Annotated in this window: 199 protein-coding genes, 3 tRNA genes and 3 pseudogenes (2 of these 205 running past the window's edge); 90 read left to right on the forward strand and 115 right to left on the reverse strand. The window is 58.5% G+C overall.

Annotated features, from left to right (window positions below; genetic code table 11):
• Positions 1-1,478, forward strand: the 3' portion of a protein-coding gene (gene betT, locus V0R60_RS08865) for a choline transporter BetT (protein WP_168198423.1). Its footprint begins 484 nt before the window's first position; only the last 1,478 of its 1,962 coding nucleotides appear in the window; its start codon lies off the left edge, out of view; the stop codon is at positions 1,476-1,478.
• Between the two features lie 53 nt (positions 1,479-1,531).
• On the opposite strand, the gene tauD is transcribed toward betT, so the two are convergent.
• The 4 genes from tauD to tauA are packed head-to-tail and all read right to left on the reverse strand — an operon-like array spanning position 1,532 to position 5,004.
• Positions 1,532-2,365, reverse strand: coding sequence for a taurine dioxygenase (tauD, locus tag V0R60_RS08870; RefSeq protein ID WP_136474028.1), 834 nt, complete (start codon positions 2,363-2,365; stop codon positions 1,532-1,534).
• Between the two features lie 18 nt (positions 2,366-2,383).
• The gene (gene tauC / locus V0R60_RS08875) at positions 2,384-3,223 is read right to left on the reverse strand and encodes a taurine ABC transporter permease TauC (RefSeq protein ID WP_136474029.1); all 840 of its coding nucleotides are present in this window, start codon (positions 3,221-3,223) and stop codon (positions 2,384-2,386) included.
• Positions 3,220-4,014, reverse strand: coding sequence for a taurine ABC transporter ATP-binding subunit (gene tauB / locus V0R60_RS08880; RefSeq protein ID WP_136474030.1), 795 nt, complete (start codon positions 4,012-4,014; stop codon positions 3,220-3,222). The genes tauC and tauB overlap by 4 nt, the downstream gene beginning before the upstream one ends.
• 12 nt (positions 4,015-4,026) lie before the next feature.
• Positions 4,027-5,004, reverse strand: a complete 978-nt coding sequence (tauA, locus tag V0R60_RS08885) for a taurine ABC transporter substrate-binding protein (protein WP_330079172.1) — start codon at positions 5,002-5,004, stop codon at positions 4,027-4,029.
• A gap of 544 nt (positions 5,005-5,548) precedes the next feature.
• Here tauA and V0R60_RS08890 point away from each other — a divergent pair.
• The 8 genes from V0R60_RS08890 to V0R60_RS08925 all read left to right on the forward strand — a co-directional run bounded on the left by V0R60_RS08890 (position 5,549) and on the right by V0R60_RS08925 (position 12,583).
• The gene (locus tag V0R60_RS08890; protein ID WP_136474032.1) at positions 5,549-6,886 is read left to right on the forward strand and encodes an OprD family porin; all 1,338 of its coding nucleotides are present in this window, start codon (positions 5,549-5,551) and stop codon (positions 6,884-6,886) included.
• Between the two features lie 159 nt (positions 6,887-7,045).
• On the forward strand, positions 7,046-7,684 hold the full coding sequence (locus V0R60_RS08895; RefSeq protein WP_136474033.1) for a peroxiredoxin: 639 nt from the start codon (positions 7,046-7,048) through the stop codon (positions 7,682-7,684).
• A 191-nt stretch (positions 7,685-7,875) separates the two neighbouring features.
• On the forward strand, positions 7,876-8,469 hold the full coding sequence (ssuE, locus tag V0R60_RS08900) for an NADPH-dependent FMN reductase (protein ID WP_136474034.1): 594 nt from the start codon (positions 7,876-7,878) through the stop codon (positions 8,467-8,469).
• A gap of 93 nt (positions 8,470-8,562) precedes the next feature.
• On the forward strand, positions 8,563-9,528 hold the full coding sequence (locus V0R60_RS08905; RefSeq protein ID WP_330079173.1) for a sulfonate ABC transporter substrate-binding protein: 966 nt from the start codon (positions 8,563-8,565) through the stop codon (positions 9,526-9,528).
• Between the two features lie 58 nt (positions 9,529-9,586).
• Complete coding sequence (gene ssuD / locus V0R60_RS08910; protein ID WP_136474036.1) at positions 9,587-10,735, forward strand: FMNH2-dependent alkanesulfonate monooxygenase; 1,149 nt, start codon at positions 9,587-9,589, stop codon at positions 10,733-10,735.
• 10 nt (positions 10,736-10,745) lie between these two features.
• Positions 10,746-11,540 carry an aliphatic sulfonate ABC transporter permease SsuC gene (gene ssuC / locus V0R60_RS08915; RefSeq protein ID WP_136474037.1) on the forward strand — a complete coding sequence of 265 codons (795 nt, stop codon included), beginning with the start codon at positions 10,746-10,748 and terminating at the stop codon, positions 11,538-11,540.
• Positions 11,537-12,349: an aliphatic sulfonates ABC transporter ATP-binding protein gene (ssuB, locus tag V0R60_RS08920; RefSeq protein ID WP_136474038.1), complete on the forward strand. Its 813-nt coding sequence runs from the start codon at positions 11,537-11,539 to the stop codon at positions 12,347-12,349. Before ssuC ends, ssuB begins: the two co-directional genes overlap by 4 nt.
• Before the next feature lie 18 nt (positions 12,350-12,367).
• Positions 12,368-12,583 carry a TOBE domain-containing protein gene (locus V0R60_RS08925; RefSeq protein ID WP_330079174.1) on the forward strand — a complete coding sequence of 72 codons (216 nt, stop codon included), beginning with the start codon at positions 12,368-12,370 and terminating at the stop codon, positions 12,581-12,583.
• A gap of 74 nt (positions 12,584-12,657) precedes the next feature.
• Here V0R60_RS08925 and V0R60_RS08930 read toward each other — a convergent pair whose 3' ends face one another.
• The 4 genes from V0R60_RS08930 to V0R60_RS08945 form a co-directional block, all read right to left on the reverse strand.
• Complete coding sequence (locus tag V0R60_RS08930) at positions 12,658-13,284, reverse strand: TetR/AcrR family transcriptional regulator (protein ID WP_136474039.1); 627 nt, start codon at positions 13,282-13,284, stop codon at positions 12,658-12,660.
• A 1-nt stretch (position 13,285) separates the two neighbouring features.
• Positions 13,286-14,872, reverse strand: a complete 1,587-nt coding sequence (gshA, locus tag V0R60_RS08935; protein ID WP_330079175.1) for a glutamate--cysteine ligase — start codon at positions 14,870-14,872, stop codon at positions 13,286-13,288.
• A gap of 153 nt (positions 14,873-15,025) precedes the next feature.
• Positions 15,026-15,409, reverse strand: a complete 384-nt coding sequence (locus tag V0R60_RS08940) for a PaaI family thioesterase (protein ID WP_330079176.1) — start codon at positions 15,407-15,409, stop codon at positions 15,026-15,028.
• Positions 15,409-17,727, reverse strand: coding sequence for a Tex family protein (locus V0R60_RS08945; RefSeq protein ID WP_330079177.1), 2,319 nt, complete (start codon positions 17,725-17,727; stop codon positions 15,409-15,411). Before V0R60_RS08945 ends, V0R60_RS08940 begins: the two co-directional genes overlap by 1 nt.
• Positions 17,728-17,967: 240 nt before the next feature.
• Between V0R60_RS08945 and ompR the strand changes: the two genes are divergently transcribed.
• Positions 17,968-18,708 carry an osmolarity response regulator transcription factor OmpR gene (ompR, locus tag V0R60_RS08950; protein ID WP_136474043.1) on the forward strand — a complete coding sequence of 247 codons (741 nt, stop codon included), beginning with the start codon at positions 17,968-17,970 and terminating at the stop codon, positions 18,706-18,708.
• A 127-nt stretch (positions 18,709-18,835) separates the two neighbouring features.
• Positions 18,836-20,149: an ATP-binding protein gene (locus tag V0R60_RS08955; protein ID WP_136474044.1), complete on the forward strand. Its 1,314-nt coding sequence runs from the start codon at positions 18,836-18,838 to the stop codon at positions 20,147-20,149.
• Here the strand turns inward: V0R60_RS08955 and rimK are convergent.
• The gene (gene rimK, locus V0R60_RS08960; RefSeq protein WP_045180940.1) at positions 20,146-21,051 is read right to left on the reverse strand and encodes a 30S ribosomal protein S6--L-glutamate ligase; all 906 of its coding nucleotides are present in this window, start codon (positions 21,049-21,051) and stop codon (positions 20,146-20,148) included. The genes V0R60_RS08955 and rimK overlap by 4 nt on opposite strands.
• On the reverse strand, positions 21,048-21,530 hold the full coding sequence (rimB, locus tag V0R60_RS08965; RefSeq protein ID WP_136474045.1) for a retropepsin-like aspartic endopeptidase RimB: 483 nt from the start codon (positions 21,528-21,530) through the stop codon (positions 21,048-21,050). Before rimB ends, rimK begins: the two co-directional genes overlap by 4 nt.
• Before the next feature lie 139 nt (positions 21,531-21,669).
• Between rimB and V0R60_RS08970 the strand changes: the two genes are divergently transcribed.
• From V0R60_RS08970 to V0R60_RS08985, 4 genes are all read left to right on the forward strand, one after another.
• Complete coding sequence (locus tag V0R60_RS08970) at positions 21,670-22,071, forward strand: RNA-binding S4 domain-containing protein (protein WP_136474046.1); 402 nt, start codon at positions 21,670-21,672, stop codon at positions 22,069-22,071.
• Positions 22,072-22,133: 62 nt separating this feature from the next.
• Positions 22,134-23,036, forward strand: a complete 903-nt coding sequence (gene hslO / locus V0R60_RS08975; RefSeq protein WP_330079178.1) for an Hsp33 family molecular chaperone HslO — start codon at positions 22,134-22,136, stop codon at positions 23,034-23,036.
• A gap of 179 nt (positions 23,037-23,215) precedes the next feature.
• Positions 23,216-24,757 (forward strand): phosphoenolpyruvate carboxykinase, encoded by a 1,542-nt coding sequence (locus V0R60_RS08980; protein ID WP_136474048.1) that lies wholly within the window; start codon positions 23,216-23,218, stop codon positions 24,755-24,757.
• Between the two features lie 161 nt (positions 24,758-24,918).
• On the forward strand, positions 24,919-25,347 hold the full coding sequence (locus tag V0R60_RS08985) for an acyl-CoA thioesterase (RefSeq protein WP_136474049.1): 429 nt from the start codon (positions 24,919-24,921) through the stop codon (positions 25,345-25,347).
• A 23-nt stretch (positions 25,348-25,370) separates the two neighbouring features.
• On the opposite strand, the pseudogene V0R60_RS08990 reads toward V0R60_RS08985, so the two are convergent.
• The 6 genes and pseudogenes from V0R60_RS08990 to V0R60_RS09015 form a co-directional block, all read right to left on the reverse strand.
• Positions 25,371-26,026 (reverse strand): annotated as a pseudogene (locus V0R60_RS08990) (response regulator).
• 118 nt (positions 26,027-26,144) lie between these two features.
• Complete coding sequence (locus V0R60_RS08995) at positions 26,145-26,960, reverse strand: CheR family methyltransferase (RefSeq protein WP_136474051.1); 816 nt, start codon at positions 26,958-26,960, stop codon at positions 26,145-26,147.
• A gap of 284 nt (positions 26,961-27,244) precedes the next feature.
• Positions 27,245-27,724 (reverse strand): glycine zipper domain-containing protein, encoded by a 480-nt coding sequence (locus V0R60_RS09000; protein WP_203543853.1) that lies wholly within the window; start codon positions 27,722-27,724, stop codon positions 27,245-27,247.
• Positions 27,725-27,936: 212 nt separating this feature from the next.
• Positions 27,937-30,273: an FdhF/YdeP family oxidoreductase gene (locus V0R60_RS09005; RefSeq protein ID WP_330079179.1), complete on the reverse strand. Its 2,337-nt coding sequence runs from the start codon at positions 30,271-30,273 to the stop codon at positions 27,937-27,939.
• A 2-nt stretch (positions 30,274-30,275) separates the two neighbouring features.
• The gene (fdhD, locus tag V0R60_RS09010; RefSeq protein WP_136474054.1) at positions 30,276-31,106 is read right to left on the reverse strand and encodes a formate dehydrogenase accessory sulfurtransferase FdhD; all 831 of its coding nucleotides are present in this window, start codon (positions 31,104-31,106) and stop codon (positions 30,276-30,278) included.
• A gap of 92 nt (positions 31,107-31,198) precedes the next feature.
• The gene (locus tag V0R60_RS09015) at positions 31,199-32,086 is read right to left on the reverse strand and encodes a LysR family transcriptional regulator (protein WP_330079180.1); all 888 of its coding nucleotides are present in this window, start codon (positions 32,084-32,086) and stop codon (positions 31,199-31,201) included.
• Positions 32,087-32,170: 84 nt separating this feature from the next.
• Between V0R60_RS09015 and lysM the strand changes: the two genes are divergently transcribed.
• Positions 32,171-32,611 carry a peptidoglycan-binding protein LysM gene (gene lysM / locus V0R60_RS09020; RefSeq protein ID WP_136474056.1) on the forward strand — a complete coding sequence of 147 codons (441 nt, stop codon included), beginning with the start codon at positions 32,171-32,173 and terminating at the stop codon, positions 32,609-32,611.
• Here lysM and yrfG read toward each other — a convergent pair whose 3' ends face one another.
• Positions 32,612-33,274, reverse strand: a complete 663-nt coding sequence (yrfG, locus tag V0R60_RS09025; protein ID WP_203482631.1) for a GMP/IMP nucleotidase — start codon at positions 33,272-33,274, stop codon at positions 32,612-32,614.
• Between the two features lie 80 nt (positions 33,275-33,354).
• Here yrfG and nudE point away from each other — a divergent pair, with 80 nt between their 5' ends.
• Both nudE and cysQ read left to right on the forward strand, forming a co-directional pair.
• Entirely contained in the window at positions 33,355-33,921 is a 567-nt protein-coding gene (nudE, locus tag V0R60_RS09030) for an ADP compounds hydrolase NudE (protein WP_330079181.1), read from the forward strand.
• Complete coding sequence (gene cysQ / locus V0R60_RS09035) at positions 33,918-34,745, forward strand: 3'(2'),5'-bisphosphate nucleotidase CysQ (protein WP_330079182.1); 828 nt, start codon at positions 33,918-33,920, stop codon at positions 34,743-34,745. Before nudE ends, cysQ begins: the two co-directional genes overlap by 4 nt.
• On the opposite strand, the gene V0R60_RS09040 is transcribed toward cysQ, so the two are convergent.
• The 7 genes from V0R60_RS09040 to rfbB are packed head-to-tail and all read right to left on the reverse strand — an operon-like array spanning position 34,734 to position 41,813.
• On the reverse strand, positions 34,734-35,189 hold the full coding sequence (locus V0R60_RS09040) for a YiiD C-terminal domain-containing protein (protein WP_136474060.1): 456 nt from the start codon (positions 35,187-35,189) through the stop codon (positions 34,734-34,736). The two genes, cysQ and V0R60_RS09040, sit on opposite strands and share 12 nt — an antisense overlap.
• Positions 35,186-36,598, reverse strand: a complete 1,413-nt coding sequence (locus tag V0R60_RS09045) for a sigma-54-dependent transcriptional regulator (protein WP_330079183.1) — start codon at positions 36,596-36,598, stop codon at positions 35,186-35,188. Before V0R60_RS09045 ends, V0R60_RS09040 begins: the two co-directional genes overlap by 4 nt.
• Entirely contained in the window at positions 36,595-38,409 is a 1,815-nt protein-coding gene (locus tag V0R60_RS09050; protein WP_136474062.1) for a sensor histidine kinase, read from the reverse strand. Before V0R60_RS09050 ends, V0R60_RS09045 begins: the two co-directional genes overlap by 4 nt.
• A 35-nt stretch (positions 38,410-38,444) precedes the next feature.
• Complete coding sequence (gene rfbD, locus V0R60_RS09055) at positions 38,445-39,320, reverse strand: dTDP-4-dehydrorhamnose reductase (RefSeq protein ID WP_330079184.1); 876 nt, start codon at positions 39,318-39,320, stop codon at positions 38,445-38,447.
• Positions 39,317-39,862: a dTDP-4-dehydrorhamnose 3,5-epimerase gene (gene rfbC, locus V0R60_RS09060; RefSeq protein ID WP_136474064.1), complete on the reverse strand. Its 546-nt coding sequence runs from the start codon at positions 39,860-39,862 to the stop codon at positions 39,317-39,319. Before rfbC ends, rfbD begins: the two co-directional genes overlap by 4 nt.
• A complete protein-coding gene (gene rfbA / locus V0R60_RS09065; protein WP_136474065.1) occupies positions 39,862-40,734 on the reverse strand; it encodes a glucose-1-phosphate thymidylyltransferase RfbA in 873 nt (290 codons plus the stop codon). Before rfbA ends, rfbC begins: the two co-directional genes overlap by 1 nt.
• On the reverse strand, positions 40,731-41,813 hold the full coding sequence (rfbB, locus tag V0R60_RS09070; RefSeq protein ID WP_330079185.1) for a dTDP-glucose 4,6-dehydratase: 1,083 nt from the start codon (positions 41,811-41,813) through the stop codon (positions 40,731-40,733). The genes rfbA and rfbB overlap by 4 nt, the downstream gene beginning before the upstream one ends.
• 195 nt (positions 41,814-42,008) lie before the next feature.
• On the opposite strand from rfbB, the gene V0R60_RS09075 reads away from it, so the two are divergent.
• From V0R60_RS09075 to V0R60_RS09090, 4 genes are all read left to right on the forward strand, one after another.
• Positions 42,009-44,915 carry an aminotransferase gene (locus V0R60_RS09075; protein WP_330079186.1) on the forward strand — a complete coding sequence of 969 codons (2,907 nt, stop codon included), beginning with the start codon at positions 42,009-42,011 and terminating at the stop codon, positions 44,913-44,915.
• Positions 44,916-45,098: 183 nt separating this feature from the next.
• On the forward strand, positions 45,099-45,977 hold the full coding sequence (gene aguB, locus V0R60_RS09080; RefSeq protein ID WP_136474068.1) for an N-carbamoylputrescine amidase: 879 nt from the start codon (positions 45,099-45,101) through the stop codon (positions 45,975-45,977).
• A gap of 60 nt (positions 45,978-46,037) precedes the next feature.
• Complete coding sequence (gene aguA, locus V0R60_RS09085; protein WP_330079187.1) at positions 46,038-47,144, forward strand: agmatine deiminase; 1,107 nt, start codon at positions 46,038-46,040, stop codon at positions 47,142-47,144.
• Positions 47,145-47,327: 183 nt separating this feature from the next.
• The gene (locus V0R60_RS09090; protein ID WP_136474070.1) at positions 47,328-47,519 is read left to right on the forward strand and encodes a hypothetical protein; all 192 of its coding nucleotides are present in this window, start codon (positions 47,328-47,330) and stop codon (positions 47,517-47,519) included.
• Positions 47,520-47,557: 38 nt separating this feature from the next.
• Here the strand turns inward: V0R60_RS09090 and V0R60_RS09095 are convergent, their stop codons facing one another.
• Positions 47,558-49,642 (reverse strand): TonB-dependent receptor, encoded by a 2,085-nt coding sequence (locus V0R60_RS09095; RefSeq protein WP_330079188.1) that lies wholly within the window; start codon positions 49,640-49,642, stop codon positions 47,558-47,560.
• 443 nt (positions 49,643-50,085) lie between these two features.
• On the opposite strand from V0R60_RS09095, the gene V0R60_RS09100 reads away from it, so the two are divergent.
• Positions 50,086-51,378: an OprD family porin gene (locus V0R60_RS09100; RefSeq protein ID WP_136474072.1), complete on the forward strand. Its 1,293-nt coding sequence runs from the start codon at positions 50,086-50,088 to the stop codon at positions 51,376-51,378.
• 114 nt (positions 51,379-51,492) lie between these two features.
• On the opposite strand, the gene V0R60_RS09105 is transcribed toward V0R60_RS09100, so the two are convergent.
• Entirely contained in the window at positions 51,493-53,157 is a 1,665-nt protein-coding gene (locus V0R60_RS09105; protein WP_330079189.1) for an FMN-binding glutamate synthase family protein, read from the reverse strand.
• 215 nt (positions 53,158-53,372) lie between these two features.
• Between V0R60_RS09105 and V0R60_RS09110 the strand changes: the two genes are divergently transcribed.
• Both V0R60_RS09110 and rfaD read left to right on the forward strand, forming a co-directional pair.
• Positions 53,373-54,563: an MFS transporter gene (locus tag V0R60_RS09110; protein ID WP_330079190.1), complete on the forward strand. Its 1,191-nt coding sequence runs from the start codon at positions 53,373-53,375 to the stop codon at positions 54,561-54,563.
• A gap of 214 nt (positions 54,564-54,777) precedes the next feature.
• Positions 54,778-55,773 (forward strand): ADP-glyceromanno-heptose 6-epimerase, encoded by a 996-nt coding sequence (gene rfaD, locus V0R60_RS09115; RefSeq protein ID WP_330079191.1) that lies wholly within the window; start codon positions 54,778-54,780, stop codon positions 55,771-55,773.
• On the opposite strand, the gene V0R60_RS09120 is transcribed toward rfaD, so the two are convergent.
• Positions 55,770-57,149 carry a flavin-containing monooxygenase gene (locus tag V0R60_RS09120; protein ID WP_330079192.1) on the reverse strand — a complete coding sequence of 460 codons (1,380 nt, stop codon included), beginning with the start codon at positions 57,147-57,149 and terminating at the stop codon, positions 55,770-55,772. The genes rfaD and V0R60_RS09120 overlap by 4 nt on opposite strands.
• A gap of 657 nt (positions 57,150-57,806) precedes the next feature.
• On the opposite strand from V0R60_RS09120, the gene V0R60_RS09125 reads away from it, so the two are divergent.
• Positions 57,807-58,127, forward strand: coding sequence for a DUF3077 domain-containing protein (locus V0R60_RS09125; RefSeq protein WP_330079193.1), 321 nt, complete (start codon positions 57,807-57,809; stop codon positions 58,125-58,127).
• Positions 58,128-58,159: 32 nt separating this feature from the next.
• The gene (locus tag V0R60_RS09130) at positions 58,160-58,363 is read left to right on the forward strand and encodes a hypothetical protein (RefSeq protein WP_330079194.1); all 204 of its coding nucleotides are present in this window, start codon (positions 58,160-58,162) and stop codon (positions 58,361-58,363) included.
• Positions 58,364-58,674: 311 nt separating this feature from the next.
• Here the strand turns inward: V0R60_RS09130 and V0R60_RS09135 are convergent, their stop codons facing one another.
• Genes V0R60_RS09135 through V0R60_RS09145 form a run of 3 tightly spaced genes read right to left on the reverse strand, consistent with a single transcriptional unit; the run spans position 58,675 to position 61,634 of the window.
• Positions 58,675-60,582, reverse strand: coding sequence for an AAA family ATPase (locus tag V0R60_RS09135; protein ID WP_330079195.1), 1,908 nt, complete (start codon positions 60,580-60,582; stop codon positions 58,675-58,677).
• Positions 60,569-61,072, reverse strand: a complete 504-nt coding sequence (locus V0R60_RS09140; protein WP_330079196.1) for an ABC-three component system middle component 5 — start codon at positions 61,070-61,072, stop codon at positions 60,569-60,571. Before V0R60_RS09140 ends, V0R60_RS09135 begins: the two co-directional genes overlap by 14 nt.
• Positions 61,047-61,634, reverse strand: coding sequence for an ABC-three component system protein (locus V0R60_RS09145; protein ID WP_330079197.1), 588 nt, complete (start codon positions 61,632-61,634; stop codon positions 61,047-61,049). The genes V0R60_RS09140 and V0R60_RS09145 overlap by 26 nt, the downstream gene beginning before the upstream one ends.
• A gap of 1,437 nt (positions 61,635-63,071) precedes the next feature.
• Between V0R60_RS09145 and V0R60_RS09150 the strand changes: the two genes are divergently transcribed.
• Positions 63,072-65,060: an RNA-binding domain-containing protein gene (locus tag V0R60_RS09150; protein ID WP_330079198.1), complete on the forward strand. Its 1,989-nt coding sequence runs from the start codon at positions 63,072-63,074 to the stop codon at positions 65,058-65,060.
• 9 nt (positions 65,061-65,069) lie between these two features.
• On the opposite strand, the gene V0R60_RS09155 is transcribed toward V0R60_RS09150, so the two are convergent.
• The 6 genes from V0R60_RS09155 to V0R60_RS09180 all read right to left on the reverse strand — a co-directional run bounded on the left by V0R60_RS09155 (position 65,070) and on the right by V0R60_RS09180 (position 68,190).
• Positions 65,070-66,392, reverse strand: coding sequence for a tyrosine-type recombinase/integrase (locus tag V0R60_RS09155; protein ID WP_330079199.1), 1,323 nt, complete (start codon positions 66,390-66,392; stop codon positions 65,070-65,072).
• A 171-nt stretch (positions 66,393-66,563) separates the two neighbouring features.
• A tRNA-Thr gene (locus tag V0R60_RS09160) sits at positions 66,564-66,639 on the reverse strand.
• 97 nt (positions 66,640-66,736) lie between these two features.
• A complete protein-coding gene (locus V0R60_RS09165; protein ID WP_136474078.1) occupies positions 66,737-66,973 on the reverse strand; it encodes a YajG family lipoprotein in 237 nt (78 codons plus the stop codon).
• Positions 66,974-66,996: 23 nt separating this feature from the next.
• A complete protein-coding gene (locus V0R60_RS09170) occupies positions 66,997-67,377 on the reverse strand; it encodes a hypothetical protein (protein ID WP_330079200.1) in 381 nt (126 codons plus the stop codon).
• 18 nt (positions 67,378-67,395) lie between these two features.
• Positions 67,396-67,602 (reverse strand): helix-turn-helix domain-containing protein, encoded by a 207-nt coding sequence (locus V0R60_RS09175; protein ID WP_038605723.1) that lies wholly within the window; start codon positions 67,600-67,602, stop codon positions 67,396-67,398.
• A gap of 9 nt (positions 67,603-67,611) precedes the next feature.
• Entirely contained in the window at positions 67,612-68,190 is a 579-nt protein-coding gene (locus V0R60_RS09180; protein WP_136474080.1) for a hypothetical protein, read from the reverse strand.
• Positions 68,191-68,664: 474 nt separating this feature from the next.
• On the opposite strand from V0R60_RS09180, the gene mdtJ reads away from it, so the two are divergent.
• On the forward strand, positions 68,665-69,024 hold the full coding sequence (mdtJ, locus tag V0R60_RS09185; RefSeq protein WP_330079201.1) for a multidrug/spermidine efflux SMR transporter subunit MdtJ: 360 nt from the start codon (positions 68,665-68,667) through the stop codon (positions 69,022-69,024).
• A complete protein-coding gene (mdtI, locus tag V0R60_RS09190; RefSeq protein ID WP_136474082.1) occupies positions 69,018-69,347 on the forward strand; it encodes a multidrug/spermidine efflux SMR transporter subunit MdtI in 330 nt (109 codons plus the stop codon). Before mdtJ ends, mdtI begins: the two co-directional genes overlap by 7 nt.
• Before the next feature lie 238 nt (positions 69,348-69,585).
• Here the strand turns inward: mdtI and V0R60_RS09195 are convergent, their stop codons facing one another.
• Genes V0R60_RS09195 through V0R60_RS09215 form a run of 5 tightly spaced genes read right to left on the reverse strand, consistent with a single transcriptional unit; the run spans position 69,586 to position 73,839 of the window.
• Positions 69,586-70,806: a methyltransferase gene (locus tag V0R60_RS09195; protein WP_330079202.1), complete on the reverse strand. Its 1,221-nt coding sequence runs from the start codon at positions 70,804-70,806 to the stop codon at positions 69,586-69,588.
• Positions 70,807-70,851: 45 nt separating this feature from the next.
• Positions 70,852-71,541 carry an ABC transporter permease gene (locus V0R60_RS09200; protein ID WP_136474084.1) on the reverse strand — a complete coding sequence of 230 codons (690 nt, stop codon included), beginning with the start codon at positions 71,539-71,541 and terminating at the stop codon, positions 70,852-70,854.
• Entirely contained in the window at positions 71,538-72,233 is a 696-nt protein-coding gene (locus tag V0R60_RS09205) for an ABC transporter permease (RefSeq protein WP_136474085.1), read from the reverse strand. The genes V0R60_RS09200 and V0R60_RS09205 overlap by 4 nt, the downstream gene beginning before the upstream one ends.
• Before the next feature lie 57 nt (positions 72,234-72,290).
• Positions 72,291-73,052, reverse strand: a complete 762-nt coding sequence (locus V0R60_RS09210) for an ABC transporter substrate-binding protein (protein ID WP_136474086.1) — start codon at positions 73,050-73,052, stop codon at positions 72,291-72,293.
• 13 nt (positions 73,053-73,065) lie between these two features.
• Positions 73,066-73,839, reverse strand: a complete 774-nt coding sequence (locus V0R60_RS09215) for an ABC transporter ATP-binding protein (RefSeq protein WP_136474087.1) — start codon at positions 73,837-73,839, stop codon at positions 73,066-73,068.
• A gap of 610 nt (positions 73,840-74,449) precedes the next feature.
• Between V0R60_RS09215 and gabP the strand changes: the two genes are divergently transcribed.
• Entirely contained in the window at positions 74,450-75,844 is a 1,395-nt protein-coding gene (gabP, locus tag V0R60_RS09220; protein ID WP_330079203.1) for a GABA permease, read from the forward strand.
• Positions 75,845-75,947: 103 nt separating this feature from the next.
• On the opposite strand, the gene V0R60_RS09225 is transcribed toward gabP, so the two are convergent.
• The 9 genes from V0R60_RS09225 to V0R60_RS09265 all read right to left on the reverse strand — a co-directional run bounded on the left by V0R60_RS09225 (position 75,948) and on the right by V0R60_RS09265 (position 86,470).
• Positions 75,948-76,388 (reverse strand): hypothetical protein, encoded by a 441-nt coding sequence (locus tag V0R60_RS09225; protein WP_330079204.1) that lies wholly within the window; start codon positions 76,386-76,388, stop codon positions 75,948-75,950.
• A 78-nt stretch (positions 76,389-76,466) separates the two neighbouring features.
• A complete protein-coding gene (ppk2, locus tag V0R60_RS09230; RefSeq protein WP_330079205.1) occupies positions 76,467-77,504 on the reverse strand; it encodes a polyphosphate kinase 2 in 1,038 nt (345 codons plus the stop codon).
• A 572-nt stretch (positions 77,505-78,076) separates the two neighbouring features.
• Positions 78,077-79,075: a hypothetical protein gene (locus V0R60_RS09235; RefSeq protein WP_330079206.1), complete on the reverse strand. Its 999-nt coding sequence runs from the start codon at positions 79,073-79,075 to the stop codon at positions 78,077-78,079.
• A 125-nt stretch (positions 79,076-79,200) separates the two neighbouring features.
• On the reverse strand, positions 79,201-79,761 hold the full coding sequence (locus tag V0R60_RS09240; RefSeq protein WP_136474093.1) for a lecithin retinol acyltransferase family protein: 561 nt from the start codon (positions 79,759-79,761) through the stop codon (positions 79,201-79,203).
• A gap of 735 nt (positions 79,762-80,496) precedes the next feature.
• On the reverse strand, positions 80,497-82,107 hold the full coding sequence (locus tag V0R60_RS09245) for an AAA family ATPase (RefSeq protein WP_136474094.1): 1,611 nt from the start codon (positions 82,105-82,107) through the stop codon (positions 80,497-80,499).
• A gap of 610 nt (positions 82,108-82,717) precedes the next feature.
• Positions 82,718-82,793 (reverse strand) — tRNA-Phe (locus V0R60_RS09250).
• 91 nt (positions 82,794-82,884) lie between these two features.
• Positions 82,885-83,157, reverse strand: a complete 273-nt coding sequence (locus V0R60_RS09255) for an oxidative damage protection protein (RefSeq protein ID WP_136474095.1) — start codon at positions 83,155-83,157, stop codon at positions 82,885-82,887.
• Positions 83,157-84,221, reverse strand: a complete 1,065-nt coding sequence (gene mutY / locus V0R60_RS09260; protein WP_330079207.1) for an A/G-specific adenine glycosylase — start codon at positions 84,219-84,221, stop codon at positions 83,157-83,159. Before mutY ends, V0R60_RS09255 begins: the two co-directional genes overlap by 1 nt.
• Positions 84,218-86,470 carry an AsmA family protein gene (locus tag V0R60_RS09265; RefSeq protein WP_330079208.1) on the reverse strand — a complete coding sequence of 751 codons (2,253 nt, stop codon included), beginning with the start codon at positions 86,468-86,470 and terminating at the stop codon, positions 84,218-84,220. Before V0R60_RS09265 ends, mutY begins: the two co-directional genes overlap by 4 nt.
• A 359-nt stretch (positions 86,471-86,829) precedes the next feature.
• Here V0R60_RS09265 and V0R60_RS09270 point away from each other — a divergent pair, with 359 nt between their 5' ends.
• The 6 genes from V0R60_RS09270 to hisF all read left to right on the forward strand — a co-directional run bounded on the left by V0R60_RS09270 (position 86,830) and on the right by hisF (position 91,754).
• On the forward strand, positions 86,830-88,491 hold the full coding sequence (locus V0R60_RS09270) for an OFA family MFS transporter (RefSeq protein WP_330079209.1): 1,662 nt from the start codon (positions 86,830-86,832) through the stop codon (positions 88,489-88,491).
• A gap of 165 nt (positions 88,492-88,656) precedes the next feature.
• Complete coding sequence (gene hisB / locus V0R60_RS09275; protein ID WP_330079210.1) at positions 88,657-89,250, forward strand: imidazoleglycerol-phosphate dehydratase HisB; 594 nt, start codon at positions 88,657-88,659, stop codon at positions 89,248-89,250.
• On the forward strand, positions 89,250-89,888 hold the full coding sequence (hisH, locus tag V0R60_RS09280; protein ID WP_136474100.1) for an imidazole glycerol phosphate synthase subunit HisH: 639 nt from the start codon (positions 89,250-89,252) through the stop codon (positions 89,886-89,888). Before hisB ends, hisH begins: the two co-directional genes overlap by 1 nt.
• A complete protein-coding gene (locus tag V0R60_RS09285) occupies positions 89,888-90,151 on the forward strand; it encodes a DUF2164 domain-containing protein (protein ID WP_330079211.1) in 264 nt (87 codons plus the stop codon). Before hisH ends, V0R60_RS09285 begins: the two co-directional genes overlap by 1 nt.
• A gap of 84 nt (positions 90,152-90,235) precedes the next feature.
• A complete protein-coding gene (gene hisA, locus V0R60_RS09290; protein ID WP_136474102.1) occupies positions 90,236-90,973 on the forward strand; it encodes a 1-(5-phosphoribosyl)-5-[(5-phosphoribosylamino)methylideneamino]imidazole-4-carboxamide isomerase in 738 nt (245 codons plus the stop codon).
• Between the two features lie 10 nt (positions 90,974-90,983).
• Positions 90,984-91,754, forward strand: a complete 771-nt coding sequence (gene hisF / locus V0R60_RS09295) for an imidazole glycerol phosphate synthase subunit HisF (RefSeq protein ID WP_136474103.1) — start codon at positions 90,984-90,986, stop codon at positions 91,752-91,754.
• Positions 91,755-91,812: 58 nt separating this feature from the next.
• Here hisF and choV read toward each other — a convergent pair whose 3' ends face one another.
• The 3 genes from choV to V0R60_RS09310 all read right to left on the reverse strand — a co-directional run bounded on the left by choV (position 91,813) and on the right by V0R60_RS09310 (position 94,850).
• Positions 91,813-92,991 carry a choline ABC transporter ATP-binding protein gene (gene choV / locus V0R60_RS09300; protein WP_330079212.1) on the reverse strand — a complete coding sequence of 393 codons (1,179 nt, stop codon included), beginning with the start codon at positions 92,989-92,991 and terminating at the stop codon, positions 91,813-91,815.
• Positions 92,988-93,836, reverse strand: coding sequence for a choline ABC transporter permease subunit (choW, locus tag V0R60_RS09305; protein ID WP_178084200.1), 849 nt, complete (start codon positions 93,834-93,836; stop codon positions 92,988-92,990). Before choW ends, choV begins: the two co-directional genes overlap by 4 nt.
• Positions 93,837-93,902: 66 nt before the next feature.
• Complete coding sequence (locus V0R60_RS09310) at positions 93,903-94,850, reverse strand: choline ABC transporter substrate-binding protein (protein ID WP_136474106.1); 948 nt, start codon at positions 94,848-94,850, stop codon at positions 93,903-93,905.
• A gap of 449 nt (positions 94,851-95,299) precedes the next feature.
• On the opposite strand from V0R60_RS09310, the gene V0R60_RS09315 reads away from it, so the two are divergent.
• The gene (locus V0R60_RS09315) at positions 95,300-96,676 is read left to right on the forward strand and encodes an L-serine ammonia-lyase (RefSeq protein ID WP_136474107.1); all 1,377 of its coding nucleotides are present in this window, start codon (positions 95,300-95,302) and stop codon (positions 96,674-96,676) included.
• 412 nt (positions 96,677-97,088) lie between these two features.
• Entirely contained in the window at positions 97,089-98,192 is a 1,104-nt protein-coding gene (gene gbdR / locus V0R60_RS09320; RefSeq protein WP_136474108.1) for a choline metabolism transcriptional regulator GbdR, read from the forward strand.
• 82 nt (positions 98,193-98,274) lie between these two features.
• Here the strand turns inward: gbdR and V0R60_RS09325 are convergent, their stop codons facing one another.
• The 5 genes from V0R60_RS09325 to choX all read right to left on the reverse strand — a co-directional run bounded on the left by V0R60_RS09325 (position 98,275) and on the right by choX (position 101,991).
• Positions 98,275-98,529 carry a hypothetical protein gene (locus tag V0R60_RS09325; protein ID WP_330079213.1) on the reverse strand — a complete coding sequence of 85 codons (255 nt, stop codon included), beginning with the start codon at positions 98,527-98,529 and terminating at the stop codon, positions 98,275-98,277.
• A 124-nt stretch (positions 98,530-98,653) separates the two neighbouring features.
• Positions 98,654-99,124: a thioesterase family protein gene (locus tag V0R60_RS09330; RefSeq protein WP_330079214.1), complete on the reverse strand. Its 471-nt coding sequence runs from the start codon at positions 99,122-99,124 to the stop codon at positions 98,654-98,656.
• A gap of 13 nt (positions 99,125-99,137) precedes the next feature.
• The gene (locus V0R60_RS09335) at positions 99,138-100,103 is read right to left on the reverse strand and encodes an L-carnitine dehydrogenase (RefSeq protein WP_330079215.1); all 966 of its coding nucleotides are present in this window, start codon (positions 100,101-100,103) and stop codon (positions 99,138-99,140) included.
• 15 nt (positions 100,104-100,118) lie between these two features.
• Entirely contained in the window at positions 100,119-101,003 is an 885-nt protein-coding gene (locus V0R60_RS09340; RefSeq protein ID WP_203543774.1) for a BKACE family enzyme, read from the reverse strand.
• Between the two features lie 43 nt (positions 101,004-101,046).
• Positions 101,047-101,991 carry a choline ABC transporter substrate-binding protein gene (choX, locus tag V0R60_RS09345; RefSeq protein WP_330079216.1) on the reverse strand — a complete coding sequence of 315 codons (945 nt, stop codon included), beginning with the start codon at positions 101,989-101,991 and terminating at the stop codon, positions 101,047-101,049.
• A gap of 143 nt (positions 101,992-102,134) precedes the next feature.
• On the opposite strand from choX, the gene V0R60_RS09350 reads away from it, so the two are divergent.
• Complete coding sequence (locus V0R60_RS09350; RefSeq protein ID WP_330079217.1) at positions 102,135-103,082, forward strand: GlxA family transcriptional regulator; 948 nt, start codon at positions 102,135-102,137, stop codon at positions 103,080-103,082.
• Here V0R60_RS09350 and V0R60_RS09355 read toward each other — a convergent pair.
• The 4 genes from V0R60_RS09355 to V0R60_RS09370 form a co-directional block, all read right to left on the reverse strand.
• On the reverse strand, positions 103,079-103,720 hold the full coding sequence (locus V0R60_RS09355; protein ID WP_330079218.1) for a hypothetical protein: 642 nt from the start codon (positions 103,718-103,720) through the stop codon (positions 103,079-103,081). The genes V0R60_RS09350 and V0R60_RS09355 overlap by 4 nt on opposite strands.
• 67 nt (positions 103,721-103,787) lie before the next feature.
• The gene (locus V0R60_RS09360; protein WP_256658307.1) at positions 103,788-104,504 is read right to left on the reverse strand and encodes a hypothetical protein; all 717 of its coding nucleotides are present in this window, start codon (positions 104,502-104,504) and stop codon (positions 103,788-103,790) included.
• 127 nt (positions 104,505-104,631) lie between these two features.
• Positions 104,632-105,051: a DUF3010 family protein gene (locus V0R60_RS09365; RefSeq protein ID WP_330079219.1), complete on the reverse strand. Its 420-nt coding sequence runs from the start codon at positions 105,049-105,051 to the stop codon at positions 104,632-104,634.
• Positions 105,052-105,058: 7 nt separating this feature from the next.
• Positions 105,059-105,466 (reverse strand): lysozyme inhibitor LprI family protein, encoded by a 408-nt coding sequence (locus V0R60_RS09370; RefSeq protein ID WP_330079220.1) that lies wholly within the window; start codon positions 105,464-105,466, stop codon positions 105,059-105,061.
• 283 nt (positions 105,467-105,749) lie between these two features.
• On the opposite strand from V0R60_RS09370, the gene V0R60_RS09375 reads away from it, so the two are divergent.
• The 6 genes from V0R60_RS09375 to etfB all read left to right on the forward strand — a co-directional run bounded on the left by V0R60_RS09375 (position 105,750) and on the right by etfB (position 113,480).
• Positions 105,750-106,727: a dipeptidase gene (locus V0R60_RS09375; protein WP_203543777.1), complete on the forward strand. Its 978-nt coding sequence runs from the start codon at positions 105,750-105,752 to the stop codon at positions 106,725-106,727.
• A gap of 74 nt (positions 106,728-106,801) precedes the next feature.
• Positions 106,802-107,332 carry a DUF5943 domain-containing protein gene (locus V0R60_RS09380; protein ID WP_136474119.1) on the forward strand — a complete coding sequence of 177 codons (531 nt, stop codon included), beginning with the start codon at positions 106,802-106,804 and terminating at the stop codon, positions 107,330-107,332.
• Between the two features lie 15 nt (positions 107,333-107,347).
• Positions 107,348-109,408, forward strand: a complete 2,061-nt coding sequence (dgcA, locus tag V0R60_RS09385) for a dimethylglycine demethylation protein DgcA (protein ID WP_330079221.1) — start codon at positions 107,348-107,350, stop codon at positions 109,406-109,408.
• A gap of 114 nt (positions 109,409-109,522) precedes the next feature.
• Positions 109,523-111,472, forward strand: coding sequence for a dimethylglycine demethylation protein DgcB (gene dgcB, locus V0R60_RS09390; RefSeq protein WP_330079222.1), 1,950 nt, complete (start codon positions 109,523-109,525; stop codon positions 111,470-111,472).
• Positions 111,472-112,695, forward strand: coding sequence for an electron transfer flavoprotein subunit alpha (gene etfA / locus V0R60_RS09395; protein ID WP_330079223.1), 1,224 nt, complete (start codon positions 111,472-111,474; stop codon positions 112,693-112,695). Before dgcB ends, etfA begins: the two co-directional genes overlap by 1 nt.
• 14 nt (positions 112,696-112,709) lie before the next feature.
• A complete protein-coding gene (etfB, locus tag V0R60_RS09400) occupies positions 112,710-113,480 on the forward strand; it encodes an electron transfer flavoprotein subunit beta (RefSeq protein ID WP_330079224.1) in 771 nt (256 codons plus the stop codon).
• A 627-nt stretch (positions 113,481-114,107) separates the two neighbouring features.
• On the opposite strand, the gene gbcA is transcribed toward etfB, so the two are convergent.
• The gene (gene gbcA / locus V0R60_RS09405; RefSeq protein ID WP_136474124.1) at positions 114,108-115,400 is read right to left on the reverse strand and encodes a glycine-betaine demethylase subunit GbcA; all 1,293 of its coding nucleotides are present in this window, start codon (positions 115,398-115,400) and stop codon (positions 114,108-114,110) included.
• A gap of 283 nt (positions 115,401-115,683) precedes the next feature.
• On the opposite strand from gbcA, the gene gbcB reads away from it, so the two are divergent.
• On the forward strand, positions 115,684-116,784 hold the full coding sequence (gene gbcB / locus V0R60_RS09410; protein ID WP_136474125.1) for a glycine-betaine demethylase subunit GbcB: 1,101 nt from the start codon (positions 115,684-115,686) through the stop codon (positions 116,782-116,784).
• 24 nt (positions 116,785-116,808) lie between these two features.
• On the opposite strand, the gene V0R60_RS27145 is transcribed toward gbcB, so the two are convergent.
• Together V0R60_RS27145 and V0R60_RS27150 are read right to left on the reverse strand one after the other, a co-directional pair.
• Positions 116,809-117,681 (reverse strand): methyl-accepting chemotaxis protein, encoded by an 873-nt coding sequence (locus V0R60_RS27145; RefSeq protein ID WP_371922303.1) that lies wholly within the window; start codon positions 117,679-117,681, stop codon positions 116,809-116,811.
• Positions 117,664-118,434: pseudogene (locus tag V0R60_RS27150) on the reverse strand (MCP four helix bundle domain-containing protein); the annotation flags it as partial. The pseudogene V0R60_RS27150 and the gene V0R60_RS27145, both read right to left, overlap by 18 nt.
• Before the next feature lie 274 nt (positions 118,435-118,708).
• On the opposite strand from V0R60_RS27150, the gene V0R60_RS09420 reads away from it, so the two are divergent.
• From V0R60_RS09420 to V0R60_RS26955, 4 genes and pseudogenes are all read left to right on the forward strand, one after another.
• On the forward strand, positions 118,709-118,939 hold the full coding sequence (locus V0R60_RS09420) for a hypothetical protein (protein WP_136474127.1): 231 nt from the start codon (positions 118,709-118,711) through the stop codon (positions 118,937-118,939).
• A complete protein-coding gene (locus tag V0R60_RS09425; RefSeq protein ID WP_136474128.1) occupies positions 118,936-119,238 on the forward strand; it encodes a cell division protein ZapA in 303 nt (100 codons plus the stop codon). Before V0R60_RS09420 ends, V0R60_RS09425 begins: the two co-directional genes overlap by 4 nt.
• A gap of 199 nt (positions 119,239-119,437) precedes the next feature.
• Positions 119,438-120,466, forward strand: a pseudogene (locus V0R60_RS26950) (HAMP domain-containing protein); the annotation flags it as partial.
• 135 nt (positions 120,467-120,601) lie between these two features.
• On the forward strand, positions 120,602-121,330 hold the full coding sequence (locus tag V0R60_RS26955; protein ID WP_371922304.1) for a methyl-accepting chemotaxis protein: 729 nt from the start codon (positions 120,602-120,604) through the stop codon (positions 121,328-121,330).
• A gap of 65 nt (positions 121,331-121,395) precedes the next feature.
• Here V0R60_RS26955 and V0R60_RS09435 read toward each other — a convergent pair whose 3' ends face one another.
• The gene (locus tag V0R60_RS09435) at positions 121,396-122,436 is read right to left on the reverse strand and encodes a threonine aldolase family protein (protein ID WP_136474130.1); all 1,041 of its coding nucleotides are present in this window, start codon (positions 122,434-122,436) and stop codon (positions 121,396-121,398) included.
• 251 nt (positions 122,437-122,687) lie between these two features.
• Here V0R60_RS09435 and glyA point away from each other — a divergent pair, with 251 nt between their 5' ends.
• The 8 genes from glyA (at position 122,688) to V0R60_RS09475 (ending at position 132,265) form a co-directional block, all read left to right on the forward strand.
• On the forward strand, positions 122,688-123,941 hold the full coding sequence (gene glyA / locus V0R60_RS09440) for a serine hydroxymethyltransferase (RefSeq protein ID WP_330079226.1): 1,254 nt from the start codon (positions 122,688-122,690) through the stop codon (positions 123,939-123,941).
• 20 nt (positions 123,942-123,961) lie between these two features.
• Entirely contained in the window at positions 123,962-125,212 is a 1,251-nt protein-coding gene (locus V0R60_RS09445) for a sarcosine oxidase subunit beta family protein (RefSeq protein ID WP_136474132.1), read from the forward strand.
• A 14-nt stretch (positions 125,213-125,226) separates the two neighbouring features.
• Complete coding sequence (locus V0R60_RS09450) at positions 125,227-125,556, forward strand: sarcosine oxidase subunit delta (protein ID WP_136474133.1); 330 nt, start codon at positions 125,227-125,229, stop codon at positions 125,554-125,556.
• On the forward strand, positions 125,553-128,570 hold the full coding sequence (locus tag V0R60_RS09455) for a sarcosine oxidase subunit alpha (RefSeq protein ID WP_330079227.1): 3,018 nt from the start codon (positions 125,553-125,555) through the stop codon (positions 128,568-128,570). The genes V0R60_RS09450 and V0R60_RS09455 overlap by 4 nt, the downstream gene beginning before the upstream one ends.
• Before the next feature lie 100 nt (positions 128,571-128,670).
• Entirely contained in the window at positions 128,671-129,303 is a 633-nt protein-coding gene (locus tag V0R60_RS09460) for a sarcosine oxidase subunit gamma (RefSeq protein ID WP_330079228.1), read from the forward strand.
• Positions 129,304-129,314: 11 nt separating this feature from the next.
• Positions 129,315-130,172, forward strand: coding sequence for a formyltetrahydrofolate deformylase (gene purU / locus V0R60_RS09465; RefSeq protein WP_330079229.1), 858 nt, complete (start codon positions 129,315-129,317; stop codon positions 130,170-130,172).
• A gap of 110 nt (positions 130,173-130,282) precedes the next feature.
• Positions 130,283-131,482, forward strand: coding sequence for a formaldehyde dehydrogenase, glutathione-independent (fdhA, locus tag V0R60_RS09470; protein ID WP_136474137.1), 1,200 nt, complete (start codon positions 130,283-130,285; stop codon positions 131,480-131,482).
• Between the two features lie 216 nt (positions 131,483-131,698).
• Positions 131,699-132,265 carry a DUF2780 domain-containing protein gene (locus V0R60_RS09475; protein ID WP_330079230.1) on the forward strand — a complete coding sequence of 189 codons (567 nt, stop codon included), beginning with the start codon at positions 131,699-131,701 and terminating at the stop codon, positions 132,263-132,265.
• A 6-nt stretch (positions 132,266-132,271) separates the two neighbouring features.
• Here the strand turns inward: V0R60_RS09475 and V0R60_RS09480 are convergent, their stop codons facing one another.
• A complete protein-coding gene (locus V0R60_RS09480) occupies positions 132,272-133,636 on the reverse strand; it encodes an APC family permease (protein WP_330079231.1) in 1,365 nt (454 codons plus the stop codon).
• Positions 133,637-133,752: 116 nt separating this feature from the next.
• Positions 133,753-134,670, reverse strand: a complete 918-nt coding sequence (locus tag V0R60_RS09485; RefSeq protein WP_330079232.1) for an acyltransferase — start codon at positions 134,668-134,670, stop codon at positions 133,753-133,755.
• Between the two features lie 180 nt (positions 134,671-134,850).
• Here V0R60_RS09485 and rloA2 point away from each other — a divergent pair, with 180 nt between their 5' ends.
• From rloA2 to creD, 4 genes are all read left to right on the forward strand, one after another.
• The gene (rloA2, locus tag V0R60_RS09490) at positions 134,851-135,354 is read left to right on the forward strand and encodes a retropepsin-like aspartic peptidase RloA2 (protein WP_136474141.1); all 504 of its coding nucleotides are present in this window, start codon (positions 134,851-134,853) and stop codon (positions 135,352-135,354) included.
• A gap of 112 nt (positions 135,355-135,466) precedes the next feature.
• Positions 135,467-136,150 (forward strand): two-component system response regulator CreB, encoded by a 684-nt coding sequence (creB, locus tag V0R60_RS09495; protein WP_136474142.1) that lies wholly within the window; start codon positions 135,467-135,469, stop codon positions 136,148-136,150.
• Entirely contained in the window at positions 136,150-137,583 is a 1,434-nt protein-coding gene (creC, locus tag V0R60_RS09500; protein ID WP_330079233.1) for a two-component system sensor histidine kinase CreC, read from the forward strand. The genes creB and creC overlap by 1 nt, the downstream gene beginning before the upstream one ends.
• A gap of 95 nt (positions 137,584-137,678) precedes the next feature.
• Positions 137,679-139,013, forward strand: coding sequence for a cell envelope integrity protein CreD (gene creD / locus V0R60_RS09505; protein ID WP_330079234.1), 1,335 nt, complete (start codon positions 137,679-137,681; stop codon positions 139,011-139,013).
• 120 nt (positions 139,014-139,133) lie between these two features.
• On the opposite strand, the gene V0R60_RS09510 is transcribed toward creD, so the two are convergent.
• The 5 genes from V0R60_RS09510 to aceE all read right to left on the reverse strand — a co-directional run bounded on the left by V0R60_RS09510 (position 139,134) and on the right by aceE (position 147,781).
• Complete coding sequence (locus V0R60_RS09510) at positions 139,134-139,763, reverse strand: glutathione S-transferase (RefSeq protein ID WP_330079235.1); 630 nt, start codon at positions 139,761-139,763, stop codon at positions 139,134-139,136.
• 9 nt (positions 139,764-139,772) lie between these two features.
• The gene (gene msrA / locus V0R60_RS09515) at positions 139,773-140,438 is read right to left on the reverse strand and encodes a peptide-methionine (S)-S-oxide reductase MsrA (RefSeq protein WP_136474146.1); all 666 of its coding nucleotides are present in this window, start codon (positions 140,436-140,438) and stop codon (positions 139,773-139,775) included.
• Positions 140,439-140,507: 69 nt separating this feature from the next.
• The gene (locus V0R60_RS09520) at positions 140,508-143,201 is read right to left on the reverse strand and encodes a putative bifunctional diguanylate cyclase/phosphodiesterase (RefSeq protein ID WP_136474147.1); all 2,694 of its coding nucleotides are present in this window, start codon (positions 143,199-143,201) and stop codon (positions 140,508-140,510) included.
• A 284-nt stretch (positions 143,202-143,485) separates the two neighbouring features.
• Entirely contained in the window at positions 143,486-145,123 is a 1,638-nt protein-coding gene (aceF, locus tag V0R60_RS09525; RefSeq protein ID WP_330079236.1) for a dihydrolipoyllysine-residue acetyltransferase, read from the reverse strand.
• Between the two features lie 12 nt (positions 145,124-145,135).
• Positions 145,136-147,781: a pyruvate dehydrogenase (acetyl-transferring), homodimeric type gene (gene aceE / locus V0R60_RS09530; protein ID WP_136474149.1), complete on the reverse strand. Its 2,646-nt coding sequence runs from the start codon at positions 147,779-147,781 to the stop codon at positions 145,136-145,138.
• Between the two features lie 383 nt (positions 147,782-148,164).
• Here aceE and glnE point away from each other — a divergent pair, with 383 nt between their 5' ends.
• From glnE to V0R60_RS09570, 8 genes are all read left to right on the forward strand, one after another.
• Positions 148,165-151,101: a bifunctional [glutamate--ammonia ligase]-adenylyl-L-tyrosine phosphorylase/[glutamate--ammonia-ligase] adenylyltransferase gene (gene glnE / locus V0R60_RS09535; RefSeq protein WP_330079237.1), complete on the forward strand. Its 2,937-nt coding sequence runs from the start codon at positions 148,165-148,167 to the stop codon at positions 151,099-151,101.
• A 157-nt stretch (positions 151,102-151,258) separates the two neighbouring features.
• The gene (gene waaF, locus V0R60_RS09540; RefSeq protein ID WP_136474151.1) at positions 151,259-152,308 is read left to right on the forward strand and encodes a lipopolysaccharide heptosyltransferase II; all 1,050 of its coding nucleotides are present in this window, start codon (positions 151,259-151,261) and stop codon (positions 152,306-152,308) included.
• The gene (gene waaC / locus V0R60_RS09545) at positions 152,309-153,367 is read left to right on the forward strand and encodes a lipopolysaccharide heptosyltransferase I (RefSeq protein ID WP_136474152.1); all 1,059 of its coding nucleotides are present in this window, start codon (positions 152,309-152,311) and stop codon (positions 153,365-153,367) included.
• Positions 153,367-154,491, forward strand: coding sequence for a glycosyltransferase family 4 protein (locus V0R60_RS09550; RefSeq protein WP_330079238.1), 1,125 nt, complete (start codon positions 153,367-153,369; stop codon positions 154,489-154,491). The genes waaC and V0R60_RS09550 overlap by 1 nt, the downstream gene beginning before the upstream one ends.
• On the forward strand, positions 154,488-155,294 hold the full coding sequence (gene rfaP, locus V0R60_RS09555; RefSeq protein WP_136474154.1) for a lipopolysaccharide core heptose(I) kinase RfaP: 807 nt from the start codon (positions 154,488-154,490) through the stop codon (positions 155,292-155,294). The genes V0R60_RS09550 and rfaP overlap by 4 nt, the downstream gene beginning before the upstream one ends.
• Positions 155,294-156,028: a lipopolysaccharide kinase InaA family protein gene (locus tag V0R60_RS09560; RefSeq protein ID WP_136474155.1), complete on the forward strand. Its 735-nt coding sequence runs from the start codon at positions 155,294-155,296 to the stop codon at positions 156,026-156,028. Before rfaP ends, V0R60_RS09560 begins: the two co-directional genes overlap by 1 nt.
• Positions 156,025-156,777 (forward strand): lipopolysaccharide kinase InaA family protein, encoded by a 753-nt coding sequence (locus tag V0R60_RS09565; protein ID WP_136474156.1) that lies wholly within the window; start codon positions 156,025-156,027, stop codon positions 156,775-156,777. The genes V0R60_RS09560 and V0R60_RS09565 overlap by 4 nt, the downstream gene beginning before the upstream one ends.
• Complete coding sequence (locus V0R60_RS09570; RefSeq protein ID WP_330079239.1) at positions 156,777-158,219, forward strand: lipopolysaccharide kinase InaA family protein; 1,443 nt, start codon at positions 156,777-156,779, stop codon at positions 158,217-158,219. Before V0R60_RS09565 ends, V0R60_RS09570 begins: the two co-directional genes overlap by 1 nt.
• Positions 158,220-158,278: 59 nt before the next feature.
• On the opposite strand, the gene V0R60_RS09575 is transcribed toward V0R60_RS09570, so the two are convergent.
• The 7 genes from V0R60_RS09575 to V0R60_RS09605 all read right to left on the reverse strand — a co-directional run bounded on the left by V0R60_RS09575 (position 158,279) and on the right by V0R60_RS09605 (position 166,449).
• Positions 158,279-158,461: a hypothetical protein gene (locus tag V0R60_RS09575; protein ID WP_136474158.1), complete on the reverse strand. Its 183-nt coding sequence runs from the start codon at positions 158,459-158,461 to the stop codon at positions 158,279-158,281.
• Positions 158,458-159,591, reverse strand: a complete 1,134-nt coding sequence (locus tag V0R60_RS09580) for a PepSY-associated TM helix domain-containing protein (protein ID WP_330079240.1) — start codon at positions 159,589-159,591, stop codon at positions 158,458-158,460. Before V0R60_RS09580 ends, V0R60_RS09575 begins: the two co-directional genes overlap by 4 nt.
• 67 nt (positions 159,592-159,658) lie before the next feature.
• Positions 159,659-162,082, reverse strand: coding sequence for a TonB-dependent siderophore receptor (locus tag V0R60_RS09585; RefSeq protein ID WP_330079241.1), 2,424 nt, complete (start codon positions 162,080-162,082; stop codon positions 159,659-159,661).
• Between the two features lie 152 nt (positions 162,083-162,234).
• Positions 162,235-163,200 (reverse strand): FecR family protein, encoded by a 966-nt coding sequence (locus V0R60_RS09590; protein WP_330079242.1) that lies wholly within the window; start codon positions 163,198-163,200, stop codon positions 162,235-162,237.
• Positions 163,197-163,715, reverse strand: coding sequence for an RNA polymerase sigma factor (locus V0R60_RS09595; RefSeq protein ID WP_136474162.1), 519 nt, complete (start codon positions 163,713-163,715; stop codon positions 163,197-163,199). The genes V0R60_RS09590 and V0R60_RS09595 overlap by 4 nt, the downstream gene beginning before the upstream one ends.
• 95 nt (positions 163,716-163,810) lie before the next feature.
• Positions 163,811-164,515 (reverse strand): 3'-5' exonuclease, encoded by a 705-nt coding sequence (locus V0R60_RS09600; protein ID WP_136474163.1) that lies wholly within the window; start codon positions 164,513-164,515, stop codon positions 163,811-163,813.
• Positions 164,512-166,449 carry a DUF294 nucleotidyltransferase-like domain-containing protein gene (locus V0R60_RS09605; protein ID WP_330079243.1) on the reverse strand — a complete coding sequence of 646 codons (1,938 nt, stop codon included), beginning with the start codon at positions 166,447-166,449 and terminating at the stop codon, positions 164,512-164,514. Before V0R60_RS09605 ends, V0R60_RS09600 begins: the two co-directional genes overlap by 4 nt.
• A 236-nt stretch (positions 166,450-166,685) precedes the next feature.
• Here V0R60_RS09605 and V0R60_RS09610 point away from each other — a divergent pair, with 236 nt between their 5' ends.
• The gene (locus tag V0R60_RS09610; protein ID WP_136474165.1) at positions 166,686-167,129 is read left to right on the forward strand and encodes a response regulator; all 444 of its coding nucleotides are present in this window, start codon (positions 166,686-166,688) and stop codon (positions 167,127-167,129) included.
• Positions 167,130-167,194: 65 nt separating this feature from the next.
• Here the strand turns inward: V0R60_RS09610 and V0R60_RS09615 are convergent, their stop codons facing one another.
• Complete coding sequence (locus tag V0R60_RS09615; protein WP_136474166.1) at positions 167,195-169,372, reverse strand: malate synthase G; 2,178 nt, start codon at positions 169,370-169,372, stop codon at positions 167,195-167,197.
• 438 nt (positions 169,373-169,810) lie between these two features.
• Here V0R60_RS09615 and V0R60_RS09620 point away from each other — a divergent pair, with 438 nt between their 5' ends.
• Positions 169,811-170,329, forward strand: a complete 519-nt coding sequence (locus V0R60_RS09620; RefSeq protein WP_330079244.1) for a glycine cleavage system protein R — start codon at positions 169,811-169,813, stop codon at positions 170,327-170,329.
• A 211-nt stretch (positions 170,330-170,540) separates the two neighbouring features.
• Here the strand turns inward: V0R60_RS09620 and rarD are convergent, their stop codons facing one another.
• From rarD to V0R60_RS09645, 5 genes are all read right to left on the reverse strand, one after another.
• On the reverse strand, positions 170,541-171,428 hold the full coding sequence (gene rarD / locus V0R60_RS09625; RefSeq protein ID WP_330079245.1) for an EamA family transporter RarD: 888 nt from the start codon (positions 171,426-171,428) through the stop codon (positions 170,541-170,543).
• Between the two features lie 63 nt (positions 171,429-171,491).
• Positions 171,492-172,466, reverse strand: a complete 975-nt coding sequence (locus tag V0R60_RS09630) for a serine/threonine protein kinase (RefSeq protein ID WP_136474169.1) — start codon at positions 172,464-172,466, stop codon at positions 171,492-171,494.
• A gap of 63 nt (positions 172,467-172,529) precedes the next feature.
• Positions 172,530-174,431, reverse strand: a complete 1,902-nt coding sequence (locus tag V0R60_RS09635; RefSeq protein ID WP_330079246.1) for a PhoX family protein — start codon at positions 174,429-174,431, stop codon at positions 172,530-172,532.
• Between the two features lie 64 nt (positions 174,432-174,495).
• Positions 174,496-175,260, reverse strand: a complete 765-nt coding sequence (locus V0R60_RS09640; protein WP_330079247.1) for a TOBE domain-containing protein — start codon at positions 175,258-175,260, stop codon at positions 174,496-174,498.
• A gap of 60 nt (positions 175,261-175,320) precedes the next feature.
• A complete protein-coding gene (locus tag V0R60_RS09645; RefSeq protein ID WP_330079248.1) occupies positions 175,321-176,058 on the reverse strand; it encodes a ComF family protein in 738 nt (245 codons plus the stop codon).
• A gap of 88 nt (positions 176,059-176,146) precedes the next feature.
• Here V0R60_RS09645 and bioB point away from each other — a divergent pair, with 88 nt between their 5' ends.
• From bioB to V0R60_RS09690, 9 genes are all read left to right on the forward strand, one after another.
• On the forward strand, positions 176,147-177,205 hold the full coding sequence (bioB, locus tag V0R60_RS09650; RefSeq protein WP_136474173.1) for a biotin synthase BioB: 1,059 nt from the start codon (positions 176,147-176,149) through the stop codon (positions 177,203-177,205).
• A 7-nt stretch (positions 177,206-177,212) separates the two neighbouring features.
• Positions 177,213-178,385, forward strand: a complete 1,173-nt coding sequence (gene bioF / locus V0R60_RS09655; protein WP_330079249.1) for an 8-amino-7-oxononanoate synthase — start codon at positions 177,213-177,215, stop codon at positions 178,383-178,385.
• On the forward strand, positions 178,378-179,109 hold the full coding sequence (locus V0R60_RS09660) for an alpha/beta fold hydrolase (protein ID WP_330079250.1): 732 nt from the start codon (positions 178,378-178,380) through the stop codon (positions 179,107-179,109). The genes bioF and V0R60_RS09660 overlap by 8 nt, the downstream gene beginning before the upstream one ends.
• Complete coding sequence (gene bioC / locus V0R60_RS09665) at positions 179,102-179,926, forward strand: malonyl-ACP O-methyltransferase BioC (protein WP_136474176.1); 825 nt, start codon at positions 179,102-179,104, stop codon at positions 179,924-179,926. The genes V0R60_RS09660 and bioC overlap by 8 nt, the downstream gene beginning before the upstream one ends.
• Before the next feature lies 1 nt (position 179,927).
• The gene (gene bioD / locus V0R60_RS09670) at positions 179,928-180,608 is read left to right on the forward strand and encodes a dethiobiotin synthase (RefSeq protein ID WP_330079251.1); all 681 of its coding nucleotides are present in this window, start codon (positions 179,928-179,930) and stop codon (positions 180,606-180,608) included.
• A gap of 108 nt (positions 180,609-180,716) precedes the next feature.
• The gene (locus tag V0R60_RS09675; protein ID WP_330079252.1) at positions 180,717-181,013 is read left to right on the forward strand and encodes a pyrroloquinoline quinone biosynthesis protein PqqE; all 297 of its coding nucleotides are present in this window, start codon (positions 180,717-180,719) and stop codon (positions 181,011-181,013) included.
• Between the two features lie 268 nt (positions 181,014-181,281).
• Positions 181,282-183,087: an acyl-CoA dehydrogenase C-terminal domain-containing protein gene (locus tag V0R60_RS09680; RefSeq protein ID WP_203479879.1), complete on the forward strand. Its 1,806-nt coding sequence runs from the start codon at positions 181,282-181,284 to the stop codon at positions 183,085-183,087.
• Between the two features lie 224 nt (positions 183,088-183,311).
• Entirely contained in the window at positions 183,312-184,595 is a 1,284-nt protein-coding gene (locus tag V0R60_RS09685; protein WP_330079253.1) for a GGDEF domain-containing protein, read from the forward strand.
• A gap of 123 nt (positions 184,596-184,718) precedes the next feature.
• Positions 184,719-186,497 (forward strand): acyl-CoA dehydrogenase C-terminal domain-containing protein, encoded by a 1,779-nt coding sequence (locus tag V0R60_RS09690; RefSeq protein ID WP_330079254.1) that lies wholly within the window; start codon positions 184,719-184,721, stop codon positions 186,495-186,497.
• Positions 186,498-186,735: 238 nt separating this feature from the next.
• On the opposite strand, the gene V0R60_RS09695 is transcribed toward V0R60_RS09690, so the two are convergent.
• A complete protein-coding gene (locus V0R60_RS09695) occupies positions 186,736-187,659 on the reverse strand; it encodes a LysR family transcriptional regulator (RefSeq protein WP_136474182.1) in 924 nt (307 codons plus the stop codon).
• Positions 187,660-187,817: 158 nt separating this feature from the next.
• Here V0R60_RS09695 and V0R60_RS09700 point away from each other — a divergent pair, with 158 nt between their 5' ends.
• The gene (locus V0R60_RS09700) at positions 187,818-189,095 is read left to right on the forward strand and encodes an aspartate aminotransferase family protein (RefSeq protein WP_330079255.1); all 1,278 of its coding nucleotides are present in this window, start codon (positions 187,818-187,820) and stop codon (positions 189,093-189,095) included.
• Between the two features lie 161 nt (positions 189,096-189,256).
• Positions 189,257-189,415 (forward strand): YqaE/Pmp3 family membrane protein, encoded by a 159-nt coding sequence (locus V0R60_RS09705; protein ID WP_003177654.1) that lies wholly within the window; start codon positions 189,257-189,259, stop codon positions 189,413-189,415.
• 43 nt (positions 189,416-189,458) lie between these two features.
• On the opposite strand, the gene V0R60_RS09710 is transcribed toward V0R60_RS09705, so the two are convergent.
• The 10 genes from V0R60_RS09710 to V0R60_RS09755 all read right to left on the reverse strand — a co-directional run bounded on the left by V0R60_RS09710 (position 189,459) and on the right by V0R60_RS09755 (position 200,176).
• Complete coding sequence (locus V0R60_RS09710) at positions 189,459-191,297, reverse strand: S9 family peptidase (protein WP_330079256.1); 1,839 nt, start codon at positions 191,295-191,297, stop codon at positions 189,459-189,461.
• Positions 191,263-192,423 carry a pyrroloquinoline quinone biosynthesis protein PqqE gene (gene pqqE, locus V0R60_RS09715; protein ID WP_330079257.1) on the reverse strand — a complete coding sequence of 387 codons (1,161 nt, stop codon included), beginning with the start codon at positions 192,421-192,423 and terminating at the stop codon, positions 191,263-191,265. Before pqqE ends, V0R60_RS09710 begins: the two co-directional genes overlap by 35 nt.
• Entirely contained in the window at positions 192,395-192,670 is a 276-nt protein-coding gene (gene pqqD / locus V0R60_RS09720) for a pyrroloquinoline quinone biosynthesis peptide chaperone PqqD (RefSeq protein ID WP_136474186.1), read from the reverse strand. Before pqqD ends, pqqE begins: the two co-directional genes overlap by 29 nt.
• The gene (gene pqqC / locus V0R60_RS09725) at positions 192,667-193,422 is read right to left on the reverse strand and encodes a pyrroloquinoline-quinone synthase PqqC (RefSeq protein WP_136474187.1); all 756 of its coding nucleotides are present in this window, start codon (positions 193,420-193,422) and stop codon (positions 192,667-192,669) included. The genes pqqD and pqqC overlap by 4 nt, the downstream gene beginning before the upstream one ends.
• Positions 193,423-193,433: 11 nt before the next feature.
• Positions 193,434-194,345, reverse strand: coding sequence for a pyrroloquinoline quinone biosynthesis protein PqqB (pqqB, locus tag V0R60_RS09730; protein WP_330079258.1), 912 nt, complete (start codon positions 194,343-194,345; stop codon positions 193,434-193,436).
• Positions 194,346-194,412: 67 nt separating this feature from the next.
• On the reverse strand, positions 194,413-194,484 hold the full coding sequence (gene pqqA, locus V0R60_RS09735; protein WP_008365141.1) for a pyrroloquinoline quinone precursor peptide PqqA: 72 nt from the start codon (positions 194,482-194,484) through the stop codon (positions 194,413-194,415).
• A gap of 158 nt (positions 194,485-194,642) precedes the next feature.
• A complete protein-coding gene (gene pqqF, locus V0R60_RS09740; protein ID WP_330079259.1) occupies positions 194,643-196,994 on the reverse strand; it encodes a pyrroloquinoline quinone biosynthesis protein PqqF in 2,352 nt (783 codons plus the stop codon).
• 38 nt (positions 196,995-197,032) lie between these two features.
• Positions 197,033-197,836: a carbon-nitrogen hydrolase family protein gene (locus V0R60_RS09745; RefSeq protein ID WP_136474190.1), complete on the reverse strand. Its 804-nt coding sequence runs from the start codon at positions 197,834-197,836 to the stop codon at positions 197,033-197,035.
• 13 nt (positions 197,837-197,849) lie between these two features.
• On the reverse strand, positions 197,850-199,532 hold the full coding sequence (locus V0R60_RS09750) for a flavin monoamine oxidase family protein (RefSeq protein ID WP_136474191.1): 1,683 nt from the start codon (positions 199,530-199,532) through the stop codon (positions 197,850-197,852).
• Between the two features lie 185 nt (positions 199,533-199,717).
• The gene (locus tag V0R60_RS09755) at positions 199,718-200,176 is read right to left on the reverse strand and encodes an Lrp/AsnC family transcriptional regulator (protein ID WP_136474192.1); all 459 of its coding nucleotides are present in this window, start codon (positions 200,174-200,176) and stop codon (positions 199,718-199,720) included.
• A gap of 189 nt (positions 200,177-200,365) precedes the next feature.
• On the opposite strand from V0R60_RS09755, the gene V0R60_RS09760 reads away from it, so the two are divergent.
• The gene (locus tag V0R60_RS09760) at positions 200,366-201,568 is read left to right on the forward strand and encodes an O-antigen ligase family protein (protein WP_136474193.1); all 1,203 of its coding nucleotides are present in this window, start codon (positions 200,366-200,368) and stop codon (positions 201,566-201,568) included.
• Here the strand turns inward: V0R60_RS09760 and V0R60_RS09765 are convergent.
• The 6 genes from V0R60_RS09765 to rpsU all read right to left on the reverse strand — a co-directional run bounded on the left by V0R60_RS09765 (position 201,528) and on the right by rpsU (position 211,259).
• Entirely contained in the window at positions 201,528-202,448 is a 921-nt protein-coding gene (locus V0R60_RS09765) for a glycosyltransferase family 2 protein (protein ID WP_136474194.1), read from the reverse strand. The genes V0R60_RS09760 and V0R60_RS09765 overlap by 41 nt on opposite strands.
• 445 nt (positions 202,449-202,893) lie before the next feature.
• Positions 202,894-202,970: transfer RNA gene (locus V0R60_RS09770), tRNA-Ile, on the reverse strand.
• 13 nt (positions 202,971-202,983) lie between these two features.
• Positions 202,984-206,727, reverse strand: coding sequence for an EAL domain-containing protein (locus V0R60_RS09775; protein WP_136474200.1), 3,744 nt, complete (start codon positions 206,725-206,727; stop codon positions 202,984-202,986).
• Positions 206,728-206,854: 127 nt separating this feature from the next.
• A complete protein-coding gene (gene rpoD / locus V0R60_RS09780) occupies positions 206,855-208,702 on the reverse strand; it encodes an RNA polymerase sigma factor RpoD (protein WP_136474201.1) in 1,848 nt (615 codons plus the stop codon).
• A gap of 67 nt (positions 208,703-208,769) precedes the next feature.
• A complete protein-coding gene (gene dnaG / locus V0R60_RS09785) occupies positions 208,770-210,740 on the reverse strand; it encodes a DNA primase (protein WP_330079260.1) in 1,971 nt (656 codons plus the stop codon).
• 303 nt (positions 210,741-211,043) lie between these two features.
• The gene (rpsU, locus tag V0R60_RS09790; protein WP_002551877.1) at positions 211,044-211,259 is read right to left on the reverse strand and encodes a 30S ribosomal protein S21; all 216 of its coding nucleotides are present in this window, start codon (positions 211,257-211,259) and stop codon (positions 211,044-211,046) included.
• 202 nt (positions 211,260-211,461) lie between these two features.
• Here rpsU and tsaD point away from each other — a divergent pair, with 202 nt between their 5' ends.
• Entirely contained in the window at positions 211,462-212,487 is a 1,026-nt protein-coding gene (gene tsaD / locus V0R60_RS09795; RefSeq protein ID WP_136474203.1) for a tRNA (adenosine(37)-N6)-threonylcarbamoyltransferase complex transferase subunit TsaD, read from the forward strand.
• A 23-nt stretch (positions 212,488-212,510) separates the two neighbouring features.
• Here tsaD and plsY read toward each other — a convergent pair whose 3' ends face one another.
• The gene (plsY, locus tag V0R60_RS09800) at positions 212,511-213,080 is read right to left on the reverse strand and encodes a glycerol-3-phosphate 1-O-acyltransferase PlsY (RefSeq protein ID WP_136474204.1); all 570 of its coding nucleotides are present in this window, start codon (positions 213,078-213,080) and stop codon (positions 212,511-212,513) included.
• A 74-nt stretch (positions 213,081-213,154) separates the two neighbouring features.
• Between plsY and folB the strand changes: the two genes are divergently transcribed.
• Positions 213,155-213,508 (forward strand): dihydroneopterin aldolase, encoded by a 354-nt coding sequence (folB, locus tag V0R60_RS09805; protein ID WP_136474205.1) that lies wholly within the window; start codon positions 213,155-213,157, stop codon positions 213,506-213,508.
• Positions 213,499-214,008 (forward strand): 2-amino-4-hydroxy-6-hydroxymethyldihydropteridine diphosphokinase, encoded by a 510-nt coding sequence (gene folK / locus V0R60_RS09810; RefSeq protein WP_136474206.1) that lies wholly within the window; start codon positions 213,499-213,501, stop codon positions 214,006-214,008. The genes folB and folK overlap by 10 nt, the downstream gene beginning before the upstream one ends.
• 68 nt (positions 214,009-214,076) lie before the next feature.
• Here the strand turns inward: folK and V0R60_RS09815 are convergent, their stop codons facing one another.
• From V0R60_RS09815 to V0R60_RS09865, 11 genes are all read right to left on the reverse strand, one after another.
• Positions 214,077-215,303 (reverse strand): multifunctional CCA addition/repair protein, encoded by a 1,227-nt coding sequence (locus V0R60_RS09815; protein ID WP_136474207.1) that lies wholly within the window; start codon positions 215,301-215,303, stop codon positions 214,077-214,079.
• A gap of 56 nt (positions 215,304-215,359) precedes the next feature.
• Positions 215,360-216,922: a SpoVR family protein gene (locus V0R60_RS09820; protein WP_136474208.1), complete on the reverse strand. Its 1,563-nt coding sequence runs from the start codon at positions 216,920-216,922 to the stop codon at positions 215,360-215,362.
• Entirely contained in the window at positions 216,919-218,190 is a 1,272-nt protein-coding gene (locus V0R60_RS09825) for a YeaH/YhbH family protein (protein ID WP_330079261.1), read from the reverse strand. The genes V0R60_RS09820 and V0R60_RS09825 overlap by 4 nt, the downstream gene beginning before the upstream one ends.
• A gap of 135 nt (positions 218,191-218,325) precedes the next feature.
• Complete coding sequence (locus V0R60_RS09830; protein ID WP_330079262.1) at positions 218,326-220,248, reverse strand: PrkA family serine protein kinase; 1,923 nt, start codon at positions 220,246-220,248, stop codon at positions 218,326-218,328.
• Between the two features lie 282 nt (positions 220,249-220,530).
• Complete coding sequence (gene glpE / locus V0R60_RS09835) at positions 220,531-220,860, reverse strand: thiosulfate sulfurtransferase GlpE (RefSeq protein WP_203543823.1); 330 nt, start codon at positions 220,858-220,860, stop codon at positions 220,531-220,533.
• A gap of 14 nt (positions 220,861-220,874) precedes the next feature.
• Positions 220,875-221,750 (reverse strand): symmetrical bis(5'-nucleosyl)-tetraphosphatase, encoded by an 876-nt coding sequence (locus V0R60_RS09840; protein ID WP_330079263.1) that lies wholly within the window; start codon positions 221,748-221,750, stop codon positions 220,875-220,877.
• Positions 221,750-222,130, reverse strand: a complete 381-nt coding sequence (apaG, locus tag V0R60_RS09845; RefSeq protein WP_136474213.1) for a Co2+/Mg2+ efflux protein ApaG — start codon at positions 222,128-222,130, stop codon at positions 221,750-221,752. The genes V0R60_RS09840 and apaG overlap by 1 nt, the downstream gene beginning before the upstream one ends.
• 107 nt (positions 222,131-222,237) lie before the next feature.
• Positions 222,238-223,041 (reverse strand): 16S rRNA (adenine(1518)-N(6)/adenine(1519)-N(6))-dimethyltransferase RsmA, encoded by an 804-nt coding sequence (gene rsmA / locus V0R60_RS09850; RefSeq protein ID WP_330079264.1) that lies wholly within the window; start codon positions 223,039-223,041, stop codon positions 222,238-222,240.
• Positions 223,038-224,027: a 4-hydroxythreonine-4-phosphate dehydrogenase PdxA gene (pdxA, locus tag V0R60_RS09855; RefSeq protein ID WP_330079265.1), complete on the reverse strand. Its 990-nt coding sequence runs from the start codon at positions 224,025-224,027 to the stop codon at positions 223,038-223,040. Before pdxA ends, rsmA begins: the two co-directional genes overlap by 4 nt.
• Complete coding sequence (locus V0R60_RS09860; protein WP_136474216.1) at positions 224,024-225,340, reverse strand: peptidylprolyl isomerase; 1,317 nt, start codon at positions 225,338-225,340, stop codon at positions 224,024-224,026. The genes pdxA and V0R60_RS09860 overlap by 4 nt, the downstream gene beginning before the upstream one ends.
• Entirely contained in the window at positions 225,321-228,098 is a 2,778-nt protein-coding gene (locus V0R60_RS09865; RefSeq protein ID WP_330079266.1) for an LPS-assembly protein LptD, read from the reverse strand. The genes V0R60_RS09860 and V0R60_RS09865 overlap by 20 nt, the downstream gene beginning before the upstream one ends.
• Before the next feature lie 130 nt (positions 228,099-228,228).
• Between V0R60_RS09865 and V0R60_RS09870 the strand changes: the two genes are divergently transcribed.
• Both V0R60_RS09870 and murU read left to right on the forward strand, forming a co-directional pair.
• Positions 228,229-229,254 (forward strand): aminoglycoside phosphotransferase family protein, encoded by a 1,026-nt coding sequence (locus V0R60_RS09870; RefSeq protein WP_136474218.1) that lies wholly within the window; start codon positions 228,229-228,231, stop codon positions 229,252-229,254.
• Positions 229,251-229,852: the 5' portion of an N-acetylmuramate alpha-1-phosphate uridylyltransferase MurU gene (murU, locus tag V0R60_RS09875; protein WP_136474219.1), read on the forward strand. 70 nt of this gene lie beyond the right edge of the window; 602 of the gene's 672 nt are visible here — the first part of the coding sequence; it begins with the start codon at positions 229,251-229,253; its stop codon lies off the right edge, out of view. Before V0R60_RS09870 ends, murU begins: the two co-directional genes overlap by 4 nt.

The raw sequence follows: 229,852 nt of genomic DNA on the forward strand, positions 1-229,852 counted from the left end.
TGCGCTCGGCGCTTTATCCGTTGATCGGCAAGCGCATCAATGGCCCTATCGGCTATGCAGTGGATGGTTTCGGCATCATCGCCACGGTTTTCGGCCTTGGCGCGGACATGGGCTTTGGGGTATTGCACCTCAACTCGGGCCTGGACTACCTGTTCGGCATTCCTCATACCCAGTGGGTACAGGTGGCGTTGATCACCCTGATGATGGGCGCGGCGGTGGCTGTTGCCGTGGCCGGGGTCGAGAAGGGTGTGCGGGTGATGTCCGACATCAACATGTTCCTGGCATGCGCGCTGCTGTTGTTCGTGCTGTTCGCCGGGCCTACGCAGCATCTGTTCAATACCTTGATCCAGAACCTGGGCGACTACCTGGGAGCGCTGCCGAGAAAGAGTTTTGATGTGTATGCCTACAACCAGGACAGAGACTGGCTGGGTGGATGGACCGTGTTCTACTGGGCCTGGTGGATTGCCTGGGCGCCTTTTGTGGGCCTGTTCATTGCGCGAATTTCCCGTGGTCGCACCATTCGTGAATTTGTCTTCGGCGTGTTGCTGATCCCATTGGGCTTCACCTTGGCGTGGATGTCGATCTTCGGCAATAGCGCCATCTCGCAGGTGCTCGATCACGGCATGACAGCGCTTGGTCAGTCGGCCATCGACAACCCCTCGATGACCCTGTACCTGCTGCTGGAAACCTATCCGTGGAGCAAGGTGGTGATTGCCGTCACGGTGTTCATCAGCTTTGTGTTCTTCGTTACCTCGGCGGACTCGGGCACTGTGGTGTTGTCGACGTTGTCCGCTCGCGACGGAAACGCCGATGAAGACGGACCGAACTGGTTGCGGGTGTTCTGGGGGGCAATGACGGCCCTGGTGACCATCGGTCTGTTGTTCGCAGGCAGCATCGACTCATTGAAGTCGGCGGTCGTGCTGACCTCGCTGCCGTTTTCGGTGATTCTGCTGGCGATGATGTGGGGGCTGCACAAGGCGTTCTACCTGGAGTCGCAGCGCCAGATTGCGCAGATGCACTCGCTGGCGCCGTTCGCCAATTCTCGTCGGGGCCGTGGTGGCTGGCGTCAGCGCCTGAGCCAGGCGGTACATTTTCCTTCGCGTGACGAGGTCTACCGGTTCATGGACGACGTAGTGCGTCCGGCGATTGGTGAAGTGACCGAAGTGTTTGTCGAGAAGGGGCTGAATGTCATCACCCAGGAAGACCCGAGCCACGACAACGTCAGCCTGAAGATTGGTCATGGGGAAGAGCAGCCGTTCATCTATCAAGTGCAGATGCGTGGCTACTTCACTCCGTCATTCGCGCTGGGCGGCCTTGGCACTCAGGAACTGAAGAACCGTCGTTACTATCGTGCCGAGGTTCATCTGAGCGAAGGCAGCCAGGACTATGATCTGGTTGGCTACAGCAAGGAGCAGATCATCAACGACATCCTCGACCAGTACGAACGGCATATGCAATTCCTGCACATGGTGCGTTAGCAGGCAACCGGTAGGGGCGGGCCAGCCCGCGCCCTCCGGTCTGAGCCGTTGCCTCAGAACGGCGCATCTCCCAGTATCGTTGCTCGATGCATTACCCGTCGTTGCGGACGGTAGTCATCGACGGCGTAATGCTGGGTCACGCGGTTGTCCCAGAAGGCTATGTCGTTCTCCTGCCAGCGCCAGCGGATGGTGAACTCCGGCCGCGTGGCGTGGGCGAACAGCAAGTTGAGTATCGCCTCGCTTTCGGTGTCGCTCAGTTCGTTGATGCGCGTAGTGAATCCATTATTGACGAACAGCGACTTACGCCCGCTCACCGGGTGAGTGCGGATCACCGGGTGTGACAGGGGCGGATTGTCACGCCGGGTCGTTTCCCAGCGTTGCAAGTCTTCAGGCGTGGTGCCAAAACGCTCCAACGGAAAGGACTTGGTGAAGTCGTGGGTTGCGGTCAGACCATCGAGTAATCGTTTGAGCGGCTCCGACAATGCTGCGTAGGCCGCTATGCCACTGGCCCACAAGGTATCGCCGCCATAGGTCGGCAACTGCTTGGCGCTGAGTACCGCCCCCAGCGCCGGGGTTGGCAGGAAGGTAACGTCGGTGTGCCACATGGCGTTGTCGCGGACATCGGTCACGGCGGTGTCGAGCACCAGCACTTGAGGGGTTTCAGGCACATTGGGGTAGATCGGGTGAATGTGCAGATCGCCAAAGCGTGCAGCGAAGGCCGCTTGCTGCTGTGGATTGATCGGCTGCTCACGAAAGAACAGCACCTGATGCTTGAGCAGGGCCTGTTCGACCGCGTCGCGTTGTTCGGTGCTGATTTCGCGGCTGAGGTCGATGCCGCTGATCTGGGCGCCGAGTGCAGAACTCAGCGGGGTAATGGTCAAGCTCATGATTATTCTCGATTGATCTCAATGACTCTGGCCGTGCCAGGGCACCAACTTGCGCTGCAGGGCGCGCAGTCCCATTTCCAGGGCGAAGGCGATCAATGCGATCACCAGAATGCCCAACACCACCACGTCGGTAACCAGAAACTGCGCTGCCGACTGGACCATGAAGCCCAGGCCGCTGGTGGCGGCGATCAGCTCGGCGGCAACCAGCGTCGACCAGCCCACGCCCAAGCCGATGCGGACACCGGTAAGAATGTCGGGCAAGGCGCTGGGGAGGATGACGTGGCGAATCAGTTGCGCTCGTGAGGCCCCCAGCGATTGTGCCGCGCGCAACTTGGTCGGATCGACCGTGCGCACGCCGGTGGCGGTGGCAATGGCGATAGGGGCGAAAATTGCCAGATAAATAAGCAGCACTTTCGACAGCTCGCCGATTCCGCACCAGATCACGATCAGTGGCAAATAGGCCAAGGGAGGAATAGGGCGGTAGAACTCGATCAGCGGGTCGAGAATGCCGCGGGCGATGCGGTTGTGACCGATGGCGATGCCAATCGGAATTGCGGTGACAATCGCTGCGCCCAGGGCCAGGCCGATACGCTGGAGGCTTGCGCCCAGGTGCTGCCACAAGGTGGCGTCCATATAACCTTGGGTCAGCAGCAACCAGGCCTTGGCCAGTACCGCTTGCGGGGACGGCAAGAACAAAGGCTCGATCCACTCGGCAGCGGTCACCGCCCACCACACCAGAAGCAGGGTGGCCAGGGTCAGCGTGCTGATCCAGCGGGTGCTCAGGTTGCGTCGTGCCTTGGCCACCGGCGCTGACTCAGCGCTGCGTTTGGCCGTAACCGGCACTTCCAGGCTGCTCATGCGAACTCCTGCCGCACTGCGGCGCTGCGTTGAGAGAACACCCGGCTCAGTACGTGCTCGCGGGTTTCGATAAAGCGTGGGTCGGACTTGATCGCCCTGGCAGGTTCGCCGGCTGCGTAGCGCCGACCGAAATCCAGGTGCAGGCGTTCGACGATCTGCCCGGGGTTGGGCGCTAGAAGAATCAGGTCAGTGGCAAGAAACACCGCTTCTTCAATGTCGTGGGTAATCAGCAATACTGGCTTGGCCGTGCGCTGCCAGACTTGCAGGAGCAACTCCTGCATCTGCTCACGGGTAAAGGCATCAAGAGCGCCGAAGGGCTCATCCATCAGCAGTACCCGTGGGTCGGCGGCCAATGCCCGGGCCAGGCCAACGCGTTGCTTTTGCCCGCCCGACAATTGCCAGATCCGTCGCTTGCCGAAATCGGCCAGGTCTACCAGGGCAAGCATTTCTCGCGCCTTGCGTTCGCGTTCGGCACGCGGCACGCCGGCCAGTTCCAGGCCAAAGGCGACATTGGCCAGTACATCCTGCCAAGGCAGCAATGCATCGTCCTGGAACACCACGCCGCGCTCGGCGCTGGGCCCTTGCACCGGCACGCCATCAAGGCTGATACGTCCGGCGCTGGGGGCAACGAAACCTGCGATCAGATTGAGCAGCGAGGTTTTACCGCTGCCGGACGGACCGAGGGCGACCAGCAGTTGCTGGGGCCCTAGGCTCAGGGTGATATCGGCCAGCACCGGGTCGGCTGCGCCGGGGTACTGTGCGCTGATGCGCTCCAGCTCAAGCAATGCCATGACGATCTCCGATCAGTTGGCGATGAACTTGGCGCTGACATACGGCGCGTAGTCCGGCAGTACCGCTTCGACTTTGCCTTGCTCCTTGAGGAAAGTGGCAGTGTCGGTGATGGCTTGGGTAGTCGGCGCACCCAGAGCTGCGATCTGGTCGGCCGCCAGCGGAAATACGTTGCCTTGCAGCAAGGCTGGGATATCCGCGGCCTTGGCCCCGGAGAGCTTCACCAACTTGTCGACGTTGCTTTGCTTGGCGAGCCAGGCTTGTGGGTCTTTGCGATAGTCGGCGTAGGCATCCAGAGTGACTTTGGCGAAGGCCTTGACGATTTCAGGGTGTTTGGCAGCAAAGTCTTTGCGCACGATCCAGGCATCGAAGGTCGGCACACCTTTTTCGGCCAGTTCGCCGGAGGTGATCAGCACCTTGCCGTTTTCCTTGGCCACGCCCAGCGCTGGGTCCCAGACGTAGGTGGCATCTATATCGCCGCGTTTCCAGGCGGCGATGATCGCCGGAGGTGCCAGGTTGAGGATCTGCACCTTGGCCGGGTCGATGTTCCACTGTTTGAGCGCGGCCAACAGGCTGTAATGCCCGGTGGAAACAAAAGGCACGGCGATCTTCTTGCCGATCAAATCCTGCGGAGAATTGATGTCGGCGCCATCGCGGGCTACCAGTGCTTCGGCGGCGCCGATCTGGGTCGCAATCAGAAAGGTTTCCACCGGCAGCTTGCGGGTCGCGGCGGCGGCCAGGGGGCTGGAGCCGAGGTAGCCGATCTGCACGCCGCCGGAGGCCACGGCGGTAATCACATCGGCACCGCTATCGAATTTGCGCCAGTCGATGCTGGCCTTACTGGCTTTTTCGTAGTCGCCGTTCACCTGGGCAACTTTCGCCGGATCCACGGTGGTTTGGTAGGCAACGGTAAGGTCGGCCGCCTGGGCGAACCAACTGGTGCCGGCCAGGGTCAGGGCGGCGAACAGGCGCAGCGGAGCATGGAGGGTCATGGAGAACTCCTGGTCAGACGATCAGTTGGGAGAAAGTGGTCGAAAGACTAAATGATCTAAGAAACTAAAAATAAATAACTTTTTAGCATTAGCTTAGGAGCCAATCGCTTTATGCCCATCGACTTGCGCAATGGGCATCGGTCTTCTAAACCTGACGGGGGTCAAGGCTGAGGGAAGCCGAAAATGACAAAGATGGGCCCATTCCCGAGAGAAGAGGCAAGGCGCGATACGTCAGAGCCAAGCGATCTAAAACCTCCCGATTAAATAGCTATCTGGAATTTGCCCCCTGACCAGGGGAGCAGAAGGAAAAATACGCTTTATATTCCGTATTAATCTGAAAAATTAAGAAATAAGTCTTTTTAGATTTATAGAATTGTCTTTATCCTTGCCCCCAAGGTTGGGCGCATTAGACCAAAGTAGTGAAATGAATAGTTACGATTGACTTGACGGTCATCCTTTGGTGCTAATCGCCTATCGACGTCGAGCAGGGCAAAAGATCCTGCCGTAAGCGACACACAAGAATTAGAAATGAGAGGAGCAAAACATGTACAAGTCCACATTGGCACTTGCCGTGGCCGTTGGGGTTCTGGCCCAGCACGCGGGTGCTGCCGGTTTCGTTGAAGACAGCAAGCTTTCGCTGAGTTCGCGGACCATGTATTTCGATGGCGACAACCGTGACGGTGGCAACGACAACCGCGAATCCGGTCAGGGCTTCAAAGTTGACTACATCTCGGGCTTCACTGAGGGAACTGTAGGTTTCGGCGTTGATGCGCAAGCCCTGTGGGGAATCCATTTGGATGGTGGTAAAGGTCATCACCCAAATAGCAGCACATTCTTCCCAAGCGACACCGATGGGTCGGCGGTTAGTCAATGGGCACGCTTTGGTGCCAACGCTAAGGCTCGTTTCTCGAAAACTGAAGCGCATTTCGGTAGCGCCTTGGCTCCTAACCTCCCGATTCTCGTATCGAACGATGGTCGTCTGCTCCCTCAGACATTTGAAGGTGGCACTATCCAGTCGAAGGAAATCGACAACCTGACCCTCAACGCCGGGCAGCTGACTCATGCCATGGGCCGTGCGTCGAGCAACCGTACTGGCCTGTCCGTCTCGGGCGCAACGCAGGACAGCAATAAGTTTCAGTTCGCCGGTGGCGACTGGAAAGTCACTAAAGACCTGACCTTGCAGTACTACTACTCAAACCTGGAAGACTTCTACAAGCAGCACTTCCTAGGCTTGGTTCACGTCTATCCGATCGCCGACGACCAATCGTTCAAGACTGACCTGCGCTACTTCGACAGCAGCAGCGATGGCAAGAACGGGCAGACCGGGTATGCCTTCGACAACAACAAGGGTTATGCGAAGAACGCAGGCGAGGTCGATAACAAGACCTGGAGCGCGATGTTCACCTATACCCTTGGTGGCCATGCCTTCCTGTTGGGACACCAGCAGATTGGTGATGATGGTGGTTTTGTCTGGGCGAACCAAGGTGGCGTGACTAAAGACGGCACTAGTAGCACGCATGGCGAAGGTAACGGCGGCGCCAGCTTCTACCTGTTCACCGACAGTATGATCAACCAGTTCGCCAAAGCGGGTGAGAACACCACCTTTGGTCAGTACTCCTATGACTTCGCACGCCTGGGTGTACCAGGTCTGAAAACTTCGGTTTCTTACCTGCGTGGCGATGACATCAAGAGTGCCAATAATGGCAGCAGCTATCACGAATGGGAGCGCGATGCGCGTATCGACTACGTCCTTCAGGAAGGCACCCTTAAAGGCCTGGGCGTCAGCCTGCGCCATGGTGTTTACCGCGGCGGTGGTTCCGAAGCTAGTGACGACCAAGACCAGACCCGTCTGATCTTCAACTACACTTACAGCTTCATGTAAGCCCAGTTGAAAAAGAGAAGCCTCGCTCCATGCGAGGCTTTTTTTTGTCTGCTCATTGATAGGTTTAAAAGTTATAAATAAATCGATATTTATTCTTTTTGTTTTTATGTCATAGCAGGCACAGTGAGCCCATAACGAACCCAGCCAAGGAGCCGCACCATGAGCCTCAGACTCGGCGATATCGCCCCCGACTTCGAACAGGAATCCAGCGCCGGCAAGATCCGCTTCCACGAGTGGCTGGGTAGCAGCTGGGGTGTGCTGTTTTCGCACCCAGCCGACTTCACTCCGGTCTGCACCACCGAACTGGGCTTCACTGCCAAGCTCAAGGAGCAGTTCGCCGAGCGTGGCGTGAAGGCCATTGCCCTGTCGGTCGACCCGGTGGATTCCCATCACCGCTGGATTGAAGACATCAACGAAACCCAGAACACCACCGTCAACTTCCCGATCCTGGCCGATGCCGATCGCAAAGTGTCTGACCTGTACGACCTGATTCATCCCAATGCCAGCGACACCCTCACGGTGCGCTCCTTGTTCGTGATCGACCCGAACAAGAAGATCCGCCTGACCATTACCTACCCAGCCAGTACCGGGCGTAACTTCCACGAGATCCTGCGGGTGATCGACTCCTTGCAACTGACCGACAACCACAAGGTGGCCACGCCAGCCAACTGGCAGGACGGTGATGAGGTAGTGATCGTGCCCTCACTCAAGGATGAAGACGAAATCAAGCAACGCTTTCCCAAGGGCTACCGAGCGGTCAAGCCGTACCTGCGCCTGACCCCACAGCCCAATCGCTGATCACTCAACCATGCAGGGATTTTGGGCCGTTTCGACGGCCCTTTTTTAGGGTCGAAACTAATAGATCATAAAAGAATAAATAAATGAATAAATATGATTTATTGGTATATGTGTTGAGCTGTTAAGGTCAATCCATTCCAGCGAGAACTCGACCTCGCGGCCTTTCAGAACACGATCAAGGATGCGCTCCAATGCTGGTTGTTTCTCTCGGTGGTAGTCCCAGTCTGCGTTCACGTTCCGGCGTGCTGCTTGAGCGCAGCCGGCAGTGGTTGCAAGGCCAGGGCGTAGAGGTGGTGACATTCCAGGTCCGCGACTTTCCGGCCGAGGACCTGCTGCATGCGCGATTCGATAGCCCCAGGGTGCAGCACTTCCTGGCGTTGGTAGAACAAGCCGACGGCCTGGTGGTCGCGACCCCGGTGTACAAAGCCTCGTTTGCCGGTGCGCTGAAAACCTTGTTGGATCTGCTACCTGAGCGTGCCCTGAACCACAAGGTGGTATTGCCCATCGCAACCGGTGGCAGCATCGCCCACATGCTGGCTGTGGATTACGCCCTCAAGCCGGTGCTGTCTGCGCTCAAGGCGCAGGAAACCCTGCAAGGGATTTTCGCCGACGACAGCCAGATCACCTACGGCGAAGGCAATAACGCAGCGCAATTGGCGCCGGTATTGGAGCAACGCCTGAACGAATCGCTTGAACTGTTTCACAGTGCCCTGGCACGCAGGCCGAAACCGGTCGCACCCGGTGTACTGAATGAGCGTCTGCTCAGTGCTCGCTGGAGCATCTGAGCCGCTGTAACCGCTTTCTCGCAAGTCCCACCTTACTCGCCCGCCAACGGGCAAGCAGGTGCAGCCAAAACCCAACAGCAAAAGGAGAGCGCTATGCGCACTGTCATTTTGCGTCGTGGTCTGGTCGCTCTGTTTGCTGCGGCTGTGTCCTTCGGCGCCATTACTCAAGCTCAGGCAGAAAGCCTGCGCATCGGTTATCAGAAATACGGCACCCTGGTGTTGCTCAAGGCCAAGGGCTCGCTGGAGAAGCGCCTGGCAGCCCAGGGTATCCAGGTTCAATGGACCGAGTTTCCTGGCGGCCCGCAACTACTGGAAGGCCTGAACGTCGGCTCCATCGATTTCGGCGTTACCGGCGAAACCCCTCCGGTGTTTGCCCAGGCTGCCGGGGCTGACTTGCTGTATGTGGCTTACGAGCCGCCGGCTCCACACAGCGAAGCGATTCTGGTGCCCAAGGGCTCGTCGATTCAGGCGGTGAAAGACCTCAAGGGCAAGAAAGTCGCACTGAACAAAGGCTCGAACGTTCACTACCTGCTGGTACGTGCCCTGGAAGATGCCGGCCTCAAGTACACCGATATCCAGCCGGTATTTCTACCGCCTGCCGATGCCCGCGCTGCGTTCGAGCGCGGCAGCGTCGATGCCTGGGTCATCTGGGATCCTTACCAGGCCGCCGCCGAACAGCAGCTGCAGGCGCGCACACTGCGCGATGGTAAAGGCATCGTCGACAACCACCAGTTCTATCTGGCCACCAAGCCCTACGCGCAGCAGCATCCCGAGGTGATCAACGCCCTGGTCGAAGAAGTGCGTGCGGTGGGCGAGTGGTCCAAGGCCAATCCGCAGGAAGTGACCGACCAGGTTGCACCGCTGCTGGGACTGCCAGCCGACATCACTCTGACCTCGGTAAAACGCCAGGGTTATGGCGCTCACTTCCTGACCCCGGATGTGGTCAGCGCCCAGCAGAAAATCGCCGACACCTTCCACACGCTCAAGCTGATCCCCAAGCCGCTGAGCATCAAGGATGTGATCTGGACACCCCCGGCCAAGGTCGCCAGCGCGCCTTGACGATTCGCCCGTGCCGGGAGCTGCTCCCGGCTTGCGTACCCCTTAGGAGACAACTCCAATGAGCCTCAATGTTTTCTGGTTTCTTCCCACTCACGGCGACGGTCACTACCTGGGCACTTCCGAAGGTGCACGTGCAGTCGATCACGGTTACTTGCAACAGATCGCCCAAGCGGCCGACCGCCTGGGCTTTGGTGGGGTGCTGATCCCGACCGGTCGTTCCTGCGAAGATTCCTGGCTGGTAGCCGCCTCGCTGATTCCGGTTACCCAACGTCTGAAATTTCTCGTGGCCCTGCGCCCAGGCATCATTTCGCCGACGGTGGCTGCACGTCAGGCCGCGACGCTGGATAGACTTTCCGGTGGCCGTGCACTGTTCAACCTGGTGACCGGGGGTGACCCGGAAGAGCTTTCCGGTGATGGTTTGTTCCTCAGTCATGAAGAGCGCTACCAGGCGTCGGTAGAGTTCACCCGTATCTGGCGGCGGGTGCTGGAAGGCGAGACGGTCGACTACGACGGTCAGCACATTCAGGTCAAAGGCGCCAAGTTGCTCTACCCGCCGATCCAGCAGCCGCGTCCGCCGCTGTACTTTGGCGGCTCCTCGGAAGCGGCCCAGGACTTGGCTGCCGAGCAGGTCGAGCTTTACCTGACCTGGGGTGAGCCGCCAGCGGCCGTGGCCGAGAAGATCGAGCAGGTTCGCGCCAAGGCCGCCCAGCAAGGTCGCACCGTGCGCTTCGGCATTCGCTTGCATGTGATCGTGCGCGAAACCAACGCCGAAGCCTGGCAGGCCGCCGAGCGTCTTATCTCGCACCTGGACGATGACACCATTGCCCGTGCCCAGGCCTCGCTCTCACGCTTCGACTCGGTGGGGCAGCAACGCATGGCGGCGCTGCATGGCGGCAGCCGTGACAATCTGGAAGTCAGCCCCAACCTGTGGGCTGGAGTAGGCCTGGTACGTGGTGGTGCCGGCACTGCGCTGGTTGGCGATGGGCCGACCGTGGCCGAACGGGTCAAGGAATACGCCGCGTTGGGCATCGACACCTTTATCTTCTCGGGTTATCCACATCTGGAGGAATCCTATCGTGTGGCCGAGTTGCTGTTCCCGCACCTGGACGTGGAGCGTCCCGAGCTGCCGAAAAGTGGCGGCTATGTGAGTCCGTTCGGTGAAATGGTCGCCAACGACATTTTGCCCAAATCCACGGCACAGCGCTGAGGGTCTGGTCATGAGTCGTGTATCCACACCCTGGTCACAGCGTCTGGCGCCTTGGGCGCTGCCGCTGCTGCTGTTGGCGGTCTGGCAGTTGGCAGTCAGCGCCGGTTGGCTGTCTACGCGCATCCTGCCGGCACCGACTGCGGTGTTCAGTGCCGGTGTCGAATTGGTGCGCAGCGGCGAAATCTGGACCCACCTGGCGATCAGTGGCTGGCGCGCCGCGCTGGGCTTTTTGATCGGTGGTGCGATCGGCCTGGTGCTGGGCTTTATCACCGGCTTGTCGAAGTGGGGCGAGCGCTTGCTCGACAGTTCGGTACAGATGATCCGCAACGTGCCGCATCTTGCCCTGATTCCGCTGGTGATCCTGTGGTTCGGCATCGATGAGTCGGCGAAGATTTTCCTGGTCGCCCTGGGCACGCTGTTCCCGATTTATCTCAATACCTACCACGGCATTCGCAATGTCGACCCGGCATTGGTGGAGATGGCTCGCAGCTATGGTTTGTCCGGCTTCGAGTTGTTTCGCCAGGTCATCCTGCCCGGTGCCTTGCCTTCGATTCTGGTCGGCGTGCGCTTCGCATTGGGTTTTATGTGGCTGACGCTGATCGTCGCTGAAACCATTTCTGCCAATGCCGGCATCGGCTACCTGGCAATGAATGCCCGTGAGTTTCTGCAGACCGATGTGGTGGTGCTGGCGATTGTTCTGTATGCCGTGCTCGGCAAACTTGCTGACCTGGCTGCACGCGGCCTTGAGCGGGTATGGCTGCGCTGGCATCCGGCTTATCAACCCACTCGGGGAGAGGGCGCATGACCATCCTCAAGGAAGCACCGGCACGACTGCTGCGCGGTATACCGTTGGCGGCGAACAACCTGCAGAAAACCTTTGGCCAGCGCCAGGTGCTGCGTGACATCGATCTGCATATCCCGGCCGGCCAGTTCGTGGCCATTGTCGGCCGTAGCGGGTGTGGCAAAAGCACCTTGCTGCGTTTGCTCGCCGGGCTCGATCAACCCAGCGGTGGTGAGCTTCTGGCAGGCTCAGCACCGTTGAGCGAGGCGCGCGAGGATACCCGGCTGATGTTCCAGGAAGCGCGCCTGCTGCCCTGGAAGAAAGTTATCGACAACGTTGGCCTGGGCTTGTCGGGCAGCTGGCGCGCCCAGGCGCTGCACGCTCTGGAGGCGGTGGGCCTTGGCGAGCGCGCCAACGAGTGGCCAGCAGCACTTTCAGGCGGGCAGAAGCAGCGTGTGGCCCTGGCGCGCGCATTGATCCACCAGCCGCGTTTGTTGTTACTCGATGAGCCGTTGGGCGCACTGGATGCTCTGACTCGGATCGAGATGCAGCAACTGATTGAACGGCTCTGGCGCGAGCACGGCTTCACCGTATTGCTGGTGACCCATGACGTCAGCGAAGCAGTTGCCGTGGCAGACCGGGTGATTCTTATCGAGGACGGCGAAGTGGGGCTGGACCTGACCGTCGATCTACCGCGCCCTCGTGTGCGGGGCTCGCATCGATTGGCGGCGCTGGAAACCGAAGTTCTCAACCGCGTTCTCTCGGTGCCTGCTGCACCACCGGAACCGGAACCCGTAGCACCTTTGCCAACGCAACTGCGTTGGGCTCATTGACCTGAAGGAAGCACACTCATGACCATTAAAGCGATCAACGTACGTAACCAGTTCAAAGGCACCGTGAAGGAAATCCTCGAAGGCCCGGTACTGTCGGAAATCGACGTGCAGACGGCTTCAGGCATCGTCACCTCAGTGATCACCAACCGCTCGGTACGTGAGCTGGAACTGACCATCGGCAGTGAGGTAATTGCCTTCGTGAAGTCCACTGAAGTGTCGATTGCCAAACTCTGAACCGTTGCTGGACAAGCCCTTTTTCACAGGCCCAGGCGGCCTTGTGGGAGTGGGCTTGTCTCGCGAAAGCGGCTTCAGCGTTTAGGCAAAAAAGGCGGTAAATACAGTCCCAGATACGCATCGAACACGCGCATGCCTTCCTCCGCCATGCGCGGGGTGATTTGCCCATGCAACTGTACTGAACGGGCATAGACCCGGTCGCCCAGTTCCATGGCCAGGGCAAACACATCGACATCATTGGGCAGCACGGGTAACTGGAAGTGCTCGGCGAATAGCTTGTGCATCAAGTCGCCCAGCTCGATGTCGTGCTGGCGGTCAGCCTGGGTTACTTCGCTCAAACCATGCTGGGCAAGGATCAACTGCCGGGCGGCGGCATCCTCGTTGTAGATACTTAACATGCGCAGCTCGACCAGGCGCGACAGATCGTGCCAGGTAGTGAGCGCAGAGGTGTCTATCGGTTGCGCCAGGCACGCTCGAAAGGCTGCATGAACATCGGCAGTCAGGGCTTCGAGCAATGCCGGAACGCTGGCGAAAAAGTGATACACCGAGGACGGCGGGATTTGCGCGCGCTCGGCGACACTGTAGATCGATAGCCCTGCCACACCTTCGCTGGCCAGCAGGGTGCGCGCCGCTGCAAGGATCGCGTCGATCCGCGCCTGGCTGCCAGCGCGGGGTTTGCGGGTGCTGACGGTACGGCTCATATCAGTTGCTGATCGCAAGGATGCTGGCCTGATAAGCACTGACGAACAGGTCGAAATCGGCCTTGTCCTCTTCGTGCTCGAGCCTTGCTTGCGCTTCCAGGGACTCGCGAGCGGCAGTCTCGAAACGCTGCTGTTCGTCGGCTGGCAGGGCCTTGGCGCGGAAGAATTCGGCGTGCGCCTGGCTCTGGCGTAGAGAGAAGCGGCTGAAGCTTTCCTTGTGCTCGGTCATGCTTGCCAGGACCTGGGCCGACGGGGTCAGGGATGGATCGCTGACTTTGTCTTTTTGCAGGTTCAGGGATTTGCTGTGCTCGTCACTGTTCAGGCTGCGGTCAAGCAACGCGGCCAGCGGCGCAATACGCTCGAGCAGCTCGTTTGCCCACACCTTCAGCTCCACAGGCTTGCCGTGATGCTGCAACATGAGTCCCGGTCGACGACCTTCCTTGACTACGCTGAGGAAGTTCGACGTGCAGTTGCCACATTCCTGATTGCCCAGCAGTGGGCTGTCATCCAGCGCGCAGAACAGCAGGAATGCATCGAGAAAACGCGATTCCGGTAGATCGATACCGGTCGGCAGGAACGGGTTGATGTCCAGGCAACGCACTTCGACGTACTGAATGCCACGGGCCATCAGGGCCTGGATCGGCCGCTCACCACTGTAGGTCACGCGCTTGGGACGAATATTGGAGTAGTACTCGTTTTCGATCTGCAAGATATTGGTGTTGAGCTGCACCCACTCGCCATCCTTGTGCGTACCGATTTCTACATAGGGCGCATACGGCGTGGCAACGGCCTTGCGCAGGCTGTCGGTATAGCTGCTCAGATCGTTGTAGCAAGGCGTCAGGCCTGCCTGGGCATTGCTCTGGTAGCCAAGGTCGCTCATGCGCAGACTGGTGGCGTAAGGCAGGTAAAGGGTATCGACGTCGAACTGTTCGAGTGAATGAGCCCGACCACGCAGGAAACCCGCGTCCAGGGCCGGCGAGGCGCCGAACAGATACATCAGCAACCAGCTGTAGCGGCGGAAGTTGCGGATCAGGGCAATGTAGGCTGCCGACTGATACTCACGGTCATCCAGGCTGCTGCCTTCAGCGGCGCGCAGCAGCGGCCAGAGACTTTCTGGCAGCGAGAAATTGTAGTGAATCCCGGCAATGCACTGCATGGTGCGGCCGTAACGCAGGGCCAGGCCCTTGCGGTACACATACTTGAGCTGGCCAATATTCGACTCACCGTACCAGGCGATTGGAATATCTTCCTCGGCTGGTAGTGGACACGGCATCGACGGGCTCCACAGGTATTCGCTACCCAGCTTGGTGTAGGCGAATCGGTGGATGTTCTCCAGGCTTTCCAGGGTCTGCGCAGGGTCGGCCAGGGCTGGAGTAATGAACTCCAGCAGCGATTCCGAGTAGTCCGTGGTGATCTGCTCGTGGGTCAACGCCGCGCCGAGAGCTTCGGGATGCGGGGTTTGTGCCAGACGACCGTCGTCGGTCACACGCAAGCATTCGCGCTCGATGCCGTGCAGGCACTGCTTGAGCAGGGAGAGGTTGTCGCCTTGGCCGAGCAAGCTCAGGCGGCGGTTGAGAAGTTCGCTCAAGATGGATTCCTTCACGCATCAGTCGCCCCAATATGGGGGTGGAAATGACGGTCTACAAGGGTGGACAGAGGAACTGGCGTTGTCGCCTGGTTTCGGCCGGCTTTCGGCAGTGCCTGCGCTCTGCCGAAAGTATCCCAATTTTGCCGTTTGAAGCTAGAGGACGACGAACGTTCCTTGCGCTTTTGCCACCAGCTTGTCGCCCTGAAGCACATCAGCGTCGACCACCAGCGTGCGTCGCCCGGCGTGCAGCACCCGGGCGATGCACAGCACTTCACCCTCGCCAACCGCGCGCAGGTAGTTGATCTTGCATTCCAGGGTCACGCTCTGCTGGTCGAAACCATGAGCGCTGGAACAAGCCAGGCCCATGGCAGTATCGACCAGACTGAAGATCGCACCGCCATGCAGCTTGCCACCGCGGTTGCGCAACTCCGGCGCCAGGGCCAGGGTCATGTGCGCAACGCCTGCCTCCAGATGTTGCAGGCGGCAGCCGAGCAATTGGCTGAAGGCACTGAGGACAACCTCTTTTGGGGCCGGCATCACTTCTTCTTCAGCTGTTTGGCGTTGGCGAACAATGCCGCCATGGCGTTGTTGGCAGGTGCCGGGGTCTCCTTGGCGCGAGCTGGAGCGCTTTGCTGGCGCGGGGCTGAGCCTGGACGACTGCCACGGGCGCCATCGATTTTCTCGCCTGGAGTGTCGCTCATGCGCATCGACAGGCCGACGCGTTTACGCGGAATATCGATTTCCATGACCTTGACCTTGACCACGTCACCGGCCTTGACCGCTTCGCGTGGGTCCTTGATGAACTTCTCGGAGAGCGCCGAGATGTGCACCAGGCCGTCCTGGTGGACGCCGATATCGACGAAGGCACCGAAGTTGGTCACGTTGGTCACCACGCCTTCGAGGATCATGCCCAGTTGCAGGTCCTTGAGGTCCTCGACGCCTTCCTGGAATTCAGCCGTCTTGAACTCGGGACGTGGGTCGCGGCCCGGTTTGTCCAGTTCCTGAAGAATGTCAGTGACGGTCGGCAGGCCAAAGGTTTCGTCCGTGAACTTTTTCGGGTCCAGGCGCTTGAGAAAGCCGCTGTCGCCAATCAGGGAACGGATGTCACGATCGGTTTCAGCCGCGATGCGCTGTACCAGCGGATAGGCTTCGGGGTGGACCGCGGAAGCGTCCAGCGGGTTGTCACCGTTCATTACGCGTAGGAAGCCGGCAGCCTGCTCGAAGGTTTTTTCGCCCAAGCGACTGACTTTTTTCAACGCTGTACGGGTTTTGAACGCGCCATTGGCATCACGATGGTTAACGATATTTTGCGCCAGTGTGCTGTTGAGGCCGGAGATACGTGCGAGCAAGGCTACCGAGGCGGTGTTGACGTCGACCCCTACGGCGTTCACACAGTCCTCGACCACCGCGTCCAGGCCACGGGCCAGCTTGAGTTGCGAAACGTCGTGCTGGTATTGGCCGACACCAATGGATTTCGGATCGATTTTCACCAGCTCAGCCAGCGGGTCCTGCAGGCGACGGGCAATGGACACGGCACCACGGATCGATACATCCAGGTCGGGGAATTCACGGGCTGCCAGTTCCGAAGCGGAATACACCGAAGCACCGGCTTCGGAGACCATGATCTTGGTCATTTTCAGGGCTGGATACTTTTTGATCAGCTCGGCAGCCAGTTTGTCGGTTTCACGGCTTGCGGTGCCGTTGCCGATCGCGATCAGCTCCACCGAGTGCTTGGCACACAACGCGGCGAGCACGGCGATGGTCTGGTCCCACTGGTTTTTCGGCACATGCGGGTAAACCGTGGCAGTGTCGAGCAGCTTGCCGGTGGCATCGACCACCGCCACTTTGCAGCCGGTGCGCAGGCCCGGGTCAAGGCCCAAGGTTGCGCGAGGGCCTGCGGGGGCAGCCAGCAGCAGGTCGTGCAGGTTGTGAGCGAAGACGTTGATGGCTTCACCTTCGGCGTTGTCGCGCAATTCACCGAACAGATCGGTTTCCAGGTGGCTGTATAGCTTGACCTTCCAGGTCCAGCGCACCACCTCGCTCAGCCATTTGTCGGCAGGGCGGTTGTGGTTTTGCAGGCCGAAGCGTTCGGCGATCATCATTTCACAAGGGTGCAGGGTGCCAGGCAGTTCTTCACCGACTTTCAGCGAAGCGGCAAGCACGCCTTCGTTGCGGCCGCGGAAAATCGCCAGGGCGCGGTGCGATGGCATGCTTTTGAGCAGTTCATCATGTTCGAAGTAGTCACGGAACTTGGCACCTTCCTCTTCCTTGCCAGCGACAAGTCGCGCGCTGAGCACTGCTTCTTGCTTGAGGAAACTGCGCAGTTTGTCGAGCAGGCTGGCGTCTTCGGCGAAGCGCTCCATGAGAATGTACTTGGCGCCTTCGAGCGCAGCTTTCACATCGGCCACGCCTTTTTCGGCGTCGACGAAGCGTGCAGCTTCGACCTCCGGGCTCAGCTGTGGATCGTTCAGCAAACCATCGGCGAGTTCGCCCAGGCCCGCTTCCAGGGCGATCTGGCCCTTGGTGCGGCGCTTTTGCTTGTAGGGCAGATAGAGGTCTTCTAGACGCGTCTTGGTGTCAGCCAGTTTTATTTCGCGGGCCAACTCCGGGGTCAGCTTGCCTTGCTCTTCGATGCTGGCAAGGATGCTGGAGCGGCGATCATCCAGCTCACGCAGGTAGCGCAGGCGTTCGTCCAGGTGACGGAGTTGGGTGTCATCCAGGCTGCCGGTCACTTCTTTACGGTAGCGAGCGATGAAAGGCACTGTCGAGCCTTCATCAAGCAGGGCCACGGCCGCTTCGACCTGTTGCGGGCGTACGCCGAGTTCCTCGGCGATGCGGCTGTTGATGCTGTCCATAAAACCACCTGACAAATTGTGAATACAAAGGCCGCGGGCGGGCGCCAAAGGGCGCTCGGATCAATGCGGCGCTGGCTGAAAGCGGCGCATTATACCCAGCCAGCCGGGGTTGCGGTGATAGCAGCGAGCCAGCCCCTGACCAGGCAGAACTGGCGCCCGGGGAAAAATCTGCTAACAATGCACACGGCACGGCCAATGGCGGCTAAGCCATAATGCGTGCCGAGATTAGAGGAGCTATCCATGAGCAGCACTGCACAAACCGTTGAAGGCGAAAAAATTCTCATCGTCGATGATGACCCAGGCTTGAGCAGCCTGCTGGAACGATTCTTCACCAGTAAGGGCTATCGCGCCCGTGCAGTACCGAATACCGAACAGATGGACCGCTTGCTGGCCCGTGAAGTTTTCAACATGGTGGTGCTCGACCTGATGTTGCCTGGCGAGGACGGCCTTACCGCTTGCCGTCGCTTGCGGGCTGCAAACAATCAGATCCCGATCATCATGCTTACCGCCAAGGGTGATGAGCTCAGCCGCATCAAGGGCCTGGAGCTGGGTGCCGACGACTACCTGGCCAAACCGTTCAACCCCGACGAGTTGATGGCGCGGGTCAAGGCCGTACTGCGTCGTCAGGCGCCGGCAGTGCCCGGTGCCCCAGGCAGCGAGGACGAAACCGTCACCTTTGGCGACTACGAGTTGTCGTTGGCTACCCGCGAACTCAAGCGCGGCGACGAAGTGCACATGCTCACAACCGGCGAGTTCGCCGTTCTCAAGGCCCTGGTCATGCACGCGCGCGAGCCGCTGACCCGTGACAAGTTGATGAACCTGGCCCGTGGTCGTGAGTGGGATGCACTGGAGCGCTCCATCGACGTGCAGATCTCCCGTTTGCGTCGCATGATCGAGCCTGATCCTTCCAAGCCCCGTTATATCCAGACGGTCTGGGGTGTCGGCTACGTGTTCGTACCGGATGGCAATGCCAGCAAGTGATGTTTCGATTGTAGGAGTCAGTCACAGCGAGCAGGGTGGACCTTCGGGTTGCCCTGCTTTTGCGTGTGCCGAGATCCGCAAAGCCTGCGAGCCATGCTCGTTCCTGCAAAGTGTGTAGCCGTTGTCGATGAAAACGCCCTTGTGGTTCCCGCAAAGCTTCTTCGCCCGCACCTTATGGTTGGTGCTGATCGTCGTGCTGTTTTCCAAGGCGCTGACCTTGGTTTACCTGCTGATGAACGAAGACGTGCTGGTCGATCGCCAATACAGCCACGGGGTGGCTCTGACCCTGCGCGCCTACTGGGCAGCCGATGAGTCCGACCGCGACAAGATCGCCGAAGCCGCCGGGCTTATTCGGGTGGTGGGTTCTGGTGTTCCGGAAGGTGAGCAGCACTGGCCCTACAGTGAAATCTACCAACGTCAGATGCAGGCTGAGCTTGGTGCCGATACTGAGGTGCGCTTGCGCATCCATGCGCCACCGGCCTTGTGGGTCAGGGCGCCAAGTCTGGGCGACGGTTGGTTGAAGGTTCCGCTTTATCCGCATCCGCTGCGTGGCCAGAAAATCTGGAGCGTACTGGGTTGGTTCCTGGCCATTGGCTTGTTATCCACAGCCTCGGCATGGATCTTTGTCCGTCAGCTCAATCAGCCGCTCAAACGCCTGGTATTTGCTGCCCGGCAACTGGGCCAGGGGCGTAGTGTGCGATTGCCGATCAGCGATACCCCGAGCGAGATGACCGAGGTTTACCGGGCCTTCAACCAAATGGCTGAAGACGTCGAGCAGGCTGGTCAGGAGCGGGAGTTGATGCTGGCGGGTGTTTCCCACGACCTGCGTACGCCCTTGACCCGTTTACGCTTGTCGCTGTCGATGCTGGACAACGACAGTGACCTGACCGACGACATGGTGCGCGATATCGAAGACATGGACGCCATCCTCGACCAGTTTCTGGCGTTTATTCGCGACGGTCGGGACGAGCCGGTGGAGGAGGTCGACCTGAGCGACCTGGTGCGTGAAGTGGTGGCGCCGTTCAACCAGCCAGAAGAGCGTGTACGCCTATGTCTAGAGCCAATCCCGCCTTTTCCGTTGCGTAGGGTTTCGCTCAAGCGCATGTTGAACAACCTGATCGGCAACGCCCTGTATCACGCAGGCAAGGGCGTCGAGGTGGCGGCCTACGTGTCTGGCGACAGCAGCGCCCCGTATGTGGTGCTCAGTGTGCTGGACCGAGGTGCGGGTATTGATCCGAACGAGCTGGAAGGTATTTTCAACCCATTCATTCGCGGCGACCGGGCCCGAAGCGGCAAGGGGACCGGGTTGGGGTTGGCAATCGTCAAGCGCATTGCCGCGCAGCATGGCGGCAATGTCGAGTTGCGCAACCGCTCCGGCGGCGGACTGGAAGCCAGGGTGCGCCTGCCGCTGGGGCTGTTGCTACCGCGTGACGCGGTCTAGCCTTTGCCTTTGGTGCGGGTCAGGTTTGGCCCGCCGTTCTTTTCCAGGTGCTCGATGATCATGCCGGCCACGTCCTTGGTGGTGGTGACCTCGATGCCTTCCAGGCCTGGTGATGAGTTAACCTCCATTACCAGTGGCCCGTGATTCGACCGCAAGATATCCACACCGGCAACGCTCAGCCCCATCACCTTGGCAGCGCGAATGGCGGTCATGCGCTCTTCGGGAGTGATCTTGATCAGGCTGGCACTGCCACCTCGATGTAAATTGGAGCGGAACTCACCGGGTTTGGCCTGTCGCTTCATCGAGGCGATGACCTTGTCGCCGACCACGAAGCAACGGATATCGGCGCCTCCAGCCTCCTTGATGTATTCCTGAACCATGATGTTCTGCTTCAGGCCCATGAATGCCTCGATTACCGATTCGGCAGCCTTGGTGGTTTCGCACAGCACCACACCTATGCCCTGGGTGCCTTCGAGCACTTTGATTACCAGCGGGGCGCCATTGACCATTTGGATCAGGTCCGGGATGTCGTCTGGCGAATGGGCAAAGCCGGTAACCGGCAAGCCGATGCCGCGTCGCGACAGCAATTGCAGCGAGCGCAGCTTGTCCCGCGAGCGGGCAATGGCAACCGATTCGTTCAATGGAAACACGCCCATCATTTCGAACTGGCGCAACACTGCGCAGCCATAGAAGGTCACCGATGCGCCGATCCGCGGGATTACGGCATCGAAGCCCTCGAGCGGCTTGCCACGGTAGTGGATCTGCGGCTTGTGGCTGGCGATGTTCATATAGGCGCGCAGGGTGTCGATCACAACCATCTCATGGCCTCGTGCAGTACCGGCTTCAACCAGACGACGAGTGGAATACAGACGCGGGTTACGCGACAGCACGGCGATCTTCATGCAACACCTGTGGAAGGAGAAATAGTGGCCGGAAATGCCGGCTTGTCCTGAACATACTTGAGACCTGGATTGACCACCAACTGGCCATGAATCAGGGCTTTGGATCCGAGTAAAAGGCGATAGCGCATGGCTTTGCGACAAGCCAGGGTGAATTCGACCTCCCAGACCCGGTCGCCCAATGCCAGCGGCGTCCTGATCACGTAGCGAATTTGCGCGTGGCCATTGGAGCTCTTGATGGTCTTCATGGTCACCAACGGTGCTTCACAGCGGCGGTGGCGTAATTGCACGATCGAACCCAGGTGTGCATTGAAACGCACCCACGGCTCGCCGTTGCGCTCGAAAGGCTCTACCTCTGTGGCGTGCAGGCTCGAGGTGCTGGCGCCGGTGTCGATCTTGGCGCGCAAGCCGGCCACGCCCAGGTCGGGCAAGGCTACCCACTCGCGCAGGCCAATTACAGTCAAATGGTCAAATGTCTTCAAATTGCTCAACCAGCATAAAAAATCGCAAGGCCAGACCGGCGTGCGCGACAAGTCGTGAACTGTAAGCACGCGGCAGTTTTTTTGCATCCGTCAGATACGGTAGTACAGTTCCGTTAACGAAAATATGCGGAGAAATGTCATGGCACAAAAGCCGGAAAACGATGACAAAGTACGTCTGGACAAATGGCTCTGGGCCGCACGTTTCTACAAGACCCGCGCACTGGCCAAGGCGGCCATCGAAAGCGGCAAGGTGCATTGTCGTGGGGAACGCTGTAAACCGGGCAAAGAGCCGCGCGTAGGCGACGAATTCGTCTTGCGCACCGGCTTTGATGAGCGCACGGTGGTGGTTCTGGCACTGTCGGTGGTGCGTCGGGGAGCACCCGAGGCCCAGGCGCTCTATGCCGAAACGCCGGAAAGTATCGACCGTCGCGAGAAGGCCGCCGCCATGCGCAAGGCCGGAGCGATGGGGATAACGACCGACGGTCGGCCAACCAAGAAGCAACGGCGCCAGATCCACCAGCTTCATGACAGCGCCGGTTAACGGGCGCGGGGCGCACTGATAAACTAGGCGCCATTAACCCATTTATTCGAAAGCCTGAACCCATGCACGATTTGTCCGATACCGATTACACCCAACGCTTCATCTTCGACGATCGCGATGTACGCGGTGAAATGGTCGGCCTGGAGCGCAGCTACGCCGAGGTACTGGCCAAGCACCCTTACCCGCAGCCTGTCGCGCATTTGCTTGGCGAGCTGATGGCAGCGGCGGCCCTGCTGGTCGGCACCTTGAAGTTCGACGGTTTGCTGATTCTCCAGGCACAGTCGAGCGGGCCCGTGCCGTTGCTGGCCATCGAATGCACCAGCGAGCACGAAATCCGTGGTCTGGCCCGGTATGAGGCCGAGCAGATCAAGGCTGATGCAACGCTGGCTGACCTGATGCCCGGCGGACATCTGGTGCTGACCATCATTCCAGTCAACGGTCAGCGCTATCAGGGGACGGTAGAACTCGATGGCAAGGATCTGTCGGAATGTTTTACCAACTACTTCGTCATGTCCCAGCAGGTCAACACCTGCATTTCCCTGACCGCCGACGGTCAGCGCGCCCGTGGTCTGCTGGTTCAGCAACTGCCTGCTGATCGTCAGAAGGACATCGAAGACCGTGAAGAAAGTTGGAATCATGTGAAGGCCTTGGCCAACACCTTGAAAGCCGAAGAACTGCTCGGCCTGGACAATGAGACGGTCTTGCATCGCCTTTACCACGAAGATGCCGTGCGCCTGTTCGATATCCAGCCACTGCATTTCCGCTGCAGTTGCTCGCGGGAGCGCTCCGGTAATGCGTTGATCAGCCTGGGCGAACACGACGCGCTGGCGCTGGTCAATGAACATGGAGGCAAAATCGAGGTCGATTGCCAGTTCTGTAACCAGAGCTATGAATTCGATGCAGCCGATATCGAGCAATTGTTCGCCGGTGGTGGTGTAGACGCGCCGTCAGATACTCGTCACTAAAACGTTTCACCACAGGTAAATCTCCTGTCTAACGCCGGAAACTCGCCGTTCTGACAGGAGGGCCCTACTTTTTTTGGGCGTTTCTGGCATAATCCGGCCACTTTTTTCGCTGTAGTAGTTTTAAAAGCTCTACTACAAAACGTTTGGAGCACTCGGCCTCAGGCCGGATGGGGAATCTCATGACGCAAGCCCACAACACCGTCTACACCGACCTGAGCGTCGATGAGCTGGTAAAAGAAGCGCTGAACCGCGGTGAAGGCGAGCTGGCCGATACAGGCGCGCTGGTCGTGAAAACCGGTCACCGTACCGGTCGTTCGCCGGTTGACCGTTTCATCGTCGAAGAGCCGTCCACGCAGGATGCCATCGCATGGGGCCCGATCAACCGCAAGTTCCCGGCCGACAAGTTCGATGCCCTGTGGGACCGCGTCGAGGCCTTCAACAACGCGCAAGAGCATTTCGTTTCCCACGTTCACGTAGGCGCTGCAGCCGAGCACTACCTGGCCGTCAAGATGACCACTCAGACTGCCTGGCAGAATCTGTTTGGCCGTTGCCTGTTCATCAATCCGCAGCAGTACAACCCTGCTGGCCGTGATGAGTGGCAAGTTCTCAATGTCGCCAACTTCGAGTGTGTGCCAGAGCGAGACGGCACCAACTCCGATGGCTGCGTGATCATCAACTTCGCACAGAAGAAAGTGCTGATCGCCGGCATGCGTTACGCCGGTGAAATGAAAAAAGCCATGTTCTCGGTGCAGAACTTCCTGCTGCCAGCTGCCGACGTGCTGCCAATGCACTGCGCTGCCAACATCGGCGAAGAGGGTGACGTCACGCTGTTCTTCGGCCTGTCCGGCACTGGCAAGACCACCCTGTCGGCTGACGAAAGCCGTTACCTGATCGGTGACGACGAGCACGGTTGGGGCGAAGGCGTGGTGTTCAACATCGAAGGCGGTTGCTATGCCAAGTGCATCGACCTGTCCGAGAAGAACGAGCCGGTCATCTGGAAAGCCATCAAGCATGGCGCGGTCCTGGAAAACGTTGTTCTGGACGACGCCAAGAAGGCTGACTATGCCGACGGCAGCCTGACCCAGAACAGCCGTGCCGCCTATCCGCTGGAGCACGTCGAGAAGCGTTCCGAGAAGAACCTCGGTGGCGAGCCGAACGCCGTTATCTTCCTGACCTGCGACCTGACCGGCGTACTGCCACCTGTTTCGATTCTCAGCGAAGAGCAAGCGGCGTACCACTTCCTCTCGGGCTACACCGCGCTGGTGGGTTCGACTGAAATGGGTTCGGGTAGCGGTATCAAGTCGACCTTCTCCACCTGCTTCGGCGCGCCGTTCTTCCCGCGTCCAGCTGGCGAGTACGCTGAACTGCTGATCAAGCGTATCCGTGGCTTCGGCTCCAAGGTTTACCTGGTCAACACTGGCTGGACCGGTGGTGGCTACGGCGTCGGCAAGCGTTTCAACATTCCGACCACCCGTGCAGTGATCGCAGCGATCCAGAGCGGCGCGCTGGTGGGTGCTGAAACCGAGCACCTGGACATCATCAACCTGGACGTGCCAAAACTCGTTCCTGGTGTTGAAACCGTTTTGCTCAACCCACGCAACACCTGGGCTGACCAGACCGCCTACGATGACGCAGCCAAGGCCCTGGCCAACCTGTTCATCGAGAACTTCAAGAAGTTTGAAGTTTCCGACGCCATCAAGGCCGCTGGTCCACAGCTCTAAGCTCAAGTCAGCGTTAAACAGAAAGCCGCCCCTCGGGGCGGCTTTTTGCATTCTGTTGCATGTGGTCAGACCACTCGGCGAACTATTGTTGAATGCGACAATAGGACTTGCGATGTGATTGTGGGAAGCTTCTTTTATCTGCATCCATCCTCAGGTCAGCCATGTCCGATACTCCCCAACGCCACGACTACCCGCACCTGCAACCCATCCTTACCCGCTGGCAAGACAGTGACCTCAACGGTCATATCGCGGGTGCGACGGTGTACGGCTACTTCGATACGACCATCCAGGCCTTTCTTCTGCAGCAGGCGGGTCTGGACCCGCAGGAAGGGGAGGTACTGGGCTTTGTGGTCAGTTCGGCGGCGGACTTCTTTGCCTTGCCGGCGTTCCCCGACACGCTTGAGGTGGGCCTGCGGGTGGCGCGCGTAGCCGGAAGCTCGGTGGAATACCAGTTGGGTCTGTTCCGGGTCGGCGATGCGCAGCCGTGTGCTGCGGGTAAGGTCGTGCAGGTTTTTGTCGAGCGCGCCTCAGGCCGACCGGTACCGTTGCCTGACGTCCTGCAGGCGGCTTTGCTGAGTTTGCAATGCTGAGTGTGCGCGGCTGAACTACGGGCTTAGTCGTTCAGACGGATGATGCCTTCGCGTACGGCAAATAACACCAGGCCCGGAACATCGTGGATCTGTAGTCGGTGCATGATTTGTGAGCGGTGCGCTTCGATGGTTTTTACGCTCAGTCCCAGGCCGTCGGCAATCGAGCGAGTGCTTTCGCCACGGGCGATGAGCCTTAGCACCTCCAGCTGGCGCGTAGTCAGTTGCATGGCACTGTTGCCGGGCATGCGTTTCGGCTGTGTTTGACGGCCTGACCGATCACCATCGGCAGCACCGCGGCCGACAGGTACTGGCCACCGTTTTTCAACGCTAGTAGGGCTTGCTCAAGTTCTTGCACCGAAGCGCTCTTGAGCAGAAAGCCATGGGCACCGAGTTGCAGGCAGCGCATGACGAAATCCAGCTCCGAACGTGTTGAAAGCATCAGCACGTGACAGGTCGGCGCGAGCAGGTTCAACTCGCGCAAGATTTGTTCGCTATCCAGGGTATCGGCGGTCAAGTCCAACAGGATCACATCAGGCTTGAGCTTTTCCGCCAGCGCGATAGCTGTTGTGCCATCGCCTGCATCACCGACCACGGCGTAATGTTTTTTTTGTTCGAGCAGTGCACGCAGGCCAGCTCGAAAAAGCGGCGAGTCGTCGGCAAGTAGAATTCGGCAAAGCATGGGGTCGAACCTGTTTCGCAAGAGTTGGGGAGCGGCAGGTTTGCTCGGTCCGTATGAGCGCTGCCGCGCAGGAGAGCGATTGATATCGAAGGTCTGTCGTTGGTGACGGCAGCGCCGGTCAACATAGGCGCTCGTATATCGAGGGCAGTATCGGTCGTATTGGCAAATCAAGCCCATGGATGTTTTCGCTGTGACCGATCAACAGCAGTCCACCCGGACGCAGCCGGGTTAGCAAGCGCCGAACGACCAGTTGCTTGTCATCCTGGCTGAAATAACTCAGTAAATTGCGTAGAAATATGACATCGAAAACCCCCAGGTCGTCGGGCAGCGGCTGGAGCAGATTGAGCTGCCGCCAGCTGACTCGCTCGCGCAATGTCGTTTGCACTTGCAAGCGCCCCACCGTTGCGCCGATGCCACATTGGCAATAGCGCTGCAACCAGCCTTGGGGGAAGTAACGCGCCTGGGCAATGTCATAGATACCTTCGTGGGCAAGCTTGAGCATGACGGGGCTAATATCGCTGCCCAGGATGCTCCAGGTGTCGCTACGGGCAGCTTCGCTGGCGATCATGGCCAGGCTGTAGGCTTCTTCACCCGATGAGCATGCGGCGCTCCACAGACGCACAGGCGCGTGGGACTTGCTCAGCCAGTCGGCGAGAAACTCGAAGTGTGGGTGTTCGCGGAAAAAGTAGGTTTCTTTGGGGACCAGCAGTTCGACCACCTGCTGGCGCTCGGCAAGCTGGTCAGGCTGTGCAAGCAAGCGCAGGTACTGGCTGAAACCGGGTAACTGAAAATGACGCAGGCGTCTGGCCAGGCGCGCAGCAACGACTGTTCGGCGCGCAGGAAGCAGGATCACACCAGAGGCGCGTTCGACCAGCGACTGAAGCTCAAGGAACTGAAGTTCGTTAAGTGCAGGGAAACGTTTGCCCGCTGGCATCTTAGCTTCTTCTGGCAATGAGCAGCCGGGTCGGCGTTGCAGAATCGATGCGCATTCCCTGCGTCCGTTGGCTGAATGGGAATTCGATGATAGCTACAGGCTATTGTTGCCAGAATCGGGGTAGCCCCTAAGTCTTAGGTAAGGTAGGGGTATTACTGCGTGCGAAAGGACCACGGTGTGAGAGTTAGATCGACTCGAACGGCTTGAGCGGTAACGCGGGGGGCGCTTCGCAGTCCCTGCCGCTGACGGCAGGGACTAAGAGATTGGCTTAAGCCCTTGCGCGATCAGCGGTGGCGCCAGTGCTTCTTGTGCTTGCGATGGCCGTAGTGATGGCCACGGTCGCGGTAGTGACGACGGTCGTCGTAGCCGCGGTTATTACTGTAGTGACGATCTTCTTCGTCGCTCTTCTTGCCCATGTAGTTACCCAGGGCACCACCTGCACCGCCGCCTGCGGCTGCACCGATGTAACCGCCGTTAGTACCACCGACGTTACGACCGATAGCGTTACCACCGGCAGCACCCAGTGCACCGCCAATCGCTGCTTCGCCACGGCTGTGCTTGTTGGCACCCACCGCGCTGCCTGCCGCGCCGCCAAGGCCGGCGCCAATAGTCGAGCCAGTGCTGCCGCCGATCGAGTTACCGACCACAGAGCCCAGTACCCCGCCCAATGCGCCGCCAATACCGGCTTCGGTGGTGCCACCTGCCGAGGCAACGCCACTGAGCAGGCCAAGAGACAACAACAGAATCGAGGAGTACTTCATCAAGAGAGCCTCATAAGGATGACGAGGCGATCCTGAGGCTGGGAAGGGGGGCTGGCAACGAAAATCCGACGAGTAACACGAGTTGTACACAATTCTCTAAGTTACTGTTTTCACTATGAAACTTTCTCGATTTTACGCTGTCTGAGCTTACTTGAGACAAGGCCCCGGCATCGCTGCCAGGGCCTTTTTTTGTGCATGTCGTACAGAAGATTCTGTCAGAGGATGCGGGTATTGTCGCTGGCAGCTTCCAGTTTGATCGCGACAAACTTGGAGGTCGGTGTGTGGCTGCCGTCGCCGACGCTTTCCAACGGTACCAGCGGATTGACCTCTGGATAGTACGCCGCCGCCTGACCCGCAGGGATATCGAAAGCCAACAAGGTAAAGCCCTTGACCCGACGCTCACGGCCATCGCTCCAGAGCGAAACAATATCGGCCTTTTGCCCAGGGTGGAAGCCCAGGCGAATGATGTCGGCCTCGTTGGCGAACAGCACATTGCGCTGGCCCTTGACCCCACGGTAGCGGTCATCGAGGCCATAAATGGTGGTGTTGTACTGATCGTGCGAACGCATCGATTGCATGATCAGGTCCGGCAATTGTCCGGTTGCACGAACGCACTCGTGCAGAAGGTCGTCTGGCAGTTGGTTGGCCTTGAAGTTAGCCAGGCCGCTGGCGGTCTTCCACTGCCGTTGTCCGGCACTGTTGCCCAGGTAGAAGCCGCCAGGATGTTCCAGGCGCTGGTTGAAGTCGTTGAATCCAGGGATGGTGTCGCTGATCAGGTCGCGAATACGGGCGTAGTCGGCCACCAGCCAGTTCCAGTCCACCGGTTTGGCACCCAGGGTGGCCGCGGCGATCCCGGCGACTACAGCAGGCTCCGAGCGCATATGTCGGGACAGCGGCTGCAGTTGGCCGTTGGAGGCATGTACCATGCTGAACGAATCTTCGACAGTAACGGCCTGCGGGCCTTCGCTTTGCTGGTCGACATCGGTGCGTCCCAGGCACGGCAGGATCAGTGCCTGCCGGCCGTGTATCAGGTGACTACGGTTGAGCTTGGTGCTGATCTGCACCGTCAGGTCGCAATTGCGCAAGGCTTGCGCGGTGCGCTCTGTATCGGGTGTTGCCTGGGCAAAGTTGCCACCCAGTCCGATAAAGACTTTGGCCTGCCCCCCGAGCATGGCTGCAATCGCTTCTACGGTGTTGTGGCCATTGTGCCGCGGCACCTTGAATTTGAAGCGTCGTTCCAGGGCATCAAGCAAGCTAACCGGTGGGCGTTCGTTGATGCCCATGGTCCGGTCGCCCTGCACGTTGCTGTGGCCACGCACGGGGCACAGGCCGGCGCCAGGTACACCAAGGTTGCCACGCAACAACATCAGGTTGGCGATTTCCTGAATGGTCGCAACCGAATGGCGGTGCTGGGTGATACCCATGGCCCAGCACATGATGACTTTATTGGCCTTGCAGTACATCCGCGCGGCCTGTTCGATTTCGGCCAGGCTCAGGCCGGATTGAGCCTCGATATGCGCCCAGGAGGTATCGTCCACCGCTTGCAGATAATCGAGCACGCCTTGGGTGTGCTGATTGAGAAACGCGTGATCGAAAACGGCTGGCGCGTTGTTCGCCTGCGCTTCACGTTCCCATTGCAGGAGGAACTTGGCCATGCCGCGTAGCACAGCCATGTCGCCACCCAGGGCCGGACGGAAATAGGCGGTGTTGGTCGGGCGGTCACCGTTGGTGAGCATTTCCAGCGGGTGTTGAGGGTGCTGGAAACGTTCCAGTCCACGTTCTTTGAGGGGATTGATGCACACCACCTGAGCGCCGCGCTTGACCGCTTCGCGCAGCGGCTCAAGCATGCGTGGATGATTGGTTCCGGGGTTCTGGCCCCAGACAAAAATCGCCTCGGCATGTTCGAAGTCGTCAAACGTGACTGTGCCTTTACCGACCCCGACACTTTGGCCCAATGCTACGCCACTGGCCTCGTGGCACATGTTCGAGCAATCGGGAAAGTTGTTGGTGCCATAGGCGCGCACAAACAGCTGATACAAATAGGCCGCCTCATTACTGGCGCGGCCAGAGGTATAGAACTCGGCCTGGTCTGGGCTGGCAAGGTTCTGCAGGTGGCTGGCAATCAGGGCGAAAGCTGCATCCCAGTCAATCGGGCGATAACGGTCGGTGCTCGGTTCATAAACCATCGGCTCGGTCAGCCGGCCCTGGTACTCCAGCCAATAATCGCTCTGGGCGAGCAGTGAGGTTACGCTGTGACGGGCGAAAAACGCGGCATCGACACGGCGTTTGGTGGCTTCCCAGTTCACAGCCTTGGCGCCGTTCTCACAGAACTTCACCATGCCGCTTTCCGGTGAATCGCCCCAGGCGCAGCCCGGGCAATCGAAACCGCCGTTCTGGTTGGTCTTGAGCAGGGCGCGAATGTTCTTCAGGGCGTTGTCACTGCCGATCCAGGCCTGGGCCACACTGCGCAGTGCGCCCCAGCCGCCAGCGGCGCCGTTGTAGGGTTTATAGCGCGGGACGGGCTTCTGATCGGCTTGATGATGCAGGCTCACGGTCAATTCTCCAGCACGGGGCTGTATACCCGTGGCGCACTGTGTTTGGGAATATGAATCAGGTTGAGGTTGTGACGACGCGCCCACTGCAGGGCCAGGCCGGTGGGTGACGACAGGCTGACCAGGGTCTGGATGCCGGCACGCAAGACTTTCTGGATCAACTCCAGGCTGCAGCGGCTGGTGACAATGGCCAGGCCGCCTTCAGGGTTGATTTGCTGGCGCAATAGCGCGCCGATCAGTTTGTCGAGTGCGTTGTGTCGGCCAATGTCTTCGCGACCCAGCAGCAATTCACCCTGGTTGTTCATGAACAATGCCGCATGCACGGCACCGCAGTACTGGCCCAGGGGTTGAAAGTCGTCCATGCGCTGGCGCAGGCCTTCGAGCCAGTGGACAGGCGGCAGGGGGGCGCCAGGCAGGGCGTCAAGCTGCGGCAAGGCCTGGTCCAGTGCTTCGACCCCGCACAGGCCACAACCACTGGTACCGGCAAGTTGTCGGCGCTGGTTCTTCAGGTTCCAGAAGGCACGGCTGGAGATTTCTACTTCGGCGTTGATAGCGGCGCCTTGGCCCTTGAGCTTCAGGTCATAGATGTCATCGAGCGAAGTGATGATGCCGTTGCCGAGGCTGAAGCCGACAATGAAATCTTCGAGGTCCGTAGGGCTTACCAGCATTACCGCCTGGTTGATGCCGTTGTAGGCAATGCCCAGGGCTACCTCTTCAGCCAGCGCTGTGCTGGCCTGGCTGTAATCGGTCAGGTAGTTGTAGTCATAGCGGTTGCTGGCCGCGGGCGCAGTCAGGGGTAGCGACGCCGCGCAGGCCGGAGGTTTTGTACTCATTAGAGGTACCGGCGGCTAGTCTGATTTAAGCCTAGGCTTGCGCTCGGTTACCGTCTAATCGCTATTGCTGATGTTTTGATAGACAGCGTCGATCAGGCATCACTTTGCAATGCTTGGAATTCGGCCAGACAGGCTTCTGCCAGGGCCGAGCGCGGCGCTGTACGCCGCATGATCAGGCCCAATGGCGCGAGGGTATTGGCCTGTTCGATCGGTTGCAGGCGCAACCGATCGGTGAACACTTCCAGACCTGCCGACAATGGCATGATCGCGCAGCACAGTCCGCCACGTACCGCTTGAGCCAACTGATGGACGGCATCGGTTTGCATCAGCAACCGGGGCTTCAGGCCGCGGCTGTGGAAGTTGTGATCGATTGACTGGCGAAAGTGCATGCCGGCTGTCAGTAGACCCAGCGGCAATTCAGTCAGTGCTTGCCAGCTTAAAGGTTGCTCGTCGAAGCAAAAATGATCTGGGTCATACAACAGGCCCATACGGGTTTCACCCAGGGGCAGCGACAGAAAGCGCTCGTGGTCCAGGCGCTCCAGGTAAGACACACCCAGGTCCAGACGGTTGCTGGTGAGTTGGTCGAGGATCTGTTCGGAGCTCAACGCGCTGAGTTCGAAGTTCAGGTCCGGATGGCGTTGGTGCAGGCGTTGCAGCAACGGCAGAGGATCGAAGCTCGACAGCGGCACCACACCCAGGCGCAGATTGCCCACCAAATGACCGCGGCAGGCTGCAGCTTCTGCGTACAAACCATCGTAGGCAGCAATCACGGTGCGGGCCCAGGCCAGTACTCGGTCACCTTGGGCGGTGAAGCCTTCGAAGCGCTGGCCACGATTGACCAGGGCCAGGTCCAGTTCCTGCTCCAGATTGCGCAGACGCATGGACAGTGTCGGTTGGGTTACGTGGCAGCGGGCAGCCGCCTGGCCAAAGTGACGGGTTTCATCCAGGGCGATGAGGAATTTGAGTTGTTTGATGTCCATCGTCGCTCCTTGGCGCAAAGCAGGCGAAGCATTCTAACCTGTCCTAGACTCCAGGCTCCGAGATTCATCACCAAGGAGAGCGGTATGAGCATTTTCAGTTTCATCAAAGAGGCCGGCGAGAAAATCATCGACCTGTTGACCCCAGGTAATGCCAATGCCAGCGACCAGTTGCAAAAGCACGTGGAAGAGGTGGGCCTCGGCAACCCGAACATCAAGGCAACGGTCGATGGCGATAAGGTGACGGTAACGGGTGAAGTTGCCAGTCAGGAAGAGAAAGAGAAAATCCTCCTGGCCCTGGGCAACATTGCAGGGGTTGCCACAGTGGACGATCAGATCACCGTAACCGGACCGGTCGTTGCCGCTGCTCGCTTTGTCGTGGTGAAAAAGGGCGACACCCTCAGCGCGATTTCGCTGGCGGTATATGGCAACGCCAATCTGTACAACAAGATTTTCGAGGCCAACAAACCGATGCTCAAGCACCCGGACAAAATCTACCCGGGCCAGTCGCTGCGCATTCCCGAGTAATCAAAGCCCTTCGAGCAGCGCTCGGTAGTCTTCTACCGCAGCGAACTCTTCGGTATCGCGCGGCCCTTTACGGCTGTCCGGTTGGCGCACCGCAAGCAGGTGCGCCACGCCGAAGTCGCGGGCACTGCGCAGAATCGACAAGGTGTCGTCGATAAACAGGCTGCGGCCTGGTTCAAAGCCGATGTCGTTATGCAAGGCATCCCAGAATTGCGGGTTTTCCTTGGGGAAGCCGTAGTCATGGGAGCTGATCAGACGCTCGAAGTAGGGCGCCAGCTCAACCTTTTCCAGCTTCAACGACAGCGAATCGCGGTGGGCGTTGGTAATCAGGATTACCCGTTTGCCGGCCTGCTTGATCGCCTGCAGAAACGTATCGGCATCTGGACGCAGGGCGATCAGATGGGCGGTCTCCAGCTTCAGGTCGCGTACCGAAAGGTTCAGCTCGCGGCTCCAGAAGTCCAGGCAGTACCAGTTCAGCGAGCCTGCGTGCTGCTCGAACAGCGGCTGCATTTCCAGTTCGGCCATCGCCCGGCTAATGCCATGCAGCTCGGCATAGCGCTGGGGCAGGTGTTCGAGCCAGAAATGGTTATCGAAATGCAGATCCAGCAAGGTGCCGTCCATGTCCAGCAAGACAGTGTCGATGGTGGACCAGGCTAAAACGGGCATATGAAATTCTCGGGCAGTCAGGGCAGCGGTGGCTAGGCAAGCCACGGTATAGTAACCCGTTCACGCCAAGGAGCCGCCTCATGCGCCAGAAACCCACCGTCCTCTCCCGCGAGATTGTCGCCAGCAGCCGTCTGTTTCGAGTTGAAGCTGTGCAATTGCGTTTTGCAAATGGCAACGAGCGCACCTATGAGCGACTTGTGGGGCGTGGCAATGGTTATGGCGCGGTAATGATCGTGGCGATGCTCGATGCCGAGCATGCCGTCCTGGTCGAAGAGTATTGCGGCGGTACCGACGAATACGAGCTGTCCTTGCCCAAGGGCCTGATCGAGCCGGGTGAGGATGTGTTGGCAGCGGCCGACCGTGAGCTCAAGGAAGAAGCCGGCTTTGGCGCCCGGCAGCTTGAGCATTTGACCGAGCTTTCGCTATCGCCGGGTTACATGAGCCAGAAAATTCAGGTGGTGCTGGCCACGGATTTGTATGAAGAGCGCCTGGAAGGCGATGAGCCTGAGCCCATGCGTGTCGACAAGATCAACCTGCGTGAATTGTCTGCCCTGGCGCAGCATCCTCAATTTTCCGAAGGTCGCGCGCTGGCTGCGTTGTACCTGGTGCGTGACCTGCTGACCCAGCGCGGAGTGTTTGGCGTATGAGTGACCAGCAGTTGATGCAACAGGTAGTGAGTTTGGCACGTGAGGCAGGCGAAGCGATTTTGCCTTTCTGGCGTGCAGATGTAGCGGTAACGGCCAAAACCGACGAATCACCGGTCACTGCTGCCGACCTGGCGGCCCACGACGTTATTGCCAAGGGCCTGCAAGCATTGGCGCCAGACATTCCGGTGTTGTCCGAGGAAGATTGCGATATTCCTTTCAGTGAGCGTCAGCAGTGGCAGCGCTGGTGGCTGGTCGACCCGCTCGACGGCACCAAGGAGTTTATTGCCGGAACTGAGGAGTTCACCGTCAACATCGCCCTTATCGAGCAGGGACGGGTGGTGTTCGGTGTCGTGGCGATTCCCACTACCGGCCGTTGTTACTATGGCGGTAAAGACTTGGGGGCCTGGCTTGAAGAGACCCATGGCAAGCCGCGAGCCATCAACGTGCGGCTGGCACCTGCGCCTGGCAGCGCTTTTACCGTGGTCGCCAGTCGCCGCCATTCGAGTCCACAGCAAGAAGCCTTGCTGGCGGGCCTGAGTACCGCAGTAGGCGAGCTGGAGCTGGCAAATATTGGCAGTTCGCTGAAGTTCTGTTTACTGGCCGAAGGTGCAGCTGACTGTTACCCGCGTCTGGCGCCGACGTCGCAGTGGGACACCGCCGCAGCGCAAGGCGTGCTGGAAGGCGCGGGCGGTGAAGTGCTGGGCCTGGATGGCAAAGCCTTCGATTATCCGCCGCGCGAATCGCTGCTCAATCCCTTCTTCCTGGCATTGCCCGCCGCGGCCCCATGGCGCGGCCAGCTGTTGCAACTGGCCTCAACGATGTAGCACGTACTGGCCGCTGAACAGCACGGCGGCCTCATCACTACCGGCATTACTGACCTTGGTGTGCAAATTGAGTCGCGCACGGCCGCGGCGCTGGTAAGTGGCAATGAAGCGCTCCCAGACTTTCTCCTCTGGCGCCTGGCATAGCGCAATTGCCGCACCGGTCACCGGCAGTGGATAACTGATCTGGCCTTCCTGAATGACGATATGCCCATCGTCTATGCCCGCCTCGCGCAGACGCAGGTGCAACCAGCCCCAACCGACCAGTACCGCAGCGCAATACAGGCTGCCGCCGAACATGGTGCTCTTGTGGTTGACGTTGGCCTCCAGCGGTAGCTGCAGGCGCAATTGATGCTGCTGCCAGTCAAGTACCCGCATGCCCATCTCGCGGGTCAGGGGAATGTCGCCGTGCAGCACGGCTTCAAGGTATTGGCTGTCCGTAGTCATGGACGCGGGTCCTCCATCTCGTCGGTGCTGGTAGTACTGTCAGCGAAGCTCAAGCCATGTTTGCGCAGCTTGTCATGCAAAGTCTTGCGCGGAATGCCCAAAGCCTCGGCGAGGCTGCGCATGGAACTGTGGGGTTGAGCCAGTTCGGCGGCGATCAACGAGCGTTCGAACTGCTCGACCTGATCGCTGAGATTACCGCTGCCAACACTGACTGATTGTTGAGGGGCCGCTGCTGGAACGTCGCCATCCAGGGCCAGTTCCAGACCCAGGGCAAAGCGTTCGGCGGCGTTCTGCAGCTCGCGCACATTGCCGGGCCAGTTGTGGCGCAATAGCAGTGCCCGCTGGGCTGGCAGCAAGGTATGCGCCGGTAAGCCATGGCGCTCGCTGGCAGCATCGGCAAAATGCTGGAACAGCACCAGGATGTCATCGCCGCGCTCACGCAACGGTGGAATACGCAGTGGCGCAACGTTCAAACGGTAGTAAAGGTCGGCACGGAAGCGACCCTGATCGGCCGCTTGGCGCAGGTCTTCCTTGGTGGCGGCAATGATGCGGATATCCAACGGGATCTGTTGGTTGCCACCGAGGCGTTCGACCACCCGCTCCTGCAGCAGGCGCAGGAGTTTTACCTGCACATCCAGGCTCATGCTTTCGATTTCATCGAGGAACAACGTACCGCCATTGGCAAACTCGAACTTGCCGATGCGGCGCTTCTGCGCACCGGTGAACGCGCCCGGCTCGTGACCGAACAGCTCGCTTTCGACCACTGATTCGGCCAGTGCCCCTGCGTTGATGGCCACGAACGGGCCGTCTCGGCGGCTCGACAAATCATGCAGGGCACGGGCCACCACTTCTTTGCCCGCGCCGGTTTCGCCCAGAATCAGCACGTCGGCACGGGTTCCTGCCAGCGCTCCGATCTGTTCACGCAGGCGCAACATGGGCGCCGAGTGACCGACCAGACGCGTGCTCAGTTGCTGGCGATCGCTCAGTGCCAGGCGCAGGCTGCGGTTGTCCAGAACCAGGCGGCGCAGGGCCAGGGCGCGGCGCACACTGTCGAGCAGCGCATCGCTGGCGAAGGGTTTTTCAAGAAAGTCATAGGCGCCGGCACGCATGGCCTGGACAGCGAGGGGCACGTCGCCATGCCCGGTAATAAGCAGGACCGGAAGCTCCGGGTCTTGCGCATGGACCTGTTGCAACAGCTCCAGGCCATCGATGCCGGGCATGCGGATATCGCTGACCAGTACGCCGGGCCAGTCGTGTTCTATGCGTCCAGCCAGATTCTGCGCATCGCTCAGGGGCAGGACTTTGAGACCGGCAAGATCCAGGGTCTGGCTCAGGGCTTGGCGCAGGTGCGGGTCGTCGTCGACCAGAATTACCTGTACGCGGCTGTCAATGAGCGGCTCGGTTGTCATGCCGATGGGTCCTCTGAGGTTGGCAAGGTTGCGCCAGGCTTGGCGATGCGTAGTTGCAAGGTGAGCAGAGCGCCACCTTCGGGATGGTTTCCAAGCAGCAACTCGCCGCCCAGCGCACGCATCAAGGTATCGCAGATCGCCAGGCCCAGGCCAAGGCCTTGGGTACGCGTCTTGGTAGTGAAGAACGGTTCGCGCGCCCGGGCCAGCGCTTCGCTGGAAAAACCCGGACCATTGTCGCGAATGTACAGATAGACGTTGCCATCGCGTTGTTCGGCACTGAGTATGAGCTTGCGCGGGTTGGCTTTTTCAGTGAGCGCATCGAGGGCGTTGGCCAACAGGTTGCCCAGCACCTGGCGCAGGCGCGTTTCACCGGCCTGGACCCACAAGGTTGCCTCGGGCAGGTCGCGCACAAGCTCTACCGCCATGGCCCGCCGACGCTTGGCCAGCAGCGCCAGGGCGTCGTCGAGCGCGGGCTGCAAGGCGACGCTTTCCGGTGCATGCCGGTCGCGCCGAGCAAAGGCGCGCAGGTGGGCAATGATCGAGGCCATGCGCCCGGTCAGCTCGCTGATCAGCTTGAGGTTGCTGCGTGCATCGTCGGTGCGCTGGTGATCAAGGAGAATCTCGGCATTTTCGGCATAGCTGCGAATGGCTGCCAGTGGCTGGTTGAGCTCGTGGCTGATGCTCGCCGACATGGTCCCCAGTACCGACAACTTGCCAGCCTGGACCAGTTCGTCCTGGGCACGCACAAGTTCCTGTTGCGCTTGCTCGCGTTCCAGTACCTCGCTTTTCAGTCGACTGTTGAGACCTTCCAGATCGGCAGTGCGCTCGATTACACGTTTTTCCAGCTCCTGGCGTGCATGGGCCTCGAAATCGATGCGGTCCATGTAGTGGCGTCGGCGCTGCATGATCAGGCCCAGCAATAGCATCAGCACCAGCAGACCTGCGCCGCCGATGGCGACCACGGTATTGACCGAGCGATCGATCAGGGTTCGCGGCGCCAGAATACTCACCTGCCAACCGGTTTCCTCGATCGGCTGGGTCTGGATCAGCCAGGCCTCGGGGACCAGCTTCAGTGGCTGCGGAGCCTGGGTCGGGTAGGGCTGGATGGCGGCGATGGCTTCGCGTTCGGAATCGGTTAACGGTCGGGTGGCTCGAAAGCGCCAGTCGGGGCGCGAGGTAAGAATCACCACGCCGTTATGGTCGGTGAGCAACAGTTGCTCAGGCGTCTTGCCCCACAGGGTTTCGGTGTGGTCCAGATCGACCTTGACCACCAGGGCACCGATGATTTCGTCACGGTCGCGCACTGCCGCGGCGAAGAAGTAACCACGCTTGGCCGACGTCGTGCCCTGACCGAAAAAGCGGCCAAGTCGACCTTGGATCGCTTCTGAGTAGTACGGCCTGAAGGCGAAGTTTCGACCCACGAAACTGTCATGCTTGTCCCAGTTGGACGCTGCCAGGGTGTTGCCCCGGGTGTCCATCAGGTACATGACTTCGGCACCGGTCTGGGTGGCGATGTCCTTGAGCAGGCGGTTGGCATTGGTCAGCGTTTCCAGGCGCAATGGATCAGCCAGGGCTGCACGCAGGGCGGGAAGGTCACCGAGGATCTGTGGCAGGGTCTCGTAACGATGTAGCGTACCGAGCAGGTTGGCGACGTACAGGTCGAGGGTTTGGCGGTTCTGCCCGGCGAGTTCGCCTTCGTAGTACTGCTTGGCCAGGTGCTGCAAAGGCCACAGCAACGGTGCCAGGCACACGGCCAGCAATGCCAGACTGCGCCATCGCGGGCGGCGGGGAAGAGGTGGAATCTTGATCATCGTTTATGCGCCAGAAAGCTCTGGCGCATTATGCGCTACTTCAAGCAGTCGATCAGCGCTTGCTGCCAGTGCGGTTGGCTGACCTGCCACTGTTGCTGCAGGCGACTGCAGTCAAGACGCGAGTTCAATGGCCGCGCGGCCGGCGTGGGGTAGTCGCTGGACGGGATAGGTATCAGCTTGGCGCAGGGCAGGCCTTGGGCCTTGAGCTGCTCGCCGATGGCCTGGGCAAAACCGAACCAGGATGTTTCACCCTGTGCAGTCAGGTGGTACGTGCCCCAGGCGCCAGCTTCGCCAGCCAGCCAGCGTTCGATCAGGGCGCGGGTGCTCAGGGCGATGGTACCGGCCCAGGTCGGTGCGCCGATCTGGTCCGCGACGATGCTCAGTTCCGGCTTTTCCTGCAACAGACGCTGCATGGTCAGCAGAAAGTTGCGCCCGTGCCGTGAGTAGACCCAACTTGTTCGCAGGATCAGGTGCTGGCCGCCGACAGCGCTGATGGCCTGTTCGCCCGCCAGTTTGCTGCGCCCGTAGACACCCAGTGGGTTGGGCTGGTCGTCTTCGTTGTAGGGACTGTCCTTACTACCGTCGAACACGTAGTCGGTGGAGTAGTGGATCAGCGGGATCCCCAGTTTCGCGGCCTCTTCAGCGAAGACACCCGGTGCTTGCGCATTGATCGCGAAAGCCAGTTCAGGTTCGCTCTCAGCCTGATCGACTGCTGTATGAGCGGCAGCGTTGATGATCAAATCCGGCTTGAGTGCCTGCACTCGTTCACGAATACCTTCGGGCCGGGCCAGATCGAGTTGCTCACGGCCCAGCACATGCAACTGGCCGAGGTCGCCCAGACGCTGTTGCAGTTCACGGGACACCTGACCGTGCTGGCCACTGATAAGGATGGTGGGTCGACGTGCGGTCATGGCAGCAGTTCTAACTCTTTCAGCGATTTGCCGACCTGGTCCTTGGCGGACAGGATGGGCGCCGAAGTCAGCTGCCAGTCGATGGCCAGGTCCGGGTCATCCCAGCGAATGCAGCATTCGGCTTGTGGGTTGTAGTAGTCGGTGGTCTTGTAGAGAAATTCGGCGCTGTCGCTGAGCACGACGAAACCGTGGGCAAAGCCTTCCGGTACCCACAGTTGGCGACGATTTTCAGCGGACAGCTTTACACCCACCCACTTTCCGAAGTGGGGAGAGCTGCGGCGCACATCGACCGCCACGTCCAATACTTCGCCGTAGGTGACGCGCACCAACTTGCCTTGAGTGTTTTCCAGTTGGTAGTGCAGGCCACGAAGCACGCCTTTCTGCGACTTGGAGTGGTTGTCCTGAACAAAATTGGTGCTAACACCGGTCTGTTCTTTGAACGTTCTGGCGTTGAAGCTCTCGTAGAAGAAACCGCGGCTATCGCCGAACACTTTGGGTTCGAGGATAAGTACGCCGGGCAGATCAGTGTTGATTACATTCATTAGCGTTCTTCAGCCAAACCGTAGAGATATTGTCCGTAGCCGGTCTTGCCAAATGCCTTGGCGCGTTCCAGCAATTGTGAGCGGTCGATCCAGCCTTGCTGGTAAGAGATTTCCTCAAGGCAGGCCACCTTCAAGCCCTGACGGTGTTCGATGGTTTGCACGTACTGCGAGGCTTCCAGCAGACTGTCGTGGGTACCGGTATCGAGCCAGGCAAAACCACGCCCGAAACGCTCGACGCGCAGGTCACCGCGTTGCAGATAGGCATTGTTGACGTCGGTGATTTCCAGCTCGCCGCGCGGCGAAGGTTTGACGTTCTTGGCGATTTCCACCACGTCGTTGTCGTAGAAATACAGCCCAGTCACGGCATAGGGCGACTTCGGCTTGGCGGGTTTTTCTTCGATCGACAGGGCACAGCCGTTTTCGTCGAAGTCGACCACGCCGAAGCGCTCGGGGTCTTTTACCAGGTAGCCGAAAACCGTGGCGCCGGTTGGCTGCTTGATGGCGCGACGCAGTTGTTCGGTGAAGCCCTGGCCGTGGAAAATGTTGTCGCCCAGGATCAGGCAGACCGAATCGTCGCCAATGAACGCTTCACCAATCAAAAACGCCTGGGCCAGGCCGTCGGGGGAAGGCTGTTCGGCGTAGCTCAACTCGATACCAAACTGGCTGCCGTCACCCAGCAATTGCTTGTAGTGAGGCAAGTCGGTCGGGGTGGAGATCAGCAGAACTTCCCGGATACCCGCCAGCATCAGCACCGAAAGCGGGTAGTAGATCATTGGCTTGTCGTAGATGGGCAGCAGTTGCTTGGAAACACCCAGGGTGATCGGGTGCAAGCGAGTGCCAGAGCCTCCTGCCAGAACAATACCTTTTGTCATGCAATTAGATCCTTGTAGTCACTGACGCCCAGTCGTTGTCCTTGATAGCTGCCGTCTTGTACCCGCTGACACCATTCCAGGTTGTCCAGGTACCACTGCACGGTCTTGCGCAGGCCGCTTTCGAATGTTTCTTCAGGTACCCATCCCAACTCGCGCTCGATCTTGCTGGCGTCAATGGCATAACGCAGGTCGTGGCCCGGGCGATCCTGAACGAAGGTGATCAGGTCGGCGTAGTGGGCAACGCCGGTCGGGCGCTGTGGGGCCAGCTCTTCGAGCAGGGCGCAAATACCGCGAACCACATCGATGTTCTTCTGCTCGTTGTGGCCACCAATGTTGTAGGTTTCGCCAACCTGACCTTCGGTGACCACCTTGAACAAGGCGCGGGCATGGTCCTCGACGAACAGCCAGTCCCGTACCTGCAGGCCATTACCGTAGACAGGCAGCGGCTTGCCCGCCAAGGCATTGAGAATTACCAGCGGAATCAGCTTTTCCGGGAAGTGGAACGGGCCATAGTTGTTCGAGCAGTTGGTAATCAGTACCGGCAGGCCATACGTGCGTTGCCAGGCGCGGACCAGATGGTCTGACGCAGCCTTGGAGGCCGAGTACGGCGAGCTTGGCGCGTAGGGCGTGGTTTCGGTGAACAGGTCATCGACGCCGTGCAGGTCGCCATACACTTCATCGGTAGAAATATGGTGGAAGCGAAACGCTGCACGCTCTGCCGCTGGCAGTTTGAGCCAGTAGGCGCGCGCGGCTTCCAGCAGGCTGTAGGTGCCGACGATGTTGGTGTGGATGAAATCCGATGGCCCATCGATGGAGCGGTCAACGTGCGATTCTGCGGCCAGGTGCATGATCGCATCGGGCTTGAAGCGCTCAAGCACAGCGCTCACGGTTGGCTGGTCGGCGATGTCTGCCTGGACAAACTCATAGCGGGTATTGGTCGCAATACGGGTCAACGACTCCAGATTGCCGGCATAGGTCAGCTTGTCGAGGTTCAGGACCTCATGCTCTGTCGTCTGGATCAGATGCCGAATCAGGGCCGAACCGATGAACCCGGCTCCGCCGGTTATGAGTATGCGCATGTCCAATGACCTTTGATGAATCAGATGAAGTTCTACCCAAGCCTAGCTTGCGGCGGGTGGCAAATAGCGCAAGGCAGATACGTCTTTACCGTAGGGTACTTTGGAACGCCTCGTTGTTCATCGCTTTTTCCCTGCCGTACTTGCTTATCGGCAAAAGCAGTGGCGATATAAGCAGCAAAAAAATGAGGTCCCAACATGCCACTCAGTACCTTGCTCCACCGCGCTAGCCAGCCTTGTCCCGATGTCAGCGAGCAACAAGCGCTGCAACTGTTGCAGGAACACTATGGGTTGAGTGGCTCATTGCACTCGCTGGGCAGCCAGCAAGACCTGAACTTTCGTGTCGATAGCCCCCAAGGGCGCTATGTGCTGAAAATCTGCCACGGCGATTATACCGTTGTTGAGCTTGAGGCCCAGCACGCGGCCCTGAGCTATCTGCATGAGCGCGGTCTGCCGGTGCCGGCGGTGATGCCAGCCAAGAGCGGTGCGCAGTTATTGACGCTCGATCAGGCCGGTCAGGCACTGCGCGTGCGTTTGCTCGACTACATAGAAGGTCAGTCACTCACCCGTCTTAAATTCATGCCGGCGCAGTTGATCGCCGAGCTTGGCGGGCTTTGCGCACGTATTGACCAGGCCTTGGCGGATTTCACCCATCCTGGGCTTGAACGTACGCTGCAATGGGACCCACGGCACGCCATTGAGCTGATCGCGCACCTGTCGCCGGTACTCACCGAGGGCGCCCGCAAGGCGCAACTGCTGGCGGCCACCGACAAGGCGCAAAAACGCCTGCAGCCGCTGACCGGGCAATTGCCCATGCAGGCGGTACACCTCGATATCACCGATGACAACGCGGTGTGGCAACGCGACGAGCAGCGCCAGTGGCAACTGCAAGGGGTTATCGATTTCGGCGACCTGGTGCACACCTGGCGGATTGCCGATCTGTCGGTAACCTGTGCGGCCCTGCTGCACCACGCTGAGGGTGATCCGCTGCGCATTCTGCCTGCCGTCCAGGCCTACCATGCGCTAAACCCGCTGACCGACGTCGAACTCAAGGCCCTTTGGCCAATGGTGGTCGCGCGCGCTGCGGTGTTGGTGCTCAGCAGCGAGCAGCAACTGAGTGTCGACCCGGACAATGCTTATATTCGCGACAACCTCAGCCACGAGTGGGAAATATTCGAGGTTGCTACCCGCGTGCCATTCGAGCTGATGGAGGCTGCCATTGCGCAAGTAGCCGGTGGCGATCTGCCGGCCCTGGAGCTGGGTGCCAGTGGTGAGCTGCTGCCCGGCTTGCAAGGCAGCAGTGTCAGCGCGGTGGACCTGGGCGTGTTGAGCAGTCACTTTCAGGCAGGTAACTGGGAACAACCGGGCTTCGACCAGCAATTGCTGCGTGAGCAGGCGGGTGAAAATGGGGCCGCCTGCTCGCTTCACGGCCAATACCGCCTTTCGCAAACCCATATCGACAACCCGCAGGAACCCCGCACTTTCGCGTTGCACGTTGAGTTGCAGGCCCCGGTGAATGAAGTTCAGGCGCCGTGGGCGGGGGTGTGGCTGGCGACCGACGATGGCCAGGGCTGCCTGCAAGGGGAGCAATGCAGCCTGTGGTTGCGTGGGCTGGTCGATGCACCTGAAACCGGTGCACAGATCAGCCAAGGACAACGCCTGGGTCGCAGTGGTGGGCTGTTGAGCATCCAGCTGTGCCGCGTGCCGGGCCTGTGCCCACCGCCATTCGTCGAGCCGTCGCGAGCAGCGGCGTGGAAAGCGCTGTGTCCCTCCCCTCAGGCGTTGCTGGGCTTTGCGTGCGAGGCTGAGCCGCTGGTCGATGCGCAGCAATTGCTGGCGCGGCGCGATGCCAGCTTTGCCCGCTCGCAAAAGCACTACTACGAGCAACCACCGCATATCGAACGTGGCTGGCGCAATTACCTGATCGACATGCAGGGACGCTCCTACCTGGACATGCTCAACAACGTTGCCGTACTCGGCCACGGTCACCCGCGCATGGCCAGCGAGGCCGCGCGCCAGTGGTCGCTGGTGAACACCAACTCACGCTTTCATTACGCCGCCATCGCCGAGTTTTCCGAGCGCTTGCTGGCGCTGGCGCCAGACTCGATGGACCGGGTTTTTCTGGTCAACAGCGGCACCGAGGCCAACGACCTGGCGATTCGCCTGGCGTGGGCCTACAGCGGTGGGCGCGACATGCTCAGTGTGCTGGAGGCTTATCACGGCTGGTCGGTGGCCACCGATGCGATTTCGACGTCCATCGCTGACAACCCTTTGGCGTTGAGTACGCGTCCTGAATGGGTGCACCCGGTGATCGCCCCGAACACCTACCGCGGCGCGTATCGCGGTGAGGACAGCAGCGCAGACTATCTGCGCGATGTTGATGCAAAACTTGAGGCGGTAGCGGCTGCGCAGCGCCAATTGGCCGGTTTTATCTGCGAGCCGGTTTATGGCAATGCGGGGGGTATTTCGCTGCCTGCGGGTTACCTGGAGCAGGCCTACGCCAAAGTCCGTGCGGCCGGAGGGGTGTGCATTGCCGATGAAGTCCAGGTTGGCTACGGTCGCCTTGGCGAATATTTCTGGGGCTTTGAGCAACAGGGTGTGGTGCCGGACATCATCACCATGGCCAAGGGCATGGGCAACGGCCAACCATTGGGCGTGGTGATCACCCGTCGAGAAATTGCCGAAGCGCTGGAAGCGCAGGGCTACTTCTTCTCGTCTGCCGGTGGCAGCCCTGTCAGTTGCCGGATCGGCATTGCCGTACTTGATGTGATGGATGAAGAAGGCCTGTGGGATAACGCCCGGGACGTTGGCCGGCACTTCAAGGCGCGTTTGCAAGGGTTGGTCGATAAACATCCGTTAGCGGGTGCAGTCCATGGTTCAGGCTTTTACCTGGGCCTGGAGCTGGTGCGTGACCGCACCACCCTGGAACCGGCCACAGAGGAAACCACCACGTTGTGCAACCGCCTGCGCGACCTGGGGATATTCATGCAGCCAACGGGCGACTTCTTGAACATTCTCAAGATCAAACCGCCGATGTGCACCACGCGCCAGAGCGTGGACTTCTTTGTCGATAGCATCGACAGGGTGCTGTCGGAAGCGCTCTAGCACGCCGATAAAAGCCGCTTAAGCCGATTGTTATCGGTTTAAGCGGCTTTTTTATGCCTGTAATTTTCGTTTGCGGGCTTCTAAAGCCGATATTTATCGGATATAAAGTTATCCATCATTCCTGCACACAGTCATCGGTCGCCTGCAAGCTCAGTCGGCCCAGTTATCCTCCGAGAGGTTTTCATGAGCCGCACCGTTACCGTCGCCGCCACCCAGATGGCGTGCTCCTGGGATCGCCAGAGCAACCTGGCTACCGCTGAAAAGCTGGTCCGCGAAGCCGCCGCCAAAGGCGCGCAGATCATTCTTATCCAAGAACTGTTCGAAACCCCGTACTTCTGCCAGAAGCCGAACCCGGACTACCTGCAACTGGCAACGCCGGTGGAAACCAACGCCGCCATCGAACACTTCCAGGCACTGGCCAAGGAACTGCAGGTGGTACTGCCGATCAGCTTTTTCGAATTGGCTGGACGCGCACGTTTCAACAGCATCGCGATCATCGACGCCGACGGCAGTAACTTGGGCGTGTACCGCAAGACGCACATCCCGGATGGCCCTGGCTATCACGAGAAGTACTACTTCAACCCGGGCGATACCGGCTTCAAGGTCTGGCAGACCCGTTATGCCAAGATTGGCGTTGGCATCTGCTGGGACCAGTGGTTCCCGGAGTGCGCTCGCAGCATGGCGTTGCTGGGCGCTGAAGTGCTGTTCTACCCGACCGCAATTGGTAGTGAACCGCACGACAAGAGCATTTCCTCGCGTGACCATTGGCAGCGTGTGCAGCAAGGCCATGCCGGCGCCAACCTGATGCCGCTGGTTGCCAGCAACCGTATCGGCAAAGAAGAACAGGACGGCTACGACATCACCTTCTACGGCTCGTCGTTCATTGCCAACCAGTTTGGCGAGAAAGTCGAAGCGCTCAACGAGACCGAAGAGGGCGTGCTGGTGCATACTTTCGACCTGGACAAACTGGAGCACATCCGCAGCGCCTGGGGTACTTTCCGTGACCGCCGTCCGAATCTGTACGGCCCGGTGAAAACCCTCGATGGCGCGCTGGAATCCTGATCATTCAATGACCTCTCCGCAGGCCCTGGTGGCTGCGGCGAACACTGCAAAGGTTTACTCATGAAGACCCTGACCAGCACCCCACGCGCCGATGGCTTCTACATGCCCGCCGAATGGGCGCCGCAAACCCAGGTATGGATGGTGTGGCCCGAGCGCCCGGACAACTGGCGCCTGGGCGGCAAACCGGTACAGGCCGCACACGTGACGCTGGCTCAGGCCATCGCCCGTTTCGAGCCGGTTACCGTTGCCGTTTCGGCCGCTCAATACGACAACGCGCGCGCGCGCCTAGATGCGCCAAACATCCGTGTGGTTGAAATCAGCAACGACGATGCCTGGGTCCGGGACACCGGCCCGACCTTCGTTATCAACCACAGTGGTGAAGTACGTGGCGTTGACTGGGGCTTCAATGCCTGGGGTGGTTTCGAAGGTGGCCTGTACGCGCCGTGGAACCGTGATGAGCAAGTGGCCAGCAAGGTTCTGGAAATGGAACGCTGCCAGCGCTATCACACCGAAGGCTTTGTGCTGGAAGGCGGCTCGATCCACGTTGATGGTGAAGGCACCTTGATCACCACCGAAGAGTGCCTGCTCAACCACAACCGCAACCCGCACCTCAATCGCGAGCAGATCGAAGCGGTGCTGCGTGACCACCTGGCGGTGGACACCATCATTTGGTTGCCAGATGGTCTGTACAACGATGAAACCGATGGTCACGTCGACAACTTCTGTTGTTACGTGCGTCCTGGCGAAGTGTTACTGGCCTGGACAGATGATCCGCAAGACCCCAACTACGCGCGCTGCCACGCCGCACTTGAGGTGCTGCAGAACAGCCGCGATGCCAAGGGACGTGCCTTTACCGTGCACAAAATGCCGATTCCGGGCCCACTGTTTGCCACTGAAGAAGAGTGTGCGGGCGTCGATCCGGTGGCGGGTAGCCAGGAGCGCAACCCTTCGGTTCGCCTGGCGGGCTCCTACGTCAATTTCCTGATCGTCAACGGCGGCATCATTGCGCCGAGCTTCGACGATCCGGCAGATGCCGAGGCTAGAGCGATCCTTGCTAGCGTCTTCCCTGATCATGAAATCGTGATGATCCCCGGACGCGAAATGCTCTTGGGCGGAGGCAACATCCACTGCCTGACCCAACAGCAGCCGGCGCCTTCGAAAGGTTGAGGCATCGCTTATAAAAGAACCCGTCCTTGGACGGGTTTTTTTATGCTTGTTCGACAATCGGTGCGTGCGCTGGCACACCTCTTGTATTTGTTTTGCATTGTATTTCAAACAGATAGAGCAACCCTGTTCTGTCACAAAGTTTGCGTAGGTTAGCCGCTCACGGCCCAGGGAGTACGTGTCGAAATGAATGCAGTAAGTGAGCCGGCTTCGCCCTCATCAGCAATGAATCATGAGTCGCTTCAGCGAGTGGCTCAATGGTTGAAACAAAATGGAAGAACCCGGGGCAGGAAGTCCGATCACCGTCGTACATTGTTGGCGCGTTATCCAACCGGCTTGATCACCGAAGCAGAGCTCGAAGCCCTGCTGGGCAATTGACCGACAAGCCGATCGGCGCGGGCTTGCCCGCGCTTCTTTTAGAAACTGTAAGTGCCAGTAACCACCAGGCTGCGCGGATCACCGAACTGGATCTGCGCGGCGCTGGTAGCTGAGCTGTAGTAGGTCTTGTCGGCGATGTTGTTCAACGCCGCGCGCACGTCCCAATCCTTGGTACGGAACCCGGCCAAGGCGTCCCATCGACCGTAACCTGGCAACACCGCGGTGTTCTGGTTGTCGGCGAAGCGCTCACCCACCAGGGTCAGGCCGGTTTCGCCGTACCAGCCCATTTCCGGCTTCCAGGTCAGAAACAGGCTGCCATTGCGCTTGGCGACGTTGCTCACGCGGTTGCCTTCCTGACCATTTTCATCCTTGACGATGGTGGCATCCTGAATGCCGATACCGCCACGAACATACCAGTTGCCAACGATGTTGCCGGTAGCCGTCAGCTCGACACCGCGCGAGCGCTGCAAGCCGGTAAGCAAGGTAACGTCCGGGATGTTCGGGTCGCTGGTGCGACGGTTGTAGAGCTCCAGTTCGTAAATCGCCAAGGTGGTGCTCAGGCGTTCGTCGAGCCAGTCGCTTTTAACCCCGACTTCTTTCTGCCGCGTTTCTTCCGGGCTGGTTTCGTTGGTGTTGCCGGCAGCGCCTGGGGTAATGCCGATCAAACCGCCGCCCACTGGTGAGAATGTCTTGCTCCACGAGGCGTAGAAGGAGTGTTCCTTCCAAGGGGAATAGACCACGCCCAGCCGTGGGCTGGTGCTATTGCTGTCCTGCTTCTCGGAAAGGTTCTTGATCTTGTTGGTGGTCTCTACTTCGAACTGATCGAAACGCACACCGGCCAGCACTTGCCACTGATCGTTCAGGCGCAGTTGATCCTGGATGTACAGGCCACGGCTGTCGACCACGGTGTGGTTGTTGCTCGATAGCACCATTTGACCGTTGTACTGCAAGTTTCGGTCGGGGTTGTCGAGGTCTACGCCCGGCACTTTACCAGCGGCCTTGTAGAGCAGTGGATCGCGGCGTTGATTGCCGACCTCGATACCGGTCAACAAGGTGTGCTGCAAACCGAAGGTCTCGACGTTGCCTTCCAGCTCGATGGTGTTGAACAGGTTGCGTGTGTTCAAGTCTTGCTGCCAGCGCTGGCGGTTAACCTCGTTGGTTTTGGCGTCGTAGCCTGTCTGGTAGGTATTGTCGAAGTCGCTGTTGAGCTTGAACAGGCCCAGGGTATGGCGCACCTGCCAGTTCTCGCTGAGCTGGTAGTTAAGGCGCGAACGCAGCGACTGCGCCTTGTCATCGATGAAGTCGCGGTGGGTGTCGCCATAGGTGGTGCTGCGGCTGACATCGGCCGGGCGACCATTGACGCTTGGAATACCGCGATCAGGTGTGCGGTTGTAGCGGCTGTACTCGTACTGCACCAGCCAGTTGAGGTCTGGGGTCAGTTGCCAGTTCATGGATGGCGCGAACAGTTGGCGGCTGCCGTCGATGCCATGGCGGAAACTGTTGTTGTCCTGATTGCCCATGTTCAGGCGCAGGCTGATGTTCTCCGATGGGTCTGCGCTGAGGTCGGCGTACAAGCTGCGCAAGTCTTCGCTGCCACCCTGGGCTTCGATGGACGAGCGACGACCGGCTTCGGGCATCTTGCTTACTCGGTTGACGATGCCGCCTTGGCTGCCTCGTCCGTAAAGCACGGCAGCAGGGCCCTTGAGCACTTCGATACGTTCGATGTTGTGCAGGTCGCGCACGTACTGGCTGTCGTCGCGAATACCATCGAGGTAGAAGTCGTTACTGGCGTCGAAGCCGCGAATGCGCACGCTGTCGAAACGCGTGTCGGCACCATTGCTGACGTTGGGTATGCCGCCAAGTGCCTTGCCCAGATCATTGGTGCCGTAGTCCAGTACATTGCTGGTCTTCACCGAATCGATGGCCTGAGGAACATACCGGGCCGGGGTGGACGTGCGCGTCGCTGTGCTGACCTCCTTGACCCGCGGATCATCGCGCTCGCGGTCGCTTTCAGCGGTAACCGATAACTCGGGAAGGGTGGTGCTGGTGGCCAGTGCAAATCCAGAAGAGAGAAACAGGGAGACACCCAGGGTCAAGGGTGCCAGACGGCAGGGGGCAGGCATTAAGTACATCCGCAGGGCTTGAGGGTATTAGACGAAAAGAGGGGTTGAAATTTTGCGCGAATGATAATGCTTGCTATTTGCTTGTGTTAATTGTTTCTTTAAAGCTTGCAAGTATTTGTATTTCAAATTGTTTCTTGAGCGGGCCCCTGAACTCACGCCATAATTGTGCTGCTCATTGGGGACTTCGGGTCCTCGGAGTGCGACGAATTGCGTCGATACTCGGAGTAGTTTCACGAAATTTTGACATGCTGATCCGCACACGGATAGGATTCGGTCAACGCCTGAAGGCCCATAGACCAAGAGTCCAGAATAAAAGGCCCGTTGCGATCACTCGCAAGCGGGTTTTTTATTTTCTGACCCGCGAGCGTCAACCCACGCAGGGGGCGTGGTTTTTGGCGTAGGTCTCAGCGCGTATCCGACTAAGAAATAAGGAAAAGAATAAAATGTTGAAAACCAGGATCAGCTTGATCGCGCTGGGGCTTATGGCCGCGACTCAAGCATCGGCCAATGACCAGGCCGCAGCTAAGGGCTTCATCGAAGACAGCAGCGCCAGTGTTCTGCTGCGCAACGCCTTCATCAACCGCGACAAAAAGCATGGCACCGACGACCAGAGTGAATGGGGTCAGGCTTTCATCGGCAAGTTCTCTTCCGGCTACACCCAAGGCACCGTGGGTGTCGGTGTAGACGCTTTCGGTCTGTACGCTGTGCGTCTGGACGGCGGCAAAGGTCGCAACGGCGGCGCCGGTATCGACTTCTTCAAACCAGGCAATGGCGATACCCCAGCTGATCCGCAAAGCTCCCCACACAATCTTGCTCGTGGCGGCGCAGCGGTCAAATTCCGCGTCTCCAACACCGTACTGAAGTACGGAGACCAAATGCCGGAACTGCCAGTGCTGCAGTACGACGATGGCCGCCTGCTGCCAGAGAGCTACACCGGTACCCTGATCACCTCCAAGGAAATCAAGGGCCTGGAACTGAACGCCGGTCGCTTCACCCAGGAAGCACGTAAAAGTGCTGAAGGTCGTGACAGCGGTGGTCTGAAGTCGATCAACGTATTCGGCGGTAGCTACAAGTTCACCGAGAACCTGTCCGCTTCCCTGTACGGTTCCGACGTAGAAGACGTACTGAAGAAGCAGTACCTGGGCGTCAACTTCGTTCAGCCGCTGGCAGACGATCAGTCCCTGACCCTGGACTTCAACGGCTACAAGACCAAGCTGGACCGCGATTTCGCCACTGACGACCGTCGCGACAACACCATCTGGAGCCTGGCAGCCACTTACGCTTTCGGTCCGCACGCGCTGACCCTGGCGCACCAGCGCAGTACCGGTGACACCGGCTACAACTACGGTTTCTACCAGAACGCTGGTGGTATCGGTGACGGTGGTTCGACCATCTACCTGGCCAACTCCTACTGGTCCGACTTCAACAACGAAGACGAGCGTTCGTGGCAGGTTGCCTACGACCTGGACTTCGGCGCCTTCGGCGTACCGGGTCTGACCTACCGTGTAGCCTACGTGCGTGGTGACAACATCAACACCCGCGGCTTCGGTGAAGGTACAGAGCGCGAAATCTTCAACCAGTTCAAGTACGTGGTTCAGGAAGGTCCAGCCAAAGATCTGTCGATCAAGCTGCGTAGCTCGTTCCTGCGTACTTCCGACAGCATGCGTGAAGCTGAACTCAACGACGACGGCAACGAAGTCCGCGTGTTCGTAGAGTACCCAATCAGCATCCTGTAAATGCTGCTTGCGTCTCCAACAACCCCGGCCTAGGCCGGGGTTGTTCATTCAAGCGTTATATTCACCGAAAGCTGTGGGAGCGGATCGATCCGCAAAGGACTGTGCAGTAGTTCCCTAGGCCGGCATGCTTTCTTTGCGACGTACCGCAGGCTTGATCGGCGACGCTTCGCCTGTCTCTGGCTCAAAGCTGTCGCTACGCGCCATTCGCCACATCCGCGCATAGAACTCACTTTCGATCGAGCCACTGAGCAACTCGCCGGGCTTGAGGAACACATGCAACTGGGAAAATAGCTGGATCTCGCTGGCACTGATGCGCCGTACAAGGTGCTTGGGCTTTAGCTGTGATGGATGATCCAGCCCTGCCGCCGCGAGCATTTCGGCTAGCGCATGCAGGGTATTGCGGTGAAAGCTGCAAACCCGCTCGGCTTTATCCGGCACCACCAGGGCACGCTGACGAAGCGGGTCTTGAGTAGCGACGCCGGTAGGGCACTTATTGGTATGGCAGCTTTGCGACTGAATGCAGCCAATCGCGAACATAAAGCCACGCGCCGAGTTGACCCAGTCCGCACCGATTGCCAGCACGCTGGCGATGTCGAAGGCACTGACAATCTTGCCGCCTGCGCCAATGCGTACCTTGTCGCGCAGGTTCAAGCCCACCAGGGTGTTGTGGACGAACATCAGCCCTTCACGCATCGGCACACCAATGTTATCGCTGAACTCGCGAGGTGCGGCGCCCGTACCGCCTTCCTTGCCGTCGACAACGATAAAGTCCGGAACAATACCGGTCACCAGCATCGCCTTGGCAATCCCCATGAACTCCCACGGGTGGCCTAGACAGAATTTGAAACCCACCGGCTTGCCGCCAGACAACTCGCGCAACTGGGCGATGAACTGCAGCAGTTCCATCGGCGTGCGAAAGGCGCTGTGGGCTGCAGGCGAGATGCAGTCCTCACCCACCGTCACTCCACGGGTGGCCGCAATCTCGCTGCTCACTTTATGCCCTGGCAGAATCCCGCCATGCCCAGGCTTGGCGCCCTGGCTCAGCTTGATCTCGATCATCTTCACTTGCGGGTCACGCGCCTGTTCGGCGAAACGCTCTGGATCGAAACGCCCGGCCGAAGTGCGGCAACCAAAATAGCCACTACCGATTTCCCAGATCAGATCACCACCGTGCTCGCGGTGGTACGGGCTGATACTGCCTTCACCGGTGTCATGGGCAAAGCGACCCTGCTTGGCGCCCCAATTGAGCGCCGCGATAGCGTTGGCACTAAGGGCACCGAAGCTCATTGCCGAGATGTTGAAGATGGACGCCGAGTACGGCTGACGGCACTGCGGGCCGCCGATGGCAATGCGAAACGAAGCAGGGTCGGGGGTGTCGGCAGGCAACATCGAATGGCTGATGAACTCAAAGCCGGGGCGGTACACATCGATGAGCGTGCCGAAGGCCTTCTCGGCGCTTTCATTCTTGGCCCGTGCGTACACCAGCGAGCGCTGGGCGCGGGAGAACGGCAGCTTATCGTCATCGCCCTCGAGCAGGTACTGGCGAATTTCCGGGCGAATGGTTTCGATCAGGTAACGGATATTGCCGAGAATCGGGTAGTTGCGTCGCACTGCGTGATGGCTTTGTCGCAGGTCATTGAGGCCAACCAGGCTGAGCAGTGCACAGATCAGGGTGAAGGGCCACAGCCACACATGGTTGGAAAGAAACGGCAGGCTGATACAGGTAAACAGCAAACAGCCGACCAAACAGGCATAGCGGCTGGGAAGCGAAGCTTTCATGAATCTTCCACTGATATGAGAGATCCTTCCAAGGATAGGGCAAGCGCTCAAGCGGAAAACCCGTGAAATCAGTAAAAGACTTTTATTCCCGGCGTGCTTGACCTGAGCCGGGTTAGTTCGCAGATAGCTGAACCCAACTCCGCTAGTTGCATAACTGCCAGGCTCAGCGCCCGTGCTAAAAGATCTCTCCAGATGTTTCCGAGTGATTTCAAGCGATGACCGCACCTCGCATTCAACCCGCCGCCCAGGGCTTTGGCCTGCTGTGCCTGGCCAGCTACTTGCTGTCGCTGTCGTATGGCTCGACGTTTTTGTTGTCGTTGCTGGTCAGCACCCGCGGCGGCAATGAGCAGGACGCAGGCCAAATCATTTCGCTGGCCATGCTCAGTACCGTGGTTGCAGTGCTGGGCAGCGGTCATCTGGCTGACCGTCTTGGGTCTGCGCGGGCTATTGCACTGTCAGCGTGTTGCCTGGTGGTGGCCTGCCTGGGCTTTGCCCTGGTGCCTGGCACGGGCATTGGCCTGATGCTCTGCGGCCTTGTTCTCGGCTTGGGTTGGGGCGCGTTCTACACCCTCGGACCAATCCTGGTTAGCGAACGCGTCGAGGCGCAACGCCGTACCCACAGCTTTGCCTTGCTCTCGGGCAGCATGATGAGCGGTATCGGCTCCGGGCCTTTGGTCGGCAAGCTGGCCGGTGTGTTCGGCCTGCCGGTACAGACCGCGTTCTACACAGCTGCCCTGGCAGCGCTGGTCGGCCTGTTGATTTTCACCTACCTGGCGCACCTGCAGCGTCCGGCTTCCAGCCGTGTCAGCATCAGCAGGCGTGCGTCCATCGAGGTGCTGGGCTCGAAGGCGCGTTGGCCGATTGTCATGGTGGGTTTGGGTGGCGCAATCTTCGGTGGCCTGGGCAGCTTCCAGACGTCCTATGCGGCGGTACGCGGCCTGGATTACTCGTTGTTCTTCATTGGCTTCATGAGCGCGGCAATCAGTTGCCGGTTGTTGATCGCAGGGTGGGTGGTAAAGCGTGACGCCTATCAAGCCTCGTGCCTGCTCTGCGGGTTCATCGTTGTGGCGGTGCTGGCCTTGGGCTGGGGCGTGCAGGACAACCTTGGCTACCTGCTGGCCGCAGCGCTGTTGGGCGTCGGGTACGGCCTGAACTACTCGGTGATCAATGGCCTGGCGGCGAACCAGGCCCCGGCCGGTCTCACCCCGCAAGCCTTGCTGTTGTTCAGCCTTGCCTACTTTCTTGGGGTGTTCGGCTACCCCTGGTTGGCCGGTAACTTGATCGTCAGCAACGGCACCGAAGCAATGATGATCAGCCTGCTGCTGGTGGCGCTGCTGAACTGGGCGATAAGCCTCGGTCGACTTTACGGGCGCCGTCGCGACATGGCCTTGTCTGCGGCGGGCTAAGCATTACTGGTCCTGGGTCTGGTTCCAGACCGGCGTACTGGTAGAGCGAGCCGAAATAACGCTTGTCGCAGATAAACGGCTGCATCAGCGGCAACAGCAAAACAGAAGTCCGACGAGCGTTATCGCCAACAACGCATCTATTGACCCTGGTTAGTTTTTGAGCAGCAAACGTTGCCTACACTGAGAGCTCTGCACCCTCAAAGGGGGACAAAGCATGACCATTATCGTCACCGGCGCGGCCGGTTTCATTGGTAGCAACCTGGTCCAGGCCCTCAATCGACGCGATGAAACCGAGATCATTGCTGTCGACGACCTGACCGATGGCGACAAGTTTCGCAACCTCGCCGATTGCGAGATTGCCGATTACCTGGACAAAGACGACTTTATTGAGCGCTTTGCGTGCGGCCAGTTCGGCAAAGTCAGGGCCGTGCTGCACCAGGGTGCGTGCTCCAGTACCGTCGTGGACGACGGCCGATTCATGATGGACAGCAACTACCGCTTCAGCCGCGACCTGCTCGACGCTGCACAAAGCCTGCAAGTACCGATGCTGTACGCCTCATCGGCAGCGGTGTACGGCGCCGGGCGCGACTTTCGTGAACAACGCGAATGTGAGCGGCCATTGAATGTGTACGGCTACTCCAAATTTTTGTTCGACCAGCGCGTGCGCCGACAACTGCCGGTGTCACGCAGCCAGATCGTTGGGCTGCGCTACTTCAATGTGTACGGACCCCACGAACAGCACAAAGGCGCCATGGCCTCCGTGGCCTTTCACTGCTTCAACCAATACCAGGCCCACGGCAAAGTCAGCCTGTTCGGCAGTTACGGTGACTACCCAAGCGGTGGGCACCTGCGCGACTTCGTCTCGGTGGAAGACGTGGTCAAGGTTAACCTGTTCTTCTTGGATAACCCGCAACTGAGCGGCATCTTCAACGTCGGCAGTGGCCGCGCCCAGCCGTTCAACGACGTGGCCATGGCGGTTATCAACCACTTGCGCGAGCAGCACGACCACCCCCCGCTTTCCCGGGAGATGGCCTTGCTTGAAGGCATTCTTGAATACAGCGAGTTTCCTGAGCACCTGCGTGGCAAATATCAGTGCTACACCTGCGCCGACCTTGGGCAGCTACGGGCGGTTGGCTACCAGGAGCCTACCTTGTCGGTAGAGCAGGGTGTTGCACGTTACTGCGACTGGTTGCAGGCGACGCTCGCTTAGTGCTGACGTAGCGCCTTTACATCGCCCTTGGCAGCGGTTTCGCGCAGGTACTCGCCGAGCGAATCATCCATGGCCTGCAGCCAGCGGGTATGGTGCGGCACGGCGGCGGTGCCAGTAATAACCGAACGGTAGGACTTATCGCGATAGCCCATGATGTCCTGCTTTTTGTCCGACTTCCATTTCAGGAAAATGCGGTTTACCGCGTCGATATCGAAGCTTGGGTAGTCGGTTTGTTCGATCAGGTGCTTGATATAGCGGCCTTGAAATTCGTACATCGAAGCAGTGGTTTCCAGCGCTTCTTCCTCGGCACGCCAGCGAGCACTGTCGGCTTGCATTTCAGATGGCTGCGGCAACTTGATACGCCCAAGCATGTAATCGCGAGCAAACCAGGCCTGTGCATCGAACAGGTTGAAGCTGTACCAGAGGTCTTGCATGCCAAGGTAGAGCAACTGCGGGTTCTGCTCCCACACCACACCTTGATAGAGGCCTAGCGGCCACAGGCGATTGCCGGTGTTGAGGGCCAGGTCGTCCGGCAGGAACGGGAAGTGATGCTGATAGCCGGTGCAAAGAATGATCGCATCAACGCGCTTGCTCGATCCGTCGGCAAAATAGGCCATGTCGCCTTCAACACGCTGCAGCTGCGGCCGTTCTTCCCAGCCCTTGGGCCACTTGTAACCCATGGGCTGGGTACGCCAGGCGCTGGTGATCGAGCGTGCGCCATACTTGAAGCATTGCGAGCCGATATCCTCGGCGGAATAGCTGCTGCCGACAATCAGCACATCCTTGCCTTTGAATTCCAGCGCATCGCGGAAGTCGTGGGCATGCAGAATGCGTCCGGAAAACCGTTCAAAGCCGCTGAAGTCCGGCACATGCGGGGTAGAGAAATGCCCGCTGGCCACCACCACATAATCGAACACCTGCTCGATACCCTGGCCGATGGCGTAGTCGTAGGCGTTGACCGTAAAGGTACGGCTGGCCTCATCAAAGCTCACGGCCTTCACCGCCGTATTGAAACGAATGTAGTCGCGCACGCCGGCCTTTTTCACCCGGCCCTGAATGTAATCCCACAACACCTCACGCGGCGGATACGAAGAAATTGGCCGTCCGAAATGTTCATCAAAACTGTAGTCGGCGAACTCCAGGCACTCCTTCGGCCCGTTCGACCACAGGTAGCGATACATACTGCCGTGCACCGGCTCGCCGTGCTCATCCAGCCCGGTGCGCCAGGTGTAGTTCCACATCCCACCCCAGTCAGCCTGCTTCTCGAAACAGACCACCTCGGGCATCGGAGCGCCCTGGGCGTGAGCGGATTGAAAAGCACGCAACTGCGCCAGGCCGGAAGGGCCTGCGCCGATAATGGCAACACGAATAGTCATAAAAATTCCTGACAGAAAACACTGAAAAAAATGCAAAGCGTCTCCAGCCCTGAACGGTGAAACCGAGGGCAATGGAAAGCGAAAAATTCAGAAGTCAGCGGGCAGGTGGAGGAACAGGGCGTTTGCGTTTATGCGCGAGCAGAATGTCGCGGGGTGGAATCGACAGGGTGTGGAAAAGTGTCGAAAGCGGAGAGCTGAGCTGCGAAACACTAGCAACAGCGATGGGCCCGCAAGATTTGCCAAACAGCGCGGCAAACGGGCCTTGGGGGCGAAAGATACGTGTGATCTCATTCATGACGGGCTGATTCTGCCTCTTCTGGTTATGGATGCCTTTTTAGCTATAACGGATGGGACACGAGATTTCAAGGCTGGCGCCCTCGGCTTGCCTCACCTGACGATGAACGTTAGGCTTCCCGGGTCGCTGCAAAATCAGCGATCGGGTTTGGTCGCCCGTTCCCACAATTAGACGTTTCAGCGTCCAACTACGAATGCTGACGAGATGTTCGTCTGCACCTTCGTTTTATGGCGGCTGTGCGCGGGAGGCATTCGTGCCTGCCGGGTTTGTCTATTGTCTCGGTCGACCAACCTGCGTACAGCTGTCACCCAACTTGCTTGGTCGCGAGTGGTGCCAGTTCCACCACAATAGAGATGTTCACAATGACAAAAATAGTCCCGGATCCTCCGCAGTCCCTCTTCGGCAAAACTGCCGAATCCACCTTCGGCGCCTGCAACGCCGGCCACCCACCCCTGTTTACGGTGCGCGAAGGCATCGAAGCTGAAGACGCACTGGTCCATGTCTCGCTATTGCTCGAAGGCATCTACGACACCGCCCAGCAAGCCTGCGAGCATATTCATGACCTGCCCAAGAAAGGCCTGCTGTGGTCTACCCTGCATTCGGCGGACCTGGCGAAAGGGCTGGTAGATGCAGTGTTGGATGGGATTGATAGCGAGGTATTGAAGCGCAAAGGGCGGGGGTGAGTTGAGTGAAAATGCGGGGCTGGAGTGACCGCTTGAGAGGGGCTGCTTGGCGGCCCTTCGTCTGGGGTAAGGGTTTGTTCAAGCGGATGTGCCATGCGTTGCAGCCAATGGCTGAGCGCGGGCAACTGCCGCGCAAGCGAGTGATGATGGCTGATGAGGGGGAGGCCCTGCTTGCCACGGTACGCGAACGTCTGGCGGCCCCCCAGCGGGTGAAGGTTTTGCTGGATGACCTATAGGTTTTACAAAAAGTGGCAGACCGGTCAGATGCTTGCCTCTGAGAGCAATGGCATCGAAATCTAATGAAATGCCAAAACGAAAAAACCCGCCAGAAGGCGGGTTTTTCGGGGGTTCCAGAGATTTTGAAAGCCTTCTCCGGAACCTTGGATGGTGCGGCACCAGGAGTCGAACGGGATTTTAAAGCTTTGATAGAGATCAGTTTTATAAGCCATTGCAGCTAAGAATATCCCTATTTGTATCCTTTTCGCTTCCACCGTTTAGGTGGGCGGCCACAAACTGCGCCCAGTCTCAGATTAACTCTCGCCCATCTCTATCGCACATCCAGTGATCGGCTAGCCGGAGTAAATGCGCGTGAGACTACCATGGCGCTACTTTCTATTTCTGGGGTGATTTCTGAAGTCGCATAGATTAGCTGGAATTGGTGTTTATAGTTGGCGCACTCTTCAACAATGATTTTTTGTAAGTTATGGCTTCTGGTTTTTTCCATGCCGCCATCGTCGATTCCGTCCAAAATCATTAATCTTGGAACTCTCATTTCAGGAATTTCCAAGCTTGTCGTTAACAATGCTAAGTGGAATATGTGTCGTAAAACTACCGCTGAGCTTTCCGAGAAATTCCTAGAACCATTTACATAAACAGAATTCTCTTCAAAGTCAAATTTTACTGATTCGGCGTTTATAAATTCGACTTGAAGTGGTAGGTCTTTTTTTAGAAGTCGAATTACATTGCTTTCGACGGCTTTGGCGACTTCTAGCTTTCGACTTTCTTGAGCTAGTTCAAGGGATTTAATTGTATCGTTGAGAGAGTTTTGCTCCCCGGAGAGCTTATCGCGCTGAGATTGTAGTTCTTTGATTATCAACGAAAGCTTCTGCTTTTCGTAAGCTTGCTTAATTTCTTCATCAAGCGCTCCCAGTTCTCGAACCCTTTGTTCGAGAAAGATCTCGGCATCGCTTGACCAGATTTGAGAAACCGCCTTGTATTCTTTTTCTAATTTCTTAACTTCAGCGCTGGCGAGAGGGATGTCTTTTTTAAGGGTATTCGCCTCTTGCTCCTTTAGTTTAAGTATAAGTGTTGATTCTTTTATTTGAATTGAGAGCTCATTTCGCATTCTCAACATCTGGGCGCCATTCTTGTCCTGTGTGCTGGATTTGCAAAGATGGCAAGTATGAGGGTTGTCGCTAGGCTTTATTTCAGACAAGCATCCAGGGCAAAACTGAAAAGAAAGATTTTCAAAATAGTCGCGTGTGATTTTGGACTCGTCAAGGTTTTCAATCCTAGAAGAAAGTTCTTTGATGAATAGATTTGAGTCCAGGATTTCTAATTCTAATGATGCTAATTTGTCCTTCAGAACTGATTCGTAACCTTTTGCTGTGCTCAATCTTTTACGCAGCGTCTCGTTAACTTTGTTCGCGTCGTTCGCCTCTTTTCGAGAGATTTCTCGATCTTTCTTGAAAGTCTCGATACGAGATGCGAGCTCTGCTCTACTATCCTCAAGCTTTTTGATTGCCGTTGTGGGGTCTGCTAATTCTGGTGTTTGTCCAGATTTACCTAGGACACTAAAGATCCCTCGAAGCTCGGAGATTTTTTTCTCCAGTTCCCGTTCGATTTCTCTAACTCTAAGCTGGGCATTATAAAGTTCGTCGCTATATACGCCGCTCAAGTATCCGCCAATAGTTTCACGGGTCAGTGCGCTATCGAATGAATCAATCCTAAATATAGGGCTATGAACGGATGGCTGGTCCGCGTAAATAACTCTAAGCATCTGATGCATAGTGATATTTGAGGCCCCAGAACCTTGGGCTTGCGGGATGTCAAGTGCGCCAAATAGAGCCTGAGTAAAGCTTATTTTTTGTTCTGATCTTTTGAAAGGGTAGCGCTCCCACTGATCGGCACTCGCTTTGGAAGCGTCGGCCATTCGTCCCCAGAAGAAAGACATAGGTCTCATTGTCTGAGTGCTTATTTCTCTCATGAGTGTGACTGGAATGCCGTTGAGCTCAACCTCAACAATAGTAAAGGTGCATTTTAAAGCTTGAGGTTTCCAGCGTATGTTTTCTGCTCCGAGCGAATATGCAAGGAGGTCCATCACAGTGGTTTTTCCAGAGCTATTTCGTCCTCGTATGACGTTAACGCCTTCGTGGAAGTCGGCATCGAAAGCAGAGTGACCGCCTTGCTTTACTACCAAGTTGCAAACTTTCAGAGTTGGCTTAATTAATGTCATATCGATACTCTAATAGATCGGTCCTGTGTTTTAGCCCGTTTATCCCTTGAAGAGGGATGGCTGAAAGCTCTTTAACCAAGAACTCAAAAGTTTCCCCTGAACTGATCTCGAAGTTCGAGATTTTTTCTTTTATCTGTTCAGGTATTGCATTTGAGGCGATGATTTTCAACTTGCCTTTTTCAAAAAGATCAAGATCTATGAAGCCCGAGGCAGCTATATTTCGCAGTGCAGATGTTTGAATTTCCGCCATTTCACGGAATACATTCTTCGGATTAATAGGGTCTCGGTAGATATTGGCGGCGGCTTTTGCAATTTTTCTGCCGTGGGCCATGCCGCTTGGAAGCCTGACGCTGGCAATAGCTGATGGAAAGGTTAAATAAAAATCGCAAATCCGCAGAAGATCAATCTCTGCTTCTTTTAGTGCAACCGCTAGGGCAAGCATTCTGAAAACGCAGTGATAAGCGTCAAACGCTGGGTGGTATATCAGCATCTTTGTCCCACCGTATGTGGCAATTTCCAGCGAGAAAATATAGTAGCCCCAATAGATCCTTTACGGTGAACTCTAAGAAATTTTCACCGAGCATAGACTTTATGGTAAATAAAGCTTGATTTATGGAAGCATCTACATCTTGGCGATTGCCGCCACTTTCAATGATTGGTGTTACGGTTAGCATGTAGATAGTGTGAAGCTCATCGAGAATAATGGTGAACACGCGTTGAGCGCTTCTCGAGGTTTGATATTTCATTATCAGTTTTGCTGCGGTCTCTTTTTGCTGTATAGCAAAATTTAACATGTCTAGGCGACCGCTTGACTTTAGTTTTTCCTCTAGCCCGCGCACATCTCCGTCAGTTGGAACTGCCATATAGTGCTGCAGCTTGTGTGAGAAACCAGTGCTAGCAGGGTCGCCTACGCCATCAACTTTAAGTTTTGCATATAAAAGTGCCAGCTCGTCAGAGGATGGCGAGTTGATGACATTGTACGTGTTATGTTTGATAACGTCGCGGCCAGCGTTGTCGCCGCCAATGACGTTATCTGATTGTCTTGTATACAATGCGAGTCAACGCCTTGTTTGTTTTTTTATATCGCCACCAGCCATGTCACCACCCACGGTATTACCCTTTTGAGAGGCGAAGCTGTTACGCGAATTACTGGAAGACATTTTTGTGATGGCAACCTTCAAAGTCCAGCCTGTACCTAGGCCAGCTATAAAGGTAACAATATGAGAGAGATATTCCATTATCGGGCCTCACCAGATGAGCGTAAGTTGAATCCGTGTGCTGTCTTTGAAATCGTAGCTTATGGCCATTATTGCGTAAAGCCTCTTTTGCGTATCTTCGACCAAGCGCTGCAGGAAAGATAAACCTACAGTGCGGTAATCCCCACGTCATCCCGCCAAGAATGTTGAGTGTTATCAGGGATCAAGGCCCCTGCGGCCTGTGAGGGTTGTCCACTGACGCGGGACTGGCGGCTCTTTACGACCGGGTGCTTGGGCATCTCATGATCTGGCCTCCTGAGCACTTCCGAGGAAGTGGGCGGGTGGAGGCTGCGCTGGCTGACGAGTCCGGCGCCGCGAGATCCTGAGTCGGGTGAAGGCAGTGAAGCGATGACCGGGGGCATGCCTGACTGTCAGTCAGGTGCAGTCCATTCCGTGGGTTGCGGCACCATCATCTGCATCGCTGTTGCTGGTGACTTTTCGGTGTTTGTCACGCCGATTGTCACGAGGGGAAATGCCGCAAAGCCTTGTACGAGATGGGCTGCAGCAATGGTAGGAGCGCCCGTCTCTTTCCGGAAGAAAGAGACGGGCGCAGGTTGGCGCAAGGAAATGGCCAAGCGGATAGGTTGCTGCAGGGCAGCTATGAAAGGGGATGAGTTGCCGCAGTGGGCACACTGATAAAAGTAGGCATCCATCACATCGCTGTGACCGTGCGAGCCGCCGGACGCTAATCGCACTTTGGGAGAACCACCACCGTGTGGCGTAGCCTCAAAGGTTCTGGCTACCTGGGTTGCTGTCAGCGACAGCGCTTTGCCCGATCTTTTCTACGCCTGTGGATAATTCGGGTCAAGGCTCGAGTTTTCGGGAGTTCTGCGGCTGTGGATGAGATTATCCACCGGTGGAAATCTGTGGTTTTCCACAGACAGTTTGCGTGGGCTTTAGATTTTTTAAATGAGGTCCATCCAAGCAGGGCGGCTTTGCAGCCCTGTTTGGATGGACCCGCGTGGACAAGCGGATCATCGAGATTTCGAGAACGTACGCTTACTTTGCTGCGCCGCGATTGGCTTTTGGCGGTGTGACTTTCTGTGCAAAGTCGTGAGCAGTGACATCCTCCTGCTGATTGGTGACTGGAAATCGGCTCCACCAGTTCATGATCAGTCTCCGCTCGTCGAGTTGCGTGCGACTATGGAAGACTGAGTACAATCCCCGCACGTATATCTTTTCTTCGACCTTTTGCAGCTACGTGAAGCAGGCTGATCATTTAGGAAGTCTTTGATGTCACTCAATCCCCACACCCTTGAAGACCTGCCCTCGCTGGTTGAATCTGTCGAGCTCGAATGCAAGCTCGCTCAGGGGCAGGATGGGAAGGGAGAGTTGCCTAAGGATTTCTGGTTAACCTACTCCGCTTTTGCTAACACTCAGGGTGGGGTAGTACTGCTTGGCGTGCGCGAGAAGGATGGGCAGTTCAGCGTTGCAGGCCTATCAAATATCGAGAAAGTACGTACTGACCTGTTCAATACCCTCAACAATCCGGCCAAGGTCAGTGTCAATCTGCTGACTGACCGGGAGGTGGTCGTCAGAGAGCTGGAGGGCAAGCAGGTACTCGAAGTGAAAATCCCGGCGGCTTCGCGTAAGCAGAAGCCGGTATTTCTCAATGGTCAGCCGCTAGGTAACACTTATCGTCGATTACATGAGGGTGATCGGCGTTGCTCTGAGGAAGATGTTCGCCGCATGTTCGCAGAGCAAGTGGAGGACTGTCGGGACGAGCGGATTTTGCCGAATTACGACTTCGCAGACATCGATCCGGACAGTCTGCGTATCTACCGCCAGATGCTTAGCGACATAAAGCCAGGCCATCCAGCGCTGGAGCACCAAGGGATTGAGTTTCTCCGACAGATAGGAGGTTGGCGTAAGGACCGCGCGAACAGAGTAGAAGGGTTGACTCTGGCAGGTTTACTCATGTTCGGACGCTGGCTTTCGATCCAAGAGAGTGTGCCGCATTACTTTGTGGACTATCAGGAGCGGCCGTACGCCAAAACAGAACTACGTTGGGTGGATAGACTCGTCCCTGATGGAACCTGGTCAGGGAATCTGTTTGATTTCTACCGGCGGGTTTATCGCAAGTTGGTTGAGGACCTAAAGGTACCGTTCGCTCTCAAAGGTGATCAGCGCCAGGATGACACACCGGTACATGAAGCTCTGCGCGAGGCTTTGGTTAATACCTTGGTCCATGCCGACTATACCGGGCGGGTTTCTGTGTTAGTCGTGAAGCGTCCTGACTTGTTTGGCTTTCGCAATCCTGGCGGCTTACGTTTACCCCTTGAGCAGGTGTTGCAAGGTGGTACCAGCGATTGCCGGAACAGGCTAATGCACCAAATGTTTCTTCTTATCGGTCTTGGCGAGCGTGGTGGTTCTGGGGTTCCAAAAATCTACAGCGGGTGGCGAAGCCAGCATTGGCGACCGCCAGCCCTTTATGAAAAGCCCGAGCCCGAGCAAACCCTTCTTGAGCTTCGCATGCTGGACTTGCTTCCTGAAGGGGTGGTGGAGCAGTTACGAGAGCGATTTGGGGGGCGTTTCGAGAGCTTGGAACATACTGCCAGGTTGATTTTGGCCACGGCCGCGATTGAGCGGGTGGTCAGCCATAATCGTCTCCTTGAGATTTGTGATACTCATGCTCATGACTTGAGCCAACTGCTTGCGCGGTTGGTACGCGAGGGATTCCTTGTGCCCGACGGGCGCTCTCGGGGCATGATTTATCACCTGCCGGGTGAGCAACTGCCTACGCCGGAGCAAGTGTTCGCAGGTCCGCTACAGAGCTCCGAACATTACGCCGGCAGCTCCGAACATAACGGGGCTAGCTCCGAACATAACGCAGGTAGCTCCGAACATAAGGTCGAGCTGGATATGCAGCGAAACGATGATGGCTGCTTGTTGAGCGATCATATTGACGCGCCGCTGATCGATGCTTTGGACAGGCTTGATGCAGGGTTTCGAGAAAAGCTCGAAATACTGGCTGAGGAGCCGCGCAATCGAGAGCGTATGCAAAAGGATCGTATGCAACAGGTGATTATCACCCTATGCAAGGAGCACTATCTGACGCTCAACGTTTTGGCTAATTTAGTAAAGCGCAGTCCAGATGCCCTCCGTCAGCAGTACCTGAATGGAATGGTGAAAAGCAGGCAGATTCAGTTGGCATTTCCGTCCAAACCGACTCATGAAAGGCAGGCGTACAAAGCGTACGTTGGTGGGCAGGACGAGGAGTAGGCTAACGGTCTACTCCCTCAAGCGGCTTTTCGCCTTGAGTCGTGTGACGTTCGTCCCGGTCTGGTTCGCGAATTCGTGTGGAGTGACATGCTCCTGCCGGTTGGCCTCCAGGTACCGGCTCCACCAGTTCATGATCAGCCTGCGCTCCTCGATGAACTCGGCCTTGTGGATGTAAGCGGCGCGGACGTTGTTGCGTTCCTTGTGGCTCATCTGCCGTTCAATGGCTGTCTCCGACCACAATCCTGACTCGATCAGTGCGCTGCAGGCCATCGAACGAAACCCATGCCCGCAGATTTCGGTTTTGGTGTCGTAGCCCATCTTTCGAAGCGCGCTGTTCACCGTGTTTTCAGACATGGGTTTCCAGGGCTTGGTATCGCCTGCAAACACCAGGTCGAATTTACCGGTGAGGAAGTGGATCTGTTCAAGCAGGGCCACGGCTTGCGGCGATAAGGGTACAAGATGGATATCCCCGGCCATTTTTGTACCCCTTGTGGAAAAGGGGACGCCGTCCAATGCGGGACGGGTGTCGGGTATCTCCCAGGTGCCGCGCTTGAGGTCGAATTCGTTCCAACGGGCAAAGCGCAGTTCACTGGAGCGGACAAAAACATGCAGCGAGAGCATGGCCGTCAGCCGAGTAAGTACGCGGCCGTTATAACCCTCAATGCGCTCCTGCAGTTCAGGCAGACGCGATAAGGGTAACGCTGGGCGGTGAACAACCCTCGGGGCTTTGATCAAACCTTCAAGGTCGGAGGCAGGGTTTGCCGCTATCTGTCGAGAACGCTTCGCCTCGCGCATGATGCTTTGCAGGTAGTTTTGTACCCTTAAAGCGACGTCAATTGTGCCGCGTTTCTGGATCGCTTCCAAAGGCTGCATCAGGTCATGGGTGTCCAGATCGACAATAGAGCGAGCGCCGATCAGCGGGAAGACATGGGTTTTGAGGCGGCTCAGAACCGTCTTGGCATGACCCGGTGCCCATTTGGCAGACATCGCTTTGTGCCATTCCAGTGCAGCGCTTTCAAAGGTTCGGCCTTTGATTGCGGCCTGCGTCTTGGCTTGGTGTTTTGTCTCGATAGGGTCGATGCCTTTCGCCAGCATCCGCTTGACCTCCAGGCGCTTGTTGCGCGCATCGGCGAGGCCGACCACGGGGTAGCTGCCGAACGAGGTCAGTCCTTCGCGTCCATCAGGTTTTACATACCTGAGACGCCAGCCTTTACGGCCATTGGGCTGGACTAGAAGGTAGAGGCCGTCGCCGTCGAAAAGCTTGTAGGCGCGGTCGGTGGGCTTGGCTGAGCGGCAAGCCGAATCGGAGAGTGGAGCAGTGGTGTGCGACATAAGGGTACTCCCCCTTTATCGAATTACCTTACCCCTAACATTACCCCTAAAACCGCCGGAATCCACCAGTTTCTGACGGAAACCGATGGAACCCCAAAACGAAAAAACCCGCCAGAAGGCGGGTTTTTCGGGGGTTCCAGAGATTTTGAAAGCTTTCTATGGAACCTTGAATGGTGCCGGCACCAGGAATCGAACCCGGGACCTACTGATTACAAGTCAGTTGCTCTACCATCTGAGCTATACCGGCATAGGGGCGTCATTATAGCGATCAGTTTGCGTCTGTAAACTACTTCTGCACGATTCTTTGAAATACTTGTTTCTAAAAGGTATTTCGGCCAGTTTTGCTACCAGCCACGGTGCAGTGAGGTGGCGTCTGGTTCGGCTTTGGTCGGGTCGAAAAGCATGGGTTTGTGGTCGTGGCAGCCACGCTTGTTGCAGTGCATGTAAGGCTGTGCCGGCAGGCCGTTGTCGCCCAGTACCTGCATCTTTGGCATTTCCCAGTCCGGGGTGTAGCTGGCGCTGCTGCAGCCGGTCAGGGCGAGGATGAAGGTGAGTAAGGCAAGGCTATGTATTTTGTTCACTGTAAATTCCGTTTTCTTCAGGTTTATTCTTTGTTGAGGATGCGCTGGATGGTGCCGCCGCAGCTTTGGTAGCAGCTGTCGTAATCGTTGCCGCAGCTGTAGCTTGAGCCGCTGCCGTACGGGTAGCTGGGGTAGTAGCAGCTTTTGCGGGCTTCTTTTTTGCTCTTGCCGTTCTGGCAGTGCTGGTAGCTTCTGAGGTTGGCCTGGTACAGGGCCTGGTCGCTGTTTTCCTGCAGGCGCGCCATTTGTTTGCAGTGGTTGCGTTCGGTGGCGCAACTGTTGATGCAGTTCATGCCCATCATGCTGGGTGGGGGCGAGTATCTATAGGTGTAGCTAGGGCCGCAGCCGCCTAGCAGGACGGCAGTCAGCAGCAGCGCAGGGCGCCACTTGAGTGAATTGCTCACGAGTTGCTGGTTCCTTGATCATTCCTCGCTGAACTCCAGCAGATCACCTGGCTGGCAGTTCAACGCGCGACAGAGCTTCTCCAGGGTCTCGATTTTGAAACCCTTGATTTTGCCGTTTTTCAGCAACGACAGGTTCGCTTCCGTAATCCCGATAATTTCGGCCAGATCCTTGGAGCGGATCTTGTTTTTGGCCATGACCACGTCAAGGCGGATGATTATCGGCATAGGGGGAAGCTAGACATAACAGTTGTGTTCATCGCTGATGGTTTTGGCGTCACGCATGAGGAGTGAAAAGGCGCAGAGCAATATCCCTTTCATGATCTCGTAAACCGCCACGGATGATACACCGATCGATACGCTGAAGCTTCTTTCCCCCGCAGGCAGGTCGATGGCAAATGCCAAGCCTTGGAGGGTGCCGATCACCGGCCACAGCATCGGTGTGCAGATGCACAGCAGGCCAACCCACCACAGCAGTTTGATGTTTTCTGCTGTCCAGGTTTGACCCTTGGACAAGCGCAGGAAGAACAAGCCGGTGAAGAACAACGCCAGCACCGATAGGCTGCTGGGGATCAACTCCAGGGCCAGCACCAGGCTCAGGGCCAGGATGGAGGGTTGGTAGTCCGGTGCCAGCAGCAATGGCATTTGGTCGCCATAGCTTTGCAGGTAAGCGCTCTGCATCTGGGCCTTGTCGAAAATCCACAGCATTGCTGTGCTGCCGAATTCGACGACGGCAGTCGTCCAGGCAAGTAGAGCGGCGAATGCGCCGATCACTCGAAGACGCGAGCGCGCATAGGCCACTGTTTTACTGTTCATGTTTTGCCTCCGTTCGATGTTGAGCGGTGGGCATTATTTTCTAGAAATTATCGTAATACAATAATTAATTGTTGTTTTAGCTGCGGTGTGACGTTTTGACTCGATCGCGGGGCAAGCTGCTCCGGTAGCAACGTATCCACACAGAGGGAAGGGATAGTCCTAAGATCTTGGGAAATATAATTTACGAAGCTTTCGGCAACCTTTAAGGGCTTTCACCTGGATACGGTTTAAAAGGCGCGAAATTTAATTAGTAATTTTCTATCGATTTGACTTTTGCGATGCCTTGAGCTAATTTGTTGTTCATTATGTTGAACAGTAAAGCGTTTCTGCTCCCCACCTCTCGTCTGGCTTCCTGTGAAAATCACTGGACCGGCGGTCTCTAGCGCCTCCCCCGACAAACAGCTTTTTCTTTGGTTTTGTCTGTAACCCGTCGCCGCTTGTGCGCCCGGTTTGTTTCGCCCGTGGGAGGGCATCATGCGTTCCTGGATCTATTTGTTTATCGCCATCATCGCTGAGGTGATTGGCACCGTTTCGATGAAATTCGCTGCCACTGCGCACCCGGTTTTGGGTCATGGCTTGATGTACGTCATGATCGGCCTGTCGTATTTCTTCCTCGCGCTGGCCGTTAAGCGCGTGCCGGTAGGTGTTGCCTACGCGCTGTGGGAAGGCATCGGCATCGTGCTTATTACCTTGGCCAGCGTTACCTGGTTGGGTGAAAGCCTGGGCTTGCTCAAGGCCGCCGGCCTGGGTGTGATGATTGCCGGTATCTTGCTGATCAAGTCTGGTACCCGCCCAGCATCTGCCGAGCGCAACAGGGAGGCGCTGCCATGCTAAGCATGAATTGGATTCCTTTCGCTTGGCTTGGCCTGGCGATCGTGCTCGAAGTTATCGCCAACCTGTTGCTCAAGTATTCCGATGGTTTTCGCAAGCGCGGCCTGGGGATCGTTTCGATTCTTTGTGTGCTGGCGGCGTTTACCGCGTTGGCCCAGGCTGTTCGCGATATTGAACTGTCGCTCGCTTATGCCATTTGGGGTGGGTTCGGCATTCTCGCCACCGTGGCCATGGGGTGGGCACTTTTTGGCCAGCGCTTGGCCGGGCGAGGCTGGTTGGGCTTGCTGCTGTTGCTGGCGGGTATGAGTCTGCTGAAACTGGCCTGATTTTGCTGCTTAGAGCTATTTGCTGGAACGCTTATGCACAAGGCGCGTGCCAGCAGGGCCGCGCGTATGTCGGCTCGAGGCGTTCCTTTGGTCTTTGCGCAAATAGCTGTTTTTGCTGGCGATAAACCGCTGAGCAAAAAACGATCAATCGCTGAAAGCGTTTGGATCCAAGGTTTTTGAGGGTGTTTTCAAAAGGTTGCCCACAGACTTATCCACAGGCTGCGCACAGTTGTCGAAGTCAGTGGCGTTCGGCCAGCAGCATCAGATTGCGCGGCGTCAGTGGCTGGTCACAGAACACCCCCAACTGCACCCGGTAGCCTTGCTCTTGCAGGTACAGGGCGCGGTCCAATACTAGCCATATCTCGAGGGGGCGACGGAACAGATTGCGCAGCAGCTCAAGGTTACGGACCTCGGCCAGACGCTGCCAACCCAGGGCCTGCAAGCTAGCCCAGTCTGGTATGGGGTCGATGGTCAGGCCTTTGAGTGCTGCCAGCTCCTGGCAGTAGTCAGCGAACGACTTGTGCAGCCAACTGACCGGTAATGATGGTGTCGGCAGGTACTCATCGACACCCCGCAGCTGACGCTGCAGCAGATCAAAGCCCAGGCGCCTGGCCATCGATTCGTCGCGCTGGCGGCGTACCCGCGCGCCGGCGGTGACGGTTTCACTCAATGGCAGGCCAAGATCATCGATTGAAAGCTGCAACCCCGAGGCAATCGCGGCGCCAGACAACGGCTGGTAGTGCGCGGCCTGTATGCGGTTGTAGCAGCACGGGGCAATGGCCAGTTGTCGACAACCTTGCTGACTGGCCAGTTTGATCAAGCGCACATGCAGGTCGCCGCAGGCATGCAGGGCCACCGCCGTATGTTCGCTGCCCAACTGGCGGCAGGTTTCCTCTGCCATCACGTCTTGCAGCAAGTGCTGGCTCGGTAGGCCATGGTGCTCGCTGAGGGCATGGCCGGCTTGTACCAGTGCAGGGTCGTATTCCAGGCAGGTCAGCTTGTGCCGCTCGGCTTGCAGTAGCCGTCGGCCAAGGTGGCCCTTGCCGGAGCACCAGTCGAGCCAGTGTCGTGGTTCGTGGTTGAACGCCAGGTGGCTGGCGAACGCCTCAATCTGCTGCCACTTGCGACCAGGCACATCCACATTCAGGCGATGGCTTGCTGAGTGCAGTTCGATGGCAGGTAGCTCGCCGACTTCGGACAACTGGTGTGCCAACTGCGCCAACTGCGGGAATGGCTGGGGTGCGGGCAAAAGCTCGGGGTGGTTGTGCGCCGCCTCTGCCTCGCTCAACGAGCGTTGCCTTAACCAGTTCGCCAAGGCTGGGTGCTCGCTTTCCCAGGGCAATTGCAGCTGGGTGAAGGGGCGGGGGCGCCAAAGCGCTTGATGCTCGCGCAGAAAGCTGTCCAGGGCCTGGAAGCGGCCAAGCATGTGCGTATCTGTTAGCGGGCGGGGCGTGGTCATAGGCAGTCAAGCGAACGGGGCTGTGATCAGCCCCGTTATACAGGTTTAGCGACCCTGGCAGGCGTCGACGCGCAGCCAGCGTTCAAGCACCTTGAAGCCTTGCACCAGCAGGAAGGAGATCAGCAGGTAGAACAGCCCTGCAGCGAAGAAGATCTCTACCGGCAGGTAGGTGCGGGCGATGATGGTCCGCGCCATGCCGGTCAGTTCCAGCAGGGTTACGGTACTGGCCAGGGCACTGGCCTTGAGCATCAGGATCACTTCGTTGCTGTACGCCGGCAGGCCGATGCGCGCGGCGCGCGGCAGCATGATGTAGAACAGCGCCTTGGCTCTGGACATGCCCAGCGCCCGCGCCGCCTCGATTTCACCGCGCGGAATGGCCTGCAAGGCGCCGCGCAGAATCTCGGCGATGTAGGCCGCGGTGTGCAGGGTCATGGTCAGCACCGTGCACCAGAACGGGTCGCGCAAGTATGGCCAGAGGGAGCTATTGCGCACCACTTCAAACTGGGCCAGGCCGTAATACACCAGGAACAGTTGCACCAGCAGTGGCGTACCACGGAAGAAGAAGATGTAGCCGTAAGGCAGGGCGCGTACATACCAGTGCCGCGATGAGCGCGCGATACCAAGCGGAATGGCAATGATCAGGCCGGCGATAACGGCGATTGCCACCAGCTCCAAGGTCAGTGTGGCGCCTTGGGCAAGCCGTGGCAGCCACTTGATAATGACTTCCCAGTTCATTGGTTGGCCCTCGCGAAGCCGCGTGCGGCGCGTTTTTCCAAGAAGTGCATGCCGGTCATTGCCAGTACGGTTAGCGCCAGGTAGATGATGGCGGCAACCATGTAGAAGGTGAATGGCTGCTTGCTCACAGTCACTGCGATTTGTGAGTGACGCATGATTTCTTCCAGGCCGATCACCGATACCAGTGCGGTGTCTTTCATCAGAATCATGAACAGGTTGCCGAGGCCGGGAAGGGCGATGCGCCACATCTGCGGCAGGATGAGTTTCGAGAAGATCCGGCCTTTGGACAGGCCCAGGGCCAGGCCCGCTTCACGATGGCCCTTGGGGATCGCCAGGATCGCACCACGGAAGACTTCGGTGGCATAGGCGCCGAAGCACAGGCCCAGGGCAATCACGCCCGCAGAGAAGGCGCTGAGCTCAAGGCCCGGAATATTCAGGGCTTCGCCAAGCTGATTCATCATGCTGACGGTGCCGAAGTAAATCAGTAACACCCAGAGCAGTTCGGGCACGCCACGCACCAGCGTGGAGTAAAAGCCACCCAGCCATTGCAGGGGTTTGTACGGTGAGGTTTTCGCCAGGGCGCCAAGCAGCCCCAGTACCAGACCCAGACACAGGGCTGACAACGCAAGTTTAACGGTCATCAGCGTCCCGGCTAACAGGGCCGGACCGAATCCGTATAGATCAATATTCATGGGCAGGTTTGTTCAAGGGACCGGCATCGCCGCAGGGGCGACGCCGGTCGGGGCGAATCAATAGATGCTGAAAGGGAAGTACTTGTCGTTGATCTTCTTGTAAGTGCCGTCGGCAACGATTTCCTTCAGTGCAGCGTTCAGCTTGTTGCGCAGTTCGTTGTCACCTTTGCGCACAGCGATGCCGACCTTGTCGCTCTCGTTCACTGGCTCGCCTTTGAACTCGTAGTTCTTGCCGGCATCGGACTTCAGCCAGTCGTAGTTGGCGTATTTGTCGGCCAGCAGGGCGTCTACACGACCCGAGGTGAGGTCCAGGTAGGCGTTTTCCTGGGTGTCGTAGAGGTTGACCTTGAAGTTGCCATCCATGCCGCCGTGATCGTCCAGCCAGATTGCCGCCTGGGTGGCGCGCTGGGTGCCCAGGGTCTTGCCTTTGAGCGACGCGTCGTCGGTTTTGAAATCGACGTTTTTCGGGGCGATGAACTGCTGTTTGTTCGAGTAGTACGGGTCGGTGAAGTCAACGGCTTGCTTGCGCTCGTCGGTGATCGACAGCGACGAGACGATGAAGTCGAACTTCTTGGCGTTCAGGGCTGGAATGATGCCATCCCAATCGGAGGTGACGACTTCGCATTCAGCCTTCATCTTGGCGCACAGGGCGTCGCCGATGTCTTTGTCGAAACCTACGACCTGGCCACTGGCATCCTTGTTGTTGAACGGCGGGTAGGCCGCTTCGATGCCCATCTTCAGTTTCTCGGCAGCCATGGCATTGGCCGAGAACACCAGCGTGGCGGCAGCGGCCAGGAGGAATTTCTTATAGTTCTGCATGCGTGTTGCTCCGTTAGCGGTTGCTGGACATGAATTGTTTACAACGCGCCGAGGTCGGGTTTTCGAAAACCTGCTGCGGCGTTCCCTGCTCTTCGACCAACCCTTGGTGCAGGAAGACAACTTCACTGGACACCTGGCGGGCGAAGCCCATTTCGTGTGTAACCAGTAGCATGGTACGGCCTTCTTCGGCGAGGGCACGGATAACGTTAAGCACTTCCTGGACCATTTCCGGATCCAGCGCCGAGGTCGGTTCGTCGAACAGTATGACCTTGGGTTTCATTGCCAGGGTGCGGGCAATGGCTGCGCGCTGCTGCTGGCCGCCGGAAAGTTCGGCCGGGTAGCTGTGGCGCTTGTTGTGGATCCCCACTTTGTTGAGCAGTGCTTCGGCATGCTCGATGGCCTCGGCCTTGCTTTGGCCGAGCACGCGCCGGGGCGCCTCGATGATGTTGTCGAGGATGCTCATGTGCGGCCACAGGTTGAAATTCTGGAACACGAAGCCGATCTCGCTGCGCAGGCGATTGATCTGCTTGTTGTCGGCGGCTACCAGGTCGCCGTTTTTCGCCGCTTTCAAACGCAGCTCTTCACCGGCGACCAGGATCTGACCCTGGTGCGGGTTTTCCAGCAGATTGATGCAGCGCAGCAGAGTGGACTTGCCGGAGCCGGAGGATCCCAGGATCGAGATCACATCGCCATCGCGGGCGGTCAGCGAGATGCCCTTGAGGATCTCCTGGTCGCCGTAGCGTTTGTGCAGGTTGCGGATTTCCAGCGCGGGCGTGGCCTCAGCCATGTGCGGTCCTCATGTGTTCTGGTGCGCTCCTGCTTGTTGGCGGCCTTCCTGGCTGCGCCAAGCTAGCATAGCGGCGGAATGACAGCCAACAAGGTCGGGAGGGGCAAGCAGTTGCCAAGAGGGCAAGTGTCGCATCGCTGCAGCGGACTGTCGCGCCGATGACCACTTCCCTCGTTTCCAGGGCCGGAGCCTTGATGAAAAAAGGCGCGATGGTGCCAGTTTTGGCCGGTGCTGGAAAGTCGTTTCTGCCCTCGGGCACCGCTTGGGCGCGTAAGTGCGGCAAATGGTTGCGCCTGTGGGTTGCGCCTTTTTGCGCAAAAAATGTGCGCGAGGTGTTACCGCCGACAGGTTTTGGTGCACCTGGGTATTTGTAAGTGGGTATTTCAGTAATCGTGTTTTTCCGTTGTGATTTGATGGCCTTTCGGTCATGTCTTGGCAGCAAAGACATAGAGCCCTTTATTTCCGCGGCCTGAGCAGTTGCGGCTACGAACGGTCGTGTTGCTGGCGCATTTATTGCCTTATCCACCGCCAACAGGATGTAGCACGCTTTGCGAAGTGTGCGCCTGACGAAATCAGGATGTAGAAAGCCACTCCCTTCAAAGGTAGTTTTATGAGCGGTACGCACAATTCCAATGACCTCGCTCAGGGGCTCAAACAACGGCATGTCACCATGCTGTCTATTGCGGGTGTAATCGGTGCTGGTTTGTTCGTGGGTTCTGGCCATGCCATCGCCCAGGCAGGTCCCGCGGTATTGCTGGCCTATGCTGCTGCCGGCACCTTGGTTGTTCTGGTGATGCGCATGTTGGCCGAGATGGCCATTGCTTCCCCGGACACCGGATCGTTTTCCACCTATGCCGACAGGGCTATCGGCCATTGGGCTGGTTTTACCATTGGTTGGCTGTACTGGTGGTTCTGGGTGCTGGTGATTCCGCTTGAGGCCAACGCCGCCGCAACCATTCTGCATGCTTGGTTCCCTGATGTAGGCATCTGGGTATTTACACTGGTGATCACCCTGCTGCTAACCGCTACCAACCTGTTCAGCGTGAAGAACTACGGTGAATTCGAGTTCTGGTTCGCCTTGCTCAAAGTGGTCGCGATCATTGGCTTCATCATTCTTGGCCTGGCAGCGGTGTTCGGTTTCCTGCCCAGTAGTCAGGTCAGTGGCGTCAGCCATCTGTTCGACACCCAGGGCTTCATGCCTAATGGCCTCGGCGCGGTATTGGCTGCAATGCTGACCACCATGTTTTCGTTCATGGGCACCGAGATCGTCACTATTGCTGCCGCCGAGTCCAAGGATCCAGGCAAGCAGATCACCAAGGCCACCAATTCGGTGATCTGGCGGATCTTCCTGTTCTATCTCGTGTCGATCTTCCTGGTGGTGGCACTGGTGCCATGGAACCACAGCGACTTGGCTGAAGTGGGCTCGTACCAGACTGTGCTGAACCTGATGGGCATTCCGAACGCCAAGCTGATCGTCGACGTCGTTGTCTTGATCGCGGTAACCAGCTGCCTGAACTCGGCGCTTTACACCTCTTCGCGCATGCTCTTCTCCCTGAGCAAGCGTGGTGATGCCCCGGCCATGGCCCAGCGCACCACTTCCAGCGGCACCCCGTACGTTGCGGTGGTGCTGTCGACTGCGGCGGCATTTCTGACTGTATTTGCCAACTATGTGGCGCCTGCTGCGGTGTTCGAGTTCTTGCTGGCAAGCTCCGGCGCCATTGCCTTGCTGGTATATCTGGTAATCGCCGTATCGCAACTGCGCATGCGTCGCCAGCGTATGGCGCGTGGCGAGAAAATCGCGTTCAAGATGTGGCTGTTCCCGGGCCTGACCTGGGCGACCATCGCCTTCATCGTGGGCATTCTCACCGTGATGCTGATCCGTCCGGATCACCGTATCGAAATCGTCGCCACCGGCTTGCTGTCCATAGCGGTGGTAGCGGCAGGTCTGCTGGTGGCGCGCAAGCGCAAAGCCGAGGCGGCGGGGCGTGCGGTGCTGAACAACTGATTTAGCTGAAATGTAAAAAGGCCGCGATCTGAAGAGATCGCGGCCTTTTTATTGGGCATTGCACGCAGGCCTGTGGCGGCCTTATCGCGAGCAGGTCCGAGTGTTAGCCATACATTTTCTGCTGGGTCTTGGCCACGGCTTCAGAGGCAGAAATGTAGGCTTGCTGGAACTCGTCACTTTCCAGCCAGGCCATGGTGGTGGCTTCGTCGGCGCCATCCAGCCATTGGCGGTAGGCCGTGAAGACCATGACGATGTAGTCGGTGGCGTGTTCTTCCTTGTGGCCTTTGAGTACCAGGGCCAGCAGTGGGTCGACCAGGAACACCGAAATCAACGAAACAAGCCCGTCTTCCTGGGCTTGCTTCATTTTTTCGAATAGGGCGGTGTAGCTGCCCGAGTTCATGGCCTTGTTGAATACCTGCTCGACGCTGGCGCTGGAGCTTTCGCCGCTGCTCTTCACTGCCTGGCCACTACGCACCATACGGTTTTCACGAGCCTTGTTGGCGGCGCGCTTGGCGCGTTTCTGCTGCTTGCTGTTAGAGGCCATCGGTGAATCCTGAGTCAAAAAATTTTGCGTATTGAAGCCTAGTTCGCAAAGAAACCCAAGTGTATCCGACGGCCTCGCTCAGGCAGGCTGTACCAGCTCGCCACGGTCTTCCTCGGCATGCACCCGCGCCGCACGCTCAACCAGTAGCGGATCGGGCTGGTGGGCCACGCGCAGGTCCTTGCCGGGATAGTCCAGCGAATGCAGGAAGTGGCGTATGCAGTTGATGCGCGCACGCTTCTTGTCGTCGGACTTGATGACCGTCCATGGCGCATCAGCGGTGTCGGTGTGGAAGAACATCGCTTCCTTGGCAGCGGTGTATTCGTCCCACTTGTCCAGCGACTTGATATCGATGGGCGACAGCTTCCAATGCTTGAGCGGGTCGTCACGACGCGAGATGAAGCGGCGCAGTTGCTCTTCGCGGTTTACCGAGAACCAGTACTTGAACAGCAGAATGCCGGAATTGCACAGCATGCGTTCGAGGTCGGGGGCCTGGCGCATGAACTCGAGGTATTGCAGTGGCGAGCAGAAGTCCATCACTCGCTCGACACCGGCGCGGTTGTACCAGGAGCGGTCGAAGAAGACCATTTCACCGGCGGTGGGCAAATGCTGGATGTAGCGCTGGAAGTACCACTGGCCCTTTTCCTGTTCGGAAGGCTTCTCCAGGGCAACGATACGTGCGCCGCGCGGGTTCAGGTGCTCCATGAAGCGTTTGATCGTGCCACCTTTACCCGCTGCGTCCCGGCCTTCGAACAGTACGACGATACGCTGGCCGGTTTCCTTGGCCCAGCTCTGCACCTTGAGCAGTTCGATCTGCAAATCGTGCTTGGCCTTATCGTATTCTCCCCGGCGCATACGTGTGCGGTAGGGGTAACTGGCCGGTAGCTTCGCTGCGGTGCTGTCTTCGTTGGAGCCGCGTGGGGCGGACGCGACCTTGAGAGCGGCAGGTTGCTGGCTGATCGCGACGATTTCGCTTTCAGCGGCTGCTACGGCTGGTTTGCGGGTGGTGCGCGCGCGCCGTGGGCGTGGGGTTGCAGGCTTGGCCGGGGCGGGGCTGGTGTTGGCCGAAGTATCTGGGGTCGGCACGGGCAGAGGCAGGGCTGTGGATTCTTCGCTCATGTAGGTGGGCCTGTTGGTTTTTTCGAATTTCCACCAAATAGCATACGAGTGTGCGGCGAGAAGGTACTGATGTTGGTCAAAAGCCTTGGGGTTTCTCGCCCAAACCTAAAGTTTCAGCCGCGTTGAAGCGACGAGTGCGCAACCCCGTTGTTCCATTGAGGGCTTAAGGTGTGCAGGCGGTATGCGCCGGTCGGCTTGTAGCTGCGGCGTGAGTTGGGCTAATCAGGAAAGGGGCGGGAATTTCAGGCAATAAAAAACCCGCTCGAAGGCGGGTTTTTTATGTGTTTCAGATGATGCTGACACCACCTGAAAGCGAAAGGTGGTACCCAGAGACGGAATCGAACCGCCGACACGGGATTTTCAAAACCTGTGAAAGTCCTTACCCGTTTGGCAAACGGCTGGTTTTCCTGGGCCTATCTCAAAGACGGGGCGGTAAACACCGGCCAGAAACGGGCCAGATGGCTTGAAAGTGTTCCGTACGGTCCGGAGGAGCACCGGAGCGGGGTGAGCTGATTGCCGCTGCGTTTCCATGCACCGCGCGCACCGCGTGACTTTTGAGCCAGCAAGAAATGCTATTCCAGTTGGTAGTACAGGGCCTGAAAATTGGTGGTGAATTCTGGAATGAGCTCTTTGAGGCGGCTGTAAGGGTTCTCGTCAAAGAAAAAAATGATGACCTCGCTTTCTCTCACTCCCTTGTTTGAAAGCTTGCCAGGCTTTAAGTCGTAAGGCTTGCTGATGTTTGCTGCTAGCTTGCGCAGTGCTTGTAGGCGCCGTTTTTTGTGGGCAGCAATGTCAAGACCGTCCTTGGGGACAGCAGCGTACTGGTTGATGCGTAGGTAGGTTCTCCCGGAGCGGGAGTCAACTCTCCAAAACAACGTTTCGTTTTTTTCCTCGTAGTAGTTCTTTCGTTGGCAAAAATCTAGCTGAGTCCATGGGGAACCGTTTTTATTTACCCCTTTCTTGAATTTCAAACAAGCATCACTGCCCTTCAATTGCTCATAGAGTTCACCGATGAAGTGTCGTTGGCCTATGGCGCTTTTGAACGCGTCAGGACACGAAGCCGCTAGGTTTTTTAGGGCTTCTTCTTCCTTGGAAATCCAATTGTCCTTTAGAAAAGCGCAGTATTGATGAATGATTGGATGGAAGTTAGCTAAGAAGCTAACGGTATTATAAAAGTCATGGGCGGAGATGAGCTCATACTTCCCTAAGCTCTGTCGTTCCAATGTGTCGATATAGCCGATTTTGAAGTAAATATATTTGTAACAGTCGGGGAAGCGTTTTTGGTAAGTGTTAAGTTGATCTGAGTGAATGGTTGATGAAGTTTTATTCTCAAATAAAATATTGCGGCGCTCGTCGTTCACGTCAAAGCTCAGCATTAAATCAACACTGCCGGACTGTAATTTTGAGTGAATGTTAACGGGCGTTTCGCCCTCTTTGGTGAACCCCAAAGCATTGAACACATGTGAGCGATATAGGCTGATGTCCGGATTTTCATCCAGTTCTTTGAAGAGCCAAGCTAGGAAGGCATCTGTACTGAGTTCCTTGCTGGCATATTCGAATAAATTGTTCAATGTCAGGGTCCATGCGCAATGGTACGTCAACGGTGAAGGCTAGGAAAGGAGCCAAGCCTCAGGAATGTGTAGTCAGCGATCGGATTATGAGTTTTGTACATAATGATCCGAGGGCACTTAATGCACTATTTCTTTGTATACTGGTCTTTTACGGGGACCCAGCGGAGATTAGGGAATATTTCTTCCAGAATTGTTGTAAGCGAATCGAAAGTGGTCACTGAGTGTTCGACGCCTGTAGCACAATAAGCCGTGAAGCGGTGGCAGTTGTTGAAAATTAAATTGTATCCGCTTTTATTGCCCACTGCGGCACTAGCTCTATCAGAGATTTCCGGGCTGCTAATTATTTTTCCATTGGAATAGGCGGCATAAAGGGTTATGCCCGTTCGAAGTCCATGGGAGTTCATAAAGGCGTGTGGAGTGACTTTTTTAATTTTTCCGTCACCGTTTCGCTCTACAATTCGATTATTTTGTCCAATATATATTCCCGTGTGATCTGCAAAGCTTCCCGCAAGGTCACAGACGACTATGCAGCCCGGTACAAGATCGGCCTCTTTGCCCAAGCCTGCACAGATGAATGTTTTTGCAAGGCTTCGCTCCGTTCGCTTTGTTGAAGTAAATTTGAATGTTGGATTAATAGTGGTGCGGATGCTTGGAACTAATAAGGTTTTAAAAATTTTTCCCAGCATTTTCTGTCCCTAAAAAGCTGTGATCGATATGTACTCTATGGCGAAGCTTATGGCACCGATAATCATGCTGCCATCATTATGATATCGCAAGATCTATCGTTCTTTTGGGCAGTTTTAGGGGCATCTCACTTCTCTTTCTCTCCGCTGAGTCTCTTCTGGCTTATGGAGGCTACCTTGCTACAGGAGAAAGGTACGCTGGTCACCAGATGCCAGCGCGACCAGTCCATGCTGACTACGGATCTTTAGATCAGTCTCACTGGAGTATTGGGGGCCATATGTATCTTTAGCTACCGTTGTCGTCTTTAAGGCAGGTCAATAAAACGGTCTGCAATGGAAAAATAATATAACGGTGGCAATTCAATGTAAGAGGCTTTTAAAGCCTGTAAGCAATAAAGCTGATCAGGAGGCATTTGCAGGCATGCAGTTCGTAAAAGGTAATTTTCCGTAGTCGTCACAAATTCAAGTTACACACCAGGAGCTTGAGAGATCACGAGAGAAGCTGGCACACATTTTTGTTTAATGATAACGATCTCCCTCAGCTTGGGTCACTAACTAAGCAGAGGTGTACACTTTACTGAAAAATTTCCTACACCGCTAAGCCACAGTCCGCTTTTGGCTGCTTTCTGCCTGTGGTGAGAGGCAGAAAACGACCAGAAGCGGTCATCGTCGAGAGCAGTCTCCGATCGCGGCTTCTAGCGTCTGCCCCAGGGTGACAGAGTCAGGTTAACCGGCAGGTCAGTAGGGTAGTGCTATTTCCGGCAGTACGTCTCGCAAAGCTTTGACGAGTCCGGGCACCTTATTATTAAGAAGCACTCTTGCCAGCCACGCTTCAAACGGGGCGCGGCTAGTGTTTTTTAAGCGACTGGAAGCTTTAGCCAGCATTCCTTTATTATCGAATAAAGACAGGAGAGTTGGAATATCACCTTGAGCGATTGCGGTCTCAATTCTGGTTCGACGCTCTTTGGCAATTGCTGTGATATCTATGCTTTGAGTCTGCAGGATGTAGGCGTTTTTCATCCCTTCGATCGAATCTTGCTTGCTGAGATCAGTTTTCTTGAGTGCGCGATCAATACGCCGCATACAGTACATCCGCACAACCCGATCAGTTAGATCAGACTGGCCTGCCAGAGTTAGAATGTCATCCTTAAGCCCGTCAAGGCGCACTTCAATTTCTTCAGGGGCTAGGTGCTCGGCGTTTGCGATTTCCCGACTGATTTCGGGGAGCAAAAACAGATTTTCAATTTCTGATACCGGTAAAACGGCCACACCCATTTGTTCGAAGGCATCGATGTCCGTGGTGTCGTAGCCATCGGCATCAATAATCCCTGCGCATTGGACGCGTGTGAGCTCGGTGTTAGCTCTCAACGTTGTTACAGCGTGTACAACTTCTTGACACGAGCCGCGTGGCACAACAGTCCATTGAGGGTAAGCGCATCGATAAACTGCTTTATCAAGACTCTTGGCATCGCCTTCAACGAAAAGAATTGGCCGACGGCTACCGAGAAGTAAGGTGGTGATTTCTTCAGTGAAACCGGTGTCGGTGGGCACCGTATCGATGGTCCAGCGTGGTCCTACGGAATTATAGTCGCGGATCACAAATTTTTGACCTACTCGGCCAGCAGCGAACTCTAGGTCATGTGTGATAAACACAAAGGCGCAGTCGGGGCGGGCGCTTTCAAGATGATCCCATAGCTTGTTCATGATCGAACGGTGAACATGCAATTCAGGCTCATCTACGATGAGCACGGAATTTTCCGCTGCAACCAAAACTTGGCCAATTAAGTAGAAAATTGCCCGCTCTCCGTCACTCATGTCGGTTGCGCTGTACGTAGCCCCAGTAGTAGGTGATATCACTTGAATATCATCACCACTGATTTCGAGAACGCGGTGCGGTAACAAGAGCTGCCAAATTTTCTGAAGTTTCTCGAATTTCGTATCGTTAGCCGCCAGGTTCTTTCCGTCCCGTACACTCTTATGAGTTTCGAGGGAGGTTCGCGACTGTTCGGCAAACATCGCCTGGAGTACATAGTCGAAATCGTTCAGTAGCGCGCTGGCTTCTTTCGATTGCCAGCGAGACCCCGTGCGATGGTATAAGGCTGCACTCTCGTCTGGATGACCGAACCTCAATCCCGCTAACGCTTGCCTTTCACGGATTTTCGGAACGCCAGGATTCAGTGTGAGTGCGCGATGTGCCGAAATTCGATGGGCGCTTTCCCCTCCAAATGCTTCTATATGAATTGCGAGTCGAGTCTTGCCACTCCCATTAGCTCCTACAAAGACAACAGATGTTCCTTGCACTACATCAATTTCGATGGGATCGCCATTCGTTGGAACTGTAAATTGCATGGTATTTGCCGAAGAGAGTTAATGACTAGTTAACAGGGTGCCTGATTCAGGATGGGGCTGTCATCTCCTGAGGCGGATTCCAGCAAGAGGTATTTAGGCCAAAAACGATCGCTCCTGAAAGGCAGGTTTTGGTCGATCTCTGCCGGTCAGGGCCACGAAGGGTAATGGTCAAAGTCTATGCATATGACTAATCAGTCGAATGCAAATGGGTGGGCAAGTCGGTGCATTTCCCCGGTTGCATCGGAAGTCCAGTATTTTGTCCTGATGTTCGACTCCAGGGGCTGGTTTATGCGTGCCGCGCATGCAGCGTGACTTGTAAGTGTCTGGAGTGAAGGGCGGTCGAGAGTGCTCAGAGGCCCTGTGGTGTGCCAGGGGAAGCGGAAGGGCTATGCTGGGCGGGCCTGTATTGCCGACGTCTCAGCTTGTCTGAGGGAGGCTCTCAAGCTGACAATTCAAATTAGATTAAAACTACCCAGTTTTGGGGTCGGTACCGAAAGTCCGTTGGACTCCTTTCAATCACGCTGCCGAAGCGCCATGGTCCAGCTGCCATTAAATCGCAGGCAATAAAAAACCCCAAGGACACATTGTTCCTTGGGGTTTCTCGGTATTTTGGTGCCCAGAGACGGAATCGAACCGCCGACACGGGGATTTTCAATCCCCTGCTCTACCGACTGAGCTATCTGGGCAACGGGGCGCATTAAAAGGCTTTTTCAGGTTTAGGTCAAACACTTTTTGAAAATTTTTTAAATTAATTCCGTCGCTTACGGTTTTTGGGGGTTATTCGGCAGGTGGAACGTAGCCTTCGGCCTTTTCGTATTCCTGGCCGGAGAAAAACTTGTCCATCTCGCCCTGGAGGAATTTGCGGTCCTCGGCGTTCATCATGTTCAGGCGCTTCTCGTTGATCAGCATGGTCTGTTCCTTCTGCCAATCGGCCCAGGCCTTCTGCGAGATATGCTCGTAGATGTCCTGACCCTTGGCGCCCGGGTACGGTGGACGCTCCAGGCCTGGAAGTTCTTCGTTGTATTTGCGGCACATTACGGTGCGGGTCATCACGACTCTCCTGCAATCAAAACATCGGCCGCGCGTTTGAGCAGCTTTTTGACCGGGGCAGCAAGGCCCAGGCGCGGCGGGGTGGCGAGGTTATACCAGAGCCAGTCGGGCTCGACCATGTCGGCCCGGGAGTCATCGACCCGGACCAGCCAGGGCTCGATGGCCAGCTGGAAATGGCTGAAGGTGTGAGTCAGGCCGTCCAGCGCCTGGCGAGTGATAAGGGTAAGGCCGTGCTGATCTGCGAGGTCGTCGAGCTGTTCCACCTGCTCCAGCTCCGGCAAGCTCCACAAACCACCCCACAGCCCCGTGGAGGGACGACGATAAAGCAGGACGGCACCTTGGCCGTTGGCCAGTAGCGGCATCAGTGTGCGGCGTTGTGGCAGCTCCTTGCGAGGCTTGGGGATCGGGTAGCGAATCTCCTGACCCAACAAGTGTGCTTCGCAGCCAACTTTGAGTGGGCACAACAGGCAACTGGGCTTGCTGCGGGTGCACAGGGTGGCGCCCAGGTCCATCATCGCCTGGGTGTAGTTGTTGACTCTGGCGTGCGGGGTATAGCGTTCGGCATTGGCCCACAGCTCTTTGGCCACCTTGGGTTCGCCCGGGTAGCCTTCCTGGGCGGTGTAGCGGGCCAGCACGCGTTTAACGTTGCCGTCGAGGATCGGCGCACGCAGGCCCATGCTGATACTGGCAATGGCCCCGGCTGTGGATAAGCCGATGCCCGGCAGGTCGGTGAGCTTTTCGACATCGCGCGGAAATTCGCCGCCGTAGTGTTCGACGACGATTTTCGCGGTCTTCTGCAGGTTGCGCGCCCGGGTGTAATAGCCCAGGCCCGTCCACAGGTGCAGCACTTCATCTTCCGGCGCTGCGGCCAGTGCCTCTACGGTCGGCAACGCTTGCATGAAGCGGTCGAAGTAGTTGAGCACGGTGCTGACCTGGGTCTGTTGCAGCATGATCTCCGAAACCCACACCCGATAAGGGGTGATGCCCTGTTGCCAGGGCAGGTCATGTCGGCCATTACGGTCGTACCACTCCAGCACGGCGCTGGAAAACTGCTCGGGGCTCATCGCTTGAACAGCCCCTTCAGCGCGTCCTTGAGTTCAGGGCTGACCTTGTCACCGAGTTTCTCATCGATCTTGTCGCTGAGTTTTTCGCTGACTTTGTCGCCGGCAAGCTTGGCTGCAACTTTGCCCAGGCCTTCCTTGTCCAGGCGGCAGGCCTTGGCACCCAGCTCCAGGGGGCCACGGCAACGCAGTGGCAACTCCAGGCCGACGTAGCGCTGGCCGACCTGGCAGGCCGGATCCGGCATCTCACGTTTGTCGCCTTCAACGATCACGCCCACGCGGTAGTCCATACCCAGCACGCGCAGATCGAGATCGCCATGACCGTTGACGGTAAGGCCGGGAATACGCGCCTTGAGGTCCGGGTTGCTGGCTACGCCGTTGCGCAGTACCAGGCTGCCCTTGAGCTCCTGGAACGGTGTGTCCTTGCCGCGTGGCTCACCGCTCAATGCCTTGCGGTTGAGGGTGGCGATGGCCTGGCAGAGTTGCTGTTCAAGGTTGGCGTTGACCAGGATGCCGTCGTTGATAACGAAGCTGGCATTGCCGTTGAGGGTATCGACCAGTGCCTTCTGGCTGTTGCCGGTGGCGGTCAGGCTGCTGCTCAGGGTCAGCAGGCCTTTGACCGGTGGGGTTTCAGTCTGGCTCTTGATGAAGTGTTCGACCGGTACCCGATTGACCTTGGTGTTGAGACCTATCTGCGGAACTGCCGGGCGCACGTCGAGGGTGCCCTTGGTTTCGAAGTCGCCGTCGTAGAGGCCGCCGCGCAGGGTTTCAAGGGTGATCAGGCCACCTTGGCCCTGGGTCTTGAGATGGGCATTGTCGATGGGCAGCTTTTCCAGCGTCAGTTGGCCGAAGCTCAGGTCTGCCTGCAGGTCGAGTTGGCGCAGGCGATCGACCGGCAACAGTTTGTCGCTGCTCCAGGCCACCTGAGTTGGGGCGTCGGGCAGCGGGGTGTTGCCGGCACTGGCCAGGGCGCTCTGTTCCTTGCTCTTGACCTCGGCCTGGCGCGCAGCCGTGGCGCTGGCGGCGGCTTCGCTCTTGGCCGGCATGTAGCGGTCGGCATCGAACTTGTCGGCTTTGAGTTGCATACGCAGGGCTTGCTTGGCGAAGTCTTCCACGGCCAGGCGGCCGCTGAAGGTGCTTTCATCCAGTTTTACGGCCAGGTCTTCCAGCGCCAGGCTGTTAGGGCTGCCTTGCAGGCGGGTGACCATCTCGAACTTGCTCAGCGCAGTGGCGTCCGCGGTGGCCGGCAGGGTGCGGCCGATGCTGTCGAGGAAGGTGCGCAGGTCGATCTGGGCAATGGACAGGCCACCCGTCAGTTGCGGGGTCTTGTCCAGATCGCGCACGTTCAGTTCGCCCAGGGCGCGCAGCTGGTTGGCCGAGAGTTTCAGGCCATTCCATTCGGCGACATTGGCGGCCAGGTCGACCAGCAACTGGCCTTGGGCTGCATAGGTCATGGTCTTGCCTTGCAGAGGTTCACCCGACGCTTCGCCGCTAAGCTTCATGTCTTCGAACTGATAGCGCTTGAGGCGACGGTCGAAACGCAGCTCGCCGCTGAGCTCGGTACGGGTCTTGAGCGCGGGTTGCGCGGTGCTTACGAAAGCGGTCATTTTCAGCGGAATATTGACCCCTTCGTGCACGGCGCCGGTGCTCAGTTGGATGCTTTCAGCGCTGATCGTCTGGCCGCTGCGCGCATCACTGTATTGAACGCGGGCGTTGTTGACGGTCAGGCTGTCGATATCCAGTTTGACCGGGCGCTCGTTGGCGTCGGCCTTGCTGTCGGCCTTGGCGGTGCTGTCACCGGCAGGTGCGGAGGGCGCGCCGTCGGCGGGCGCGGTGGCTGCCGTCGGCAACGGTTTGCCGATGTCTTCCCAGTTGCCATGGCCGTTTTCATCGCGGCTCAGAATCAGGTTGAGGCCTTCGACACGTACATCGCTCATTTGCACTTCGCGGCGTAGCAGGGGCAGGACGCGAACCGACAGTCCAAGCATCTGCAAATCGGCAAATGCGACTTTCGGGTTGTTCAGCGTAGCGATGCTGGCTTCATGCAGCTCCAGCCCCAGCCAGGGGAACAGGCTCCATCCAATATCGCCATTGAGTGTTAGCTCAACGTGGGCTTTGTCGCGTGCAAGCTGGCGAATCTCGTCTTTGTAGTCGTTGGGATCGAAGAGGTGGGTCAAGGCAAAGCCTAGAGCCACAATGATCAGCAACAGCCCGAGAAGCACTAGCCCCAGGATTTTGCCGAACGCTTTCATGGGCGAGTCCTTGTAGTCCGATTCTAAAATTTAGCCGCAGAGTATAGCGCTGTGGTTGTCGTCACTGGAGCTAGTCGAAGGTTGATGCGTAATTCTCCTCCAGCACGAACAAACCCCGATTGTGCCGAGGTTAGCGTGGCCAAGGTTTCGACAGTGGAGGCAGCGACAGTTCAGTTGCAGTACAAAACACCGCATCAGTGTGCTTTCAAAGCCGCAGGCGAATGCTACTCTTGCGCCGCTCACACAGCCTTCTGCGACGAAATGTCGCGTTTTGTAGGGCAAAAGCGCCAAAAACGATCAGTTGCCGATGGACCAAGATCGAGAGCCGTGAGCTGACCATCTACGAGGGGAACACAATAATGAGTAGCAGTATCACGGCGGGTGCTATCAGCAATAGCCCTGGCTTCTTGTCGAAAGAGCGGATTATCGCCGCCCCTGGGTTCAACCGCTGGCTGGTGCCGCCAGCCGCCTTGGCCATCCATTTGTGCATTGGCATGGCGTATGGTTTTTCGGTGTTCTGGTTGCCCTTGTCCCAGGCCATCGGCATTACGGCGCCGCTGGCCTGTGCCCCGGACATGAGCTTCTTTGCTCGTCTGTTCAGCGCCGAGTGCGACTGGCAGATCTCGATGTTGAGCTGGATCTACACGCTGTTTTTTGTGTTCCTGGGCTGCTCGGCCGCTATCTGGGGTGGCTGGCTGGAACACGCCGGGCCGCGCAAGGCCGGCGTCGTCTCGGCGCTGTGCTGGTGTGGTGGCCTGCTGATCTCGGCGTTTGGCATTTATACCCACCAGTTATGGCTGATGTGGTTGGGCTCGGGTGTCATTGGTGGCATCGGCCTGGGCCTGGGTTACATCTCTCCAGTGTCGACCCTGATCAAGTGGTTCCCGGACAAGCGCGGCATGGCGACTGGCATGGCGATCATGGGCTTTGGTGGTGGTGCCATGGTCGGTGCGCCGTTGGCGGCTGCCCTGATGAACCATTTCGCCAGCCCCGAAGGCGTAGGCGTGTGGCAAAGCTTCGTGGTAATGGCGGCGATCTACTTCGTGTTCATGATCGGTGGCGCCCTGGCCTATCGCGTGCCGCCGACGGGCTGGAAGCCCGAAGGTTGGACAGCACCGCTGAAGAAAGCCAGCAATGCAATGATCACCCATCGTCATGTGCACGTAAGCGTGGCATGGAAAACCCCGCAGTTTGTATTGATCTGGCTGGTACTGTGCCTGAACGTGTCGGCGGGTATCGGCATTCTGGGTATGGCCTCGCCGCTGCTGCAGGAAGTGTTCGCCGGCAAATTGCTGGGTAATGACCTGAGCTTCAGCGAGCTCAGCAGCACACAACTGGCGCAGATTGCTGCCATCGCGGCCGGGTTTACCGGGCTATTGAGCCTGTTCAACATTGGCGGACGTTTCTTCTGGGCCTCGTTCTCCGACTACATCGGGCGCAAGAACACCTATTTTGCGTTTTTTGCCCTTGGCGTAGCCCTGTACGCATTGGTGCCGAACATGGGCCATTTGGGCAACGTCGCCCTGTTCGTGGCCGCGTTCTGCATCATCCTGTCGATGTACGGTGGCGGCTTCGCCACCGTGCCGGCCTATCTTGCCGACCTGTTCGGTACGCAGATGGTCGGTGCCATTCACGGGCGTTTGTTGACGGCCTGGGCGGCAGCAGGCGTGCTCGGTCCGGTGCTGATCACTTACCTGCGTGAGTACCAGTTGGCTCTGGGCGTGGAGCGCGCAGCGGTTTACGACATTACCTTGTACATTCTGGCCGGTTTGCTGGTGCTGGGTTTTATCTGCAATGCGCTGGTACGCCCGGTTGCCGACAAATACTTCATGACCGACGCACAGCTGGCCGCCGAGCAAGCGCTAAGCCATGACCAGGGCAGCGGCAATGCCCGCGTGCTGGAGTGGCATGCCGCGCCGGGGAGCCTGCCGCTGGTGATCGCTGCCTGGCTGGCGGTCGGGGTGCCGCTGGCCTGGGGTATCTGGGTGACGCTGCAGAAGACGGCTGTCCTGTTCAATTAATCGATTCATCGCGGGCAAGCCTGCTCCCATTGGGTCACAGCAACCCGGTGGAAGCGGGCAAACCCTGCGATAAATTCCCCGCCGCGCGTCTTCTTCGTTCCAAGCCTGACGCTTCTAGGCCTATAATGACCGCCTTTTTCGCCCAATGATTTTGCGGAGCTGGTGATGGTCGAACGTAAGGCTTCCGTCGAGCGCAATACTCTGGAAACCCAGATCAAGGCCTCGATTAACCTGGATGGCAGCGGCAAGGCTCGATTTGATATCGGTGTGCCTTTCCTTGAACACATGCTCGACCAAATCGCCCGACATGGGCTGATTGACCTCGACATCGAGTGCAAGGGCGACCTGCATATCGACGATCACCATACCGTCGAAGACGTCGGGATTACCTTGGGCCAAGCCTTCAATCAGGCCATTGGCGACAAGAAGGGCATCCGCCGCTATGGCCACGCCTATGTACCGCTCGATGAAGCGCTGTCGCGTGTGGTTATCGACTTTTCCGGCCGTCCAGGCCTGGAAATGCACGTGCCCTACACCCGCGCCTCGGTTGGCGGCTTCGATGTCGACCTGTTCCAGGAATTCTTCCAGGGCTTCGTCAACCACGCCAACGTCACCCTGCACATCGACAACCTGCGTGGGCACAACACCCACCACCAGATCGAGACAGTGTTCAAGGCTTTCGGCCGCGCCCTGCGCATGGCTATCGAGCTGGATGACCGCATGGCCGGGCAAATGCCGTCGACCAAGGGTTGCCTTTAATGCAGACAGTTGCTGTTATTGACTATGGCATGGGCAACTTGCACTCGGTGGCCAAGGCACTGGAGCACGTCGGCGCTGGCAAGGTACTGATCACCAGCGATGCCGCGGTAATCCGCGAGGCTGATCGTGTGGTATTTCCGGGAGTGGGCGCGATTCGCGATTGCATGGCTGAAATTCGTCGCTTGGGCTTCGACAGCCTGGTGCGCGAAGTCAGTCAGGACCGTCCGTTTCTCGGCATCTGCGTGGGTATGCAGGCGCTGCTGGATCACAGCGAAGAGAACGACGGCGTCGATTGCATTGGCCTGTTCCCAGGCAATGTGCGGTTTTTCGGCAAGGACTTGCATGAAGATGGCGAGCACCTGAAGGTGCCGCACATGGGCTGGAACGAAGTTACCCAGGCCATCGATCATCCGCTGTGGCACAACATTCCTGACCTGGCACGTTTCTACTTTGTGCACAGCTACTACATCACTGCGGCCAAGGCCTTGCAGGTGGTGGGGCGTGGTCACTACGGCGTCGATTTCGCTGCAGCGCTGGCCGAAGGGTCGCGTTTTGCGGTGCAGTTCCACCCGGAGAAAAGCCATACCCATGGCCTGCAGTTGCTGCAGAACTTCGCCGCCTGGGATGGCCACTGGTAATGAGCAAGTCCAAGACCAAGGCGCCGATTCTCACCCTTGCCCCGGAGCAGGAACGCGAAGCGCTGGATGTACTCAAGCGCTTTCTCGAAGACCGTTTCGAGCTGCAACTGGGTTCGTTCGAGGTCGCTGAGGTTCTGGACCTGTTCAGCAAGAAAATCGCTCCGCATTACTACAATCGAGCGATTTTCGATGTGCAGAACCATCTCAAGGAACGCTTCGAAAGTATTGAAAGTGACCTCTGGTCGCTCGAAAAAAGCAGCTGAAAGCTACCAGCTGCAAGAGAACAGACGCGCACGCTTGCAGCTTGTAGCTAGCAACTTGCAGCTCTTTTTACGAAGGAAAACAGCATGCTGATTATTCCCGCTATCGATCTTAAAGACGGTGCTTGCGTACGTCTGCGCCAGGGCCGCATGGAAGACTCCACGGTATTTTCCGATGACCCGGTGAGCATGGCCGCCAAGTGGGTCGAAGGTGGTTGCCGCCGCCTGCACCTGGTTGACCTCAATGGCGCTTTCGAAGGCCAGCCGGTCAACGGCGAAGTGGTAACTGCCATTGCCAAGCGCTATCCGAACCTGCCTATCCAGATCGGTGGCGGTATCCGTTCGCTGGAAACCATCGAGCATTACGTCAAGGCTGGCGTCAGCTACGTGATCATCGGCACCAAGGCCGTTAAAGAGCCTGAGTTCGTCGCCCAAGCCTGCCGCGCCTTTCCAGGCAAGGTTATCGTCGGCCTGGATGCCAAAGACGGTTTCGTTGCCACCGACGGCTGGGCTGAAGTCAGCTCGGTGCAGGTCATTGACCTGGCCAAGCGGTTCGAAGCCGACGGCGTCTCGGCCATTGTCTACACCGACATTGCCAAAGACGGCATGATGCAGGGCTGCAACGTCCCGTTCACGGCTGCACTGGCCGCGGCTACCAAGATTCCGGTGATTGCTTCCGGTGGTATCCACAACCTGGGTGACATCAAGGCCCTGCTCGACGCCAAGGCGCCGGGCATCATCGGCGCGATCACCGGCCGGGCCATCTACGAAGGCACCCTGGATGTCGCCGAGGCTCAAGCCTTCTGCGACAGCTACAAAGGCTGAGGACTCCCACATGGCATTGGCTAAGCGCATCATCCCCTGCCTCGATGTCGATAACGGCCGGGTGGTCAAAGGCGTCAAGTTCGAGAACATTCGTGATGCCGGTGATCCGGTTGAAATCGCTCGTCGCTACGATGAACAGGGCGCTGACGAAATCACCTTTCTCGACATCACCGCCAGCGTCGATGGCCGTGACACCACGCTCCATACCGTTGAGCGTATGGCCAGCCAGGTGTTCATCCCGCTGACCGTAGGCGGTGGTGTGCGTACCGTGCAGGACATCCGTAACCTGCTCAATGCGGGTGCCGACAAGGTCTCGATCAACACTGCCGCGGTGTTCAACCCGGAGTTCGTCGGCGAAGCTGCTGCGCACTTTGGTTCTCAGTGCATTGTGGTTGCCATCGACGCCAAGAAAGTTTCCGGACCGGGTGAAACCCCGCGCTGGGAAATCTTCACCCACGGTGGTCGCAAGCCGACCGGCCTGGATGCGGTTGAGTGGGCGATGAAGATGGAAGGCCTGGGTGCCGGCGAGATTCTGCTGACCAGCATGGATCAGGACGGCATGAAGAATGGCTTTGACCTGGGTGTTACCCGGGCCATCAGCGATGCCTTGGGTATTCCGGTGATTGCTTCAGGTGGTGTGGGTAACCTGCAGCACCTGGCTGACGGAATTATCGAAGGCCATGCCAGCGCAGTGCTGGCGGCGAGTATCTTCCATTTCGGCGAGTACACCGTGCCGGAAGCCAAGGCCTTCATGGCCAAGCAGGGGATCGTCGTTCGCTGATGCCTCTATCGCGGGGCAAAACCGCTCCCGGTGGGAGCGGGCTTGCCCCGCGATAGCCTCAGCCCAAATTCTTGCCCAGCAGCGCGTGATACAACTCACTGTCGCCGAGAATCCCCACCACGGTATTACCTTCCTGAAGCACTAGCTTGTTGCCGGTCTGGTAACGGATCTGCAGTGCCTCGCGCATTCCAATGCTGGCACTCACCAGGGTGGGTTTGCGGGCCAGCTCTTCTACCGCTTCACCCGGTGCCCAATTCTGTAGGTCCATGCCGTTGGCGCCCTGACGCGCGCCTTTTATGGTGTTGCCTTCGGCCAGATCCAGCCAGGAGTCGCCGCCTGGGTCCAGGCACACCGAACCGTTGATCCGTTTGCACTTGTCCAACGTGCGCATCAAGCTGCGGCCGCACAGTACGTTGAGTGGGTTGGTGTGGGCGACGAAGGTTCGCACGTACTCGTCGGCCGGGTTCAGAACGATCTCTTCCGGCTTGCTGTACTGGATGATTTTGCCGTCTTTCATGATAGCGATACGGCTGCCGAGCTTGAGTGCTTCATCCAGGTCATGGCTGACGAACACAATGGTTTTGCTCAGTTTGCGTTGCAGCTCCAGCAATTCATCCTGCAGGCCCTGGCGGATCAGCGGATCGAGGGCGGAGAAAGGTTCGTCCATCAGCAGGATATCGGCATCCATGGCCAGGGCGCGGGCCAGACCTACACGCTGCTGCATGCCGCCTGAGAGTTCGTCGGGCTTCTTGTTGCGCCATTGGGTAAGACCGACCAGCTCAAGCTTCTCGTCGACCAGTTTGCGCCGTTCCTTTTCCGGACGACCCTGCATCTCCAGGCCGAAGCTGATGTTCTCGCGCACTGTCAGCCAGGGCATCAGGGCGAACTTCTGGAAGACCATGGCGATGCGCTTGGTGCGCATCATTTTCAGCTCCGCCGGGGTGCAATGGGCGATGTCGATATGCGTGCCTTCATGCTCGACGAACAGCTTGCCTCGGCTCACTGTGTTGAGGCCGTTGATGCAACGCAGCAGGCTTGACTTGCCCGAGCCGGACAGCCCCATCAACACGCAGATTTCACCTTTGTTGATATCCAGGTTGGCCTTTTCGACGCCGACTACCAACCCGGTCTTTTTTAGAATCTGCTCCCGCGAAAGGCCTTGGTCGAGCAGGCTGAGTGCCTCACGCGGTCGGCTGGAGAAGATAACGTCTACATCTTCGAAGCGAATAATGCTCATGCTTCACTCCTTGCCGGTGCGTCGGGTTGTTTGCAGATACGGTCGAGCATGATCGCCAGCAATACGATTGCCAGACCGGCTTCGAAGCCCAGGGCGATATCGGCAGTGTTCAGTGCGTTGACTACAGGTTTGCCCAGGCCATCGGCCCCTACCAGCGCGGCGATCACCACCATCGACAACGAGAGCATGATGCATTGGGTAACGCCGGCAGCGATGCTCGGCATGGCATGTGGCAGCTCGATGCGCGACAGCAGCTGGCGGCGCGAGCAACCGAATGCCTTGCCAGCGTCGAGCAGCTCCTGGGGCACATCACAGATACCCAGGTAGGTCAGGCGGATCGGTGCGGCGATGGCGAACACCACCGTTGAGATCAGGCCGGGAACCACACCCAGGCCGAACAGCGTCAGGGTCGGGATCAGGTAGACGAAGGTGGGTACTGTCTGCATCAGGTCCAGCACTGGACGCATAGCGGTATAGAACATCGGTTTGTGCGCGGCGAGAATTCCCAGCGGTACGCCGATGGCCACGCAGACCATAGTGGCGAACAACACCTGTGCCAGGGTCTCCATGGTTTCTTGCCAGTAGCCAAGGTTGAGGATCAGCAGGAAAGACAGTGCGCAGAAAGCGGTCAGCGACCATTTACGCTGAATCAGATGCGCGATCACTGCAATCAGGCCGATCAGGACGAAGGGGTTGAACCAGGTCAGTGCCCCGGTCACTCCATGAATCATCAATTCCAGTGCTTCAGCGAAGGCATCGAAGTAGTTGGCGCCATGTTGCGTCAACCAGTCAACGAAGCCTGCGATGTACTGGCCCAGTGGTATTTTTTGATCGATCAGCATGATAGCGAGCGTCCACCTGCATAAGATTGAAGACAGCCTGCGGCGGGGCGGGCCCGCCGCAGGTGGTGCTTACTGCGTCAGTTTGGCTTTGGCCGCCTCCAGGCCGGGTTTGCCGTCAACGGTGGTAACTCCGGCCAGCCAGGTGTCGAGTACCTGCGGGTTCTTTTTCAGCCAGGCCTTGGCAGCTGCGTCGGGTTTCATCTTGTCGTCCAGGACGTTGCCCATCAGGGTGCTTTCCATGTCCAGGGTGAAGGACAGGTTTTTCAGCAACTGACCGACGTTGCTGCATTCCTGTACATAACCCTTGCGGGTATTGGTGAGCACGGTGGCCTTGCCGTATTCGGGACCGAAGAAGTCATCGCCACCATCGAGGTATTTCATCTTGAAGCGGGTGTTCATCGGGTGGGGCTCCCAGCCCAGGAACACCACATCGTTGCCACGGCGGGCAGCACGATCAACCTGCGAAAGCATCCCGGCTTCGCTGGACTCGACCACCTTGAAACCGGCGTCCTTGAGGCCGAAGGCGTTCTTGTCGATCATGCTCTGGATGGTGCGGTTGCCGTCGTTGCCGGGTTCGATCCCGTAGATTTTGCCGTCCAGTTCTTTCTTGAACTTGGGGATATCGGCGAAGGTTTTCAGGCCTTTGTCATACAGCGCCTGGGGCACGGCCAAGGTGTACTTGGCGTTCTCAAGGTTGGCTCGTACGGTCTCCACCGTACCGGCATCGCGGTACTGCTTGATGTCGTTTTCCATCGTCGGCATCCAGTTGCCGAGAAACACATCCATATTCTTGCCATCGGCCAGCGACTTGTAGGTTACCGGCACCGAGATCATGGTCGTCTTGGTCTTGTACCCCAGCGATTGCAGCACGACGCTGGTAACGGCGGTGGTCACGGTAATGTCGGTCCAACCGACATCAGAGAAGTTAACGGTATGACACTGCTCCGGCTCTGCGGCCTGGGCCAGCAGCGGCACACTCAACAGCGTGGCCAGCAATAGCGAGGGTGAACCTTTCATTCGATGGACTCCTGATGTTTTTGTCGGATGTCCCACGGGACCGCCGTGCTTTATGTCTTGCATTCGGTCGGGCCGGGCTATCGGGCGATAGCGGGACAGGTGCCGTGCAATCGAGTCGATAACGATCATCTAACAGCGAAAATCAAACGCCTACAGGGTGCGTCGTATCCAGTACAGACAGGGTCGCTTCCAGTGTCGATGAGGTCGTTTACAGATTTATCCGGCCCTGTAAACGTAGTTTTGCTGGCGCTGCACCGCAAAAAAACGGCGCAGCGGTGGTGCTGACAACTGGCGGCGTTGCTGGGCAAGAGTGCGTCGGTTGTAGACGTCAGACGTGCGTTCAAAAGCCTGATGATGCGCGAGTTCGGCGGATTGCCGCCTTTTCAGCGTAGCAGTTGCAACGCCCTTGGCTTGGGTTGCGGGTGGCTGCTCATTCAGGAGTTTGCGCCATGGCCATCAGTGTGTTTGACCTGTTCAAGATCGGCGTTGGTCCATCCAGTTCTCATACCGTCGGGCCCATGCGTGCGGCAGCGCTGTTCGTCCAGGGCCTGCGTGAGCGTGACGAGCTTGAGCAGGTGCAACGCGTCGAGGTACGCCTGTATGGCTCGTTGTCGGCGACCGGCATCGGCCATGGCAGCGACAATGCGGTGATCATGGGCTTGATGGGCGAGTGGCCCGACGCAATCGATCCGTCGCAGATTGCGCCGCGTATCGCTGCATTGCGCGAAACAGACACCTTGCTGCTCGCAGGGCGGCTGCAGATCGGCTTTGTCTGGCACCGCGACATGCTGCTGCTGGATGAAAACCTGCCTTACCATCCCAACGCCATGACCCTGATTGCTCAAGGCGTTGCCGGTGAGTTGCACCGGGATACCTATTACTCGGTCGGTGGCGGCTTTGTGGTCGATGCGGCGCAGGCAGCCAGCGGCGTGCTGGATGCTGACAACACCGAGCTTCCCTACGATTTCAACAGTGCTGCTGAGTTGTTGGCGCTGTGCAAGCAAAACGACATGCGCGTGTCGCAACTGATGCTGGAAAACGAGAAAGTCTGGCGCAGCGAAGCAGAGATCCGAGCCGGTCTGCTCAAGCTTTGGCAGGCGATGCAGGCCTGTGTTGAAAACGGTCTGAAATACGAAGGCATTCTTCCCGGCGGGCTGAATGTGAAGCGCCGCGCCGCCAAGCTTCATCGCAGCTTGCAGGAACTGAACAAGCCCAATGTGATTGGTTCGACCTTGAGCGCCATGGAGTGGGTCAATCTGTATGCCCTGGCGGTCAACGAGGAAAACGCCGCGGGCGGGCGCATGGTAACCGCGCCAACCAATGGCGCGGCCGGGATCATTCCGGCGGTGCTGCACTACTACATGCGTTTTAGCGATCAGGTGAGCGAAGCCTGCGTGGTCGACTTTTTTCTCGGCGCGGCGGCGGTCGGTATTTTGTGCAAGAAAAACGCGTCGATCTCCGGCGCTGAGGTGGGCTGCCAAGGTGAGGTCGGTTCGGCCTGTGCAATGGCAGCGGCAGGCTTGGCCGAAGTGCTAGGCGCAACACCGGGACAACTGGAAAACGCCGCTGAAATCGGCCTTGAGCATAACCTGGGGCTGACCTGCGACCCGGTTGGCGGCCTGGTACAGGTGCCGTGCATCGAGCGCAACGCGATCGCTGCTGTAAAGGCAATCAACGCGGCACAAATGGCGCTGCGTGGTGACGGTGAGCACTTCATCTCGCTTGACCGGGTGATCCGCACCATGCGCGACACCGGCGCCGACATGCACGACAAGTACAAGGAAACCTCACGTGGCGGCTTGGCCGTAAGCGCCGTCGAGTGTTGATGTTGCCTGCGTCATTAGTGCCCGTGCCTGGCACGGCTGCCACCTTTTGGCGCGCGCCTCTATCAGGACCTTGGCAAGCTTGCTGAAGAAAGCTGTTACCCGGGTAACTTGTGCCTGGGGTGACACTCGAATATGTCGTTTCTGGGCATCCTTCCCACAAGTGCTACCGAATTGCTCAGGTCGCCCGTGCAGCGGCGCTAGCACGGTGTTTTGCGTTTAAAACCCAGGGTTGCAACAGTTGCCAGATAGACACTGCGCGACGTCGTTTTTGGGTTTTGTTGAATAGCCATTCAATTTCAGGCACGGCAATTGCGTTGTGATTATCAAAGCCCCTGCATTCGAATCGGGGCCGTGACAAAAAAAGCCCGCGCCTGCCTGAGGCGCAACCTGCATTGTGTGAGGAGATACCGCGATGACGTCGTACAACTCCGGGACCCCAACCCAGAACCGCACGCCACAATCCATCGGCTTCCTGCTGTTGGACAACTTCACTCTTATCTCCCTGGCTTCGGCCGTCGAGCCGCTGCGCATGGCTAACCAACTGTCCGGACGCGAGCTGTATCGCTGGAGTACCTTGAGCGTGGATGGTGGTCAGGTGTGGGCCAGTGACGGCTTGCAAATCACTCCCGATGCGGCGATGCACAAGGCGCCGGCCATGGATACCGTCATTGTCTGTGGCGGCATCGGTATTCAGCGCACTGTTACCCGCGAGCACGTGACCTGGCTGCAGAGCCAGGCCCGCCAGTCGCGCCGTCTAGGTGCGGTGTGCACCGGCAGTTGGGCGCTGGCGTGTGCCGGCCTGCTCGACGGCTTCGATTGCAGCGTGCACTGGGAATGCCTGGCGGCAATGCAGGAAGCCTTCCCACGGGTGAGCATGAGCACCCGACTGTTCACCCTCGACCGTAATCGCTTCACCAGCTCCGGCGGTACTGCACCGCTGGACATGATGCTGCACCTGATCAGCCGCGATCACGGCCGTGAGCTGTCGGCGGCGATTTCCGAGATGTTTGTCTACGAGCGAATCCGCAACGAGCAGGATCACCAGCGTGTACCGCTCAAGCACATGCTCGGTACCAACCAACCGAAGCTGCAGGAAATCGTTGCGCTGATGGAAGCCAACCTGGAAGAGCCAATCGATCTGGACGAATTGGCTGTGTATGTGGCGGTATCGCGTCGCCAGCTCGAGCGACTGTTCCAGAAATACCTGCACTGCTCGCCGTCGCGCTATTACCTCAAGCTGCGCCTGATTCGCGCCCGGCAACTGCTCAAGCAGACCCCCATGTCGATCATCGAAGTGGCCTCGGTGTGCGGCTTCGTTTCTACCCCGCACTTCTCCAAGTGCTACCGCGAGTACTTCGGTATTCCGCCGCGTGACGAGCGTGTGGGTTCCAATACCGCGCAGCAGGTGGCGATGATGCCGATTCCACAGGCAATGGTGCTGTCGCCACTGGCGGGGCCTATGTCGGCGCTGAGCCAGGCGCGTAACGAGTCGACATTTGCCAGCGTGAGGCTATAGGTCAGGTTGGATTTATCGCGGGGCAAGCCCGCTCCCACAGGTGATCAGCAACCTGTGGGAGCGGGCTTGCCCCTTGTTACTTTCAGCGATTGTTGAATTCGGCCAAGGCGGGCAACAACTGCTTTTCGATGGCCTGGCGCACCACCGGCAGAATGGTCGCGTTGCCGGTGTACAGTTGCTCTACCAGGCCCTTCAGGGCTTTGGCCCTTTGCTCGCTCAAGCCACGCACCGCACATTCGCAGGCCTGCTCGGCACTGGCGTCGGTCGGCATTTCGAAACCCAGAGCGCGCAATTGGCTCAACAGGTCGTCCTGATCAATCAAATCCGCATGCATCATGGCTTTTGTCCTTGTTTGCAGGTGTGATCGTCAGTCGATTCTGTGGGCACCACTGCGGTGGGGCAAGCGCAGAATGTGGCAATGGCTGCTTTACCTAAGAGCAGGTCGTTTTTGGGGCAGGATGCTACTGGGGAAGAGCGATCAACCGGCCAACGAATTGTGCAGCTGGCTGGTCTGTCTGGTCAGCGCAAATTTCTTCCAAGCGGTCCACCGCCTCGGGCGCGAAGGGCGCCGAGCGAGGGCCGGCTAGGTCCACGTGCAGCAGCATCTGCTCGCTGGCCGCCAGCACCGGCTCAAAGCCTTCACGGTGCAGGCTGTGGTACAAGTGCAGGCGTTTGCGATCGAAGCCAATGACCTGTGTCTGCACCCAGACGTCTGTGCCCAGTTTTACTTCGTGCAAGTAGTTGAGGTGGCATTCCAGAGTAAACAAGGAGTTGCCGCTGGCGCTGCGGTTGTCGCTATCGAGCCCGATGCGGTCCATGAATGCATCGGTGGCATAGCTGAATATCAGCAGGTAAAAAGCATCGCGCAGATGCCCGTTGTAGTCGACCCAGTCCGCCTGGACTGGGGTTTGGTAGGTGATCAGTGCGGGCATCAGAGGGCTCCGGTCAGTCGCTGAAGGCCATGCCGTGTTTGGCTTTGGTGGTTTTCACTGCCTCAAGTACAGCCAGCAGGCAATCATCACGATAGCGCTCCAGCGCGCTAATGCTGCGCTCGCCCAGTTGCTCGCTGGTGCCTTCGACCACGGCATCGATCAGGCCTTCAGTCAGCTCCGGCGCCGGCAGGTAGGTCCAGGGTAGCTGCAGCGCCGGGCCAAACTGCGCCATGAAGTGGCGCATGCCAGCGTCGCCGCCGGCCAGGGTGTAGGTTAGAAAGGTGCCCATGAATGACCAGCGCAGGCCTGCGCCAAAGCGAATTGCATCGTCGATTTCACCGGTCGTCGCCACACCGTCGTTGACCAGGTGCAGGGCTTCGCGCCATAGCGCTTCGAGCAGGCGGTCGGCAATGAATCCCGGGACTTCCTTGCGTACATGCAGGGGGCGCATACCCAAGGCGGTATAGACGGTTTTTGCAGCTTCGATGGCTTCAGGGGCGGTTTTGTTGCTGCCCACTATTTCCACCAAGGGCAGCAGGTACACCGGGTTGAACGGGTGACCGACCACGCAGCGTTCAGGGTGGGTTGAAGATTCATAGAACTCGCTGGGCAACAGCCCGGAAGTGCTCGAGCCGATCAAGGCGTTGGGCTTGGCGGCGGCGCTGATCTTGCTGTGCAGGTCGAGCTTGAGATCAAGACGCTCCGGGGCGCTTTCTTGAATGAAGTCGGCATCACATACGCACTCCTCGATGGTGCTGACAAACCGCAAGCGTTGTTGTGAAGCTCCCGCTGCCAGACCCTGTTGCTCCAGCGTCGGCCAGGCATTGGCAATGCGTTTGCGCAGTACGGCTTCAGCGCCCGGTGCCGGATCCCAGGCCACTACATCAAGGCCATGCGCCAGGGCGCGAGCTACCCAGCCGCTGCCGATCACGCCACTGCCCAATGCTGCGAATGTCTTGATTTCGGTAATAAAGCTCATTTCACACTCCACTGATCAGCGACGGCTCAGGTTCATTTTTGCCCGGCCTTCGGCTGGGGTAAGCACGCGGGCACCAAGACGGCTGAGGATCTGGGTGGCGCGCTCGACCAACTGCCCGTTGCTGGCCAGGACGCCTTTGTCCAGGTACAGGTTGTCTTCCAGACCTACCCGTACGTTGCCGCCGAGCAGGACTGCTTGGGCCGCCATTGGCATCTGCATGCGACCAATGCCAAATCCGGCCCAGGTCACGCCAGCTGGCAGGTTGTCGACCATGGCTTTCATGGTGGCGGTGTCGGCTGGCGCTCCCCAGGGGATACCCAGGCACAGCTGGAACAACGGATCGTCGAGCAGGCCTTCCTTGATCATCTGCTTGGCGAACCACAAGTGCCCGGTGTCGAAGATCTCCAGTTCGGCTTTCACTCCCAGCTCGGTAATGCGTTTGGCCCCGGCCCGCAATTGCGCGGGCGTCGAGACATAGATGCTGTTGCCGTCGCCAAAGTTGAGGGTGCCGCAGTCGAGCGTGCAGATCTCCGGCAACAGCGCTTCGACGTGCGCCAGCCGTTCCAGCGGGCCGATCAGATCGGTGCCGCTACCAAACTCAAGGGGTGTTTCACCTGGGCCAATTTCCAGATCGCCGCCCATGCCGGCAGTGAGGTTGACGATGATGTCCACATCGGCTTCACGGATGCGCTCCATTACCTCGCGGTATAGCGCTACGTCACGGCTGAAGCGTCCGGTTTGCGGATCGCGAACGTGGCAATGCACCACGGTTGCACCGGCCTTTGCCGCTTCCACGGCGGCTTCGGCAATTTGCTTGGGGGTAACCGGGACCAAGTGACTCTTGCTGGCAGTGTCACCCGCGCCGGTCAGGGCGCAGGTAATGATGACGTCGTGGTTCATGGCGGCTTCCTGTAGGAGCGGGCTTGCCCCGCAATGGGATCTGTCAGTTGGCAGTGAGCTGAATATTTTCGGCAGCCGGTTTGCCATCGAAGGTGGTCACTCCCTCAAGCCAGCGCTTCTGGTCTTCAGGGTGATCCTTGAGCCACTGACGGGCGGACGCCAGGGCGTCTTTGTGGTCGAGCAGCGGTTGCATCATGCGGCTCTCGTCTTCGGCAGTGAATTTGAGGTTGGTCAGTAGCCGGTTGGCGTTCGGACAGCGCTCGGCGTAATCCGGGGCGGTGACGGTCCAGACCGTGGCCCGGCCCTCATCCGGACCAAGGGCGTCTTCGCTGCCGCTGAGGTAAGCCATATCGATATTGACGTTCATCGGATGCGGCGCCCAACCGAAGAACACCACGGCCTGCTTGCGGCGTACCGCGCGATCTACAGCGGCGAGCATGCCGGCTTCGCTGGACTCCACCAGCTGGAACTTGCCCAGGCCGAACTGGTTCTTGGTAATCATCGCCTTGATTTGAGTGTTGGCGCCGGAGCCAGGCTCGATTCCATAGATCTTTCCGCCTAGCTCTTTCTCGAATTTGGCGATATCGGCAAATGTCTTCAGGCCTTTGTCTGCCAGGTACTTGGGAACTGCGAGGGTCGCACGGGCGTCATCCAGGCTCGGGTTATCGAGAACTTTGACCTGTTTGGCAGTGACGAAGGGGGTGATGGTCTGCGTCATGATCGGGTTCCAGTAACCCAGGAACATGTCCAATCGGTCGTCGCGGATACCGGCGAAAATGATCTGTTGCGAGGCACTGGTCTGCTTGGTTTTGTAACCCAGGCCGTCAAGCAGAACCTGGGCCATGGCACTGGTGGCCATGACGTCGGTCCAGTTGACCACGCCAAGGCGTACGTCTTTGCAGGCGGCGGGTTCGGCGGCTAACAGGGGAGTGGCGATTGTGGCGCTGAGGGTGAGGGACAACAGGCTGCGGCGGATCAAGCTGTGCATGGTGGCTCTCCAACGGCAGTGCATATTGTTATGGGGCCGGTCTCTGCGGACCGTTTACACACGCTACGCGGGTCGCGGGGTTGTAAAACGCACGGTGGCGACTAAAACTTGCACGCTGGCGACCAGCCAAGAGGGAGCATTCAATGTCGCAATTGATCCAGTTTCTTCTCCTGCCGGGATTCTCTGCCATGGGTTTCATCTCGGCGGTGGAGCCCCTGCGAGTTGCCAATCGCTTCAGTGGTGCGCTTTATCGCTGGAGCGTAGTCAGTATTGATGGCGGGCCCGTCCAGGCCAGTAATGGCATGTCGATCAACGCCGACGGCGTTCTGGGACGAGAGGCGGGCGCGAGTTTGTTGCTGGTGGTTGCCGGCTTCGAGCCGTTGGCCTGCTTTTCGTCGGCGATGCAGCAAACCTTGCGTCGTTTCGACCATGAAGGTGTGGTGCTCGGCGGTATCGATACCGGCGCGATGGTGCTGGCGCAGGCAGGTCTGCTCGATGGTCATCGGGTGACCTTGCACTGGGAGGCCATTGAAGCGTTCAAGGAGCGCTATCCGCGTCTTGAGGTGACGCAGGAACTGTTCGAGATCGATCGCCGGCGCATCACCTGTGCCGGTGGTACTGCTTCAATCGATCTGATGCTCGACCTCATCGCCCAGGCTCACGGCAGTGAACTGGCTGTGCAAGTGTCTGAGCAATTCGTGCTTGGCCGCATACGTCAGCGCCAAGACCATCAACGCATGCAGATTGCGACACGCTACGGGATCAGCAACCGCAAGCTGGTGCAGGTGATCAGCGAGATGGAAAAGCATACCGAGACGCCGTTGAGCACGCTGGAGTTGGCGTCCAAGGTGATGGTGACCCGACGTCAACTCGAGCGACTGTTTCGCCTGCATCTGGACGATACCCCGAGCAATCTGTACTTGTCGCTGAGGTTGGAGAAAGCCCGCCAACTGTTGGCGCAGACCGACATGAGCGTCACTCAGATCAGCCTGGCTTGTGGCTTCGAATTACCGTCCTACTTTGCCCGACGCTACAAACGTCAGTTCGGCAACTGCCCACGCGAAGAGCGTCGATTGATGCGTGCTCATTAGACGTCAAGGAGTTGATCGAGCGTGGCAAATTTGTCGAGCTGGTCCTGCACTTTTTTGCGCTGGGAGTTGAATGCATCTTTGTCGAACACGGCTCCCAGGTGATCGAGCTCCAGTTTTAGTCGAGTCTTAGGGGCATCAGGGTCGTGAGTACACAGCACATGAAACAGAATGGCCGTCAGGGGTTCGCCAGGATCCGCTGCCAGGGTGATACTCAGGTGTGTCGAGCTGGTGTACTTCCGATACAGGTTGTCCTCCGACGCCTGCATTTCATTGAGCGCATTTTTAGCCGCAGCGTGAAAGCTTGATTTTGCTGTCTGCGGGGGAGGAAGCCAGCCTTCGAAGACGTCTTTTAGCACATCGTCAGATGGGTTGTAAGGAATCGCTTTGCGGGTGTGTTCGATCAGTTTGAAGCCAAGTTCTTTCAAGGTTTCCAGGAAACTGGCAAACCATTCCTTGGCCTGTATCTCCCGGACGAATCGGTCGTTGGCGATCAACTGCGCCAAGCGCAGGCATTGATACGTGTCCTCGACCAGGTCGGTGACAAGCCCTGCATCCTGGCTGATTGATAGGGGCGAAGAGAACAGCGCCGTACTGGGCATGTCCTGGGTGTTGGCGTTGGGGGGGAGACTTTGTGTCATGGCGTCACCTGAAGCCGTTGAGTTGGCGTCAGGCCAGGCATCAACAGGTTGATACCTGGCCACAGGCTTAGATATCCAGATCGAGGATGTCGTTTGCCTGGCTGGCGAGCTTGTCGCTCACCGCTTTGCGCATGGCTTCGAACTGGCGAACGCTGAAGGAGCCTTGCTGCGATGCACGGTAGACTCGAGTGTTGGACTTGTTGACTTTGCGACCTATCGAGCCTTGGGCTTTTTCTGCCTTGTCGTAGCTCATCTGGACGCTGGTCATGTGCATGACTGGCAAGCCTTGCGGGGTCATCTCACACGCCGCTACCTGGAGGGTGCTCGATTTACCCGAAACGCTCAGGCTGCTTTCCTCCAGCAGGTTCTGGGCTTTTGGCGTGCTCACGGTGACTTCGAAGGCACGCTTTACACACCGGGACAGACGATGATTGTGACCAAGGCTGACAGTGACGATATGCGCGGCCAGTGCGGCTGCGGTGATATCTTCTTTGTCGATAGCCTCTTCGGCGTGGGCTGCGCCGGTCAAGGTCCAGCCAAATTTGCCCAGGCCGTCGTTGTAGTAGTTGTACCACTCGCGCTGTTGAGTTTCCTTGTCGAACTTTTTGTTGGCCGACAGGTTCATCAGGCGCATACCCGCCAGCACATCTTCTGCCACACCGGCCGGTACGTCAGGTGCGAAGATACACACGGTGTTGGCGACCATCAGTACGCGATCTTCGCCCTCTTTCTTCAGCTTCTCGATTGCTTTGTCCATGTCGGCTTGAGTGATGCTGGTGCTCATATCCAGGTTCCTTAACGTCAGATTCATGGCCTGCCTCAGGAAGAGCGGCCTGGGAGTGACTTTGTCGGAACCTGCCGAGCACTTTCAGCAGCATGTTTTTCCATGCGCCGGGACTTTGGGACGAGCCTCAGCTGTGTTTGAGCAACAACGCACAGGCGCTCTTGTAGGCTTCGTGCTGGTACTTGTTCAGCGAGCCTGGCAACTCGAAATTATGTTTCTTGGCTTGCGCACTGACGGTCTGTGGTGAGACCAGTTCCACCGTACAGTTATCCAGCAGTTGCAACACGCCTTCGATCTTGAAGGTTGTCGGGCCACCAGCGAAATCGCCTTTCTTGCTGCGCTTTTTGATCGCCAGATGGCTGATGCCGTGCTCGGCAAAAAAATGTCGGGCCTGATTGGCGAAGGCTTTGACGTTTTCCGCCAGTTCGTCGTTTTCCAGCGCGATCTTTTTTGTCGCCAAGGCAACATGCACCGGATTGGCGCCGTTGAGCGTGGCGACGGCGAGCAGCGCCTCGCTGCCTTTGATTTCAATTCCGCAGATTTTCATACTGTTCTCAATCGGAGTCCTGCAGCCCCAGGGACTGCAAGTATTCAGAGCGGTCGTCGCTACGCTGCGCCAGGCAGGTGTTCAGTGCCGTCTCGAAGGATTTACCCGGGGCCTGGTCGAAGGTTTCGACTTGGCAGTCGGCGTCACGTAGCTTCTTCCAGAGGTTTTGTGCGTTGCTCAAGCGTTGGCTGACTTCGCTGATCTTCGTACCCTGGCCAGCGTATTGTGCCTTGATCCGGTCCAACAGGTCGGCAAGCGCGGCGTTGAGCTCCCGTTCTGCGCTGGTGCGGCTGAACAGTGCGCAGTCATAGCTTTGCTGGTCGGTCTCGACGTTGTCACACGGAGTACTGTCCTCTTCAGTGGCGTTAGCCCCCAAGGCCAGCGTAGCGAGCAACAGCCCAATTATCGTTTTCAAGCAGACATCCTCCCCCGGAACATGAAGACGAATTCTCTCTCAGCACCTTGCGAAAGAACAGTATTGGTGAGCACCGATAAGCGTATTTGGGGCGACCCATGCAGACTGCGGCGACGGCGCTGGTGAAAATGAGGTGCAGCCCTGCGAACTCCCCCCCTTTGACGCTTTCGGCAATTCCCCTGTCGTTTTTGCATCGGGGCGACCTGATCCCTAGGCATATGCTGGCCCTAAAGCGCCGGCACAAGATTTGGCGCAACCCAACTCAAAAAAAGGGGACCGCCTGATGAGCCCAGCCGAGTTACACGCCGACAGCATCGTTATCGACGGGCTGATTATTGCCAAATGGAACCGTGAGCTGTTCGAGGACATGCGCAAAGGTGGCCTGACTGCCGCCAACTGCACGGTGTCGGTATGGGAGGGCTTCCAGGCTACGGTCAACAATATTGCTGCCAGCCAGAAACTGATCCGCGAGAACGCCGACCTGGTGATGCCGGTGCGTAGCACTGCCGATATCCGCAAAGCCAAGGAACTGGGCAAAACCGGGATCCTTTTTGGCTTTCAGAATGCTCACGCCTATGAAGACCAGATCGGCTACGTCGAGGTGTTCAAGCAGTTGGGCGTCGGTATCGTGCAGATGTGCTACAACACCCAGAACCTGGTCGGCACCGGCTGCTACGAGCGTGACGGAGGCTTGTCGGGTTTCGGTCGTGAAATCGTCGCTGAGATGAACCGTGTGGGGGTCATGTGCGACCTTTCCCATGTCGGTTCCAAGACTTCCGAGGAGGTCATTCTCGAATCGAAAAAGCCGGTGTGCTACTCCCACTGCCTGCCCTCCGGGCTCAAGGAGCACCCGCGCAACAAGTCTGATGAGGAACTGAAGTTCATCGCCGACCATGGTGGCTTTGTTGGCGTGACCATGTTCGCGCCGTTCCTGGCCAAAGGCATCGATTCGACCATCGACGATTATGCCGAAGCGATCGAATACACCATGAATCTCGTGGGTGAAGACGCTATCGGTATCGGCACTGACTTCACTCAGGGCCATGGCCAGGACTTCTTCGAGTACCTGACCCATGACAAGGGCTACGCCCGTCGTCTGACCAGCTTCGGCAAGATCATCAACCCGCTGGGGATTCGCACCGTAGGCGAGTTCCCCAACCTCACCGAGACCTTGCTCAAACGCGGCCATAGCGAGCGCGTGGTGCGCAAGATCATGGGCGAAAACTGGGTCAACGTTCTTAAAGATGTCTGGGGCGAATAAGCCGCCAGTCACCGTCTTGCACCCCTGCCACCAGCGCAGGGGCAGCCAACCAAAATTTCTGGAGTTGAGTTTCCATGGCCAAGATCGCCCCGCAATTGCCTATCGAAGTCGACAGCGAAACCGGTGTCTGGACCAGCGATGCCCTGCCCATGCTCTATGTGCCACGGCACTTTTTCGTCAACAACCACATGGGTATCGAGGAAGTACTGGGTGCTGATGCCTATGCCGAAATTCTCTACAAGGCTGGCTACAAGTCCGCCTGGCACTGGTGCGAAAAAGAAGCTGAATGCCATGGCCTGGAAGGCGTAGCGGTGTTCGAGCACTACATGAAGCGCTTGTCGCAGCGCGGCTGGGGGTTGTTCAAGATCGAGGATATCGACCTGGAGAAAGGCACCGCCAGCGTCAGGCTCGAGCACTCGGCATTCGTCTATGTGTACGGCAAGGTCGGGCGCAAGGTCGACTACATGTTCACCGGCTGGTTTGCCGGGGCCATGGACCAGATCCTGGCAGCCCGCGGTAGCTCCATTCGTACGGTCGCCGAGCAGGTCTACGGCGGTTCGGAAGAAGGCCACGATGACGGCCTGTTCATCGTCAAGCCGCTGTAAGTCGAGGATTTCTCCATGGCTTTCGAAGCAATGTTCCAGCCGATTCAGATCGGCAAGCTGACCATCCGCAACCGCGTGCTCAGCACCGCTCACGCCGAGGTCTACGCCACCGATGGCGGCATGACCACCGCGCGGTACGTCAAATACTACGAAGAAAAAGCCAAGGGCGGCCTTGGCCTGGCTATTTGCGGCGGCTCCTCGGTAGTGGCCATCGATAGCCCGCAGGAATGGTGGGCGTCGGTGAACCTGTCCACTGACCGCATCATTCCGCACTTTCAGAACCTTGCCGATGCCATGCACAAGCACGGCGCCAAGATCATGATCCAGATTACCCACATGGGCCGTCGGTCGCGCTGGGATGGCTTCAACTGGCCTACCCTGATGTCGCCTTCGGGCATTCGCGAACCGGTGCACCGTGCCACCTGCAAGACCATCGAGCCGGAGGAAATCTGGCGGGTGATCGGCAACTACGCCCAGGCAGCACGCCGGGCCAAGGAAGGCGGCCTGGATGGCGTCGAGTTGTCGGCCGTGCACCAGCACATGATCGATCAGTTCTGGAGCCCACGGGTCAACAAGCGTACCGATGAGTGGGGCGGCAGCTTCGAAGGCCGGATGAAGTTTGGCCTGGAAGTGCTCAAGGCGGTGCGTGCCGAAGTGGGGCCGGATTTTTGTGTGGGCATGCGTATCTGTGGTGACGAATTCCATCCGGATGGCCTCAGCCACGAGGACATGAAGGAAATCGCCAAGTACTACGACGCCACTGGCATGCTCGATTTCTTCGGAGTGATCGGTTCAGGTTGCGACACTCACAACACCCTTGCCAACGTTATCCCCAACATGAGTTATCCACCGGAGCCGTTCCTGCACTTGGCGGCCGGGATCAAGGAAGTGGTCAAGGTTCCTGTTCTGCATGCGCAGAACATCAAAGACCCGAACCAGGCCACACGTATTCTTGAAGGCGGCTATGTCGATATGGTCGGCATGACCCGCGCCCACATCGCCGACCCGCACTTGATCGCCAAGATCAAGATGGGCCAGATCGATCAAATCAAACAGTGTGTCGGTGCCAACTACTGCATCGATCGCCAGTACCAGGGCCTGGATGTGCTGTGTATTCAGAACGCCGCTACCTCCCGTGAGTACATGGGCGTGCCGCACATCATTGAAAAGACCACCGGGCCCAAGCGCAAGGTGGTTGTAGTAGGCGCAGGCCCTGCCGGGATGGAAGCGGCGCGGGTATCGGCCGAGCGCGGCCACGACGTGACCCTGTTCGAGAAAAAGGATGCCATCGGCGGCCAGATCAGCATTGCCGCCAAGGCCCCGCAACGTGATCAGATCGCCGGTATCACGCGTTGGTATCAACTGGAGCTGGCGCGCCTGAAGGTCGATTTGCGCCTGGGCACTGCCGCCGACATCGATACTATTCAGGATCTACGCCCGGATGTGATCGTGTTGGCGGTGGGTGGGCATCCATTCCTGGAGCAGAACGAACACTGGGGTGCGGCTGAAGGGCTGGTGGTCAGCAGTTGGGACGTGCTCGATGGCAAGGTTGCACCGGGCAAGAACGTGTTGGTCTACGACACCATTTGCGAGTTCACCGGCATGTCAGTCGCCGACTACCTCGCTGACAAAGGCAGCCAGGTCGAGATTGTCACCGACGATATCAAGCCGGGCGTGGCCATCGGCGGTACGTCGTTCCCGACCTATTACCGCAGCATGTACCCCAAGGAAGTGATCATGACCGGCGACTTGGCGCTGGAGAAGGTCTACCGCGAGGGCGACAAGTTGGTGGCGGTGCTGGAAAACGAATACACCGGCGCCAAAGAGGAGCGGGTGGTGGATCAGGTTGTGATCGAGAACGGTGTGCGGCCAGACGAGGCGCTCTACTACGGTCTCAAGGAGGGTTCGCGCAACAAGGGCCAGATCGATGTCGAGGCACTGTTCGCGATCCAGCCGCAGCCGATCCTCAGTCAGGCGGGCGATGGGTATTTGCTGTATCGCATCGGTGACTGCGTGGCGCAGCGCAACACGCATGCCGCGATCTACGACGCCTTGCGCCTGTGCAAGGACTTCTGATCCCCTGTGGGAGCGGGCTTGCCCCGCGATAGCGGTGTGTGACCTTCATGGCTATCGCGGGACAAACCCGCTCCCACGGTGTTTTTTAAAGCGCGATTGCTGTGGGAGTTTCCCATGTTGAACACCCTGATCCCCATCCTGTTGTTCGCAGCCCTGGGCCTGGCGGTCCTCGGCGCCTTGCGGCGTGTACGGATGTGGCGCCAAGGCCGGCCTTCGAAGGTCGATCTGTTTGGCGGTCTGCTGGCTATGCCACGACGTTACATGGTCGATTTGCACCATGTGGTCGCCCGTGACAAATACATGGCCAACACTCACGTGGCTACTGCAGGCGGTTTCGTGCTGGCTGCGGTGCTGGCCATTGTGGTTCACGGTTTTGGCTTGCATAGCAAGATACTTGGCTATGCCTTGCTGTTTGCCACGGCATTGATGTTTGCCGGTGCAGTGTTCGTCTACAAGCGCCGGCTCAATCCACCCTCACGCCTGTCCAAGGGGCCGTGGATGCGGTTGCCGAAAAGCCTCTTGGTGTTTGCCGCAAGTTTCTTCATTGCGACCTTGCCGGTGGCTGGCATTCTTCCCGAAGGCTTTGGGGGTTGGCTGTTGGTGGCCCTGCTTGGCGTTGGCGTGCTCTGGGGTGTGTCGGAGTTGTTCTTCGGCATGACCTGGGGCGGGCCGATGAAGCATGCATTCGCCGGTGCCTTGCACCTGGCTTGGCACCGGCGCGCCGAGCGCTTCAATGGCGGCCGTTCTACCGGCCTTAAACCCATCGATCTGGAAGACCCTCAGGCATTGTTGGGTGTCGAGAAACCGAAGGATTTCACCTGGAACCAGTTGCTCGGATTCGATGCCTGTGTGCAGTGCGGCAAATGCGAAGCGGCCTGCCCAGCCTTTGCTGCAGGACAGCCGCTGAACCCGAAAAAACTTATCCAGGACATGGTCGTTGGCCTGGCAGGTGGCACCGATGCCAAGTTTGCCGGTAGCCCGTATCCGGGCAAGCCCGTGGGTGAGCACGGCGGCAATCCGCATCAGCCGATCGTCAATGGTCTGGTCGATGCAGAAACCTTGTGGTCGTGCACCACTTGCCGTGCGTGTGTGGAAGAGTGCCCGATGATGATCGAGCACGTCGATGCCATCGTCGATATGCGTCGCCACCTGACCCTGGAAAAGGGCGCGACCCCAAACAAGGGGGCCGAGGTGTTGGATAACCTGATCGCCACCGACAACCCGGGCGGCTTTGCACCGGGTGGGCGGATGAACTGGGCGGCGGATCTCAACCTCAACCTGCTCGCTGACACCCAAAGTACGGACGTGTTGTTCTGGGTGGGTGACGGTGCTTTCGACATGCGTAATCAGCGCACGCTGCGCGCGTTGGTCAAAGTGTTGAAAGCGGCGCAGGTGGACTTTGCCGTGCTGGGTCTTGAAGAACGCGACAGTGGCGATGTTGCGCGGCGCTTGGGCGATGAGGCGACCTTTCAGCAATTGGCCAGGCGCAATATCCAGACCCTGGGCAAATACAGCTTCAAGCGCATTGTTACCTGCGATCCGCACAGCTTTCACGTGCTCAAGAACGAATACGGCGCTTTTGGTGGCGAGTATCAAGTGCAGCACCACAGCACTTACATTGCCGAGTTGATTGGTGCTGGCGCCCTGAACCTGGGGCAGCACAAAGGGGGCAGTGTCACTTATCACGACCCCTGCTACCTGGGGCGCTACAACGGTGAGTATCAGGCGCCGCGTGAAGTACTCCGTGCCCTGGGCATCGAGGTGAAGGAAATGCAGCGCTCGGGCTTGCGTTCCCGTTGCTGTGGCGGCGGTGGCGGTGCACCTATAACCGATATTCCGGGCAAGCAACGGATCCCCGACATGCGCATGGAGGACATTCGCGAGACCGCAGCCGAACTGGTCGCGGTGGGTTGTCCACAGTGCACGGCGATGCTTGAAGGTGTGGTCGAACCGCGGCCATTGATCAAAGACCTGGCGGAGTTGGTGGCCGACGCCCTGCTCGAAGAGCAGGCGCCGAGCAGCAAGCCTGCGCCAGCAAAGCGTGAACCTGCGGAGGTGCACTGATGAGCGACATTATCCGCCGCGATCCACGCGCCGAGTGGATTGCCCGTAATCGTCTGCATCCATTGCATGCGGCCATGCAACAGACTCAGCAGCATAGCTGGATGGGGCCTAACGGCATCATCCGCAAAAATCTTCACGGGATTGGTTTTATCGGCCCTAACGGCATCAAGCGCATTGACCGCAGCGGCGCCCAGCAGGGCACCAGCAACAAGCGAAGTGCTGCCGTGGCGGTGGAGTTGCCGCTGCATCAGGTTACGCAACCGACGTTCTACATTGCTGTGGTCCCGGACATGGTCGGCGGTCGCCTGGGCAGCCACGACCGAGATCTACTGGGGCTGGCGCGCAGTCTGGCGGGTAGTGATGGCGCGGTATTGGCCGTCGTGTTCGGTGAACACAAGGAAAGCAACTTTTCCACAGCCGGTGTTGACCGTCTACTGATCGTCGAGGGTGATGAATTCGCAGGTTATGCACCGGAGCAACTGGTGCAAGGTTTACGCGCTGTGGATAACCAGTTCAACCCGCGCCATTGGCTGCTTCCGGACAGCCGTACCGGTGGCGGCGAGCTGGGCCGGCGCTTTGCTGCCGCCATCAACGAACGACCGGCAACCAGGGTCTGGCAGGTAAAGGAGGGTCAGTGCAGTGGTCGCGCCGGCGCAGGCCAGCAAGATCTTGTTCGTGGCCTGCCGCGGCTGATTCTGGCTGCAGCCGAATGTGCCGATCCGGTCAGCGAAACACGCCACGAAGCCTTGCCTGAACACTTATCCACAAGCGTGGCACGCTGCCTGTCGCGTATTGAAGACCTCGGCCCGGTAGCTGTGGATCCGGCCGCGATAGCCATGGCTGAAGCTGAATTCATCGTGTCTGGAGGCAACGGGGTCAAGGATTGGCAGTTGTTTCATCGCGCCACCGTAGCGTTGGGCGCCACCGAAGGTGCATCGCGGGTGGCTGTGGATGATGGCTTCATGCCGCGCAATCGCCAGGTCGGTGCCACGGGAACCTGGGTGACTGCACGCGTCTACATGGCTGTGGGTATTTCCGGGGCGATCCAGCATCTGCAAGGTATTGGTGCCTGCGACAAGGTGGTGGCAATCAACCTGGACCCTGGCTGCGACATGATCAAACGTGCCGATTTGTCGGTCATCGGTGACAGTGCGGCAATTCTGCAGGCATTGCTCGAGGCTGTGGAAAACTATCGCAACGGCGCCAAGCGCGACGCGGCATAAGGACAGGGTCAGCTATGAACACCAAGGTCATCAGTCTTGTTTCGATCGGTGCTCATCCCAGCTCAGGTCGCACCCGGCGTGCCGAACAGGATGCACGCGCAGTGGAGCTGGGTTTGCAGTTGGCTGGGGATAACTTGCAGGTTCTGCATGCAGGTAATCCACAGGAGCCGGCTCTACGGGCGTACCTGGGCATGGGGCTTGGGCAATTGGATGTGCTGGAGCAGCCCTGCGGGGCCGATGCCCTGGGCGTTCTCGGCGACTATCTGCGAGACGCTGGCGCGCAATTGGTCCTCACCGGAACTCAGGCGGAAACCGGCGAAGGCTCGGGTATGCTGCCTTTTCTGCTGGCAGAGCGTCTGGGATGGCCCTTGGTAGTTGGGCTTGCCGAGGTGGAATCTATCGACAATGGCGTAGCTCAGGTGCTGCAGGCGCTGCCGCGTGGGCAGCGACGTCGGCTGAAGGTGCGCTTGCCGTTGCTGGCGACTGTGGACAACGCCGCGCCCAAGCCGCGTCAGAGCGCCTTTGGCCCAGCCCGCCGAGGGGTATTGGCCGCGCGCCAGGTGGAGGTCGTCGAGGACGCATTATTCACAGATGCCGAGCTGCAACCGGCCAAACCCAGGCCCAAGCGCTTGAAAGTCATCAAAGCCAAAAGTGGTGCCGACCGGATGAAAGCGGCCACGGCCAAGGCCAGTGGCGGCGGGGGGCAAGTGCTCAAGGACGTTACGCCCCAGGCAGGTGCCGAAGCGATACTCAAGCTGCTGGTGGAAGAGGGGGTATTGCGCTGAGCAGTTGCTAACAAAGTCTGTTGGCTGATCTGTGGATAAAGTGTTTGTGTATGGCTGGAAGGCACGCATTGCGTGCCTTTCGGCCTTATGGTCAAAAAACAACCAGGCTAAGTAACGGATTTATCTGGGTTTTCTCTTAGCAACTGCAATGATATTGCCCACAATCGCTGTTGGCGGCTCTGTGGATAATATGTTTGCGTATGGCTGAGAGCCCCGTGGATCAAGGGCTGCACATTGTTGGCTAAAAAACATCCAATTACTGTGTTTGTTCCGTCGATGTCACGATAAATGGTGCGTTTGAGGTGTTATCCACAATCGTTTTTCGCTGCCACGCCGTTTGCACACAAAGGCTGTTGGCCTCTTTGTGGATAAGGTGTTGCCACTCCTCTACATGCCACGTATTTAAAGGCCTGTATTGAATTGATCAAAATTTGATCGAAAAATTTCCTTGGAAAAAACAACCACTTGCTCACATTTGCTGTGGGCTGTCCTGTGGATAAAGTGTTTGCTGTATCGACGCGGCTAGTGGGGCCGGGGGATTGCGGGGATTGGTTGAAATTTGTACAGCATTGCGGGGCTAGCCCACTCCCACAGAAGCCAGGAGCAAGCACACCCCGCGATCAGGCGTTACTGAACAGCCACACCTTTGAGGTAAGGCGCAGGTGCTGCTCCCAGGTTGCTCAGCATGCGCTCGCTGTACCAATCAACGAAGTTCACCACGCCAAATTCGTAGGTCTTGGAGTACGGTCCAGGTTGGTAGGCGGTGGAGTTGATGCCGCGCTGGTTCTCTTCGGCCAAGCGACGGTCCTGGTCGTTGGTGGCATCCCAGACTTCGCGCATGCGTGCCGGATCGTAGTCGACGCCTTCGACTGCGTCCTTGTGTACCAGCCATTTGGTGGTGACCATGGTTTCCTGCGCGCTGATCGGCCATACAGTGAAGACGATGATGTGATCGCCCATGCAGTGGTTCCAGGAGTGCGGCAGGTGCAGGATACGCATCGAGCCAAGGTCTGGGTTCTTGATCCGTCCCATGAGTTTCTGGCAACCCTGCTTGCCATCCAGGGTCATGGACACGGTGCCCTTGAGCAACGGCATGCGCACGATGCGGTTACGCAGGCCAAAGCTTGCGTGGGCGTAGGGAATCTTTTCGGCGTCCCAGGCCGCCGCTGAAGCGGCCACATGGTCCTTGAATGCCTGGTCGGCGCGCGGGTCGGTTACGTCATCCCACTCCAGCAAGGTTTTCAGTAGCTCCGGATGCGACCCACCGCAGTGATAGCACTCGCGGTTGTTCTCCAGCACCAGCTTCCAGTTGGCCTTTTCCATCAAGGTGGTTTGCACCGCCACCTTGGTGTTCTCCATGTCATAGGGCTCCATGTAATGGGTCAGGGTGGCAAGGAAGTCGTCGATGGCGGGTGGATTCTCAGCCAGGCTGATGAAGATGTAGCCCCCGGCGGTTTTCACGTTCACCGGTTTGAGTCCGTACTGCTTCATGTCGAAGTCGGCGCCCATCTCAGTGCCGGCGAACAGCAGGCGGCCGTCCAGCTCGTAGGTCCATTGATGATAGTGGCAGACCAGCTTGGCGACCTTGCCCTTGTCGCTGGTGCACAAGCGTGAGCCACGGTGGCGACAGACGTTATGGAAGGCGTGTACCTGGCCCTCTGCACCACGCACTACGAGGATGGGATTCTTGCCGATCTGCAGGGTGAGGAAGTTGCCCTTGGTCGGGATTTCGCAGGTCATCCCGGCGATCAACCATTCCTTCTGGAAGATCTCTTCCATATCGATCTGGAACAGGCGCTCGTCGCAATAGAACGGCTGCGGCAGCGAGAACGTACGCTCGCGGCTCTGCAGCATCTCGGCAGTCGCCTTGCGCGCAGGTTCCAGTGGATCGCCCAGACTCAAAGTTGCGGTGACGTCCATCGTGTAGGTCCTCGTGGCCAGTGCTGTGGCCGGTGAAAGTGGCTAATCGTTGTTATGGCGACGCAAGGCAATTACAGCAGGATCATTTGCGATGGAGTGTGCGTTCGAAGCGGGGGTGAACCATATCCATGGGCGACATGATCAGATCCGTTTCCGACGCCGCAGCCCTTGTTACAGGGGGCTGGTCGCGATAAGCACGCAGATGTCGCGGATAGGAATGTGTCGAGCATGGCGCTTGAGCAGAATCGCAACCATGAGGCCGCAGTCGGCCGTGGAGATGAGCATGTCCAACACCTTCCTCAATCCGGTCAGCACCCAGACCTGGGCCAACGGCCGCCACATCGTGCGTTGCGTAAAGGTGATCCAGGAAACCTGGGATGTGCGCACTTTCTGTTTCATGGCCGACCAGCCGATCATGTTCTTCTTCAAGCCGGGGCAGTTCGTGACCTTGGAGCTGGAGATCGATGGCGAGCCGATCATGCGTTCGTACACCATTTCCAGCTCGCCTTCGGTGCCCTACAGCTTTTCGGTGACCATCAAGCGGGTGCCGGGTGGCAGGGTTTCCAACTGGCTGCACGACACCTTGCACGAAGGCCAGGAACTGGCGGTTCATGGTCCGGTGGGGTTGTTCAATGCCATCGACTTCCCGAGCCCCAAGGTGCTGTACCTGAGCGGTGGCGTCGGCATCACGCCGGTGATGTCCATGGCTCGCTGGTTCTACGACACCAACGGCAATGTGGATATGGTCTTTGTGCACAGCGCGCGCTCGCCCAAAGACATCATTTATCACCGCGAGCTTGAGCACATGGCGTCGCGGATCGACAACTTCAGCTTGCACATTATTTGCGAGAAGCATGGCCTGGGAGAGCCCTGGGCGGGCTATCGCGGTTATTTGAACCAGAAGCTGATGGAGTTGATTGCTCCGGACTATTTGGAGCGGGAGATTTTCTGCTGCGGGCCTACGCCCTATATGCATGCGGTCAAGCGCATGCTCGAAGGTAGCGGCTATGACATGAGCCGTTACCATGAGGAGTCTTTCGGGGCGACCCCGGCGGAGGTCAAGGCCGATGCGGTGGAGCTTGCCGAACAGGCTGCCGATGCCCCGGAGGTAGACAATGCCGACCTGCATCAGGTCGAGTTCACCGCCACTGGCAAGAGCATTCGCGTGGCGCCTGGCGAAACCGTGCACGCGGCGGCGGCCAAACTTGGCTTGATGATTCCCAAGGCCTGCGGCATGGGAATATGCGGCACCTGCAAGGTGCTCAAACTGGGCGGCGAGGTGGAGATGGAGCACAACGGCGGCATCACCGATGATGATGTCGCCGAAGGCTATATCCTTTCTTGCTGCAGCGTGCCCAAGGGCGACGTGCGTATCGAGTTCTGACTGGGGGCTTTCGCCCCGCGATGATCAGACGCTGAAGCGTGCCACCAGCCCGTTCAGATCAACTGCCAGACGTGACAGCTCGGCGCTTGCCGCGCTGGTCTGGTGGGCGCCGGTGGCCGATTGCACCGACAGGTCGTTGATATTGACCAGGTTGCGGTCTACTTCGCGAGCCACCTGGGCCTGTTCCTCGGCAGCGCTGGCAATGACCAGGTTACGCTCGTTGATTTCGGCCACGGCGCCGGTGATGGTGTCCAGCGCCAGGCCTGCGCCGCGGGCAATGTTGAGCGTCGACTCGGCGCGCTCGGTGCTGTTGCGCATGGAGTTGACCGCTTGTTCGGTACCGCCCTGGATACTGCCGATCATGCGTTCGATTTCGCTGGTTGATTGCTGGGTGCGATGCGCCAGGGCGCGGACTTCATCAGCAACCACGGCAAATCCGCGACCGGCTTCGCCGGCCCTTGCCGCTTCGATGGCGGCATTAAGTGCCAACAGGTTGGTCTGGTCGGCCAGGCCACGAATTACGTCGAGCACCTTACCGATATCGCGAGACTCTTCCGCCAGGTTGCCGATCAGATCGGCAGTGCCCTGGACATCGACACTCATGCGCTCGATGGCGCTGACAGTTTCCAGCACCAGGTCGCGGCCATCACCTGCCGAGCGCGTAGCTTCCTTGGATGCTTCCGAGGTGCTGACGGCATTGCGCGCCACTTCTTCGACGGCGCTGGTCATTTCGGTGACCGCCGTGGCGGCCTGTTCGATCTCGTTGTTCTGTTGTTGCAGGCCACGGGCGCTTTCGTCCGTAACACTGTTCAATTCTTCGGCAGCTGAAGCCAGTTGAGTGGCAGAGCCGGCAATCAGCTGCAGTGTATCGCGCAGCTTGTCTTGCATCTTGGCCATGGCTCGCAGCAGGCGTGCGGCTTCATCATGGCCTTCGGTGTGGATGTTGCGGGTGAGATCGCCTTCGGCAATGCGTTCGGCGGCCTGCAGGGCATCATCGATAGGTTTGACGATACTGCGGGTCAGCAGCAAGGCGCAGCCCAGGGTCAGCACAGTGGCGAACAGCAGCAGGCTGATCACCAGGGTGACGGCGTTGGAATACTGTTCTGCAGCCGTCTGGTTGATCGTACGGGTTTGCTCGGTGTTGATGCTGACCAGTTGATCCATGACGCTGTTGATCTGCTCGGAACTGTTGAGCATGTCGCGGTTGATCAGGTTGCGCAGGGTTTCCAGGTCGTTGTTTTGCGAGGCCAGTTGCATGCGATTTTCCAACTCGCGGTACTGGCCAAGCAACTGCACATATTGGTTATAGGCGGCGCGCTCCTGAGCGCCATAGATAAGCGGTTCGTAGACCTTGCGGGCTTCGTCGATCTGCTGGTTGCGCTGGGCGATCAGATTGCGCGTGTTCTGCAACGTGTCGGCTTCGCGATTGAGTAGCAACCGATAGGACAGGGTGCGCAGGCGCAGAGTCAACTGGGTGAGCTGATCGACGTTGGTAATGCTGGGTACGGTGGAGTTCTCGATAATTTCGCCGGCCTGGCGAATCTTGCTCATTTGGTTCAGCGCAAACAGACCCAGCCCCAGCATCAGCGCGCCAATCAGGGCAAACCCCAGCAGCGCGCGCGGGGCAATATTCATGTTACGAAGGGACATAGTGGTCTTCCGGAGGGGGAAAATAGCGCGCACTTCATGCGACAGATTGAGGATTGCCTTGCCTATCGGTCAACATTTGGCAGACTTGAGGGGTGGATGATCAAACTGTGAGGCAGCAAGCAACTTTCCTGACAAGCGGACATCTGTAGCGGGAACCAGACTGCCTAAGCCAGGTCAATCTGCACCAGGCCGAAGCGTCTAACCCGATATCCCTGGCTAGCACGCGGACTTTTCTTTATCGTGTGCGCCCCCTGAAAAACCCGAGAAGGCAATCATGTTGGAAACTTCCCTCAGTCAATTGGAACAACTCGTCAGCGACCTGGTACAAAAGAATCAGGAATTGAGCGAACGCAACGAGCAGATCAACGCGCAACTGGCCCAGGCCAAGGATGAAAACGAGAGCCTGCAACTGGCGCTGATGGAACAGGAAGAAAAGCAGGGCTCTACTGCTGCACGCATCCAGGCTCTGGTTGAGCGCGCAAGCGCTGGTGCCGTCAACGCATGAGAACTTCAGCACAGCCGATCAATGTCGTGTCGATTCTCGGCAGCGATTATTCGATCAAGGCTCCCGAAGGCCAGGAGCAGGCCCTGGCGCAGGCCGTGCAGATGCTCAACGCCTCGCTGGCCGAAACCAAACGTAAATATCCGACGCTGATCGGTGACAAGCTGCTGGTTCTTGCAGCTCTCAACCTCTGCTCGCAGCAGATCGATCTGCAAGCGCAGCACCAGCAAGCCCTCGACCGTTACCAAGAGCAAGTCAGCGCCACGGTCGATGCCATTGCCCGGACCATCGGCGACAGCTGACAGGCCCCCGCAACTCCCATTTTCTCTTTTGCTCGCTCACTGCCCCGCTGGCAGTGAGCGGCATTGTTGTGGGTCAATGGAATTATTGTATTTCCACCTGTATACAATTGGCCTGGCTATTGCAGCACAAGGCTTATTTACCGGGGGAAGATTCATGCAGTTTTGGCGGCGCAGCATTCAGTGGCAATTGATCGCAAGCATGGGCGCAGCCCTGTTGGTGAGCATTCTTATCGTGGTCGGAATCTACTCGGTGGCCGTCAATCGCCTGACCGAACGTTACCTGGTCGATACCGCCTTACCGGCGAGCATTGAGGCAATTCGTAACGACATCGAGCGCATGTTGAGCCGTCCGTTGACCGCTGCGGCCGACATTGCCAACAACACCCTGCTGCGCGACTGGCTGGCCGCAGGTGAAGACAGTGCCCAAGCGCCACAATTCATTGAGTATCTCGAAGCCTTGCGCCAGAAAAACCAGGCGTTCACGGCATTGTTCGCAGGCACCGAAACCAATCACTACTACAACGAAAAAGGCCTGGACCGGACCCTGAGCCGCAGCAACCCGGCGGACAAATGGTTTTACGGTTTCATCGACAGCGGCAACCCGCGCCTGCTCAACATCGACACCGATGGCAGCACCGGTGAGTTGGCGCTTTTTATCGACTATCGGGTGGAGAAGGCCGGTAAGTTGGTGGGGATCGCCGGGCTTGGCCTGCGCATGACCGAGCTGTCGGAGCTGATCCACAACTTCAGCTTCGGTGAGCGTGGACGGGTGTTTCTCGTGCGCAGTGATGGCCTGATTCAAGTTCACCCGCAACAGGAGTTGAGCGGCAAGAAAAAACTCTCCGAGCAAATCGGCGAGTCCGCAGCCCAGGCTGTTCTGAGCAAGGGTGATGGTTTGCACAGTAGCCGTTTCGAGCGCGATGGCGAGGGCTTCTTGGCGTTGAGCCTGCCGCTTCGCGACTTGAACTGGACCCTGGTTGCCGAAGTACCAGAAGCGCAGATCTACGCTCCTGTACGTGAAACGGTCTGGTTGACCAGCCTGATTGGCGGCGCGGTGGCACTGGTATCGCTATTGCTGGTGGTGTTGTTGGCCCGTGGCATTGTCCGGCCGATTCGTCGGGTAACTGGCGCCCTGTTGGCGATTGGTAATGGGGGCGGTGATCTGAGCCAGCGCCTGGATGAATCGCGCGCCGATGAACTGGGCGATCTGGCCCGTGGATTCAATCGCTTTATTGATAGCCAGCGGACCTTGATTGGCGAAGTGCTGCGCACCAGCGAGCGTTTGCACAGGGCTGTTGCACAAGTGACCCAGGTGGTGGACAACACTGCCGAACGTTCCGGACGTCAGCAGGAAATGACCGAGATGGTCGCCACGGCGGTGCATGAAATGGGCCTTACCGTACAGGACATTGCCCAGAATGCTGGCAATGCCGCGCAGGCATCGGAAACAGCCCGCACAGAAGCGCTCGAGGCGCGTGAAGTGGTCCGGCGCTCGATTGCCCATATAGAGGGCATGTCGGGTGAGATTGGCCAGGCCGCCCACGCCGTGGGTGAATTGGCCAATGAAGTGGCATCGATTGACGAAGTATTGGCAGTGATTCGCAGTATTTCCGAGCAAACCAACCTGCTGGCGCTCAATGCAGCCATTGAAGCTGCACGGGCAGGTGAGATGGGCCGCGGCTTTGCCGTGGTTGCCGACGAGGTGCGCACATTGGCCCGGCGTACCCAGGTGTCTACCGATGAAGTGCAGCAGATGATCCTGCGTCTGAAGCACGGCGCCGGTAGCGCTGTGGCGTCGATGCAGGCTGGGCAGGTGGCAACGGGCACCGGGGTGCAATCCAGCCAGCAGACCGGCGCTTCACTGAGCACCATTACCGATAAGGTCGAACACATCAGCGATATGAACCATCAAGTGGCGACGGCAACTGAAGAGCAGTCGGCGGTGACTGAAGAGATCAATCGTACTGTTCAGGGGATATCCGATCTGGCGCGGCAAACAGCGTCGGAAGTGCAGGGGTGTCGAGAGGAATGCCAGGCACTGCGCGGCTTGGCGGATGACCTGGCGCGGCAGATGGGCGGCTTCAGGTTGTAGATCGATGCGTGGGGCAAGCTGGCTCGTGCAACTGCGACGACTCGGCTTGCCCCACGATATGGCTGTCAGGCACTCATCACTTGACGGATGTCCGCTGCCAGCTCCCGCACCCGCGCCTCTTCGGTGTCCCACGAGCACATGAACCGTGCGCCACCGCTGCCGATGAAGGTGTAGAAGCGCCAGCCCTTGTTGCGCAAGGCTTCCAAAGCAGGTTCGGACATCTGCAGGAACACCCCGTTGGCTTCGACCGGGAACATCAGCTCCACGCCCGGCACGTCGCTCACCAGTTGGCTGAGCAACTGTGCGCAGCGGTTGGCGTGGGCGCCGTATTTGAGCCAGGCGTCACCTTCGAGCAGGCCCACCCAAGGGGCAGACAGAAAACGCATTTTCGAAGCCAACTGACCGGCCTGCTTGCAGCGGTAGTCGAAATCCTCAGCCAGATCGCGATTGAAGAACAGGATCGCTTCACCCACGGCCATGCCGTTTTTGGTGCCACCAAAGCACAATACATCGACGCCGGCTTTCCAGGTCAGCTCGGCAGGCGAGCAGCCAAGGTAGGCGCAGGCGTTGCTGAAGCGGGCGCCGTCCATGTGCAGGTTCAGTCCCAGCTCTTTGCAGGTGGCACTGATTGCCTTGAGTTCGTCCGGGCGGTAGACGCTGCCCACCTCGGTGGCTTGGGTAATGGTGACCACGCGTGGCTTGGGGTAGTGGATGTCCTGGCGTTTCAGCGCGACTTCACGAATCGATTCGGGAGTCAGCTTGCCGGCCACGCTGCGGGCAGTCAGTAGTTTTGAGCCGTTGGAGAAGAACTCCGGAGCGCCGCATTCGTCGGTTTCGACGTGGGCGGTTTCTGAGCAGATTACGCTGTGATAGCTCTGGCACAAGGACGACAGCGCCAGCGAGTTGGCCGCGGTGCCGTTGAAGGCGAAGAACACTTCGCAGTCGGTTTCGAACAGTTTGCGAAAGTACTCGGCGGCACGGGCAGTCCATTGGTCGTCGCCGTAGGAACGGTCGTGACCCTGGTTGGCTTTTTCCATCGCGGCCCAGGCTTCCGGGCAGATACCTGAGTAGTTGTCGCTGGCGAATTGCTGGCTTTGATCTGTCATGACACTGTCCTGTGAACGACGCAGATCAGCACTCTAAACCAAGAAATGTGGCGTCGCCTATACAAAGCATCGGGGGGAAGCCTGCTCCTGGCTAGCGCGGTTGGAGCGGGCTTGTCCTGCGATGAGGCTGCATGTCGTAAACGCACCACTGCAAGGCGTGCGTAGGCATCTAGGCTGTCTGCGTCGGTCATACCATCGCTGAAAAGGGCAATTGCCCCATAAGAACCGATGCCGCTGCCGGGAGAGACGCAATGTTCAGCAAGCAAGACCAGATCCAGGGTTACGACGATGCACTGCTGGCGGCGATCAATGCCGAAGAGCAACGCCAGGAAGATCACATTGAACTGATCGCCTCGGAGAACTACACCAGCAAGCGCGTCATGCAGGCCCAAGGCAGCGGCCTGACCAACAAATACGCTGAAGGCTATCCCGGCAAGCGCTACTACGGCGGTTGCGAGCATGTGGACAAAGTCGAGCAACTGGCTATCGATCGCGCCAAGCAATTGTTCGGCGCCGACTATGCCAACGTCCAGCCGCATTCAGGCTCTTCGGCCAACAGCGCAGTGTACCTGGCTCTGTTGCAAGCGGGTGACACCATCCTCGGCATGAGCCTGGCGCATGGCGGTCACTTGACCCACGGTGCCAAGGTGTCGTCTTCGGGCAAGTTGTACAACGCCGTGCAGTACGGCATCGATACCGACACTGGGCTGATCGACTACGACGAAGTCGAACGCCTGGCGGTGGAAAACCAGCCGAAGATGATCGTTGCCGGTTTCTCGGCTTACTCGAAAACTCTCGATTTTCCACGTTTTCGTCAGATCGCTGACAAGGTCGGGGCCTACCTGTTCGTCGACATGGCGCACGTTGCCGGCCTGGTTGCCGCGGACCTCTATCCAAACCCGCTGCCATATGCCGACGTGGTCACTACCACGACACACAAAACCCTGCGTGGTCCGCGTGGCGGCCTGATCCTCGCGCGCAGCAACGAGGAAATCGAGAAGAAGCTCAATGCAGCCGTATTCCCTGGCGCACAGGGTGGCCCGCTGATGCATGTGATCGCGGCCAAGGCGGTGTGCTTCAAGGAAGCTCTGGAACCTGGCTTCAAGGCCTATCAGCAGCAGGTCATCGACAATGCCCAGGCCATGGCCAAGGTGTTCATCGAACGCGGTTTCGATGTGGTGTCCGGCGGCACCGACAACCACTTGTTCCTGGTCAGCCTGATTCGCCAGGGCCTGACCGGCAAGGATGCCGACGCTGCCCTGGGCCGTGCGCACATCACCGTCAACAAGAACGCCGTCCCGAATGACCCGCAGTCACCGTTCGTCACTTCTGGCCTGCGGATCGGCACCCCGGCCGTCACCAGCCGTGGCTTCAAGGTGGCCCAGTGTGAAGAGCTGGCAGGCTGGATCTGCGACATTCTCGATAACCTCGGTGATGCCGATGTCGAGGCCGATGTTGCGAAGAACGTGTCGGCACTGTGTGCAGATTTTCCGGTTTATCGCTGAGTGGTCCAGGAGTGAAAACTATGCAACGTTACTCGGGCTTCGGCCTCTTCAAACACTCGCTCAGCCATCACGAAAACTGGCAGCGCATGTGGCGCACGCCGACCCCGAAAAAGGTCTACGACGTGGTCATCGTCGGCGGTGGCGGGCATGGTCTGGCCACTGCCTACTACCTGGCCAAGCAACACGGCATCACCAACGTTGCAGTGGTCGAGAAGGGCTGGCTGGGCGGTGGCAACACTGCACGCAACACCACCATCGTGCGCTCCAACTATTTGTGGGACGAGTCGGCGCACCTTTATGAACACGCCATGAAGCTTTGGGAAGGCTTGTCTCAGGACATCAACTACAACGTGATGTTCTCCCAGCGCGGGGTCTACAACCTGTGCCACACCCTGCAGGACATGCGTGATTCGGAACGTCGGGTCAGTGCCAACCGCCTCAACGGTGTCGATGGCGAACTGCTCAATGCCCAGCAGGTCGCCGACGAGATTCCTTACCTGGACTGCTCGAAGAACACCCGCTACCCCATCATCGGTGCCACCGTGCAGCGGCGCGGTGGCGTCGCCCGTCATGACGCCGTGGCCTGGGGCTTTGCCCGCGCCGCCGACGCCTTGGGCGTTGACCTGATCCAGCAGACCGAAGTGATCGGTTTTCGCAAGGAAAACGGCGTGGTCATCGGGGTCGAGACCAACAAGGGCTTCATCGGCGCCAAGCGCGTCGGTGTGGTCACCGCAGGTAACTCCGGGCACATGGCCAAGCTTGCCGGCTTCCGTCTGCCGATCGAATCGCATCCGCTGCAGGCACTGGTGTCCGAGCCGCTCAAGCCGATCATCGACAGTGTGATCATGTCCAACGCCGTGCATGGCTACATCAGCCAATCCGACAAGGGCGATCTGGTCATCGGTGCCGGTATCGATGGATGGGTCGGCTACGGTCAGCGCGGTTCCTACCCGGTAATCGAGCACACCTTGCAAGCCATCGTCGAAATGTTCCCGATTCTTTCGCGGGTGCGCATGAACCGCCAGTGGGGCGGCATCGTCGACACCACGCCGGACGCTTGCCCGATCATCTCCAAGACCCCAGTCAAGAACATGTTCTTCAACTGTGGCTGGGGCACCGGTGGCTTCAAGGCCACGCCGGGTTCGGGCAACGTCTTTGCCGCCAGTCTGGCCAAGGGCGAAATGCACCCGCTGGCCAAACCTTTTTCCATCGACCGTTTCCACAACGGCGCACTGATCGACGAACACGGCGCTGCCGCTGTCGCCCACTAACAGGAGAAGTCCCCATGTTGCATATCTTCTGTCCCCACTGCGGCGAGCTGCGCTCCGAGGAAGAGTTCCACGCTGCAGGCCAGGCGCATATTCCGCGGCCGCTGGACCCTAACGCCTGCTCCGACGAGGAGTGGGGCGATTACATGTTCTTTCGCGACAACCCCCGCGGCCTGCACCACGAGCTGTGGATACACGCTGCCGGATGCCGCCAGTACTTCAATGCCACCCGTGACACGGTGACCTACGAAATTCTGGAAACCTATCCGATCGGCGCCAAGCCGCAAGTGACCGGCAAAAGCACCAGCCCGCAGTTGGCAGTCAGTGGTCAGGGAGAAAAGGTATGAGCCAGGTCTATCGCCTGTCCAACGGCGGTCGTATTGATCGCAGCAAAGTGTTGAACTTCACTTTCAACGGCCAGACCTATCAGGGCTACGCCGGTGACACCCTGGCTGCAGCATTGCTGGCCAACGGCGTGGATATTGTCGGGCGCAGTTTCAAGTACTCGCGTCCTCGCGGGATCATTGCCGCAGGCTCCGAAGAACCGAACGCGATCCTGCAGATCGGTGCGACCGAAGCCACCCAGGTACCAAACGTGCGTGCCACTCAGCAGGCGCTGTATGCGGGTCTGGTGGCCACCAGCACCAACGGCTGGCCGAGCGTGAACACCGACATGATGGGGATTCTCGGCAAGGTAGGCGGCAAGTTGATGCCACCGGGTTTTTACTACAAGACCTTCATGTATCCGCAGTCATTCTGGATGACTTACGAGAAGTACATCCGCAAGGCAGCGGGCCTTGGTCGCGCGCCCCTGGAAAACGATCCGGACAGTTACGACTACATGAGTCAGCACTGCGATGTATTGATCGTTGGCGCAGGTCCCGCCGGTCTGGCGGCGGCGTTGGCAGCGGGCCGTAGCGGCGCGCGGGTGATTCTTGCCGATGAACAGGAAGAGTTCGGCGGCAGCCTGCTCGACAGCCGTGAGAGCCTTGATGGCAAGCCTGCAGCTGAATGGGTTGCTGCTGTTGTAGCCGAACTCAAAGGCATGCGTGAAGTCACCCTGTTACCTCGGGCGACGGTCAATGGCTATCACGATCACAACTTCCTCACCATTCACGAGCGCCTGACCGACCACCTCGGCGACCGTGCGCCGATAGGTAGCGTGCGCCAGCGTATGCATCGGGTGCGGGCCAAGCGTGTGGTCCTGGCAACCGGCGCTCATGAACGTCCGCTGGTGTATGGCAACAACGATGTGCCGGGCAATATGCTTGCCGGTGCGGTCTCTACCTATGTGCGTCGTTATGGTGTCGCGCCGGGCCGTAACATGGTGCTGTCGACCAATAACGACCACGCCTACCGTGTGGCCCTGGACTGGCACGACGCGGGCCTGAAAGTGGTCGCCATCGCCGACGCCCGCCACAACCCTCGTGGATCGCTGGTGGAAGAGGCGCGGGCCAAGGGCATTCGGATTCTCACCTCCAGTGCGGTCATCGAGTCCCGCGGCAGCAAGCACGTAACCGCTGCGCGCGTGGCCGCGATTGACGTCAATGCACATAAAGTCACCAGCCCGGGCGAATGGCTGGACTGCGATCTGGTGGCCACCTCCGGCGGCTACAGCCCGGTGGTGCATCTGGCTTCGCACTTGGGCGGCAAGCCGACCTGGCGTGAAGACATTCTTGGCTTCGTGCCCGGTGATGCACCGCAAAAACGCGTGTGTGTCGGTGGCATCAATGGCGTTTTCGCCTTGGGCGATTCGCTGGCTGATGGCTACGAAGGTGGTGTGCGCGCTGCAAGTGAAGCGGGGTTCAAGGCTGTGTCGGGGACGCTTCCAAAAGTCTTGGCGCGTCAGGAAGAAGCGACGATCGCGCTGTTCCAGGTACCCCACGACAAGAACACTGCGCGGGCGCCGAAGCAATTCGTCGACCAGCAGAACGACGTGACCGCTGCAGCTATCGAACTGGCCACGCGGGAAGGCTTCGAATCGGTCGAGCACGTTAAACGCTATACCGCGCTGGGCTTTGGTACCGACCAGGGCAAGCTGGGCAATATCAATGGTCTGGCCATTGCTGCCCGCTCGATGGGCATCACCATTGCGCAGATGGGCACCACCATGTTCCGACCCAACTACACGCCGGTCACCTTCGGCGCCGTGGCAGGGCGGCATTGCGGGCATCTTTTCGAACCGGTGCGCTTCACCGCACTGCATGCCTGGCACCTGAGAAACGGTGCCGAGTTTGAAGACGTTGGGCAGTGGAAGCGGCCATGGTACTTCCCGCGCAATGGCGAAGACATTCATGCCGCGGTTGCTCGTGAATGCAAGGCCGTGCGCGACAGCGTCGGCCTGCTCGACGCCTCGACCCTGGGCAAGATCGACATCCAGGGCCCGGACGCACGTGAGTTCCTCAACCGTATCTACACCAACGCCTGGACCAAGCTGGATGTGGGCAAGGCCCGTTATGGCCTGATGTGCAAGGAAGACGGCATGGTCTTCGACGATGGCGTGACCGCCTGTGTCGGCGAAAACCATTTCATCATGACCACCACCACGGGCGGCGCGGCGCGTGTACTGCAGTGGCTGGAAATTTATCAGCAGACCGAATGGCCTGACTTGAAGGTGTACTTCACCTCTGTCACCGACCACTGGGCGACCCTGACCCTGTCTGGGCCAAACAGCCGCAAACTGCTGAGTGAAGTCAGCGACATCGACCTGGACAAGGACGCTTTCCCGTTCATGACCTGGAAAGAAGGTCTGGTCGCTGGCGTACCGGCGCGGGTATTCCGTATTTCCTTCACCGGGGAGCTTTCGTACGAGGTCAACATCCAGGCCAACTACGCTATGGGCGTGCTGGAGAAAATCGCCGAGGCTGGCAAGCAGTACAACCTCACCCCTTATGGCACCGAGACCATGCACGTCCTGAGGGCCGAGAAGGGTTTCATCATCGTCGGCCAGGACACCGATGGCTCGATGACGCCGGATGACTTGAACATGGGCTGGTGTGTAGGCCGGACCAAGCCGTTCTCATGGATCGGCTGGCGCGGTATGAACCGTGAGGATTGCGTGCGGGAAAATCGTAAACAGTTGGTCGGCCTCAAGCCTGTGGACCCGACCAAATGGCTGCCTGAAGGTGCGCAGTTGGTCTTCGATCCGAAGCAACCGATTCCGATGGACATGGTCGGTCACGTCACCTCCAGCTACGCCAGTAACTCCCTGGGCTATTCCTTCGCCATGGGCGTGGTCAAAGGCGGGCTCAAACGTATCGGCGAACGCGTCTACTCGCCGCAGGCGGATGGCAGCGTAATCGAGGCAGAGATCTGCTCCTCGGTGTTCTTCGATCCAAAGGGTGAGCGGCAGAACATCTAGGAGCAGCACTGACCCGCGGTGACTTCGCTGCAGCCGGCAGCGCATCGCGGGACAAGTCCGCTGCTACTGGCAGGTCCACAGAATTCAAGGCAGGTGAGTAATGAGCACGATCAACGTTTACCAGCAACGCCCAGGCAACGACGTCAAGGCAGAGTCGCCACTGCATCACGCCGACCTGTCCAGCCTGGTCGGCAAAGGCCGCAGGAACGCCGGGGTAACTCTGCGCGAGCATAAGTTTTTGGGTCATTTGACCTTGCGTGGCGATGGCCGTGATCCGGCTTTTGCTGGTGGTGTATTCAAGGCCTTGGGGTTGGAGTTGCCGGTGGCACTGACCGTAGTTGCCAATGGCGAGATGTCGCTGCAGTGGCTTGGTCCGGACGAATGGCTGCTGATCGTTGCCGGTGGTCAGGAGTTTGCCGTCGAACAGAAACTGCGTGATGCCCTCGAGGGCCAGCATATCCAGGTGGTCAATGTCAGTGGCGGGCAAACCCTGTTGGAACTGAGCGGCCCGAATGTTCGCGAAGTGCTGATGAAGTCCACCAGCTACGATGTACATCCAAACAACTTTCCCGTCGGCAAGGCCGTGGGCACAGTGTTCGCCAAGTCGCAATTGGTGATCCGCCGAACCGGCGAGGAAACCTGGGAGCTGCTGATTCGTCGTAGCTTCTCCGACTACTGGTGGTTGTGGCTGCAGGACGCAGCGGCTGAATACGGTTTGAGCATCGAGGCCTAGGGAGCGAGATCATGAGCCGAGCACCGGACACCTGGATTCTTACCGCTGACTGTCCGAGCCTGCTCGGCACTGTGGATGTGGTGACCCGATATTTGTACGAGCAGCATTGCTATGTCACCGAGCACCATTCGTTCGATGACCGTTTGTCTGGGCGCTTCTTCATTCGGGTGGAGTTCCGCCAGTCGGAGGACTTCGATGAGGTCAATTTCCGCGCCGGCCTTGCCGAGCGTGGCGAAGCCTTCGGCATGCTGTTCGAGCTGACTGCGCCCAAGCATCGGCCGAAAGTAGTGATCATGGTTTCCAAAGCTGACCACTGCCTCAACGACCTGCTTTACCGCCAGCGCATCGGGCAGTTGAGCATGGACGTTGTGGCGGTGATCTCCAACCACCCCGACCTTGAGCCGTTGGCTCAGTGGCACCGTATTCCCTATTACCACTTCGCCCTTGATCCGCACGACAAACCGGCGCAAGAACGCAAGGTGCTGCAGGTAATCGAGGCGTCTGGGGCAGAGCTGGTGATTCTTGCCCGCTACATGCAAGTACTGTCGCCAGAGTTGTGCCGCAAGCTCGATGGTTGGGCGATCAACATCCATCACTCCCTGCTTCCCGGCTTCAAGGGCGCCAAGCCTTATCACCAGGCTTACAACAAGGGCGTGAAACTGGTCGGGGCCACGGCCCATTACATCAACAACGACCTCGACGAAGGGCCGATCATCGCGCAGGGCGTGGAATCGGTCGACCACAGTCATTATCCCGAAGACCTGATCGCCAAGGGTCGTGACATCGAGTGCCTCACGTTGGCGCGGGCGGTGGGCTATCACATCGAGCGACGGGTGTTTTTGAACGCCAACCGCACGGTCGTGCTTTGATCGCGGGGCAAGCCCTGCAATAGAAACAACAGATTCCAGTAATACAGCGCCGCCTGCGGGCTGCGCACTTTGCACCGCTACATAACAACAAACTTTAGCGAGGTAAAAGCATGTCTGGTAATCGTGGTGTCGTGTATCTGGGCGGCGGTAAGGTCGAGGTGCAAAAAATTGACTACCCGAAAATGCAGGATCCGCGTGGCAAGAAGATCGAGCACGGGGTGATTCTGAGGGTGGTCTCCACCAACATCTGCGGCTCAGACCAGCACATGGTGCGTGGCCGCACCACAGCCCAGGTCGGTCTGGTGCTGGGCCATGAAATCACCGGTGAGGTGATCGAAAAAGGTCGGGATGTAGAGAACCTGCAGATCGGTGATCTGGTTTCAGTGCCATTCAACGTCGCCTGCGGCCGCTGCCGTTCGTGCAAGGAACAGCACACCGGTGTCTGCCTGACCGTTAACCCGGCGCGTGCCGGGGGTGCCTATGGCTATGTCGACATGGGTGACTGGACCGGTGGCCAGGCCGAGTACGTGCTGGTGCCGTACGCCGACTTCAACTTGCTGAAACTGCCTAACCGCGACAAGGCCATGGAGAAAATCCGCGACCTGACCTGCCTCTCCGACATTCTGCCAACCGGGTACCACGGCGCAGTTACCGCCGGTGTCGGTCCGGGCAGCTCGGTGTACATCGCCGGTGCCGGCCCGGTGGGCCTGGCGGCCGCGGCTTCGGCGCGCTTACTGGGTGCTGCGGTAGTCATTGTCGGAGACGTCAACCCGGTGCGCCTGGCCCACGCCAAGGCTCAAGGTTTTGAAATTGCAGACTTGTCACAGGACACCCCGCTGCATGAGCAGATCGCCAATCTGCTGGGCGAGCCGGAAGTCGATTGCGCGGTCGATGCCGTAGGCTTTGAGGCGCGTGGTCATGGCCATGCCGGTGCCAAGCATGAAGCTCCTGCCACCGTGCTCAATTCACTGATGGGCGTTGTGCGGGTCGCGGGCAAGATCGGCATTCCAGGTCTGTATGTCACCGAAGACCCGGGAGCGGTGGATGCTGCGGCGAAGATCGGTAGCTTGAGCATCCGTTTTGGCCTTGGTTGGGCCAAGTCACATAGCTTCCACACCGGACAAACCCCGGTAATGAAATACAACCGCCAACTGATGCAGGCCATCATGTGGGACCGCATCAACATTGCCGAAGTAGTGGGTGTGCAGGTCATCAGCCTGGATCAGGCGCCTGAAGGCTATGGCGAGTTTGATGCTGGAGTACCGAAGAAGTTTGTGATCGATCCGCACAAACTGTTCAGCGCGGCGTAAGACCATCGCTGGGCGCGGCCGCTCCCACCGCACGTGCATCATTACTCGGTAGAAGCGGGCGTGCCCAGCGATACGCTCAAAGCCACAGCGCATCCCAATGCGGATAATCCCCTGGGTCTTTATGTGGCCCAGGCTCGGCGGCAACCGCGGAACATTCGGCCGTCCGAGCAGTCCAATCCTCGTTTTCCCTGCCTTTACGGCTGACGAGGTCTATTCATGAAACGTTTTGCGCTGGTCACTCTGATGACCCTGGCTGCCAGCTCGGCATTTGCCTTTAATCTCAGCGATGCGGCCAATGCCGTTTCTGCCATGCAAGGCAATAAGGAGGGTGCTGCGGTGCAGGCGCCCGCCGCTTCGGCAAATTTACTCAATACCCTCGGCAGTGAGCTGAAAGTTACCCCTGAGCAAGCCATCGGCGGTACCGGTGCCTTGCTGGGGCTTGCCCGTAATCAGTTGAGCAGCACCGATTACGAACAACTGAGCAAAGCCGTGCCGGGGCTGGATATGCTTTCCGGCGAAAATGCTCTGGGTGGTTTGAGCGGGCTGGGCGATTTGCTTGGCAAGAGCGGTAAGTCGTCGGCGCTGAGCAATGCCCTGGGCGACAACGTTAAAAATACCACTGACCTGAACAATGCTTTCAGTGCCCTGGGCATGGACTCCGGCATGATCGGCCAATTTGCCCCGCTGATTCTGCAGTACCTCGGTCAGCAGGGCGTTGCCGGCTCGCTGCTGCAGAGCCTTGGTGGTCTGTGGGGAACTCCTGCGGCTATACCGTCGGTATAACGCCGCTCAGCCTGCTTCGGAAAAATTCACCAAGCGCACCGGGCGACGGAAGCCGCCCGTGAGCACCAGCAGATATGCCAGGCCCAGGCCGAACCAGCTCAAACCTATGGTCAAGGTCAGGGTCGACAGGCTGGTCCAAAGCCACAGGGTCAGGCTCATGCCCACCAGTGGAACCAGGCCATAACGTAGCAACCCAGACAGGTTGCGATGGCCGGTTTCACTGATCAAGTGCGTGCGAATCACCGCCAGGTTCACCGCCGAGAATGCAACCAGCGCACCGAAGCTGATCAGCGATGCCAAGGTAGCGAGGTCGATGACCAGCGCCAGCAGGGAAAACGCCGAGACCACCAAGGTTGCGACTACGGGGGTGCCGAAGCGCGGCGAAAGTCTGGCGAACCAGCGCTGTGGCAATACGTTGTCGCGGCCCATGGTGTAGAGGATTCGCGATACTGCCGCTTGCGAAGCCAGGGCCGAACCCAGGCTTCCAGCGACAAAGGCTGCGGTGAAGAAGTTGGCCAGGAACTGACCGCCGGCCTTGAACATCACCTCGTTGGCCGCCGCATCGGTATTGGCGAAATGACTTCCTGGCAGCACCAGTTGGCTGATGTAGGCCAGCAGGGTGAACAGCAAGCCGGCGCCCAGCGTCGTGAGGATGATCGCGCGTGGAACGTCACGGCGTGGATCCTTGGTTTCTTCGGCCAGGGTCGACACAGCGTCGAAGCCAAGGAACGACAAACACAGCACTGCTGCACCCGCCATCAACTGAGTAAAGCCTGGCTGGCTGCCATCGCCAAGCAGCGGCGAGAGCACATCGACGGGTGCACCTGCGCCCAGGGTCTTGAACGACAGCGCCACAAAAACACCGATGAAGATGATCTGCGCACCGACAATCAGATTGCTGGCCTTGGCCACCGAGTGAATACCGATCACGTTGAGCACTGTGACCAAGGTGATCGAGCCGAGAATGAGCGTCCACACTGGAATGCTTGGGAAGGCGATATTGAGGAACAGGCCGATGAGCAGGTAATTGATCATCGGAATGAACAGGTAATCGAGCAGCAGCGACCAGCCAGCGAGAAAGCCGACGTTCGCTCCGAACGCCAGATTGGTGTAGGAGTAGGCAGAGCCAGCCACTGGAAAGCGTCGAACCATGAAACTGTAAGACGTCGCAGTGAACAGCATGGCCAGCAGGGTAACCAGATAGGCACCAGCAGTGCGCCCTCCGGTGATTTCGGTAACGATGCCGTAGGTGGTGAATATGGTCAGGGGAACCATGTACACCAAGCCGAAAAACACCAGGGCGGGAAGGCCGAGGACGCGGCGCAGTTGGGCGGAATCTGCCTGGGCAGCATTGCTGGGTTGATTGGCCATTTATCGATCCGAGCGTTTTTGTATTTATTTGTTGCTCGATTTTTATCCAGTTAAATGGCCAATAGCAAAGAAGAATCCCTAATGTTGATTATTAAGACAGGTTTTAATCGAACGCTTCAGGCCTCCGGTCGTGGGCTTGTCCGTGACTGATCAAGCTCCGCTTTCAAGGTCTCGATACGTTGGTCCTTGGCATGCCAAAGTTGGTTGACCCAGTCTTGCACCGCCTGGCGTACAGCGGGATCGTTCTCGTAGTCACCCTTGTACAGAGCCGGATCAAGTTCGCGTACCTGGATATCGATGATGACCTTGGGTACCGCGCCACTGAGCAAATCCCAAAACCCTGGCGCCTTGTCGCCGGGATAAACGATTGTCACGTCGAGCAGAGCGTCCAGTTGCTCGCCCAGCGCTGCGAGGACGAAGGCTACGCCTCCAGCCTTGGGTTTGAGTAGATGTTTGAACGGTGACTGCTGCGCCGCACGTTTGGCTTCGGTAAAGCGTGTGCCCTCAAGGTAATTGACCACGGTGACGGGCTGGCGCTTGAACAATTCACAGGCTGCCTTGGTGATTTCCAGGTCCTGGCCCTTGAGTTGCGGATGCTTATCGAGAAACGCCTTGCTGTAGCGCTTCATAAAAGGGTAGTCCAGCGCCCACCAGGCCAAGCCCAATAGCGGCACCCAGATCAGTTCCTTTTTAAGAAAGAATTTGAAAAAAGGGATACGCCGGTTGAGCACCTGGATCAGCGCCGGGATATCTACCCAGCTTTGGTGGTTACTGATGGCCAGATAAGACGTGTCCAGGCGCAGGCCGTCAGCGCCGCGAACCTCCCATTTGGTGGGAATGCACAAGCGAAAAATAAGTTTGTCGATTTCGGCCCAGGTTTCGGCAATCCACATTACCGCCCAAGAAGCGTAGTCACGGTACCGACCGGGTAAAACCAGTTTGAACAGGGCAAAGACCATCAGTGGGCCGATCAGGACCAAGGTGTTGAGCAGCAACAGCGAGGTCACAAGAATGCCCGTTAGTAAGCGGCGCATAAGAAAGCTCTTATATTCAAGTAGGCGACCGGCAATGATAAGCACCCTAACGGCATACGCCAAATGCTCGGGCCCGGTTGCAGGGCACAAATGTTTCACATTGTGTTGAATAGACTGTTCGCGCGAACCTATCCTGCCTTCGCAGTCTAATCACTGTCTTATCTCAAGGAAGCGGATCCTGTGAAACCTGTACTCGCATTGCTGTCGTTGCTGGCCCTTCCGGTGATGGCTGCTGAACCAACCCTGTATGGCCGTTATGAATACATTACGCTGCCAGAGTTTGGCGGTGAAACCTTGAAAGCCAAGATGGACACCGGCGCACTCACCGCCTCGCTGTCGGCCAAGGACATTGAAATGTTCACCCGTGATGGAGAGGACTGGGTGCGTTTTCGCCTGGCGACCAAGGAATCTGATGGCAAGGTCTATGAACACAAGCTGGCGCGCATCAGCAAGATCAAGAACCGCGCGGACGAAGATGAAGACGGCGAAGGCGCGGAGGTCAGCAAGCGCCCGGTGGTAGACCTTGAACTCTGCCTGGGCGACGTCAAGCGCACGGTGGAGGTGAACCTCACCGACCGAAGCAGCTTCAACTACCCGCTGTTGATCGGCGCCAAGGCCTTGCGCGAGTTCAAGGCCGCGGTGAATCCGGCGCGGCGTTTCACCGCCGGCAAGCCCGAGTGTTGATAGCTGCGTCAGGTTCAGGCGCCGAGCTACAAGCTGCAAGAAAAGGCACTTCAGTGTAACGTCACGCTATCTGCTTCTACTTGAAGCGTGTAGCTTGAGGCTTGCAGCTCCCGTGCCCCACATACTTATCGTTGAAGACGAAGCGGCGATCGCCGACACGCTGATTTTTGCCTTGCAGGGCGATGGCCACAGTACCGAGTGGGTGACACTCGGCAATGCTGCCCTGGAGCAGCAGCGTCTGCGCCCCGCCGACCTGATCATTCTCGACATCGGTTTGCCAGACATCAGCGGTTTTGAGACCTGTCGCCAATTGCGGCGTTTCAGTGACGTACCGGTGATGTTCCTCAGTGCGCGCGACGGTGAAATCGACCGCGTGGTGGGCCTGGAAATCGGTGCTGACGATTATGTGGTCAAGCCGTTCAGTCCACGCGAAGTCGCCGCTCGGGTACGGGCGATTCTCAAGCGTATGGCGCCACGCACTGAACCCGTGAGCAGCGTGGCCGCGGTGTTCCATGTCGATACCCAGCGCATGCAGATCAGCTACCGTGGCCAGGCCTTGAGTCTGACTCGTCATGAGTTTCGTCTGTTGCAGAGTTTGCTGGAGCAACCCGAACGGGTGTTCAGTCGTGAGCAACTGCTCGACGCTGTAGGTGTGGCTGCCGAGGCCGGTTACGAGCGCAATATCGACAGTCACATCAAAAGCCTGAGGGCCAAGCTGCGTCAGGTTGCCGCCGACGCCGAACCGATCCAGACTCATCGCGGTCTTGGCTACAGCTACAGTCCAGGCCATAGCTGATGCGCCTGGGGATTCGGATCTTTCTGGTCTATTTCCTGTTTGTCGGGCTGACCGGTTATTTCATTCTGAGCACGGTGCGTGAGCAGATCCGTCCCGGCGTGCGTCAGTCCACCGAAGAAACCCTGGTGGATACCGCCAACCTGCTGGCCGAGATACTTCACGATGACGTCAAGGCCGGCACCCTGGGTCAGAGCCGTTTGCCACTGCTGTTGCGCGCGTACGGTCAGCGTCAGCCCAGGGCCGATATCTGGGGCTTGTCGAAAAATCAGGTCAACCACCGTATCTATGTAACCGATGCCAAGGGCAAGGTCTTGCTCGACTCCAGTGGCGAGGCCGTGGGCCAGGACTATTCCCGCTGGAATGACGTCTACCTGACGCTTCGCGGTGAGTATGGCGCGCGCTCGACCCGCAGCGACCCGGATGATGCCGAGTCATCGGTCATGCACGTAGCCGCGCCGATTCTCGATGAAGGCAAAGTTATTGGTGTGGTCACTGTGGCCAAGCCGAACAAGTCGCTGCAACCGTACATCGACCGTTCCGAGCGGCGCTTGCTGTATCTGGGGGTGGGTCTGATCGGGCTGGGCTTGCTGGTGGGCGCCGCGTTGTCGTGGTGGCTGGCGCGCTCGTTACGGCGCCTGACACATTACGCCCAGGCCGTCAGTGAAGGCGAGCGCACCACACTGCCGCACTACCGGGGTGGTGAGCTGGGGCAGTTGGCTGCGGCAGTCGAACGGATGCGCACGCAATTGGAAGGCAAGGACTACGTCGAACGCTATGTGCATACGCTGACCCACGAACTCAAGAGTCCACTGGCGGCCATCCGCGGGGCCTCGGAGCTGTTGCAGGGGCCAATGTCGGAGGAACAGCGCCAGCGCTTTGCCGGCAACATCGAAAGCGAAAGTGCGCGCATGCAGCAATTGATCGAGCGCCTGCTCAATCTGGCGCAGGTCGAGCAGATGCAAGCGCTGGAAGAACAGCAACAAGTAGCATTGGCAGCCTTGATCGATGAGTTGTTGCTGGCCCAGAGCGCACGTATCGAGAGCAACCGCTTGCAGGTGCGCCAACGAGTGCCCGCTCAAACCCGACTGCTGTGCGAGCCGTTCCTGATGCGCCAAGCGATTGCCAACTTGCTGGATAACGCCCTGGACTTCACACCACCTGGCGGTTTGCTGCTTTTTGAGTTGGAGCAACACGGTGCGCGCGTGGCCTTGAGTCTGTTCAACCAGGGCGAGGCGATTCCCGAGTACGCCCTGGGCCGTTTGAGCGAGCGTTTTTATTCGCTACCGCGACCACTGAGCGGGCGCAAGAGTACGGGTTTGGGCTTGAACTTCGTCGAGGAGGTGATGCAACTGCATGGTGGCTCGCTGGAGGTCGCCAACGCCGAAGCGGGGGTTCGGGTTCGATTGTGGTTGCCCGCCAAGCGCCTGGGCTGAAACTCCACATACTCTGCACGCAGTCTCCATACAACTTCCCAAGGGCTCCATTTTCAACAAGCAGACTCTGCTTATCGAAACCGGAGCCTTGCTTTATGAACCGAACCTTGAGTATCAAACTGGGCACCATCGCTTTGTTGGTGGTACTTCTGCTTATCCCGCTGCTGATGATCAGTGGCTTGATTGACGAGCGACAGTCGCTGCGTGACGAGGTGATTGAGAACATTGCCCAGAGTGCCAGCTACAGTCAGCAGATCAGCGGTCCGGTGCTGGTGGTGCCGTACCGTAAAACCGAACGAAGCTGGAAGACCGAAGACGGCAAGAGCGTCGAGCAAGCCAAGCAGGTCAGTGGCCTGTTGTACTTTCTGCCGGATACCTTCGAGCTGAAGTCGAACATCGACACCGAGCTGCGCTCACGAGGCATCTATCAGACGCGGTTGTTCCACGCCAACAACAACATCAGCGGTCAATTCAAGGTGCCAGCAAACTGGGGTATTACCGAAGATGTTGACGACTATCGCTTCGACCCCGCGTTTCTGGCCGTGGGCATCAGTGACATCCGCGGCATCGAAAAAGGCTTGCAGCTTCAATTCAACGACCAGCACCTGGATTTTCAGGCCGGTACCACCTTGAGCTGGTTGGGCGGCGGGGTTCACGTGATGCTCGGCGACCTCGACGGCAAGACAGAAACCCGGTTCGACTATGCCTTCGACCTCAGCTTGCAGGGAACCGGTCAGTTTCATGTGTTGCCGGTAGGTCGTAGCACCACCGTCAGCATGGCAGCCAACTGGCCGCATCCAAGTTTTGTCGGCAACTACTTGCCGAGCAGCCGTACGATTGACGCGGGTGGTTTCTCTGCACGCTGGCAGACCTCTTATTTCTCCACCAACCTCAAGGATGCTTTGACGCAATGCGTAGTCAATGCCAGTTGCGAGGAGTTTCGTAGCCGCGCCTTTGGCGTCAGCTTCGTCGACCCGGTGGATCAATACCTCAAGAGTGAACGGGCGATCAAATATGCGCTGCTGTTCATTGCCTTGACCTTCGCCGGATTCTTCCTCTTCGAGATTCTCAAGAACCTCAGCGTGCATCCAATCCAGTACGCATTGGTGGGTGCTGCGCTGGCGTTGTTCTACTTGCTGCTGTTGTCCTTGTCGGAACACCTGGGCTTTGGTCTGGCCTACCTGTTGTCTGCAGGTGCCTGTGTGCTGCTGATCGGCTTCTACCTTTGCCATGTGCTGCACAGTCTGATGCGAGCAGCGGCCTTTGCCGTGGGGTTGGCGGTGCTTTACGCGATGCTGTACGGGCTGCTCAGCGCCGAGGACTATGCACTGTTGATGGGCTCGTTGCTGTTGTTTGGCATGCTCGGTGTATTCATGGTTCTGACCCGTCGCCTGGACTGGTACAGCGTTGGGCCGGGGAGGCAGCAATGAGGGGCTTGCGTGAGGAGCGACGGGTGGGGGCGGTACTGGCTCGGCGGATTGAACGCTGGCTGCATCGCGGGACAAGCCCCCTCCCGCAGTGGGAGGGGGCTCACCCCGCGATAGGGTGGGTCAAGCCGAAGGATCGGTAGCCAACATCGACGCCCGCTGGCTGACCTGGGCATACCAGGTCGCCAGTTGGGGTTGCTGCTCGCGCCAGCCGAAGTCCGGCATGCGCAAGTCCAGATAGCCCAGGGCGCAGGCCACGCCAATGGCAGCGATGTCGAAGGCCGAACTCAGTTCCGCCATGTGCTCTTGTTCAAGGCTTGCCAGGCCGCGACGGATCTTTTCCTGTTGTGCTTCGATCCAGCTGTCCCAGCGCATTTCCTGCGGGCGCAGGAAGGTTTCGTAGCGCGTCAGTACTGCCGCATCCATGATCGCATCGGCCAGTGAGGCAAGGGTCAGGCGATGCCAGCGCGACCAGCCTTCTTTGGGGATCAGTGCAATACCGACATGTTGCTGATCGAGGTACTCACAGATAACCCGGCTGTCGTGAAGCACGCTGCCATCGGCCAGGCGAAGCGCCGGGATCTTCCCTGCAGGATTGCCCTGGTTGAGCTCGGCGACCGGATTGACCGGCGTCAGGTTGACGCTTTGCAGCGTTACCCGATCGATTTGCCCGGTTTCGTGCAGCACCACCATGACCTTGCGAACGAAGGGCGAGGCTGGGGCGTGGAACAGGGTCATGCTTGCTGCGCTCATGTCCGACCCTCAGTTGCCTTGCAGGCTGGGCGGTAGGCATACACCCGTGCCACCGATCCCACAGTAGCCCTCGGGGTTCTTGGCCAGGTATTGCTGGTGGTAGGCCTCGGCGAAGTAGACGGTCGGCGCTTCGGCAATTTCGGTGGTGATTTCGCCGAAGCCGGCCTTGGTCAGTTCAGCCTGGTAGGCCTGCTTGCTTGCTTGAGCTTCTTCTAGTTGCTCGGGCGTGGTGCAGTAGATCACTGAGCGGTACTGAGTGCCGATGTCGTTACCCTGGCGCATGCCCTGTGTCGGGTTGTGCAGTTCCCAGAACATGGCCAACAGGTCGCCGTAGCTGACCTTGTCCTGGTCGTAGACCACCAGCACCACTTCAGTGTGGCCGGTCAGCCCCGAGCAGACTTCTTCGTACGTTGGATTGGGCGTATAGCCGCCAGCGTAGCCAACGACGGTGCTGACGACGCCTTCCCGTTGCCAGAAGCGTCGTTCGGCGCCCCAGAAGCAGCCGAGGCCGAAGATGGCGAAACCGACGTTCTCGAAGAACGGGCCAAGCAACGGTGTGTCTTTGAACACGTAATGCTTTTCTGGCAGGGTCATGGGAGTGTCGCGGCCAGGCAGGGCCTGTTCCGCAGTGGGCAGGACGTTTTTGTTCACCAGGATTTCCGAGCGCAGGACCATAAACCCATTCCTCTTTGAAGTAGGACGATAAGGGATAGAGTCTTAGTGTGCCCGAGTGTTACGCCGCTGTCAGGCGATTGGGCCGCGTGGATAACGCTTGAGCCGCTCAATCAGCTCAGTCCCCGGAATCGGCCGGTCGAAAAGATAGCCCTGGCCAACGTCGCAACGATGACGGCGCAGGAATGCAAGCTGCTCGGCAGTCTCGATGCCTTCGGCAACAACCTTCAACTTGAGGTTATGAGCCATGGCTACCACTGCCGAGGTGATTTCCATGTCGTTCTGATTGGCGGGAATCTCATGAATGAAGCTGCGGTCGATTTTGAGGATGTCGATCGGAAATTTCTTCAGGTAGCTAAGCGAGGAGTAACCAGTGCCGAAGTCGTCCATCGCCAGGGTGAGGCCGAGTTTTTTCAACTGGTCGAGCTGGCGGTGAGTGTCCTCGGTCGCTTCAAGCAGCAGACCTTCAGTCAGTTCCAGTTCCAGCAAGTGGGGGGGTAGGGCTTCTTCTTCGAGAATCTTGGCGATCGAGGCAACCAGATCCGGATCGGAAAACTGCTTGGGCGACAGGTTGATCGCCACTTGCAGATTACCCAGCCCGGCCTTGCTCAACTGCTGGCTCATGCGACAGGCCTGACGGGCGATCCATTTGCCGATCGGAATGATCAGCCCGGTTTCTTCGGCGACGCTGATGAACTGGTCCGGACGAATCATGCCCTTGTCAGGATGATTCCAGCGCAGCAGGGCCTCCAGGCCCAGCAGGCGGCCACTGCGCAGGCACAGTTTGGGCTGGTAGAACACATCCAGTTCATTCTGGGTCAGGGCGCGGCGCAGGTTGTTTTCAACGAATAGTTTGTAGCTGGCTTCGGCGTTCAGCGCCTCGGTGAACACTTGCGCCTGATGCTTGCCATTGGCTTTGGCCTTGTGCAGCGCCAACCCCGCGTTTTTCATCAGGGTTTGCGGGTCGCGACCGTGCAGCGGCGCGCAGGCCAGGCCGACGGAGCCGGTGACGCTGATCAATTGGTTGTCGACGAACATCGGTTTGTCGAGCGTACGCAACAACTGCTGGGCAATCTCCAGACCGCTCTGGATGGTGGTGTCTTCCAGCAATACGGCGAATTCGTTACTGGCAAAACGCGCCAGGCTGCCTCCGGCGCTGAGGCTGTTGCGCAGACGCCGCGCGAGGCTGATCAGCAGCTTGTCACCGGTCTGATGACCGAGGCTGTCGTTGATCCGCTTGAAGTTGTCGATGTCCACCAGCAGCAGGCAAATGGGACTGTCGCTGTCGAGGGCAAAGCGCTCGTCGAGGTTGCGGATGAATGCCGGGCGATTGCCGAGGCTGGTCAAGTTGTCGGTGTAGGCCAGGCGTTCAATGCGTTGCTGGGCCAGCTTGCTCTGGGTGATGTCTTCGTAGATACCGATGTAATGGGTCAGTTCACGGTTGTCACCGTAGACCTTGGAAATCGATAACTGCCCCCAGTATGGCTCCAGGTTCTTGCGTCGGCTTTTGAACTCGCCTTGCCAGCTATTGCTCATGGCCAGGCTCGATTGCGCGTCGAACAACAGCTCGCTGAGGTTTTCCAGCGCAGGCAGCTCCGAAAGCCGGTGGCCGTGGACCTCGTCGGTGCTGTATTGGGTGATGGCGGTGAAGCTGGGGTTGACGTACTCGACCACGCCATCGCGGTTGACCAGCAAAAAGGCGTTGGCGCTTTGTTCTACGGCGCGCTGGAACAGGTACAGGGCGCTGGTGGCGGTACGCCGGTTGTGGTTGTTGATGACCTGCGCGAATTGGTCGGCCAGTTCACCGGCAAAGGCGATTTCGTCGGTCTGCCAGGCCCGCGCCGAGCCGGTCTGCTCCAGGCACAAGACACCAACCACCTGGCCATCGATACGGATACTGGCATCGAGCATGGCATTGATGTCGCGCGGTCGCAGACTCTCGGCCATTTCCCGGGTACGCGGATCGTGGGTCGCGTTGTGTGCGTCGATGGCGCGGCTGGTGTGCAGCGCCTCGAGGTAGTCGGGGAAGTGACTGGCGTCGATGGGCTCTGGCAGGTGGTGTTCCTGAGCTATGCGGTAATAGGCAGAAATCGGCTCCAGACGCTGCCCCTCCAGATACCAGAGGCTTGCGCAGTCGATCTTGTAGATCTCGCAGGCGCTGCGGGTGATCAGTTCGGCGGCTTCAAGCAGCGAGTTGCCGGCGCTGTAGCGATGACGGGCCAGGTGCAGGATCAATTCCTGCTGGGCGCGTACCCGTTCCAGATGTTCGAGCTGTTCCTGCTGGGCTTGCTGATTCAATTGCAGGGCGATCTGCAGGCGGTTGTTGCGGGTTTCCAGGTCGGCAGCGCTAAGATCCGGCCCCTCGCCGGGCTGGGTATCGATCACGGTCAGATAGCCGCGCAGCAATTGACGGTTGTGCTGCTTGTAGGCTTCGCCGATCTCCAGCAGATGCAACGGCCCTTGCGCGGTGTGCAGGGTGTAGCGCACCAGATAGTGCGGACGCTGGCTCAATTGCAACTGGATAGCGTCATGCAGTTTGTAGCGAGCTTCAGGTTCCATCAGGCTGGCATAAGGTGATCCTACCAACGCGCAGAGCTCGACCGCAGCCAGGCCAAATTGGCGTTCACATGTAGGGTCGAGATACAGCAGGGCCCAACTCGCCTCATTCAGCCGTTCGAAACGCAGCATGCCGAGCCGCGAAGGCACGGGCAATTGCGTCACGACCTCGGCCACCATACGGCTGGCGGCATCGGGTTGGCTTTTCATTGAGAACTCGCTTCAAGGAGGCTGTTCGCGAAGATAATGCAATTTGCTACTACGCGTGTTGGCAAGGTTGCATCATGCAGCTGAGGCTTACAAGCAATACAGAACCCTGCGCGTACTTTGTCGGCCTTGAAGCTGAAACCTTGAGCCGCACCGTAGCTGGCAATGACATGGGCGCTGGAATGGCAGGCAAAAAAAGCCCCGCCAAAGTGACGGGGTTGAGGTACGAGCGTGGCAGCTCGAAAAGGGAGCCTGTCTCCCTCGGCAGAGGGAGACAGGAAACAGCATTACAGCAGCATGGTGCGGATGTCGGTCAGCAGGTCACCCAGGCGCTTGGTGAAGCGCGCGGCAGCTGCACCGTTGATCACGCGGTGATCGTAGGACAGCGACAGCGGCAGCATCAGCTTGGGCTGGAAGGCCTTGCCGTCCCAGACGGGCTGGATGGTTGCCTTGGAAACACCCAGGATCGCCACTTCCGGCGCGTTGACGATCGGCGTGAAGCCGGTGCCGCCAATGTGGCCGAGGCTGGAGATGGTGAAGCAGGCGCCTTGCATGTCGTCAGCCGACAGTTTCTTGGTCCGGGCTTTTTCAGCCAGGGCCGCCGCTTCGCCAGCCAGTTGCAGCAGGCTCTTCTGGTCGACGTTCTTGATCACCGGCACCAGCAGACCATCCGGGGTGTCTACGGCGAAACCGACGTTGACGTATTTCTTGCGGATGATCGCTTTGCCGCTAGGCGCCAGCGAGCTGTTGAAGTCTGGCAGTTCCTTGAGCAGGTGGGCACAGGCCTTGAGCAGCAGTGGCAGTACGGTCAGCTTGACGCCAGCCTTCTCTGCAACGGCTTTCTGCGCAACGCGGAAGGCTTCCAGCTCGGTGATGTCGGCGCTGTCGAACTGGGTAACGTGAGGCACGTTCAGCCAGCTGCGATGCAGGTTGGTAGCACCCATCTGCATCAGGCGCGTCATCGGTACTTCTTCGATTTCGCCGAAACGGCTGAAATCGACTTCCGGGATCGGCGGGATGCCTGCACCACCGGTTGCACCGGCGGCTGGAGCTTCCTTGGCCTTTTGCATCATGGATTTGACGTAAACCTGTACGTCTTCCTTGAGGATGCGACCGTGTGGGCCAGTTGCCGATACAGCGCTCAGCTCGACACCGAACTCACGGGCCAACTGACGCACGGCAGGGCCGGCGTGAACCTTGGCACCGCTGGCAGCGGCAGGGGCAGCAGCCGGAGCTGCAGCAGGTGCAGGCGCAGCGGCGGCAGGAGCGGCAGCCGGTGCAGCTTCAGTCTTGGCAGGCGCCGGAGCAGCAGCGGCCGGTGCCGGGGCGGCAGCCGGAGCAGCGCCAGCGACTTTCAATTTGAGGATCAGGTCGCCGGTACCGACTTCGTCGTCCAGCTTGGCAATCACGGCTTCGACCACGCCAGCGGCTGGAGACGGGATCTCCATCGAGGCTTTGTCCGATTCCAGGGTGATCAGCGACTGGTCGGCTTCGACGGTGTCGCCGACCTTGACCAGTACTTCGATGATCTTGGCTTTGCCCGAAGAACCGATATCCGGAACGTGGATGTCCTGGACAGCGGCAGCAGCGGGCGCCGCTGCCGGGGCGGCTGGGGCCTCGGCAACCGGTGCAGCAGCAGGTGCAGCGGCAGCAGCTGGGGCTGCGGCCGGAGCCTCAGGCGCAGCAGCTGCGCCCTCGACTTCCAGTTCCATCAGTTCGTCGCCTTCTTTCAGACGATCGCCCAGCTTGACCTTCAGCGACTTGATGACGCCGGCCTTGGGAGCCGGGATCTCCATGGAGGCCTTGTCGGACTCCAGGGTCAGCAGGCTTTGGTCAGCCTCGATGCGGTCGCCGACTTTGACGAACAGCTCAATGATTTCACCTTCACCGCTGCCGATGTCAGGTACGCGAATGAGTTCGCTCACTTAAAATACTCCTCAGCAGTCCAGTGGGTTGCGTTTGTCCGGGTCGATGCCGAACTTGGTGATCGCTTCAGCCACGACCTTCGGTTCGATGTCGCCACGGTCAGCCAAGGCTTCCAGTGCAGCCAGCACGACGAAGTGACGGTCAACTTCGAAGAAGTGACGCAGCTTCTTGCGGCTGTCGCTGCGACCGAAACCATCGGTACCCAGGACTTTGAATTCTTTGCTCGGTACCCACTGACGAATCTGCTCGGCGAACAGCTTCATGTAGTCGGTGGAAGCGATGACCGGACCCTTACGGCCAGCCAGGCACTCTTCGACGTAGGTGATCTGCGGCTTCTGACCCGGCTTGAGTCGGTTGCTGCGCTCTACGGCCAGGCCGTCGCGACGCAGTTCGTTGAAGCTGGTGACGCTCCAGACGTCGGCACCGACGTTGAACTCTTCACGCAGGATCTTCGCTGCTTCACGCACTTCACGCAGGATGGTGCCGGAGCCCATCAGCTGTACGTGGTGTGCCGCTTCGCGGGTGTCTTCTTCGAGCAGGTACATACCCTTGATGATGCCTTCCTCGGCGCCGGCCGGAATGGCTGGCTGGGTGTAGGCTTCGTTCATCACGGTGATGTAGTAGAAGACGTCCTGTTGCTCTTCGGTCATCTTCTTCATGCCGTCCTGAATGATCACCGCCAGCTCGTAGCCGTAGGTCGGATCATAGGTGCGGCAGTTCGGGATGGTCGCAGCCAGCAAGTGGCTATGACCGTCTTCGTGCTGCAGGCCTTCACCGTTGAGGGTGGTACGGCCGGCGGTACCGCCGATCAGGAAGCCACGGGTGCGGCTGTCGCCAGCGGCCCAGGCCAGGTCGCCAATACGCTGGAAGCCGAACATCGAGTAGAAGATGTAGAACGGCAGCATCGGCTGGTTGTGGTTCGAGTACGAAGTACCGGCAGCGATGAAGGAGGACATGGCGCCCGCTTCGTTGATGCCTTCTTCGAGGATCTGACCTTTTTTGTCTTCGCGGTAGAACATCACCTGGTCTTTATCGACTGGCTCGTAGAGCTGGCCGACGGACGAGTAGATGCCCAGTTGGCGGAACATGCCTTCCATACCGAAGGTACGGGCTTCATCCGGGATGATCGGAACGATGCGCTGGCCGATTTCCTTGTCCTTGACCAGTTGCGCGAGGATCCGCACGAAGGCCATGGTGGTGGAGATTTCACGATCGCCCGAGCCGTCCAGGATCGCCTTGAGGGTTTCCAGTGGTGGGGTCGGGATGCTCATGCTCTTGGCGCGACGCTGAGGTACGAAACCGCCCAGGGCAGCACGACGCTCGGCCAGGTAGCGGGCTTCGGCGCTGCCTTCTTCCGGTTTGAAGAACGGCAGGTTTTCCAGGTCTTCGTCCTTGACCGGGATGTCGAAACGATCACGGAAGTGACGCAGGCTGTCGACGTCGACTTTCTTGGTGTTGTGCGCGATGTTCTTCGCTTCACCCGCACCGGTGCCATAACCCTTGATGGTCTTGGCCAGAATGACGGTCGGCTGGTCTTTGTGGTTGACCGCCTGATGGTAGGCTGCATAGACCTTGTACGGGTCGTGGCCACCACGGTTGAGCTTCCAGATCTCGTCGTCGGACAGGTCGGCGACCATGGCCTTGAGTTCTGGGGAGTTGAAGAAGTGCTCACGGACGAACGCGCCGTCCTTGGCCTTGTAGTTCTGGTACTCGCCGTCGATGACTTCGTCCATGCGACGCTGCAGGATACCGTCGACGTCTTTGGCCAGCAGTGGGTCCCAGAAACGGCCCCAAACGACTTTGTTGACGTTCCAGCCACCACCACGGAACACGCCTTCGAGTTCCTGGATGATCTTGCCGTTGCCGCGAACCGGGCCGTCGAGGCGCTGCAGGTTGCAGTTGATGACGAAGATCAGGTTGTCCAGCTTCTCGCGGCCAGCCAGGGAGATCGCGCCCAGGGATTCTGGCTCGTCGCACTCGCCGTCGCCCAGGAAACACCAGATCTTCTGCTTGCCGGCAGGGATGTAGCCACGGCTTTCCATGTATTTCATGAAGCGCGCTTGGTAGATCGCCTGGATCGGGCCCAGACCCATGGAAACGGTCGGGAACTGCCAGAAGTCAGGCATCAGCCATGGGTGTGGGTAGGACGACAGGCCTTGACCATCGACTTCCTGACGGAAGTTGTTCATCTGGTCTTCGCTGATACGACCTTCCATGAACGCGCGGGCGTAGACGCCTGGCGAGGTGTGGCCCTGGAAGTAGATCAGGTCGCCGCCATGCTCGTCGGTCGGAGCCTGGAAGAAGTAGTTGAAACCGATGTCATACAAAGTGGCACTGGAGGCGAAGCTCGAAATGTGGCCGCCCAGGTCCGAATCTCGCAGGTTGGTGCGCATCACCATGGCCAGCGCGTTCCAACGGATCAGCGAACGGATGCGGCGTTCCATGAACAGGTCGCCAGGCATACGTGCTTCGTGGGTAACGGGGATGGTGTTGCGGTACGGCGTGGTGATGGCATATGGCAGCTGAGAGCCACTACGGGTGGCCAATTCGCCCATACGGGTCATCAGATAGTGAGCGCGGTCTTCGCCTTCTTTGTCGAGAACCGACTCCAGGGCGTCCAGCCATTCCTGGGTTTCGACGGGATCGAGGTCTTGCATGGCTTGCTCCAGGGCGGAAAGGCTTCCAGAATCGGTTGCCTGAGTTTGCGACTGGCCTTTTGGGCAGACGACATGAAATTCTTGGATTACCGGAGAGTGTACCGGCGTTGTGTAGTTTTACTACAAATGAATCACCATTTCATGCTTTTGAGGTGAAGAAGGAGTAGTAAAACTACAGAAAAATGGCTCGTGGCCTCTGTTCAGGTTGTGGGATAAAACGATACCGGTAGTTAAAAACAAGTTACGAAAAGGTTTGCTGCGATGGTTTCTGCCAGAGAATCAGGTTTTTCAGCTATTTCTAACTTTTGTACGACAGTCCAACCGTGGTCATGCAGCTTTTGTCCACTCGCTGGCAAACTTTACTCGCCGATCAAGGATAGACCATGAGCCTGCCACTGTTGGTCGATGTACCAGCCACCCTTGAACCATTGATCAGTCGCAACCTGCAATCCTTGCGCGCAGCCGTTGCGCAGACGCCTTCGTTGTCTGTGGATGACTGGACTGCCGAACGTTGGGATCAGTTCACTCGAGTAACCGCGGCCAGCGATTTTGTTCTCGAACAGGTGTTGCGTGATCCGGCCATGCTCCTCGATCTGGTCAACAGCGGTGAACTGGATCGTAGCTTTGCGCCGGGTGAGTTGTGCACGCAAATCGCAGCTGCTACACAGGTCGCCGAGAGCGAAGATGAACTGGCGCGCAATCTGCGCCGCCAACGTAGCCGCCAACAGGTACGGATTATCTGGCGGGACCTGAACCGCCAGGCAGACCTGGTGCAGTCGTGCCGCGACCTCTCTGACTTGGCCGACGCTTGCATCGATCAGGCTTATCAGTGGCTTTACCCTCGTCATTGCCAGCAGTTTGGTACCCCCATGGGCCATCGCAGCGGCTTGCCACAGCATATGGTGGTGCTGGGCATGGGCAAGCTCGGTGCGGTCGAGTTGAACCTGTCATCGGATATCGACCTGATTTTCGCCTTTCCCGAAGGTGGCGAAACGGAAGGGGTGAAGCGTTCGCTGGACAACCAGGAGTTCTTCACTCGCCTGGGGCAGCGCCTGATCAAGGCCCTGGACCCTATCACTGTCGACGGATTTGTGTTCCGGGTCGACATGCGCCTGCGGCCGTATGGTTCGGCTGGCGCCCTGGTGCTCAGCTTCAACGCGTTGGAGCAGTATTACCAGGACCAAGGCCGCGATTGGGAACGCTACGCGATGATCAAGGCGCGGGTGGTCGCAGGCGATCAGGTTGCCGGTGCGCAGTTGCTGGATATGCTGCGCCCGTTCGTTTATCGGCGTTACCTGGATTTCTCCGCCATCGAAGCCTTGCGTACGATGAAGCAGCTTATCCAGCAGGAAGTACGGCGCAAAGGCATGGCCGACAATATAAAGCTGGGGGCGGGTGGTATTCGCGAGGTCGAGTTCATCGCCCAGGCTTTCCAGTTGATACACGGTGGGCGAGACCTGAGTCTGCAGCAGCGCCCGTTGCTCAAAGTCCTGGCGACCCTTGAGGGTCAGGGCTACCTGCCGCCTGCGGTGGTTGCCGAGCTGCGCGAGGGTTATGAGTTTCTGCGTTACACCGAGCATGCGATCCAGGCAATTGCCGACCGCCAGACACAAATGCTGCCTGACGATGAACTGGACCGCGCGCGCATCGCCTTCATGCTCGGTTTTACTGACTGGGCGAGTTTTCATGAGCAATTGATGCATTGGCGCGGGCGGATCGACTGGCACTTCCGTCAAGTCATCGCCGATCCAGATGAGGATGAAAACGAAGAGGGTGAAGTGATTGTTGGCGGTGAGTGGCTGCCGTTGTGGGAAGAGGCTCAGAATGAAGAGGCCGCTTGCCGCCAGCTGCAGGACGCCGGCTTCGCTGATCCTGGCAAAGCGCTCAAACAGCTTGCCGGCCTACGTTCCAGCCCACAATTACGTGCCATGCAGCGACTGGGGCGTGAGCGCCTCGATGCTTTCATTCCACGCTTGCTGGCCCAGGCGGTTGAACATGCCGATCCAGATCTGGTGCTGGAGCGAGTGTTGCCGCTGGTCGAGGCGGTAGCTCGGCGTTCGGCATATCTGGTGTTGTTGACCGAGAACCCTGGAGCGTTGCGCCGCTTGTTGACCCTGTGCGCCGCCAGCCCATGGATCGCCGAGCAGATCACCCGCTTCCCGTTGTTGCTTGATGAACTGCTCAACGAAGGTCGTTTGTTCAGCCCGCCGCTGGCACCAGAGTTGGCAGCGGAGTTGCGCGAGCGCCTGACGCGAATTCCCGAGGACGATCTTGAACAGCAAATGGAAGCACTGCGTCACTTCAAATTGGCCCATAGCCTGCGGGTGGCTGCTTCCGAGATCGCCGGCAATCTGCCGCTGATGAAAGTCAGTGATTACCTCACCTGGCTGGCCGAAGCCATTCTCAACCAGGTGCTGGCCCTGGCCTGGCGCCAGACCGTGGCGCGTCATGGTCAGCCCAAGCGCAGTGATGGCAGCTTGTGTGACCCGGGTTTCATCATTATTGGCTACGGCAAAGTTGGTGGTATCGAGCTTGGTCATGGTTCGGACCTTGACCTGGTATTCATACATGACGGCGATCCGCAGGCTGAAACCGATGGTGCCAAGCCCATCGACAGCGCGCAGTTCTTCACCCGCCTGGGTCAGCGCATCATTCACTTGCTGACCACCCAGACCAACTCCGGCCAGCTCTATGACGTAGACATGCGTCTGCGTCCTTCCGGCGCATCGGGTTTGCTGGTCAGTTCGCTGGGCGCCTTCGAGCGCTATCAGCAGAACGAGGCCTGGACCTGGGAACATCAGGCGCTGGTACGGGCGCGGGTACTGGTGGGGTGTCCGCAGGTGGGGGCGGCCTTCGAAGCCGTGCGCGCACGGGTTCTCGGCCAGGCGCGCGATTTGGCCAAACTGCAAGCCGAAGTCAGCGAGATGCGCGCCAAGATGCGCGACAATCTCGGGACCAAGGTCAGCGCTGCCGGTACTGGCGCCAACGCTTTCGAGGCCGGTGTACCCTTCGATATCAAGCAGGATGCCGGAGGTATCGTCGATATCGAATTTATGGTGCAATACGCCGCTTTGGCCTGGTCTCATGAGCACCCGGAGCTGCTGCGCTACACCGACAACATCCGCATTCTCGAAGGCCTTGAAGAAGTCGGCCTGATGCCCGCAAGTGATGCGGTGCTGTTGCGTGAGGTGTACAAGGCGTTTCGCTCGGCTGCCCATCGACAGGCGCTGCAAAAGCAGGCCGGGGTGATCGATGCCACCCAGTTTGTTCAGGAACGCCGCGAAGTGCGACGGATCTGGGGCGAGCTGGGACTGACATGAGCTGTTGAACCAGGCGAACCAGGCGGCAGGAAGCCTGCCAGGACCACACTACAGCCCGAGTGGCGTACACTGGTCGATATATAGCCTGAATATAAAGAGGGGAGGCCAGGCTGTTCGCGGACAGACTGCAGCCTCCCTGATCGTTTCTGGATAAAGCATGAGAATTTTGATCATTGGCCCCAGCTGGGTGGGCGACATGGTAATGGCGCAAACCCTGTTCCATTGCCTGAAGCAGCAACATCCGGCGTGTGTGATCGACGTGCTGGCCCCCGAGTGGAGCCGGCCGATCCTCGAACGCATGCCTGAAGTTCGCCAGGCCTTGAGCTTTCCGCTCGGTCACGGTGCGCTGGAACTGGCGACTCGGCGGCGCATCGGCAAGTCCCTGGCCGGTCAGTACGACCAGGCTATCTTGCTGCCCAACTCGATGAAGTCGGCGCTGGTACCGTTTTTTGCCGGTATTCCCAAGCGTACCGGCTGGCGCGGCGAAATGCGTTTTGGCCTGCTCAACGATGTGCGCAAGCTGGACAAGGCGCGTTATCCGCTGATGATCGAGCGCTTCATGGCGCTGGCTTATCCGCCGGGTACCGAACTGCCCAAGCCGTACCCGCGTCCAAGCCTGCAGATCGAGGCTGCCAGTCGCGATGCCGCGCTCGCCAAGTTCGGCCTGAGCCTGGATCGCCCGGTGTTGGCGCTGTGCCCGGGTGCCGAGTTCGGCGAGGCCAAGCGCTGGCCTTCGGAGCATTACGCCAAGGTTGCCGAGGCCAGGATCCGTGAGGGTTGGCAGGTCTGGCTGTTCGGTTCGAAGAATGACTTTGCCGTTGGCGAGTCGATTCGCGATCGGCTGATTCCCGGTCTGCGTGAAGAGGCAAGCAATCTCAGCGGCGAAACGTCACTGGCCGAAGCCATTGATCTGCTGTCGTGCAGTGATGCCGTGGTATCCAACGATTCTGGCCTCATGCATGTCGCGGCAGCCCTGAACCGCCCGCTTGTTGCGGTCTATGGCTCGACCTCGCCAGGCTTTACCCCACCGTTGGCCGATCAGGTCGAAGTGGTGCGCCTGGGGTTGGAGTGCAGCCCGTGCTTTGACCGTACCTGCCGTTTCGGCCACTACAATTGCTTGCGTCAGCTCGAACCCGAGGCGGTGGAGGCTGCCTTGCAGCGCCTCAATGGTCCGAGCCTGATCGATGTCATGGCCGAGGTCGACTAAGTGCGGGTATTGCTGATCAAGACCTCTTCTTTGGGGGATGTGATTCATGCGCTGCCGGCGTTGACCGATGCGGCTCGGGCGATTCCCGGTATTCGCTTCGATTGGGTGGTCGAGGAAGGATTTGCCGAGATTCCCAGCTGGCATCCGGCGGTGGACAAGGTTATCCCGGTGGCGATCCGCCGTTGGCGCAAGAACCTCTGGCAGACCTTCAAAAATGGCGAGTGGCGCCAGTTCAAGCAGCGTCTGCGCGAGACCAAGTATGACCTGGTGATCGATGCCCAGGGCTTGGTCAAGTCAGCCTGGCTAACCCGTTATGTGAAGGCACCGGTGGCGGGTCTGGACCGCTATTCGGCCCGTGAGGGGCTGTCCAGCCGCTTCTATGACCGCCGCTTTTCGGTGCAGCGTGGGCAACATGCGGTAGAGCGCGTGCGCCAGCTGTTTGCCCTGGCTCTCGGTTACGATTTGCCTGCAGGCCTTGGCGATTATGGGTTGGACCTGGATCGCTTGCAGCTACCCCCGGCCGCGCCGTTCGTGGTGTTCCTGCACGGCACGACCTGGGCAACCAAACATTGGCCAGAGGCCTATTGGCGGCAACTGGCCGAACGCCTGGGGCAACAAGGCCTCGAGGTGCGCTTGCCGTGGGGCAACGCGGCAGAGCAGGCGCGCGCCGAGCGAATCGCCAAAGGCTTGAACAACTGTCAGGTACTGCCCAAATTGAACCTGGTAGGTGTCGCCCGCGTGCTGGCCGCTGCCAAAGCGTGTGTGGCGGTAGACACCGGCCTTGGTCACCTGGCAGCGGCGCTCGATGTGCCGACCCTGTCGCTGTTCGGCCCGACCAACCCCGGACTGACCGGTGCTTATGGCAAGTCCCAGGTGCACCTGGGCAGCGATTTTTCCTGCGCACCTTGCTTGCAGAAAAAATGTACTTACAAACCGAGCGCTGAAGATCAGCGCCGGTTCGATCTCAAACGCGAGTGGCCGCTGTGCTTCACTCGCCTGAATCCCGAGCGTGTGGCGAGCCAATTGCGCGCGTTGCTGCTGGCTGAGGATGTTCGTTAATGCAACTGGCTTTTGTGCTGTACAAATATTTTCCCTTCGGCGGCTTGCAGCGCGATTTCATGCGTATCGCCCTGGAATGCCAGCGCCGAGGTCATCAGATCCGCGTCTATACGCTGATCTGGGAAGGCGAGGTGCCCGAAGGCTTTGAGGTGCTGGTTGCACCCGTGAAGGCACTGTTCAACCATCGGCGTAACGAAAAGCTTACCGCCTGGATGGAGGCAGACCTTGCCAAGCGCCCGGTTGACCGCCTGATCGGCTTCAACAAAATGCCGGGGCTGGACGTCTACTACGCGGCCGACGGTTGCTTCGAAGACAAGGCGCAGAACCTGCGCAACTCGATGTACCGGCGTTGGGGCCGCTACCGGCACTTTGCCGAGTACGAGCGGGCGGTGTTTGCCAAGGACGCCAAGACCGAGGTCCTGATGATCTCGGAAGTCCAGCAACCCTTATTCATCAAGCACTACGGCACGCCGTTGGAGCGCTTCCACTTGCTGCCACCGGGCATTTCCCAGGACCGCCGCGCCCCTGCCAATGCCGCCGAAATACGTGCCGAGTTTCGCCGGGAGTTCGACCTCAAGGATGATCAACTGCTGATGGTGCAGATTGGTTCAGGGTTCAAGACCAAGGGCGTGGACCGCAGCCTCAAGGCGCTGGCGTCCTTGCCTTCGACTTTGCGTAAACGTACCCGACTGATGGTGATCGGCCAGGATGATCCCAAGGTGTTCCAGCTGCAAAGTGCCGCCCTTGGTTTGACCGATCAGGTTCAGTTCCTCAAGGGGCGCAGCGATATTCCGCGCTTCCTGCTTGGCGCTGACCTGTTGATTCACCCGGCCTACAACGAAAACACCGGTACGGTGTTGCTGGAAGCGCTGGTTGCCGGCCTGCCGGTGCTGGTGTCGGCTGTGTGTGGATATGCCCATTACATTGCCGAGGCCGATAGCGGCCTGGTGCTGGATGAGCCGTTCGAGCAGCAACAGGCCAATGCGTATCTGCAACGGATGCTCGAAGATGACAGTGCCCGTGCCACCTGGGCGCGTAACGGGCTGGCGTTCGCCGACAGTGCCGACCTCTACAGCATGCCCGAGCATGCCGCCGATGTGATTCTGGCCACGGAGCGTAAATGAAACTGATATTGGCCGAGCCGTTCAAACGCCTTTGGGCCGGGCGCGATGCCTTCGATGCTGTGGAGAGCCTGCAAGGCCAGGTGTACCGCGAGCTGGAAGGGCGTCGTACCTTGCGCACCGAAGTCGAGGGACGAGGCTACTTCGTCAAGATTCACCGTGGCATTGGCTGGGGTGAGGTCTTCAAGAATCTGTTCAGCGCCAAACTGCCGGTGCTCGGTGCCGGCCAGGAGTGGCGGGCAGTCCAGCGCTTGCACGAGGTCGGGGTGCCTACCATGACCGCGGTTGCCTATGGCGAACGTGGCAGCAACCCGGCGGCACAGCACTCGTTCATCGTTACCGAAGAACTGGCGCCGACTGTCAGCCTGGAAGACTTCAGCATCGACTGGGTCAAGCAACCGCCTGCGCCGCGCCTCAAACATGCACTGATCGCCGAAGTGGCACGCATGACCGGGATGATGCACCGGGCCGGGGTCAATCATCGTGACTGCTACATCTGTCACTTTCTGCTGCACACAGATCGCGAAGTGACGGCCGATGATTTCAAACTGTCGGTGATCGATTTGCACCGTGCGCAGACTCGGGCCACCATTTCCCGGCGCTGGCGCAACAAAGACCTGGCCGCGTTGTATTTCTCGGCGCTGGATATCGGTCTTACCCGACGTGACAAACTGCGCTTCCTGCGTGGTTACTTCCAGCAGCCGCTGCGCCAGATCCTTGCTGAGGAAGCCGCGCTGCTGCGCTGGCTGGAAGGCAAGGCCCAGAAGCTCTACGAGCGTAAACAACGATACGGGGATGCGCTCTGATGGCGAGTTGGACACTGGCGCCTGGTTATCAGGCACTGGCGGCGGACTTTGGTAGTATCGAGGCAGTCTTTGCCTTGCAGGGTGAGCGCCTGACTCACGATCCGCTCAGTGAGGTAATTCGCATCGAGCGCGACGGGGTCAACTACTACGTCAAGCGCTACACCGGTGCCGGCAAAGGCTTGCGCCGTTACATTGGGCGCCCGCGGATCAAGGCTGAGTGGCAGAACCTCAAGCAGTTCGCCAAGTGGGATATTCCGACCGCCGAGGTGGTGGCCTGGGGGCTGGAGCGCAGCGGCCTGAGTTTTGCCCGTGGCGCGATGATCACCCGTGAGTTGCCGTTCACCGAAGACCTTTCGGCGTTGGCGGAGCGCAAGGACCCACGCCTGGCTGATCGCGGCTGGGTTGACCATATCAGTCGTCAGTTGGCCCGGCACACCCGGATCATGCATGATCACCACTTCACCCATAACGATTTGAAGTGGCGCAACCTGCTAGTCGATGACCAGGCCCGCCTGTTCTTGATCGATTGCCCGACGGGCGATTTCTGGTGGGGCTTCATGCTGCGCTATCGAATCACCAAGGACCTGGCGTGCCTGGACAAAGTGGCCAAGTATCATTTGTCGGCCACCCAGCGTTTGCGCTTCTATCTGCAATATCGCGGGCGGGAGCGCCTGAACGCGGCGGACAAGCGTCGTGTCCGGCATGTGGTGACGTTTTTCGAGGGACGGGAATGACTGATTTTCTGGCCAATGCCGAGCTGGCACTGCTTGAGCGCCACGGCCTCAATGGGTTTGACCAGCTGTGGGCGCTTCAGCTCGAAGCGGTGGATGAACCCAATACCGGTCGCGGTGGTTGGAGTAGCGTTTTCCGCCTGGAACTGGAGGGCAAGGGGTATTACCTCAAGCGTCAGAGCGACTACCTGACCCGCACCTTGCACCGGCCCTTCGGCGAACCGACCTTTGCCCGCGAGTTCCGCAATATCAGCCGCTACCAAAAGCTCGGGATTCCGGCCCTGCAGGCGGTCTATTACGGCGAGCGCAAGATCGAAGGCGAGCGCCGGGCGATCTTGCTTACCCGTGCACTGGATGAGTGGAGCGACCTGGATAGTCTACTGGGGGTGTGGCCGACGCTGGACATCGGCCAGCGCCAAGGCATCCTACGGGCCTGTGGGCAACTGGCGCGGACGCTGCACAGTGCCGGCCAAGTGCATGGCTGCTTCTATCCCAAACACATTTTCCTGCGTGAACGCAGCGATGGCTGGTTGGCGCAACTGATCGATCTGGAAAAGACCCGGCCGCTGTTACTGGGGATGCGTGACCGTCTCAAGGATCTTGAACCACTGTTGCGCCGCGCGCCGAACTGGAGCGAGGCTGAGGTTCGTCTGCTGCTGGCCAGTTACCTGGACCAGCCAGCCGATAGTCCGCTGGTCGATAGCTGGCTGCAGCGCCTGGTGCGCCGTCGCCGTGAGAAAGAGGCTCGCTGATGCGTTTGTCCGAACTGAAGAATGCCGGGCGTCATCCGGAACTTCCCCTGAGCATTGGCCTGGCCGATGCCGCAGGCAGTGCTGATCTACAGTTGCTCACACTGCTGCGCGTGTTGCCAGGGCAGCGCTATGTAGGGGCCGGTGTCTGGCGTGGCAAGCCGGTGCTGGCAAAGTTGTTGGTAGGCAGTAGTGCCTCTCGGCATTTTCAGCGTGAACTCGAAGGGGTGCGCTTGCTGGCGGCCCAGGGTCTGACTACGCCGCTGCTACTCGCCGACGGTCTGCGCGAGGGCGAAGGCGGGTGGTTGCTATTCGAGTTCCTGGAAGGTGCGCAGAGCCTCGCCGATGCCTGGGCAGCGGTCGAAGCCCTGCCGCCGCTGGCCGATGAGCAACAATTGGTGCTCGGCGAAGCCCTGGCCGCGGTGGCTGAGATGCACGCCAAAGGGCTGTGGCAAGAAGACCTGCACCTGGACAACCTGTTGCGTCAAGGCGGCAAGCTGTACCTGATCGACGGTGCCGGAATCAAGGCAGAAACGCCGGGCAAGCCATTGTCGCGCCCACAAGTGTTGCAAAACCTTGGGGTGTTTTTTGCCCAATTGCCCAAGCGCCTGGAGCCTTTCATCGAAGAGTTGCTGGTGCATTACCTGCTGACCAATGCCGAGCATGCCTTGCCACTGGAAGCCTTGCAGAAGCAGATCGACAAGGTGCGCAGCTGGCGCTTGAAGGATTACCTGGAAAAGGCTGGGCGCGAATGCACGTTGTTCAGTGTCGAGCGCGGCCCTTCTGGCCTGCGTTCGATTCGCCGCGATGAAGTGGCCGCCCTGCTACCAGTGCTGGAGCAGGCCGACACGCTGATCGATCAAGGCCATATGTACAAGACCGGAGGTGCCGCCAGTGTCGCGCGTATCGACGTGAACGGTCGGTCGCTGGTCCTCAAACGCTACAACATCAAGAACACGGCACACTGGCTCAAGCGTTTCTGGCGTCCAAGTCGCGCCTGGCATTCTTGGATCGAAGGGCATCGCCTGGAGTTTCTCGGCATTGCCACGCCACGGCCACTAGCGGTGTTGGAACAACGGGTGATGGGCTTGCGCAGCCGCGCCTACCTGGTGACCGAATACGCCGATGGGCTGGACCTGATCGAATGCTTCGCCCCGTATGTCGACAGCGGCGAGGTGCCTGAAGCACAGCTCCAGGCCTTGCAGGCATTGTTGAAGCAACTGATTCATGAGCGCATAAGCCACGGCGATATGAAGGGCCACAACCTGTTCTGGCAGAACGGCCAGTGGTCATTGATCGACCTGGATGCGATGTGCCAACACGTCACCCAGCTCAGCTTCGCCCCAGCCTTTGCCCGTGATCGGGCGCGGTTGTTGCGTAACTGGCCAAGTGGCAGCGCATTGTACAAGCGGCTGGATGAGTGTTTGCCGAATCTGGCTAACTGACGTAGCGTCACCGCCGGGCAAGCCGCTCCTACGCGTCGGAGCGTGCTTGCCGGCGAAGCTCACTTGGCGACGGGCCAAAAACCGCGCAAGCCGTACCAGGCTGGCAAGCCCAGACCGACCCAGGCCAGCGCATCCCACCAGCCGTCACCCAACAAAGCGGCGAACAGCCCCAGCGAGCCAAGTAGGGCAATCAATGTCGGCATGCCGAAAACAGCGGCAAGACCCGAAGATTTGCGTTTCATTGCACGGTCTCCGCTTGCGCTGCAACGACTGGCTTGGCGGCGCGTCGACGCACCACCCAAAGATACACGCCGCTGCCCAATACAATGATGGTCAGCACATCCAGCACTGCCCAGAGAATCTGCATCGGTCGTCCGCCGTAGTCACCGAAGTGCAGTGGCTGTGACAGTCCCATTGCATCCATGTACCAAGGGCGATCGCCGATTGCCGTGACGTCCAGCGTCGAGGCGTCGATCAGTACCGGTGTCAGCAGGTGCGCCGTCAGGTGCGTACCGCCTTTCATGAACACCGCGTAATGATGCTCGCTGGAAAACCGCGTACCTGGAAAGGCGATAAAGTCAGGCACCATTGCGGGAGCTGCTTCGCTGGCAATGTCCAGTACGCGGCTGACTGGCGCCAGCTCGGTGAGCGGTGGCGCATCACGGTACGGCGCCACCATGGCGCTCAAGCTATCGTTGCGCCAGGCTGCGATGACCAGGTCAGAGAGGGCGCTGATCACCCCGGTAACGCCAACCACCAAAGCCCAGGTCAAGGTGACGATGCCGATCAGGTTGTGCAGGTCGAGCCAGCGCAGCCGACGCGATTTTTCATGGCGCACGGTGGCGAATTTCAAGCGGCGCATGAACGGTGCGTAGAGCACCACACCGGAGATAATCGCCACCACAAACAGCAAGCCCATGAACGCCAGCAGCAGTTTGCCGGGCAAGCCGGCAAACATATCCACATGCAGGCGCAGCATGGTCATCATGAAACCGCCGTTGGCCGAGGGCATTTCCACGGCAGCGCCGGTGCGGGCGTCGAGCATGAAGGTATGCGAGGAATTCGGCTCGGTACCGGCGGTGGCCGCCATGATCGCTATTACACCGTTGCGGTCATCCTCGTCCCAGCCAAAGTACTGCATGACCTCACCCGGACGGTGAGCCTGGGCTTTGAGCACCAGTTGTTGCAGGTCGAGTTTTGGCGTGTCGGCCGGCATTTCTTGCAACTGCGGTGCATCGCCCAGCAGGTGGTCGATCTCATGGTGAAAGATCAGCGGCAAACCGGTCACTGCGAGCATCAGCAGGAACAGCGTGCAGATCAGGCTGGTCCAGGTGTGGACAAAGGACCAGCGGCGTATGGTTTTACTTTTCATGCTACAGCCTTCATAACAAGTCAAAGCCGCCCTGTGGGGCGGCTTGCAACGCGGCTAACTCCGCCAATTACCATTGATAGGAGGCGCTGGCGACCACGCTGCGCTGATCGCCGTAGTAGCAATAGAAGCTATCACAAGTGGAGATATAGTCTTTGTCGAACAGGTTGGTGGCGTTCAGCTTGATGGACGCGCCTTTCAAGCTGTTGTCCAGGCGGCCCAAGTCATAGTGAACGGATGCGTCAAAAACTGTTACTGCATCGGCTTTGCCAAGCCAAGTGTTGCCCTGGTCGCCATACGTATTACCGGTGTAGCGTGCGCCACCACCGATACCGAAACCGTCCAGTACTCCACTGTGCCAAGTGTAATCGGCCCAAAGCGATGCCTGTTGGTTCGGCATAAGTTGTAGGCGGTTACCTTTGTAATCCCCCTTTTGCACCTCGGACTTGGCCAAGGTGTATGCGGCGATGAGCTTAAGGTTCTCGGTCAGATCGGAAACCGCTTCCAGCTCGAGCCCCTTTACTTTCACTTCGCCGGTCTGGCTGGACACAGGGACATTGCCGACCGTGGTGGTGACCGCAACATTTTTCTGAGTGAGGTCATAGATCGCAGCACTCAACAGGGTATTGGAGCCCGGCGGTTGATACTTGATACCCAGTTCCCATTGCTTGCCTTCGGTCGGTTTGAAGGATTGGTCTGGGGACGCGCTGGCATTGGTAGCGGTCTGGAAGGACTCCGCGTAGGACAGATACGGTACGAAGCCCGAGTCGAAAACGTAACTGATCGCCGCATTGCCGCTGAAATTTTTGCTGCGCTCGGTGTTGGTTACATCTTTCTTGTTGTAGTAGGTAGTGCCCGTATGGACCCAATCCTCACGACCGCCGAGGGTCAGGCGCCATTGTTCGAGGGCCATCTGATCCTGTACATACAGGCCGGTCTGGACGGTCTTTTGGTTGTAGTCGTAGAAGGCATCCGAGCGCGGAGGGCGGACGATTGGCTGGCCATAAATCGGGTTATTGACGTTGATTGGCGGGGCCGAGCCGAAGATCGATGTGTAAGTGGTATCGGAACGTTGGTGATCAAGCCCGATCAGCAGGGTATGGCTGATAGCACCGGTGTCGAAGTTAGCCTGCAGGTTGTTGTCTACTGCAAATTGGCTGATGTCTTCGTCAGTGCTGGTGGTAGAACGAGCAATGTTGCCCTCATCATCCACTTGGCTGAAAGGATAGGAGCCGACAGTAACGGCTTGGAATGACAATTCCGATTTGGTGTATCGCAGGTTCTGGCGGAACTGCCAGACATCATTCAAACGATGTTCAAAGGCATAACCCAGTGCGTAGTAGGTGCGGTCGTAGTATTCCCAATCAGGATCGCCCAGATTCTTGTGGTGGGATATATCACCGAAAGGTGAGTCGAGCTTGGTGCCCTGCAGTGGATGGAACTGACTGGTAATACCAGTATCGTCACGAGTGAACTGCGAGAGCAGGGTCAGTTTGGTATCGGTATCGATATTCCAGGTAAGGCTGGGCGCAATGTTGTAGCGTTTGTTATCGACATGATCGATTTGAGTACCGCTGTCGCGTACCACACCACTGAGGCCATAAAGGAATTGCCCTTCCTCGTCGATCTTCCCGGTACTGGCGAAGTTAATTTGACGATGGTTGTCGCTGCCGTACTGGACTTCGATTTCATTGCTCGACTCTTCGCTGGGGCGGCGGCTGACCATGTCCAGCATGCCACCCGGTGGAGTCTGGCCGTATACCGACGATGCCGGACCGCGCAGCAGGGCGAGGCGATCGAGATTCCAGGTTTCCTGCTTGGGGTTGGCATACACGCCTTTTGGTAACGGAAGGCCATCAAGAAACTGGGTGGGTTCGAAACCGCGTACACGCAGCCAATCGGCGCGGGTGTCGCTACCGAAACTGCTGGCAACGATGCCGGGCATGTAGCGAACGGCGTCATCGAGATTTTGCACGCCGCGGTCGCTCATCTGCTCCCGGGTGGCGACAGAAATTGAGCGAGGTGCTTCGACAAGCGCTGTATCAGTCTTGGTGCCCGCGGCTGTGCGAGTTGCAACGTAACCTTCTACCGGCCCCCATGCGCTTTCCAGATCACCCGTGGCATTGATACTGGTCTCCGGCAAGGCCATGACACCTTCCGGCGCCGCGACGAGGCTGTAGGTGCCCGCACTGCTTTGCTGCAGTTGCAAACCCGTGCCACGCAGCGCGGCCTGCAATGCGCCGACGCCGTTGTATTGACCGTTGACCGGGGCAGAGGTGCGACCGTTGGTCAGTCCCGGGTCCATCGACAGGGCAATGCCGGCCTGGCTTGCGATCTGGTTCAGGGTGCTCGACAGCGGGGCTGCTGGCAGGTTGTAGGCGCGCTGACTGGATTGCTCGGCAGCAACCAGCGAAGTGCTCACCACCGGAGCGGACAGGGCAATGGCCAACGCCAGCAGGCTAGGGCGCAGGAAGGTATCGAAAACGCGGGACATGCAGCAACTCCTCGACGAATAAGTGCTAACTAGCTTCCTTGCCGAGTGAGATTGGAAAAGTGATAGGGCTTAGTGAAAATAATTTAGATTAATATTTCAAACAGCGCTGCAGGCGAGGCTTTTCGCCGGCAAGCCGGCTTTCACGGGATTGTCTAAGGGGTGTCGGGCTTCGCTGCCACCGTCACCCACCAAGGGGTGTGCTGTTCGATCTGCACGGGCAGGGTCGGCAGCAATGAAGTCAGGGCCAGGTCGATATTGTTCAGCGGGAAGCTGCCGGTGATACGCAGGTTGGCTACCTCCGGTGCCACGCCCAGGTAGCCACTGCGGTATCGGGCAAGTTCTTCGACCAGATCGCCCAGGCGTACGTTGTCAACCACCAGCATGCCGCGGGTCCAAGCGTCGGCGCCCATACTCAGGCCATCGATCTGGCTGAGCTGGTCATGGCTCATCAGCACTTGCTGACCTTCGTGCAGGATTTGCTCGTTGCCGCTGTCCTGTGGCCTGGCGGCCACGGCTGATTGCAATACGCTCAAGCGTGTTCCCTGGTCTTCGAGTTTGACCAGAAAGCGCGTACCCAGGGCTCGCATGCGCCCGTCTTCGGTGGCGACGATGAAAGGACGATCGTCCTTGTGGCCGGTCTCGACGGAGATCTCACCTTCGTGAAGGACGATCAGGCGTTCTTTTTCATCAAAGCGAATATCCACCGCCGAATGGGTATTCAGGCTGATCAAGGTGCCGTCGGTGAGGCGCATGCTGCGTTGCTCGCCGGTGGCTGTACGTTGATCTGCCAGCCAGTAGCCCAGCGATTGATAACTGCTGACCCAACTCAAAAAGCCAACCGCCACCACCAGGCTGGCCAGGCCACCACCCAATTTGCGCACTCGTTGGCGCAATCCGGCGCGTGATTGCAGTAACGCCTGGCGCGCAGGCCCGGCTGCGGCGCTGAAGCGCTGGTCAAGCATGCCCAATTGCATCCATGCCCGCTGGTGTTCTTCGCTGGCGGCCAGCCACAAGGCGAACTCCGCGCGTTCGTCGCGGCTGCCACTGCCCGAATCCAGGCACAGCTGCCAGGCAATCGCGGCGTCCAGTACCGTGGCGCTGACCGGCTTGCTGTTCATGTCGGCTCGCCGTACAGCGCTACGTAGCACTGACGCATGCCTTGGGCCAGGTACTGGCGCACGCGGGAGACGGACACACCCAGGCGTTCGGCAATTTGCGAATGATTCAGGCCGTCGAGGCGGTTGTAGAGGAAAGCCGCTCGCGCTTTGCTCGACAGTTTTCCCAGCAGGCGATCAATGGCTTTGAGGTCTTCAAGAATCAGATGTTGTTCTTCCGGGGAAGGTTGTTCGGCTTCGGGGATCAGCATCAGCTCGGCCAGATAGGCCTGCTCCAGTGCCGCGCGGCGAAAATGATCGAACAACAGACCTTTGGCAATCGCCAGGATAAAGGCTCGAGGTTCACGCGGCGCCGACAATTGATCGCGACCCAACAGGCGCACGAAGGTGTCCTGGCTGAGGTCCTCGGCACGGTCGGCGCAGGCGATATTACGCCGTAGCCAGCCGAGTAGCCAACTGCGATGGTCGCGGTAGAGCGTACCGACCAGCTCACTGTGTGGGCTTTGTGCGGACGACAAGGCGTTCCCCGAAAAAGATGTGTTAACTAACGAGAATTATTCGCGATTGTTACAGAATCTTCTTGTGAAACGCAATTGACGCTCATCGGATGATGTTAAAAGCCGTGACTTTGTTGACGTCGGCGCCGCCAACGTTGCAATTGTTGGTCGAGCTGAGCCGGGCTGTCCAACTGCTGGCGCCGGGCTTGGCTGAATAAAATCAGGGCCAGTTCGGCCGTTACCATGGCATCGGCACTGGCGTTATGGCGTTCTACCGCTTCGAGGCCGAAGCAGGCTGTCCAGTCGTCCAGCCCGGCTTCGCGCAAGGTAAGTTGCGGGTTCAGCAGCGGGGCCAGTTCAGCGACGTCGAAGAACGGGTGCTGCAGGCGATAACCGAGGTGGTCTTTCAGGGCTCGTGCAAGCATGCGCTGATCAAAAGGGGCATGAAAAGCCAGTATGGGGCTGTCACCAATAAAAGCCATCAGGTCGAGCAGCGCCTCGGCCGGATCACAGCCTGCTGCAATAGCGCTAGGGCCCAGGCCATGGATGAGCACGCTGGAAGTCAGCTTGTGATCGCGTTGATAGAGTGTGCGCTCGAACTGCTGACTGAAGTCTATCGCGCCATCTTCGATGACCACAGCGCCAATCGAAAGCACCTGGTCACGTTGGGTGTTCAGGCCGCTGGTTTCCAGATCGAGCACGACCCAGCGCTGAGAGCGCAAGGTGTTGTCACCGAGCACGGCCGCAGGTGCCAGCTGGGCGACGCGCTGGCAGATGTGCTCATCGATTTGTCGAGGGCGTAGCCAGGCAAAAAGACTCACAACTGATACCTCAATGCCAGGCTGCTCTGCAGTCGCTGCGCCTGGCGCAATGATTCGCGCAGGATACGCCGGTCCAGATGATTGAGGCTGTCCGGGTCAACGCGGTTGGAGTAGGGCAGGTTCTGCCGGCTTTGCAACTGATGCTGCTGCATGCGGGTTTGCTGGATGAAGTGGTAGGCCTCTTCATACGCGGCTCCGTCGAGTGGGTCGATCACTTCACGGCTCACCAGTTCGCGCAGGCGTTCCAGGGTATTGTTGGCGCTGATGCCATTGGCCAATGCCAGAAGACGGGCGCCGTCGACAAAGGGGGTCAGCCCCTGAACCTTGAGGTCGAGCGTGGCGGCTTTATCGCTACCCTGGCGGGTCAGTACGAATTCACGGAAGCGGCCTACGGGCGGACGCTGGCGCAAGGCGTTGCCAGCCATCATGCGTTGGAACAGACGGTTGTCGGCTACTTGCTCGAGAATGCTCTGGCGTAGCTGTTCGCAGGCGCTTTCATTGCCCCAGACCACTCGCAGGTCAAAATAGATGCTGGAGGCCAGCAGATTTTCCGGCGTGGCCTCGCGAATGAATGCGGCAAATCGGCGTGCCCATTCCGAGCGCGACAGGCAGAGCTCGGGATTGCCGGCCATGATGTTGCCCTTGCACAGGGTAAAACCGCATTGAGCCAGGCCCTGATTGATGTACTGGGCCAGTGGCAGCAGGCGACCGCGAATTTCCGCAGCCTGGGCTGCATCGCGGGCTTCAAAAAGAATTCCGTTGTCCTGGTCGGTGTGCAGGGTTTGCTCGCGCCGACCCTCACTGCCAAAACACAGCCAACTGAAAGGTACGCCGGGATCGCCCTTGTCCTGTATCGCGAGTTCGATCACCCGGCATACGGTGTGGTCGTTGAGCAACGTGATGATCTGTGTGATCTGCGTCGAAGAGGCGCCGTGGGCGAGCATGCGCTCGACCAGTTGTCCGATTTCGCCACGCAACGACACCAGGTTCTCGATCCGCGCGGCGTGGCGAATGGTGCGGGCCAGGTGCACCAGGTCAACACGCTGCAGAGAGAACAGATCGCGCTCCGACACCACGCCGCAAAGGCGTCGGTCCTCGACCAGGCACACATGCGCAATGTGGCGTTCGGTCATGGCAATGGCGGCGTCAAAAGCGCTGGCCTGCGGGCTCAGGTAGAACGGGTCGGCGGTCATGTGTTCGCCGATGGGACCCGAGACATCAGCGCTGGCATCGGCGACCACCTGGCGCAAGTCGCGCAGGGTGAAAATGCCGACGGGGAAGCGCTGCCCGTCGACGATCACAATGCTGCCGACCTGTTGTTCATGCATCAGTGCCACGGCTTCGCGCACGGGTGTCATCGATTCGCAGGTTACCGGGTGGCGCATGGCCAACTCACCGAGGCGGGTGTTGAGCGAGTACTGAGTACCGAGGGTTTCCACGGCACGGCGCTGGACCTGCTGGTTGACCTGATCGAGCAGGCTGCTGACGCCACGCAGGGCGAAGTCGCGAAAAACCTCGGAAAGCGCGAACAGGCGAATGAATGCCGCTTTGTTCAGTTGCAGGCAAAAGGTGTCTTCGCCGGCCAGGTGCTCAGTGCGGGTGGCACGTTCGCCAAGCAACGCGGCGAGGGGAAAGCACTCGCCGGTGGTGATCTCGAATGTGGTTTCAGTACCAGGGCGCGTTTCATGTTGGCGCTCGCCGATAACTCGACCCTGCTTGACGATGTAGAAGTGCTCTACCGGCCCGTCATTGGGGGTGATGATGCTGTCATTGGCTGCATAGAAACGCAGCTGGCATTGTTCGACGAGAAACGCCAGGTGAGCGTTTTCCATCTGATTGAAAGGAGGAAAGCGTTGCAGAAACTGCAGGGTCCCCTGGATGTTCTGCATGACTGCAGTCTTTCCGGCCTGGGTGAAGGCGTCCATTTTGCTCATGAGCGTTACCGCAAATTTATGTCGAGCTGTATACATCGACCTTGTTGTTTTCGACCTTCATGGTCGGTTGCAGTGTTCCCGGTGCCCATTGGACGTAAGTCTAAACAATGCGACGGGCAGGGTGAGAAACACGACGGTTGTCAAAATGCCGACGAAAGGCGGGTTGCAAGGCGATCAAAAGGGGTCTGAACTTGATTCAAGGGAGATTTTTCCGCGTCATCGATGATGAGAGAGCTATGCCCGACCAAGACGACATCCTGAGTGATGCCGAGCGCGAAGCGCTGGCAACGATTACCGCGCCGAAGGCTGCCCCGCAGAAAGTGTTGATCGTCGATGACAACGAGCTGGCTCGTGAGGCGCTGGCCAGTTACCTCAAAGCCCAGGGAATCAAGTGCGTGACAGCGGAAAATGCCGAGCGGGCGCTGGCGTACCTAAAGGGTGAACGCGGGATTGGTTTGTTGATTACAGATTTGCGCATGCAGCCGCTCGATGGCCTGGAGTTGATCCGCCAGATTCGCGAATCGGAAAAGGCGGCCCTGCCGATCATCATCGTCTCCGGTGATGCCGATGTTCCCGATGCCATTGCGGCGATGCATTTGAGTGTCGTCGACTTTCTGCTCAAGCCGATTGATTTGGACAAACTGGTGGAACTGGTGCGTAAGGAACTGGGGATTAGTTGAAGCGAATCGAGGAACAAGCCCGCTCCACAGTGGGAGCGGGCTTGTTCCTCGATAAGGCGACGTGATTACAGGCCGTTCTTGGCCTTGAACTCACGACGACGACGGTGCAGGACTGGCTCGGTGTAGCCGTTCGGCTGCTTGGTGCCTTCTACCACCAGTTCGACGGCCGCCTGGAAGGCGATATTGTCGTCGAAGTTTGGTGCCAGCGGACGGTACAGCGGGTCGTTGGCGTTCTGCTTGTCGACCACCGGAGCCATGCGCTTGAGGCTTTCCAGCACCTGAGCCTCGTTGACAATGCCATGACGCAGCCAGTTGGCCAGGAGCTGGGCGGAAATGCGCAGGGTCGCGCGGTCTTCCATCAGGCCGACGTCATTGATGTCCGGCACTTTCGAACAGCCGACACCCTGGTCGATCCAGCGCACAACGTAGCCAAGGATGCCCTGGGCGTTGTTGTCCAGCTCGTTGCGGATTTCTTCTTCGGACCAATTGGTGTCTGTTGCCAGCGGGATGGTCAGAATGTCGTCCACCGACGCAGGCGTACGCTTGGCCAGCTCGGCCTGGCGAGCGAATACGTCGACCTTGTGATAGTGCAGCGCATGCAGTGCTGCGGCAGTCGGCGACGGAACCCAAGCGGTGTTGGCACCTGCCAGCGGGTGAGCGATTTTCTGCTCGAGCATATCGGCCATCAGATCAGGCATGGCCCACATGCCTTTACCGATCTGGGCGCGGCCTTGCAGACCGGTAGCCAGGCCGATATCGACGTTGGAGTTCTCGTAGGCGCCAATCCACTTCTGGGTTTTCATGGCGCCCTTGCGCACGACAGCGCCAGCTTCCATGGAGGTGTGGATTTCATCACCGGTGCGGTCGAGGAAGCCGGTGTTGATGAACACCACACGCTCGCTGGCGGCTTTGATACAGGCCTTGAGGTTGACCGTGGTACGGCGCTCCTCATCCATGATGCCGACCTTCAGGGTATTACGCTTCATACCCAGAACGTCTTCGATACGACCGAACAGCTCGTTGGTGAACGCCGCTTCTTCCGGGCCATGCATCTTCGGTTTAACGATGTAGACCGAGCCGGTACGGCTGTTCTTGCGGCTGGTGTTGCCGTTGATGTTGTGAATCGCGGCAAGGTTGGTGATCAGGCCGTCGAGAATACCCTCTGGCACTTCATTGCCATCTTTGTCGAGGATCGCGTCGATGGTCATCAAGTGGCCGACGTTGCGCACGAACAGCAGGGAGCGACCGTGCAGAGTCACCGTTCCACCGTTAGGCGCGGTGTATTCGCGGTCCGGGTTCATGGTCCGGGTGAAGGTCTGACCGCCTTTGCTGACGCTTTCCGACAGGTCGCCCTTCATCAGGCCGAGCCAGTTGCGGTAGATCACTACCTTGTCGTCGGCATCGACAGCGGCAACCGAGTCTTCGCAGTCCATGATGGTGGTCAGGGCGGCTTCCATCAGCACGTCCTTGATCCCGGCAGCGTCGGTCTGGCCGACCGGAGTGCTGGCATCGAACTGGATTTCGAAGTGCAGGCCATTGTGCTTGAGCAGAATGGAGGTTGGCGCCGAAGCGTCGCCGAGGAAACCGATCAGTTGTGCGTCATCGCGCAGGCCGCTGTTGCTGCCGCCTTTGAGGGCGACGATCAGTTTGCCGCCTTCGATGCGGTAAGCAGTGGAATCGACATGCGAGCCGGCAGTCAGTGGTGCGGACTCATCGAGGAAGGCACGGGCGAAGGCGATAACCTTGTCACCGCGAACCTTGTTGTAGCCTTTGCCTTTTTCCGCACCGCCAGCTTCGCTGATGGCATCGGTGCCGTACAGAGCATCGTACAGCGAGCCCCAGCGGGCGTTGGAAGCGTTCAGGGCAAAGCGCGCATTCATCACTGGCACAACCAGTTGTGGACCGGCCATGCGGGCAATTTCGTCGTCGACGTTCTGGGTCGAAGCCTGGAAGTCCGCTGCTTCTGGCAGCAGGTAACCGATGTCCTGGAGGAAGGCTTTGTAAGCCACGGCATCGTGAGCCTGGCCTTGACGCGCCTGGTGCCAGGCATCGATCTGTGCCTGCAGTGCGTCACGTTTGGCCAGCAGTGCTTTGTTCTTTGGAGCGAGGTCGTTGATGATCTTTTCTGCCCCCACCCAGAACTGCTCGGCGTTGACGCCGGTTCCAGGAATGGCTTCGTTGTTCACGAAGTCGAACAGGACTTTGGCGACCTGAAGGCCACCGACTTGAACGTGTTCAGTCATTGCTTGCCTCACTCTCTCTGCTCAGCTATTGCTCTTCTATTTAAGCCTTTCGCGCTTCTCTAAATACGGCACCAGGACTTGCCCTTTGGGCGGCTGGGTGCGGCCTGCCAGACAGGCTGGCGGGCGGTTGCGTATTTTCGCAGGCGCCTTGGCAGACATCGGTTTGAACGTTTTGTAGTCCACGCAGCGGCATACTACATGATGCGCCGCAGTTGTGAAAATCAGACTAAATACGTCGTTCCGCGACCAATAAGTCGCAGAAATTCACGCCGGGAGACAGCATGTTCTCAAAAAAGTGACGGATTGTTCCAGATAAATCTTGAAACAGTACACGATTGCTTTGAAAAAGCTGCTGCGGCAGGTTGCCGCGGCTTGCCTATACTTTCTGCGCGCCCTGAGTTTTTGGGCGTTTCAAGGCAATCAGCAGAGGAATGGCGCGTGGATCATCTCGTTTTGACAGTAATCGCCCCGGACAAGGCAGGCCAGGTAGAACGCATTGCCGAATGCATTGCCGAGCACAACGGTAACTGGCTGGAGAGCCGGATGTCGCGAATGGCCGGTCAGTTCGCCGGCATCCTGCGTGTGGCGGTGCCGGCCGAATCCTATGACGAGTTGGTCGGCGCTCTAAAGGCATTAAGCAAGTACGACATTCGCGTGTTGATCGCCGAGAGCGGTATCGAACCCTCATGCACCTGGAAACCGATCGCCATGGAACTGGTCGGCAACGACCGCCCGGGCATTGTCAGGGATATAACGCGTCTGCTCGCCGAGCAGGGGGTCAATCTGGAGCGCTTCAGCACGGATGTACGACCAGCGCCCATGAGCAGCGAGCCGCTGTTTCACGCCGACGCTTTGTTGGCGATGCCATTGACCCTTTCGTTGGATTCGTTGCAAGCCAAGCTTGAAGCGCTGGCCGACGATCTGATGGTTGAACTCAAGCTGCGTCCGGAAGAATAGTTATCCCGTTTTGCCGGGGACCGGCCTGTGGATAAGCTGGGGGAAGCTTCCGCTAGCCCAAGCGGGCCGCAGCTCTACGCACGTTGAGCAAAAAACCACCAATAATCAGCAGCTTGTGCACAAAGCACGGGGATGAGGGTGTGGATAACCTTGGGAGAGGTTGCTGCAGGCCACGAATGGCGTGGCCTGCATAGGTTTGTATGTTTTTTGATCAGTTGCGTCGGCGTAGACTCAGCCAGGCATCGACGCTGTAGAGGGCGAGGCCTGCCCAGATGAACATAAAGGCAACCAGTGTGCTGCTCGACAAATGTTCACCAAAAAGCAGTACCGCCTGCAGCAAAACCAGGGTCGGTGCCAGGTACTGCAGGAAGCCTAGAGTGGTATAGGGCAGATGGCGGGCTGCAGCGTTGAAACATACCAGCGGGATCAGCGTGACAGGGCCTGCGGCAACCAGCCAGAGCGCTTCGCTGCTGGTGTAGAAGTCTGGACTGGCACTTGTTGCCAAGGGGTTCAGAAGCAGCCAACCGATTGCCAGGGGAACCAGCATCCAGGTTTCCACCACCAGCCCCGGTAGGGCTGCGACCGGCGCTTGTTTGCGGATCAGCCCATAAAAGCCAAAGCTCAACGCCAGCACCAATGAAACCCAGGGCAGGCTACCAACCTGCCAGACCTGCTGAGCCACCCCCAGTGCTGCCAGGCCGACGGCGACCCATTGCAGGCGGCGCAGGCGTTCACCCAAGAGCAACATGCCCAGAAGCACGTTGATCAGTGGGTTGATGTAGTAGCCCAGACTGGCTTCGAGCATGCGCCCGTTATTCACCGACCAGACGTAGGTCAGCCAGTTACCGGCAATCAACGAGCCGCTAAGGGCCAGGATTGCCAGGCGCTTGGGGTTCTCGCGCAATTCGCGCCACCAGCCTGGATGCTTCCACACCAAGAGAAGCAGGGAGCCGAACAGGGCTGACCAGAGCACGCGATGGACAATGATTTCCACCGCCGGAACGCTTTGTAGTGCTTTGAAATAAAGGGGAAACAAACCCCAGATGATGTAGGCACTCAGGCCCAGAATGTAACCGCGGCGGGGGTTGGCAGCGTGCATGCAGATTCCTTGCTTAGGCAGCTAACTAAAAGCACCGCTATTGTAGACAGACTCGGGCGCACTTCAGAACAATTTCAGTGGTTCTTCGTCCAGAGCGGCCATTTGCTCGCGCAAGGCGAGTATCTGATCACCCCAATAACGCTCCTGACCAAACCAGGGGAAACTGCGCGGAAACGCCGGGTCGTCCCAACGCCGGGCAAGCCAGGCGCTGTAGTGCAGCAGGCGCAGGGCCCGCAGTGGCTCGATCAAGGCCAGTTCGCGTGGATCGAAATCGTGGAATTCGTTGTAGCCATCCATCAACTCGGCCAGTTGCCCGAGGCGCTCGTGGCGATCACCGGCGAGCATCATCCACAGGTCCTGGACAGCTGGCCCCATGCGGCAATCGTCAAGGTCGACGATGTGGAAGACCTCATCGCGGCACATCATGTTGCCGGGGTGGCAGTCACCATGCAGGCGAATGGTGTTGTGTGGGGTGTTGGCGTAAATGTTTTCTACCCGCTTGAGCATGTCCCGGGCCACTGATTCAAAGGCTGGTAATAGGCTTTTGGGTACAAAGTTGCCTTCGAGCAGCGTGGTCAGCGAGGCGTGTCCGAAGTTATCCACCGCCAGCGCTTCGCGGTGCTGGAACGGGCGAGTGGCGCCGACTGCGTGCAAACGACCGAGCAATTGGCCGAGGCGATAGAGCTGGTCCAGGTTACCTGGCTCCGGGGCGCGGCCACCGCGGCGAGGAAACAAGGTAAAGCGGAAACCGCTGTGTTCGAACAGGGTTTCACCGTTGTGGATAAGTGGCGCAACCACGGGTACTTCACACGCTGCCAATTCAGCGGTGAAGCTGTGTTCTTCGAGAATCGCGGCGTTGCTCCAGCGGTCCGGGCGATAGAACTTGGCGATCAGCGGCTCGGCATCTTCGATACCCACTTGATAGACACGGTTCTCATAGCTGTTGAGCGCCAGAACGCGAGCATCGCTGAGAAAGCCGATGCTCTCTACGGCGTCGAGCACCAGGTCGGGTGTGAGCGTTTCGAAGGGATGGGACATGTCGGTTCCTGCTCTGCGGTTCCGTGCATGGTATCGCACATTCATCCTAGCGCTCAGCCCGACTCAGGTCCCGACGATTCCGCCGTCCTCTCGACGGATAGCCATGACCGAGGAGCGCGGCTTGCCATTGGCCAAGTGCTCCGGGAAGGTCGATCCGCCGGTTTCACCCGGATGCTGGATACCCACGAACAGAGTGCGCTGATCTGCAGCGAAAGCGATGCCGGTTACCTCACACGCCACCGGGCCGACCATGAAGCGACGGATTTCGCCGCTGACCGGGTCGGCGCACAGCATCTGGTTGTTGCCCATGCCGGCAAAATCACCGCTGTTGCTGTAGTCGCCATCGGTAAGGATCCATAAGCGACCGTCGGCATCGAACCCCAGACCATCGGGGCTGTTGAACATGTTTTGCGGGGTGATGTTGCTGGAACCAGCCTTGGCATCATCCGGATGCACTGACGGGTTGCCAGCCACTACGAACAGATCCCAGTCGAAACTCATGGCGCCATGATCGTCAGCGCTTTCCTTCCAGCGCAGGATCTGTCCATAGAGGTTTTTTTCGCGCGGATTGGGACCGCCTGCCGGCTGGCCTTCTTCTCCACGTTTGACGTTGTTGGTCAGGGTGCAATACACCTGACCGTCCTTGGGACTGACAACGATCCACTCGGGGCGGTCCATGCGCGTTGCTTTGAGCTGGCTGGCGGCGAGACGGGCATGGATCAGCACCTGTGCCTGACTGGCGAAACCATTGGCAGCGATCAGGCCATTCTTGCCGTGGGTCATTTCCAGCCACTGGCCTTTACCGCGCGGGTGGTCGGCGTTCTGATCGCCGTCGTCGAAGCGAGCAACATAGAGCGTTCCGTGATCAAGCAGGCTGCGGTTGGCGCTGGGTGTCTTATGATCGATGCGGTCGCGGCTGATGAACTTGTAGATGAACTCGCCGCGCTCATCGTCGCCCATGTAGACCACAGCCCGGCCATCACGGGTTTCAGCCAGTGCCGCATTCTCGTGTTTGAAGCGGCCTAGCGCCGTGCGCTTGATAGGGGTCGAATCAGGATCGAACGGATCGATTTCCACTACCCAGCCGTGGCGGTTCAGTTCGTTGGGGTTCTTCGCCAGATCAAAGCGTGGGTCGTGGGGGTGCCAGCCGATCTCTTTGCTGCTGACTGAAGCACCGTAGCGTTTTTGCCCGGCATCGAATTGCTGTGCCTGATCGCTGCTGCCGAAGCAGTCGGTGAAGTTTTCTTCGCAGGTCAGATAGGTGCCCCAGGGTGTCTTGCCGTTGGCGCAATTCTGGAACGTGCCGAGGACCTTGCGCCCGCTATTGTCGGCAGTGGTCTTGAGCAACGCATCGCCCGCGGCAGGGCCGCTGATTCGGATCGGTGAGTTGCCGTGGATGCGCCGGTTGTAGCGCGAGTCCTGGACAAACTGCCATTGACCGTTGCTGCGCTGGATTTCGATTACCGATACACCTTCGGCCGCCTGAGCCTTGTGCACCTCTTCAGCCGAAGTCGGCTGACCGCCGTGTGGGTACAGGTAGCGGTAGTTGGTGTATTCGTTGTTGATGGCCATCAACGCGCGATTTTCATCACCCGGGAAGGGAAATAGGCTCATACCGTCATTGTTGTCACCAAACTGCACTTCCTGAGCCTTGGCTGTGCCTTGTCCGGATACGTCGAACGCGGGGGCATTGGCGTGCAGCGGTTGCCCCCAACTGATCAGCACTGAGGCCTTGTAGCCGGCGGGCAGGCTGATGCTGTCGGCGGTTGCGGCGGGAATGCTGGTAAAGCCGAGCAGGCTGCTATTGGCGGTACTGACGCTGGCAGCCATTACACTGCGGCTAAGCAGGTTGCCGCCCAGGAACAAGGCGGCGCCGCACAGGGCGCCGGCGCCGATGAAGCGGCGCCGACTCAAGCTCGCCAGTTGTTCAAGATCGGTTGGTTGGTGTTCTTCTAATAGATTCATGACAGGCTTCCTGCGGGTTTGGCAGTCACCTTAGTCAGCACTTATGACGGTTTTGTGTCGCTTTTTATGCAGGCGTTCCGATAAGTACGTAGGACGGTTGAAACTGAACCCGCAACTCGCTCCCCGGAACCACGGCATGATAGTCGAGCCAGTCAGGCTCAGCGAAGGTACACAGCGTTTGTCCGTTGGTAAGTGTCAGGCGAACTTCAGTTGGCGACGAAGGCTCTGCAAGCAAGGATTCGACCCTGGCCTGCAAACAGTTGTAACCCTCTTCTAGCTGTTCCTGGGGAGCAAGCAGGGTCAACCAGCCTGCCTTGATCAAGGCAATTACAGTTGCTCCAGGCGCAAGCTCAAGGCGCTGGGTACTGTCACGGGTAATCAGCGCTTCTATGTTCAGGTCGCCGGCCAGGGCCAGGCAGATTCGGTCGTATTGTCCTTCTGGCTGGATGGCTTGAATGCGACCTTGCAACTGGTTGCGAGCACTGGTGCGCAGCATCAGGCGGCCGAGCAGGTCGAGATCGCTGGCGTCTTCGGCCGCTTCAAGAATTTGCGCCTGCAATGCCTGCAGACGCTGGTAAAGGCGCAGTACGCGCAGACCTTCCTTGGACAGCTTCGCGCCGCCACCGCCGCGCCCGCCAACACTGCGTTCCACCAACGGACTTGCGGCGAGATTGTTGAGCTCGTCAATGGCGTCCCAGGCGGCCTTGTAACTCATGCCGGCACTCTTTGCCGCACGGGTTATCGAGCCTTGCTCGGCAATGTGCTGGAGCAGGGCAATGCGCTGGGGGCGACGCACGATGTGTTGAGTGAGCAGGGCAGGCAAGGGCATGGGCTGTACAGGTATCGAGGATGGTATCTGTCATGAAAGTGCCCGCACCCTGGCGGCAAGTCAAGCGCTGCCGGGCTTGGCGGTGCGCGCCAGGCAGTAGACATCGACCCGTCGGGCTCCAGCCTTGAGCAGCACACTGGCGATCGCTTGCGCAGTGGCGCCGGTGGTCAGCACATCGTCGATAAGTGCTACATGGCGACCTTCGAGGGGCTGGGTATCCCCAATTGCAAAGGCATGGCGCAAGTTGCGCTTGCGTTCGCGCGCCTTCAGGCCTTGCTGCGCGGGTGTATCGACCAGGCGCTTGAGGCTGCGCTCAGTACAGGGAATTCCAATGTGTCTGGCGAGCCAGCGAGCCAGCATTGCAGCCTGGTTATAGCCACGCTGGCGCAACTTGCGCCGGCTCAAGGGAACCGGCAAAAGCAGCGTCGGTCGCGGCAGGCCTTCACTAAAACGATGCATCAGCCAGCGGCCGAGCAACTGAGCCAGCAACCGTCCTGTCGGCCACTGGCTGTTGTACTTGAATCGGCTGATCAGAGCATCCAGCGGAAAGCCGTAGTGCCAGGGTGCTTCAACTCGGTGGAACGCGGGGACGCGACGCGTGCACTGGGCGCAGGTCAAGCCATGCATGGGCAACGGCAGTGCGCAAACCTGGCAGCCATCGTCCAGCCAGGGCAGTTCGACCTCGCAGGCCACGCATAGCGGGTAAGGCTGCTCGGTGGTTTCGTTACAAAGCAAACAGCGCTGGTTAATATTTGCACACTTGTAAACCATGTTTTTCAGTTGCAGTTGACAGTGCATCTGGCTTCCTTAACTATGCGAACTATCCGTGATGCGCTGGCGGGCAATCCTTGTCCGGCGCTTGATAAGCCTAAACAAGGAATCGCCGATGAGCGCCAGCACAACTGCAACAACACGTCACGACTGGACCCTGGCCGAGGTCAAGGCGCTGTTCCAGCAGCCTTTCAATGACCTGATGTTCCAGGCGCAGACCGTGCATCGTGCGCATTTCGACGCCAACCGTGTTCAGGTTTCGACCTTGCTGTCGATCAAGACCGGCGCTTGCCCGGAAGATTGCAAATATTGTCCACAGTCCGGTCACTACAACACCGGACTGGAAAAGCAGAAGTTGATGGAAGTGCAGAAGGTCCTCGAAGAGGCCGCCCGCGCCAAGGCCATTGGTTCAACCCGTTTCTGCATGGGCGCCGCCTGGAAACACCCGTCAGCCAAAGACATGCCCTATGTGCTGCAAATGGTCAAAGGGGTGAAGGCAATGGGCCTGGAAACCTGCATGACCCTGGGCAAGCTGGACCAAGAGCAGACCGAGGCGTTAGCGCAGGCCGGGCTGGATTACTACAACCACAACCTCGATACCTCGCCTGAGTTCTACGGCAGCATCATTACCACCCGCACCTACAGCGAGCGACTACAAACGCTGTCCTACGTGCGTGACGCCGGAATGAAGATCTGCTCGGGCGGAATCCTGGGCATGGGTGAGTCGCTGGATGACCGTGCCGGCTTGCTGATTCAATTGGCTAACCTGCCGGAGCATCCGGAGTCGGTACCGATCAACATGCTGGTCAAGGTTGCCGGTACGCCGCTGGAGAACGCCGAGGAAGTCGACCCATTCGACTTTATCCGCATGCTCGCGGTCGCACGGATCCTCATGCCGAAGTCTCATGTGCGCCTGTCGGCGGGTCGTGAGGCAATGAACGAGCAAATGCAGGCCTTGGCCTTCTTCGCCGGTGCCAACTCGATTTTCTACGGTGAGAAACTACTGACCACCGCCAACCCGCAAGCCGACAAGGACATGCAGCTGTTCGCCCGCCTGGGAATCCAGCCTGAAGCCCGGGAGGAGCATGCCGACGAAGTTCATCAGGCAGCCATCGAGCAGGCGCTGGTCGAACAGAAGAGCAGCGAGCTGTTCTACAACGCCGCCTCGGCCTGAGGCGGTCATGGCATTTGATTTGCGCGCGCGGCTGGAGCAGCGTCGCGCTGCCGACCTGTATCGCCAGCGGCCACTGCTGGAGAGCCCGCAAGGCCCGCATGTAGTGGTTGATGGTCAACCATTGCTGGCTTTTTGCAGCAACGATTATCTGGGCTTGGCCAATCATCCCGAGGTCATCGCAGCCTGGCGTGCCGGAGCCGAGCGCTGGGGTGTGGGCGGTGGTGCGTCGCATCTGGTGATCGGCCACAGCACTCCCCATCACGAGGTGGAAGAGGCGCTCGCCGAACTTACCGGCCGTCCGCGTGCGCTGCTGTTTTCCACAGGCTACATGGCCAACCTCGGCGCGCTCACGGCATTGGTCGGCCAGGGTGATACGGTGTTGCAGGATCGTCTCAATCACGCCTCTTTGCTCGATGCCGGGTTGCTCAGCGGCGCCCGCTTCAACCGTTATCTGCACAACGACGCCAAGAGCCTGGCCAGTCGTCTGGAAAAGGCGGTGGGCAATACCCTGGTGGTTACCGATGGCGTTTTCAGCATGGATGGCGACATCGCCGATCTGCCGGCGCTGGCGGCGACAGCCAAGGCTGGCGATGCCTGGCTGATGGTTGATGATGCCCATGGCCTGGGAACGCTGGGCCGTAACGGCGGCGGAATCGTTGAGCATTTCGGCTTGAGCTGTGAGCAGGTACCGGTATTGATCGGCACACTGGGCAAGGCTTGTGGCACGGCCGGTGCCTTTGTAGCGGGTAGCGAGGAGTTGATTGAGTGTTTGATTCAATTCGCGCGTCCCTACATCTATACCACCAGCCAGCCCCCGGCATTGGCGTGCGCAACCTTGCGCAGCCTGCAACTGTTGCGCCGCGAGCATTGGCGCCGCGAGCATCTGGGCGCGCTGATTCAGCAGTTTCGCAGCGGTGCAGAGCAGATCGGTTTGCAGTTGATGGACAGCTTTACCCCCATTCAGCCGATCCTGATCGGTGACAGTGCGCGGGCATTGCGCCTTTCGCAGATGCTGCGAGAGCGTGGCCTGCTGGTCACGGCAATTCGCCCACCGACAGTGCCGGCTGGCAGTGCTCGTCTGCGAGTCACCTTGAGCGCGGCGCACAGTGAAGCCCAGGTGCAGCTATTGTTGGATGCATTGGCCGACTGTTATCCGCTGCTGGAGCCCGCTGATGCGTAATCGATTGATACTTCTGCCGGGCTGGGGCCTGGGCCATTCTGCATTACAGCCGTTGGTGGCAACGTTGCGTGCTATCGACCCCGGCCTGCAGGTTGAAATTCAGGACTTGCCCAGCCTGGTATCCAACGACCCCAATGACTGGCTCGACAAGCTCGACCGGCAGTTGCCGCGCAATGTCTGGCTTGGCGGTTGGTCGTTGGGCGGGATGCTGGCTGCCGAGTTGGCTGCGCGGCGGGGGGATGAGTGCTGCGGGCTGATCACCCTAGGCAGTAACCTCAGTTTTGTCAGTCGTCCAGATTGGCAGCATGGCATGGCTGTGGATACGTTCCAGACGTTCGTCGAGGGCTGCCGCTATCACACCCAAGTGACGCTCAAGCGCTTTGTTTCGCTGTGCAGCCAAGGGGCGGAGGACGCCCGCAGCCTGGCCCGACTGCTCAGTGCCAGCATGCCTGAACCTGCTCCAGAACAACTGGTAGCCGGGCTCGAAGTGCTTGGCAAACTGGATACTCGAGCGGCCCTGCAAGCCTACGCGGGCCCGCAGTTGCATCTGTTTGCAGGCCGTGACGGCCTGGTTCCGGCGGAGGTTGCCGGTGTATTGCTCGAGGAATTACCCGACGTGGAAGTCGGGCTGCTTGAAGACAGTGCTCATGGTTTTGTTATGGAAACACCTCATGAGTTGGCAGCTGCCATTAAGGCCTTTGTACATGAGAGTGGCGATGACTGATCTTTCCCTGCCGGCCGTGCCCGGTGCCTTGCCCGACAAGCGTCAGGTGGCCGCCTCGTTCTCGCGCGCCGCCGCCAGTTACGACAGCGTTGCAGCGTTGCAGCGGGCGGTGGGCAATGCATTGCTCGAGCAACTGCCCGGGCACCTCGAACCTCATCGTTGGGTGGACCTTGGCAGTGGCACCGGCTACTTCAGTCGTGCCTTGCACCGGCGCTTTCCACAAGCTGCAGGTGTTGCCGTGGATATCGCTGAGGGCATGCTCCAGCACGCACGTTCGCAGGGTGGAGCCCATGCTCATGTGGTTGGCGATGCCGAACGCCTGCCACTTCAGGACTCAAGTGTCGAACTGATCTTTACCAGCCTGGCAGTGCAATGGTGCAGCGATTTTGGTGCGGTGCTCGATGAAGCCAAACGGGTCTTGCAACCTGGCGGCGTGCTGGCTTTTACCAGCCTTTGTGCAGGCACGTTGCATGAGCTGCGTGAAAGCTGGCAGGCAGTGGATGGCATGGTGCATGTCAATCGCTTCCGCCCAATGCAGGAGTATCAGCGTCTGTGTGCCGCGAGCGGGCTGCACGTGCAGGCACTGGAGGTTCGGCCGCATGTCTTGCACTACAGCGATGTGCGCAGCCTGACCCACGAGCTCAAGGCCCTGGGTGCGCATAATCTCAATCCGGGCCGACCCGCGGGGTTGACCGGTCGAGAGCGGATGCAAGGACTGTTACGTGCCTACGAGCAGTTTCGTCAAAGCCAAGGGTTGCCAGCTACTTATCAGGTGGTCTACGGGATACTGCAAAAACCGTTGATGGAAGGGAAGTGATATGAGCCCGGGCTACTTCATTGCGGGAACCGATACCGATGTCGGCAAGACCACCGTCGCTGCCGGCTTGCTGCACGCCGCGCAATTGGCAGGTCTGACTACCCTCGGTGCCAAGCCGGTGGCATCGGGGTGCACTGCCACCGCCAAAGGACTACGCAACGACGATGCCATGGCGCTGATTGCGCAAAGCTCGATCAAGTTGCCCTACGAGCAGGTCAATCCCTTTGCTTTCGAACCTGCCATTGCGCCTCACTTGGCGGCTCGAGAGGCAGGGGTGGTGTTAAGTGTGCAAGGGCTTCTGACGCCCATGCGCCAGATTCTGGAGCAGGGCGCGGACTTCACCTTGATCGAAGGTGCGGGTGGGTGGCGCGTGCCGCTTTGCGACCAGGCCAACCTTTCGGACCTCGCCATTGCCTTGCAACTGCCGGTGATACTGGTAGTGGGTGTTCGCCTGGGGTGCATCAGCCATGCCTTGCTCAGCGCTGAAGCCATCGCTCGCGACGGGCTGCAGTTGGCTGGTTGGGTGGCCAATATTGTTGACCCGCGTACTTCGCGTCTGGAAGAAAACCTGGCGAGCCTGGCTGAACGTTTACCCGCCCCTTGTCTTGGACGGGTACCTAAACTCAAGCAGGCAAGCGCCGCGGCTGTGGCGGAGTACCTGCAACTGGACCTGCTGGACTAGTCAGGGTCTATCACGTGGCAGCATGCCATTATTCATTTCAACGGGTCTTTTACCTGATTGTTTGTTTCAATAGTGGCTGTTGGCCTTTTCGCAGTATGGAGTCTCGACATGGAAATCTCTGGCAACTCAGCATTCTACGCAGGACTCGGGGCGATCCAGGTCGGGCAGAACCGCGTCGATCAGGCCGCCAGCCAGATCGCCAATACTACCGTCGAACGTGCCGCCACCAGCCAATCCAGTGACTATCAGGCCGAGCGCCTGCGTGCGGTTGATCGCAGCCAACAGATGGACCTGGCTACCAGTACTGTGGAAATGGCCTTGGGCAAACATCAGGTAGAGCTCGGTGTCAAAGTCGCCAAAGCATCCGACGAAATGCTTGGCACGCTGATCGACACCTACGCCTGAGCGCCGCGCCGCGCGCTTTGAGCGCATCCCTCTAATCCTTGAGTATCAGCACCTTGGCCTTGCTGCCAGGTGCTTGCCTGCGCGTGCGCGCAACGTTTTGCGGACTGAACGGGACAGTGTTGCACGCGTAAACCGCTGTTTGGTTGACGCTTGACAAGTTTTCGACGTAAACGTATGTTTCAAACAACTGTTTGACCGAAAGTCGCCAAGCGCTGGTCGGTCTGTCGCGGTCTCCCTATCCAGGATTCATCAGCAGAGGTTCATCGCTATGCCGGATTACAAAGCCCCCTTGCGTGATATTCGCTTCGTTCGTGACGAGTTGCTTGGTTACGAAGCGCATTATCAGAGCCTGCCGGCTTGCCAGGACGCCACTCCAGACATGGTTAACGCCATTCTTGAAGAGGGCGCCAAGTTTTGTGAACAGGTTCTGGCTCCGCTGAACCGCGTGGGTGATCTGGAAGGCTGTACCTGGAGTGAGTCGGGTGTGAAGACCCCGACCGGTTTCAAGGAAGCCTACAAGCAATTCGTCGAAGGCGGCTGGCCGAGTCTGGCGCATGATGTCGACCACGGCGGTCAGGGTCTTCCTGAGTCGCTGGGCCTGGCAGTCAGCGAAATGGTGGGTGAGTCGAACTGGTCGTGGGGCATGTACCCTGGCCTGTCCCACGGGGCGATGAACACCATCTCCGAGCACGGTACCCCCGAGCAGCAAGAAACCTATCTGACCAAGCTGGTGTCCGGCGAGTGGACCGGCACCATGTGCTTGACCGAGCCTCACTGCGGTACCGACCTGGGCATGCTGCGCACCAAGGCCGAGCCTCAGGCTGACGGTTCCTACAAAGTTACCGGCACCAAGATCTTCATCTCGGCCGGTGAACACGACATGGCCGACAACATCGTCCACATCGTGCTGGCACGCCTGCCGGATGCACCGGCTGGCACCAAAGGTATTTCCCTGTTCATCGTGCCGAAGTTCATGCCGACTGCCGAAGGCACTGTGGGTGAGCGCAACGCAGTGTCCTGTGGCTCGCTTGAGCACAAGATGGGCATTCACGGCAACGCCACCTGCGTGATGAACTTCGACGCTGCTACCGGCTACCTGATCGGCCCGGCCAACAAAGGCCTGAATTGCATGTTCACCTTCATGAACACTGCGCGCCTGGGTACCGCACTGCAAGGTCTGGCACATGCTGAAGTAGCGTTCCAGGGTGGCTTGAAATACGCTCGCGACCGCCTGCAAATGCGCTCGCTGACGGGGCCCAAAGCGCCGGAAAAAGCTGCTGATCCGATCATCGTCCACCCGGATGTGCGTCGTATGCTGCTGACCATGAAGGCCTTCGCTGAAGGTAACCGCGCCATGGTTTACTTCACTGCCAAGCAGGTCGACATCGTCAAGTACAGCCAGGACGAAGAAGAGAAGAAGAAAGCCGATGCTCTGCTGGCGTTCATGACGCCGATTGCCAAGGCATTCATGACCGAAGTCGGCTTTGAGTCGGCCAACCACGGTGTACAGATCTATGGCGGCCACGGTTTCATCGCCGAGTGGGGCATGGAGCAGAACGTTCGCGACAGCCGTATCTCGATGTTGTACGAAGGCACCACCGGTATCCAGGCACTGGACCTGCTCGGCCGTAAAGTGTTGATGACGCAAGGCGAAGCACTCAAGGGCTTCACCAAGATCGTGCACAAGTTCTGCCAGGGCAATGAAGGCAACGAAGCTATCAGCGAGTTCGTCACACCGCTGGCCCAACTGAACAAAGAGTGGGGCGAGCTGACCATGAAGGTTGGTATGGCTGCGATGAAAGATCGCGAAGAAGTCGGTGCTGCCTCGGTGGACTACCTGATGTATTCCGGTTACGCCTGCCTGGCTTACTTCTGGGCCGACATGGCTCGTCTGGCTGCCGAGAAACTGGCTGCCGGCACTAGCGATGAAGCGTTCTACACCGCCAAGCTGCAGACTGCACGCTTCTACTTCCAGCGTATCCTGCCGCGTACTCGCACTCACGTTGCCACGATGCTGTCCGGTGCCAATAACCTGATGGACATGAACGAAGAGCATTTCGGTCTTTCGTACTAAGCCATCTGCTGTAACGAAAAACGCCTGCCCTAATCGGCAGGCGTTTTTTTTGTCTGCATGAACCGGTAGGCGTGAGCGCACAGCGACAGTGAAACCTGAGGGTTGGGTAAGCGCTCAGGCAAAGAGTTATGCAGTTCCGACCAAGTGAATTCATCTATTCATATGCGCTGCCGATAGATTAAAGGCACAATGCCATTATTGATCTGCCGGGTCGGAGATTACCCTTGTTTCGTTTATCCGCTGTACGACCAAGTCACTTTTTACCGTCTGTTTGCCTGTTGGTATCCGGGCTCGCCGCCGCTTATGTCAGAGACCTGAGCGTCTTCTTCACATCGCTGTTCAATGTCCTGCCTACCTTGGTGCTGTTACTGGGTGGCGCCTACTGCGCTGTTTATCGCCGTCAGCGTGAACTGTTTCTGATGGTCACGGTGTACATCGCCTATTTTCTGCTCGATACCCAAACCGATTTCTACCGCGACAATGGCCTGGTTCGTGAAGACGCCGCGGTGGTATTTCATCTGGTCTGCTTGCTGCTGCCGCTGATGTTCGCGCTATACGGTGCCTGGCAGGAGCGTACGCATTTGTTCCAGGACATGGTGGCACGCTTCGCCGTGCTGCTGGCTGTTGGCAGTGTTGCTTTAGGCTTGGAACAGAGTTTTCCCCAGGCACTGCTGGGCTGGCTGGCCGAGATTCGTTGGCCTGCCCTGCACGGTCAATGGATGAGCTTGATCCAGTTGGCCTATCCGGTGTTCTTCATCGCCTTCGCGGTGTTGGTGGTGCAGTACCTGCGTGAGCCGAGGCCGTTGCATGCTGCACAGGTCATAGGCCTGATCGGTATTTTCTGGATGCTGCCGAAGACGTTCATCCTGCCTTTCACCCTCAATATCATGTGCAGTCAGGTGATGTTGATGATCGCTGCCGCGGTGTCCCACGAGGCATATCAAATGGCTTTCCGGGATGAGCTGACCGGGTTGCCTGGCCGTCGAGCGCTCAATGAGCGTATGCAGCGCCTGGGCCGTAATTACGTGCTGGCCATGACGGATGTCGATCACTTCAAGAAATTCAACGATACCCACGGTCACGATGTTGGTGACCAAGTGCTACGTCTGGTCGCCAGCAAGCTGTCCAAGGTTACCGGCGGCGGTCGGGCCTATCGCTATGGCGGGGAAGAGTTCGCCTTGGTGTTTGCCGGCAAGAGCATCGAGGAATGCATGCCGCACCTGGAAGCCGTGCGTGAAGTGATCGCCAATTACAACATCCAGTTGCGCAACCAGGACAACCGTCCTCAGGACGATCAACAAGGTCGCCAACGGCGCGGCGGGACCGGCGCAGCGAGCGTGTCGGTGACTATCAGCATTGGAGTGAGCGAGCGCCTCATCGACCATCGGTCACCCGATGCAGTGCTTAAATCAGCGGACCAGGCGCTCTACAGTGCCAAGGGCGCGGGGCGCAACTGCGTCATGGCTTATGGTTACCAGGCCAAGCGTGGGGCTGTGCGCACGGCGTGACTCAACCTGACTGCTCAGTCATGTGATGACCCTATGTCTCGCAAAAGTTGTTCGGTTACACTGGTTGCATAACAGTGACGCGGTCCTGCGGGACCGTCCCCGACTCAAGTGTGAGAGGTTGCCATGGCTGACTATAAAGCGCCCCTGCGTGATATGCGCTTCGTCCTCAATGAAGTCTTCGAAGTCGCCAAGCTCTGGGCTCAGTTGCCGGGCTTGGCGGATGCGGTTGACGAGGAGACCGCCCTGGCGGTGCTGGAGGAGGCTGGCAAAGTCACTGGCAAGAGCATCGCGCCGCTGAGCCGCAGCGGCGACGAAGAGGGCTGCCACTGGGACGACGGCGCTGTGCGCACGCCAGCCGGTTTCATCGAGGCCTACAAGACTTACGCCGAAGGTGGCTGGGTTGGCGTTGGTGGTGATCCTGCCTATGGCGGTATGGGAATGCCCAAGGTGATCTCGGCCCAGGTCGAGGAAATGGTCAACTCGTCGAGCCTGGCATTCGGCCTGTACCCGATGCTGACCGCTGGCGCCTGCCTGTCGATCAATGCCCATGCCAGCGAAGCGCTCAAAGAAAAGTACCTGCCAAACATGTATGCCGGTATCTGGGCCGGTTCCATGTGCCTGACCGAACCTCACGCAGGTACCGACCTGGGCATCATCCGCACCAAGGCCGAGCCGCAAGCTGACGGTAGCTACAAAGTCAGCGGCACGAAGATATTCATTACCGGTGGCGAACACGACCTGACTGAAAACATCATTCATCTGGTTTTGGCCAAGCTGCCGGACGCTCCCGCGGGTCCTAAGGGAATTTCCCTGTTCCTGGTGCCCAAGTTCATGGTCAACGCCGACGGCAGCCTGGGTGCGCGTAACCCAGCCAACTGTGGTTCGATCGAACACAAGATGGGTATTCAGGCTTCGGCCACTTGCGTCATGAACTTTGACGAAGCGGTGGGCTATCTGGTCGGCGAGCCCAACAAGGGGCTGGCAGCAATGTTCACCATGATGAACTACGAGCGTCTTGGCGTAGGTATCCAGGGCCTGGCTTCGGCAGAGCGCTCGTACCAGAATGCTATCGAATACGCGCGTGACCGCTTGCAGAGCCGTGCACCTACCGGACCGCAGGCTCAGGACAAGGCGGCCGACCCGATCATCGTGCATCCGGACGTACGTCGCATGCTGCTGACGATGAAAGCGTTCAACGAAGGTGGTCGCGCGTTCTCTACCTATGTCGCCATGCAGCTGGACACCGCCAAGTACAGCGAAGATGCAGCGACCCGCAAGCGCGCCGAGGAACTCGTCGCGTTGCTGACCCCGGTATCCAAGGCTTTCCTGACCGACCTGGGGCTTGAGACCACGGTGCATGGCCAACAAGTCTTTGGCGGCCACGGCTACATTCGTGAGTGGGGCCAGGAGCAACTGGTTCGCGATGTGCGCATTACCCAGATCTATGAGGGCACCAACGGTATTCAGGCGCTGGATCTGATGGGCCGTAAAGTAGTAGGCAGTGGCGGTGCTCTGTACAAGTTGTTCGCCGACGAAATTCGCCATTTCACCGCCACTGCTGGCAATGAATTGAGCGAGTTCGTCACGCCGCTGAACGCTGCCCTGGACAATCTGGATGACCTGACGGCCTGGGTGCTCGATCGGGCGAAGAACAACCCCAACGAAATCGGCGCTGCATCGGTGGAATACCTGCAAGCCTTTGGCTATACCGCCTACGCCTACATGTGGGCGCTCATGGCGCGCACGGCGATGGCCAAGCAAGGTGAAGATGATTTCTATGCCAGTAAGCTGGGCACTGCTCGCTTCTATTTCGCTCGCTTACTGCCGCGGATTCATTCGCTCAGTGCCTCGGTGAAAGCCGGAAGCGAATCACTGTATCTGCTGGATGCCGCACAGTTCTGACAGCCGCACGTCGTGTAAGCTTTTTCCTACACGACGTGGTGACTTTTCGCCTCTATCGAAAGATTGGATCCACAGCTAATCTACTTGCATGGACGTAGCGCAGGAAGCGCCAAGGATAGAACACGGACACGAAGGATTCCTGCCAGGATGGTGGGGCGAAATGGATGTCAGGGAAACAGTCTGCAAAGCCCCGCTTCGGCGGGGTTTTCTTTTGCCCGCAGAAAAGTCCGGGTCCACGTCAGCCCAGCACATCCAGCGGTGATACACCCATCTGCCGCGGATCAGCTTCTTCTTCCAGCAGTGTGCGCAACAGTTCGACAGTTGCTTGCTGGCGCTGTGCATCTCGGAACACCAGACCAATCTTGAGCGGCACGCGAGGCTCGCTCAGCGGCTTCCACAGCAGTTCCTGATCATCTTCGACCACTTCCTTGGCGCGCCCGGGCAGTACCGTTGCGAGGGCGGTGTGACCGAGACTGTCGAGAATACCGGCCATGTTGTTCATTTCGGCCTGCACCTGCGGCCGACGTCCCAGGTTGGCCAGTTGTGTCTGCCAGATCTGGCGCACCTGAAACTCTTCGCCAAGCAGCAGCATGGGTAACTCCGCCGCTTGTTTCAGCGAGACTTTCTTGAATTCCCGCAGGGGGTGAGTCTTGGGGATTACAAGCTGTAGCTCATCTTCGTACAACATCAATCCATGCAGGCCTGGTTGGCGTGGCGGCAGGTAGCTGATGCCGATGTCCAGCGTGCCATTGAGCAAGCGCCTTTCGACCTCCAGCCCCGACAACTCGTAAATCTGTACCACCAAGTTAGGTTGAGCCTTACGCACACGGTCCAGAAGCTGTGGCACCAGGCTCGGCCTTACGATCTGCAATACACCAATGGCCAGGGTACGCAGTGATTGTCCCTTGAAATTGCGCAGCGCCTCGCGGGCCCTTTGCAGTCCGTCGAGCAGGGGCAGGGCATGGTTGTACAACGTGTGCGCCGCGAGGGTCGGCAGCAAGCGCTTGTTGCTGCGTTCGAACAGGCTGACATCCAGGCTGTGTTCCAGTTGCCGAATCTGTTGCGAGAGCGCCGGTTGCGACAAGGAAAGTCGCTCGGCGGCCCGGCCGACATGGCCTTCTTCATACACCGCGACGAAATAACGCAGTTGGCGAAAATCCATAATTAATACTTATCAAAAATGCTCGAAAAACCAAATGGCTGTTAGCCGCTATTACGCCTAGTCTATCCCGTATTCCCAAGGCTTGCAGGGCCACAAGGCGCGATGAACACCGTGTATCTGGATGTTGTTTACATAGGCTTGGCAAAAGGGTCGAAAGTATGAATTTGTTCAATTTTCGACGTCCAGCGCCTGTTGTAGCCGAGCCCAAGCCGGTGCCGGTTGCTGCCAACCCCGAAGCACTTCCTGTTGATTACCTGATGCCTGTCACTGAACGTGCAGCGCAGGTTTTTGTCCGCGGCCAGGGTTCCTGGCTATGGGACAGCGAAGGCCACGCTTATCTCGATTTCACTCAAGGCTGTGCAGTCAACAGCCTCGGCCATAGCCCGAGTGTGCTGGTGAAAGCCTTGGGCAGTCAGGCTCAGGCGCTGATCAACCCGGGTGCAGGTTTTCACAACCGTGGCTTGCTCAAGTTGGTAAGTCTTCTTTGCCAGAGTACGGGCAGTGATCAGGCCTATCTGCTCAACAGTGGGGCCGAAGCCTGCGAAGGGGCGATCAAGCTGGCGCGTAAATGGGGGCAGTTGCACCGTAACGGCGCCTACCACATCATTACTGCAAGCCAGAGCTGCCACGGCCGGAGCCTGGGCGCGTTGTCGGCTTCCGATCCTTCACAGTGCATTCGCTGTGAGCCGGAACTGCCAGGCTTCAGCAAGGTACCCTTCAATGATCTGGAGGCACTGCACGCCGCTGTCGATTCGCGCACCGTGGCGATCATGCTTGAGCCTATTCAGGGCGAAGCCGGAGTCATTCCGGCGACTGCTGCCTACCTCAAGGGCGTCGAACGCCTGTGCCGTGAGTTAGGCATTCTGTTGATACTCGATGAAGTGCAGACCGGTGTCGGCCGCTGTGGCGCACTGCTTGCCGAGCAAACCTACGACGTGCGCGCCGACATCATCACCTTGGGTAAGGGCTTGGGGGGTGGTGTACCCCTGGCCGCGTTGCTGGCCCGTGGCAGTGCTTGCTGCGCCGAAGCGGGCGAGCTGGAAGGCAGCCACCATGGCAATGCGCTGATGACTGCTGCCGGTCTTGCGGTATTGGAGACTGTGCTGGAACCGGGCTTTTTTGAACACGTCCAGGATTCCGGCCGGCACCTACGTGATGGCTTGAGCCGCCTCGCTGGCCGCTACGGACAGCGTGAAGTACGCGGCCAGGGCCTGCTGTGGGCGCTGCAGCTTAGCGAAGACAATGCCGCTGAACTGGTCAAGGCCGCGCTGCATGAAGGTCTGCTACTCAATGCACCGCAAGCCGATGTGCTGCGGTTGTCGCCGGCACTGACCGTAAGCAAGGGCAATATCGATGAAATGCTGTTGCGTCTGGCCAGGGCTTTTGCCCGGGTGCATTCGGCGCAACAGCATCAGCGGCGTGAAGCCACTGCCTGATTTTTCACCTTTGGTGAAGTAACCGAACCGTCTCGCGTTCCTGCGCATCGCCCCGGGCCTGCAGTTTTTGGCCTGGGGCGTTTTTTTATCTGCGTTGGGTGGGTTGAACCCTTGTGCAGCGCTACAGTCAGTTCTAGTACATCATTGAAGGGAACTGCCCAATGGACTTTATTCGCATCATCATCGCCATTCTCCTGCCGCCACTTGGCGTATTCCTGCAGGTCGGCTTTGGCGGCGCCTTCTGGCTCAACATTCTGCTGACGTTGCTGGGCTACATTCCGGGCATCGTCCATGCGGTGTACATCATCGCCAAGCGATAACCTTCAACGCTGCTGGCAGTGCACACGAGGCCAAGCCAACCCTTCAGGTGTCTTGCAGCACCTGCCGATAAAACTTCCATTCCTCTTCCAGCGCATGGGCAAGGTTGGCCGCCGTGCGAAAGCCGTGGCGTTCCGAGGGGTAGAAATGCCCCTCGGCACGAATACCGTTGGCTTTGAGCGCAGCAAGCATTGAGCGGGTCTGTTCTGGCACTACTACGGCATCCAGTTCGCCCTGAAAGAAAATCACCGGTACCTTGATGTTCGCTGCGTGCAACAACGGTGTACGTTGTTGGTAGCGCTCGGCATCCTTGAGCGGATCACCGATCAGCCAGTCCAGGTAGTCACCTTCGAATTTGTGCGTTGCGCGAGCCAGGGCCTGGGGATCACTGACACCATAAAGACTGGCGCCAGCGCGGAAAACAGAGTGAAAGGCCAGCGCGCAAAGCGTGGTGTAACCCCCGGCGCTGCCGCCGCGAATGAATGCCTTGGTCGGATCGATCAAGCCACGTGCGGCCAAGTGCTCGACTACCGAGCACGCATCTTCGACGTCGATTTCCCCCCAGCGCAGGTGCAGGGCCTGGCGGTAGGCGCGACCGTAGCCGCTGCTGCCGCGGTAGTTGAGGTCGGCCACGGCGAAGCCGCGTTGGGTCCAGTATTGAATACGCGGATCAAGCGCCGGGTAGCAGGCCGAGGTTGGGCCACCATGCACAAAGACGATCAGGGGCGGGCGCTGTACATTGTCCATTGCCGGATAGAAGAAACCGTGGGCGACGCCGTTACCGCTGGGATAGCGCAAAGGCTGTGGACAACTGATGCGTTCAGCAGGCAAGGGCCGTGCGCCACCCGCCAGGACCTTTACGTTGTGGTTGATGCGATCAATGGCAATGACCGCCGACGGGCAGGTCGGTGATGCAGCGATGGCGTAGAAAGAGTTCTGATCCAGGTCCAGGCAGCGAAAACGGCTGTAGGGCGTGTCGATCAGGTGCCGCGAACCATCGATGTGGTACTGGCCCAAACGACTGAAACCGTCTTCGAACCACGTGGCCAGATAGTGGTGTTCATCCACTTCAAGCCAAGTGCAGGCACCCATTTGCCACGGTGCTGCAGCATGATCGGCATGTGCGGCGGGCAGGGCGCTCCAGCCCTGTGCGGTTTCTGCCCAGGGTTGCCAGAAGCCGTTGCGATCTGACAGACAATACAAACGGCCGACGCTATCGAAACGTGGCTGCTGCAGGGATTGCGCCGGCCCTTGGTTGCCGGCGATGCAGCGTGGCGGGCCCCACTGGCCATTCGATTCGCGTTCACTGCAAAGCAAGCGCGTGGCGGTCCAGGGCTGGTTGGGCCTGCTCCATTCGATCCACGCCAGTCGCGAGCCATCATCGCTCAAGGTCGGTGCGGCATAAAAATCCGCACCTTCAGCCAACACCTCACGCCACTGCGCGGATATTGCCACCAGGCGATGTTCCACGTGATCTGCGCAATGGGTTTCTTCAACGGCCAGAACCTTGCCAGCAGCCCAGCGCAGATCACCGTAACGGCGCTCGCCCTGGGTCAGCGGTTGGGGCAGGCCGCCGAGCAGATCCTGGGTGTAGAGTTGTTGGTCGGCCTCGTTGACGAACACCAGGCCTTCATCGTTCAGGCAAAAGCTGCCGCCGCCGTATTCATAGACGCGACTGCGAACGCTAAAGCCATCCGGCGTCAGGCAGTGCGCCTGGCCGTCGCGCCACTGCCAGACGCGGCAAGCGCCATCGCGGGGACGGAACTCGTTCCAGAACAGGCCTTGCGGCCCAACCTTCAATTCGGCGAAGTCGGTGCCGGCAGCTACTGCCTGTTCGGCGCTGAATCGCTCAGCTGCGGAAGATGACTCGGGAGTTACGCTCATTGCGAAAGGTCAACTCATCAATGTTCAACTGGGCGTGCTCGGCTTCCTCGCGGGCCTTGAGAATGATCCCATGGTCCGCAGATTTGGCGCAGACCGGGTCAGCGTTACTGGCGTCGCCGGTGAGCATGTAGGCCTGGCAGCGGCAGCCGCCGAAGTCCTTTTCCTTTTCATCGCAGGAGCGGCACGGCTCAGGCATCCAGTCGTAACCGCGGAAGCGGTTGAAACCGAACGAGTCGTACCAGATGTGTTGCATGCTGTGATCGCGCACATTGGGAAACTGCACCGGTAGTTGTCGCGCGCCGTGACACGGCAGGGCGGTGCCATCCGGTGTGACGGTAAGGAACACGCTACCCCAACCGTTCATGCAGCCTTTGGGACGTTCTTCGTAGTAGTCGGGCGTGACAAAAATCAGCTTGCACGGATTACCGGCCGCCTTGAGTCGCTCGCGGTACTCATTGGTAATGCGTTCGGCGCGCTCCAGCTGTGCACGGGTTGGCAGCAGACCGATCCGGTTCAAATGGGCCCAGCCGTAGAACTGGCAGGTGGCCAGCTCGACAAAATCGGCCTCAAGCGCGGTGCACAGCTCAATGATGCGATCGATCTTGTCGATGTTGTGACGGTGGGTGACGAAATTGAGCACCATCGGATAGCCGTGAGCTTTCACCGCTCGAGCCATTTCGAGCTTTTGCGCAAAAGCTTTTTTCGAGCCGGCCAGCAAGTTGTTCACCTGTTCGTCGCTGGCCTGAAAACTGATCTGGATATGGTCCAGGCCAGCTTCTTTGAAGGTCGCTATTTTTTGCTCGGTAAGCCCGATGCCGGAGGTGATCAAGTTGGTGTAGTAGCCCAGGCGCCGGCCTTCGCCGATCAACTCGGCCAGGTCCTGGCGCACCAGCGGCTCGCCACCGGAAAACCCCAGCTGTGCGGCGCCCATTTCCCGGGCCTCGGCCATAACCTTGAACCACTGCTCGGTGCTCAGTTCCTGGCCTTGGGCGGCGAAATCCAACGGGTTCGAGCAGTAGGGGCATTGCAGTGGGCAGCGGTAGGTCAGCTCGGCGAGCAGCCACAGCGGTAACCCGACCTCAGGCTTGGCCGCTACTTCACTCAAGGACGATCCAGTGTTCGGCACGGGCGACCTCCATGAACTGCTCGATATCATCACCGAGCTCGGGTACCCCGGGGAATTGCTTGTCCAGCTCGGCAATGATTCCAGCAACATCACGCTGGCCATCGATCAGCCCACCGATCAGGGCTGCACTTTCATTCAGTTTGATCATGCCTTCGGGATAGAGCAAGACATGTCCCTTTTGCGCTGGCTCGTATTGGAAGCGGTAGCCCGGCCGCCATTTTGGGGTTTGCGTACGATCAAAACTCATAAGGTGATTCCTTTGTGCCAGACCCGTTCGCTGGTAACGCTGTGGTAGGGCGGACGGTTCAGCTCATAGGCCATGCTCATGGCGTCGAGCATGCTCCACAAAATATCCAGCTTGAACTGCAGGATCTCCAGCATGCGCTGCTGGCCCTCAACAGTAGTGTAGTGCTGCAGCGTGATTGCCAGCCCATGTTCGACATCCCGGCGCGCCTGGCCCAGGCGCGTACGGAAGTACTCGTAACCGGCCGGGTCGATCCAGGGATAGTGTTGCGGCCAGCTGTCCAGGCGCGATTGGTGGATCTGTGGGGCAAACAGCTCGGTCAGCGAACTGCTGGCGGCTTCCTGCCAGCTGGCGCGACGAGCGAAATTCACATAGGCGTCCACAGCAAAGCGCACACCGGGAAGCACCAGCTCTTGGGAGCGCAACTGCTCGGGATCCAGCCCTACCGCCTGGCCCAGGCGCAGCCACGCCTCGATGCCACCGTCCTCGCCAGGCGCACCGTCATGGTCGAGCAGGCGCTGGATCCACTCTCGACGAATCTCGCGGTCCGGGCAGTTGGCCAGAATTGCCGCATCCTTGAGGGGGATGTTGACTTGGTAGTAGAACCGGTTGGCTACCCAGCCTTGGATCTGCTCGCGACTGGCCCGGCCTTCGTACATCGCCACATGATAGGGGTGATGGATGTGGTAGTACGCGCCTTTGGCGCGCAGGGCATGTTCGAATTCGGCGGGGGACAGCGCTGTGGCGTCGCTCATGTCAGCTCCTGCTAAAGGGTGATGCTCATGCCGTCGAAGGCTACTTCGACGCAACGGCGATCCAGTTCGGCGCGTTCGGCCGAGTCTTCATCGAGAATCGGGTTGGTGTTGTTGATGTGGATAAGCACCTTGCGTTGGGTTGGAAAACCCTCAAGGACTTCCAGCATCCCACCCGGTCCATTCTGCGCCAAATGACCCATTTCGCGGCCGGTGCGAGTACCGACACCACGGCGCTGCATTTCATCGTCCTCCCACAAGGTGCCATCCACCAGCAGGCAATCGGCTTCACCCATCATCTGCAGCAGATGGTCGTCCACTTGGCCCAGCCCCGGGGCGTAGAACAGTTTGCCACCTGTACGCAGGTCTTCGATCATCAGGCCGAGGTTGTCGCCTGGATGAGGGTCGAAACGGTGTGGCGAGTAGGGCGGGGCGGCGCTGCGTAGCGGGAAGGGGGTAAAGCGCAGGTTCGGGCATGCTTCGACGACAAAGCTGCCTTGCAGTTCGATGCGGTTCCACTGCAGGCCGCCATTCCAATGACTGAGCATGGTGAACAAGGGAAAACCGGTGGAGAGGTCTTGATGGACCATCTCGGTGCACCACACCTGATGCGGGCAGCCTTCACGCAGGCTCAGCAGGCCGGTGGTGTGATCGATCTGGCTGTCGAGCAGGACAATGGCGTTGATGCCACTGTCGCGCAAGGCGCGCGCGGGCTGCATGGGCGCGAACGCCTGCAGTTGTGCACGAATATCCGGCGAGGCGTTGCACAGTACCCAGTGAATACCGTCGTCAGACAGGGCAATCGACGATTGGGTGCGCGCCGTGGCGCGCAATGTGCCGTCGCGAAAGCCTTTGCAGTTCACGCAGTTGCAGTTCCACTGCGGGAAGCCGCCACCTGCGGCGGAACCTAGAATCTGGATGTACATAGCTGCTCCTGCCGGGTTTTGAAATAAAAACGCCCCGGCTGACCGAGGCGTTGTACCGCAGGCTGACTCAGCGGCTTGCGAAATACATGGTCACTTCAAAGCCGATACGCAGATCAGTGTAAGCAGGTTTTGTCCACATGGATTGACTCCTTCCGGATGGGGCTGGGTTTGACAGCTACCTATTTAGTCCTCATGGGTCATGAGGGGTTCAAATAGCTGGGATTGCGCTATCTTACTAAAATTCCACGTACTGAATGGTTAAATCCTCGATAAACGTCGTTACATATTCAGTAAGAATCAGGGCTTCGACCAGTCGCCACAAAGAGCGGCAGGACCATTGGCCAAGCACAGCCAGCCTCGTTTGGCCTGTACCAGATCATCTGCACACTGGCGCAGCATTGCCTCATCGACTGCGTGAATCTGCTGTTGAAGTGCGTGCAAAGACGCCTTGCTACGCCCAGCCAGGAGCGCCTGCCAGGCCCATTCGGCGACCTCGGCGTTGCCCATTGCCGGCTCACTCATTTGCTCGGCCAGTGCCTGACGGATCTCGGCGTCGCAGTGCAGGGTAGAAGGTAGCGGGGTGAGAAACCCATGGATATGCTCGATGATTTGCTCATGGCTGGCATTCGGCGACTGCACGCCGAACACCAGGCCGTTTATACCCTGGATCTGACGGAAGGCGCTGAAAACGGCGTAGCCCAGCTGCAATTCGACGCGCAAGCGTTGATAAAACGGCCCTTGAATGTGCTGCGCCAACAAGCGTGCGCAGGCCTCGTCATCGGTGGATAACGGGCAGAACAGCAGCAGTGCCTGTTCACTGGCCGCAGGTGGCAGCATTTTCCAAACGCGCTCGGTTCGTGCAGACGCGGGGTAAAGCAGGCCCGGATCCCCAGGTACGTGTTGCAGCACTCTGTTGAGGGCTTGCTGCGCAGGCTGGTCCAGCCCTGTTGCCATTGCCTGCCATCGTGCGTGCGTCCAGAGCCGTTGGAGATCGCTTTGACGAACATCGCCTGCGTGCAGTGAGGCGTCGGGGCCGCCGATGAGTTGCTCGGGAAGTTGCTGGAGCAAGGCGCGGATTGGCATCTTATCGACTTCACGGGCAGACCTCGCAGTCCAGCTGAAGGCATCTGGATGCTGCAGTACCTGCAGTGTTTCCGCCATTACCGCAACGACAGCGTCAGGGCTGCCCGCACAGCGTAATTGCCAGAACCTGGCACAGGAATCGAACTGCAACGTGACCCCAGCCCTTTGCGCACGTTCGCGCAATGGCTGCAGCGCGTGGTCGAGCACCTGCCAGAGTCGTTCATCGATTCCCGCGCTCACTTGCCAGCGCACATAAACGAAACCTTGCTGGCGTGTCGGCGGCAGCAGCGAACTGATGGATAAGCCTGTAGGCGTTACGCGGATGCGCTGATCGACAGGCTGATGTATCGCGAGCAACGGTTCTGCAGCAGGCAAGTGCCACCGTTCGAGGGCCAACGGCAAGGTGTTGTGCACAAGCGCCTCGAGCAAACTGTTCAAGACTTGCTCGGCTTGGTCCTCCAAGGCCTGATAGGGGCGAGAGGCGCTGTCTCGACAGGCTAACTCCAAAGCCGAGGCGGCGTGTGCACGACGGCACTGCAAGTTTGCGTACTCCTGTTTTATCGAGGTTCGGTCGACGTCGCGGAAAAACCTCAACCAATCCGTAAACAGCCCTCGCAGCTGTTCATCAGTAGCATCACCGTCAAGCTTAAGGCGGGTGAGCAGCAGTGCCTGCCCCGCAAAGCTGTAAAGGGCGTTGAACTCGATTGCTTGTCCCCAGCCTCGCCGACGAAGCGCCGAGAGCAGCCCGCCGGGGCGCGCATCAGTGAGCCAGGTGGCGAGAAATTCGATCGCCTGTTCCATCCCCGCAGGCTGGTTTTCGATGGCGTGCAAAAGGTCCAGGTGTTGTCCACTGCGCTGTGCTGTGAGCTTGTCATCGACAAGTCTCGCCACTGCCGCCTGCTCTATTCGTTCACCTGGGGTGAAATTGCGGGCGGCGGCGCATGCCATGGTTTGTAGCTGCTCAAGACTTTGTGGTCCGCTCAGGCTCAGGACCATTTGTCCGGCTTGGTAGAAACGTTGGTGATACGTTCGCAAGGCCGTCTGAAAGGCGTGACTGTGGATCGGCAGGCTATAGCGATTGCCTGCATGGAAAGCACTCAGCGGGTGCCCCCTGGAAACCTGCTGCAGCAATGCAAACTGCAGCTGAGCTTGAGGATTGCGCGACCAGGCGATGAATTCGGCATGAATCACTTCGCGCTCGCGGGACTGACGCTGCAAATCAAACAGCGGACGGGCGAGCATTTCGCACAAGCGCTCGAGCCCACCGGCAAATGCTGCCTGTGGGACTTCGAAAAAGTAGTCAGTAGTGCGCTCGCGGGTGCTTGCATTGACCTGCCCGCCGTGACGTTGCACATAGCGCATCAGGCCATCGTCGAGGGGGAAGCGGTCATTGCCGAGAAACAGCAGGTGCTCAAGAAAGTGGGCCAGGCCCGGATGAGCACGTGGGGCGTCATGACTGCCTGCCATCACCCGTATCGCGGCGGCGCAGCGCTTGAGCTGCGGGGCATGGCGTAGCGTGACTTGCAAGCCATTGTCGAGGGTGAGGTGTTGCACAGTGCTGGGCATGACGGTTCCGTTGTAGCGCGAACCGTCATGCTAGCGGATTATCCGCGATTGCGCGGATCGCCATACAGTTCAGGTCGCAGGTCATGCAGGTAAGGGGTGTTGGCGCGACCTTCATGTACCCGTTGCAGGTCCAGGTCTGCCATCAACAGGCACGGGTCGCGACTGGCCATGGCCAGAATGCTGCCGTCGGGGCCGACGATGCTGCTTTGCCCGCAATAGTGGATCTCGTCTTCTGCTGCACAGTAGTTGGCATACACCAGGTAGCACTGGTTTTCGTAAGCACGGGCGCGCACGGTCACCTGGGCAACGAAATCGTAGGGAACCATGTTCGCAGTAGGCACCAGAATCAGTTCGGCGCCGGCCAAGGCCAGGCGCCGAGCGTTCTCCGGAAACTCGATGTCGTAGCAGATCAACACACCCAGGCGCCATCCGTTCAGCTCCACGACCGGAAAGTGGTCTGGCCCTGGACTGAACATTGCCCGGTCCAGACCGCCGAACAGATGGGTCTTGCGGTAGTTGCACAAACTGCTGCCGTGAGCGTCGATCAGTTGCACAGCGTTGTACACCCGACCGTCCTCGGACAGTTCCGGATAACCATAGGCAATGGCGATGCGATTGCTCTGGGCTATCTCTACCACGGCCATGGCCGACGGCCCGTCCTCGGCCTCGGCCAAACGTGCCACTGCTTCGCTGCCAATGTTGTAGCCGGTCAGGAACATTTCCGGACATACCAGCAACTCGGCACCGCGGGCGGCTGCCAACAGCGCCTGCTGGTGCAGGCGCTCGAGGTTGCCGGGTACATCCAATGGCTGCGGTGCACCTTGATACAGCGCGATGCGCATGACGTTACTCCCGTCAGTCGGCCAGGGCGATGGGGCCGATTTCATGGAACACATCGCCTGGGCCGGGGTTATCTGGATGGGTATGACCCCCGAAGTGAGTCATGATACCCCACACTGCATTGAGCGACGTTTGCACGGCGCCTTCGACCCAGGCGGGGGTCCAGGACACGTCATCACCGGCGATGAAGATGCCGCGTTGCTCGCTAGGCAAATCCTGCTGCATGAAGTGCGCGTACATGCGTTGGTTGTAACGGTAGTGACCCGGCAGGGCGCCTTTGAAGGCACCGAGGAAATGCGGATCGGCTTCCCAGGACACGGTGATCGGATCACCGATGATGTGCCCGGCGATGTCCACTTTTGGATAGATTTTCTTCAATGCATCAAGGGCTAGCTTCACCCGCTTTTCCACCGGGTGTGGAAGCATCTTCAGGGCGTCGCTCATCCAGGAATAGGACAGGCAGATCACGCCCGGCTTGTCGTCACCGTTGTCGAACAGGTAAGTACCACGGGTCAGGCGGTCGGTGAGGGTCATGCTCATCAAATCACGGCCGGTTTCTGGGTCTTTATCTTTCCAGAATGGTCGATCGACCATGACGAAGGTCTTCGACGACTGCATATAACGGGTACGGTCCAGGGCCATCCACATTTTTTGCGAGAACAGCGATTCCTCGCATTCGATCTGGGTGGTCAGCAGCCAGCTCTGGCAGGTAGTCAGCACGGCACCATAGTGGCGCGTGTCGCCCCAGTTGTCAGTGACCGCCAGGCGTCCATCGGCATGGCGAGCAATGCTCTTGACCCCCGGGCGCGGCGCTCCCCGGTGCAGGGAGCTGAGACTGGTGCCTTCCGGCCAGTGGGCGCAGCGTTGGGGCACATGGCGCCAGATGCCCAGCGGAACCTGCTCGACGCCACCTACCACCAAATGCTGGTGATCGTCGCAGTTGGTCATTACCACGCGGAAGATTTCCAGCATCGAGTTAGGGAAGTCCGAGTCCCAGCCACCGGTTCCGAATCCGACCTGGCCGAACACTTCCCGATGCAGAAAGCTGAGTTTGGCAAAGGCTTTGGAGGTGGCGACGAAGTCGTAGAAGGTGCGGTCGTCCCAAAGCGGCACCAGGGTGTTCCAGAGTTCCTTGAGACGCGGCACATCACGGTCGCGGATCGCTTGTTGGATCTCTGCGAAACGGGAGCCATCCTCCAGGGCATCGGCCCAGGCATCGGCAACTTCCTGGAACAGTTGCGGCAGGTCCGAGAGCTTTTCGGCGTAGTGGGTCTGGCCTTCAAGGTCGATGACAGTGCTACCCGAAGCTGGCGTCAGCGGGTTAGGGAAAGGCTTGGTTTGCAGGCCCAGCTTGTCTACATAGTGGTAGAACGCGGTGGAGGACACGGGGAATCGCATGCCGCCCAGTTCAGCGATGATTCCATCGGTGCCTTCGAAGCTTTGCGAGCGCAGTCGGCCACCCATCTTCGACGCTTCGTACACCACGGGCTTAAGGCCCAGCTTCATCAGCTCGTATGCCGCTACCAGGCCGGCAATGCCGGCACCCACAATGGCCACTTCTTCACCGTGACGTTCGACAGGAATACTGCCCAGGCCGGCTGGGTGTTCGATCCAGTCATCAAACGCGAAGGGGAAATCCGGGCCAAAAATGGTGACAGGTTTTTTGCCGTCGGCGGGATGACGATTATTCTTATTCATGAGATGACCTTGCCAGGGCTGCGCTGCACGCGAAGCTTGAGTATAGAAAACGCTGGCGGTCAGTTTAGAGCGTGTGAGTTACGTAATTAAGAAGCAGAGTGTCGTCTATTTGCTCGCCAAATCGTCTATTTGTCTCCAGTCATCGTCATAATGACGTCTGCGCTGGGGACGGGCTGGCCCCGTGATCAGTTCCAGCCACGATCCACCTTGCTACTGAGAATGATCGAAGTAGTGGTCTTCTCCACACCCTCGACGCTGCCGATCTGATCAAGCAACTGATCCAACTGTTCCGGCGAATCACTGCGCAGCCAGGCCACATAATCAAACTCACCACTCACTGCGCAGAGCTGTTGCACTTGCCCCATGGCACCAAGGCGGCGTACCACTTCCTTGCCCGAGCGCGGCTGCACCTTGATCCCGACATAGGCTTGTAACCCGCCATCAATCAAGCGCTGCCCAAGGCGCACACCATAGCCGCTGATAACTTTGGTTTTCTCCAGCCGCGCCAGGCGCGAGGTGACTGTCGTGCGGGCAATGCCCAACTGCCGGGCAAGCATGGCAACGCTTTCGCGGGCGTTGATCTGCAAGAGCGAAATCAGTTGGCGGTCGATTTCATCGAGGGCGATGGGGCGACTGTCGGACATGGGTATTCTCTGGGTTGGCGCGTAGCGTGGCGGACTAGGTAAACCCGTTAGCCTATCCACACCCCATGCTACCCGGCAAGCTTCCCGCGCGGTGAATAACTGCGCTGGAGCGGGCTTGTGCGGGTTCAGCCTCGCTACAAATTCGCTCAGCACATACAATCTAGCCTCTCAACTTGACGAGCACGCTTCATGTCAACGGATGTATTGACTCAATCCACCCCCCAACGCTTGGGGAATCTAATCATTAGCTACTTGCTGCCGCTTGGCTGGCTGGTCACGCTGACAGGAATGTTCTGGGCCTGGGAGCGCCCGCACTACCATAAATCCTTTTATATCTTTCTCGCCTTTCCAACTCTGCTGGCCTTGATCCTGCGTCCGCGCTTGCTCAAGCCCCTCACGAGCAACCCTTTATTTATTGCTTTCCTGACCTTCAGCGCCTACACCATGCTGAGTCTTGCCTGGTCCGATACCGAGAATTCGGTCGGCAGCTTGCTCAAGCGCCCGCTGTACATTGCCATGCTGATGTTTGCCGCAGGCATCATCGCCCTGCGTACTCCTGAGCGCCTTGGGCAGCTCACACGCCTGGCAGCTATCATCGCTGCTGTAGCTGCGGGGCTTTCACTTCTGTATTTCGCCTTCAACACCCCTTCCATCTTTCGTTACCGACTGACTGGGTACGGCGCGCTCTACAACCCGCTCCTCACCGGTCACGTCTTTGGGGCATTCGCCGCATTCTGGCTGGCTTCGTGGTTTCAGGCGCGGAGCCCACTGAGTCCTTTGCCGATTATTTGCCTGGCGCTGCTAGGCGCCGCGATCCTTGCCACTGGCTCACGGACACCCTTGGTTGGTCTTGCGGGGGCGCTGATCTGGTTGCTGATCGTCGGCGATCGACGCCGCGGGATGATTGCGCTGGGGTTGGCGGCGCTGACTTTGGTGGGCGTTGCGATTCTTCACCCTGAAGCGATCACTCAGCGCGGCATCTCCTACCGCCCGGCTATTTGGATGGATGCGTTGCGCCAGATTGGCGAGCACCCATGGCTGGGTCATGGATACGACAGCCCCATGACGGTGGCCATTCCCGGAATACGCAAGCTTTCCGATCCCCACAACATTGAGTTGGGTGTGTTGTACGCGGGCGGTATCGTAGGATTGGTGCTGTGGATGACGCTATATGGCCTGGCGATGTATTTCAGCTGGATCTATCGAAAGCATCCAACCGTTACCCTGGCGGCCACCTGGCTGGTGTTCGGTTTTGCTTCGGGCCTGACTGAAGGCAGCGCCTTCATGTCACGCCCTAAAGAACATTGGTTCTTGATCTGGTTGCCGCTGGCAATGGTTTACGGGCAATCGCTCATTTACTGGAAGCGTGACCGCGCATCTTCGCTGAGCTGATCAGTCGCCACATACCGCGGAAGGTTTTCTTGTTCCAGAACTTGACCGGGATTTCCGCCAGGATCTCCCGGGCAAGGGCCTTATCGCGGTTGGCGTACTTGAGCAGCATGGAGTTACGAAAGTTCATGCACACCCACTCATAGCGTGGATGATCGCAGAACACCTCATATGTCCGTAGTACGTTATCCACCATGAAGCGGCCGTTCTTGAAGGTATTGCTCGGGTGGTCACGGTATTGAGCCAGCACCTCGCCGAGCACGTCGATAAAGTAACCGGCGCGGGTGATTGCCAGCTCGATGTAGACGTCTTCCAGGCGGATATTGGCATTGAAACCGCCCACTTTATCCAAGGCTTCACGACGCAGCATCAACGTTGCAGCCATTGGCCCAGGCTTGCGGTCGAGAAACAGATCATCGAAATCCAGGCGGCGAAAGGGCAGATTGCGCTTACGCTGTTCGCGGGGGCCCATCACCTTGCCATCCTGGTCGATGGTTTCGATGTTGGCCGAGCAGATTCCCACCTCAGGCTTGCCACGCATGTACTCCACCTGGGTGGCGATGCGATGGGGGAACATAATGTCGTCGGAACCGAATGGCACGATCAGCTCACCGCGCGCGCGTTCAATGGCATCATTCAGGGTGCGAGCCAGGCCTTGGTTGGCCTGCAACTTCAAATCGAAACCGTGCTGCGCTTGCAGTCGCTGCAAAATTGCCTGGCTGTCGTCCTTGGAACCATCGTCGATGACCAGCAGCTCTATATTCTTATAAGTCTGGTTGATAACGCTATTTATGCACGTTTCGATATATCGCGCATGATTGTAGGACGCGATGATCACTGTCACCAACGGCGAATCAGTAGCATCGTGACGCTGAGCAGACATAAACAAAAACCCCTAAGTTTGTACCGTACCGCATGAGTACTTCGCAGCTCACATCTGCAGAGGGCGCGCTCAAGCGTACGAGCCCTCATCTTGATCTTAGCTAATGGATTGCACGTGTACCGCACGTGTCTTGCAATCGTCGTTCTGGCGACCTCCATGGAGTCCCCTGTCACCAAAACTACTGTGCTGTGAACGCATGGTCCCTGCTGCATTGGCAGATCGCAGGCACGCGAAAGGCATTCTACCGGGATATCAGCCATCCGTGGCGCTGATGGCCAATTGCTTCATTGAAAGATGTCTTGAATCAACGAGTTAGCAATGCGTGCGTCGCACTTTTCACGTGCTTGTAAGACGAATCCGGGACGATTCGAAAGGCGCCTAAACTGGGAGCGGCGGAATATTTCTTACGGGCATAAAAAAGCCGCGCAGTGCGCGGCTTTGAAACTGGTGGGCCCACACGGACTCGAACCGTGGACCAAAGGATTATGAGTCCTCTGCTCTAACCAACTGAGCTATAGGCCCCAGTGGTCGCGGATTATAACGAGGGTTTGCGGGCTGTGCCATCCGAAAGATCCGAAACTGCTATACGAAGAAACGTTGTGGCGAATTCGTCGGCGGCTAATGGCAGGCTGATGATGTAGCCCTGGATCTGTTCGCAGCCTTCGGCGGTGAGGAATCGTTGCTGGGCCAGGTTCTCGACGCCTTCGGCGATGATGGTCAATTGCATGCTGCGTCCCAGGGCGATGATTGCTCGGGCGATGGCGGCATCGTGGGGGTCATCCGGTAGCCCGCGAATGAACGATTGGTCGATCTTGAGGATGTCCAGCGGCAGGCGCTTGAGGTAACTCAGGGAGGAGTAGCCTGTGCCGAAGTCATCAATGGCCAGTTGTACGCCCAGGTGTTTGAGTTGATGGAGGATGGCCAAGGCTTCTTCAGCCTGGCTCATGATGAAGTTTTCGGTGATCTCCAGTTGCAGGTCGCCGGCTTTGAGTTGATGGGTCTTCAACAGTTGCTCGATGCGCTTGATCAGGCTTGGTTGGCGAAGTTGGGCGCCGGCGAGGTTGACCGACAAGGGGCCGAACGGCAGGTAATGTTTTTTCCAAGCCTGCATCTGCTGGCAGGCTTTTTCCAGGACCCAATCTCCCAATTGCAGGATCATGCCGTTTTCTTCGGCCAGGGCGATGAAGTGCTCAGGCGGGACTTCACCAAACAGCGGATGGGTCCAGCGAATCAGTGCTTCGGCGCCAACAAGACTCTGAGTTTTCAGGCTGAACTTTGGTTGGAAGTTCAGGCTCAGCTCGTTACGCTCGATTGCCCGGCGCAGTTCATGCTCCAGAGCGATGCGTTCACTGGCCTGGGCGGTCAGGTCGCGGGTGTAGGATTCCACCCTATTGCGCCCCTTGGCTTTGGATCGATACATCGCTGCGTCGGCGTTGCGGATCAGAGAAGCAACGTCGCTGCCGTCCTGCGGGTAGAGGCTGGTGCCGATGCTGGCGCTGGTAAAAAACTCGTGTTCGCCGGCCTGGAAAGGAGCGCTGAAGCAGGCCAGCAACTTGTTGGCAATGTGGCTTGCATCGCTAGGTTGATGCAGACCGGGCAAGAGAATGATGAACTCGTCACCGCCCAGTCGGGCCACGGTGTCGATGTCTCGAACCTGTTCTTTCAGGCGCTGGGCAATACCTTTTAGCAGCAGGTCACCGACGGGATGGCCCAGGCTGTCGTTGATGTGTTTGAAGCGGTCCAGGTCGAGGAATAATACGGCTCCCTGGCGTTTGGAGGTCTGCGCGCAGGTAAGGGCGGCTTGCAGTCGGCTTTCGAACAGGGTGCGGTTTGGCAATCCGGTCAGCGGATCATGGTGCGCCTGGTAGTCGAGTTTCGCCTGGGCATGCTTGAGGCTCGAGATGTCGGCAAATACCGCGACGAAATGGGTGATGACCCGCTCGTTGTTGCGCACGGCACTGATAGTCAGCCAGCTAGGGTACAGCTCGCCATTTTTGCGGCGGTTCTGGATTTCGCCTTGCCAATGCCCTTCAGCGGTCAACTGGTGCCACATCGATACGTAAAAGGCGCTGTCGTGTTGGCCCGAGGCGAGCAGACGTGGCGTTTGCCCCAGGGCTTCGAACTCGCTGTATCCGGTTATTTCGCTGAAGGCCCTGTTCACGGCGCTGATGTGCTGGTCGGTGTCGGTGATCAGCACACCCTCAGCAGTGTTCTCGAACACCGTTGCGGCCAGTTGCAGTTTTTCCTGCATCAGGTGGCGCTCGGTAATATCCCGGGCGATGGTCAGCATGCAGTCTTCACTGCCGATCGGTAAGGGGCGGGCAGATAGTTCACACAGGCGGATTTGTCCGTCACTGCGTCGGATATGACAACTGAAATCCCGCACGAAGCCGTCTTTTTTCAGCAGTTCCAGCAGCCGGCGACGTTCGTTGAGGTCTACCCATATACCCAGGTCCAGGGAAGTGTGATCCAGCGACATGCGACTGTCGAAACCGGTCAGGCGGCAAAATCCGTCGTTTACCTCGAGCAGCATGCCGTCACGTTGGCGCGAGAGCAGCAGGCCATCGGGCGATGCGTGGAATGCTTTGGCAAATTTTTCTTCGGAGGTTTGCAGCTGCTCCTGGGTTTCCTTGAGCTGACTGATATCACGCACGGCCACCACCAGTGCAGGTGTGCTGTCGAGCTCGAACGTTTCTGCCGATATCAGGCCGGTGAACAGCTGGCCGTTGCTGCGACGGAACAGCGTTTCCAGGTTGCGGATGCTGCCTGACTGCAAGCGCAGCAGTAGCCCAGGGCCGATGCCATTGGTCCCCCAAATGTTCAGGTCCGTGGTTGTACGCCCGATTACCTCTGCTGCACTCAGGCCGATTTGCTCTTCAAATGCTTCATTGACCTCCAGCAGGCAGCCGTCGCTGAGGCGGGCAATCAAAAGGATGTCTGGGCACTGCTGGAAAACGGAGGCAAATTTCTGCTCGGAGAGACGCAGGGCATCTTCGGCGTTCTTGGTTTCGCTGATATCAATCATCAGCCCGCGCATTACTGGCTTGTGTCCATGCTCGATCAGGCTGACGATGTCGCGCACCCAAAGGCTACGGCCGTCGGCACGAATGACCCTGTATTCGAGGCTGTGGTCGCGTCCGGCAGCAGTTTCAGTGTCGCAGTAGGCCTGCGCCCAAAGTGCATCGTCGGGATGAATGATGCTGCGCCAGAAGCCCGGACGTAGCCATTGGCCCAGCGGATACCCAAGCAGATCCTCCGCGTGAGGTGAGACGTAGCTGTACTTGAAGTCATTGGCGTCAGCTTCCCAGGCGATTGCCGACAGGCTTTCGATAAGGCCCCGATAATGGTATTCGCTGCTGCGCAACTCCTGCTCCAGGGCGATACGTCGGGAAATTTCGGAGCTCAACCGCCGATTGACCCGAATCACCGCCAGCAACAGGGCGACCAGCAACAAGATGCCGGGTAGTCCGTAGATCAATAAGTCAGTCCAGAAGGTCCGATGGTCGAGCACCTTGCCAACCCATCGCTCCTGAATATCGCTGACTTCACCCGCACTCATGTCTGCCATGACTTTATCGAGGATACCGACGAGGATTTTCTGTTCTCGAGGTACCGCCATAGCCAATTGATATCGGTAAGAGGTGTCGCCGCTTACATACAGCCCATCGAGCTTGAGCTGGCGCAAGCTCCAGATACTTGATGCCAGATCGCCAACAACGGCATCCACTTCATCGATGGCCAGGGCCTGCAGTGCGGAATTGACGTTAGGCATCGCGACCAGGTTCAGGTCGGGATGATGGCTGCGCAGCAATTCATGGGGGGCATAGTTTTCTACAACGGCCACTTTCAGCCCATAGAGGTCGTTGAGTTTGCGCGGCTGTGGGCCACCCTTATGGGCCAGAATGACGATTGGGAAATCCAGGTAGGGACGGGTGAAGGCCAGGAAATTCTGGCGTTCCGGTGTCGACATGATGCCGGGGAGCAGATCCAGTTTGTTCTGTTTGGCCTGTTCCAGCACAGCCGTCCAGGTGGCCGGCTCGACCAACTTGAAGGTTATGTCCAGCCGCTCTTGAAACAGAGCAATGTAGTCGGCAGCCAATCCCTGGTAGCGACCCTCCTGGTCGCGGTATTCAAACGGTGGCCAGGATGCGTCGACGCCTAGGCGCAGCTGTGGGTGGGCGCTGAGCCAGGCTTTTTCTTCCTCTGTCAGGGTCAAGGCGCCGGCCGTTGTGCTCCAAATCAGTTGGAACACCAACAGAAGGGCCGGCATTTTGGGCATATCGGCCTCGTCACACAGGTGAACTGATTCGAGTGTAGACGGGCATTTCTACGATAGGGTGTGGCGAGGGGATGAAAAAGAGTGGTTTGCACAAAAGAAAAACCCCGGACTGGGCCGGGGTTTGTCATCACTCGTCGAGGAAGGAGCGCAAATGCTCGCTTCGCGTCGGGTGGCGCAGCTTGCGCAGCGCCTTGGCTTCAATTTGACGGATCCGTTCACGGGTCACGTCGAACTGTTTGCCGACCTCTTCGAGGGTGTGATCGGTGTTCATGTCGATACCGAAACGCATGCGCAGCACTTTGGCTTCGCGTGCGGTCAGACCGGAGAGCACGTCACGAGTCGCTTCCTTGAGGCTTTCAACCGTGGCTACATCGATTGGCGACTGCATGGTCGAGTCTTCGATGAAGTCACCCAAGTGCGAATCTTCGTCGTCACCGATCGGGGTTTCCATGGAGATCGGCTCTTTGGCGATCTTCAATACCTTGCGGATCTTGTCCTCAGGCATTTCCATGCGCTCACCCAGCTCTTCCGGGGTCGGTTCACGGCCCATTTCCTGCAGCATCTGCCGGGAGATACGGTTGAGCTTGTTGATCGTCTCGATCATGTGCACCGGAATACGGATGGTGCGAGCCTGGTCGGCGATCGAACGGGTGATCGCTTGACGAATCCACCAGGTGGCATAGGTCGAGAACTTGTAACCGCGACGGTATTCGAACTTGTCCACTGCCTTCATCAAACCGATGTTGCCTTCCTGGATCAGATCGAGGAATTGCAGGCCGCGGTTGGTGTACTTCTTGGCGATGGAGATAACCAGACGAAGGTTAGCCTCAACCATTTCTTTCTTCGCACGACGAGCCTTGGCTTCACCGATCGACATGCGACGGTTAATGTCCTTGATCTCGGCGATAGTCAGGCCGGTTTCGTTCTCCAGGTCGATCAGCTTCTGCTGGCAAGCGACGATGGCATCGTTTTTCTCGCCCAGCGCTGCAGCCCACTTGGTGCTGCGCTTGGAAAGATCACCGCTCCAGGTCTGGTCCGTTTCGTTGCTTGGGAACAGGCGCAGGAAGTCGGCACGAGGCATACGTGCATCACGTACACACAGTTGCATGATCGCGCGTTCTTGCTGGCGCAGACGATCAAGAGCACTGCGAACACGCTCGACCAATACTTCGAACTGCTTTGGCACCAGCTTGATCGGCATGAACAGCTCAGCCAGTTCAAGCATCGCCTTGATGCTGTCCTTGTGCTGGCGACCGTTCTTCTTCAACACTTTGAGGGTGGCGTTCAGTTGCTCCTGAACGGCACCGAAGCGCTGCTGGGCAATGACTGGATCGGGACCGCTTTCGGCTTCTTCCTCTTCCTCGGCTTCTTCTTTCTCTTCGTCTTCGTCGTCACTCTCGGCCTTGGCCGGAGCTTTCGGATCGACAGGCGGCGGAACTTCGGCCGGAGGGGCAATGCCGTCGTCCGGGTCGATGTAGCCACTGAGAACGTCAGACAGGCGACCGCCTTCGGCGGTTACTCGATCGTATTCGCTGAGGATGTAGTCGACAGTACCCGGGAAATGGGAGATAGCTCCCATGACCTCGCGAATACCTTCTTCGATACGCTTGGCGATTTCGATTTCGCCTTCACGGGTCAGAAGCTCGACGGTTCCCATTTCACGCATGTACATGCGGACCGGGTCGGTCGTACGACCAATATCGGTTTCCACAGCCGCCAACGCAGCAGCAGCTTCTTCAGCTGCGGCTTCGTCAGTGTCGGCTTCGGCCAACAAAAGGGCATCCGCATCCGGAGCACTCTCGAATACGTTGATCCCCATGTCGTTGATCATGCGGATGATGTCTTCCACCTGCTCCGGATCTGAAATATCCTCTGGCAGATGGTCGTTGACCTCCGCGTAAGTCAGGTAGCCCTGCTCACGACCGCGGGTGATCAACTCTTTGATGCGAGACTGCTGTTGCGCTTTTCCGGACATAACACCCTATCCACTGAAGGTCTTGGCGGGCAAAAAACAAGCCGAGGATTATACCCGAGCTAGGACCTCACGCGCCAGTTGAGGTCGGGGTTTGTGCGTGAACATTCCGGCTTAACAGGTCGCGCAGCTGATTTTTTTCCTCTGCGCTCAACTCACTTTGACGTGCTTTCCTGAGCAGATGTTCCAGGCTTCGCTCGCGTTGGCGAGCTGACAAGCTAGTTATAGTGTCGAAAAACTGTTGTTCAAGGTTGTCGGCATCGATTAGCCATTCCTTTTCAGCCAGTGCGCGTAGCAAGCGGCCTTGTTCAGTGCCGTGCCAGCGTGCAATCAGCTGTAGTGAGCGTAGCTCAGGATTCTTTTGCAACGCCTCCAGCAAGGCCACCAACAGTTGGGCGTAGACATGTTCTTCCGCTGCGAAATGGCCAGCATCCTCGACCTTTTTGGCTAGCTGCGGGTGGTGTAGCAAGGTGCGCAGGGCGCTCAAGGTCGGAGGTTCTACCGAGGTTGGTACGCGCGGTGGTGCATCCTGGCGTTGGCCGTTACGCTCCCACGGCTTGCCTTTTTTGTCCCATGGCTTGCCTTCCCACTTCTTCTTGCCTCCCTTGCTTGGCGTCCACTGTTGTTGCACTGGCGCGTAGTCGGGCTGGTGGAAGTCGCCGTAGTCGGGGTTGTAGTCGGGAATGGCATCGTAATCGATGCCAGGGTCGTAGCTTGGCGGCGCTTCGGCAGGAGCGCTGTGACTCAGTTGCTCGACCTGGTGATTATCCAGGCCGGTGATTTCCTTGAGCCGATTGCGCATCAATGCGCGTAGGTTGGCCCCCGGCACTTTTTCGATCAACGGTGCTGCCAGCGTTGCCATGTGCGCCTTGCCCTCAAGTGAGCGAGGGTCGGCTTCTTCGGTCAACTGCTGGAAAAAGTAGTCGGCCAAGGGCTGGGCATGCTGGTTGATTCGAGCGCGAAACGCATCGGTGCCTTCCGCGCGAATAAGGGTGTCTGGGTCTTCGCCCTCGGGCAGGAACAAAAAGCGTGCTTTGCGACCGTCCTGCAAACTCGAGAGGGTGGCTTCCAGGGCGCGCCAGGCAGCATTGCGCCCTGCCTGATCGCCGTCGAAGCAGAACAGCACGCTGGGCACAACGCGAAAAAGACGCTTGAGGTGTTCTTCGCTTGTGGCTGTGCCGAGTGTTGCTACCGCATTGCGCAGGCCTTGCTGGGCCAGGGCGATAACGTCCATGTAGCCTTCGACCACGATGATTTCATCGAGGTTGCGGTTGAATTTTCGTGCCTCGTACAGGCCATACAGCTCTTGGCCTTTGTGAAACACGGGTGTTTCCGGGGAGTTCAGGTACTTGGGCTTGTCGTCGCCCAGCACCCGACCACCAAATGCGATAACCCGGCCACGACTGTCGCGAATCGGAAACATGACCCGGTCACGGAAGCGGTCGTAGCGCTTGCCTGACTCAGCGTTCTCGATCAGCAGGCCGGCATCGATCATGGCCTTTTGTTGTAGTGTGTCGCTGCTCAAGTGCTTGAACAGGTTATCCCAGCCTGGCGGGGCGTAGCCCAGGCCGAAATCTCGAGCGATCTCGCCGGACAGCCCGCGGCCTTTGAGGTACTCCACGGCTGAGCGGCGTGTCGGGTGGCTTTTCAAGGCCTGACGATAAAATTCGCCAGCCGCTTCCAGCAGCGGATAAAGCGGAGAGTCGGTGGGTTGCCGAGGCTTGTGCCCGCGACCACCTTCTTCGCGAGGTACTTCCATGCCGGCGGCCTTGGCCAGTTCCTCGACGGCCTGGGGGAAGTCCAGGTTGTCGTGGTCCATGATGAAGCCCAAGGCATTGCCCCCCGCGCCGCAGCCGAAGCAGTAATAAAACTGCTTGTCGGGGCTCACGCTGAACGACGGGGTTTTTTCCTTGTGGAACGGGCAACAGGCTGTGAGGTTTTTGCCTGCTTTTTTCAGTTGCACGCGCGAGCTCACCACGTCGACGATGTCGGTGCGGTTGAGGAGGTCGTCGATGAAACTTTGGGGAATCAGCCCGGCCATGGCGCTCTCATCATCAGGCGATAAGCAAGTGTAATCGCTAATGCTGCAGGGACGGCTTCGCGTTCGAGCGATGTCGAATGGGTAAACACAAAATTCGGAAAGACGTGCTCGTCTGCAGCCGGTTAAGGCTCGTCAGTACCGACGCGCACAGCTGGTATAAAACCAGTTCTGACGATTCAGGCAGGTTGTCACATTGCAGGGCAATGGGACGCCTCGGGCGCTCAGACCTGAGGATAAAACAACTACTGCCAGCAGCCCGGCTTGAAGGCCGGGCGAGGCAGAAGCTTGCGACGGACGTCTGTATTAGTACAGGCGAACGGCGCGGCGCTGTTCGCGCTGAACTTTCTTGGCGTGACGTTTAACAGCGGCTGCTGCTTTGCGCTTACGCTCAGAAGTCGGCTTCTCGTAAAATTCGCGGCTACGAACTTCAGCCAGAACACCGGCTTTTTCGCAGGAGCGCTTGAAACGACGCAGAGCTACGTCGAAGGGTTCATTCTCTTTAACTTTGACGGCTGGCATCCAGAGCTACCTTCATTCATTACCGGGGGTCAACGAACTCGTGGCAAAACTGTGCACTGGAGAACGTCGGTTTTTAAGGGTTGCGGATGTTAACCCTTAGCCAGCAGGAATGCAAAGCCTCTGATCGAAAACCGCTGGTCGGCATCGGGAGTGGGGACTATCATGCGCGCCTTCGAATTCAGCCTAAACAAGGCGCAGACCCATGCTAGTACTGGGATTAGAAACATCCTGCGACGAAACCGGCGTCGCATTATACGACAGTGAACGCGGTCTTTTGGCCGATGCATTGTTCAGTCAAATCGACTTGCACCGTGCCTATGGCGGCGTGGTGCCGGAGCTCGCCTCGCGCGATCACGTCAAGCGTATGCTGCCGTTGATCCGCCAGGTGCTGGCCGAAGCCGACTGTGTCGCCACCGAAATCGATGCCATTGCCTATACCGCAGGTCCGGGGTTGGTAGGCGCGTTGCTGGTCGGCGCTTCGTGTGCCCAGGCCTTGGCTTTCGCCTGGGGTATCCCGGCGTTGGGGGTACACCACATGGAAGGCCATTTGCTTGCGCCGATGCTCGAGGAGCAGCCGCCTGAGTTCCCGTTCGTCGCGTTGCTGGTGTCCGGTGGGCACACACAGTTGGTGCGTGTGGATGGCATAGGTCAATACGAGTTGCTGGGCGAGACCTTGGATGACGCCGCAGGCGAAGCATTCGACAAGACTGCCAAGTTGATGGGGCTGAATTATCCGGGCGGCCCGGAAATCGCCCTGCTGGCCACTCGAGGTGTACCGGGACGCTTTGTTTTTCCACGGCCGATGACCGATCGTCCGGGCCTGGACTTCAGCTTCAGCGGCCTGAAGACGTTTGCCCTCAATACCTGGCAGCAGTGCCAGAAGGCTGGAGACGACGGCGAGCAAACCCGTTGCGACGTGGCGCTGGCCTTCCAGCAGGCGGTGGTGGAAACTTTGACCATCAAGTGCAAGCGTGCTTTGAAACAGACCGGACTCAAGCGTCTGGTAATCGCAGGTGGGGTGAGCGCCAACAAAGCGCTGCGTACTTCGTTGGAGGAGATGCTCGCCAGCCTCAAGGGCAATGTGTACTACGCTCGCCCGCAGTTTTGCACCGATAATGGCGCAATGATCGCCTACGCCGGTTGCCAGCGACTGGCGGCGGGGCAGCAGGAAAGCCTTGCTATCAGCGTGCAGGCACGTTGGCCAATGGAGCAGTTGGCGCCGCTGTAATGAGCCTCGCTCATGCAGATGATTCAGAAATGCCGTTCGCGGCCGGCAAAAAGGTCGCGTAAATTGCCGCGGTGTCGCCAGACAATCAGTACCGTCAGCACACTGATTGGCAAGAGCGCCTCAGGTTCGCGCCAGGCCAGCAATGGTAGCGTCAGCGGTGTGGCGATCAGCGCGGCCAGGGAGCTGGTACGGGTCAGGTAGAACGTCAGCAGCCAAGCGCTCACAGCCAATAGCGCTGCTGGCGGGTACAGGCCCAGAAGGAGGCCGGCGGCTGTGGCTACACCTTTGCCGCCACGAAAGCAGAAGTACACCGGAAACAAATGGCCGATGACCGCACACAAGCCAATCCAGGCCTGTTGTTGCAGATCAAGGCCGGCATAATTGGCAATTAGCACGGGCAATACGCCCTTGCACAAATCGCCAAGCAGGGTCAGGACCGCGAGCTTGCGGCCGGCCAGGCGCAGCATGTTGGTTGCCCCGGCATTGCCAGAACCGCTCATGCGAGGGTCCGGACTGCCGTTGAGGCGACTCAGGAGAATGGCAAAGGACAGCGAGCCAAGCAGGTAGGCGAGCAGCGCCAGTAACCAAAACATGCTAACTATTCCGGGCGAGGACGCCCTGATTCTAGCGGCGCAAGTCGCCCTTGTCGTGCAGTGGAGAGAAGTGCTTGGACAGAGTGTTCATCGAGGGCCTGGAAGTCGACACCGTTATTGGTGCCTATGACTGGGAGCGTGGTATTCGCCAGTGCCTGCGTCTGGACCTGCGTTTTGCCTGGGACAACCGTCCGGCAGCAGCCGGAGACGATCTGACCCTGGCGCTGGACTACGCCAGTGTTACCGCACGTATTCAGGCGTTTGCCGAGCAGGCGGAGTTTCAGTTGGTAGAGACGTTCGCCGAGCGCCTTGCCGCGCTGCTGATGAGTGAGTTCCAGATTCCCTGGTTGCAGCTCAAGTTGACCAAACCTGGTGCCGTTTCGGCAGCCACAGGAGTCGGCGTGGAGATCGAGCGCGGATGTCTCTGAACCGGGTTTACCTTGGTCTTGGCAGCAATGTCGAGCGTGAGCGGAATCTGTGTGCGGGGCTCGACGCCCTGGCTGGTTTTCTCCAGGACATGCGCTGTTCGCCGGTTTTCGAAAGCCAGGCTGTCGGGATCAAGAGTGGTCCATTTATCAATTTGGTAGTCACCGGACTTACTGATTTGCCGCTGATGGAACTGGATCGCCGGCTCAAGTTCATCGAGGCGGACAATGGCCGTTATGCGCCGGATCGCAAAGGCTTGCCGCTGGATATCGACGTGCTGATGTACAACGACATGCATGGCAGTTTCGATGGTTTGCTGCTGCCGCGCGCCGAAATTCTCAAGAATGCTTTCGTACTCTGGCCGCTGGCATTGATTGCGCCGGAGTTGTGGCATCCGGGTGCCGGGAAAACCATGGGGCAACTGTGGAATGAGGCAAGGATTGATCAGGTGCTGGCACCGGTGCCGTTTGAGTGGCGTGGGCAGCAACTGACCAGCCTCTGACGTTGCTATCGCAGGACAAGACCGCTCCTAACGGTCATGCCGTGAGCAGGGGCGAGCTTGACTTGCGATCAAGGTTCAACGCTGACGTAAGCTTTCAAGGCTTTCAGTCGTTCACCCTTCAACGCCTCTCCCAGCGCTTGTCCGGTGAGACCTTTCTGTACCAGAGGCTGCACTTGCACCGCCCGCGCGGCCGCTGCGGCGCCACGCAGGTAGTCAGCCTGTGGATATTCGCGCTGCTCCAGCCCTTTGCGTCCTCGTGCATCCATCTCGCAGGCTGCAATGAACTCCTCAAAACGCTGCGGCCGTCGGTAAACGTCAAAGCTTTGCAGTAAACCCAGCAGGGTCGATGCCTTGAGTTCCAGGGCACGGTGGCAATGGGTGTGGAATTCGCCGACCAGCAATGCCAGTTCCTGGCAATCGCGTGGCACTTTGAAGCGCTGGTTTACCGCCTTGATGAGTTTGAGCCCACGGTGCTCGTGAGCGATGTGCCTGGGCCATTCTTCCTCAGGGGTAAGCCCCTTGCCCAGATCGTGGAGCAGGCAGGCCCAGCGCACGCTCAGCGGCTGCTTGTGCCGTGCCGCTTGCTCGAGAACAGCCAGGGTGTGTATGCCGCAGTCGATTTCGGGGTGATGGGCGGGTGGCTGAGGTACGCCAAACAATGCGTCCAGCTCTGGAATCAATTCTTTTAGCGCAGCGCAATCGCGCAGAACCTGGATGAAAACCTGCGGTTGGTCTTCCATCAGTGCGCGGGCAATTTCCTTCCAGCTGCGTTCGGCGGTAAGCGCCTGAAGTTCGCCGGACTCACTGAGTTGACGCATCAAATCGTTGGTTTGCGCGGCTACCTTGAAGCCCAGTCCAGCGTAGCGTGCGGCAAACCGTGCGACACGCAGGACGCGCAGGGGATCTTCGGCGAATGCCGGTGATACATGGCGTAAAATTCGAGCTTCAAGATCTTTTTGGCCGTTATAGGGATCGCAAATGTTTCCCTGTTCATCTTCGGCCATGGCGTTGATCGTCAGGTCGCGTCGGGTCAGGTCTTCTTCGAGCGTTACTTCAGGGCTTGCGTGGAAAGTGAAGCCACCGTAACCGCGCCCACTTTTACGTTCGGTACGCGCCAAAGCGTACTCTTCGCCGCTTTTGGGATGGATGAACACCGGGAAGTCGGTACCCACAGGTCGATAGCCCAACGCCTGCATTTGCTCAGCGCTCGCGCCTACCACGACCCAGTCGATATCACTGACCGGTTGGCCGAGCAAGCGGTCACGTACGGCGCCGCCGACTTTGTAGATCTGCATGAAAATCCTCCGTTGATGCCACAGAATAACCTGTCTGGCCGCAACGGAGGATGCGTCTACAGATGCACGACCGCCAGGTCCAGGCGCCCGTACTCTGCTTCACTATGCTCGCCTCTGGGCGGCACATGGTGAGTTTTCATGATCTGGTCACCCTGCAGGGTCTCCAGATGGATATCAAAGCCCCACAGGCGGTGCAGGTGCTTGAGAACCTCCTCGGTCGAGTCGCCTAGTGGTTTGCGGTCGTGTTGTTGGTGACGCAGGGTCAGGGAGCGATCACCGCGACGGTCGATACTCCAGATCTGCACGTTGGGCTCACGGTTGCCAAGGTTGTATTGGGCAGCGAGCGTTTCTCGGATGATCCGATAGCCGCTTTCGTCATGAATGGCTGGCACCAGCAGGTCATCGCGCTGATCATCATCGAGAATGCTGAACAGCTTGAGGTCGCGGATCACTGTTGGAGAAAGGTACTGCAGGATGAAGCTCTCGTCCTTGAAGCTGCTCATGGCGAATTTGATGGACGACAACCAGTCACTGCCAGCGATATCAGGGAACCAGCGACGGTCTTCCTCGGTAGGGTTCTCACACATGCGTCGGATGTCCCGGTACATGGCGAAGCCCAAGGCGTAGGGGTTGATGCCGCTGTAGTAGGGGCTGTCGAAGCCGGGTTGGAACACTACGCTGGTGTGCGATTGCAGGAACTCCATCATGAAGCCTTCGGTGACCAAGCCTTCGTCGTACAGGTCATTCATCAGGGTGTAGTGCCAGAACGTCGCCCAGCCCTCGTTCATGACCTGGGTCTGGCGTTGCGGATAAAAATACTGAGCGATCTTACGCACGATGCGTACGATCTCGCGCTGCCAGGGTTCCAGTAGCGGGGCATGTTTCTCGATGAAGTAGAGAATGTTCTCCTGGGGTTCGGCCGGGAAGCGGGCGTTATCGCGGTCGCTGTTCTTGTCTGCGCTTTTGGGGATGGTTCGCCACAGGTCATTGATCTGTTTTTGCAGATGCTCTTCACGCTCTTTTTGCCGACGCCGTTCCTCTTCGGCAGAAATCGGGTAGGGTCGCTTGTAGCGGTCTACACCGTAATTCATCAGGGCGTGACAGGAGTCGAGCAGATCCTCTACCGCGTCGATTCCGTGGCGTTCTTCGCATTGGGTGATGTACTGCTTGGCGAACACCAGGTAGTCGATGATCGAACTGGCATCCGTCCAGGTGCGGAACAGATAGTTGCCCTTGAAGAAACTGTTGTGGCCGTAGCAGGCGTGAGCTACCACCAGTGCCTGCATGCAGATGGTGTTTTCCTCCATCAGGTAAGCGATGCAGGGGTCGGAGTTGATCACGATCTCGTAGGCCAGCCCCATCTGGCCTCGGCTGTACGACTTCTCTGTGCTGAGGAAGTGTTTACCGTATGACCAATGGTGATAGCCAAGTGGCATGCCGACAGACGCATAGGCGTCCATCATCTGTTCAGCCGTTATCACTTCGATTTGGTTAGGGTAAGTGTCCAGGGCATAGCGCTCGGCCAGGCGGCTGATTTCCCGGTCGTAGGCCTGGATCAGTTCGAATGTCCATTCGGACCCGGTGGATAGCGGTTGGCGCTTCTGCTCTCTAGCGGTCATGTCACTAACCTGCGCTGGAAGAGTTCACGGAAGACCGGATAAATATCACCGGCCGATACCAGTTGTTGCTGGGCGAACGTGTCGCCAAAGGCTTCGCCGATACGTTCATATTCGAACCACAGTGCTTGATGCTCGCGTGGAGTGATCTCAACGTAAGTGTAGTACTGGACGAACGGCATGATCTGCTTGGTCAGAATCTCGCGGCAGATCGGCGAGTCATCATTCCAGTTGTCACCATCCGAGGCTTGGGCCGCATAGATGTTCCATTCATTGGCCGGATAACGTTCGCTCATGACCTCTTGCATCAATTTCAGCGCGCTGGAAACGATGGTGCCGCCGGTTTCCCGAGAATAGAAAAACTCCTCTTCGTCGACTTCGCGAGCACTGGTGTGGTGGCGAATGAACACCACTTCGATCTTGTCGTAATTGCGCTTGAGGAACAGATACAGAAGGATGAAAAAGCGCTTGGCAATGTCTTTGGTGGCTTGGGTCATCGACCCGGAAACGTCCATCAAGCAGAACATCACCGCTTTGGAGCTAGGGTTGGGTTGTTTGACCAGCAAGTTGTATTTGAGGTCGAAAGTATCCAGGAAGGGCACGCGGTGGATGCGTGCACTCAACCGTTCAATTTCGGCTTCGGTTTCCTGAATATCGCCGAAGTTGTCTGGTTCTTCCCGCTTTAGGCGCGCCAGTTCCTCCTGAGCCAGGCGCAACTTTGCGCGGCTGCTGCCGGAGAGGGCGATGCGACGCGCGTGAGCTGAGCGCAAGGTGCGAATGATGTTGATGCGTGAGGGATTGCCTTCATTACTGATCCCGGCGCGCACAGTTTTGAAGGTATCGGTCCCGGTTAGATGACGCTTTACCAGGTTGGGCAGTTCCAGGTCCTCGAACATGAATTCGAGAAACTCCTCCTGGGTGATCTGGAAGACAAACTCATCCATCCCTTCGCCAGAGTTGCCTGCCTTGCCGCGACCACCGCCACCGCCGCCACCTTGAGGTCGGGCGATGTGCTCACCGGCGGTGAACTCCTTGTTGCCAGGATGCACCACGGTCTGTTTGCCACCCCGACCATGATGAAGCACCGGCTCGTCGATATCGCGGCCTGGAATACTGATTTGCTCACCATGCTCCATGTCAGTGATGGAGCGGCGACTTACGGCTTCCTCTACGGCTTTTTTGATGTGGTCACGGTAACGCCGTAGAAAACGCTGGCGGTTGACCGTGCTCTTGTTCTTGCCGTTCAGGCGTCGGTCGATTACATAGCTCATAGGCCCCTCCGGGAGTAGGCGGTAGCTGCAAGCTGCAAACTTCAAGTGGCAAGAAAGGGCATCGCTGCCGCCGCCAGCCAGGCGCATAGCGGATGTATGCGCCGGACTTGCAGCTGACAGCGTGCAGCTTGCCGCTTATTGGGATTTCCTGACCCGCAGGTACCATTCCGATAGCAGCCGAACTTGCTTGTCTGTGTAACCGCGTTCCACCATTCGGGTAACAAAGTCGTTGTGTTTCTGTTGGTCCTCTTTGCTCGCCTTGGCGTTGAAACTGATGACCGGTAGCAGATCCTCGGTGTTGGAGAACATTTTCTTCTCGATCACTACCCGCAGTTTTTCATAGCTGAGCCAGGTTGGGTTCTTGCCGTTGTTGTTGGCGCGAGCACGCAACACGAAGTTGACGATCTCGTTGCGGAAGTCCTTCGGATTGCTGATACCTGCCGGCTTCTCGATCTTCTCCAGTTCTTCGTTGAGGGCGATGCGGTTGAGGATTTCGCCAGTCTCCGGATCGCGGTATTCCTGATCCTGAATCCAGAAATCGGCGTACAGCACGTAGCGGTCGAAAATGTTCTGGCCGTATTCGCTGTAGGATTCAAGGTAGGCAGTCTGGATTTCCTTGCCAATGAACTCGATGTAGCGCGGCGCCAGGTATTCTTTCAGGTAACGCAGATAGCGTTCACGTACCTCGGCCGGGAACTGCTCCTGTTCGATCTGCTGTTCAAGCACATACAGCAAATGCACCGGGTTGGCGGCGATTTCGTGCGGATCGAAGTTGAAGACTTTCGACAGGATCTTGAAGGCAAATCGAGTCGAAAGGCCATTCATGCCCTCGTCGACACCTGCGGAGTCACGGTATTCCTGAATCGACTTGGCCTTGGGGTCGGTATCCTTGAGGTTTTCGCCGTCGTAAACGCGCATTTTCGAGTAAATGTTCGAGTTTTCCGGCTCTTTCAGGCGCGAAAGCACGGTGAACTGGGCGAGCATTTTCAAGGTGTCCGGAGCGCAATGAGCCTTGGCCAGGGAACTGTTGAACAGCAGTTTGTCGTAGATCTTGATCTCGTCGCTGACCCTCAGGCAGTACGGGACTTTGACGATGTAGATCCGGTCGATGAACGCTTCGTTGTTCTTGTTGTTGCGGAAACTATGCCATTCCGATTCGTTGGAGTGGGCCAACAGAATCCCGGAGTAGGGGATCGAGCCCAAGCCTTCGGTACTGTTGTAGTTACCTTCCTGGGTGGCGGTGAGCAACGGATGCAGAACCTTGATGGGCGCCTTGAACATCTCGACGAATTCCATCAAACCCTGGTTGGCCCGGCAAAGCGCACCTGAGTAGCTGTAGGCGTCGGCGTCGTTCTGCGGATATTCCTCGAGTTTACGGATATCGACTTTACCCACCAGGGCGGAAATATCCTGGTTGTTCTCGTCACCCGGCTCGGTTTTGGCTATGGCGATCTGGTTGAGAATCGATGGGTGCAGCTTGACTACCTTGAATTGGCTGATATCGCCCCCGAATTCGGCCAATCGCTTGGTCGCCCAAGGCGACATAATGGTGTTCAGATACCGCCGTGGAATGCCGAAGTCTTCTTCCAGGATCGCGCCATCTTCGGTGGCGTTGAACAGGCCCAGAGGCGACTCGAAGACGGGAGAGCCCTTGATTGCATAGAAGGGCACTTTCTCCATCAGTTGCTTGAGCTTTTCTGCCAGCGACGACTTACCGCCACCTACCGGTCCGAGCAGATAGAGAATCTGCTTCTTTTCTTCCAGTCCCTGGGCAGCATGGCGGAAGTAGGAGACGATCTGATCGATGCACTCTTCCATGCCATGAAAATCTTCAAAGGCTGGATAGCGTCGGATCACTTTGTTGGAGAAGATGCGCGACAGCCTTGAGTTATTCGAGGTGTCGACCAGTTCCGGCTCACCGATGGCCATCAACAGGCGTTCGGCCGCCGACGCATAAGCGCTGCGATCGCTTTTGCAGAGCTCCAGATACTCTTGCAGCGAAAGTTCTTCCTGACGGGTGGACTCGAAACGTTGCTGGAAGTGGCTAAAAATACTCATGACGTCACCTCGCTCGATACGTGGAGCCGACGCCGGATCAGTCAGCTGATGCTGGCATGCAATCGGCACTACCGATTGCTGTATACCCCCCAGAACACCTGTGAATCGCTACCGATGACCCGCACGCCGGTGTACCGGCTCTCCCCTTTTTGGATGGCCTGGGCTTAAGGATAGTTGGTTCTCGGCGAGGTCAAGGGCGGTTGGATGAATTGTTGCAGGTGACCGTTCGTCAGCTACGGCGCGAGCCCGCACGGGGCGCGGGCTGCAGGAGAAGAAAAAAAATTATTCGGTGCTGCCCTGAGCCGTTTCTGCTGGATAGGTGCCACGCCATAGCTCGAATCCGCCATCGAGACTATAGACGTCGGAAAAACCCTGGCTGACCAGATACGCCGCGGCGCTTTGACTTGAGTTGCCGTGGTAGCAGACGACCACGGTTGGCGCATCCAGGTCGGCGCCGCGGATGAATTCTGCTACCGAATGGTTGTCCAGATGGGTAGATCCGGTGATATGACCGAGGGCATAGGTTTGCGGGTCGCGAATATCGACCACGACCGCACCTTGCTCACGTAGCGCTTGGGCCTGCTCGGGAGGGATGCGTTTGAATTCGCTCATGGGGCGGCTTTCCTTCAGGACTGGTCGTTCAGTTTAGTCGGTGGTGTGGAAGTAGGCTGTGGGCTGGGAGTGCCTTCGTCGGTGCATTCACAACGATGCAGTTCGCCACTGTCGACGTTGTACAGCGTCATGGCACCGCCCCATACACATCCCGTGTCCAGGGCAACGACACCAGGCTCGTTGCAGCGGCCTTCGAGGGCGGCCCAGTGACCGAAGATGATTTTTACATGGCGTGAGCGACGGCCCTTGTGGGCGAACCAGGGTTTGTAGCCAGGTGGTGCAGTGTCTGCGCCTTCCTTGCCTTTGAGGTCGAGTTTGCCCTCGCTGGTGCAGAAGCGCATGCGAGTGAAGTAGTTGGTGATCACCCGCAGGCGCGTCACGCCGCTGAGGTTCTTGCTCCACTTGTTCGGCTCGTTGCCGTACATGCCATCGAGATAAAGCTTGAGGCGATTGTCATCGCGCAGGGCTTCTTCTACTTCGCTGGCATGCTCCAGGGCTTTACCCAAGGTCCATTGCGGGGGAATGCCTGCATGCACCAGCACCACACCACGTTGTTCATCATAGTGCAGCAGCTTTTGCTGCCGCAGCCATTCCAGGAGTTCGCCAGCGTCTGGCGCCTGGAGAATCTCGCGCAGGGTGTCGTTCTTCTTCAGGCGCTCAATGTTATGCCACGCTGCCAGCAGGTGCAGATCGTGGTTGCCAAGGACGCAGACCAGCGAATCACGTATCGAATACAAGAAACGCAGGGTTTCCAGGGACTCCGGGCCGCGGTTGACCAGATCGCCTACTAGCCACAGGCGGTCGACTGCCGGGTTGAAGTTGACGCGCTCAAGGAGGCATTTCAGCGGCTGCAGGCACCCCTGCAAGTCGCCGACTGCATAGACAGCCATTAGTGCAGAGCCCCAGGAACGGCCAGGCGGAAGGGTGCGATGGTGGCATCAAAGCGCTTGCCGTCGTCGGCCAGCATTTGATAAGTGCCTTGCATGGTACCCACCTGGGTGCTGATGACCGCGCCACTGCTGTAGGTATGCTTGTTGCCCGGTTCGATCCGAGGTTGCTGGCCTATCACGCCGGCGCCCTTTACTTCTTCAACCTGGCCATCGCCATTGGTGATCAGCCAGTGACGTGACATTAATTTGGCTGGAATGGATCCGTTGTTGTGCACGGTGATGGTGTAGGCAAAGGCGAAACGGTCGATCTCTGGGTCGGATTGTTCTTTGAGAAAGCGGGTGACGACGCTGACGTCGATCTGGTAGCGGGGATCTGACATGCAAGGGGCCTTGGAAACAGACGCTAATACGGCAATGGCGTCCAGTCTAGGCTATTGGCGGGGTTGCCGGCCAGTCATGCAGGCATGACTGGCCATTGCAGCGCTTGTCAGGCGCCTTGCTGCTCGGCCAGTTTGTCGGCGAGGCGGACAAAAGCGGCGAGGTCCAACTGCTCGGGACGCAAGCTGCCATCGACGCCTGCGGCTTCGATAGCTTCGCTGCTGAGCAGGGCCTTGAGCGTGTTGCGCAAGGTTTTGCGGCGTTGATTGAAGGCTTCGCGAACGATGCGCTCAAGCAGTCGGTGGTCCTTGGCCGGGAACGGCAAGGTCTGGTGTGGAACCAGACGAACGATTGCCGAGTCGACTTTCGGTGGCGGATTGAATGCGCCAGGGCCGACGTTGAACAGGTGTTCGACCCGGCAGTGATACTGCACCATGATCGACAGACGGCCCCAATCGCCGCCGCCAGGGCCGGCAGCCAGGCGCTCGACTACTTCCTTCTGCAACATGAAATGCATGTCGCGGATCAGCTCGGCGTTGGACAGCAGATGGAAAATCAGCGGCGTGGAGATGTTATATGGCAGGTTGCCAACCACGCGCAGGCTGTTTGGTGCAGCGCCCAGGGTGGTGAAGTCGAACTTCAGGGCGTCACCCTGATGCAGGCTGAAGTTTTCACGACCCGCAAATTGCTGATTGAGGATCGGCACCAGGTCCTTGTCCAGTTCGACCACGTCAAGCTGGGCGCCGCTATTGAGCAGGCCTTCGGTCAGGGCGCCCTGGCCCGGGCCGATTTCCAGCATGCGTTCACCTGCCTTGGCATGAATCGAGCGCAATATGCGGTCGATGACGCCAGCGTCGTGAAGGAAGTTCTGGCCAAAGCGCTTGCGCGCCCGGTGTTGGTATTGCTCACTCATATTCGGGTCTCGGCCATCTGGTAGGCGGTTTCCAGGGCGACTTGCAGGCTGCCGGTGTCGATCTTGCCGCTGCCGGCCAGATCCAGGGCGGTGCCGTGATCGACCGATGTACGGATGATCGGCAGGCCCAGGGTCACGTTGACTGCTGCGCCAAAGCCTTTGTACTTGAGTACGGGCAGGCCTTGGTCGTGGTACATCGCCAGCACCGCATCGCAGTGCTCCAGATATTTTGGGGTAAACAGGGTATCGGCAGGCAGTGGGCCACGCAGGTCCATGCCTTCGTTGCGCAAGCGTGCCAATGTGGGTTCGATGGTGTCGATTTCTTCGTGGCCCAGATGGCCACCTTCACCGGCATGCGGATTTAGGCCGCACACCAGGATGCGCGGGTTGGCGATGCCGAACTTTTGTTGCAGATCGGCATGCAGTATTCGCGTGACTCGCTCCAGGCGTTCCGGCGTGATGGCGTCGGCTACCTCACGCAAAGGCAGGTGAGTCGTCACCAGCGCTACGCGAAGGCCGCGCGTGGCAAGCATCATGACCACCTGGGCGGTATGGGTCAGGTCGGCAAGAAATTCAGTATGGCCGGAGAAGGCGATACCACTCTCGTTGATCACGCCCTTATGCACAGGTGCGGTGATCATCCCGGAAAAGTGTCCGTCCAGGCAGCCTTGTCCTGCTCGCGTCAGGGTCTCCAGCACGAAAGCAGCGTTAGCTTTATTCAACTGGCCAGCCACTACCGGCTGCTGCAGCGGCGTGTCCCATACATACAGGCTACCGGCTGGGGCAGGCTGGTCGGGAAAGCGTTCGGGTAACACCGGCACCAGGTTGATGGCCACACCCAGTTGCGTGGCCCGCTCAGCGAGCAGGTCACAACTGGTAATGGCAATCAGGGGGTGAGGCTGGGCTTGCGTGGCGAGCAGCAGGCACAGGTCTGGACCTATGCCGGCTGGCTCGCCGGGGGTGAGAGCAAAGCGCTGGGCGCTCACTGTGCGCCCTGGTCGACGCCAGGAAGCTTGATTTCGACGTAGGCTTCGTCACGGATCTGACGCAGCCAGGTCTGCAGCTCTTCATCGTACTTGCGGTTGCGCAGTACGTTCATTGCCTGTTGCTCACGCGCTTGCTCGGTGCTGTCCGTGGCGCGGCGGCCAAGGACTTCAAGAACGTGCCAGCCGTATTGTGTCTTGAATGGCTTGGTGACCTGGCCTTGTTGGGCGCTGGCCATTTCTTCGCGGAATTCCGGGACCAGGGCGTTCGGATCGATCCAGTTCAGATCGCCACCGTTAAGGGCCGAACCTGGGTCTTCGGAGTAGCTTTTGGCCAACTGAGCAAAGTCTTCGCCGTTCTGGATGCGCTCATAGAGCTTGTCTGCCAGTTCCTTGGTAGCCGCTTCGCTGCGAATTTCGCTTGGCTTGATCAGAATATGGCGGACATGCACCTCGTCACGCACCATGCTCTGGCCGCCACGTTTTTCCTGCAGCTTGAGAATGATGAAGCCGCCTGGGGTGCGAACCGGCTCGGTCACTTCGCCAGCCGACATGGAACTGAGCAGGCGGTCGAACGGAGGAGGCAATTGAGCCGCTTTACGCCAGCCCATCTCGCCACCTTCCAGCGCGGTTTCGCTTGCCGAGCGGGCGATCGCCAGTTGGGCAAAGTCGGCGCCTTGTTTGAGCTGCTGGTAAACCTCACCGGCTTGCTTGGCCGCGGCCTGGATTGCAGCCGAATCGGCGCGCTCCGGGGTCGGGATAAGGATGTTGGCCAGGCGGTACTCTTCGGACAGTTGCATCTTGCCCATGTCCGAGGCGAGGAAGTTCTTCACTTCCTGCTCCGAGACCTGAATGCGCTCAGCGACTCGGCGCTGACGCACGCGGCTGATGATCATCTCGCGACGAACCTGTTCGCGGGCATCGTCATAGGACAGCCCGTCACGCGCCAGGGCCGAGCGGAACTGTTCAATACTCATACCGTTGCGTTGGGCAATGGTGCCAATGGCCTGGTTGAGCTCCTCGTCGGTGATGCGAATACCTGAGCGATCGCCGATCTGCAGTTGCAGATTCTCGACGATCAGGCGCTCAAGCACCTGCTGGTCGAGCACGCCGGGAGGCGGGGCAGAGCCACCGCGCTTGGCGATGGTCTGCTCGACTTCGCGCACGCGCTGGTCCAGCTGGCTTTTCATGACCACATCGTTATCGACGATGGCCACAACGCTATCCAGAGGTTGCACGGCGGCATGCGCCGTGCTGCTCAGCAATACAGCGCCCAGCAATAGCGGGCGCAGACAATCAGTAAGCTTGGTCTTCACGTGTACGATAACCTTGAATGCCTTCGTCGAGGAAAGAATCGACCTTGCTGCCAACTACACCACCGAGGCCTTTCAGCACGATCTGTAGGAAGACGCCATGGTCGCCTTTTTCGTTGGATGGTGCGTCCTGGCTGAATTCGTCGTAATCGATCCAATAGCGATTGATCAGGCGCAGTTTCCAGCAGCAGTTGTCATATTCAAAACCACCCATGGCTTCCAGGGTGCGGTTGCGGTTGTAGTCATGCTGCCAGCGTGCGATCGCGGTCCACTGCGGGACAATCGGCCACATGACAGAGAAGTCATGCTGCTGGATCTTGTAGTAGTCCTTGATGTAGTTCGGGCTACCAGGGGTGCCGTAGTCGCCACCGCCAACCTGCCAACGACCGGTGCTCTGGTCGTAGCGGACCATGTCGTTACGATAGCGATAGCCAAGGTTAACGATTTTGTTGACGTTGTCTTCTGGCTGATAGTGGAACATGGTGCTGCCGGAGCGAGTGCTACGGCTGTCTGGGTCCCAGTTAAAGTCAGCGTTGAGGCGCCAGTCACGGTTGAAGCGGTACAGGTATTCAAGGGCATACGGGGAGACATCGGATTTTGAGTCTTCACGTGTGCGGTAATCGATTCGTGGCAACTGAACCTTGCGATCCTTGAAGTACAGGGCTTGGCCGACGCTAAGGCGTTGACGCTCGAAGCCGTTCTCCTCGATCCAGCGGTTGGTCACGCCCAGCGATAGTTTGTTTTCGTCACCGATTCGATCGGAGCCGCTGAAGCGATTGTCGCGGAACAGCGACGAGTAACTGAAGGTCGATTCGCCGGTGTCGAAAACTGGAATATCTGTCTGATCCTCGTAAGGCACGTACAGGTAGTACAGTCGCGGCTCAAGAGTCTGGCGGTAGTTTTTACCGAACCATTGGGTATTTCGGTCGAAATACAACCCACTATCAACGCTGAATACAGGCACGCTGCGATCTTGTGAGCTACTGAATTGCTCATCGGGAGCAAGTGTCTGTTTGCCTCGTTGATCCAGGTCCAACTGATAGTTCGTGTAGACGTACTTCAGCGACGGTTTGACGTAGCCATAAGAAGCATTCATCGGCAGGCTGATCGAAGGTGCCAGATTGATACGGTCACCATTGGATCGCGCCAAACCAGCCACACGGGTGTCGTACCACGGGGTGGAGACGCCATCTTCGTCGGTGAAATTACCTTTACGCAGGTCGCGGTCGAAACGCACGAACTCAGTGTTGTAAGCGAAGTTCAGCCCACCCGGCTCATATGGCAGCTTGCCATTGAAGGTGATCTGCGGCAGACGGTCGTATGGTGTGATCTTGCTGATCGTCGCCAGTTTATAGCCCTGCAGATTCAGCCGTGCGGTGTAGTTATCACCACGGTAGTTCAGAGCACCCTGTTGATTGACATAGTCTTGGCTTTCTACGCCAATCTGATCCGACTCCAGATCCTGGAAGTAATACGGGTCGCTGATGTCGGTGTAGTCAACTTCAGCCATGAGGCGCTCATCCAGCCCGCCTTTGTGCTGCCAGTTGACCATCCAGCGCTGATCCTCGTAATCGGATTGCAGCTTACGATCATCATTCTTGTCATTAAGGTAAGCCCCACCAAACTGACCTTCACTGGACTTGGTCAGGTAGCGGAACTCGCCTTCCATCAACATGCCACGTTTGGCCATGTAGCGTGGATACAAGGTGGCGTCGTAGTTTGGCGCCAGGTTGAAGTAGTACGGCGTAACCAGCATGAAGCCGGTGTCGCTGCTGGTACTGAACGATGGCGGCAGGAAGCCGGACTGGCGACGGTCGTCGATCGGGAAGTAGATATAAGGTGTGTAGAACACCGGAATATCCTTGACCCGCAGGGTGACGTTGGTCGCGGTACCGAAGCCGGTGGCCGGGTTCAGGGTGATGTTGTTGCCCTTGAGCTGCCAGGCGTTGCTGTTCGGCTCACAGGTGGTGTAGGTACCATCCTTGAGGCGGATGATGGCGTTCTCGGCACGCTTGGCGTAAAGCGCGTTACCGCGAATACGCGACTTGTGCATGACGTATTCGGCGTTGTCGACCTTGGCTTCGCCTGTGTCGAGCTGAATGTCGGCATGATCGCCCACAACCAGTGATCCATTGTCGCGGATCTTGACGTTACCGCTCAGCTCGCCTCGGTTTTCGGCTTGATACAAGTTGGCCTCGTCGGCCTCGACCTGCATGCTGCCCTGGCGCATGACCACGTCACCGGCGAGGGTGGCGATCTGCTGCTCCTGCTGGTAGCGGGAAACCTTGGCGCCGATAAAGGTCGGTGCTTCGTCCTTTGGCGTGGTGTCAGTCATGCCAGGACGGGTGGGCTCGATATAGGCCCCCGCACAGTACGGGCCGGTCTCGGCAAGTTGCGCAGGCGTCAGTTGGTCACGCGGAACCCAGTCCAGGTGGCTGTAATCTTCACTGCGGGACTTGAGGCCACGGCCCTTGCTCTCGGTAACGAGCATCTGGCCTTTGCCGGATTCAGCAGCAGCTTCGCCGGCCTCACCGGTGGCTTCACCTGCCGCGCTGACGGCTGCACCAGGGTGCACCGGGCGTGGTGGCAGCGTGGCAGCGTTGGTCTTGGGCTTGCAGTCCCAGCCTCCGGCAGCGGACACTTGGCAGTCGAACTGCTCTGCAGCGACCACGTACGAGGTTGCCAGAGGTTGCAGTGCCAGCAGACCGCCGGTGACCAGCAACGGGAATTTTTTACGAAACGCGGGGGATTTCAATGCCATCTTATTAGTCCGGGCTTCCTGCGTGCCATCTGCCCGCGTGTGGGGCCGCACGCCTCTCGATGGTCTGAAAAAGATGCTGGATAATAAAGCATGACCCGCTTGACGGCTAGGGCCGTCGGAGACCCTTGTAATGCCTGATCATGATGTACGCCTGCAACACCTTACTGTCTGGCTCGAAGAACAACTGGCGAATCTGTTTCAGAAACAGGGCTGGGGTACTGTTCCGAGCGCTAGCCTGACCGCTGCCAGCAGCGATGCCAGCTTTCGTCGCTACTTTCGCTGGCAGGCTGATGGCCGTAGTTTTGTGGTGATGGATGCGCCGCCCCCTCAAGAAAACTGCCGTCCTTTTGTCGATATCGATCACTTGCTGGCCACTGCCAAGGTCAATGTTCCGGTTATCCACGCGCAGGATCTTGAGCGTGGTTTCCTTTTGCTCAGCGATCTGGGCACCCAGACATACCTGGATGTAATCAACGCGGATAACGCCGATGGCCTGTTCGATGCCGCCATCGAAGCGTTGCTGGCATTTCAGCAACTGCCAATGCAAGCACCGTTGCCAAGCTACGATGTGGCACTGTTGCGCCGCGAGCTTGAGTTGTTTCCCGAGTGGTACGTGGGCCGTGAATTGGGCGTGGCGTTCACCGATGCACAACTGGCGGCCTGGCAGCGGATCAGCACTGTGTTGATCGACAGCGCACTGGCCCAGCCGAAAGTGCTGGTGCATCGCGACTATATGCCACGCAATCTTATGCAAAGCGTGCCCAATCCGGGTGTGCTGGACTTTCAGGATGCCGTTTACGGCCCAGTCACCTATGACATCACTTGCCTGTTCAAGGACGCCTTCCTGAGCTGGCCACAAGCGCGCGTGCAGGGGTGGCTCAAAGATTACTGGCAACGGGCCCAAGCCAAGGGCATCCCGGTCCAGGCTGATTTCGAGGATTTCCATCGCGCCAGCGACTTGATGGGCGTACAGCGCCACCTCAAGGTCATCGGGATTTTTGCGCGAATCTGCCACCGTGATGGCAAACCGCGCTACCTGGGCGATGTGCCGCGCTTCTTTGCCTATATAGACGAAGTCATCTCTCGCCGCCCAGAGCTGGCCGAATTGGATGAGCTGATTGAAAGTCTGCAGGTCGCTGCAGGAGCACGTCCATGAAGGCAATGATTTTGGCGGCGGGAAAGGGTGAGCGGATGCGTCCGCTGACCTTGCATACGCCGAAACCCTTGGTGCCCGTGGCCGGCGTGCCGCTGATCGAGTACCACTTGCGTGGCCTGGCGGCTGCGGGTTTCAAGGAAGTGGTGATCAATCATGCCTGGCTGGGGGCACAGATCGAGGCTCACCTGGGCAATGGCGCTGGCTGGGGGTTGAGCATCAGCTACTCGGCGGAGGGTGAGCCGCTGGAGACGGGGGGGGGCATCTTCAAGGCGCTGCCCCTGTTGGGTAAGCAACCCTTCGTGTTGGTTAATGGCGATGTCTGGACCGAATACGATTTCTCCAGGCTACCGAAAACACCTGCCGGCCTTGCCCATCTGGTACTGGTCGACAACCCCGGCCACCATGGCCAAGGTGATTTTTGCCTGCAGCAAGGACTTGTCAGTGATGGAGCGGATGGCGCTGCCACCTTGACCTACAGCGGCATTGCCGTGATCGATCCGGCCTTGTTCGATGGCTGTGAGGCAGGTGCCTTCAAGTTGGCACCGTTGCTGCGCGATGCGATGCGCGCGGGCCGGGTGACTGGCGAGCACTATTCAGG

It is taken from the genome of Pseudomonas auratipiscis, assembly GCF_036324085.1.
In the GTDB taxonomy this organism is placed as follows: Bacteria; Pseudomonadota; Gammaproteobacteria; order Pseudomonadales; family Pseudomonadaceae; genus Aquipseudomonas; species Aquipseudomonas auratipiscis.

Excerpts from the sequence above, each read along its gene's own strand:
- V0R60_RS09380 (WP_136474119.1), top strand. The coding sequence starts at position 106,802 with ATGGCCAAGATCGCCCCGCAATTGCCTATCGAAGTCGACAGCGAAACC.
- glnE (WP_330079237.1), top strand. The coding sequence starts at position 148,165 with ATGAGCCTGCCACTGTTGGTCGATGTACCAGCCACCCTTGAACCATTG.
- V0R60_RS08985 (WP_136474049.1), top strand. The coding sequence starts at position 24,919 with ATGTCCGATACTCCCCAACGCCACGACTACCCGCACCTGCAACCCATC.
- V0R60_RS09255 (WP_136474095.1), bottom strand. The coding sequence starts at position 83,157 with ATGACCCGCACCGTAATGTGCCGCAAATACAACGAAGAACTTCCAGGC.
- aceE (WP_136474149.1), bottom strand. The coding sequence starts at position 147,781 with ATGCAAGACCTCGATCCCGTCGAAACCCAGGAATGGCTGGACGCCCTG.
- V0R60_RS09135 (WP_330079195.1), bottom strand. The coding sequence starts at position 60,582 with ATGACATTAATTAAGCCAACTCTGAAAGTTTGCAACTTGGTAGTAAAG.
- gbdR (WP_136474108.1), top strand. The coding sequence starts at position 97,089 with ATGACGTCGTACAACTCCGGGACCCCAACCCAGAACCGCACGCCACAA.
- V0R60_RS08905 (WP_330079173.1), top strand. The coding sequence starts at position 8,563 with ATGCGCACTGTCATTTTGCGTCGTGGTCTGGTCGCTCTGTTTGCTGCG.
- V0R60_RS09155 (WP_330079199.1), bottom strand. The coding sequence starts at position 66,392 with ATGTCGCACACCACTGCTCCACTCTCCGATTCGGCTTGCCGCTCAGCC.
- V0R60_RS09105 (WP_330079189.1), bottom strand. The coding sequence starts at position 53,157 with ATGAAAGCTTCGCTTCCCAGCCGCTATGCCTGTTTGGTCGGCTGTTTG.
- V0R60_RS09485 (WP_330079232.1), bottom strand. The coding sequence starts at position 134,670 with ATGCGCCGCTTACTAACGGGCATTCTTGTGACCTCGCTGTTGCTGCTC.
- rfbB (WP_330079185.1), bottom strand. The coding sequence starts at position 41,813 with ATGCGCATACTCATAACCGGCGGAGCCGGGTTCATCGGTTCGGCCCTG.
- V0R60_RS09140 (WP_330079196.1), bottom strand. The coding sequence starts at position 61,072 with ATGCTGATATACCACCCAGCGTTTGACGCTTATCACTGCGTTTTCAGA.
- V0R60_RS27145 (WP_371922303.1), bottom strand. The coding sequence starts at position 117,681 with ATGGCCAAGATGCAAGACAAGCTGCGCGATACACTGCAGCTGATTGCC.
- glpE (WP_203543823.1), bottom strand. The coding sequence starts at position 220,860 with ATGAGCGAATTCAAACGCATCCCTCCCGAGCAGGCCCAAGCGCTACGT.
- choX (WP_330079216.1), bottom strand. The coding sequence starts at position 101,991 with ATGCACAGCTTGATCCGCCGCAGCCTGTTGTCCCTCACCCTCAGCGCC.
- V0R60_RS08930 (WP_136474039.1), bottom strand. The coding sequence starts at position 13,284 with ATGAGCCGTACCGTCAGCACCCGCAAACCCCGCGCTGGCAGCCAGGCG.
- V0R60_RS09870 (WP_136474218.1), top strand. The coding sequence starts at position 228,229 with ATGCCTGATCATGATGTACGCCTGCAACACCTTACTGTCTGGCTCGAA.
- fdhD (WP_136474054.1), bottom strand. The coding sequence starts at position 31,106 with ATGAGTACAAAACCTCCGGCCTGCGCGGCGTCGCTACCCCTGACTGCG.
- V0R60_RS09100 (WP_136474072.1), top strand. The coding sequence starts at position 50,086 with ATGTTGAAAACCAGGATCAGCTTGATCGCGCTGGGGCTTATGGCCGCG.
- pqqB (WP_330079258.1), bottom strand. The coding sequence starts at position 194,345 with ATGTACATCCAGATTCTAGGTTCCGCCGCAGGTGGCGGCTTCCCGCAG.
- V0R60_RS09750 (WP_136474191.1), bottom strand. The coding sequence starts at position 199,532 with ATGAATAAGAATAATCGTCATCCCGCCGACGGCAAAAAACCTGTCACC.
- V0R60_RS09325 (WP_330079213.1), bottom strand. The coding sequence starts at position 98,529 with ATGATGCATGCGGATTTGATTGATCAGGACGACCTGTTGAGCCAATTG.
- hisH (WP_136474100.1), top strand. The coding sequence starts at position 89,250 with ATGCAGACAGTTGCTGTTATTGACTATGGCATGGGCAACTTGCACTCG.
- pqqC (WP_136474187.1), bottom strand. The coding sequence starts at position 193,422 with ATGAGCGACGCCACAGCGCTGTCCCCCGCCGAATTCGAACATGCCCTG.
- waaF (WP_136474151.1), top strand. The coding sequence starts at position 151,259 with ATGAGAATTTTGATCATTGGCCCCAGCTGGGTGGGCGACATGGTAATG.
- V0R60_RS09040 (WP_136474060.1), bottom strand. The coding sequence starts at position 35,189 with ATGACTACGGACAGCCAATACCTTGAAGCCGTGCTGCACGGCGACATT.
- V0R60_RS09560 (WP_136474155.1), top strand. The coding sequence starts at position 155,294 with ATGGCGAGTTGGACACTGGCGCCTGGTTATCAGGCACTGGCGGCGGAC.
- pqqF (WP_330079259.1), bottom strand. The coding sequence starts at position 196,994 with ATGCCCAGCACTGTGCAACACCTCACCCTCGACAATGGCTTGCAAGTC.
- mutY (WP_330079207.1), bottom strand. The coding sequence starts at position 84,221 with ATGAGCCCCGAGCAGTTTTCCAGCGCCGTGCTGGAGTGGTACGACCGT.
- ssuE (WP_136474034.1), top strand. The coding sequence starts at position 7,876 with ATGCTGGTTGTTTCTCTCGGTGGTAGTCCCAGTCTGCGTTCACGTTCC.
- V0R60_RS09700 (WP_330079255.1), top strand. The coding sequence starts at position 187,818 with ATGAATTTGTTCAATTTTCGACGTCCAGCGCCTGTTGTAGCCGAGCCC.
- rfbA (WP_136474065.1), bottom strand. The coding sequence starts at position 40,734 with ATGACAAAAGGTATTGTTCTGGCAGGAGGCTCTGGCACTCGCTTGCAC.
- V0R60_RS09745 (WP_136474190.1), bottom strand. The coding sequence starts at position 197,836 with ATGCGCATCGCGCTGTATCAAGGTGCACCGCAGCCATTGGATGTACCC.
- V0R60_RS09090 (WP_136474070.1), top strand. The coding sequence starts at position 47,328 with ATGAATGCAGTAAGTGAGCCGGCTTCGCCCTCATCAGCAATGAATCAT.
- folK (WP_136474206.1), top strand. The coding sequence starts at position 213,499 with ATGTCTCTGAACCGGGTTTACCTTGGTCTTGGCAGCAATGTCGAGCGT.
- V0R60_RS09830 (WP_330079262.1), bottom strand. The coding sequence starts at position 220,248 with ATGAGTATTTTTAGCCACTTCCAGCAACGTTTCGAGTCCACCCGTCAG.
- hisA (WP_136474102.1), top strand. The coding sequence starts at position 90,236 with ATGCTGATTATTCCCGCTATCGATCTTAAAGACGGTGCTTGCGTACGT.
- gbcA (WP_136474124.1), bottom strand. The coding sequence starts at position 115,400 with ATGGACGTCACCGCAACTTTGAGTCTGGGCGATCCACTGGAACCTGCG.
- rpsU (WP_002551877.1), bottom strand. The coding sequence starts at position 211,259 with ATGCCAGCCGTCAAAGTTAAAGAGAATGAACCCTTCGACGTAGCTCTG.
- V0R60_RS09350 (WP_330079217.1), top strand. The coding sequence starts at position 102,135 with ATGTCGCAATTGATCCAGTTTCTTCTCCTGCCGGGATTCTCTGCCATG.
- V0R60_RS09690 (WP_330079254.1), top strand. The coding sequence starts at position 184,719 with ATGGCTGACTATAAAGCGCCCCTGCGTGATATGCGCTTCGTCCTCAAT.
- V0R60_RS09660 (WP_330079250.1), top strand. The coding sequence starts at position 178,378 with ATGCGTAATCGATTGATACTTCTGCCGGGCTGGGGCCTGGGCCATTCT.
- creD (WP_330079234.1), top strand. The coding sequence starts at position 137,679 with ATGAACCGAACCTTGAGTATCAAACTGGGCACCATCGCTTTGTTGGTG.
- etfB (WP_330079224.1), top strand. The coding sequence starts at position 112,710 with ATGAACACCAAGGTCATCAGTCTTGTTTCGATCGGTGCTCATCCCAGC.
- bioB (WP_136474173.1), top strand. The coding sequence starts at position 176,147 with ATGAGCGCCAGCACAACTGCAACAACACGTCACGACTGGACCCTGGCC.
- V0R60_RS09425 (WP_136474128.1), top strand. The coding sequence starts at position 118,936 with ATGAGAACTTCAGCACAGCCGATCAATGTCGTGTCGATTCTCGGCAGC.
- V0R60_RS09285 (WP_330079211.1), top strand. The coding sequence starts at position 89,888 with ATGAGCAAGTCCAAGACCAAGGCGCCGATTCTCACCCTTGCCCCGGAG.
- purU (WP_330079229.1), top strand. The coding sequence starts at position 129,315 with ATGAGCCGAGCACCGGACACCTGGATTCTTACCGCTGACTGTCCGAGC.
- V0R60_RS09335 (WP_330079215.1), bottom strand. The coding sequence starts at position 100,103 with ATGAGCTTTATTACCGAAATCAAGACATTCGCAGCATTGGGCAGTGGC.
- V0R60_RS09705 (WP_003177654.1), top strand. The coding sequence starts at position 189,257 with ATGGACTTTATTCGCATCATCATCGCCATTCTCCTGCCGCCACTTGGC.
- V0R60_RS09590 (WP_330079242.1), bottom strand. The coding sequence starts at position 163,200 with ATGAACAGCAAGCCGGTCAGCGCCACGGTACTGGACGCCGCGATTGCC.
- etfA (WP_330079223.1), top strand. The coding sequence starts at position 111,472 with ATGAGCGACATTATCCGCCGCGATCCACGCGCCGAGTGGATTGCCCGT.
- msrA (WP_136474146.1), bottom strand. The coding sequence starts at position 140,438 with ATGGTCCTGCGCTCGGAAATCCTGGTGAACAAAAACGTCCTGCCCACT.
- mdtI (WP_136474082.1), top strand. The coding sequence starts at position 69,018 with ATGCTAAGCATGAATTGGATTCCTTTCGCTTGGCTTGGCCTGGCGATC.
- V0R60_RS09695 (WP_136474182.1), bottom strand. The coding sequence starts at position 187,659 with ATGGATTTTCGCCAACTGCGTTATTTCGTCGCGGTGTATGAAGAAGGC.
- V0R60_RS09420 (WP_136474127.1), top strand. The coding sequence starts at position 118,709 with ATGTTGGAAACTTCCCTCAGTCAATTGGAACAACTCGTCAGCGACCTG.
- rpoD (WP_136474201.1), bottom strand. The coding sequence starts at position 208,702 with ATGTCCGGAAAAGCGCAACAGCAGTCTCGCATCAAAGAGTTGATCACC.
- V0R60_RS09840 (WP_330079263.1), bottom strand. The coding sequence starts at position 221,750 with ATGGCTGTCTATGCAGTCGGCGACTTGCAGGGGTGCCTGCAGCCGCTG.
- plsY (WP_136474204.1), bottom strand. The coding sequence starts at position 213,080 with ATGTTTTGGTTACTGGCGCTGCTCGCCTACCTGCTTGGCTCGCTGTCC.
- tauC (WP_136474029.1), bottom strand. The coding sequence starts at position 3,223 with ATGAGCAGCCTGGAAGTGCCGGTTACGGCCAAACGCAGCGCTGAGTCA.
- aguB (WP_136474068.1), top strand. The coding sequence starts at position 45,099 with ATGAGCCGCACCGTTACCGTCGCCGCCACCCAGATGGCGTGCTCCTGG.
- V0R60_RS09815 (WP_136474207.1), bottom strand. The coding sequence starts at position 215,303 with ATGCAGATCTACAAAGTCGGCGGCGCCGTACGTGACCGCTTGCTCGGC.
- V0R60_RS09605 (WP_330079243.1), bottom strand. The coding sequence starts at position 166,449 with ATGAGCAAAATGGACGCCTTCACCCAGGCCGGAAAGACTGCAGTCATG.
- V0R60_RS09330 (WP_330079214.1), bottom strand. The coding sequence starts at position 99,124 with ATGCCCGCACTGATCACCTACCAAACCCCAGTCCAGGCGGACTGGGTC.
- V0R60_RS09195 (WP_330079202.1), bottom strand. The coding sequence starts at position 70,806 with ATGACCACGCCCCGCCCGCTAACAGATACGCACATGCTTGGCCGCTTC.
- V0R60_RS09480 (WP_330079231.1), bottom strand. The coding sequence starts at position 133,636 with ATGGCCAATCAACCCAGCAATGCTGCCCAGGCAGATTCCGCCCAACTG.
- V0R60_RS09825 (WP_330079261.1), bottom strand. The coding sequence starts at position 218,190 with ATGAGCTATGTAATCGACCGACGCCTGAACGGCAAGAACAAGAGCACG.
- V0R60_RS09615 (WP_136474166.1), bottom strand. The coding sequence starts at position 169,372 with ATGACTGAACACGTTCAAGTCGGTGGCCTTCAGGTCGCCAAAGTCCTG.
- V0R60_RS09375 (WP_203543777.1), top strand. The coding sequence starts at position 105,750 with ATGAGCCCAGCCGAGTTACACGCCGACAGCATCGTTATCGACGGGCTG.
- bioD (WP_330079251.1), top strand. The coding sequence starts at position 179,928 with ATGAGCCCGGGCTACTTCATTGCGGGAACCGATACCGATGTCGGCAAG.
- ssuB (WP_136474038.1), top strand. The coding sequence starts at position 11,537 with ATGACCATCCTCAAGGAAGCACCGGCACGACTGCTGCGCGGTATACCG.
- V0R60_RS09205 (WP_136474085.1), bottom strand. The coding sequence starts at position 72,233 with ATGAATATTGATCTATACGGATTCGGTCCGGCCCTGTTAGCCGGGACG.
- V0R60_RS09435 (WP_136474130.1), bottom strand. The coding sequence starts at position 122,436 with ATGACAGATCAAAGCCAGCAATTCGCCAGCGACAACTACTCAGGTATC.
- nudE (WP_330079181.1), top strand. The coding sequence starts at position 33,355 with ATGCGCCAGAAACCCACCGTCCTCTCCCGCGAGATTGTCGCCAGCAGC.
- rarD (WP_330079245.1), bottom strand. The coding sequence starts at position 171,428 with ATGCACGCTGCCAACCCCCGCCGCGGTTACATTCTGGGCCTGAGTGCC.
- V0R60_RS09245 (WP_136474094.1), bottom strand. The coding sequence starts at position 82,107 with ATGCAATTTACAGTTCCAACGAATGGCGATCCCATCGAAATTGATGTA.
- V0R60_RS09215 (WP_136474087.1), bottom strand. The coding sequence starts at position 73,839 with ATGGCTGAGGCCACGCCCGCGCTGGAAATCCGCAACCTGCACAAACGC.
- V0R60_RS09565 (WP_136474156.1), top strand. The coding sequence starts at position 156,025 with ATGACTGATTTTCTGGCCAATGCCGAGCTGGCACTGCTTGAGCGCCAC.
- V0R60_RS26955 (WP_371922304.1), top strand. The coding sequence starts at position 120,602 with ATGGTCGCCACGGCGGTGCATGAAATGGGCCTTACCGTACAGGACATT.
- ssuD (WP_136474036.1), top strand. The coding sequence starts at position 9,587 with ATGAGCCTCAATGTTTTCTGGTTTCTTCCCACTCACGGCGACGGTCAC.
- V0R60_RS09755 (WP_136474192.1), bottom strand. The coding sequence starts at position 200,176 with ATGTCCGACAGTCGCCCCATCGCCCTCGATGAAATCGACCGCCAACTG.
- rimK (WP_045180940.1), bottom strand. The coding sequence starts at position 21,051 with ATGAAGATCGCCGTGCTGTCGCGTAACCCGCGTCTGTATTCCACTCGT.
- V0R60_RS09315 (WP_136474107.1), top strand. The coding sequence starts at position 95,300 with ATGGCCATCAGTGTGTTTGACCTGTTCAAGATCGGCGTTGGTCCATCC.
- aguA (WP_330079187.1), top strand. The coding sequence starts at position 46,038 with ATGAAGACCCTGACCAGCACCCCACGCGCCGATGGCTTCTACATGCCC.
- V0R60_RS09240 (WP_136474093.1), bottom strand. The coding sequence starts at position 79,761 with ATGCTGGGAAAAATTTTTAAAACCTTATTAGTTCCAAGCATCCGCACC.
- ppk2 (WP_330079205.1), bottom strand. The coding sequence starts at position 77,504 with ATGAGCGAAGAATCCACAGCCCTGCCTCTGCCCGTGCCGACCCCAGAT.
- rfaD (WP_330079191.1), top strand. The coding sequence starts at position 54,778 with ATGACCATTATCGTCACCGGCGCGGCCGGTTTCATTGGTAGCAACCTG.
- V0R60_RS09640 (WP_330079247.1), bottom strand. The coding sequence starts at position 175,260 with ATGCCCTTGCCTGCCCTGCTCACTCAACACATCGTGCGTCGCCCCCAG.
- choV (WP_330079212.1), bottom strand. The coding sequence starts at position 92,991 with ATGAGCATTATTCGCTTCGAAGATGTAGACGTTATCTTCTCCAGCCGA.
- rfbC (WP_136474064.1), bottom strand. The coding sequence starts at position 39,862 with ATGAATGTAATCAACACTGATCTGCCCGGCGTACTTATCCTCGAACCC.
- V0R60_RS08995 (WP_136474051.1), bottom strand. The coding sequence starts at position 26,960 with ATGCCAGCGGGCAAACGTTTCCCTGCACTTAACGAACTTCAGTTCCTT.
- V0R60_RS09820 (WP_136474208.1), bottom strand. The coding sequence starts at position 216,922 with ATGACCGCTAGAGAGCAGAAGCGCCAACCGCTATCCACCGGGTCCGAA.
- dgcA (WP_330079221.1), top strand. The coding sequence starts at position 107,348 with ATGGCTTTCGAAGCAATGTTCCAGCCGATTCAGATCGGCAAGCTGACC.
- V0R60_RS08940 (WP_330079176.1), bottom strand. The coding sequence starts at position 15,409 with ATGCCGGCCCCAAAAGAGGTTGTCCTCAGTGCCTTCAGCCAATTGCTC.
- yrfG (WP_203482631.1), bottom strand. The coding sequence starts at position 33,274 with ATGCCCGTTTTAGCCTGGTCCACCATCGACACTGTCTTGCTGGACATG.
- V0R60_RS09355 (WP_330079218.1), bottom strand. The coding sequence starts at position 103,720 with ATGACACAAAGTCTCCCCCCCAACGCCAACACCCAGGACATGCCCAGT.
- tauA (WP_330079172.1), bottom strand. The coding sequence starts at position 5,004 with ATGACCCTCCATGCTCCGCTGCGCCTGTTCGCCGCCCTGACCCTGGCC.
- V0R60_RS09575 (WP_136474158.1), bottom strand. The coding sequence starts at position 158,461 with ATGAAACGCAAATCTTCGGGTCTTGCCGCTGTTTTCGGCATGCCGACA.
- V0R60_RS09585 (WP_330079241.1), bottom strand. The coding sequence starts at position 162,082 with ATGTCCCGCGTTTTCGATACCTTCCTGCGCCCTAGCCTGCTGGCGTTG.
- V0R60_RS09630 (WP_136474169.1), bottom strand. The coding sequence starts at position 172,466 with ATGTCCCATCCCTTCGAAACGCTCACACCCGACCTGGTGCTCGACGCC.
- ssuC (WP_136474037.1), top strand. The coding sequence starts at position 10,746 with ATGAGTCGTGTATCCACACCCTGGTCACAGCGTCTGGCGCCTTGGGCG.
- V0R60_RS09015 (WP_330079180.1), bottom strand. The coding sequence starts at position 32,086 with ATGGACATCAAACAACTCAAATTCCTCATCGCCCTGGATGAAACCCGT.
- V0R60_RS09365 (WP_330079219.1), bottom strand. The coding sequence starts at position 105,051 with ATGAAAATCTGCGGAATTGAAATCAAAGGCAGCGAGGCGCTGCTCGCC.
- V0R60_RS09045 (WP_330079183.1), bottom strand. The coding sequence starts at position 36,598 with ATGACAACCGAGCCGCTCATTGACAGCCGCGTACAGGTAATTCTGGTC.
- apaG (WP_136474213.1), bottom strand. The coding sequence starts at position 222,130 with ATGTCAGATCCCCGCTACCAGATCGACGTCAGCGTCGTCACCCGCTTT.
- V0R60_RS09710 (WP_330079256.1), bottom strand. The coding sequence starts at position 191,297 with ATGAGCGTAACTCCCGAGTCATCTTCCGCAGCTGAGCGATTCAGCGCC.
- lysM (WP_136474056.1), top strand. The coding sequence starts at position 32,171 with ATGAGCATTTTCAGTTTCATCAAAGAGGCCGGCGAGAAAATCATCGAC.
- V0R60_RS09360 (WP_256658307.1), bottom strand. The coding sequence starts at position 104,504 with ATGAGCACCAGCATCACTCAAGCCGACATGGACAAAGCAATCGAGAAG.
- mdtJ (WP_330079201.1), top strand. The coding sequence starts at position 68,665 with ATGCGTTCCTGGATCTATTTGTTTATCGCCATCATCGCTGAGGTGATT.
- V0R60_RS09125 (WP_330079193.1), top strand. The coding sequence starts at position 57,807 with ATGACAAAAATAGTCCCGGATCCTCCGCAGTCCCTCTTCGGCAAAACT.
- V0R60_RS09475 (WP_330079230.1), top strand. The coding sequence starts at position 131,699 with ATGAAACGTTTTGCGCTGGTCACTCTGATGACCCTGGCTGCCAGCTCG.
- V0R60_RS09200 (WP_136474084.1), bottom strand. The coding sequence starts at position 71,541 with ATGAACTGGGAAGTCATTATCAAGTGGCTGCCACGGCTTGCCCAAGGC.
- V0R60_RS09680 (WP_203479879.1), top strand. The coding sequence starts at position 181,282 with ATGCCGGATTACAAAGCCCCCTTGCGTGATATTCGCTTCGTTCGTGAC.
- rfbD (WP_330079184.1), bottom strand. The coding sequence starts at position 39,320 with ATGACCGCACGTCGACCCACCATCCTTATCAGTGGCCAGCACGGTCAG.
- V0R60_RS09265 (WP_330079208.1), bottom strand. The coding sequence starts at position 86,470 with ATGAAAGCGTTCGGCAAAATCCTGGGGCTAGTGCTTCTCGGGCTGTTG.
- pqqD (WP_136474186.1), bottom strand. The coding sequence starts at position 192,670 with ATGAGTTTTGATCGTACGCAAACCCCAAAATGGCGGCCGGGCTACCGC.
- V0R60_RS09550 (WP_330079238.1), top strand. The coding sequence starts at position 153,367 with ATGCAACTGGCTTTTGTGCTGTACAAATATTTTCCCTTCGGCGGCTTG.
- V0R60_RS09110 (WP_330079190.1), top strand. The coding sequence starts at position 53,373 with ATGACCGCACCTCGCATTCAACCCGCCGCCCAGGGCTTTGGCCTGCTG.
- hslO (WP_330079178.1), top strand. The coding sequence starts at position 22,134 with ATGCACGATTTGTCCGATACCGATTACACCCAACGCTTCATCTTCGAC.
- V0R60_RS09570 (WP_330079239.1), top strand. The coding sequence starts at position 156,777 with ATGCGTTTGTCCGAACTGAAGAATGCCGGGCGTCATCCGGAACTTCCC.
- V0R60_RS09050 (WP_136474062.1), bottom strand. The coding sequence starts at position 38,409 with ATGATCAAGATTCCACCTCTTCCCCGCCGCCCGCGATGGCGCAGTCTG.
- tsaD (WP_136474203.1), top strand. The coding sequence starts at position 211,462 with ATGCTAGTACTGGGATTAGAAACATCCTGCGACGAAACCGGCGTCGCA.
- V0R60_RS09760 (WP_136474193.1), top strand. The coding sequence starts at position 200,366 with ATGTCAACGGATGTATTGACTCAATCCACCCCCCAACGCTTGGGGAAT.
- V0R60_RS09075 (WP_330079186.1), top strand. The coding sequence starts at position 42,009 with ATGCCACTCAGTACCTTGCTCCACCGCGCTAGCCAGCCTTGTCCCGAT.
- V0R60_RS09225 (WP_330079204.1), bottom strand. The coding sequence starts at position 76,388 with ATGGCCTCTAACAGCAAGCAGCAGAAACGCGCCAAGCGCGCCGCCAAC.
- tauB (WP_136474030.1), bottom strand. The coding sequence starts at position 4,014 with ATGGCATTGCTTGAGCTGGAGCGCATCAGCGCACAGTACCCCGGCGCA.
- V0R60_RS09210 (WP_136474086.1), bottom strand. The coding sequence starts at position 73,052 with ATGCAGAACTATAAGAAATTCCTCCTGGCCGCTGCCGCCACGCTGGTG.
- V0R60_RS09270 (WP_330079209.1), top strand. The coding sequence starts at position 86,830 with ATGAGTAGCAGTATCACGGCGGGTGCTATCAGCAATAGCCCTGGCTTC.
- gbcB (WP_136474125.1), top strand. The coding sequence starts at position 115,684 with ATGTCCAACACCTTCCTCAATCCGGTCAGCACCCAGACCTGGGCCAAC.
- V0R60_RS08970 (WP_136474046.1), top strand. The coding sequence starts at position 21,670 with ATGGCACAAAAGCCGGAAAACGATGACAAAGTACGTCTGGACAAATGG.
- rfaP (WP_136474154.1), top strand. The coding sequence starts at position 154,488 with ATGAAACTGATATTGGCCGAGCCGTTCAAACGCCTTTGGGCCGGGCGC.
- V0R60_RS08980 (WP_136474048.1), top strand. The coding sequence starts at position 23,216 with ATGACGCAAGCCCACAACACCGTCTACACCGACCTGAGCGTCGATGAG.
- hisB (WP_330079210.1), top strand. The coding sequence starts at position 88,657 with ATGGTCGAACGTAAGGCTTCCGTCGAGCGCAATACTCTGGAAACCCAG.
- V0R60_RS08895 (WP_136474033.1), top strand. The coding sequence starts at position 7,046 with ATGAGCCTCAGACTCGGCGATATCGCCCCCGACTTCGAACAGGAATCC.
- glyA (WP_330079226.1), top strand. The coding sequence starts at position 122,688 with ATGTTCAGCAAGCAAGACCAGATCCAGGGTTACGACGATGCACTGCTG.
- V0R60_RS09175 (WP_038605723.1), bottom strand. The coding sequence starts at position 67,602 with ATGCCGATAATCATCCGCCTTGACGTGGTCATGGCCAAAAACAAGATC.
- ompR (WP_136474043.1), top strand. The coding sequence starts at position 17,968 with ATGAGCAGCACTGCACAAACCGTTGAAGGCGAAAAAATTCTCATCGTC.
- V0R60_RS09865 (WP_330079266.1), bottom strand. The coding sequence starts at position 228,098 with ATGGCATTGAAATCCCCCGCGTTTCGTAAAAAATTCCCGTTGCTGGTC.
- V0R60_RS08955 (WP_136474044.1), top strand. The coding sequence starts at position 18,836 with ATGAAAACGCCCTTGTGGTTCCCGCAAAGCTTCTTCGCCCGCACCTTA.
- V0R60_RS09460 (WP_330079228.1), top strand. The coding sequence starts at position 128,671 with ATGAGCACGATCAACGTTTACCAGCAACGCCCAGGCAACGACGTCAAG.
- V0R60_RS09645 (WP_330079248.1), bottom strand. The coding sequence starts at position 176,058 with ATGCACTGTCAACTGCAACTGAAAAACATGGTTTACAAGTGTGCAAAT.
- creC (WP_330079233.1), top strand. The coding sequence starts at position 136,150 with ATGCGCCTGGGGATTCGGATCTTTCTGGTCTATTTCCTGTTTGTCGGG.
- V0R60_RS09150 (WP_330079198.1), top strand. The coding sequence starts at position 63,072 with ATGTCACTCAATCCCCACACCCTTGAAGACCTGCCCTCGCTGGTTGAA.
- V0R60_RS09520 (WP_136474147.1), bottom strand. The coding sequence starts at position 143,201 with ATGAAAAGCCAACCCGATGCCGCCAGCCGTATGGTGGCCGAGGTCGTG.
- V0R60_RS08945 (WP_330079177.1), bottom strand. The coding sequence starts at position 17,727 with ATGGACAGCATCAACAGCCGCATCGCCGAGGAACTCGGCGTACGCCCG.
- gabP (WP_330079203.1), top strand. The coding sequence starts at position 74,450 with ATGAGCGGTACGCACAATTCCAATGACCTCGCTCAGGGGCTCAAACAA.
- V0R60_RS09120 (WP_330079192.1), bottom strand. The coding sequence starts at position 57,149 with ATGACTATTCGTGTTGCCATTATCGGCGCAGGCCCTTCCGGCCTGGCG.
- fdhA (WP_136474137.1), top strand. The coding sequence starts at position 130,283 with ATGTCTGGTAATCGTGGTGTCGTGTATCTGGGCGGCGGTAAGGTCGAG.
- cysQ (WP_330079182.1), top strand. The coding sequence starts at position 33,918 with ATGAGTGACCAGCAGTTGATGCAACAGGTAGTGAGTTTGGCACGTGAG.
- V0R60_RS09445 (WP_136474132.1), top strand. The coding sequence starts at position 123,962 with ATGCAACGTTACTCGGGCTTCGGCCTCTTCAAACACTCGCTCAGCCAT.
- V0R60_RS09765 (WP_136474194.1), bottom strand. The coding sequence starts at position 202,448 with ATGTCTGCTCAGCGTCACGATGCTACTGATTCGCCGTTGGTGACAGTG.
- rsmA (WP_330079264.1), bottom strand. The coding sequence starts at position 223,041 with ATGAGTGAGCAATACCAACACCGGGCGCGCAAGCGCTTTGGCCAGAAC.
- tauD (WP_136474028.1), bottom strand. The coding sequence starts at position 2,365 with ATGAGCTTGACCATTACCCCGCTGAGTTCTGCACTCGGCGCCCAGATC.
- V0R60_RS09340 (WP_203543774.1), bottom strand. The coding sequence starts at position 101,003 with ATGAACCACGACGTCATCATTACCTGCGCCCTGACCGGCGCGGGTGAC.
- V0R60_RS08925 (WP_330079174.1), top strand. The coding sequence starts at position 12,368 with ATGACCATTAAAGCGATCAACGTACGTAACCAGTTCAAAGGCACCGTG.
- V0R60_RS09675 (WP_330079252.1), top strand. The coding sequence starts at position 180,717 with ATGGAAATCTCTGGCAACTCAGCATTCTACGCAGGACTCGGGGCGATC.
- hisF (WP_136474103.1), top strand. The coding sequence starts at position 90,984 with ATGGCATTGGCTAAGCGCATCATCCCCTGCCTCGATGTCGATAACGGC.
- V0R60_RS09580 (WP_330079240.1), bottom strand. The coding sequence starts at position 159,591 with ATGAAAAGTAAAACCATACGCCGCTGGTCCTTTGTCCACACCTGGACC.
- V0R60_RS09510 (WP_330079235.1), bottom strand. The coding sequence starts at position 139,763 with ATGAGCGCAGCAAGCATGACCCTGTTCCACGCCCCAGCCTCGCCCTTC.
- dnaG (WP_330079260.1), bottom strand. The coding sequence starts at position 210,740 with ATGGCCGGGCTGATTCCCCAAAGTTTCATCGACGACCTCCTCAACCGC.
- dgcB (WP_330079222.1), top strand. The coding sequence starts at position 109,523 with ATGTTGAACACCCTGATCCCCATCCTGTTGTTCGCAGCCCTGGGCCTG.
- bioC (WP_136474176.1), top strand. The coding sequence starts at position 179,102 with ATGACTGATCTTTCCCTGCCGGCCGTGCCCGGTGCCTTGCCCGACAAG.
- V0R60_RS09635 (WP_330079246.1), bottom strand. The coding sequence starts at position 174,431 with ATGAATCTATTAGAAGAACACCAACCAACCGATCTTGAACAACTGGCG.
- V0R60_RS09455 (WP_330079227.1), top strand. The coding sequence starts at position 125,553 with ATGAGCCAGGTCTATCGCCTGTCCAACGGCGGTCGTATTGATCGCAGC.
- V0R60_RS09610 (WP_136474165.1), top strand. The coding sequence starts at position 166,686 with ATGCCCGACCAAGACGACATCCTGAGTGATGCCGAGCGCGAAGCGCTG.
- V0R60_RS09775 (WP_136474200.1), bottom strand. The coding sequence starts at position 206,727 with ATGCCCAAAATGCCGGCCCTTCTGTTGGTGTTCCAACTGATTTGGAGC.
- V0R60_RS09310 (WP_136474106.1), bottom strand. The coding sequence starts at position 94,850 with ATGAAAGGTTCACCCTCGCTATTGCTGGCCACGCTGTTGAGTGTGCCG.
- bioF (WP_330079249.1), top strand. The coding sequence starts at position 177,213 with ATGGCATTTGATTTGCGCGCGCGGCTGGAGCAGCGTCGCGCTGCCGAC.
- V0R60_RS08890 (WP_136474032.1), top strand. The coding sequence starts at position 5,549 with ATGTACAAGTCCACATTGGCACTTGCCGTGGCCGTTGGGGTTCTGGCC.
- V0R60_RS09450 (WP_136474133.1), top strand. The coding sequence starts at position 125,227 with ATGTTGCATATCTTCTGTCCCCACTGCGGCGAGCTGCGCTCCGAGGAA.
- V0R60_RS09180 (WP_136474080.1), bottom strand. The coding sequence starts at position 68,190 with ATGAACAGTAAAACAGTGGCCTATGCGCGCTCGCGTCTTCGAGTGATC.
- V0R60_RS09095 (WP_330079188.1), bottom strand. The coding sequence starts at position 49,642 with ATGCCTGCCCCCTGCCGTCTGGCACCCTTGACCCTGGGTGTCTCCCTG.